Annotated in this window: 205 protein-coding genes, 1 pseudogene and 2 riboswitches (1 of these 208 cut by a window edge); of the genes and pseudogenes, 102 read left to right on the top strand and 104 right to left on the bottom strand. The window is 67.0% G+C overall.

Annotated features, from left to right (window positions below; all coding sequences use genetic code 11):
• Together MKD50_RS15425 and MKD50_RS15420 are read left to right on the top strand one after the other, a co-directional pair.
• Positions 1-3,250 carry the 3' portion of a bifunctional diguanylate cyclase/phosphodiesterase gene (locus tag MKD50_RS15425; RefSeq protein ID WP_252667557.1) on the top strand. Its footprint begins 98 nt before the window's first position, so only the last 3,250 of its 3,348 coding nucleotides appear in the window; the start codon falls outside the window, past its left edge; it ends in the stop codon at positions 3,248-3,250.
• A 62-nt stretch (positions 3,251-3,312) separates the two neighbouring features.
• On the top strand, positions 3,313-3,945 hold the full coding sequence (locus MKD50_RS15420; RefSeq protein ID WP_252667555.1) for a glycine-rich domain-containing protein: 633 nt from the start codon (positions 3,313-3,315) through the stop codon (positions 3,943-3,945).
• A gap of 157 nt (positions 3,946-4,102) precedes the next feature.
• On the opposite strand, the gene MKD50_RS15415 is transcribed toward MKD50_RS15420, so the two are convergent.
• The 5 genes from MKD50_RS15415 to MKD50_RS15395 form a co-directional block, all read right to left on the bottom strand.
• The gene (locus MKD50_RS15415) at positions 4,103-5,098 is read right to left on the bottom strand and encodes a 2-hydroxyacid dehydrogenase (RefSeq protein WP_252667553.1); all 996 of its coding nucleotides are present in this window, start codon (positions 5,096-5,098) and stop codon (positions 4,103-4,105) included.
• 52 nt (positions 5,099-5,150) lie between these two features.
• Entirely contained in the window at positions 5,151-6,743 is a 1,593-nt protein-coding gene (locus tag MKD50_RS15410) for an aspartate:alanine exchanger family transporter (RefSeq protein ID WP_252667551.1), read from the bottom strand.
• 61 nt (positions 6,744-6,804) lie between these two features.
• Entirely contained in the window at positions 6,805-7,392 is a 588-nt protein-coding gene (locus MKD50_RS15405; RefSeq protein WP_240071701.1) for a hypothetical protein, read from the bottom strand.
• A gap of 983 nt (positions 7,393-8,375) precedes the next feature.
• Positions 8,376-9,431 carry a phosphotransferase family protein gene (locus MKD50_RS15400; protein ID WP_252667550.1) on the bottom strand — a complete coding sequence of 352 codons (1,056 nt, stop codon included), beginning with the start codon at positions 9,429-9,431 and terminating at the stop codon, positions 8,376-8,378.
• A gap of 40 nt (positions 9,432-9,471) precedes the next feature.
• A complete protein-coding gene (locus MKD50_RS15395; RefSeq protein ID WP_252667548.1) occupies positions 9,472-10,260 on the bottom strand; it encodes an SDR family NAD(P)-dependent oxidoreductase in 789 nt (262 codons plus the stop codon).
• A gap of 253 nt (positions 10,261-10,513) precedes the next feature.
• Between MKD50_RS15395 and MKD50_RS15390 the strand changes: the two genes are divergently transcribed.
• The 3 genes from MKD50_RS15390 (at position 10,514) to actP (ending at position 14,151) form a co-directional block, all read left to right on the top strand.
• Complete coding sequence (locus MKD50_RS15390) at positions 10,514-12,202, top strand: fatty acid--CoA ligase (RefSeq protein WP_252667546.1); 1,689 nt, start codon at positions 10,514-10,516, stop codon at positions 12,200-12,202.
• 66 nt (positions 12,203-12,268) lie between these two features.
• The gene (locus MKD50_RS15385) at positions 12,269-12,583 is read left to right on the top strand and encodes a DUF485 domain-containing protein (protein ID WP_252667544.1); all 315 of its coding nucleotides are present in this window, start codon (positions 12,269-12,271) and stop codon (positions 12,581-12,583) included.
• Entirely contained in the window at positions 12,580-14,151 is a 1,572-nt protein-coding gene (gene actP, locus MKD50_RS15380) for a cation/acetate symporter ActP (RefSeq protein WP_252667543.1), read from the top strand. The genes MKD50_RS15385 and actP overlap by 4 nt, the downstream gene beginning before the upstream one ends.
• Before the next feature lie 94 nt (positions 14,152-14,245).
• Here actP and MKD50_RS15375 read toward each other — a convergent pair whose 3' ends face one another.
• On the bottom strand, positions 14,246-17,020 hold the full coding sequence (locus MKD50_RS15375) for a winged helix-turn-helix domain-containing protein (RefSeq protein ID WP_252667541.1): 2,775 nt from the start codon (positions 17,018-17,020) through the stop codon (positions 14,246-14,248).
• Between the two features lie 713 nt (positions 17,021-17,733).
• On the opposite strand from MKD50_RS15375, the gene MKD50_RS15370 reads away from it, so the two are divergent.
• Positions 17,734-17,937, top strand: coding sequence for a hypothetical protein (locus MKD50_RS15370; RefSeq protein ID WP_252667539.1), 204 nt, complete (start codon positions 17,734-17,736; stop codon positions 17,935-17,937).
• 54 nt (positions 17,938-17,991) lie between these two features.
• Positions 17,992-18,873 (top strand): glyoxalase III HchA, encoded by an 882-nt coding sequence (hchA, locus tag MKD50_RS15365; protein WP_252667537.1) that lies wholly within the window; start codon positions 17,992-17,994, stop codon positions 18,871-18,873.
• Between the two features lie 132 nt (positions 18,874-19,005).
• Here the strand turns inward: hchA and MKD50_RS15360 are convergent, their stop codons facing one another.
• A complete protein-coding gene (locus tag MKD50_RS15360) occupies positions 19,006-19,746 on the bottom strand; it encodes a FadR/GntR family transcriptional regulator (RefSeq protein WP_252667535.1) in 741 nt (246 codons plus the stop codon).
• 261 nt (positions 19,747-20,007) lie between these two features.
• Here MKD50_RS15360 and uxuA point away from each other — a divergent pair, with 261 nt between their 5' ends.
• Together uxuA and MKD50_RS15350 are read left to right on the top strand one after the other, a co-directional pair.
• Positions 20,008-21,048 carry a mannonate dehydratase gene (uxuA, locus tag MKD50_RS15355; protein ID WP_252667533.1) on the top strand — a complete coding sequence of 347 codons (1,041 nt, stop codon included), beginning with the start codon at positions 20,008-20,010 and terminating at the stop codon, positions 21,046-21,048.
• A gap of 47 nt (positions 21,049-21,095) precedes the next feature.
• The gene (locus MKD50_RS15350) at positions 21,096-22,115 is read left to right on the top strand and encodes a Bug family tripartite tricarboxylate transporter substrate binding protein (RefSeq protein ID WP_115699781.1); all 1,020 of its coding nucleotides are present in this window, start codon (positions 21,096-21,098) and stop codon (positions 22,113-22,115) included.
• A 325-nt stretch (positions 22,116-22,440) separates the two neighbouring features.
• Here the strand turns inward: MKD50_RS15350 and MKD50_RS15345 are convergent, their stop codons facing one another.
• Positions 22,441-23,340 (bottom strand): LysR substrate-binding domain-containing protein, encoded by a 900-nt coding sequence (locus MKD50_RS15345; RefSeq protein ID WP_115699780.1) that lies wholly within the window; start codon positions 23,338-23,340, stop codon positions 22,441-22,443.
• A 155-nt stretch (positions 23,341-23,495) separates the two neighbouring features.
• On the opposite strand from MKD50_RS15345, the gene MKD50_RS15340 reads away from it, so the two are divergent.
• The gene (locus MKD50_RS15340) at positions 23,496-24,338 is read left to right on the top strand and encodes a class II aldolase/adducin family protein (protein WP_115699779.1); all 843 of its coding nucleotides are present in this window, start codon (positions 23,496-23,498) and stop codon (positions 24,336-24,338) included.
• A 113-nt stretch (positions 24,339-24,451) separates the two neighbouring features.
• Positions 24,452-25,771, top strand: a complete 1,320-nt coding sequence (locus tag MKD50_RS15335; protein WP_115699778.1) for an MFS transporter — start codon at positions 24,452-24,454, stop codon at positions 25,769-25,771.
• 16 nt (positions 25,772-25,787) lie between these two features.
• Here the strand turns inward: MKD50_RS15335 and MKD50_RS15330 are convergent, their stop codons facing one another.
• Positions 25,788-26,471, bottom strand: coding sequence for a GntR family transcriptional regulator (locus MKD50_RS15330; RefSeq protein ID WP_115699777.1), 684 nt, complete (start codon positions 26,469-26,471; stop codon positions 25,788-25,790).
• A 170-nt stretch (positions 26,472-26,641) separates the two neighbouring features.
• On the opposite strand from MKD50_RS15330, the gene ilvC reads away from it, so the two are divergent.
• The 3 genes from ilvC to MKD50_RS15315 all read left to right on the top strand — a co-directional run bounded on the left by ilvC (position 26,642) and on the right by MKD50_RS15315 (position 30,417).
• A complete protein-coding gene (gene ilvC / locus MKD50_RS15325) occupies positions 26,642-27,658 on the top strand; it encodes a ketol-acid reductoisomerase (RefSeq protein WP_115699776.1) in 1,017 nt (338 codons plus the stop codon).
• A gap of 138 nt (positions 27,659-27,796) precedes the next feature.
• On the top strand, positions 27,797-29,350 hold the full coding sequence (locus MKD50_RS15320; RefSeq protein ID WP_115699775.1) for a Rieske 2Fe-2S domain-containing protein: 1,554 nt from the start codon (positions 27,797-27,799) through the stop codon (positions 29,348-29,350).
• A 74-nt stretch (positions 29,351-29,424) separates the two neighbouring features.
• A complete protein-coding gene (locus tag MKD50_RS15315) occupies positions 29,425-30,417 on the top strand; it encodes a PDR/VanB family oxidoreductase (protein WP_252667531.1) in 993 nt (330 codons plus the stop codon).
• A 35-nt stretch (positions 30,418-30,452) separates the two neighbouring features.
• On the opposite strand, the gene aceE is transcribed toward MKD50_RS15315, so the two are convergent.
• Positions 30,453-33,149, bottom strand: a complete 2,697-nt coding sequence (gene aceE / locus MKD50_RS15310; RefSeq protein ID WP_252667529.1) for a pyruvate dehydrogenase (acetyl-transferring), homodimeric type — start codon at positions 33,147-33,149, stop codon at positions 30,453-30,455.
• Between the two features lie 170 nt (positions 33,150-33,319).
• Between aceE and MKD50_RS15305 the strand changes: the two genes are divergently transcribed.
• Positions 33,320-33,877, top strand: a complete 558-nt coding sequence (locus tag MKD50_RS15305; RefSeq protein WP_115699772.1) for an RrF2 family transcriptional regulator — start codon at positions 33,320-33,322, stop codon at positions 33,875-33,877.
• A gap of 96 nt (positions 33,878-33,973) precedes the next feature.
• Here MKD50_RS15305 and MKD50_RS15300 read toward each other — a convergent pair whose 3' ends face one another.
• Positions 33,974-35,185, bottom strand: coding sequence for an NAD(P)/FAD-dependent oxidoreductase (locus tag MKD50_RS15300; RefSeq protein ID WP_252667528.1), 1,212 nt, complete (start codon positions 35,183-35,185; stop codon positions 33,974-33,976).
• A 250-nt stretch (positions 35,186-35,435) separates the two neighbouring features.
• Here MKD50_RS15300 and MKD50_RS15295 point away from each other — a divergent pair, with 250 nt between their 5' ends.
• The 6 genes and pseudogenes from MKD50_RS15295 to MKD50_RS15270 all read left to right on the top strand — a co-directional run bounded on the left by MKD50_RS15295 (position 35,436) and on the right by MKD50_RS15270 (position 39,730).
• Positions 35,436-35,738 carry a hypothetical protein gene (locus MKD50_RS15295; RefSeq protein WP_115699770.1) on the top strand — a complete coding sequence of 101 codons (303 nt, stop codon included), beginning with the start codon at positions 35,436-35,438 and terminating at the stop codon, positions 35,736-35,738.
• Between the two features lie 96 nt (positions 35,739-35,834).
• Positions 35,835-36,260, top strand: coding sequence for a cupin domain-containing protein (locus MKD50_RS15290; RefSeq protein WP_252667527.1), 426 nt, complete (start codon positions 35,835-35,837; stop codon positions 36,258-36,260).
• 481 nt (positions 36,261-36,741) lie between these two features.
• Entirely contained in the window at positions 36,742-36,972 is a 231-nt protein-coding gene (locus MKD50_RS15285; RefSeq protein WP_252667526.1) for a DUF1484 family protein, read from the top strand.
• Positions 36,973-37,321: 349 nt separating this feature from the next.
• Positions 37,322-38,284, top strand: a complete 963-nt coding sequence (locus MKD50_RS15280) for a chromate resistance protein ChrB domain-containing protein (RefSeq protein WP_252667525.1) — start codon at positions 37,322-37,324, stop codon at positions 38,282-38,284.
• 48 nt (positions 38,285-38,332) lie between these two features.
• A pseudogene (locus MKD50_RS15275) lies at positions 38,333-38,533 on the top strand (chromate transporter); the annotation flags it as partial.
• Positions 38,534-38,797: 264 nt separating this feature from the next.
• Positions 38,798-39,730 (top strand): MBL fold metallo-hydrolase, encoded by a 933-nt coding sequence (locus MKD50_RS15270; RefSeq protein ID WP_240072097.1) that lies wholly within the window; start codon positions 38,798-38,800, stop codon positions 39,728-39,730.
• 68 nt (positions 39,731-39,798) lie between these two features.
• On the opposite strand, the gene MKD50_RS15265 is transcribed toward MKD50_RS15270, so the two are convergent.
• The 5 genes from MKD50_RS15265 to MKD50_RS15245 form a co-directional block, all read right to left on the bottom strand.
• A complete protein-coding gene (locus tag MKD50_RS15265) occupies positions 39,799-40,767 on the bottom strand; it encodes an AraC family transcriptional regulator (RefSeq protein WP_240071685.1) in 969 nt (322 codons plus the stop codon).
• Between the two features lie 157 nt (positions 40,768-40,924).
• The gene (locus tag MKD50_RS15260; protein ID WP_252667524.1) at positions 40,925-41,470 is read right to left on the bottom strand and encodes a carboxymuconolactone decarboxylase family protein; all 546 of its coding nucleotides are present in this window, start codon (positions 41,468-41,470) and stop codon (positions 40,925-40,927) included.
• Between the two features lie 63 nt (positions 41,471-41,533).
• Positions 41,534-42,169: a nitroreductase family protein gene (locus tag MKD50_RS15255; protein ID WP_252667523.1), complete on the bottom strand. Its 636-nt coding sequence runs from the start codon at positions 42,167-42,169 to the stop codon at positions 41,534-41,536.
• Between the two features lie 190 nt (positions 42,170-42,359).
• On the bottom strand, positions 42,360-42,902 hold the full coding sequence (locus MKD50_RS15250; protein WP_252667521.1) for a c-type cytochrome: 543 nt from the start codon (positions 42,900-42,902) through the stop codon (positions 42,360-42,362).
• A gap of 84 nt (positions 42,903-42,986) precedes the next feature.
• Complete coding sequence (locus MKD50_RS15245) at positions 42,987-45,248, bottom strand: copper-transporting P-type ATPase (RefSeq protein WP_256503738.1); 2,262 nt, start codon at positions 45,246-45,248, stop codon at positions 42,987-42,989.
• 341 nt (positions 45,249-45,589) lie between these two features.
• Here MKD50_RS15245 and MKD50_RS15240 point away from each other — a divergent pair, with 341 nt between their 5' ends.
• The 5 genes from MKD50_RS15240 (at position 45,590) to MKD50_RS15220 (ending at position 52,435) form a co-directional block, all read left to right on the top strand.
• Positions 45,590-45,988 (top strand): copper resistance protein, encoded by a 399-nt coding sequence (locus tag MKD50_RS15240; RefSeq protein ID WP_252667519.1) that lies wholly within the window; start codon positions 45,590-45,592, stop codon positions 45,986-45,988.
• A 72-nt stretch (positions 45,989-46,060) separates the two neighbouring features.
• The gene (locus MKD50_RS15235) at positions 46,061-47,368 is read left to right on the top strand and encodes a TolC family protein (protein ID WP_252667517.1); all 1,308 of its coding nucleotides are present in this window, start codon (positions 46,061-46,063) and stop codon (positions 47,366-47,368) included.
• Positions 47,365-48,909 carry an efflux RND transporter periplasmic adaptor subunit gene (locus tag MKD50_RS15230; protein WP_252667515.1) on the top strand — a complete coding sequence of 515 codons (1,545 nt, stop codon included), beginning with the start codon at positions 47,365-47,367 and terminating at the stop codon, positions 48,907-48,909. The genes MKD50_RS15235 and MKD50_RS15230 overlap by 4 nt, the downstream gene beginning before the upstream one ends.
• Complete coding sequence (locus tag MKD50_RS15225; protein WP_252667513.1) at positions 48,906-52,076, top strand: efflux RND transporter permease subunit; 3,171 nt, start codon at positions 48,906-48,908, stop codon at positions 52,074-52,076. The genes MKD50_RS15230 and MKD50_RS15225 overlap by 4 nt, the downstream gene beginning before the upstream one ends.
• On the top strand, positions 52,073-52,435 hold the full coding sequence (locus MKD50_RS15220; protein ID WP_252667511.1) for a copper-binding protein: 363 nt from the start codon (positions 52,073-52,075) through the stop codon (positions 52,433-52,435). Before MKD50_RS15225 ends, MKD50_RS15220 begins: the two co-directional genes overlap by 4 nt.
• Before the next feature lie 71 nt (positions 52,436-52,506).
• On the opposite strand, the gene MKD50_RS15215 is transcribed toward MKD50_RS15220, so the two are convergent.
• Complete coding sequence (locus MKD50_RS15215) at positions 52,507-53,724, bottom strand: zinc-dependent alcohol dehydrogenase (RefSeq protein WP_115699755.1); 1,218 nt, start codon at positions 53,722-53,724, stop codon at positions 52,507-52,509.
• A gap of 324 nt (positions 53,725-54,048) precedes the next feature.
• Here MKD50_RS15215 and gstA point away from each other — a divergent pair, with 324 nt between their 5' ends.
• Positions 54,049-54,657 carry a glutathione transferase GstA gene (gene gstA, locus MKD50_RS15210; RefSeq protein ID WP_115699754.1) on the top strand — a complete coding sequence of 203 codons (609 nt, stop codon included), beginning with the start codon at positions 54,049-54,051 and terminating at the stop codon, positions 54,655-54,657.
• 120 nt (positions 54,658-54,777) lie between these two features.
• Here the strand turns inward: gstA and MKD50_RS15205 are convergent, their stop codons facing one another.
• The 4 genes from MKD50_RS15205 to MKD50_RS15190 all read right to left on the bottom strand — a co-directional run bounded on the left by MKD50_RS15205 (position 54,778) and on the right by MKD50_RS15190 (position 56,731).
• Positions 54,778-55,161 (bottom strand): hypothetical protein, encoded by a 384-nt coding sequence (locus tag MKD50_RS15205; RefSeq protein WP_115699753.1) that lies wholly within the window; start codon positions 55,159-55,161, stop codon positions 54,778-54,780.
• Between the two features lie 31 nt (positions 55,162-55,192).
• Positions 55,193-55,759 (bottom strand): Hsp20/alpha crystallin family protein, encoded by a 567-nt coding sequence (locus MKD50_RS15200; protein ID WP_115699752.1) that lies wholly within the window; start codon positions 55,757-55,759, stop codon positions 55,193-55,195.
• Between the two features lie 107 nt (positions 55,760-55,866).
• Positions 55,867-56,274: an Hsp20/alpha crystallin family protein gene (locus MKD50_RS15195; RefSeq protein ID WP_240071681.1), complete on the bottom strand. Its 408-nt coding sequence runs from the start codon at positions 56,272-56,274 to the stop codon at positions 55,867-55,869.
• A gap of 16 nt (positions 56,275-56,290) precedes the next feature.
• The gene (locus MKD50_RS15190) at positions 56,291-56,731 is read right to left on the bottom strand and encodes an Hsp20/alpha crystallin family protein (protein ID WP_240071680.1); all 441 of its coding nucleotides are present in this window, start codon (positions 56,729-56,731) and stop codon (positions 56,291-56,293) included.
• Positions 56,732-57,183: 452 nt separating this feature from the next.
• On the opposite strand from MKD50_RS15190, the gene MKD50_RS15185 reads away from it, so the two are divergent.
• Together MKD50_RS15185 and MKD50_RS15180 are read left to right on the top strand one after the other, a co-directional pair.
• Complete coding sequence (locus MKD50_RS15185; protein ID WP_252667681.1) at positions 57,184-58,446, top strand: MFS transporter; 1,263 nt, start codon at positions 57,184-57,186, stop codon at positions 58,444-58,446.
• Between the two features lie 16 nt (positions 58,447-58,462).
• Positions 58,463-58,642, top strand: coding sequence for a hypothetical protein (locus MKD50_RS15180; protein WP_252667510.1), 180 nt, complete (start codon positions 58,463-58,465; stop codon positions 58,640-58,642).
• A gap of 77 nt (positions 58,643-58,719) precedes the next feature.
• Here MKD50_RS15180 and argC read toward each other — a convergent pair whose 3' ends face one another.
• Positions 58,720-59,661 carry an N-acetyl-gamma-glutamyl-phosphate reductase gene (gene argC, locus MKD50_RS15175; protein ID WP_252667509.1) on the bottom strand — a complete coding sequence of 314 codons (942 nt, stop codon included), beginning with the start codon at positions 59,659-59,661 and terminating at the stop codon, positions 58,720-58,722.
• 127 nt (positions 59,662-59,788) lie between these two features.
• Between argC and MKD50_RS15170 the strand changes: the two genes are divergently transcribed.
• Complete coding sequence (locus MKD50_RS15170; RefSeq protein ID WP_115699747.1) at positions 59,789-60,673, top strand: LysR family transcriptional regulator; 885 nt, start codon at positions 59,789-59,791, stop codon at positions 60,671-60,673.
• 381 nt (positions 60,674-61,054) lie between these two features.
• Positions 61,055-62,419, top strand: a complete 1,365-nt coding sequence (locus MKD50_RS15165) for a sigma 54-interacting transcriptional regulator (protein WP_252667508.1) — start codon at positions 61,055-61,057, stop codon at positions 62,417-62,419.
• On the opposite strand, the gene MKD50_RS15160 is transcribed toward MKD50_RS15165, so the two are convergent.
• From MKD50_RS15160 to MKD50_RS15130, 7 genes are all read right to left on the bottom strand, one after another.
• Complete coding sequence (locus MKD50_RS15160) at positions 62,364-63,197, bottom strand: amidohydrolase family protein (RefSeq protein WP_115699745.1); 834 nt, start codon at positions 63,195-63,197, stop codon at positions 62,364-62,366. The two genes, MKD50_RS15165 and MKD50_RS15160, sit on opposite strands and share 56 nt — an antisense overlap.
• Positions 63,194-64,027, bottom strand: a complete 834-nt coding sequence (locus MKD50_RS15155; RefSeq protein ID WP_252667507.1) for a hypothetical protein — start codon at positions 64,025-64,027, stop codon at positions 63,194-63,196. The genes MKD50_RS15160 and MKD50_RS15155 overlap by 4 nt, the downstream gene beginning before the upstream one ends.
• Complete coding sequence (locus MKD50_RS15150) at positions 64,005-65,144, bottom strand: aminotransferase class I/II-fold pyridoxal phosphate-dependent enzyme (RefSeq protein WP_252667506.1); 1,140 nt, start codon at positions 65,142-65,144, stop codon at positions 64,005-64,007. The genes MKD50_RS15155 and MKD50_RS15150 overlap by 23 nt, the downstream gene beginning before the upstream one ends.
• A 60-nt stretch (positions 65,145-65,204) precedes the next feature.
• Complete coding sequence (locus tag MKD50_RS15145; RefSeq protein ID WP_115699742.1) at positions 65,205-67,280, bottom strand: 8-amino-7-oxononanoate synthase; 2,076 nt, start codon at positions 67,278-67,280, stop codon at positions 65,205-65,207.
• A gap of 19 nt (positions 67,281-67,299) precedes the next feature.
• A complete protein-coding gene (locus tag MKD50_RS15140; RefSeq protein WP_252667505.1) occupies positions 67,300-68,694 on the bottom strand; it encodes a hypothetical protein in 1,395 nt (464 codons plus the stop codon).
• Between the two features lie 61 nt (positions 68,695-68,755).
• Positions 68,756-69,685 (bottom strand): hypothetical protein, encoded by a 930-nt coding sequence (locus MKD50_RS15135; protein ID WP_115699740.1) that lies wholly within the window; start codon positions 69,683-69,685, stop codon positions 68,756-68,758.
• Between the two features lie 345 nt (positions 69,686-70,030).
• Positions 70,031-71,293 carry a hypothetical protein gene (locus MKD50_RS15130; protein ID WP_115699739.1) on the bottom strand — a complete coding sequence of 421 codons (1,263 nt, stop codon included), beginning with the start codon at positions 71,291-71,293 and terminating at the stop codon, positions 70,031-70,033.
• Between the two features lie 634 nt (positions 71,294-71,927).
• Between MKD50_RS15130 and MKD50_RS15125 the strand changes: the two genes are divergently transcribed.
• Positions 71,928-72,407, top strand: coding sequence for an SRPBCC domain-containing protein (locus MKD50_RS15125; protein WP_111520079.1), 480 nt, complete (start codon positions 71,928-71,930; stop codon positions 72,405-72,407).
• Between the two features lie 51 nt (positions 72,408-72,458).
• Here MKD50_RS15125 and MKD50_RS15120 read toward each other — a convergent pair whose 3' ends face one another.
• The 5 genes from MKD50_RS15120 to MKD50_RS15100 all read right to left on the bottom strand — a co-directional run bounded on the left by MKD50_RS15120 (position 72,459) and on the right by MKD50_RS15100 (position 75,545).
• The gene (locus MKD50_RS15120) at positions 72,459-72,674 is read right to left on the bottom strand and encodes a hypothetical protein (protein ID WP_252667504.1); all 216 of its coding nucleotides are present in this window, start codon (positions 72,672-72,674) and stop codon (positions 72,459-72,461) included.
• 87 nt (positions 72,675-72,761) lie between these two features.
• The gene (locus tag MKD50_RS15115) at positions 72,762-73,397 is read right to left on the bottom strand and encodes a TetR/AcrR family transcriptional regulator (protein ID WP_252667503.1); all 636 of its coding nucleotides are present in this window, start codon (positions 73,395-73,397) and stop codon (positions 72,762-72,764) included.
• Positions 73,398-73,410: 13 nt separating this feature from the next.
• On the bottom strand, positions 73,411-73,797 hold the full coding sequence (locus MKD50_RS15110; RefSeq protein WP_252667502.1) for a nuclear transport factor 2 family protein: 387 nt from the start codon (positions 73,795-73,797) through the stop codon (positions 73,411-73,413).
• 22 nt (positions 73,798-73,819) lie between these two features.
• A complete protein-coding gene (locus MKD50_RS15105) occupies positions 73,820-74,605 on the bottom strand; it encodes an SDR family NAD(P)-dependent oxidoreductase (protein WP_252667501.1) in 786 nt (261 codons plus the stop codon).
• 37 nt (positions 74,606-74,642) lie between these two features.
• Positions 74,643-75,545 (bottom strand): alpha/beta fold hydrolase, encoded by a 903-nt coding sequence (locus MKD50_RS15100; protein WP_115699733.1) that lies wholly within the window; start codon positions 75,543-75,545, stop codon positions 74,643-74,645.
• Between the two features lie 128 nt (positions 75,546-75,673).
• On the opposite strand from MKD50_RS15100, the gene MKD50_RS15095 reads away from it, so the two are divergent.
• The 7 genes from MKD50_RS15095 to MKD50_RS15065 all read left to right on the top strand — a co-directional run bounded on the left by MKD50_RS15095 (position 75,674) and on the right by MKD50_RS15065 (position 82,747).
• On the top strand, positions 75,674-76,462 hold the full coding sequence (locus MKD50_RS15095; RefSeq protein WP_252667500.1) for an SDR family oxidoreductase: 789 nt from the start codon (positions 75,674-75,676) through the stop codon (positions 76,460-76,462).
• 170 nt (positions 76,463-76,632) lie between these two features.
• Positions 76,633-78,204, top strand: a complete 1,572-nt coding sequence (locus tag MKD50_RS15090) for a DUF1302 domain-containing protein (protein ID WP_240071670.1) — start codon at positions 76,633-76,635, stop codon at positions 78,202-78,204.
• A 56-nt stretch (positions 78,205-78,260) separates the two neighbouring features.
• A complete protein-coding gene (dmpE, locus tag MKD50_RS15085) occupies positions 78,261-79,043 on the top strand; it encodes a 2-oxopent-4-enoate hydratase (protein ID WP_252667499.1) in 783 nt (260 codons plus the stop codon).
• A gap of 27 nt (positions 79,044-79,070) precedes the next feature.
• Positions 79,071-79,976: an acetaldehyde dehydrogenase (acetylating) gene (locus tag MKD50_RS15080; protein WP_252667497.1), complete on the top strand. Its 906-nt coding sequence runs from the start codon at positions 79,071-79,073 to the stop codon at positions 79,974-79,976.
• Between the two features lie 11 nt (positions 79,977-79,987).
• Positions 79,988-81,013, top strand: a complete 1,026-nt coding sequence (gene dmpG, locus MKD50_RS15075) for a 4-hydroxy-2-oxovalerate aldolase (RefSeq protein ID WP_115699729.1) — start codon at positions 79,988-79,990, stop codon at positions 81,011-81,013.
• A 73-nt stretch (positions 81,014-81,086) separates the two neighbouring features.
• Positions 81,087-82,073, top strand: coding sequence for a 5'/3'-nucleotidase SurE (gene surE / locus MKD50_RS15070; protein ID WP_252667495.1), 987 nt, complete (start codon positions 81,087-81,089; stop codon positions 82,071-82,073).
• The gene (locus MKD50_RS15065) at positions 82,070-82,747 is read left to right on the top strand and encodes a hypothetical protein (RefSeq protein WP_252667494.1); all 678 of its coding nucleotides are present in this window, start codon (positions 82,070-82,072) and stop codon (positions 82,745-82,747) included. Before surE ends, MKD50_RS15065 begins: the two co-directional genes overlap by 4 nt.
• A 59-nt stretch (positions 82,748-82,806) precedes the next feature.
• On the opposite strand, the gene MKD50_RS15060 is transcribed toward MKD50_RS15065, so the two are convergent.
• Positions 82,807-88,008 (bottom strand): trifunctional serine/threonine-protein kinase/ATP-binding protein/sensor histidine kinase, encoded by a 5,202-nt coding sequence (locus tag MKD50_RS15060; protein ID WP_252667493.1) that lies wholly within the window; start codon positions 88,006-88,008, stop codon positions 82,807-82,809.
• A gap of 39 nt (positions 88,009-88,047) precedes the next feature.
• Positions 88,048-88,707: a response regulator transcription factor gene (locus MKD50_RS15055; RefSeq protein ID WP_115681749.1), complete on the bottom strand. Its 660-nt coding sequence runs from the start codon at positions 88,705-88,707 to the stop codon at positions 88,048-88,050.
• Positions 88,708-89,067: 360 nt separating this feature from the next.
• On the opposite strand from MKD50_RS15055, the gene MKD50_RS15050 reads away from it, so the two are divergent.
• The 8 genes from MKD50_RS15050 to MKD50_RS15015 all read left to right on the top strand — a co-directional run bounded on the left by MKD50_RS15050 (position 89,068) and on the right by MKD50_RS15015 (position 96,579).
• Positions 89,068-89,754: a hydrolase gene (locus tag MKD50_RS15050; RefSeq protein WP_115699726.1), complete on the top strand. Its 687-nt coding sequence runs from the start codon at positions 89,068-89,070 to the stop codon at positions 89,752-89,754.
• 52 nt (positions 89,755-89,806) lie between these two features.
• Positions 89,807-90,628: an alpha/beta fold hydrolase gene (locus MKD50_RS15045; protein WP_252667492.1), complete on the top strand. Its 822-nt coding sequence runs from the start codon at positions 89,807-89,809 to the stop codon at positions 90,626-90,628.
• Positions 90,629-90,707: 79 nt separating this feature from the next.
• Positions 90,708-92,570, top strand: coding sequence for an amidohydrolase (locus tag MKD50_RS15040; RefSeq protein WP_240071664.1), 1,863 nt, complete (start codon positions 90,708-90,710; stop codon positions 92,568-92,570).
• Positions 92,571-92,609: 39 nt separating this feature from the next.
• Positions 92,610-93,074 (top strand): DoxX family protein, encoded by a 465-nt coding sequence (locus tag MKD50_RS15035; protein ID WP_252667491.1) that lies wholly within the window; start codon positions 92,610-92,612, stop codon positions 93,072-93,074.
• A 5-nt stretch (positions 93,075-93,079) separates the two neighbouring features.
• Positions 93,080-94,732, top strand: coding sequence for an MFS transporter (locus tag MKD50_RS15030; RefSeq protein WP_252667490.1), 1,653 nt, complete (start codon positions 93,080-93,082; stop codon positions 94,730-94,732).
• Positions 94,733-94,757: 25 nt separating this feature from the next.
• Entirely contained in the window at positions 94,758-95,036 is a 279-nt protein-coding gene (locus tag MKD50_RS15025; protein ID WP_115699722.1) for a XapX domain-containing protein, read from the top strand.
• Positions 95,023-96,129: a porin gene (locus MKD50_RS15020; protein WP_115699721.1), complete on the top strand. Its 1,107-nt coding sequence runs from the start codon at positions 95,023-95,025 to the stop codon at positions 96,127-96,129. Before MKD50_RS15025 ends, MKD50_RS15020 begins: the two co-directional genes overlap by 14 nt.
• 66 nt (positions 96,130-96,195) lie before the next feature.
• Positions 96,196-96,579, top strand: coding sequence for a response regulator transcription factor (locus MKD50_RS15015; RefSeq protein ID WP_240071660.1), 384 nt, complete (start codon positions 96,196-96,198; stop codon positions 96,577-96,579).
• 70 nt (positions 96,580-96,649) lie between these two features.
• On the opposite strand, the gene yddG is transcribed toward MKD50_RS15015, so the two are convergent.
• Entirely contained in the window at positions 96,650-97,582 is a 933-nt protein-coding gene (gene yddG / locus MKD50_RS15010) for an aromatic amino acid DMT transporter YddG (RefSeq protein WP_371925352.1), read from the bottom strand.
• Positions 97,583-97,759: 177 nt separating this feature from the next.
• On the opposite strand from yddG, the gene MKD50_RS15005 reads away from it, so the two are divergent.
• Positions 97,760-98,170, top strand: coding sequence for a hypothetical protein (locus MKD50_RS15005; protein WP_252667489.1), 411 nt, complete (start codon positions 97,760-97,762; stop codon positions 98,168-98,170).
• 13 nt (positions 98,171-98,183) lie between these two features.
• Here MKD50_RS15005 and MKD50_RS15000 read toward each other — a convergent pair whose 3' ends face one another.
• From MKD50_RS15000 to MKD50_RS14965, 8 genes are all read right to left on the bottom strand, one after another.
• Complete coding sequence (locus MKD50_RS15000) at positions 98,184-99,728, bottom strand: acetolactate synthase large subunit (RefSeq protein WP_252667677.1); 1,545 nt, start codon at positions 99,726-99,728, stop codon at positions 98,184-98,186.
• A gap of 59 nt (positions 99,729-99,787) precedes the next feature.
• Complete coding sequence (locus MKD50_RS14995) at positions 99,788-100,573, bottom strand: GntR family transcriptional regulator (protein ID WP_252667488.1); 786 nt, start codon at positions 100,571-100,573, stop codon at positions 99,788-99,790.
• Positions 100,574-100,756: 183 nt separating this feature from the next.
• Positions 100,757-100,960 (bottom strand): CsbD family protein, encoded by a 204-nt coding sequence (locus MKD50_RS14990; RefSeq protein WP_115699716.1) that lies wholly within the window; start codon positions 100,958-100,960, stop codon positions 100,757-100,759.
• Positions 100,961-101,062: 102 nt separating this feature from the next.
• Positions 101,063-101,671: a hypothetical protein gene (locus MKD50_RS14985; RefSeq protein ID WP_115699715.1), complete on the bottom strand. Its 609-nt coding sequence runs from the start codon at positions 101,669-101,671 to the stop codon at positions 101,063-101,065.
• Positions 101,672-101,982: 311 nt separating this feature from the next.
• Positions 101,983-105,105: an efflux RND transporter permease subunit gene (locus MKD50_RS14980; protein ID WP_252667486.1), complete on the bottom strand. Its 3,123-nt coding sequence runs from the start codon at positions 105,103-105,105 to the stop codon at positions 101,983-101,985.
• A gap of 13 nt (positions 105,106-105,118) precedes the next feature.
• Positions 105,119-106,312, bottom strand: coding sequence for an efflux RND transporter periplasmic adaptor subunit (locus tag MKD50_RS14975; protein WP_115699713.1), 1,194 nt, complete (start codon positions 106,310-106,312; stop codon positions 105,119-105,121).
• A gap of 54 nt (positions 106,313-106,366) precedes the next feature.
• On the bottom strand, positions 106,367-107,725 hold the full coding sequence (locus MKD50_RS14970) for a TolC family protein (RefSeq protein WP_256503736.1): 1,359 nt from the start codon (positions 107,723-107,725) through the stop codon (positions 106,367-106,369).
• 367 nt (positions 107,726-108,092) lie between these two features.
• On the bottom strand, positions 108,093-109,250 hold the full coding sequence (locus tag MKD50_RS14965) for an acyl-CoA dehydrogenase family protein (RefSeq protein WP_252667484.1): 1,158 nt from the start codon (positions 109,248-109,250) through the stop codon (positions 108,093-108,095).
• A gap of 231 nt (positions 109,251-109,481) precedes the next feature.
• Between MKD50_RS14965 and MKD50_RS14960 the strand changes: the two genes are divergently transcribed.
• Positions 109,482-109,727 (top strand): hypothetical protein, encoded by a 246-nt coding sequence (locus MKD50_RS14960; protein WP_240071652.1) that lies wholly within the window; start codon positions 109,482-109,484, stop codon positions 109,725-109,727.
• 21 nt (positions 109,728-109,748) lie between these two features.
• Here MKD50_RS14960 and MKD50_RS14955 read toward each other — a convergent pair whose 3' ends face one another.
• The 7 genes from MKD50_RS14955 to acnB form a co-directional block, all read right to left on the bottom strand.
• On the bottom strand, positions 109,749-110,609 hold the full coding sequence (locus tag MKD50_RS14955; protein WP_240071651.1) for a LysR family transcriptional regulator: 861 nt from the start codon (positions 110,607-110,609) through the stop codon (positions 109,749-109,751).
• A gap of 244 nt (positions 110,610-110,853) precedes the next feature.
• A complete protein-coding gene (locus MKD50_RS14950) occupies positions 110,854-111,228 on the bottom strand; it encodes a hypothetical protein (protein WP_252667482.1) in 375 nt (124 codons plus the stop codon).
• Between the two features lie 206 nt (positions 111,229-111,434).
• Positions 111,435-112,259 (bottom strand): class I SAM-dependent methyltransferase, encoded by an 825-nt coding sequence (locus MKD50_RS14945; protein ID WP_115712316.1) that lies wholly within the window; start codon positions 112,257-112,259, stop codon positions 111,435-111,437.
• A 171-nt stretch (positions 112,260-112,430) separates the two neighbouring features.
• The gene (locus tag MKD50_RS14940) at positions 112,431-113,279 is read right to left on the bottom strand and encodes an EamA family transporter (RefSeq protein WP_252667480.1); all 849 of its coding nucleotides are present in this window, start codon (positions 113,277-113,279) and stop codon (positions 112,431-112,433) included.
• A gap of 81 nt (positions 113,280-113,360) precedes the next feature.
• Positions 113,361-114,701 (bottom strand): PQQ-dependent sugar dehydrogenase, encoded by a 1,341-nt coding sequence (locus MKD50_RS14935; RefSeq protein ID WP_240071646.1) that lies wholly within the window; start codon positions 114,699-114,701, stop codon positions 113,361-113,363.
• A 141-nt stretch (positions 114,702-114,842) separates the two neighbouring features.
• Positions 114,843-115,547 carry a glutathione S-transferase N-terminal domain-containing protein gene (locus MKD50_RS14930; RefSeq protein WP_115699703.1) on the bottom strand — a complete coding sequence of 235 codons (705 nt, stop codon included), beginning with the start codon at positions 115,545-115,547 and terminating at the stop codon, positions 114,843-114,845.
• A gap of 167 nt (positions 115,548-115,714) precedes the next feature.
• A complete protein-coding gene (acnB, locus tag MKD50_RS14925) occupies positions 115,715-118,306 on the bottom strand; it encodes a bifunctional aconitate hydratase 2/2-methylisocitrate dehydratase (protein WP_115699702.1) in 2,592 nt (863 codons plus the stop codon).
• 478 nt (positions 118,307-118,784) lie between these two features.
• Here acnB and fliL point away from each other — a divergent pair, with 478 nt between their 5' ends.
• The 8 genes from fliL to nadC all read left to right on the top strand — a co-directional run bounded on the left by fliL (position 118,785) and on the right by nadC (position 124,248).
• Positions 118,785-119,276 (top strand): flagellar basal body-associated protein FliL, encoded by a 492-nt coding sequence (gene fliL / locus MKD50_RS14920; protein WP_115699701.1) that lies wholly within the window; start codon positions 118,785-118,787, stop codon positions 119,274-119,276.
• Between the two features lie 57 nt (positions 119,277-119,333).
• Positions 119,334-120,353: a flagellar motor switch protein FliM gene (gene fliM / locus MKD50_RS14915; protein WP_012355214.1), complete on the top strand. Its 1,020-nt coding sequence runs from the start codon at positions 119,334-119,336 to the stop codon at positions 120,351-120,353.
• Positions 120,346-120,792, top strand: a complete 447-nt coding sequence (gene fliN / locus MKD50_RS14910) for a flagellar motor switch protein FliN (RefSeq protein WP_111520041.1) — start codon at positions 120,346-120,348, stop codon at positions 120,790-120,792. The genes fliM and fliN overlap by 8 nt, the downstream gene beginning before the upstream one ends.
• Positions 120,789-121,244, top strand: a complete 456-nt coding sequence (gene fliO, locus MKD50_RS14905; protein ID WP_252667478.1) for a flagellar biosynthetic protein FliO — start codon at positions 120,789-120,791, stop codon at positions 121,242-121,244. The genes fliN and fliO overlap by 4 nt, the downstream gene beginning before the upstream one ends.
• Positions 121,241-122,065, top strand: coding sequence for a flagellar type III secretion system pore protein FliP (gene fliP / locus MKD50_RS14900; RefSeq protein ID WP_501993631.1), 825 nt, complete (start codon positions 121,241-121,243; stop codon positions 122,063-122,065). The genes fliO and fliP overlap by 4 nt, the downstream gene beginning before the upstream one ends.
• Before the next feature lie 38 nt (positions 122,066-122,103).
• Positions 122,104-122,373: a flagellar biosynthesis protein FliQ gene (gene fliQ / locus MKD50_RS14895; protein WP_012355210.1), complete on the top strand. Its 270-nt coding sequence runs from the start codon at positions 122,104-122,106 to the stop codon at positions 122,371-122,373.
• A 76-nt stretch (positions 122,374-122,449) separates the two neighbouring features.
• Positions 122,450-123,271, top strand: a complete 822-nt coding sequence (gene fliR / locus MKD50_RS14890; RefSeq protein WP_252667476.1) for a flagellar biosynthetic protein FliR — start codon at positions 122,450-122,452, stop codon at positions 123,269-123,271.
• Positions 123,272-123,414: 143 nt separating this feature from the next.
• The gene (gene nadC, locus MKD50_RS14885) at positions 123,415-124,248 is read left to right on the top strand and encodes a carboxylating nicotinate-nucleotide diphosphorylase (protein WP_252667475.1); all 834 of its coding nucleotides are present in this window, start codon (positions 123,415-123,417) and stop codon (positions 124,246-124,248) included.
• A 125-nt stretch (positions 124,249-124,373) separates the two neighbouring features.
• Here nadC and MKD50_RS14880 read toward each other — a convergent pair whose 3' ends face one another.
• Positions 124,374-124,919: a MarR family winged helix-turn-helix transcriptional regulator gene (locus MKD50_RS14880; RefSeq protein WP_115699696.1), complete on the bottom strand. Its 546-nt coding sequence runs from the start codon at positions 124,917-124,919 to the stop codon at positions 124,374-124,376.
• Between the two features lie 353 nt (positions 124,920-125,272).
• On the opposite strand from MKD50_RS14880, the gene phnN reads away from it, so the two are divergent.
• On the top strand, positions 125,273-127,078 hold the full coding sequence (gene phnN / locus MKD50_RS14875; protein WP_252667473.1) for a phosphonate metabolism protein/1,5-bisphosphokinase (PRPP-forming) PhnN: 1,806 nt from the start codon (positions 125,273-125,275) through the stop codon (positions 127,076-127,078).
• A gap of 43 nt (positions 127,079-127,121) precedes the next feature.
• Positions 127,122-128,114, top strand: a complete 993-nt coding sequence (locus MKD50_RS14870; protein ID WP_252667471.1) for a tripartite tricarboxylate transporter substrate binding protein — start codon at positions 127,122-127,124, stop codon at positions 128,112-128,114.
• Positions 128,115-128,141: 27 nt separating this feature from the next.
• On the opposite strand, the gene MKD50_RS14865 is transcribed toward MKD50_RS14870, so the two are convergent.
• The 21 genes from MKD50_RS14865 to MKD50_RS14765 all read right to left on the bottom strand — a co-directional run bounded on the left by MKD50_RS14865 (position 128,142) and on the right by MKD50_RS14765 (position 148,749).
• Positions 128,142-129,371 (bottom strand): RtcB family protein, encoded by a 1,230-nt coding sequence (locus tag MKD50_RS14865; RefSeq protein ID WP_252667470.1) that lies wholly within the window; start codon positions 129,369-129,371, stop codon positions 128,142-128,144.
• Positions 129,372-129,451: 80 nt separating this feature from the next.
• Positions 129,452-130,417, bottom strand: a complete 966-nt coding sequence (locus MKD50_RS14860; RefSeq protein WP_115699692.1) for a threo-3-hydroxy-L-aspartate ammonia-lyase — start codon at positions 130,415-130,417, stop codon at positions 129,452-129,454.
• 104 nt (positions 130,418-130,521) lie between these two features.
• On the bottom strand, positions 130,522-132,150 hold the full coding sequence (locus MKD50_RS14855; protein ID WP_252667469.1) for a methyl-accepting chemotaxis protein: 1,629 nt from the start codon (positions 132,148-132,150) through the stop codon (positions 130,522-130,524).
• A 263-nt stretch (positions 132,151-132,413) separates the two neighbouring features.
• The gene (gene dmpG / locus MKD50_RS14850; RefSeq protein WP_115699690.1) at positions 132,414-133,487 is read right to left on the bottom strand and encodes a 4-hydroxy-2-oxovalerate aldolase; all 1,074 of its coding nucleotides are present in this window, start codon (positions 133,485-133,487) and stop codon (positions 132,414-132,416) included.
• A 30-nt stretch (positions 133,488-133,517) separates the two neighbouring features.
• Positions 133,518-134,462 (bottom strand): acetaldehyde dehydrogenase (acetylating), encoded by a 945-nt coding sequence (locus MKD50_RS14845; RefSeq protein WP_252667468.1) that lies wholly within the window; start codon positions 134,460-134,462, stop codon positions 133,518-133,520.
• 45 nt (positions 134,463-134,507) lie between these two features.
• On the bottom strand, positions 134,508-134,768 hold the full coding sequence (gene thmT / locus MKD50_RS14840; protein WP_371925356.1) for a 2-hydroxymuconate tautomerase: 261 nt from the start codon (positions 134,766-134,768) through the stop codon (positions 134,508-134,510).
• On the bottom strand, positions 134,737-135,525 hold the full coding sequence (dmpH, locus tag MKD50_RS14835; protein ID WP_252667467.1) for a 2-oxo-3-hexenedioate decarboxylase: 789 nt from the start codon (positions 135,523-135,525) through the stop codon (positions 134,737-134,739). The genes thmT and dmpH overlap by 32 nt, the downstream gene beginning before the upstream one ends.
• A gap of 30 nt (positions 135,526-135,555) precedes the next feature.
• Positions 135,556-136,338, bottom strand: a complete 783-nt coding sequence (dmpE, locus tag MKD50_RS14830) for a 2-oxopent-4-enoate hydratase (protein WP_116380879.1) — start codon at positions 136,336-136,338, stop codon at positions 135,556-135,558.
• Positions 136,339-136,346: 8 nt separating this feature from the next.
• On the bottom strand, positions 136,347-137,801 hold the full coding sequence (locus tag MKD50_RS14825) for a 2-hydroxymuconic semialdehyde dehydrogenase (protein WP_252667466.1): 1,455 nt from the start codon (positions 137,799-137,801) through the stop codon (positions 136,347-136,349).
• A 121-nt stretch (positions 137,802-137,922) separates the two neighbouring features.
• Complete coding sequence (locus tag MKD50_RS14820; protein ID WP_115681814.1) at positions 137,923-138,858, bottom strand: catechol 2,3-dioxygenase; 936 nt, start codon at positions 138,856-138,858, stop codon at positions 137,923-137,925.
• Between the two features lie 33 nt (positions 138,859-138,891).
• On the bottom strand, positions 138,892-139,215 hold the full coding sequence (locus MKD50_RS14815) for a 2Fe-2S iron-sulfur cluster binding domain-containing protein (RefSeq protein WP_115681815.1): 324 nt from the start codon (positions 139,213-139,215) through the stop codon (positions 138,892-138,894).
• A gap of 15 nt (positions 139,216-139,230) precedes the next feature.
• The gene (locus MKD50_RS14810) at positions 139,231-140,298 is read right to left on the bottom strand and encodes an NADH:ubiquinone reductase (Na(+)-transporting) subunit F (protein ID WP_115699683.1); all 1,068 of its coding nucleotides are present in this window, start codon (positions 140,296-140,298) and stop codon (positions 139,231-139,233) included.
• Between the two features lie 28 nt (positions 140,299-140,326).
• On the bottom strand, positions 140,327-140,686 hold the full coding sequence (locus MKD50_RS14805) for a phenol hydroxylase subunit P4 (protein ID WP_252667465.1): 360 nt from the start codon (positions 140,684-140,686) through the stop codon (positions 140,327-140,329).
• Between the two features lie 28 nt (positions 140,687-140,714).
• On the bottom strand, positions 140,715-142,226 hold the full coding sequence (locus MKD50_RS14800) for an aromatic/alkene/methane monooxygenase hydroxylase/oxygenase subunit alpha (protein ID WP_115681818.1): 1,512 nt from the start codon (positions 142,224-142,226) through the stop codon (positions 140,715-140,717).
• A 31-nt stretch (positions 142,227-142,257) separates the two neighbouring features.
• Positions 142,258-142,536 (bottom strand): MmoB/DmpM family protein, encoded by a 279-nt coding sequence (locus MKD50_RS14795; protein ID WP_115699682.1) that lies wholly within the window; start codon positions 142,534-142,536, stop codon positions 142,258-142,260.
• 21 nt (positions 142,537-142,557) lie between these two features.
• Positions 142,558-143,553, bottom strand: a complete 996-nt coding sequence (locus MKD50_RS14790) for an aromatic/alkene monooxygenase hydroxylase subunit beta (protein WP_252667464.1) — start codon at positions 143,551-143,553, stop codon at positions 142,558-142,560.
• A gap of 58 nt (positions 143,554-143,611) precedes the next feature.
• Complete coding sequence (locus tag MKD50_RS14785; protein WP_115699680.1) at positions 143,612-143,836, bottom strand: phenol hydroxylase subunit; 225 nt, start codon at positions 143,834-143,836, stop codon at positions 143,612-143,614.
• Positions 143,837-144,357: 521 nt separating this feature from the next.
• On the bottom strand, positions 144,358-146,073 hold the full coding sequence (gene poxR, locus MKD50_RS14780; protein ID WP_252667462.1) for a phenol degradation transcriptional regulator PoxR: 1,716 nt from the start codon (positions 146,071-146,073) through the stop codon (positions 144,358-144,360).
• 134 nt (positions 146,074-146,207) lie between these two features.
• Positions 146,208-146,966, bottom strand: a complete 759-nt coding sequence (locus MKD50_RS14775; protein ID WP_115699678.1) for an enoyl-CoA hydratase/isomerase family protein — start codon at positions 146,964-146,966, stop codon at positions 146,208-146,210.
• 30 nt (positions 146,967-146,996) lie between these two features.
• On the bottom strand, positions 146,997-147,752 hold the full coding sequence (locus tag MKD50_RS14770; RefSeq protein WP_252667461.1) for a glutathione S-transferase family protein: 756 nt from the start codon (positions 147,750-147,752) through the stop codon (positions 146,997-146,999).
• A gap of 16 nt (positions 147,753-147,768) precedes the next feature.
• Positions 147,769-148,749, bottom strand: coding sequence for a quinone oxidoreductase family protein (locus MKD50_RS14765; protein ID WP_252667460.1), 981 nt, complete (start codon positions 148,747-148,749; stop codon positions 147,769-147,771).
• 238 nt (positions 148,750-148,987) lie between these two features.
• Between MKD50_RS14765 and MKD50_RS14760 the strand changes: the two genes are divergently transcribed.
• Positions 148,988-150,223 (top strand): CaiB/BaiF CoA transferase family protein, encoded by a 1,236-nt coding sequence (locus MKD50_RS14760; protein WP_115699675.1) that lies wholly within the window; start codon positions 148,988-148,990, stop codon positions 150,221-150,223.
• Positions 150,224-150,270: 47 nt separating this feature from the next.
• Positions 150,271-151,248 carry a Bug family tripartite tricarboxylate transporter substrate binding protein gene (locus tag MKD50_RS14755; RefSeq protein WP_115681827.1) on the top strand — a complete coding sequence of 326 codons (978 nt, stop codon included), beginning with the start codon at positions 150,271-150,273 and terminating at the stop codon, positions 151,246-151,248.
• A 19-nt stretch (positions 151,249-151,267) separates the two neighbouring features.
• Here MKD50_RS14755 and MKD50_RS14750 read toward each other — a convergent pair whose 3' ends face one another.
• Entirely contained in the window at positions 151,268-151,954 is a 687-nt protein-coding gene (locus MKD50_RS14750; protein ID WP_115699673.1) for a GntR family transcriptional regulator, read from the bottom strand.
• A 192-nt stretch (positions 151,955-152,146) separates the two neighbouring features.
• Positions 152,147-154,279: a catalase gene (locus tag MKD50_RS14745; RefSeq protein ID WP_252667459.1), complete on the bottom strand. Its 2,133-nt coding sequence runs from the start codon at positions 154,277-154,279 to the stop codon at positions 152,147-152,149.
• A gap of 308 nt (positions 154,280-154,587) precedes the next feature.
• On the opposite strand from MKD50_RS14745, the gene MKD50_RS14740 reads away from it, so the two are divergent.
• A complete protein-coding gene (locus tag MKD50_RS14740) occupies positions 154,588-154,806 on the top strand; it encodes a hypothetical protein (protein WP_240071623.1) in 219 nt (72 codons plus the stop codon).
• 74 nt (positions 154,807-154,880) lie between these two features.
• Entirely contained in the window at positions 154,881-157,085 is a 2,205-nt protein-coding gene (locus tag MKD50_RS14735; protein WP_252667675.1) for a phosphocholine-specific phospholipase C, read from the top strand.
• A 126-nt stretch (positions 157,086-157,211) separates the two neighbouring features.
• On the opposite strand, the gene MKD50_RS14730 is transcribed toward MKD50_RS14735, so the two are convergent.
• Positions 157,212-158,714 (bottom strand): tripartite tricarboxylate transporter permease, encoded by a 1,503-nt coding sequence (locus tag MKD50_RS14730; protein ID WP_115699669.1) that lies wholly within the window; start codon positions 158,712-158,714, stop codon positions 157,212-157,214.
• Between the two features lie 10 nt (positions 158,715-158,724).
• On the bottom strand, positions 158,725-159,186 hold the full coding sequence (locus MKD50_RS14725; protein WP_115699668.1) for a tripartite tricarboxylate transporter TctB family protein: 462 nt from the start codon (positions 159,184-159,186) through the stop codon (positions 158,725-158,727).
• Between the two features lie 223 nt (positions 159,187-159,409).
• Here MKD50_RS14725 and MKD50_RS14720 point away from each other — a divergent pair, with 223 nt between their 5' ends.
• A complete protein-coding gene (locus MKD50_RS14720; RefSeq protein ID WP_252667458.1) occupies positions 159,410-159,775 on the top strand; it encodes a glyoxalase superfamily protein in 366 nt (121 codons plus the stop codon).
• A 21-nt stretch (positions 159,776-159,796) separates the two neighbouring features.
• On the opposite strand, the gene MKD50_RS14715 is transcribed toward MKD50_RS14720, so the two are convergent.
• Positions 159,797-160,405 carry a glutathione S-transferase family protein gene (locus MKD50_RS14715; RefSeq protein ID WP_252667457.1) on the bottom strand — a complete coding sequence of 203 codons (609 nt, stop codon included), beginning with the start codon at positions 160,403-160,405 and terminating at the stop codon, positions 159,797-159,799.
• Positions 160,406-160,540: 135 nt separating this feature from the next.
• Between MKD50_RS14715 and MKD50_RS14710 the strand changes: the two genes are divergently transcribed.
• Genes MKD50_RS14710 through MKD50_RS14695 form a run of 4 tightly spaced genes read left to right on the top strand, consistent with a single transcriptional unit; the run spans position 160,541 to position 165,479 of the window.
• Positions 160,541-161,284 carry a DUF3348 domain-containing protein gene (locus tag MKD50_RS14710; RefSeq protein ID WP_252667456.1) on the top strand — a complete coding sequence of 248 codons (744 nt, stop codon included), beginning with the start codon at positions 160,541-160,543 and terminating at the stop codon, positions 161,282-161,284.
• A gap of 10 nt (positions 161,285-161,294) precedes the next feature.
• Positions 161,295-164,171 carry a DUF802 domain-containing protein gene (locus tag MKD50_RS14705; protein ID WP_252667454.1) on the top strand — a complete coding sequence of 959 codons (2,877 nt, stop codon included), beginning with the start codon at positions 161,295-161,297 and terminating at the stop codon, positions 164,169-164,171.
• On the top strand, positions 164,168-164,815 hold the full coding sequence (locus MKD50_RS14700; protein WP_116338844.1) for an OmpA family protein: 648 nt from the start codon (positions 164,168-164,170) through the stop codon (positions 164,813-164,815). The genes MKD50_RS14705 and MKD50_RS14700 overlap by 4 nt, the downstream gene beginning before the upstream one ends.
• Entirely contained in the window at positions 164,808-165,479 is a 672-nt protein-coding gene (locus MKD50_RS14695) for a DUF2894 domain-containing protein (protein WP_252667452.1), read from the top strand. Before MKD50_RS14700 ends, MKD50_RS14695 begins: the two co-directional genes overlap by 8 nt.
• A 13-nt stretch (positions 165,480-165,492) precedes the next feature.
• On the opposite strand, the gene MKD50_RS14690 is transcribed toward MKD50_RS14695, so the two are convergent.
• Entirely contained in the window at positions 165,493-166,506 is a 1,014-nt protein-coding gene (locus tag MKD50_RS14690; RefSeq protein ID WP_252667450.1) for a zinc-dependent alcohol dehydrogenase family protein, read from the bottom strand.
• A 93-nt stretch (positions 166,507-166,599) separates the two neighbouring features.
• On the opposite strand from MKD50_RS14690, the gene MKD50_RS14685 reads away from it, so the two are divergent.
• Positions 166,600-167,520 carry a LysR family transcriptional regulator gene (locus MKD50_RS14685; RefSeq protein WP_252667448.1) on the top strand — a complete coding sequence of 307 codons (921 nt, stop codon included), beginning with the start codon at positions 166,600-166,602 and terminating at the stop codon, positions 167,518-167,520.
• 28 nt (positions 167,521-167,548) lie between these two features.
• On the opposite strand, the gene MKD50_RS14680 is transcribed toward MKD50_RS14685, so the two are convergent.
• Entirely contained in the window at positions 167,549-168,397 is an 849-nt protein-coding gene (locus tag MKD50_RS14680; protein WP_252667446.1) for an amidohydrolase family protein, read from the bottom strand.
• A 106-nt stretch (positions 168,398-168,503) separates the two neighbouring features.
• Here MKD50_RS14680 and MKD50_RS14675 point away from each other — a divergent pair, with 106 nt between their 5' ends.
• The 3 genes from MKD50_RS14675 to MKD50_RS14665 are packed head-to-tail and all read left to right on the top strand — an operon-like array spanning position 168,504 to position 171,329.
• Complete coding sequence (locus MKD50_RS14675) at positions 168,504-169,253, top strand: GntR family transcriptional regulator (RefSeq protein WP_115699660.1); 750 nt, start codon at positions 168,504-168,506, stop codon at positions 169,251-169,253.
• Between the two features lie 35 nt (positions 169,254-169,288).
• Positions 169,289-170,281: a tripartite tricarboxylate transporter substrate binding protein gene (locus MKD50_RS14670; RefSeq protein WP_252667444.1), complete on the top strand. Its 993-nt coding sequence runs from the start codon at positions 169,289-169,291 to the stop codon at positions 170,279-170,281.
• 58 nt (positions 170,282-170,339) lie between these two features.
• Positions 170,340-171,329, top strand: coding sequence for a Bug family tripartite tricarboxylate transporter substrate binding protein (locus MKD50_RS14665; protein WP_252667443.1), 990 nt, complete (start codon positions 170,340-170,342; stop codon positions 171,327-171,329).
• Positions 171,330-171,353: 24 nt separating this feature from the next.
• On the opposite strand, the gene MKD50_RS14660 is transcribed toward MKD50_RS14665, so the two are convergent.
• Entirely contained in the window at positions 171,354-172,400 is a 1,047-nt protein-coding gene (locus tag MKD50_RS14660; protein ID WP_252667442.1) for an MBL fold metallo-hydrolase, read from the bottom strand.
• 32 nt (positions 172,401-172,432) lie between these two features.
• On the bottom strand, positions 172,433-173,521 hold the full coding sequence (locus MKD50_RS14655) for a porin (protein WP_252667441.1): 1,089 nt from the start codon (positions 173,519-173,521) through the stop codon (positions 172,433-172,435).
• 315 nt (positions 173,522-173,836) lie between these two features.
• Between MKD50_RS14655 and MKD50_RS14650 the strand changes: the two genes are divergently transcribed.
• A complete protein-coding gene (locus tag MKD50_RS14650; protein ID WP_252667440.1) occupies positions 173,837-174,313 on the top strand; it encodes a DUF3597 domain-containing protein in 477 nt (158 codons plus the stop codon).
• A 43-nt stretch (positions 174,314-174,356) separates the two neighbouring features.
• Here MKD50_RS14650 and MKD50_RS14645 read toward each other — a convergent pair whose 3' ends face one another.
• From MKD50_RS14645 to MKD50_RS14635, 3 genes are read right to left on the bottom strand one after another with little or no spacing between them, the layout of a single operon-like run.
• Complete coding sequence (locus MKD50_RS14645; protein WP_252667439.1) at positions 174,357-174,866, bottom strand: TlpA family protein disulfide reductase; 510 nt, start codon at positions 174,864-174,866, stop codon at positions 174,357-174,359.
• Positions 174,863-176,089, bottom strand: a complete 1,227-nt coding sequence (locus tag MKD50_RS14640; protein WP_256503745.1) for a sialidase family protein — start codon at positions 176,087-176,089, stop codon at positions 174,863-174,865. The genes MKD50_RS14645 and MKD50_RS14640 overlap by 4 nt, the downstream gene beginning before the upstream one ends.
• Before the next feature lie 25 nt (positions 176,090-176,114).
• Positions 176,115-178,403 (bottom strand): TonB-dependent receptor, encoded by a 2,289-nt coding sequence (locus tag MKD50_RS14635; RefSeq protein WP_252667437.1) that lies wholly within the window; start codon positions 178,401-178,403, stop codon positions 176,115-176,117.
• Between the two features lie 234 nt (positions 178,404-178,637).
• Positions 178,638-178,736: riboswitch (glycine riboswitch) on the top strand.
• A riboswitch (glycine riboswitch) is annotated at positions 178,737-178,855 on the top strand. It begins immediately after the preceding riboswitch.
• 15 nt (positions 178,856-178,870) lie between these two features.
• On the opposite strand from MKD50_RS14635, the gene MKD50_RS14630 reads away from it, so the two are divergent.
• The 8 genes from MKD50_RS14630 to MKD50_RS30730 all read left to right on the top strand — a co-directional run bounded on the left by MKD50_RS14630 (position 178,871) and on the right by MKD50_RS30730 (position 184,542).
• Positions 178,871-180,181, top strand: coding sequence for a D-amino acid dehydrogenase (locus MKD50_RS14630; protein WP_371925349.1), 1,311 nt, complete (start codon positions 178,871-178,873; stop codon positions 180,179-180,181).
• 386 nt (positions 180,182-180,567) lie between these two features.
• On the top strand, positions 180,568-180,753 hold the full coding sequence (locus tag MKD50_RS14625; RefSeq protein WP_116313453.1) for a DUF1484 family protein: 186 nt from the start codon (positions 180,568-180,570) through the stop codon (positions 180,751-180,753).
• A gap of 303 nt (positions 180,754-181,056) precedes the next feature.
• On the top strand, positions 181,057-181,392 hold the full coding sequence (locus tag MKD50_RS14620; RefSeq protein ID WP_252667433.1) for an ArsR/SmtB family transcription factor: 336 nt from the start codon (positions 181,057-181,059) through the stop codon (positions 181,390-181,392).
• Positions 181,389-181,871 carry an ArsI/CadI family heavy metal resistance metalloenzyme gene (locus MKD50_RS14615; protein WP_252667431.1) on the top strand — a complete coding sequence of 161 codons (483 nt, stop codon included), beginning with the start codon at positions 181,389-181,391 and terminating at the stop codon, positions 181,869-181,871. The genes MKD50_RS14620 and MKD50_RS14615 overlap by 4 nt, the downstream gene beginning before the upstream one ends.
• 54 nt (positions 181,872-181,925) lie before the next feature.
• Positions 181,926-182,420 carry an arsenate reductase ArsC gene (locus MKD50_RS14610; RefSeq protein WP_252667430.1) on the top strand — a complete coding sequence of 165 codons (495 nt, stop codon included), beginning with the start codon at positions 181,926-181,928 and terminating at the stop codon, positions 182,418-182,420.
• 5 nt (positions 182,421-182,425) lie between these two features.
• A complete protein-coding gene (locus MKD50_RS14605) occupies positions 182,426-183,130 on the top strand; it encodes an aquaporin (protein ID WP_252667429.1) in 705 nt (234 codons plus the stop codon).
• A gap of 31 nt (positions 183,131-183,161) precedes the next feature.
• Complete coding sequence (arsH, locus tag MKD50_RS14600) at positions 183,162-183,926, top strand: arsenical resistance protein ArsH (protein WP_252667428.1); 765 nt, start codon at positions 183,162-183,164, stop codon at positions 183,924-183,926.
• Between the two features lie 430 nt (positions 183,927-184,356).
• Entirely contained in the window at positions 184,357-184,542 is a 186-nt protein-coding gene (locus MKD50_RS30730) for a DUF1484 family protein (RefSeq protein WP_252667427.1), read from the top strand.
• 104 nt (positions 184,543-184,646) lie between these two features.
• Here the strand turns inward: MKD50_RS30730 and MKD50_RS14590 are convergent, their stop codons facing one another.
• From MKD50_RS14590 to MKD50_RS14580, 3 genes are all read right to left on the bottom strand, one after another.
• Complete coding sequence (locus tag MKD50_RS14590; RefSeq protein WP_252667426.1) at positions 184,647-185,519, bottom strand: Bug family tripartite tricarboxylate transporter substrate binding protein; 873 nt, start codon at positions 185,517-185,519, stop codon at positions 184,647-184,649.
• Between the two features lie 228 nt (positions 185,520-185,747).
• On the bottom strand, positions 185,748-186,521 hold the full coding sequence (locus MKD50_RS14585) for an SDR family oxidoreductase (protein WP_252667425.1): 774 nt from the start codon (positions 186,519-186,521) through the stop codon (positions 185,748-185,750).
• 43 nt (positions 186,522-186,564) lie between these two features.
• A complete protein-coding gene (locus MKD50_RS14580; RefSeq protein ID WP_115681858.1) occupies positions 186,565-187,638 on the bottom strand; it encodes a TauD/TfdA family dioxygenase in 1,074 nt (357 codons plus the stop codon).
• A gap of 182 nt (positions 187,639-187,820) precedes the next feature.
• Here MKD50_RS14580 and MKD50_RS14575 point away from each other — a divergent pair, with 182 nt between their 5' ends.
• On the top strand, positions 187,821-188,747 hold the full coding sequence (locus tag MKD50_RS14575) for a LysR substrate-binding domain-containing protein (RefSeq protein ID WP_252667424.1): 927 nt from the start codon (positions 187,821-187,823) through the stop codon (positions 188,745-188,747).
• An 8-nt stretch (positions 188,748-188,755) separates the two neighbouring features.
• On the opposite strand, the gene MKD50_RS14570 is transcribed toward MKD50_RS14575, so the two are convergent.
• The gene (locus MKD50_RS14570) at positions 188,756-189,754 is read right to left on the bottom strand and encodes a Bug family tripartite tricarboxylate transporter substrate binding protein (RefSeq protein WP_252667423.1); all 999 of its coding nucleotides are present in this window, start codon (positions 189,752-189,754) and stop codon (positions 188,756-188,758) included.
• Between the two features lie 175 nt (positions 189,755-189,929).
• The gene (locus tag MKD50_RS14565) at positions 189,930-190,964 is read right to left on the bottom strand and encodes an AraC family transcriptional regulator (protein WP_252667422.1); all 1,035 of its coding nucleotides are present in this window, start codon (positions 190,962-190,964) and stop codon (positions 189,930-189,932) included.
• 129 nt (positions 190,965-191,093) lie between these two features.
• On the opposite strand from MKD50_RS14565, the gene MKD50_RS14560 reads away from it, so the two are divergent.
• From MKD50_RS14560 to MKD50_RS14540, 5 genes are all read left to right on the top strand, one after another.
• Positions 191,094-192,149: a beta-keto acid cleavage family enzyme gene (locus tag MKD50_RS14560; protein WP_252667421.1), complete on the top strand. Its 1,056-nt coding sequence runs from the start codon at positions 191,094-191,096 to the stop codon at positions 192,147-192,149.
• A 93-nt stretch (positions 192,150-192,242) separates the two neighbouring features.
• Entirely contained in the window at positions 192,243-193,067 is an 825-nt protein-coding gene (locus MKD50_RS14555) for an SDR family NAD(P)-dependent oxidoreductase (RefSeq protein ID WP_252667420.1), read from the top strand.
• A 23-nt stretch (positions 193,068-193,090) separates the two neighbouring features.
• Complete coding sequence (locus MKD50_RS14550; protein ID WP_116380909.1) at positions 193,091-193,831, top strand: carboxymuconolactone decarboxylase family protein; 741 nt, start codon at positions 193,091-193,093, stop codon at positions 193,829-193,831.
• Between the two features lie 76 nt (positions 193,832-193,907).
• Positions 193,908-195,251 (top strand): MFS transporter, encoded by a 1,344-nt coding sequence (locus MKD50_RS14545; protein WP_252667419.1) that lies wholly within the window; start codon positions 193,908-193,910, stop codon positions 195,249-195,251.
• Between the two features lie 26 nt (positions 195,252-195,277).
• On the top strand, positions 195,278-195,640 hold the full coding sequence (locus MKD50_RS14540; protein ID WP_252667418.1) for a Crp/Fnr family transcriptional regulator: 363 nt from the start codon (positions 195,278-195,280) through the stop codon (positions 195,638-195,640).
• 375 nt (positions 195,641-196,015) lie between these two features.
• Here MKD50_RS14540 and MKD50_RS14535 read toward each other — a convergent pair whose 3' ends face one another.
• Positions 196,016-196,891, bottom strand: a complete 876-nt coding sequence (locus MKD50_RS14535; protein WP_252667417.1) for a LysR substrate-binding domain-containing protein — start codon at positions 196,889-196,891, stop codon at positions 196,016-196,018.
• A gap of 144 nt (positions 196,892-197,035) precedes the next feature.
• Here MKD50_RS14535 and argH point away from each other — a divergent pair, with 144 nt between their 5' ends.
• Entirely contained in the window at positions 197,036-198,541 is a 1,506-nt protein-coding gene (argH, locus tag MKD50_RS14530; protein ID WP_252667416.1) for an argininosuccinate lyase, read from the top strand.
• A 125-nt stretch (positions 198,542-198,666) separates the two neighbouring features.
• On the opposite strand, the gene MKD50_RS14525 is transcribed toward argH, so the two are convergent.
• A complete protein-coding gene (locus MKD50_RS14525) occupies positions 198,667-199,980 on the bottom strand; it encodes a DUF1254 domain-containing protein (RefSeq protein WP_252667415.1) in 1,314 nt (437 codons plus the stop codon).
• Positions 199,977-202,163, bottom strand: a complete 2,187-nt coding sequence (locus MKD50_RS14520) for an acetate--CoA ligase family protein (protein ID WP_252667414.1) — start codon at positions 202,161-202,163, stop codon at positions 199,977-199,979. The genes MKD50_RS14525 and MKD50_RS14520 overlap by 4 nt, the downstream gene beginning before the upstream one ends.
• A gap of 152 nt (positions 202,164-202,315) precedes the next feature.
• On the opposite strand from MKD50_RS14520, the gene MKD50_RS14515 reads away from it, so the two are divergent.
• The 3 genes from MKD50_RS14515 (at position 202,316) to MKD50_RS14505 (ending at position 204,137) form a co-directional block, all read left to right on the top strand.
• Positions 202,316-203,053, top strand: a complete 738-nt coding sequence (locus MKD50_RS14515; protein ID WP_252667413.1) for a GntR family transcriptional regulator — start codon at positions 202,316-202,318, stop codon at positions 203,051-203,053.
• A gap of 103 nt (positions 203,054-203,156) precedes the next feature.
• Positions 203,157-203,510, top strand: a complete 354-nt coding sequence (locus tag MKD50_RS14510; protein ID WP_252667412.1) for a DUF2880 domain-containing protein — start codon at positions 203,157-203,159, stop codon at positions 203,508-203,510.
• A gap of 144 nt (positions 203,511-203,654) precedes the next feature.
• Positions 203,655-204,137, top strand: a complete 483-nt coding sequence (locus MKD50_RS14505; RefSeq protein ID WP_115700061.1) for a DUF1579 domain-containing protein — start codon at positions 203,655-203,657, stop codon at positions 204,135-204,137.
• 3 nt (positions 204,138-204,140) lie between these two features.
• Here MKD50_RS14505 and MKD50_RS14500 read toward each other — a convergent pair whose 3' ends face one another.
• From MKD50_RS14500 to MKD50_RS14485, 4 genes are all read right to left on the bottom strand, one after another.
• Positions 204,141-206,411 (bottom strand): VTT domain-containing protein, encoded by a 2,271-nt coding sequence (locus tag MKD50_RS14500; RefSeq protein WP_252667411.1) that lies wholly within the window; start codon positions 206,409-206,411, stop codon positions 204,141-204,143.
• A gap of 170 nt (positions 206,412-206,581) precedes the next feature.
• On the bottom strand, positions 206,582-206,920 hold the full coding sequence (locus tag MKD50_RS14495) for a hypothetical protein (RefSeq protein ID WP_371925347.1): 339 nt from the start codon (positions 206,918-206,920) through the stop codon (positions 206,582-206,584).
• 156 nt (positions 206,921-207,076) lie between these two features.
• The gene (locus tag MKD50_RS14490) at positions 207,077-207,274 is read right to left on the bottom strand and encodes a hypothetical protein (protein WP_115700064.1); all 198 of its coding nucleotides are present in this window, start codon (positions 207,272-207,274) and stop codon (positions 207,077-207,079) included.
• Positions 207,275-207,480: 206 nt separating this feature from the next.
• On the bottom strand, positions 207,481-207,753 hold the full coding sequence (locus MKD50_RS14485) for a DUF2188 domain-containing protein (protein ID WP_115700065.1): 273 nt from the start codon (positions 207,751-207,753) through the stop codon (positions 207,481-207,483).
• 314 nt (positions 207,754-208,067) lie between these two features.
• Between MKD50_RS14485 and MKD50_RS14480 the strand changes: the two genes are divergently transcribed.
• Entirely contained in the window at positions 208,068-208,211 is a 144-nt protein-coding gene (locus MKD50_RS14480) for an entericidin A/B family lipoprotein (RefSeq protein WP_012355598.1), read from the top strand.
• Positions 208,212-208,272: 61 nt separating this feature from the next.
• On the opposite strand, the gene MKD50_RS14475 is transcribed toward MKD50_RS14480, so the two are convergent.
• Entirely contained in the window at positions 208,273-209,259 is a 987-nt protein-coding gene (locus tag MKD50_RS14475; protein ID WP_018004821.1) for an AraC family transcriptional regulator, read from the bottom strand.
• Positions 209,260-209,406: 147 nt separating this feature from the next.
• Between MKD50_RS14475 and MKD50_RS14470 the strand changes: the two genes are divergently transcribed.
• Positions 209,407-210,585: an acyl-CoA dehydrogenase family protein gene (locus MKD50_RS14470; protein WP_240071906.1), complete on the top strand. Its 1,179-nt coding sequence runs from the start codon at positions 209,407-209,409 to the stop codon at positions 210,583-210,585.
• Positions 210,586-210,627: 42 nt separating this feature from the next.
• A complete protein-coding gene (locus MKD50_RS14465; RefSeq protein WP_252667410.1) occupies positions 210,628-211,164 on the top strand; it encodes a flavin reductase family protein in 537 nt (178 codons plus the stop codon).
• On the opposite strand, the gene MKD50_RS14460 is transcribed toward MKD50_RS14465, so the two are convergent.
• The 5 genes from MKD50_RS14460 to MKD50_RS14440 all read right to left on the bottom strand — a co-directional run bounded on the left by MKD50_RS14460 (position 211,161) and on the right by MKD50_RS14440 (position 215,433).
• The gene (locus MKD50_RS14460; RefSeq protein ID WP_252667409.1) at positions 211,161-212,030 is read right to left on the bottom strand and encodes a DMT family transporter; all 870 of its coding nucleotides are present in this window, start codon (positions 212,028-212,030) and stop codon (positions 211,161-211,163) included. The two genes, MKD50_RS14465 and MKD50_RS14460, sit on opposite strands and share 4 nt — an antisense overlap.
• A gap of 17 nt (positions 212,031-212,047) precedes the next feature.
• Positions 212,048-212,983, bottom strand: a complete 936-nt coding sequence (locus MKD50_RS14455) for a 2-hydroxy-3-oxopropionate reductase (RefSeq protein WP_115700069.1) — start codon at positions 212,981-212,983, stop codon at positions 212,048-212,050.
• 76 nt (positions 212,984-213,059) lie between these two features.
• On the bottom strand, positions 213,060-214,163 hold the full coding sequence (locus MKD50_RS14450; RefSeq protein WP_252667408.1) for a malate/lactate/ureidoglycolate dehydrogenase: 1,104 nt from the start codon (positions 214,161-214,163) through the stop codon (positions 213,060-213,062).
• Positions 214,164-214,290: 127 nt separating this feature from the next.
• Complete coding sequence (locus MKD50_RS14445; RefSeq protein ID WP_252667407.1) at positions 214,291-214,575, bottom strand: CppA family protein; 285 nt, start codon at positions 214,573-214,575, stop codon at positions 214,291-214,293.
• A gap of 123 nt (positions 214,576-214,698) precedes the next feature.
• On the bottom strand, positions 214,699-215,433 hold the full coding sequence (locus MKD50_RS14440) for a GntR family transcriptional regulator (protein WP_252667406.1): 735 nt from the start codon (positions 215,431-215,433) through the stop codon (positions 214,699-214,701).
• A gap of 170 nt (positions 215,434-215,603) precedes the next feature.
• On the opposite strand from MKD50_RS14440, the gene MKD50_RS14435 reads away from it, so the two are divergent.
• From MKD50_RS14435 to MKD50_RS14400, 8 genes are all read left to right on the top strand, one after another.
• Positions 215,604-216,824 (top strand): pyridoxal-phosphate-dependent aminotransferase family protein, encoded by a 1,221-nt coding sequence (locus MKD50_RS14435; protein ID WP_115700073.1) that lies wholly within the window; start codon positions 215,604-215,606, stop codon positions 216,822-216,824.
• A gap of 165 nt (positions 216,825-216,989) precedes the next feature.
• Positions 216,990-220,034, top strand: coding sequence for an FAD-binding and (Fe-S)-binding domain-containing protein (locus MKD50_RS14430; RefSeq protein ID WP_252667405.1), 3,045 nt, complete (start codon positions 216,990-216,992; stop codon positions 220,032-220,034).
• On the top strand, positions 220,027-221,193 hold the full coding sequence (locus MKD50_RS14425; protein ID WP_240071911.1) for a DSD1 family PLP-dependent enzyme: 1,167 nt from the start codon (positions 220,027-220,029) through the stop codon (positions 221,191-221,193). Before MKD50_RS14430 ends, MKD50_RS14425 begins: the two co-directional genes overlap by 8 nt.
• 82 nt (positions 221,194-221,275) lie before the next feature.
• Positions 221,276-222,271, top strand: a complete 996-nt coding sequence (locus tag MKD50_RS14420; protein WP_240071912.1) for a Bug family tripartite tricarboxylate transporter substrate binding protein — start codon at positions 221,276-221,278, stop codon at positions 222,269-222,271.
• 71 nt (positions 222,272-222,342) lie between these two features.
• A complete protein-coding gene (locus MKD50_RS14415) occupies positions 222,343-222,849 on the top strand; it encodes a tripartite tricarboxylate transporter TctB family protein (RefSeq protein ID WP_252667404.1) in 507 nt (168 codons plus the stop codon).
• Between the two features lie 12 nt (positions 222,850-222,861).
• On the top strand, positions 222,862-224,361 hold the full coding sequence (locus MKD50_RS14410; RefSeq protein WP_252667403.1) for a tripartite tricarboxylate transporter permease: 1,500 nt from the start codon (positions 222,862-222,864) through the stop codon (positions 224,359-224,361).
• Between the two features lie 195 nt (positions 224,362-224,556).
• A complete protein-coding gene (locus MKD50_RS14405) occupies positions 224,557-224,904 on the top strand; it encodes a CREC-EF hand family protein (protein ID WP_240071915.1) in 348 nt (115 codons plus the stop codon).
• Between the two features lie 182 nt (positions 224,905-225,086).
• Positions 225,087-225,284: a hypothetical protein gene (locus MKD50_RS14400; RefSeq protein ID WP_240071916.1), complete on the top strand. Its 198-nt coding sequence runs from the start codon at positions 225,087-225,089 to the stop codon at positions 225,282-225,284.
• Positions 225,285-226,471: the final 1,187 nt, after the last annotated feature.

Genomic DNA, 226,471 nt, shown 5'->3' with positions numbered 1-226,471 from the left:
CGATCTGCTGGAACGGGATGTGCGGTTGCGCTTCGAGAGCGATACCAGCGACGTGGTCCAGCAGATCGATACGCGGATCCGGCTCTATACCGACGTGCTGGTCACGATGCAGGCGCTGTTCGGCGCCAGCGACCATGTCTCGCGCGGCGAGTTTCGCGACTTTGTCGTCGGCCTGAACCTGCCGCAGCGCTACCCCGGTTTCCAGACGCTGAACTACGCGCCCTACGTGCCGGCGCCGGAGCTCGATGCGTTTATCGCCGGGCAGCGCAGTGATCCGGTCCTGCGCGAGGCCGGCGTGACGTTCAGCATCCGGCCGCCTGGCCAGCGGCCGGGCTACTTCGTCCTGACCTATGTCGAGCCGCTCGACACCAACCTGCCGTCCCTCGGCATCGACATGGGTGCCGAACCGCGCCGCCTCGCCGCGCTGGAGCGCGCCCGCGATACGGGGCAATCGGTGAGCAGCGGCCGGCTGATCTTCAGCGAGGCCAGCAATCCTCATGTGGGTATTGCCCTGCGCCTGCCGGTGTATCGCAAGGCGCTGAACCTCGATTCCGTGGAGGCGCGTCGGGCCGCTTACGTCGGCTCGGTCGGTGCCGGCATTCGCGTGGAGGATTTGCTCAGGGACCTGGTCAGCAACCAGAACCTGCGCCCGATCCGCTTTCGCGTCCATGATGCCGGCGACGTCGCGGCGCCGGCCGATGCCCTGTCCGCCGGCAACCTCCTTTATGACAGCCGCACGGGATTGGCGACGCCGCGGCCGGCCCGGGCCGCGGATGGCCGCGCCGCGCCTCGCGCGGGCACGCCGGCGGACGAACCGGCAGCCGCGGCGGCCAGCCGGGACAACCTGGCCAAGAGCGTGGCGCGCAATTTCGGCGGACGGCGCTGGGTCATTGCCTTCGCCGCCGACTCGACCGCGATCGGCGGTCCGCAACGCTATCTGCCGACGCTGGTGATCGTTTCCGGGATGATCATCACCGTGCTGCTGGGCTGGCTGGCTTACGCCCTGTCCAGCTCGCGCGCACGGGCCGTCGCCGTCGCCGACCAGATGACGCACAGCCTGCGCGAGAGCCAGGCGGCGCTGGCCGAGGCGCAGCAGATTGCCCAGCTGGGCGACTGGCGCATCGACCTGGGCAAGGACGTCGCGCACTTTTCACGGGAAATGGGCCGCTTGCTGGGCTGGCGCGGCCACCGGCCGAGCCCGGACACGCTGTTCCAGGCGATCGAGACCAGCCATCGCGCCGTGCTGCGGGAACGGATGGAAAAAGCCGTGCGGGATCGCCAGCCGTTCGAGCTAGAGTGCCCTTACCGTTCGCAACGCGGACGGCGCGGCTGGCTGCACCTGATTTGCCACGCGCATGGTCCGGCAGGCAGCAGTACCGCCTTGCGCGGCACAGCACAGGATATCAGCCAGCGCAAGTCGGCCGAACAGGCGCGCGCGCAAGAGCACCAGATCGCCCTGCACCTGGCCACGGCCGACAGTGAAGCCGAAGTGCTCGAGGACATCGTCCACACCCTGCTGGAAGGCATGGAATGGGAGGCCGGGGCCTTCTGGCCGGCCGACGACGGTCATGGCAACAAGCTGCCGCAGGTACGCCTGAGCCGCGCCAAGGCGCTCGAGCCTTGGCTCGCTGCGCGCCCTGCCCGTGCGGCGGGTGCCACGGGCATCGCGGCGCCACAATGGTATGCGGGGCTCCATGACGTGGCCAGGCACGCGCAAGCCGGTTGGCTTGCCAGCGGTGGCATTCGCACGGTATTCGCCTTTCCGCTGAGCCGGGGTCACGTCACCCTTGGCGTGGTCGAACTCTATTCCCGCACCCGGCGCAGCGCCGATGTCCATGCGCTGGCGATGGCCGGCGGCATTGCCAGCCAGACCGGGCACTTCCTGCTGCGGCGGCAGGCCGAGGAAAACCTGCGTTTCATCGCCAACCACGATGCCCTGACCGGCCTGCCCAACCGGCTGATGTTCAAGGCCGAGTTCGAAAAGGCCCTGGCACGCGCCCGCGCCGGCGGGCAGGCACTGCATGTGATCTTCGTCGACCTGGACGAATTCAAGGTCGTCAATGACACCATCGGCCACAACGCCGGCGATGCCGTGCTCCGCGAAATGGCCGAGCGGCTGCGCCAGGGCCTGCCCGGGGTGGAACTGATTACGCGTTTCGGCGGCGACGAGTTCGTCGTGCTGCTCGACCCCAAGGGCGATCCGACCATTCTCGGCCGGACCATCTCGCAACTGCAGGCCGTGCTCACGCCCGCCTTTGTCATCAATGAATCCGAGATGCGGATGACCGCCAGCATCGGCATCAGCTCGTTCCCCGAAGACGGCGACGACTGGCAAACCCTTCTCAAGCATGCCGACCTGGCCATGTACGGTGCCAAGCAGCTGGGCAAGAACGGCTACCAGTTCTATTGCCGCGGCATGAGCACTACATTGCAGCGGCGCATCGACATGGAGTCGCACCTGCACCGCGCGCTCCAGAACGACGAGTTCGTGCTCTATTACCAGCCGCGCATCGCGCTGGCATCCGGCACCTGCACTGCAGTCGAGGCACTGATCCGCTGGCGCCACCCGGAGCTGGGCCTGGTCATGCCCGCGGACTTCATTCCCTTCGCCGAGCAAAGCGGCGCCATCGTAGAGATCGGGGCGTGGGCGCTGCGCGAGGCGTGCCGCCAGAATGCCACGTGGCTGGCCCAGGGACTGCCGCCGGTGCGGGTCTCGGTCAATCTCTCCGCCCGGCAGTTTGCCGACAAAGCGCTCAGGCTGACCATCATCGATGCGCTGCGCCAGGCAGCGCTGCCCGGCAACCTGCTTGAACTGGAGCTGACCGAAAGCATGGTCATGCGCGATGCCGAGCAGGCTTCGAACTGGCTGTCGCGCCTGAAGCGAACCGGCGTGCGCCTGGCCATCGATGATTTCGGTACCGGTTATTCCTCGCTCGCCTACCTGAGCCGCTTCCCCATCGATACGGTCAAGATCGACCGCAGCTTCGTCCGCTATGTACCCGAAAGCCGCAGCGACACGCAGATCACCAGCGCGGTGATCGGACTGGGCCACCGGCTCGGCCTGGAGGTCGTCGCCGAAGGCGTGGAAAACGAGGCACAGCTCGAATTCCTGCGCCGCGAAGGCTGCGACGAAGTGCAGGGCTACTACTTCAGCCATCCGTTGCCGCCGGCGAAGATCACTGCCTTCCTCGCCAGCCGCATGGAGCGTGGCTCCGATTTCGCTCGGGGCCAGGAACCGATGAGCGCCTGACCAGGCGCGCCGTCGTGTCGTCGCATTGCAGGCAGTCCAACAAAAAGAGAGGAAACTGGATCATGCATGAACGTACTGTGCAAACCATGTGGCAAGACATCGATGCCCTCGATTTCTCGAGGATGAAGGCCAAGCTGTTGCACCAGCAGCATCAGGACTGGACCCCGGCGGCCCTGGAGCAGGCCGAGGACGGCTACCGCCAGTTCCTGAAGCTGGCCGCGAAGTATCCGGACACGCCGGCAGTGCCCAGCGAGCAGGTCGATGCCTTCTGGCATGCGCATATCCTGGATACCCGGCGCTATGCCGACGACTGCATGCGCATCTTCGGCCGTGTGCTGCATCACGATCCCTACGTTGGCATCGATGGCCCGGAAGACGAGGCGCGCCTGCTGGCGATGGCCGCCTCGAGCGATGCGCTGAACCTGCGCGAGTTCGGCAGCCCGCTCACCTCCGCGGCCTACTGCGCGCGCGCTGCAACGGACCACGCCGCGTATTGCGCGCGCATGAGCGAAAAGAAGGATGCCGCTTATTGCGCCCGGCTGGCTCAAAGTACGGCTGCCGCCTACTGTGCCCGCGTGGCGACGGACGCGGCCGCCTACTGCGCACGGGCAGCGGAAGGCGGGCTGGGACAAGCGCACACGGTCACGACGCGGCCCGCTTACTGCGCGGTGAACGCGCCTCGGGGTGTTGCCTGACCTCGGATCAGGCAGGCATTCAGCACGCTTAGCCGGTGTGCTGGCGACACTGGCACACAAACCTGCGGATCGCTCCCCGTTATCTGTCAGGTGATTTTGAATGCGCGGCTCTGCCGCGCATTTTTTTATCCGGGCGATACCGATCCGACAGCCATGTTCAACTGACGCCGACTTCGTTCGTGAGCGGCTTGCCGCTTTCGAACTCCGTCACGCTGCGCAAGGTTGTTTCGCAAATGGTGGTCACGGCCTCGCGCGTGAGGAAGGCCTGGTGCCCGGTCACGATCACGTTAGGAAAGGTGACTAGCTGCTGCAGCACGAAGTCGTCGACGATGGTGCCGGACAGGTCGCGGAAGAACAGGTCCGCCTCCTGCTCGTACACGTCGATCGCCAGCCCGCCGAGTTGCCCGCTCCTGAGCGCTTCGATGACTGCTGCCGTGTCGATCAGCCCACCGCGACTGGTGTTGATCAGCAAGGCGCCTGGCTTGGCGCGCGACAGCGTTTCGGCGTTGATGATGTGATGGGTCTCGGGCGTGAGCGGGCAGTGCAGCGAGATGCAGTCCGCGCTTGCGCCGATTTCCCCCTCGTCCGCGTAGCGTCCGCCAAGGGCCTCGAATTCCGGGGACGGGTACTTGTCGTAGCCGATCACGTTGCAACCGAACCCGACCATGATTTTCGCAAACACGCGCCCGATCTTGCCGGTGCCGATCACGGCCACGGTCTTGCCGCACAGGTCGAAACCCATCAGGCCTTCAAGCGAAAAATTGAAGTCCCGCGTGCGGTTGTAGGCCCGGTGGATCTTGCGGTTGACCGCCATCAGCAGGGCCACTGCGTGCTCGGCGACCGAGTTGGGCGAGTAGTCGACCACGCGCACTACCTTGATCCCAAGCGCCTGCGCGGCTTTCAGGTCGACGTTGTTGAACCCCGTGCAGCGCAGCGCGACCAGCCTGGTGCCGCCGCGTCGGAGCGCTTCCAGCACGGTCGCATCGGCCCGGTCATTGACGAAGATGCACACTGCGCCGTGGCCCGCGGCAAGGCCCACCGTCGCACTGTCCAAGGGAACTTCGAAGTACTTGAGCCGATGGCCTTCGGCCGCATTCGCGGCATCGAGATGTTGACGATCGTAGGACTTTGCGCTGAAGACGGCGATATCCATGATGTGTCTCCGCGGCGAATCGCATGGCGCGCTTCGCCCAGGTTGCCCTGCACTATCCGCCAGCCAGTGTGGCGGCGACCTGTACGAACAGGATTTTCACGATGGTCATTGACGGGAAGATCATCGAGTAGCCAAGGTCGGGCCGCTCGGTAGGCGCGACGCGGTTGGCAAAGGCAAGAATGGCGGGATTGCCGGTCGCGCCGCAGATCACACCCACCGCCAGGTCGAACGGCAGCCTGAAGACCCAGAGGCAGAAAATCGCGGTAATCAGCAGCAGGGCAAGCAGGATCACCACGCCATAGACCAGGAAGGACACCCCGGTCACGCCGATGGTGGCGAAGAACTTCGGCCCGGAGGCAATGCCCACCTGCGCCAGGAAGATGGTCAGTCCGAAGTTGCGCAGGACCAGGTTGGCCGACAGCGGCATGGTCCAGACGAACGGCCCGAGACGGCGCACCCGGCCGAGCACGAGGGCGACCAGCAGCAGCGCCGCCAGCCCCAGCGCCAGCGTGCCGACGCCGGGAATCGGCACCGGGATCAGCCCCACCAGCAGCCCGAGGGCGGCGCCGATGCCGATCGAGATAAAGCTCAGCTCGGCGGTGCCCTTGATGGAGTCGCCGAACAGCGCGCGAATCGGCTTCATGTGGGCGCGATTGACCAGCAGGCCGACGCGGTCACCGAACTCGAGGGTGAGGTCATCGCGGGGCATCAGGTCCGCATCGCCGCGCCGCACATGGGCGATCGAGCAGACCATGCCTTCGGGAAAACGGATCTCGCGCAGCGTGTGCCCGACCACGAGCCGGCTTGAGGCGAACACGCGCATATAGTCCAGGTCTTCGCGATGGCTCGTCATGCGGCCTGGCTGCAGTTCTCCGCACAGCGAGGTGGCTTCACGCAGCACGGCCGGATCGGTGGCGGTCGCGAGCAGCACGTCGTTGGCCTGCAGGACCAGGTCATCGGCGGACGGGTGGTTGTGGTGGGCGCGACGCACGGCGGCAATCGCTACCCCGTCCGGCAGGCGCGCTACCACCTCGGACAGCCGCACACCGATAAACGCCGGGTTGGTCAGCGCAATCTCAGCGGTCTCAATCAGCCTTGGTGGCGGCCGCACGATATTCGGCTTGAGCAGCGCGGTAAGGGCATACAGAAACAGGATCGGCCCTGCCACGCCGACCGGGTACGCGACACTGTAGCCTACTGCGGCGCCGTCGCTCTTCATCGCCACCATCGCGGCCTGCAGGCTTGCCGTACTGGTGCCCGCGCCGGCGAACATGCCTAGCGACTCGTCCAGCTTCACGCCGACCAGCGGCACCAGCGCAACCGCGACCAGTCCGGAGCCAACCACGCCAAGGACCGCCGCGGCGTTGGCCTTGATGCCATCCGGGCTGGTCAGACCCTTGAAAAACTGCTCCCCGTACTGGATCCCAATGCCATAGAGAAAGAGCAGCAGCCCCAGGGTGCCAAGGATGGCAGGCGGCGCGGACTTTGGCGCGAACCCGCCGATCGCCAGCCCCACGAACAGCACCGCGCCCGAACCGAGCGACACGCCCTTGATATTGATCTCGCCGATGACATAGCCCAGTGCAACCGTGAGGAACAGCGTAAGCAGCTGCTGGGTTTCGAGCAATGTCCGGAGTGCATCCATGCCGTTCTCCGCTGGAAGTTCTGAAACACTGCGGGCGAGGCAAGCGACGGGTTCCGGGGCGCTACCTGGCCGCAGCCGGCTGTACGGACACTGCAACGGCCTCGGTATAGACCGCTTCGACCCGGTCGCCCTTCTTGATGCCGTTGAGGCGTGTCGGATCCCCTACCAGCAGGACCATGGTGCGTCCCTTTGGCCCCTTCAGCGTGACGGTCCTGGCGCTGGTGTCGAAGGCAACGACGTCTGCCGTGACGGTCACTTCCCGTCCGACCGTGCCGCCCGGCTTTGCTCCCGGCGCGGCGCGCTCCGAGATCTCGCGCTCATGCATGGCAAGCGGACCACTGCCCTTCTTGAGGCTCATGGTCAGCGCTTCCCTGTACTCCACCGTGACAGTGTCGCCGACCTTGAGCTGCTCGAAGTTCCTGGCCTCCGGCCCCACGACGAGATCCCTGGTCTTGCCGTCGCCGGATTTCAGCCGGACCGTCCGCGTCGGCGCATCGATCTTGGTGATCGTGGCGGTGAGCTTGGCGGTGCCGGTCGCAGTCGCCCCTTCAGGCGACTGCGTGACATCCACGCGGGTTTCGGTTTGCGCCCATGTTGCCGTGGTTGCCACCAGCATTGCCGCCGCGGTCAGTAGTGACTTGCATTTCATGCCATCCTCCGTTTTCTGATCGGGCCCCGATGTGCGTCTTGTTCTGAACTCTAGCGTTAGCCCCGGACGCTTCAGAACTGAATCTTTTCGGATGACGAGATAAGAAAAATTTCCGGCCAACGGATGCGTCCGCCTTAACTGACCTGGCGTCAGGTCGGCGTGTCTCCTGTGCGAGCTTTACTGAGGCAGTTCACTTGAACCGCAAAGTGAGTACTTCAATTGCACGGAGTACCTGGGAGAGAGATTCCATCGATGGTTTTCCCACGACAGAAATCACGGGGGGTAGTGGCAACGTCCTCCAGGTCCAGCTCTCGGTCGAGGGGCAGTTTGCCGATTTTAGTGCAGCAAGAACGAAACTCAGTCGAAAGTGCCGGAGTATTCGTCATGGCGGGAGAATCTACGGCGGGTTGCTGAGGTGTCCCGCCACTTTTGGTCACCGGGGGCTGGGCGGGTTGTTCAAATGCCGGGCCACTCTTTCTCGCCGGAGCCGTCTTCGCTGGCTGTCCGGTTGGCGGGACATTCCCCGTCGCCGGACGAACCCTTGCAGGTGGCTCGGGTGTCGGGACGATTTTCGTCGCAGAAGGTGGTTGGACAGGTCGCTCTGCGTTCGGGCCTGTCGACGCAGGAGAGACGCATTGGCCCAGTTGGCAAATGCGCTCGCCTTTGCACTGCATGTCATGTTCGCATCCGACTGCACCGACGTGCGGCGCAGCCCCCATGGCGAGTGACAGGGCGAGGAGCAAGCCTGGCGTTTTCATCTTCAGCTTCGCCTCCCCTTCTACGTTCGGTGATTGGCACGCTGCTCGGCCCTGGCGCAAGGCAGACTGGACCTTTTCGGAGTCTTAGGGCCATGCGGCGGGCGACACTCCTAGTATGGAATGTTCAAACAGTGAGCGCCACCCGAGCTGCGAGTGGGCGAGTCGCGGCAACGCCCGCCGCCAGACAGCCCGCGCCAGTGCAACGGCGTCGGCACATGTCCTCAATCAGGACAGCGCATGCGCATTACGATGCCGGATGGCCTCATGGCGCATTGCGTAATGCCATCCCAGGTCGGCTATCGGTCCGGCCTTTCGGCCAGTCTCGACGGCATCCGCAGCGGCAGCGTTGCCTTGCCGTGCCCTCTCTGCGATACCGAACATAATGGCGGCCAGCCTGAACAGGTTGTAGGCAATGTAGAAGTCCCAGTGTTCGATACCCGCAGTGCCGTTGGCTTCGGCATACCACTGCAAATATGTCTGTTCGCTGGGGATACCAAGGCCTGTGAAGTCGAGATCGGCGATACCGCGCCACAGCGATGAAGGGATATGCCAGCTCAGGCAATGATAGGCAAAATCAACGAGCGGATGTCCCAGCGCGGACAACTCCCAGTCCAGCACCCCGATGACCCTGGGCTCGCTGGGGTGGAAGACCAGATTGTCAAGGCGGAAGTCGCCATGGACGAGACGCGTCTCCTCGACCGCGGGGATGTTCCTTGGGAGCCAGCCGATCAGCGCTTGCATGGCGGAACTTTTTAGCGCGCCAGTGGCACGGCTCTGGCGCGTCCATCCGGCAATCTGACGCGCCAGGTAGTTACCGACAGGGCTGTAGTCGGCCAGGCCTGCCGCCTGGACATCGATGCGATGCAGCGCTGCCATCACCCGATTCATCTCCGCGTAGATGGCCCTGCGCTCGGCGTTTTGCATTCCCGGCAACGACTGGTCCACCATTACCCTGCCATCGAGGTACTCCATCAGGTAGAACGGGCTGCCAACCACGGACAGGTCTTCGCTGTACAGGTATACGGCGGGGACGGGCACATTACTGCCCTGGAGCGCGCTCATGACGCGAAACTCGCGGTCGATGGCGTGGGCCTTGGCCTGGATGTGGCCGGCAGGCTTCATCCGCAGCACGTAGCGGTGTGCACCGGCGGAGACCAGGAAGGTCGGATTGGACTGGCCACCGGTAAGCCGGGTGGCAGCAAGCGATGCCTGGTCGATCAGCCCGCGCGCAAGGAGCAGCCGGGCCAGCGCGTCCCAGTTGCGGTGAGTCGTATCGTTCATTGGGCTGTCCTTTGGCTGATGTAGAGAATCGCTTGACGCATCACAGCGTGCTGACGAGATGCCCGCCATCGACGGGCAACACGGCGCCGGTGATGTAATCCGATGCCCCCGATGCCAGCAGCAGCAAGGCGCCATCAAGCTGGGAGGGCTGTCCCAGGCGCCGCTGAGGGATCCGCCGGACCATCGCTTGACCGCCGTCTGTCTGGAAGAAGGCGCGATTGATCTCAGTGGCGAAGTACCCCGGCGCCAGGGCGTTGACGCGGATGCCATGGCGCGCCCATTCCAGCGCCAGCGATTGCGTCAGGTGGATCAAACCGGCCTTTGCGGCCGTGTATGCGGGAACCTGCTGCGCCACCCGCAGCCCCAGAATGGAAGCGATGTTGATGATGCTGCCCGGCCGGCCAGCTTCGCGCATCTGCTGGGCGGCGTACTGCGCCACACGCCAGGCGCCGGTCAGGTTGGTATCGATGACCCGAGCCCAATCCTGCTCGCTAGTCTCTAGCGCGGACCCGGTGGTTGCAACGCCAGCACTGTTGACGACGATGTCCACGGTACCCTGCGCCTGCTCGGTTCGGAAGAAGGCGCCGGATACGGAATCGGGATCACACACATCCAGTTGAACAACGCATCCGTCCGCGCCCGTCGCCCGGATCTCCGCCAGCAAGCGTTCCCCTTCGGCGAGTCGGCGGCCGGCAAGCACTACGCGGCATCCAGCGTTTGCCAGGGTCAGCGCGAAGTGGCGGCCAAGCCCGCCGAATGCGCCGGTCACGAGTGCCACTTTGCCCTCCAGATCGGGAAAGACAGGTTGAGGCCGAGGTGCGGAAGCCATATTTGCAGTCTCCTTCGACGCGGTTGTTGGAGCGCAGGTTAGGCCGTTGCGCCTGGCAAGCCACCCACCCGAACGGGGAGGCACCCCACAATGCCCCCCGAGGCAAACCTCGGGATGCCCGGTGCCTCCCCTGTTGGGGGGCTGGAAAGCCGTGCCATGGCGCTTACGCTGACAGGCATCCGGCGTCCCTGGCGCTGCATGCAGTCATGGCATGCTGCCCAGGCCGCTGCCACAGCGATCAAGGAGTTCCTCCGTGACACGGCCTATCCCGATCCCCCGCACGCCGTCGGCGTACGCCTATCCGCTGCTGATCAAGCAGCTCCTGCACGCGCCGCTGGCGGTCAACCCGGAGCAGGAAATCGTCTACCGCGGTCAGGTGAGACATAGCTACTGGACCATGCGGCACCGCATCGGCCAACTGGCCAGCGGCCTGCAATCGCTCGGCATTGCACCGGGCGATACGGTGGCAGTCATGGACTGGGACAGCCACCGCTACCTCGAAAGCTACTTCGGCATCCCCATGATGGGCGCGGTGCTGATGACCGTAAATGTGCGGCTGTCGCCGGAACAGATAGCCTACACACTGAACCACGCTGGCGTCAGGCTGCTGATCGTCCATGCCGACTTTCTGCCAACGCTCGCCCTAATTCGCGCTCAGCTCGAAACCGTCGAGCGCTTCGTTCTGGTCAGCGACGACACCTTCGCACTGAGCAACGCCCCCTTGCCCGATGGCTTCAGCGTCGAGTACGAAGCGCTGCTGGCGGCGTCGCCACCTGACTACGCCTTCCCGGATTTCGACGAGAACGCCCGGGCCACGACCTTCTACACCACAGGCACTACCGGGCTGCCCAAAGGGGTGTACTTCAGCCATCGGCAGATCGTGCTCCATACGCTGGCCACCATGGCGGCTCTGGCCGGTGCGCCCAGCCAGGGACGCGTGCATCGGGACGATGTCTACATGCCACTGACGCCGATGTTCCATGTGCACGCGTGGGGGATGCCCTTTGTGGCAACGGCGCTTGGCATGAAACAGGTCTATCCGGGCCGCTACGCCGCAGATCACCTACTGCGGCTGATGCAAGGCGAGCGGGTCACGTTTTCCCACGGCGTGCCCACGCTGCTCCATATGATCTTGTCGCACCCGGATTCGGCCGCGGTCGACCTGAGCGGCATGAAGATCATCGTGGGCGGGTCGGCGCTGCCGCGGGGACTAGCGCAGGCCGCCATCGACCGCGGCATCGACGTGTTCACCGGCTACGGCATGTCCGAGACCTGCCCCATCCTCACACTGGCGCAAGTGAAGACCTCGCTCCTTGGCGATGCCGCCACCGAACTCGACGTCCGCACCAGGACCGGCTTGCCGGTTCCGCTGGTCGACCTGCGCATCGTCGATGACGAGATGCGCGACGTTGCGCACGATGGCGAGGCCAGCGGCGAAATCGTGGTCCGCGCACCGTGGCTCACGCAAGGCTATCTAGGCAATGCGGCGGAGTCCGAGCACCTGTGGGCCGGCGGCTACCTCCATACCAACGACATTGGCTCGATCGACAGCGACGGTTATCTGAAAATCACCGACCGCATCAAGGATGTGATCAAGAGCGGTGGCGAGTGGGTGTCGTCGCTGGAGCTCGAAGACCTGATTTCGCGTCACGCCGCGGTGAGCGAAGTGGCGGTTATCGGCATCAAGGATGCGCGGTGGGGCGAACGCCCGCTGCCGTTGATCGTGTTGCGGCCGGGACAGTCGGCCGGGACAGAAGAGATCCAGGAGCATCTGCGCGATTTCGTCCGCCGTGGCGCGATCTCGAAGTATGCGGTACCGGAACGGGTGCTCTTTGTCGATGCAATCGAGAAAACCAGCGTGGGAAAGATCAACAAGCGCCTGCTCCGCGACAAGTACCAGGCCGCCCCGCCCCCCTCCCCCAATTCCGGCACCCGCCCATGAGCCGGTAGCCAATGCCGGCATGGCAAGTGCGTTCTCACTAGAAAAACCGCTTCAGGAGACAAAGCAATGCAAAGTTCCACCACAGCAGAGCGCATCAGGCGCCATCCCAGGTTCGGCGAACTGGTCCACCGACGCGCTCGCCTCTCGCGGGCCTTGCTGGCCCTAGTCCTCGCCCCCTTTCTCGCGCTGATGCTCGCGGTTGCAACGCAGCCCCAGCGCCTGGCCGAGCGGCTTCATCCGGAAACATTGTTCAACCTTGGCATCGTCCTTGCCGTTGGGATCATGCTGCTGGGGTGGGGGGCGACGTGGTTCTACGTGCGCCGGGCCAACGGCGAGCTGGAAGCGATGGCGCAGCAGATCCTGTCGGAGGCCGGACAATGAATCTCCAGGCCATTGCCATGTTCCTGCTCTTCGTCGCGCTGACGCTGGGCATCACGTACCGGGCTTCCTTGCGCACCCGGACCGCCAATGACTTCTTTACCGCAGGCGGCGGCATCACCGGCATGCAGAACGGCCTGGCCGTGGCGGGCGACTACATGTCGGCGGCTACGCTGCTCGGCGTGGTCAGCCTGGTCTATGCGCGCGGCTTTGACGGGCTGCTGTATATCGTCGGGTTTTTCATCGGCTGGCCGGTCATGCTGTTCCTGATGGCCGAACGGCTGCGTAATCTCGGCAAATTTACCTTTGTCGACATTATTTCGGACCGGCTCGATCCCGTCAGCACGCGCTGCATCGCAGCGGCCAGTAGCCTGGTGGTGGTGCTGCTCTACCTGATCGTGCAAATGGTCGGCGCCGGCGAGTTGGTGCAGTTGTTGTTCGGCATCGACTATGTCTATGCCGTCATCGGGGTTGGAGTGCTGATGATGATCTACGTGACTGTTGGCGGCATGATCGCGACGACATGGGTGCAGATCGTCAAGGCAGTGCTGCTCCTGTTCGGCGGCTCGTTGCTGATGCTCCTGGCGCTGGGGCATTTTGGCTTCAGCCTTGAAGCGCTGGCTGCCAGGGCCATCGCGGTGCACCGCAGCGGCCCCGCCCTGCTCGCGCCGGGCCCGCTGTTCGCCGATCCGGTCTCGGCGCTCTCGCTGTGCGTGGCCACCGTGCTGGGGCTGTCGGGACTACCGCATATCCTGATGCGCTTTTTTACGGTGCCGAATGCGTGCGAGGCACGCAAGAGCGTGCTGGTGGCCAGCACCTGCATCGGCTACATGTTCCTCGCCATGTTTGCCATCGGACTTGCGGCCATCGTGATCGTCGGTACCGAGCCGCGCTACTTCGAAGGCGGCCAGGTTGACGGCAAGCTGCTCGGCGGCGGCAATATGGTTGCAATGCATCTCGCCAGCGCGACCGGCGGCAACCTGTTCCTCGGGTTCCTGGCGGCGGTCGCCTTTGCCACGATTCTCGCCGTGGTGTCTGGCCTGACGCTGGCGGGCGCTTCCGCGATCTCGCACGACATCTACGCCGGTGTCCTGCGGCGCGGCTCTACCACCGATGCAGCCGAGGTCGCCGTCACCAAGAAGGCCACGCTCGCCATCGGCATCGTCGCGGTGCTGCTGGGGATTGCCTTCAAGGGGCAGAACCTGGCGTTCCTGGTCGCGCTGGCTTTCAATGTAGCGGCCTCGGCGAATTTTCCGGTGCTGGTGCTGTCGATGTACTGGCGCGGCCTGACCAGCCGCGGCGCGGTCTGGGGCGTGGCGTCGGGCCTGGCGTCGTCGGTCGCGCTGGTGATACTTTCCCCCGCCGTCTGGAAGAACGTGCTGGGGCATCCTTCAGCCATCTTTCCGTATGACCACCCGGCCCTGTTCACAGTCCCGCTCGCGTTCCTGGTCACATACCTGTGCTCGCGCTTCGACCGCAGCGCCAGGGCCGAGGCAGAGCGCCAGGCTTTCGACGCGCAACTGGTCCGCGCACAGACCGGCCATGGGGCAGAGGCACCATCCAGCCACTGAAACCCGGCGCACGACCCGGCGCGGGTTGCGCGCCAAACCGAGGTGCAACCCGCTGCGGTAGCCCAGTGCTAGGTCGTTGCAGGCGTCAGCGCGGCTAGCTCCGCGTCTCGGGGCGCTGCGCGACCCGAGGCAGGTCCCGACCCAGGCCGCTGCGGACCGCCTGGATGCGGGAGTTCACTTTCAGCTTCTCAAAGATATTCTTCAGATGCCACTTCACGGTTTCCGGGGCGACGCGAATGGCCCGGGCAATCTCCTTGTTGGAAAGCCCCCGTGCCACGTAGTCGAGAATTTCCACTTCACGGGCGCTTAGCCTGCTGGCGGACGCCGGCTCCACCTGGTCATCCGCGGCGTCTGGCGCGCGTGCCGGCGCATCGAAGCCCGCGCATAGCCTCCTCACATACCAGGGCTCAACCTCGGCCAGGCGGTCTTGCTGCTGACTCAGCGCGTCAAGGATTTCCCGGACCGCAGGCCCGGCATCGAGAAACACGCGGTACAGACCGTTAGCCTGGCCATACGTGAGCGCGGCACGCATGGCGTCCACAGCCTCCACACGCTCGCCCGCACTGTGGAGGGCGACCGCCAGCATCACTGATATCTGGGCGGAAAGGTACTGCATGCCCGCCGCACGCAACTCAGCCTGCACGCCCCGCAGGATGGGAACCGCTTCCGCCGCCCGGTCACGAGCCACCAGCAGACGGCAATGCGCCATCTGGAAACGCTGCCAGGTCTCCAGGTAGCTGCCCTGCAAGCCCGCTGGTCGCTGCCCGACAAGCGCTTCCAACTCGTGGCCGATCCTCGTGGCGCGGCCCAGGTCGCCGGACCGGATAGCGATCCGGATCGCCTCGGCCTTGCACGCGACCTGCATGCGCAGCCATCGGCGGCTTCTGGCAACGGCTTCCGCGTTTTCCACGACCCGATAGGCTTCGTCCTGCTTCCCCGCCAGCAGCCTCAGGCGCGCCAGCGTCACGCAGAAGCCGACCAGTGGCCCCAGCGAACACGACTGCATCGCCATCTCGAGCCGTCCTTCCAGCAGTTCGGCGACCCGGTCCAGGTCATTCCATTCATAGTGGATTGCGGCCAGATATCCGACCGGGAGCACCGATGCGGCAGACTGCCGGCCGGCGCGCGCGTTGGATTCGCGCAGCACATCCTCCAGGGTCTGAACGGCCTCGCCCAGCCGGCCCTCCACGAACAGGCTGAGCCCGACCATGCTCTGCCGGTACACCGTTGCGTAGATCGGCGCATTCGCCCCGGTACCGAACGTCAACGCGTCCCGCAACCGCTCGATCTCCTCGAACCCGGACGCATAGCTCAGACCGAAGATAAGCGTCGTCAGGCCGATTCCCTCCGCCCATGAACCTTGCGCCGGGCCGAGCTCCAAGACCTTACGTCCCATTTCCAGGGCGCGCTGGCTCTCGTCGGACAGGGCCGCGATCACCGCCTTGACTGCCTGCAACTCGACGCGGACCACCTCGGTGACGGGCAGGTACCCGACGCGGATGTCGTCCTCGACCGCCTGTAGCTCGCGTCTGGCCGCGTCGGCCCGCATTGTCAGCGCGAGCGCCCAGGCATGCGCCAGGCGCAAGCGAAGCCGGCCACGCACAGCCTCGTCAGGCAATTTTGCGATCCAGCTCAGGACCGTCCGCACATCGCTGGCCTCCACCAGAGTCATCGCGCATTGCTCGACCCAGCCGGCGGCGCGATCGCTATCGCCGGCTGCCAGGGCATGCCGGACGGCCTCCGACCACAGCGATGGCGCGGCAAACCATTCACTGGCCCGCCGATGCAATTCGGCAACTTCGTGCGGACGCTCCCCGACCAGGCGCTTTCTCAGGTATTCGGCAAACAGTGCGTGATAGCGGTACCACAGGCCCTCGACGTCCAAGGGTCTGACGAACATATTGCGAGCCATCAGCCACTCAAAACTGGCATGCGCCTCGCTGGAACCTGTCACGGCATCGCACAAGGGCACCGACATCCGGTCCAGCACCGAAGTCCTCAGGAGAAAATTCTGTAGCGGCTCCGGGATGTGAACAAATACGTTCTCGTTCAGATACGCTTCAACGCTGCGCCGGGCGAACGGCAAGCGCTCAGCGAAGACGTCGGGCGGGTCGGTTGCGCTTAATGCAAATGACGCCAATTGCAAGCCAGCCGCCCAGCCTTCGGTCGCTCGAAGCAGGACCTCAGTCTGGACAGCGCTCAGCTCATGGCCGGAAACGGCGGAAAAAAACGCCTGCGTTTCGGCGCTGTCAAAGCGCAGGGCCTCCGCATCCAGCTTCAGCAATTGACCCCGGGCCTCGAAGTAACTCAGCGGAAAGCCTGGCTCGCCCCGCCCCGCGACGAGTAAATGCAGATTCTCCGGGGCATAGCGCAGCAGCCGGAACACCGCCTCGTGGATGGCGGGCGCTGCCAGCCGATCGAAATCATCCAGCAACAGCACCATCCGGCACGGCAGCGCCAAGACCGCATTGAGGAGCTCGGCAAACATTGCGTCCGCCGGCGCCAACGGGTCCGGCGCCAGGCCGCACGGGATCTGAACGCCGGCCCGGCTGCAGGCATCCCTGGCCGCTGCCAGCAGGTAGGCGCCGAACTGGAAGAGATCGTCGTCGTCTCGGTCGATACTGAGCCAGCCAACGGCGCAGCCTTCCTGCGCCATGACCGTCTTCCATTCACTCAACAGCGAAGTCTTGCCGAAGCCGGCGGGGGCTACCAGAACCGTCAGCTTGCGTTCCATGCCTGGGCGCAATAGCTCGATGGCGCGCTTGCGACGGATATAGTGGCGCGTTCGCGGCGGCGCCAGCTTTGTCAGGATCAAGGCTGGCCGCCATTGGGGCAGTTGCGCAGCGGCGACCGGCGATGATTGGGTCATTCGTGGCTGTTCCTAACGGCGGGTGCGACCACTACACGATCACACCCCATTCATCCGCCTGCTCCCGGCGCACTATCTCGGCGGCTGAATGAGGCTTGATGGTTCGGTAGCGATGTGACGCGGCGGTGATGACATCGATCATGGCATCAATCTTTCCTGCGGATCATGCTGGTTATTCAGCGGACGCTTTACCCGCGGCTGCATCTCGGGACACTTATGAAGCTTCTCCCCAAGACAAAAGGGTCTTCTTGCCACTCGCATCTAACTTTCCTTCACTAGGATCAGCCGAGCAGGTCTGGATGCGACTGTAACGGATGATCGCCGAAACGGAAGTCAAGCCACAAGGGCAGGGGATACCGTCAGAGGGGGGGACGGCGGGGGGCTTGACCGGCGATGCCAACTCGCCGCTATTTCCGGGCGTCGCTTTGTACTGAGCTGAAGGCCTCCTGGGCTAAGCCGAACGCCGACTTCAGCATTGCCAGGACCTGTACTGGGTACCCCCCCACTTAGGGAGGCTCCTTGCAAACACCGCAGCGATACGGGAATGATTGCGTTAGCGATGCGAACGGCGTGTCTCGCGTTTCCACTAGCAATTTCTCGCGAATGGGAATCGCAAGGCCATAGATTGGTACGCGCATCTTCAAGCACTCCGGCGCCGCCAGCTACGGGCCAGGCCTGGCTCGGCAAGCGCGAGATGAATCCAAGGAACTGCCATGTCGACACTCTCAAGACGCTCCTTTTTCCAGTCCATCAGCGCCGCAACACTCGCGCCGGGAATGTTCCTCGCCTCGGCCGAAGCTGGAGCGTCCCAAAGCTCCGCCCTGCCCAAAGGGGCCGGCGCAAACTACGCCGATTACAAGCATATCCAGGTCAGCAACGACCGCCACGGCGTCGCCACCGTTACATTGAATCCTTAAAGCCGGTGGAAACCAAGCACCAAAAACCCGTTCATCTTTAGAAGGAAGCCCATCATGACGTCCCAGACCGACAGCAAGCAGCCGACGCCTGATCAAGCCGAGCGCAACGCGTTCTTCCCCTCCCCATACTCACTCTCACAATTCACTTCGCCAAAGTCGGACCTCTCCGACGCCGACTATCCGGACGCTTATCAGGGCGGCCGCTGGAAAGTTCTGCTCGTCGCTGCGGACGAGCGCTATCTCCTCACCGGAAACGGTACCTTCTTCTCTACTGGCAACCATCCCGTCGAGACCCTGCTGCCCATGTATCACCTGGACCGCGCAGGCTTCGAGTTCGACATTGCCACTTTATCCGGCAACCCGGCCAAGTTCGAATGGTGGGCGTTCCCTTCCGAGGACGCCGAGATAAAGTCCCTCTACTCAAAGTACGAGCAAAAGTTCCAGCAGCCCCTCAAGCTTGCTGACGTGGTCAGGTCCTTGAACACGGATGCAAACTACATTGCCGTTTTCATCCCTGGTGGACATGGTGCCCTGATGGGGCTACCCTTCAGCGCAGATATGAAGGCAACGCTTCAGTGGGCCATGCAAAACGACAGGTTCATCATCACGCTTTGTCATGGGCCTGCCGCCCTGCTTTCCGCAAGCGTCGACGAACCTAACGGTGGAGATCTGTTCCGCGGCTACCGCATCTGCGCATTTCCAGATTCCATGGACAAGCAGACCCCAGATATTGGCTATATGCCCGGCCCCTTGCGTTGGTTCTTTGGCGAGAAGCTTGCAGCGATGGGAGTCGAGATCGTAAACACCAAAATCGATGGGAGTACTTTCCGTGACCGGAAGCTCCTCACAGGTGACAGCCCGTTCGCTGGCAACAATCTTGGCAAGCTGGCTGCGCGCGCGCTACTCGATGAAGTGCAGAGTACGGGTGGGCGCTAGTTGTGAGTCGTCAAGACGTTATTTCCTGACGCCGTAGGTCGGGACATGGGCGCAAGGGCGCCGACACCGCTTGGCGGTCGGCGCCAATTGTTGAGGTATGGGCTCGGGCGCGAGGCCCGCCGGGCAAATCCCTCAACGCCACGCCTGCGTAAACTCGCTGATGACCCTCTCCAGGTGGTTACGCATTGCAGCCCGCGCCGCTGTCGCGTCGCGCGCCATCACCGCCGCGAAGATGCGCTGATGGTCTTCCTGCGATGCCTCCCGCAGCCCCGTGGTATGGAAGTGTTCCTCGATCTTGCCCCATAGCGGATCGCTGCGCCCGCTGTCCCACAGTGCGGTGACCATATGCAGCAGGACCCTGTTGCCGGTCGATTCGGCCAGGCACAGGTGGAACTGCCGGTCCGCCGCCTCGTTGGCCTGCTTGTCGTCCATGTGCTCGCGCATCAGGCTCAGGGCCGCGAACATACGGTCAAGGTCGCCGTCCTTGCGCTCGCTGGCCGCCAGGCCGGCGATTTCCGATTCAATCAGCGCCCGGGCGCGCAGTGATTCTATCGGTCCCGGCCGCCAGGGCATCTCGAACGGCTCGCGACCGGGCGCGGGCGCCTCTGCGCAGACGTAGATCCCGGAGCCGCCACGCACTTCGACCAGTCCCTGAACCTCCAGCGCGATGATGGCCTCGCGCACCAGGGTACGGCTGACGCTGAACCGCTCGGCCAGCGTGCGTTCGGACGGCAGCCGCATATTGGCGGAGAACTCGCCGGATGCAATCAATGCCTGCACCTGGCTGGCCAGGCCTAAGTACGAACGGTCGCTGGCCGCTGGGGGGTTCTGGAGTATCGGACGGGTAGCAAGATCGCTGGGGGAATGTGGCATCGCAGGTAAGGCGGCGGCTGCCTGATGTAATCACCGGTTAACCAGTCGCCACAAGAAGGCATGGGCAGGGCAGTGCCTGATACAGCCCATGGTAAACCATGACGGCAAAACTGGGCAACCTGTTCATAATTGGTGAACCAAATAATCCAATCCGGTACACCAATGCCGCGCGGCCTCCGGCCATGACGCGCGCCAGTTCACGCCGGATTGCCTTTCCGCCCTCTTCTGCCGCATCAGAGTCGCCTCAAGGAAGCCCCACCCATGAAGATGTCGTTCCGCTGGTTTGGCCCGACCGACCCAATCCCTCTTGAATACATCCGGCAGATCCCGGGCATGACCCACATCGTCTCGGCCATCTACGACGAACCGGTCGGAGAGGTATGGCCGCTGGACAAGATCCTGGCGCTCAAGTCCACCATCGAGGCGGCTGGGCTGCAGTTCAAGGTGGTGGAGTCGGTTCCGGTCCATGAGGACATCAAGCTCGGCAAGCCGACGCGCGAGCGGCTGATTGCGAACTACCAGCAGACCATCAGGAACCTGGCCGCAGCGGGCATCGAGGTCATCTGCTACAACTTCATGCCGGTGTTCGACTGGACCCGTACGGAACTGGCAAAGAAGCTCGATGACGGCTCGACCTGCCTTGCCTTCAGCACCCGCGAGGTAGAACAGGTCGACGTCAGCCAGGGTATCGCCCTGCCCGGCTGGGATTCCAGCTACGCGCCAGGAGAACTGCAGTCGCTGCTCGCCGAATATCGTGGCATCGACGAAGGCAGGCTCTGGGAGCACCTGGAGCATTTCCTGCGCGCGATCATTCCAGTAGCCAAGGAGTGCGGCGTCAAGATGGCCATTCATCCGGACGATCCGCCGCGCCCCATCTTCGGACTGCCGCGCATCGTCAAGAACCGCGACGACCTGGCACGCATCCTGGGCATCGTCGACACGCCGGCAAACGGCCTGACGCTGTGTTCCGGCTCGCTTGGCGCCGGCCCGCAGAACAACGTCGAGGCGCTGGTGCGCGAGTTCGGCGGCATGGGACGCATCCACTTCGCCCATATCCGCAACGTCAAGATCACGCCGGAGGGCGATTTCGAGGAAACCGCCCACCTGTCGAGTTGCGGCTCGCTGGATATTGCCGCGATCGTCAAGGCGTACCACGACGTCGGCTTCCAGGGCTATTACCGCCCCGACCACGGCCGCATGATCTGGGGCGAGACGGGCAAGCCGGGATACGGCCTCTATGACCGGGCACTCGGCGCGGTCTATATCAACGGGATGTGGGAAGCGATGGAAAAGACGGCCTAAAACGCCGTTGGGCTGCGGCCCAGTCAAAACATAATGGGAGACCTGTCATGACAATCACCAAGAAATCGCCCGTGAATTCGCGCCGTTCCGCTTTGATACTGAGCGTCGCCGCGCTCGGCCTTGGCGCGCTGGCAACGACCGCCGCGTGGGCGCAGACCAACTGGCCGACCAAGCCGGTAACGCTGCTGGTGGGCTTTCCGCCCGGTGGTCAGACCGACTTCGCGGGACGTGCGCTGCTTAATGGCCTGCAGAGTTCGCTCGGTCAGTCGTTTGTCATCGACAACAAGGCCGGCGTGAACGGCAATATCGCCTCCATTGAGGTCATGCGCGCGGCGCCCGACGGAAACAAGCTGCTGGTAGGCAACGGCTCGATGACGATCATGCCGCACGTCTACACCAAGCTTGGTATCGTCGATCCACAGAAGCTGACGCCGATAGGCGTGATGCTGCAATCGCCGCTGGTCCTCGTCGTGCCCGCCAGTTCGCCCATCAAGACTTACGCGCAGTTCGTCGAGGAGGTCAAGGCGCGCGACAAGTCGGGCAAGACCATCGACTATGGCTCGGGCGGTACCGGCGCATTGCCGCATGTCACGATGGAACTGCTGCGCGAGCGCATGGGCGGGCCGAAGATGAACCATGTCCCCTACAAGGGCAGCAGCCCCGCTATGGTCGACCTGATGGCCGGACGCCTGGATGCGATGTTCGATGCCACGTCGGTCGTCGCGCCTTTCATCAAGTCGGGCCAGTTGCGGCCGCTGATGGTCACGGGACCCAGGCGCGTGGCCATGATCCCGGACGTGCCGACCGCCACCGAGAGCGGCATCAAGGACTTCACCATCATCTCGTTCATCGGTCTGTACGGACCGCCGGGCTTGAGCCCTGACATCGTCAAGAAAGCCAACGGCGCATTGAATACGGCGCTGAAGGACCCGGCCGTCGTCAAGAGCATCGTCGACCGCGGCGACGAGCCCGGCGGCGGCACGCCCGAGCAGCTCGCAATGCTGACCCGCACCCACTACAAGATGTGGGGCGAGGTGGTGAAGGCCAACAACATCACGGCTGATTAAGGCTGCGCAGGCCGGTGAAAGCCGGCCTGTCGCCAGTGCTGCGTGGCAATACTACGTGCGCGCTCCACGGAAATATGGCACGGAAGACTGATGATCCGACGGCTGAGTTCGGCGAGTATCGGACATAGCCGTATGCTGCCCAGTTGACCGCTTTACGCTTTACTCCGGTTACTATCGAGACGCGGGCGATTCGCCATCTGAAAATTCAACCAATTGCCCGCCTATGCCCACCGCCTAAGCCCAGTTCGCGTTCCTAGCGATGGTCTGATTGCTCCAGCATCCTTACCTGCGGTGGCACATTACCAGGAGCTCCTTCCCTGCCCAACTACGCATCCGTGTCGAGGCCAAGTTGCCCAACCAGCCATGTCACAAACGTGCCGACCTTCGGCAGGTGCATCTCGTTTTGGCGGTAGGACAGAAAATGGGTTTCGCGCGCGATGTGAGTGAATTGGTCCTCGCCGATTGCCACAAGATCGCCTCTGGCCAGCTCACGCTCCGCCAGCCGTATGCTCTCCAGCGCGACACCCATGCCGTCAACGGCCGCCGAAATCGCCAGCGCGCCGCGATCGAAGGATGCTCGCGGACGCGTGGGGCAGGCCATCCGATTGGCGCCAAACCAGTCTGGCCAGCTCACCCGGCTGAGTTGGGAATCGATCAGCGGGAGCCTTTCCATTTGATCGCGCAGCGGCTCGTCGGCGTTGATCAACGCGGGAGAGCAAAGCGGAACGATGCGCTCCTTGCCTAAGGGACGAACCACAAGGCCCGCCCGCGTGTGTGCGGAGCCATAGGTAATGGCGACATCCACCTCACGCGCCTGCGTCAGGTCGATAGCTTCGGCGCCCGAGGACAATCGGATCGTAATATCGCCATGCGTCTGCATGAACTGCGGCAGCCTCGGCCCAAGCCATTTCACTGCAAAACTTGGCGCGCAGTAGACCGCAAGCACCTGTGACTGCGGGGCGAGTGCCACCTCGTTGCATGCGGCCTCGATGACATCGAACACCCGAGAAAGGCTTTCCTGAAGGCGCTTGCCTTCCGGCGTGAGTTCCACACGACGCGTGCGTCGGTCAAACAGCTTGCGGCTGAAATACTCCTCAAGTTCCCGAACCTGATGACTGATGGCCGACTGGGTCAAATGCAGTTCTTTGGCGGCCAGGGTAAAGCTCTCCAGTCTGGCCGCGGCCTCAAAGGCTCGGAGCAGTACAAAATTCGGCACGCGCCTCATAAATCACCGCCATGCATGAATGTGGTTCATGCTTTCATGAACACCCATCGTTTGTCAACGATCTTCCCGGCAACGACTATGAACACGTACCGCAGGCACCGAACGGGCCTGGCGAACGCGGATAGTCCCTACAGAACTTTCACCGAGGAGTTGACATGGCAGCAGTGCTCGAACGCGCCCCGCAGGTCTTTAACGACCAGCAGCGCACCTCCATTTATCAGCCGGAACAAATGGGGCTGATCTATCCGTCCGTGCCCCAGTTCGCGACACCCGCGGAAGAGCGGCAGCACCGCAAGGAGCGCCTGGTCGCGGCCTGCCGCGCCTTCGCGCTGGAGCGCCTGGATTACGGTTTTGCGGGCCATCTGACGGTGCGGGACCCGGAACATCCGGAACTGTACTGGACCAATCCGATGGCGGTTCACTTTGCACAGGTGAATGTTTCGAATCTGATCTGCGCCGACCACGAAGGCCGTGTGGTCGAGGGCGACTACGCCATCAACCGCGCCGGTTTTGTGCTCCACGCCGCCGTTCACGAGATGCACCAGGACATCGTAGCGATGTGTCATGCCCACACCGAATATGGCACCGCCTTCGCCTCGCTCGGCAAGGGCATCGAACCGATTACGCAAGACGCGTGTGCGTTCTATGAAGACCACGTCGTGATTGGTGACGAGGCGGGCAAGGTCGCGGTCGAGGTCAAGGGTGGCCACAAGGTAGCCAACGCTTTCCGAGACGTGAAGGCCGCCATTCACCAGAACCATGGACTGCTCACGGCTAGTCGCCACAGCATCGAAGCGGCGGCCTTCTGGTTTATCGCGCTGGAGCGCTGCTGCAAGCAGCAACTGATGATCGAAGCGACCGGCGTCAAGCCCCATCTGGTGACGCCCGAACGCGCCCGCTACAGCCGCGAGCACGTTGGCAGCGACTACATCGGTTGGCTGCATTTCCAACCGATCTGGGATCACCTGCGTCTCACACAGCCGGACATGTTCGATTAAGCCTTTGCCTCAACGGAGGTCACGTCCCGTGGCCTCACAGGTCGCATTCCGGGCAACGCAACGCTGACGCGGCCTTCTCTACATCGATAAATACAGCCCCAAGGAGACACCCCATGCAAACATCAGTGAGCGTGGCGACACCCTACGTCGCCACCGAATCGGAGACGTATTCCAAGGTCATGTGGCGGCTATTGCCGTTCCTGTTCCTCTGCTACATGTGTGCATACCTGGACCGCATTAATGTGGGGTATGCGAAGCTGCAGATGATGCAGGACCTTGGACTGAGCGATGCCGTCTACGGCCTCGGCGCGGGGATCTTCTTCGTGGGCTATCTGCTGTTCGAAGTCCCCAGCAATCTGCTTCTGCTACGCGTGGGCGCGAGGCGATGGATCGCCCGCATCATGGTCACCTGGGGCCTGATCTCGGCCGCCATGATGTTCGTCAAGACACCGTCGAGCTTCTACGTCATGCGCTTCCTGCTTGGCGTAGCCGAAGCCGGCTTCATCCCGGCCATCCTGCTCTACCTGACCTACTGGTTCCCGGCATCGCGCCGAAGCAAGGTCACTGCGCTGTTCCTGACGGGCATCCCCATGTCCGGCGTCGTGGGCGGCCCACTGTCTGGCTGGATCATGAGTTCCATGCACGGCTCGCACGGCTGGGCGGGATGGCAGTGGCTGTTCCTGCTGGAAGGCATTCCCACGGTTCTTGTCGGCATCGTCGCGTTCTTCTATCTCGACGACAAGGTCTCGGACGCGAAGTGGCTGAGTTCGTCCCAGAAGACGATGATCGAAACCAATCTGGCTGCAGAGAGCCGTGGCCACGCGCTGCATTCGGTCCGCGATGGCCTTACCAATCCGAAGATTCTGCTCCTCAGCGTGATCTACTTCTTCTTCACCATGGGGCTCTACGGCGTCAGCTTCTGGCTGCCGACGATCGTCAAGGCGAGCGGCGTTTCCAATCCGCTGGACATCGGCCTGCTGTCGGCCATTCCGTACGCCGCTGCGACCGTTTCAATGATCCTCGTTGGTCAAAGCTCGGATAGCCGCGGTGAACGTCGCTGGCACCTGGCAGTGCCGGGTGCGCTCGGGGCCCTGGGTCTGTGCTTCAGCGTGGCCTATGCCAACAATACGGCCATCGCGATGTTCGCCCTGACCATCGGCACGATGGGCATCATGACGACGATCTCACAGTTCTGGACCTTGCCGCCCGCGATTCTCGGGGGTGCAGCCGCGGCAGCGGGTATTGCGCTCGCCAACTCCGTGGGCAGCATCTCCGGCGTCATCAGCCCGTATCTCATTGGCTGGGTCCAGACATCGACTGGCACGACTGGCAATGGCGTGCTCGTCCTGGCCGCAAGTCTCGTCATCGGCGCGCTGCTCGTGTTCACGGTGCCCGCGCAACTGGTCAACATTGGCAAGCGAATGGGCCGGTAACTGCCGAGACGAAAGATCAGCCCGTCCGGCGGGTGTGCCCGATGTATTCGTCAAGACGGCTGGTCAGATTCTCCCGCGCGCGCGTCGTATGCAGATCCGTCAGCTCAGCCGCACGCGCGGCATCGCCTGCAGCAATGGCTTCCGCGATGGCCTCGTGTTCGTCCCAGATTGTCTTGCGCTGCTGCGCAGACGATTGCAGGACGGCTCCCATGGCACGACGCAGATGGACCCAGTAGTTCTGTGCGCTCTGCTCGAGGAACGGATTGCCTGCCGCACGATAGATGGCGTGATGAAACTCCATGTCCGCATCGATCATGGCCTTGACGTCCTTGCCTTGTGTCGCGCGCCGGCCGTTGGCAATGATTTTCGGATCGATCTTTAACTGCCGCTTCGCCGCGAGTCGGGCAGCCAGGGCATCCAGCGAACCACGGATTTCGTAGAGGTGCCCGATCGACTCTGCATCCAGCGGCGTGACCAGCACCCCCCGGCCCGGTGCGTCTTGCACGAAGCCGTCTTTCTTCAGGATCCGGAGTGCCTGAATGACCGGGGAGCGCGACACCTGCATCTGCTCCGCAATCTCCTCCTGGGTCAGTCGTGTCCCAGGGGCGAGTGTCCCATCGCTGATGGCGTCGAGAAGCATCTTGTACACCTCATCGACGAAATCGGGGCGGGATTGAATCTTGGGAAATGTGGTCGCCATGATGACTGCCTTCTGAACTCTGTATCCAGTTCATTGTGGTGGAGCGGCCCGTTCAGTGCAATGGATCTTCTGCGAAATAAGTAGTGCTTGACTTTGCCATGATCCGGAACCCACAATCTGAACTCTGAATACAGAGTTCAGACTTCGAAGTGCAATCAGGAACATATTCCATGCGAGTTTTCTACGACAAAGATGCTGATATGTCGCTATTGCGAAAACACAGGGTGGCGGTCATCGGCTACGGCTCCCAAGGGCATGCTCACGCCCTCAACCTGAAAGACAGCGGGATCGATGTGGTTGTCGGCCTGCGCGAGGGTGGAGCCTCCTGGCAGAAGGCGTCCGCGGCCGGACTTCAGGTGGCCAGCATGGCGCAAGCCGCAGCAGCCGCCGATTTTGTGATTCTTCTCATCCCTGACGAGACCATCGGCCGCGTGTACCGGGAAACTATTGAGCCGGCCATGCGGCAAGGCGCAACCCTCGCCTTTGCGCATGGATTCAACATCCACTATGGCCAGGTCATTCCCCGCAAGGACCTGGACGTCGTCATGATTGCGCCTAAGGCGCCTGGCCACACGGTGCGCTCGACCTACGCGGAAGGCGGCGGTGTCCCAGGGCTGATCGCTGTCGCGCAAGACCGGTCAGGACTCGCCCGGGAACTTGCATTGGCCTACGCCACGGCCATTGGCTGTGGCCGCTCAGGTGTCATCGAGACCAACTTCCGCGAAGAAACCGAAACCGACCTTTTCGGGGAACAGGCTGTCCTGTGCGGCGGTACCGTCGAGCTCATCAAGGCTGGCTTCGACACACTTGTGGAAGCTGGATACGCCCCGGAGATGGCGTACTTCGAGTGCCTGCATGAACTCAAGCTGATCGTGGATCTGATCTACGAAGGCGGTATTGGAAACATGAACTATGGCATTTCCAACAATGCCGAGTTCGGTGAATACCTGACCGGACCGCGCATCGTCACCAGCGAGACCCGCGCTGCCATGAAGGCCGTTCTCGAATCCATCCAGACCGGTGAATACGCCAAGTCATTCATTCTCGAAAGTCAGGCGGACGGCCCTACCTTGCAGTCACGCCGGCGCCTGACGGCAGCGCATCCGATCGAGGTGGTTGGCGCGAAGCTGCGCGAGATGATGCCGTGGATTCGCAAGTCGGCATTGGTCGACAAAACCAGGAACTGATCACCCAGCCAAACAAATAGGGCGCCAATTCCCACGTAAACCCGAACTTACATCGCCGCATTGTGCGCCTACACTCTGTATACAGAGTTCAGAATTCAGTAGTCAAAGACGACTGCAAGGCCCCCAGGAGACCCCACCATGACCACGCCTTTCGACCAACACGACGCCCGCAAGACCACCGGGGGCACTGCCGCTGCTGCCCCCGCCGCAAAGAAACTGATCCCTTACGGCGGCTACTACACGAGCCGCGTGCCCGGCCATGATCCGGAACTCACCGAAACGGGACCGGGCACGCCGACGGGCGAGTACATGCGTCGTTTCTGGCATCCGGTGTGCATGTCCATGGAGCTCACGGACACGCCGCGCTTCCTCAAGATCCTGAGCGAAGAGCTGGTGGCGTTCCGTGACGGCAGCGGCCGCGTCGGTGTGCTGCACGCCCATTGCGTGCATCGCGGCGCTTCGCTGGAATACGGTGCGATCCAGGAACGTGGCATCAAGTGCTGCTACCACGGCATGGTGTTCGACGTGGATGGTGCGTGCCTGCATGTCCCGTTCCCTGCTGGCGAGGAGAAGGAAGCGGACAAGTACGCCTGCTCGATCCGCCAGGGTGCGTACAAGGCCATCGAGCGCAACGGCCTCGTCTTTGCCTATATGGGACCGCCGGAAGAGGAGCCGCCGTTCCCTGAGTGGGAGCAGGATTTCACGGTGCTGCCTACCGACGAGCTGGTGCCGTACAGCAACTTCCAGCACTGCAACTGGCTGCAGGTACAGGACAACGCGGCCGACAACTTCCACCCCACTGCCCTGCATGCCGCGAAGAACGTGGTGGGCGGCAAGTTCCAAAGCACAACCTTCGACGAAGTTGGTGCCGCCTCCATGGAAGTGGCACCTGACATGCAGTTCATCCCGGTGCATCAGGGCCGCGGCCTCGCCTGCGCGGGCGCCCGGCGTGTCGACAAGGACAAGATGTTCCTGCGCATCCAGCACCAGGTCCTGCCGAATCTCAGCCTGCACGCCTACACCTCGGAAGATGGTTCCAAGAAAAAGCTGTTCAGCCGCTTCCACATCATCCGCTGGACCGTGCCCGTGGATGATGAAAACAGCAAGATGATCGGCTGGCGTGTGATGGGTCCCGGCATCGACACGCGTCTAGTGGGCGACAAGAGCATGGTCGGATATGAAACCATCGATTTCCTCGATGGCCAGGTCGCCATGCGCCGGCCCGAACGATTCGGCAAGTACAAGCTCGAGGACATGCCGCCGATTCCCTCCAATCACCGAGAGCGCGCCAACTACAAGGATGCGCAGTATGCGCCGGGGGACTACGAAGCGATCATCAGCCAGCGTCCGATCGCAGTGCACGCATTGGAAAACCCCACCAAGTTCGATGCGGGTCTCTATGCCTTCCGCAAGATGCTGCGCGAAGCGGTGCGAGGCTCCAACGCTGCAGCGGCTGCGCAAGGCTTCGCCCAATGGCTGCGTGACGTCGGTGGCGCGCCCAACAGCTACTGCACGGGCAACGTCTTCGAGCTCCCGCAAGCGGAAACAATGGAGCAGGAGGTCGCCAATCGCCGCCTGCTCGCACGCAAGGCGGTCGCCATCATCACGGAGGCCGATGGCCTGAAGGGCGAAGAGCGCGCTGCGTTCGTAAAGGCCAGGTTCGAAGAACTGGAACAGAGCCTGAAACCTTAACACGAGCCCTAGAGATGAACGCCGGGCGGCACCGTACCGCCCGGCCCGATGCACCTGGAGACGCGAGGTTCACCATGAATGCCCCCACCACCGAGCGCAGCGCGCTCGCCCATCTGGAACTGGTTCTTCGGCAAGTTCGCATGGAGGCTACCGGAATCAACTCATACGAATTCGTCGATCCCGACGGCAATGAGCTGCCGGGATTTACTGCAGGCGCGCACATCGACGTGCACATTGCCCCGGGAGTTATCCGTCAGTATTCGCTTTGTAATGACCCCCAGGAGCGTCATCGCTACGTCGTCGCCGTCCTTCGAGATGAAACCGGCCGCGGCGGCTCACGGGGAATGCACGAGACCTTACGGGTTCCGAACCGCATCAAGGTCAGCGTGCCGAGAAACAACTTTACCCTTGCTGAGGTTGCCAGCAAGTTCATCCTGCTCGCAGGCGGTATCGGTGTGACGCCGCTCAAGGCGATGGTGCATCGTTTGGAATCGAAGCGGATCGACTATGACCTGCACTACTGCGCCAAGGGTCCACAATACGCCGCGTTCGAAGCGGAGCTCAAGAGCATCGCCCGGATCGGAAAGATTTACTGCCACTTCGACGGAGGCAATCCCAAGAATGGACTCGACATCGTCAAGTTGCTAAAGCATCCAGAGCCGGATACGCACATCTACTACTGCGGTCCAGCCGGATTCATGCAGGCGTGCGCCGATGCCGCTGCACACTGGCCGCAGGAACTGGTGCATTGCGAGCACTTTAAGGCGCCGGTGCAAAAAGCACCGGCTGCAAGCGATGCGCCGGTTGTGGGCTATCTCGTCGAGTTGGCTCAATCGGGTAAAAGGCTGACTGTTGCACCGGATCAGAACCTGGCGGAAGTGCTTCAGCAAGCAGGGGCGCCGGTGGAGACGTCCTGCCAGTCAGGTCTGTGCGGTACCTGTAAAGTCCGCTACCTCGCAGGAGTGGTCGACCATCAGGACTTCATTCTCGACGAGAGCGAGCGCCAGAGCGTGATGACGCCGTGCGTGTCCCGATGCAGTGGAGGGACACTGGTACTGGATCTTTGATAGTCTCGGACGGAGAAAGGCCATGCTACCGTCGTTCAGGCATGCAGCGGGTTCGGCTTCTCCGGATCGATCCCGTACTTGCGAATCGCTTCCGAGACGCGCGTCCCGGGGATAGTCCCCTCATCCGCCAGTGCCTTCAATGCCGCGATCGCGATCCAGTGGCGATCCACCTCGAAGAAGTGGCGCAACGCCGCGCGGGTATCGGAGCGGCCGAAACCATCAGTGCCCAGCACGACGAATTTCTGCGGCACATAGGCGCGGATCTGATCCGCGAGCGCACGGATATAGTCGGTCGCGACAATGACCGGACCCCGCGTATCCTTCAGCAGCCGGGTCACGTGCGGAACGCGCGGAGGCGCCTCGGGATGCAGCAGGTTGTGCCGTTCAGCCGCACGGCCGTCGCGTGCCAGTTCCGTCAGGCCCGGCACGCCCCACACATCCGCCGCGACGCCCCAGTCCTGCTGCAGCAATGCGGCTGCGGCGATGACCTCATTGAAGATGGTGCCGGCACCCATCAGCTGGACACTCGGGACGGATTCGGCGGATTCCGCCTTGCTGTAGGCGTACATGCCCTTGAGGATATCCTGCGCGACGGTAGGGCCGGCCGGCATGGCCGGCTGCGCATAGGTCTCGTTCATGACGGTGATGTAGTAGTAGACGTCTTCCTGCTCCTGCACCATGCGGCGCAGGCCGTCCTGCACGATCACAGCCAGCTCGTACGCAAACGACGGGTCATAGCTGATGCAATTCGGCACCGACGATGCCCACAGCAGCGAATGGCCATCCTCGTGCTGCAGGCCTTCGCCGTTAATGGTGGTCCGTCCGGAGATCCCGCCCAGCAGGAAGCCGCGCGCTCGCATATCGGCCGCGGCCCAGGCGAGATCGCCCACGCGCTGGAAGCCGAACATGGAGTAGAAGATATAGAAGGGCACCATGGGCTCGCCGTGCGTGGAGTACGACGTCGCGGCAGCAATCCAGTCGGCCATGCCTCCCGCTTCATTGATGCCCTCCTGCAGGAACTGGCCGCTCGTCGACTCCTTGTAGGATGCCAGCGTCTCGGCATCCTGCGGGGTGTAGCGCTGGCCATCCTGGTTCCAGATCCCGATCTGCCGGAACAGTCCTTCCATGCCAAACGTGCGCGACTCGTCCGGTACGATCGGCACGATGCGCCGGCCCAGTTCCTTGTCCCGCAGCAGCGTGCCGAGGATGCGGACGAAGGCCATCGTGGTCGACATGCCCCGCCCTTCGGGCGTGGCCCTCAGCAGCGCGTCGAATGCCGACAAGGCAGGTGCAGGCAGCGATGCGGCCTTCCGGCGCCGCGCGGGCAGGTAGCCGCCCAGCGCCTCGCGGCGCCCGCGCATGTAGGTAAGCTCTCTGGATCCCTCGGGAAAGCTGATGTATGGGACGTCCTCGATATCCGCATCCGCAACGGGCAACGCATACTTGTCGCGCAAAGCCAGCAGGGCCTCCCGCTGCACCTTCTTCTGCTGGTGGTTGACGTTGGAGGCCTGGCCTTGGTCGCCCATGCCATAGCCCTTGATGGTCTTGGCCAGTATCACAGTCGGCACGTCGCTGCCGCGCGCGGCCTCAGCGAATGCGGCAAAGACCTTCGCCGGATCGTGGCCGCCGCGATCCAGGCTCCAGAGTTCATCGTCCGTGTAGTCGGCCACGAGCGCCTTCAGCTCAGGCGTATTGAAGAAATGTTCGCGCAGGTATGCCCCGGACTTCGAACGGTAGGTCTGGTATTCGCCGTCGACGACCTCCATCATCCGCCGTGCCAGCGCCCCGCTCTTGTCACGTGCGATCAGGTCGTCCCAGTGGCCACCCCATAGCACCTTGATCACCCGCCAGCCTGCTCCCAGGAAGATGCTTTCCAGTTCCTGTACGATCTTGCCGTTGCCGCGCACTGGTCCGTCCAGGCGCTGAAGGTTGGCGTTGACAACGAATACAAGGTTGCCCAGGCGCTCCCTTGCCGCCATGCCGATCGCGCCGAGGGACTCGGGTTCGTCCATTTCGCCGTCGCCAAGGAATACCCAGACCTTCCGGTCATCGGTCTTCGCGATGCCGCGCGCCTGCAGGTACTTCATGAAACGGGTCTGGTAGATCGCCATCAACGGGCCAAGTCCCATCGAAACGGTGGGAAACTGCCAGAAATCGGGCATCAGCCACGGGTGGGGGTAGGAGGACAGCCCTTCCCCGCCGACTTCGCGCCGGTAGTTGTCGAGTTGCTTGGCATCCAGCCGACCCAGCAGGAACGCGCGCGCGTAGATGCCTGGCGACACGTGGCCTTGCACGAAGACAAGGTCGCCGCCGTGATCCGCTGTGGGCGCGCGCCAGAAATGGTTGAAGCCCACGTCGTAGAGCGTGGCTGCGGAGGCAAACGAGGCGATATGCCCGCCGACATTCGAAGCCTTGCCGGCGCGCACCACCATTGCCATGGCATTCCACCGGGTATAGGCGCGAATGCGGCGCTCGATCTCGCGGTCGCCTGGCATACGTGGTTGCTGGTCAACGGCAATGGTGTTGACATAAGGCGTGCCGCCCGAGTGCGGCTGCAATTGCCCGCGCAGCCGCGCATGGGCAATCTGTCGCTCGATGAGATAGTGCGCACGTGCCGGCCCGACGTTGCCGAGGACGCCCTCCAAGGCTTCCAGCCATTCGGCTGTCTCCTGCGGGTCGTCGTCGCGTGGATCATTTGTCAATGCGATTCCGTCAAGTTGCGCGGCAGTCATGGCAGGTCTCCATTAAGGTATCCGGTGAGAACAGTATAGGACATAACTACGATTCCATAAGTCGTAGTTTCCGCTCGATACTTCAGGCAAACCCTGCAATGTTCATGTCTTGCACTTGAGCGGGAACTTGTATAGGCTATCTACTACGATCCATAAAGTCCGAGTTCGTCATGTCCCACATCAGTACAGGCGTTGAATATGGCCTACACTGCCTGCTCTACCTGTCCCGCTCCCAGGCTGCCGTGGAAGAAGCCAGTGTCCGCGACCTGGCTGAGTTGCAGGGTATTCCGAGCGAGTTCCTGGCCAAACTGTTCACCAAACTAGCCAAGGCCGAATTGGTGGTCGCCACGGAGGGGATCAAGGGCGGCTTCCGGCTAGCCCGGCCTGCCGGCCGCATTACCGTTCACGACGTGGTGGTCGCCATCGATGGCGACAAGCCGCTGTTCGACTGCCGCGAGATCCGCAGCCGCTGTGCGGTTTTTGAGGACCAGGCTCCGCCCTGGGCCACGCGTGGCGTCTGCTCGATCCACGCGATCATGCAGGCGGCAGAAAAAGCCATGCGCGCAGAGCTGAAGCAGCACACGCTCGCGGACCTGGCTCAGCGCACTGACAACAAGGCGCCGGCCGGCTATGGCGCGCAAGTGGTCAGGTGGCTGACGGACCGCGCGGCTAGCCGGCGCGGGGACAAGCCGGAGCCTACGCGCGCAAGGACGCGCAAGAGCGCCTGAGGCGCTTCCGATCCCCTGACCCGGCGCCGCGTTACGCGGCGGAAATACAAAAAGGGCGATCCTGGCGGATCGCCCTTTTTATTCCAGCCCGTGACCTCAGGCAACAACGATACGGCGGGGGTCAGCCATCGCAAGCGCTTCGGCACGATCCGCTCTGGGCGGATAGATCCACTCGGTATTGATGCGCGTCTTCAGCGCCTTGGCGACGCCGCCCGTCATCTTCACCTGGCGATCCCAGCCTTCCGTGTAGACCGCACCCCAGGGACCGAGGTCCAGGCACGTCACGTACTTCGGCTGGCTATACGGAATCGGCGCCGCCCCCACCAGGTCTGCCGCTACATTGTGGCCCGCCGAGCGACCGAGATTCATGGCGTGCTGGCAAGACATCATGGCGACGTTGCCGTCGTCGTCGGTAGCGGCATAGGCGCAGTCGCCGGTGGCGAACACCGACTCGACGCCCTTGACCTTCAGGTTGCGATCAACATGCAGGCGGCCGAAGTTGTCGCGCTCCGCGGGAATCTGCGCGGTGAGTTCGCTGGCGCGGGCGCCGGCGGTCCAGATCACCGTGTCCGCCTCGATGCGCTCACCGTTGTCTAGCGTCACGCCGCTGGCGTCGACGGCCGCCACGCCCGATCCAAGCCTCCAGGTCACGCCCAGCTCAGTCAGCGCCTGGGTAATCACTGGGCGCGGACCCGCACCCAGGTCCGGGCCGATCGCGGCATTGCGCTCGACCATGATCACGTTCACGGCAGCATCCTCGCCCAGGACTTCGCGCAAGCGGGCAGGCATTTCGGCGGCAGTCTCGATACCGGTGAAACCGGCTCCCGCGATCACTACGGTATTGCGGCCCGCGCTTTCCGGGCGGCTGGCCAGCCGATGGATATGCGCTTCAAGCTCCGCGGCGTCGGCGACCTGGTCGACATTGAACGCGTGCTGCGCCAGCCCCGAAATCTGGGGCCGGAACAGGCGGCTTCCGGCGGCTACAACCAAGCGGTCGTAGCCGATGCGCTGGTCCGACGCATCGGCACCGACGCCCGCAATGTTCACCGTCTGATTCTGCACGTCGATATGCTCGACCTTGCCCTGAATAAACCTCACGCCAACAGCTTTGAAAATCTCTTGCAACGGCGCCTTCATCCCGTTCGGATTCTGCTCATAGAGGCGCGGTCGGACGTGCAGCTCGGGTTCCGGTGCGACAAGGGCGATTTCCACGTCGGTGCGGCCCACCTGGTCAAGCAGACGGGCCGAAGCCAGCGCGCTCCACATGCCGGCAAAGCCGGCGCCGATGACAAGAATGCGTTTCGACATCTTTGATGCTCCTGAATCAAACCTCGGTTCATGTGACCGGCCCACCCCGCTCTTGCGCAGCGTCTGGTCGTCCCGGCGATCGCACTGGCGTCGCCATCAACTACGATTGTATGAGTCGTAGTTTAGATGCGCAAGATTTTTGTCGGATGCTCGTTTCGGCGCGGTCCACGTTCTAGCTTGCACTTCGATGGACGATCGTCTATCTTTACTACGACTATAACAGTCGTAGTTAGATCAAAAGGAGCTCATTATGAAACCGATCCACTGGATCAGCGCACTTGGCGCCACTGCGATCCTGTCCACCGGCGTGACCGCGTGGGTATCCGCTTCCGACCTAGCCTGGGCGATCAGCCACCCCATGACTGCCGGCCACGACCTCAAAGGCGTGTCGGCGCAACCGGACCACACCCACAACCTTGGCGACACGCTGATCGCCGGCCAAGACCTGAGCGGCGTTTCAGCTACGCCAAGGCGCGCCGCCGAGACCGGCGCGGGGGATGAAGCCAGCAAGGCTTCGGGGCCGCCCAACAAATCGTTGCCTCGGCTCGTCTGAGGCTGTGCCCCGTGGCCAAAACGCATTCCAGACTGGAATGCCGCGGACTGACATCCGCGCTCTACCCGCTTCACGCGCTTTAACAAGGAAACAGACATGGAAACCCAACGCCTTCTTTTGCCCTTCCTCGCCGCCACCGTGATGGCATTCTCCGGCGCCGCAGCCGCACATGGGACCGGTGACACGGTCAAGGAGAACTTCTCCCGGGCCATCCCCAACGTTCCCGGCAAGTCGCTTATTGCGCTGGAAGTGGATTACGCGCCGGGCGCCTCGTCGTTGCCTCACTACCACGCGAAGTCGGCATTCATTTATGCCTATGTCGTCTCGGGCAGCATCGCCAGCAAGGTCGGTGACGGACCAGAACGGGTCTACAAGGCGGGCGAGAGCTTCCATGAGGAGCCGGGCTCGCACCATCCCGTCAGCCGCAACGCGAGCAAGTCAAAGCCCGCCAAGCTGCTTGCCGTGTTTATCGTGGACAGCGGCGAAAAGGACCTGACCACTTACGAAAGGAGCGCGAGATGAGACGGGATTACACAAAGGCCGCCCCGTTGGCGTGAAGGCGTTCAGCAGTGTCTACAGCTACATCACGGATGGGCAACGGCGGAGATCGGCTGCGGATTCAGCCGTCGACATCCACATCAACAGCAACTGACCAAGTTCACCTGCACCTCAACCGACCTCCCCGAGGGCTCCGCTTCCCCACGCCCGCAAAAGAAGAATTGCGAATCGTCTGATCGCCATCCTCCCTAAAAAGGCAAAAACTAGAGGCATTACCGAAACAACGGTGATCGGGCGTCACAACCCGTTTATCATCAACGGATGGTCGCTCAGGCGACCATCTCAACACGCACGCGCGCGTCGTTCCACTATGGCGGGCCGGGCGGGGCAGCCGAAAGGCTGGCCGGGCTTCGTTGATGAACCGGTTTGTGACCCCCGCTGCCAGGCCCGCCACCCTCTACCGTTTGCATCAGGCGGGTCTCCCAACCTTCTTCAGGAGAACGCAATGCAAGAGAAAATCCATCCGAAGCACGAAACCATCTTCGTCGGCATTCCCGCGGAAACCCTGGAATCCCTCGACCGGATCCAGGCCGGCCTGGGTAGCGTCCTGTCGCTGCTGGAAGTGGAAAGCGAACGGTCCGAGGGATGCCACGGCGTCCATTGCCTGCTGGCGATGATCAAGATGCAGGTGGATCAGATGGCCGAGGCTTTGCAGCCAGAGGCTGAGTCGTTATGACACCCCGTCATCCGGCTCTTCCCTTACCGCAGATCCGTCGTCGCGTAGCCAGACGTTAAATTCCCCGTCCTGCCCGACCGTGCTTTTCCCGGTAATGTGGCCGCCATGGCGCTTCGACCAGTGCATAGCTGATGGACCGGCTAGGGCCCGGTCCCATCTGCTTCCTTGGTGGTGAAAACGGACTGAACAGATCGGGCAGGTCTTTCTCTCTTTGCCCGACCGCAATTCACCATACGAGTTTGGTGTGTCGAACACACGTCCCATACCTGCGATGTGACCCCGAAAGGTCTTCCACTGTAGAGATCTCTACAACGTTGAAATTGACGTTATAGGCTTCTACCATGCGCCCATGACCGCAACCACTCAGTCCTGGACGCTGCTGATCGTCACGCTTCCCACGTCCGGCGCCACCGCGCGCATGCGGATCTGGCGTGCGATCAAGAGTATGGGGTGCGCCGCGCTGCGTGACGGTGCCTATCTTTTGCCAGGGGGCGTGGAGCAGGTCGGCCAGTTGCGCCAGCTGGCTGACGAAACCCGGCAGGAAAACGGACAAGCCTGGCTTCTGCAAGTCAGTGCCGGAACTCCGGACGAAGAGATCGCGTTCCGCGCCTTGTTCGACCGCGGCGCTGACTATGATGAACTGCAAGCTGCGCTGACCGAAGCGCTTGATGGGCTCTCCGACCAGAACAGCGCTGAACTGAATCGACTGCTGCGCCGCCACGAGCGCGCCTATGAAGCGATCCGCCGGATCGACTTCTTTCCGAATGACGCGTCGCGCCGCGCAGAAGCGGGATGGAATGATTTCAGCCGGGCCATCGAGGCAATTCAGTCGCCGGGCGAGCCCCAGCCGCTCACCCGTACGATCCCGCGCCGGGATGCCGCGCAATATCAGGGGCGGTGCTGGGCCACGCGCCGCCATCTGTGGGCGGACCGCGTGGCCAGCGCCTGGCTGATCCGGCGCTTCATCGATCCCCATGCACGGTTCCTCTGGCTGGAAAGCCCCGCCGAATGCCCGGACGATGCACTGGGCTTCGACTTCGACGGAGCGACGTTTACGCACGTGGGCGATCGCGTTTCCTTCGAAGTGCTGCTGGTCAGTTTTGGACTCGAGGCTAACCGGGGACTCGGCCGGCTTGCCAGAATGATCCATGCACTGGATATCGGCGGCCTCTCGGTGCCGGAGGCCAGCGGCTTCGAAGCCATGCTGGCCGGCGCGCGAGCGCGGCTGCAGGATGACGACGCGTTGCTGGCGGAAATCAGCTCGGTGCTGGATTCGCTCTACGCGCATTTTTCAGCCAACCAAAGACCCTGAATCGATCCCTACAAAACCATGGCGCCACAGCAAGGCCCTTAGTGTCCCTCCTTTGTCGACGGCGTCACGGCGGCGGCGATTGGCGCGATTACCGGGGCCGTGATCGTGCTGGCCAAACGTTCGATCGTTTATGGCCCCACCCTGTTGCTGGCGCTGGCAACGGTCGCACTATTGGTGAAGTTCAAAAAACTGCCTGAGCCGGTCATCACCGCTGCCGCATTGAAAGGCCTGGTCGTTTATCCGATGTTGCAGCCCCTAGCCTCTAACCACGCAACCTGGCTGCAAACCCTGTCACTCACGTCCCGCTCAGCGCCCGTCCATCCCCAATTGTTGCCCTTCGCTCAACATACTGAAGGCCTTCGCGACGCTACTGGAAATCGCTTCCCCTGCCTAGAATCGGTTGCAACGATGGTCGCACTGAACGCGCGACGGTCGAGAAGGATGTCCGCGTAACGCAGCGGAGCATGCCTGCCGCCCAGTGCGGTTTCCCCCCCATTGACAGGACTCCCGAAGATGACCGAAACAACCCGCAATGTGCAGCCGGTTACCGCCAGCCTTGGCAAAGACGATGCCGGCGAACTCGTGCCGTCGCGCTACGCCGTGCGCGTGGGCGAAGTCGATGTCGTGCTGATCAGCGATGGCATCCTGCCGCTGCCGACCTCTACCATGTCCACCAACGTAAGCCAGGCGGACCGCAACGCATGGTTCGATGGCCGCTTCCTGCAACGCGACACCTTCGACTGGGCGCTGAATATCGCGCTGGTGCGCAGCGGCGAGCGCCTGATCCTGATCGACTCGGGCGTGGGCGACGGCTTCGAATATTTCACGCGCGCCGGCCGGTCGGTGATGCGCCTGGAATCGGCGGGCATCGACCTGGCTGCGATCACCGATATCGTGATCACGCATATGCATATGGACCACGTCGGCGGGCTGAACGTCGATGGCGTCAAGGCCAGGCTGCGGCCGGACGTGCGCATTCACGTAGCGGCCGCGGAAGTGGAGTTCTGGAAAAATCCGGACTTCAGCAAGACGGTAATGCCGGAAGCGGTACCTCCCGCGCTCCGCAAGGCGGCGGCAAAATTTGCGCAACGCTACAGCGAGAACATCGTGCAGTTCGACCAGACCGTGGAAATCGCAGCGGGCGTGTCGGCGCGCGTGACGGGCGGACACACGCCGGGGCACTGCGTCGTGGACGTGGCATCGAACGGCGAGAAACTGACATTCGTCGGCGACGCGATCTTCGAAGTCGGCTTCGAGCGGCCCGACTGGCAGAATGGCTTCGAGCACGATCCCGAAGCCGCCACGGACGTGCGTATCGCGCTGCTCAACGAGGCCGCTGCAACCGGCGCCCTGCTGGCCGCGGCGCATGTCGCGTTCCCGTCGATCGGGCATGTTGCGAAGCACGGAGAGAGCTTCCGGTTCGTGCCGGTGCAATGGGATTATTGATGGAGGGTCGCGGAAGCAATAAGGCCCGTCGCGCCGGCGACGGGCCTTTTGTTCGTCAAACCCGGCCATCATGCAGAGTCGTTACCCGTTTGGCGAGCGCGGCGGCGCCATTGCCCCGGCGTCATTCCCATCGTTTCCGTGAATACACGCCGGAACGCAGCCACCGACCGATACCCGACTGAATCGGCGACGGCCTCTGTGGTCATCGCCGGCTTCTTCAGCGCGTTGGCGGCGAGACTCATCCTGATATCGGTCAGCAGTTCGATGGCTGAGCGTCCCAGCTTGTCCTGGAAGTGCCGCATGAAGGTGGCGCGTGACATGCTGCACAAGTCGGCCAGATCCGGCAGGGTCCAGGGGCGCGCCGGATCGGCGAACATGGCCGAAATGGCCGGCGCGAGCCGCGGATGACCGACAAGGGCCAACAAGCCTGCGGGGGCCTGCGCGGATTCGCTGGCGGCGCGCAGCACCAATGTGAACAGCGCCGAGGTCAGCGCGTTGAGCATGGCGCATCCGCCCAGTTTGTCGCCGGTCGACTCCATGCGCATCAGCTCCAGCAGGCCGGCCAGGTGATGCGAAGCGGATGCGGAGGCCTCTTCGCGATGGTTGCCCAATGCACTTACCACCAGGTTCGTGGGCAAATAACTGCGAATCAGCCGATCATGCGGCGGCTCGATGAGAAATCGCCCGCATAACAGGTCCAGCTGCTCGCCCGGGCCATCATTCTGGCTGAGCATCCATCCTGCAGCGCCGTGGCGATTGTGGGTACGACCCGGCGCCTGTCCACTGCCGTCGTGCAGTACGTGGGCCGACCCGTGAGGCAATAGCACGATATCTCCTGCCACCAGTTCCAGCGTCTTCTGCGTCTGCGGATTCTCGACGATCGCCCGGCCCTTGAGCACCACGTGGTAGGGAATCTCGTGCGCCGCGGACTGAGGCCAGGCTACCCGCCATGGCGCACCATAGACGCATCGGACCTCCAGCCGCCCGGTGACGGTGATCATTTGCAGCAGCTGGCTCAGCCAGTCGAGTTGGGACATAGGATCTCGGGAACCTGGAACGATCACGCATCTTATGGCAATTGCCCAGCGGTCTCTCGCTAGCTCTTCAGTATCCCGGGAATCTCTCCCGGGTACCTCCAGGCTTGGGGCATGGTGCTCGCATCGACCGGAGACGCATCGATGCGAGCGTATCGCGTCACACCGAGCCGGCCGGCGCAACGGCAGGAAAGTCCTTGTCGGGGTCAAACACGTTATTGATAAAGTTTGTCAGCGAATACATGGCAACCAGTGCGACGATTTCCATGATGTTCGCATCCGTGTAGCCAGCATCGCGGACGGCTTTGAAATCGGCGTCGGTGACGTTGCCGCGGGTCTCGATGACTTTGCGCGCAAACTGGACCGCCGCGTCGCGCTTCGGGTCGGTGGCATGGCCCCTCCGGGCGAGAATGATTTCATCGGCCGCCAGCCTGGCCATATGCTCGGCGGTAAAGCTGTGAACCGTCAGGCAGTAATTGCAGCCGTTCACTTCGGAGACGGCGAGGCCGATGCTGTCACGCGTTTTCACGTCGAGCGCCTTGCTCAGGGAGCCCAGCAGGGTGGCCCATGAGTTGAACGCGATCGGACTTTGGGCGAAGGTCGCCATCATGTTCGGCGTGAATCCGATGTTCCTGGTGAACGCGTCGAGGGTCGGTTTCGAATCGGCCGGCACTTGTTCCGGCTTCAGGGCAATAGTTCTTGGCATCGTAGTCTCTTTAAGTTACTGGCTTTACTAGTTTGGGATAGTCCATGTGCGGCGGCGGGCCGCTTATACCAGGTCCAACACATCGGCCACCGGCAGGCGCGGCTTCTGCGGCCAGTTTCCGGTGCGCTCTGCTCCTACGGACAACAGCATGACCGGCACTTCATTCCCCCCAAGTCCGAACTCGCGGTGCACCGCTTCGGCATCGAAGCCAATCATCGGCGTCGAACCCAGGCCCAGCGAACGGGCGGCGTAGATCATTGCCGCCGCGCCGAAGGTGCCGCTGCGTACGGCCTCGTCCCGCTGGCGCTGGGGGTAATCCATGTACAGGTCGCGTGCGGGGATTTCCCATTCCGACACCATCTCCGCCGGCATGACGCCCGCCTCCACCAGCGGCGCCAGGCGATCCGGTATTACGCTCGAATCGGCCAGCTGACCACAGACGATGAAAGTCACGGCAGCTTCGGTGATGGGGGGCTGGTTCCACGCGATCGGACTGAGCCGTGCCTTGGCCTCGGCGGAACGTACGGCGATGAAGCGCCAGTTCTGCATGTGGAAGGATGTCGGCGCGCTGGTGCCGATTCGTACCAGCGCGCGGATTTCGTCGTCGCTCAAGGCGGCGGCGGGATCGTAGTACTTGGCCGCGCTGCGGCTCAGGATACATTCGATGACTGCATTGGTCCGGGTGATTTCCTTGGTCATTGGAGGGCTCTCGTCAGGTGGTTGAGAGCCTCCACTTTAGGTCCAGGCAATGCGCATTTCGAGACGCAATTTAATCGAAAAAATGCCCAAAAGGATCAAGCAAGTTGGTTCAGTCGCCCGTGCCCATGGTCAGGTTTTCTCCCGTCACCGCGCCAACGGGAAGCTGCGAGCTGTGGGCCGGTATATGCGATTACTGCGCCGCGCCCTGCTTGCGCACGGCATGCGCTTCGGTCACCTCCCGCTGCGCCGCAACCATTTTCTGTGGCCAGGTACTTTTGATATACGCCAGTACGGCAACGATGTCCTCGTCGGACAGAGACTGCCCGAATGCCGGCATATCGCTGACATAACCCTGCGGAGCCGTCACCCCGGCCACCAGCCCATTCTTGGTGATTGCGAATAACACGGCGTCGGGATGATGCCAGGTATGGCCGGAAGCATCATGCGGAGGTGCCGGCATGCGGCCGTTCGGTAGCCGCTCGCGCCAGTTGGGCTGGCCCTCCAGGTTGGCGCCATGGCATGCGGCGCATTGCTGTGCATAAACCTTGCGACCCTGCGCAACGCTGACCACGTCGGTGGCATCGATGCGCAGCTTCCGTATATCGCCTGTCTTGCCGGCATCGGATGGCGTATCGAGGTACCGCCTGGTCTGCAGCGCAACGGCGGCGGCAATCGCCGCGCCAAGCACCAGCAGCGCCACGATCCGCCAGCGTGGCTTGCCTGATTTGTTCATGTCGCCCCTGCACCAATAAGCTTCATCAACTACACCTGACTCCTGAAAAATAAAGAGGTTACCCCGTATCCATGCGCATCCGCCTTACGAAGCAGCGCCCCTGAGACGCAGCGCATTGGCAATGACCGAGGCCGAACTCAGGCTCATCGCCAGCGCCGCGATCATCGGCGACAGCAACAGGCCCGTCGCGGGATACAGCGCGCCGGCCGCCAGCGGCACGCCGAGGGCGTTGTAAATGAACGCAAAACCGAGATTCTGCTTCATGTTCAGAATGGTCGCGTGCGAGAGTTGCCGGGCGCGGGCGATGCCGCGCAAATCCCCTTTGACCAGCGTGACCTGGGCGCTGTTCATCGCGACATCGGTGCCGGTGCCCATGGCGATACCGACATCGGCCTGCGCCAGCGCCGGCGCGTCATTGATGCCGTCGCCGGCCATGGCGACCACCGCGCCGGACTGCTGCAGGGATTTGACAAGTTCCAGCTTGTCGGCCGGCTTGACCTCGCCATGGAATTCGTCCACGCCAAGTTTTGCGGCCACCGCCCTGGCGGTTGCGATGCCGTCGCCAGTGGCCATGACGACACGGATGCCTTCTTCCCGAAGACGCTCCAGCGCCTCGGGCGTGGTGGTTTTGACCGGGTCGGAGACGGCGAGCAGGCCTGCAAGCTTGCTGTCGACCGCGAGATACATGACGCTGGCGCCTTGCGCACGCAATGCGTCCGCCTGCGCTACCAGTGCTTCGGTGGCCACCCCCTCGGCTTCCATGAGCGCGGTGTTTCCGATCGCAATCTTGCTGCCTGCCAACGCGCCCCTTACCCCAATCCCCGAACTCGACTCGAAGCTTTCCGGCTTGTCCAGCGGCAGGCCTCGACTACGGGCGGCTTCGACGATCGCTGCCGCCAGTGGGTGTTCGCTGCCTTGATCCAGGCTGGCAGCCAACCGCAGCACGTCTTCCTCGGTAAAGCCATTGGCGCCGATCGCGCGCTCGAATACCGGCCTGCCCTCGGTGAGCGTCCCGGTCTTGTCCACAATCAGGGTATCGACCTTGCGCAGGTTTTCGATTGCTGCGGCGTCGCGGAACAGCACGCCGCCGGACGCCCCCTTGCCGCTTGCCACCATGATCGACATCGGCGTGGCCAGGCCCAGCGCGCAAGGACAGGCGATGATCAGCACCGCGACGGCATTGATCAGGCCGAACACCCAGCCCGGCTCGGGACCGAACAGTCCCCACGCGACCAAGGTCAGCACCGCGATGCCGATGACGCCGACGACGAAGACGCCGGCAACCTTGTCCGCCAAGCGCTGCATCGGCGCCTTCGAGCGCTGCGCCTGCGCAACCATCTGGACAATCTGCGACAGCACGGTCTGCGAGCCGACCTTTTCGGACTGGATCACCAGGCTGCCCGATGTGTTCATGGTGGCGCCGATGACACGGTCGCCGGCGCGCTTGGTGGTGGGAATCGGCTCGCCGGTGATCATCGACTCGTCGACGGCGCTGGTGCCTTCCGTCACGACCCCGTCGACCGGCACCTTCTCGCCGGGCCGCACGCGCAGCAGGTCGCCAACATGCACATGGGCCAGGGGTACGTCTTCCTCGATGCCGCCGGGACCGATGCGTCTCGCCGTCTTGGGCGCCAGCCCCAGCAGCGATTTGATGGCGGCCGAGGTCTGGGAGCGGGCCTTCAGTTCAAGCAGCTGTCCCAGCAAAGTGAGGGAGATGATCACTGCCGCGGCCTCGAAGTAGACGCCGATGCGGCCATGCTCGGCAAAAGCCTGCGGAAAGGCGGCCGGCATGACGGTCGCAACGACGCTGTAGAGATAGGCGGCGCCAGTGCCGATCCCGATCAACGTCCACATGTTGGGACTGCGGTTGACGATCGACTGGAAACACCGGACGAAGAACGGCCACCCTGCCCACAGCACCACCGGCGTCGACAAGGCAAGCTCGACCCGGCTCTGCGTCGACAGGTCCATCCAGCCAAGGCGATGCCCGAACATCGCCAGTACGAACACCACGCCGGTCAGCGGAAGCGTCCACCAGAAGCGGCGACGGAAGTCCGCCAGCTCCGGGTTTTCATCCTCATCGAGTTCCGGCATCAACGGTTCCAGCGTCATGCCGCATTTCGGGCAGTTGCCCGGATGGTCCTGGCGGATTTCCGGATGCATCGGGCAGGTATAGATCGTGCCCTCGGCGGGAGGCTGCGCCGGGGCTGGCTCGGTCCCGGTGCCGGATTGCTCATGAGCATGAACATGGTGATGCGCATGCTCGTGATGATGGGCGTGGTCACCCTGTGCGCCACCGTGGCGTCCAGGCATCTTGGCATCGCGGTCGCTGCTCGTCCTGTTCATCCTGGTTCCCTTGGTTGTTGGGCCTGCCATCACGGGGGAGTCCGCCATCGCGCCCAAAGACGGCAGCTTAGGCCTTCCCATGGTAGTAAGGTCAAGGACGGCCAGGGCGAAAACCAGCGGCCGTACCGGTCCAGGGTACGGGGCCGTCCCTCACCAGGACGTTACGCAACCATTACATCCCGGTAAGGTGCAACGAGCGTTGTCGGTCGGGTCTTCGCTGGCGTCGACGGCGCCCGGGGCCACGCGGCAATGATGGAACAGACGGACGACAGGCTCCGCCAACCGGCTTATGCCGCAAGCAGTCAAACGCTGCTACCATTCCGGCAACCCAGGTATCTCAAGTGCGTACTACTATTCGTCGGCTCTGGCTTGCCGCCTTCCTGCTGAGCGCTTTCCTGACAGTGCAACTGGCAGCGGCGGCGTATGCGTGCGAGGGCAGCCGGTATTCGCTGAGCGCGACGGAAGAGATGGCGGGCATGACTGAAGCCTGCCCCGAGATGGCAATGGAACACGCCGGGCCAGGCGTACATGACGGGCTATGCCAGGAGCATTGCCAGTTCGGCTCGAAGTCGGCCGACCATGCCACGCCTCAGATTCCCGCCTTCCATCCGGTGCTGGTCAATGTCGTGGTGCCCGCGCCGATACCGGTCCTGGCACATCGCCTGGCCGCTCCCCGCGATGCGATTCCCCGGGCGCCGCCACGCCCCCTCCCCATCCTTCACTGCTGTTTCCGAACGTAGCCTCCGCAGCAACGCCTGTTGTCGTGCCCTGAGCCATCGGCTCCAGGGTGGTCGTTGCTTTGCGGAGGCTTTATGCATTTGCACTTATCCACCAAGTGCGGGCGCCGGCTGGCGCTCGCGCTCACGCTGCTTGCCGTGATCCATCCGACATGGGCGGAGTCCGCGCCAGCCCTTTCCCTGCAGGAAGCGCTCGCGCTCGCCGCGGCGCGTTCGGCCGATGCCGAGACCTCGCGCTCGGCAGTCCAGTCAGCCATCGAGATGGCTGTGGCCGGCAGGCAGATGCCGGACCCGGTCCTGAAGGTCGGCGTCAACAACGTCCCGGCGAATGGCCCGGACCGGTTCTCGCTGGGCACCGATTCGATGACCATGAGGTCGATCAGCCTCATGCAGGAATTCACACGCCCGGCGAAGCGCCAGGCCCGCGCCGAGCGCTTCGAGGCCGAGGCGTCGTCGGCCGAGGCGCAACGTATGGTGGCGCTGGCCAACGTGCAACGCGGCACCGCCACGGCGTGGCTGGAGCGCTGGTATGCGGAACGCGCGCACGAGCTGCTCGCCGAACAGGCGCAATCGATCAAGCTGTTGATCGATGCGGCACAGGCCGCCTATCGCGGCAACCGCGGCTCGCGCGCCGAGATCCTGGCCGCCCGGATCGAATCGCAGCAACTGCAGGATCGCGAAGACGAAGCCCGCGCCGCGGTCGCCTCGTCCCGGGCGATGTTGCGTCGGTGGGTCGGCGATGCGGCAGCATTGCCGCTGGCCGAGCGTCCCGCGCTCGATGCTCCGGCCTGGCTCGATACCCTGGATGCCGCCGGCGCCACGCAGCTGCCCGACGTCGCTGCCGCGCAGGCCCAAGCCGGCGTGGCCGAGGCCGAGAGCCGCGTCGCGCGCGAGAACAAGATGCCGGATCTCAGCGTCGAACTGATGTACAGCCAGCGCGGCCCCGCCTACTCGAACATGGTGTCGCTGAACGTCTCGCTGCCGCTACCTTGGGACCAGGAACATCGCCAGGACCGCGAACTGGCCGCCAGGCTGGCGCAGGCCAACGCTGCGCGGGCGCAAGCCGAATCGGTACGCCGTGGCCTGATTGGACAGCTGCGCGGCAAGCAGGCCGAACTGCAACTCAGCCAGACGCGCCTGGAGCGCTATCGCAATGCCACGTTGCCGCTGGCGAAAGCACAAACCGAGGCGGCCCTGAGCGCCTATCGTACTGGCGCCGGCAGCCTGGCCGCCGTGGCGGAGGCCAGCCGCAAGGCGCTCGAGCTGTCGCTCGATCGGCTCCGGCTGGAGGCAGCAACCGCCAGGCTCTGGGCCGAACTCACGTTCCTGATGCCGTTGCCGACCGCCGCGCAAGCCATGCCGCCGCAAGGAGCCCAACCATGAAGCAAACCGCGATGGCACGGACCCTGGCGGTTCTGCTCGTGCTGGCGAGCGCTGGCGCTGCCTATTATCTCGGCCATCAACAGGGGCGCCGGCAGATCGCCGCGTCGGACACGCCGGCCAGCGGCACCGGGGCGGCGAACCTGAAGGCCGGCGATATCGATCCGGGCACGGGCAAGCGCATCCTCTACTGGCATGATCCGATGGTGCCGGGCCAGCGCTTCGACAAACCCGGCAAGTCGCCCTTCATGGATATGCCGTTGTCGCCCGTGTACGAGGAAGCGGGGGGCGGCGCGACCGTCACCGTTGACAGCCGCGTGGCGCAGAATCTTGGCGTTCGCACGGCAGAGGTCAAGACAGGCCGGCTGGCCTCCGCATTCGAAGTTCCGGGCAATGTTGCGATCAACGAGCGCGGCATCGAAGTGCTGCAGGCCCGTACCAGCGGGTTCGTCGAGCACGCGTATGCCAGGACGACGCTGGATCCGGTGCGCAAAGGCCAGCCGCTGGCACAGATCTATTCGCCGGAATGGGTCACCGCGCAAGAGGAATACCTGGCGGTGGTCCGCATGGGCGCAACCCTGCAGGGCGATTTGCGCGAAGCCGCGATGGCCCGCATGCGGCAGGCCGGCATGACCGACAGCCACATCCGCCTGGTGCAGGACACCGGCAAGCTGCAGCCGCGGCTTGCCATCACCAGTCCGGTGGACGGGATCGTCACCGAGGTCGGCGCACGCGACGGCATGACGGTCTCCCCCGGCACGACGCTCTTTCGCCTTGCCAGCCTGGCGACGGTATGGGTACTGGCCGAGGTGCCGGAGACCTATGTCTCGCGGCTACGGCCCGGACAGGCGGTGTCCGCGCTCGCGGCCGCCCTGCCTGGACAAACGCTGCCCGGCAAGGTCGACGCCATCCTGCCCGACATCAACCCCGGCACCCGTACTGTCAGGGTGCGGATCGAACTGCAGAACAAGGGCCGTCAGCTGTTGCCAGGCATGTTCGTGACGGCCCGCTTCGAGGCCGCAGCTGGCACGGACCGGCTGCTGGTCCCGACCGAGTCGCTGATCCGCACCGGCACGCGCACCATCGTCATGGTGGAAACCGGTCCCGGCGGGTATAGCCCGGTCGAGGTCAAGACTGGCGCGGCTTCCGGCGGACAGACCGAAGTGCTCGAGGGCCTCGAATCCGGACAGAAGGTCGTAGTCTCCGGCCAGTTCCTGCTCGACTCCGAAGCCAGCCTGCGCGGTGCCACGCAGCGCATGACCGCAGCACCAGCCGCGCCGGCAACCGCCGCCGCGGGCCCGGAGCACGAAGGCACCGGACGCGTGGAGGCGGTCAGCGCGCAAAGCATGACGATTTCCCACGAGCCGATCCCGTCGGCCAGCTGGGGGGCCATGACCATGGACTTTGCCGCACCCGCTTCCGGCATGCCGCAAGGATTCAAGCCCGGCGACCGTATCCGCTTTCGCTTTCAACTCGACCGCGACGGTGCGGCGACGTTGTCATCGGTGGAACGCGCAGCTTCTGCCCCGGGAGCCCGGCCATGATCGCGCGGCTTATCCTGGCTTCGATCCGTAACCGCTTCCTGGTGCTGCTGGCCACGGTCGTGCTGACCGCGTGGGGCTTGTGGGCCGCGCGCAGCACGCCGCTCGACGCGCTGCCGGACCTGTCCGACGTGCAAGTGATCATCCGCACGCCGTTTCCCGGCCAGGCCCCGCAGATCGTCGAAAACCAGGTCACCTATCCCCTTACCACGACGATGCTGTCCGTGCCCGGGGCCAGGACCGTGCGCGGCTATTCGTTCTTCGGTGACTCCTATGTCTATGTGTTGTTCGAGGATGGCACCGATCTCTACTGGGCGCGCTCGCGCGTGCTGGAGTACCTGAACCAGGTGCAATCCCGGCTGCCCGCCGCTGCCAGGCCGGCCCTGGGCCCGGACGCCACCGGCGTAGGCTGGATCTACGAGTACGCCCTGGTCGACCGGACCGGGCAGCACGACCTCGGCCAGTTGCGTGCGTTGCAGGACTGGTTCCTGCGCTTCGAGCTCAAGTCGCTGCCCAATGTGGCCGAAGTCGCGTCGCTGGGCGGCATGGTCAGGCAGTACCAGATTGTCCTGATGCCGGACCGGCTGCGGGCCTATAACCTGTCGCAGGGCAAGGTGCTGGCGGCGCTCAAGGGGGCGAACCAGGAGACCGGCGGATCGGTGCTGGAGCTGGGCGAAGCCGAATACATGGTGCGCGCCAGCGGCTACCTGAAGACGCTCGATGACTTCCGCCAGATCCCGCTGCTCACCAGCGAGGCCGGCATCCCGGTACGGCTGGGAGACGTCGCCACCATTCAGCTCGGCCCGGAAATGCGGCGCGGCATCGCGGAACTCGACGGCCAGGGCGAAGTCGCGGGCGGCGTCATCGTGATGCGCTCCGGAAAGAATGCGCTGGAGACCATCGACGCGGTCAAGGCCAGGCTCGCCTCCTTGCAAACGAGCCTGCCCAAGGGCGTGGAGGTGGTGACGACCTATGATCGCTCAGCGCTGATCCAGCGTGCGGTGGATAACCTGACTGGCAAGCTGATCGAGGAATTCATCGTGGTGGCGCTGGTGTGCCTGGTGTTCCTGTTCCACCTGCGGTCCGCGCTGGTCGCCATCGTCTCGCTGCCGCTGGGCGTGCTGGCCGCGTTCCTGGTGATGCGCTACCAGGGCGTGAACGCCAACATCATGTCGCTTGGCGGTATCGCCATCGCCATTGGCGCAATGGTCGATGCGGCGGTGGTGATGATCGAGAACGCCCACAAGCACCTGGAACGCTGGCACGCCGACCATCCCGAACGACCATTGAGCGCACAGGAGCGTTGGCGCGTCACTGGCGAGTCCGCGGCGGAAGTGGGCCCGGCTCTGTTCTTTTCGCTGCTGATCATCACGCTCTCGTTCATTCCCGTATTCACGCTGGAGGCGCAGGAGGGGCGGCTGTTCTCGCCGCTGGCGTTTACCAAGACCTATTCCATGGCGGCTGCGGCCGGCCTGTCGGTCACGCTGGTGCCAGTCCTGATGGGCTACATGATTCGCGGCAGGATTCCATCGGAACAGGCCAATCCGCTCAGCCGTTGGCTGATCCGCGGCTACCAGCCCTTGCTCGCCAGAGTACTGGCGTACCCCAAGACCACCATTGCGATCGCGGTACTGCTGCTGGCGGCAACCGCCTGGCCCGCGATGCGCATCGGCGGGGAGTTCATGCCGCCGCTCGACGAGGGGGACCTGCTGTACATGCCGTCGGCGCTGCCCGGCCTCTCCGCCGGCAAGGCGGCGCAGCTGTTGCAGCAGACCGATCGGCTCATCAAGACCGTGCCTGAGGTGGCGACAGTATTCGGCAAGGCCGGCCGCGCCGATACCGCCACCGACCCGGCGCCCATCGAGATGTTCGAGACCACCATCCAGTTCAAACCGCGGGACCAGTGGCGCGCGGGCATGACGACCGACAAGCTGGTGGAGGAACTGGATCGCGTGGTCAGGGTGCCTGGCTTGTCGAACGTCTGGGTGCCACCGATACGCAACCGCATCGACATGCTCGCCACGGGGATCAAGAGCCCGGTCGGCATCAAGGTGGCCGGCACGGACCTGAAAGAGATCGACCGGCTCGCCACAAGGATAGAAGAGGCGGTCAGGACGGTACCGGGAGTTACCTCGGCGCTTGCCGAACGTCTCACCGGCGGCCGCTATATCGATGTGGATATCGACCGCGGCGCCGCTGGCCGGTACGGTCTCAACATCGAGGACGTGCAGAGTATCGTGTCATCCGCGATCGGGGGCGAGAATGTCGGTGATGTGGTCGACGGGCTGGCGCGCTTTCCGATCAACGTCCGCTATCCGCGCGACTATCGTGATTCCATCGAGCAATTGCGCGCCCTGCCCATCGTCACCGACAAGGGTCTGCAGATCACGCTTGCGGACGTGGCGCGCATCGAGGTCGTGCAAGGCCCGCCGATGTTGCGCAGCGAGAATGCACGCTTGTCCGGCTGGCTCTATGTCGACATTCGCGGACGGGATCTCCGTTCAGCCGTGCGCGAGATGCAGGCCGTGGTGACAAAGACGGTGCCAATGACGGCGGGGTATGCGCTGAGCTGGTCAGGACAATTCGAGTACCTGGAACGGGCCACGGCCAGGCTCAAGCTGGTGGTGCCGTTCACGCTGCTGATCATCTTTGTGCTGCTTTACATGGTTTTCGGCCGCCTGGATGAGGCGCTGCTGATCATGGGCACGCTGCCGCTTTCGCTGATCGGCGGCTTCTGGCTGCTCTATCTGCTGGGCTATAACCTCTCCGTGGCTGGCGTCGTCGGCTTCATTGCGCTGGCCGGCGTGGCGGCGGAATTCGGTGTCATCATGCTGCTCTATCTGAAACAAGCCTGGAATGAACGCGAAAACCGTGGCGAAACCACGCAGTCGGCACTTCTCCACGCGATCCAGGAAGGGGCGGTGCAGCGCGTGCGGCCCAAGGCCATGACGGTCGCGGTAATCCTCGGCGGCCTGATCCCCATCATGTGGTCGCATGGCACGGGCTCGGAAGTGATGCAGCGCATTGCCGCACCGATGGTCGGCGGCATGGTGACTGCCCCATTGCTGTCCCTGTTCGTCGTGCCGGCGGTGTATTGGCTGATGCGCCGACGGCAGACCCAAGTTCCCCCAGTCCCTACCCACTCTCCACTTCAGGACGAATCGCAATGAAACCCGGCAAGACTCTCGCACTCGCGCTCACCATCGTCGCCGCCTCGACCGCCTCCACCGCATTCGCAGCGGGATCCATGGACAGCCATAACATGCACGGCATGGACAGCAAGGCGCCCGTGGCGTCAAAACAGGCCTCCCAGCCCGTGCCAGCCGAGATCAGGAAGATCGATGCGTCGGCCGGCAAGGTGACGCTCAAGCACGGCCCCATCGAGAACCTCGGCATGTCCGCCATGACCATGGCGTTCCCGGTCAAGGACCGCGCCTCGCTGAAGAATTTCAAGGAGGGCGACGCGGTTTCCGTCACCTTCGACAAGATCGACGGCAAGCCGACCGTCATCGACATGCAGCGCAAGTAGGCGCGCCTGGCCGCATGTCGCCGCTCCCGACGGCGGCATGCCATGTCAGATGCTCGGCCGGGTCCCCACGGCTAGTGGACCGACCCGGGCTGCAGTTCGACCTTGATCCAGCCAGGCTGGCGCTGGTCGAAGGCCTGGTAGGCCTCGATCGCCGAGGTCATCGGCTCGCGCCGCGTCAGGATGGCGGCTGGATCGACCGCACCGGTGCGCACCAGTTCCACCAGCCGCGGGATATAGGCGCGGTGGTTGCAGTTGCCCATGCGCACGGTCAGGTTCTTGTTCATCGCCGCGCCGATCGGGAAACTGCGGTCGGTGGGCGGATACACCCCGATGATCGACAGCGTACCGGCCTTGGCCAAAGCGCGGATGGCCCAGTCCAGTGCCTGCGCCGGCGCGTCACCTGGAACCCAGTTGCCCTGCGCGGACGGCTGGGCGTTCGGCGCCAGGCGCTCGGCCTCCTTTTCGCTTTCCGGGATGGACGGATCCTGCGCCGCCGGACCGTGGTGCGCGTGCATGGCATCGACGCCGACCGCATCGATGGCACGGTCCACGCCGATGCCACCGGTCAGTTCCACGATGGTTTGCACGGGATCTTCGGCATCGAAGTTCACCACCTCGGCGCCTTGCGCGCGCGCCATGTCGAGCCGGTCGGCCACCGCATCCACGGCAAAGATGCGGCCCGCGCCCATCAGCTTCGCCGACGCGATCACGAACTGCCCCACCGGGCCGCAGCCGAACACCGCCACCGTGTGGCCGGGATGGATGTTGGCGAGGTCAGCGCCGAAATAGCCGGTCGGGAAGATGTCGGAGAGCATGATCGCCTGCTCGTCGCTGATGTTGTCCGGCAGCTTGACCAGGTTGACGTGGGCGAACGGCACCCGTGCCTTCTCTGCCTGCAGCCCCTGGAACGGCCCGGTCTGCTCCGGCCCGCCATAGAAGGCGGTGCCGGCCTGCTTGCCGTGCGGGTTGGCGTTGTCGCATTGGGCGTAGTAGCCAGCGCGGCAGTACGAGCAATAGCCGCAGGCAATGGTGGATGGGATCACAACCCGGTCGCCCACGCTGAGGTTGCGCACGCCGTCGCCGAGGGCCTCGACCACGCCCACGCCCTCGTGGCCCAGCACCGTGCCCGGCGCCAGCCCTTCCACGGTGCCGCGCACAAAGTGCAGGTCGGTGCCGCAAATGGCACTGGCGGTCAGGCGCACGATGGCGTCGGTGTCCTGCCCGATCACCGGCTCCGGCACATCATCCAGCCGGATGTCACCGATGCCGTGAAATACAACCGCTTTCATGGTGTCCTCCACATGAAGCCGGAGCCACCTCCGGCGAGATCAGTCGGAGTACCGCCGCTGCAAGGAACATTCCCAAGGGCTATCCCCTGCGCCGGCGCAGGGAGCGGACGCCGGAAGCGCCCGTCTGGCAATTTCTGCTACGCGCCTTGCAATCCATTCCGCCGCGCGTAGCCACCCGCGGGCAGCCCTCCGGACACGCCGCGCCGTTGTGATGGCGTGCCGCTGGCTTCGACACCCAGGCAGACAGATATGGCTTGGGCATGTCCATTGCTAAATCCCACCTGACGTCCCCACGCTGGCGCACATTACCAAGGAGACACAATCATGAAGCTGTACTACGCTCCCGGCGCATGTTCCCTGGCGCCACATATCACCCTCATCGAGGCCGGCCTGCCCTTCTCCACCGAGCGCGTCGACTTGCGCGCCGAGCCGCACAAGACCGAGAGCGGCGCCGACTACAAGACCATCAATGCCAAGGGCTATGTGCCAACGCTGGAGCTCGATAAGGGCGACCGGCTGACCGAGGCGGCAGTGGTGGTCCAGTACATCGCTGACCAGGCCCCGGAAAAAGGCCTCGCTCCGCCGTGCAATACGCTCGACCGCTATCGCTTGCAGGAATGGCTGAACTTCATCTCGTCCGAACTGCACAAGGGCTTTGGGCCGTTCTGGAAACCCGATACGCCGCAGCAACAGAAAGAGGCGACGTGGGCGCGCCTGTCACAACGGTTCGACTGGCTGGATCCACAGCTCGCGGACAAGGATTACCTGATGGGAGAGTTCAGCGTTGCGGACGCCTACTTGTTCACCATCCTGAGATGGCCGGATCATTTCAAGCTGTCGCTTGACCGCTGGCCTGCGCTGCAAAAGTATCGGCAGAGGGTTGGTGAGCGGCCGGCGGTGAGGCGGGCGTTGGAGGATGAGGGGATTGGTTGACCTGTGGCTTATGCAGGCCCTGATGCCGACAACGGCACACCCCTGCGTTCTTCGCAGGAGTGCGCCGTATGATCGGGATGCCGTCGGGACCCTCTCATTCGCACTATGGTCGAGTCGCGCTCACTGAATCGGTGGCACTATCCCAAGCTTCTCCGCAAGCATTCGTTCGTAGACGCCGAAGTGCAGATCGACCTCCGCTTGACTCACTACCACAACCTCGAAGTTCACCTGTTCCGGTTTGAGCCCAAACAACGTGGTCAGCGCAAACTCCAGCTGAGTAGCAGCAGCCTTATCTTTCGGGAAGGTCGTGCCGACGCTGATCGTGTACGCTTTTTCGCCGTCCGCTGTGACTTCAACCAGGCGGGCTGCCGCACTAAGATTGTTCTCAATGGCAATCTTGGCTACCTCAGCCACACTTCTCGCCTTCTCTGTCGGAAAGCCGCGTACGCATCTGAGGCGTACGCGGTGCTTGCCCAAGGTCATCCAATCGGAATCAAACTCCATAACAAATTTCCTTTGAATGCTTGCTGAGACGTCATTTGATTTCAATCTTTCGAGCTGCTGGCGTTGGTGAGCCGGTCTTGGGAAAACTCAGGCTCAAGACACCGCGTTCGAACTTCGCATCGACGTTGTCCAAGTCCAGTCCGTCCGGCAGAGGAACGCTACGCATGAATGCTCCGTATGAGCGTTCCAACCGATAACAGCCATTCTCCTCGGATTGAACGTCCTGCCTCTTCTCGCCCCGGAGCACCAACGCGCCGTCCTCGATGGTAGTTTGCACGTCCTGACGGTCCATGCCCGGCAGCTCGGCCGTAATACGTAACGCCGGGCCATCATCGACTACATCGATCCGCGGTTGGAAACGCGAAGAGCTGAAGTCGCCAAACCATCTGTCCAAGCCGCCGAAATTCGCCAACGGTTCGTGAAAGAATTCACCCATCGCACGCCAGGGTTCACCGGCGAAGAAGCGAGAGACGTCAGCCCACTCACCCCCGCGATGTCTGGTTGGAACGCCGGTCGCGGTGTTGTCCGCCGGGGATTTTTCGTCCGTTGTTTTCCGCAGGAACTTGAATGGATTCCACTTGCCGAGCTCGGTTTTCATGTTGCACCTCCAACGATCGAGAGATACATCCCAAAACGCGAACGCGCGATACCGACGCCGCGCCCCCTGGTATAACGCGTTCGCCTGGGCAATATAAGGTCACAAGCTCATGCCATATCGATAGCGATGCGGCGCGGACGCGCTTCCTCACGGCGCGGAATCGTCAGCTTCAACACCCCATCCTGCAAATTCGCCTGAATCTTCGCGGCATCAAGGTCCGGACTCAGCGTAAAAACTCTGGCGAAATGCGGCTGCCGGATCTCCGCGTGCTGGACGCGCAGGCCGGAAGGCATCGGAACGACCGCTTCCGCCTCGATACGAAGGCTTCCATCATGGACGCTGACATCCAGTTTTTCCCGGGTCACACCTGGCAGGTCGGCCCAGAGGGTGACGCCGCTGGCGTCCTCCACAATATCGACAGGCGGCAGCACCGTGACGGTCTGCGTCGTCTTGTCGTCTTGCCGTTGCGCGAGAGCATTGTCCGGCTGCGCTACGACTTGATTCATCTCGACCATGGCAGTCTCCTTTGCATTACTGAACGGTAATCGCACGAGGCTTCGACGCTTCGCGTTTGCCCACGCTGATTGCCAGGCAGCCGTTCGAGTAGTGCGCCTTCACCTTGTCGGGATCTGCGCTCTCAGGCAACTCGACCACCCGCCTGAAGGTGCCGACGAAACGCTCACGCGCGTAGCGCTTGCTTTCCGGCGCTCCTTCGGCGTCTGATGGGCTACGCTCTCCGCTGATGGTCAACAGCCCCTTGTCGATAGAAAGGTCCAGGTTCTCAGGTTTGAGGCCCGGCGCGAACGCGACGATTTCGATGGAGTCATCGGTCGACCCTATGTTCACCGGTGGAAAGGCGCCGAAACGTCCGGAACGGAGGCTGGAAGGAAAGCCGCCAAACATTTCAGCCATCTGCCTTTGCAGGCGGTCTAGTTCGCTGAAGAGGTCGGCTCCAAAGACTGTGTCACTCATGGTCGTATCCTCCTTCGGCGTAGCAAGGAGGCGAAGGGGCATACGCGCTCCCGTTCGCCAGCCTTGCTGGCCGCACACAAACAGAAACACGCAGCGCGACATCGCGACTGCCTGAGCGAAAATAAAATACTAACTCGTCAGCCAAATTTCAAGTGCATCATTGGCAACATCCTATGGCTGCGACGAGACCGTACGAGCGAGACTGAATAGCGCGCGTGCAGCAGCGTTCGTTGTGTGTCGACACGCTTGTTGAAGGCATGAAGGCCCCGCGGGCACGGGCAATCAATGTGGCGAGAAGGATCTAATCTAGGGATATCTACAACGTTGAAATGGGCGATACGGGCTTCTAACATGCGCTCATGACTGCGTTCACCGATTCCTGTCTTTATGAATCGCATGCAACAAGCCGGCATGGCAGCGCCGGGCTTGACCACTCCTACCTTGCAGCAACTATGGCCGTGCACAAGGAACATCCCTCGAGCGCCGGCAGTAACTGGCTGGAACGCATTGCGCTGCCCCCCGGCGTCCAAACCGACGCCTTGCCGCTGCTCGCCGGCCGCGCGCTGCGTGGCATCTGTGATGGCTATATTGCCGTACTGTTGCCGTCCTATCTGCTGGCCCTTGGCTTCGACTCGATGGCAGTTGGACTTATCAGCAGCGCGACCCTGATCGGCTCCGCCCTCGCCACGATCCTGATCGGGATCGTCGGGCACCACTACCCGCAACGCCGCTTGCTGATGCTCGCGGCTGCCCTGATGTTTGCGACTGGCCTCGGCTTCGCAGGTTTTTCCTCGCTGTGGCCGCTGCTGTTGATCGCCTTCCTCGGCACGCTTAACCCTGGTTCCGGCGATGTCAGTGTGTTCCTGCCGTTGGAACATGCGCGACTGGCGGAATCGGCGTCGCCTGACAGCCGGACCGCGCTGTTCGCCCGCTATGGCCTGATTGGCGCATTCTCGTCCGCACTGGGGGCGCTGGCAGCGGCAATACCTGCATGGCTGGTCGAGCAATCGCGGTTATCCTCGCTCGATGCGATGCGCCTGATGTTCGGGTTCTACGGGATTGTGGGGCTTCTGCTATGGCGTCTTTATGCGCGCGTACCCGTTCCGCCCCCACATGGCCCGGCGACAACGGCCACCACACCACTGGGTCCGTCGCGTCCGATCGTATTGCAACTGGCCATGCTGTTCAGCGTGGATGCATTCGCGGGCGGGCTCGTCCTCAATTCGCTGCTGTCGCTGTGGTTGATGCAGCGTTTCAGCCTGGATCCTGCCGCGACCGGCCAGTTCTTTTTCGTGGCAGGAATACTGACGACGCTCTCGCAGCTCGCGGCGGTGCCGCTGGCGCGAAAGATCGGCCTGCTCAACACGATGGTGTTTACCCATATCCCGTCCAGCTTGTGCCTGATCGCGGCGGCCTTCGCGCCAACGCTGACGCTGACGCTGGCCTTGCTGCTGGCTCGCAGCGCGCTGTCGCAAATGGATGTGCCGACCCGCACGGCCTATGTGATGGCAGTTGTCACCCCTCCTGAGCGGACCGCGGCGGCAAGCCTGACCGCGGTGCCGCGCAGCCTGGCGGCATCGCTGAGCCCTGCGCTTGCCGCCGCCTTGATGGCCGGCGGCTATGCCAGCACGCCGCTGGTCGCGTGCGGCCTGCTGAAGATTGCCTACGACCTCGCGATGCTGCGCGCGTTCCGCCGGATCAAGCCACTCAACTGACCCATCGGAAGCCGACGTGGACCTGCTGGACTGGATCACAGCGGTGCTGGCCGTAATCGTGGTGGTCGCGGCGCTGAAATACCCGATCGATTGCGATGGCGAAACGGACGACGAGGAGCCGCGGATGATGAGGAACGCCGCCACCCCCCGTTACAGCCACAGACTTCCTACTATCCTCCCCAGGATGGGAGGCTGAAGCGCATAGAGAGAAAGGGACGTTCATGCTAACTCCCAGAATCGAGGAGCTTCGGTAAGCGGTTCTTTGTCCAGTCGTTAACTCACCCCCTCTCGCCGCCTGAGCATCAAATCCAGGTTCTGCACCGCAGCCCCTGAAGCCCCTTTGCCGAGATTATCGAACACAGCAGACAGCAGCACGTGCCCGTTTTCGACGTTATGAAAAACGCTCAACTGCATGTCGTTCGTACCGTTCAGCGCTTGCGGATCCAGGTGTCTGAGGGCGCCCGCTTCGTGCAGTGGCAAGACCCGTACGTGAGTTGCATCCGCATAGTGCCGTGCAAGGCAGGCGTGTAAGGTGGCGCCATCCACCCCAGGTGCCAGCTGCCGCAACGCCAGCGGCACCGTCAGCACGATGCCCTGGCGGAACGATCCGTACGCGGGAACGAAGATGGGACGCTGCGCAAGGCAGGCGTGCTGCTGGATCTCGGGCGCGTGCTTGTGCGCGAGCTGCAGGCCATAGACCTGGTATGCAGGCGCATTGGCAGCGCCCGGCCCCTCATATTCGTCCACGCCGGCACGCCCGCGGCCGGAGTAGCCGGATACCGCCTGGATGCTGATCGGGTAATCGGCCGGTATCAGCCCGGCCTGTGCCAGCGGACGCAGCAGGCCAACGGCACCGGTCGGATAGCAACCGGGATTGGTGACCCGGGATGCGTTTGCAATCTGCTCGGCCTGCCCCGGCGCCATTTCCGGAAAACCGTAAGTCCAGCCCGGCTGTGTGCGATGCGCGGAGCTGGCGTCGATCACCCGGACGGCGGGATTGACAATGGCGCCCACTGCCTCGCGCGCGGCGGCGTCCGGCAGGCAGAGGATGGCGATGTCGCAGGCGTTGATGGCCTCGGCGCGGCGCCGCGGATCCTTGCGCTCCGCAGCGGGAAGTGTGAACAACCTGATGTCGGTGCGGTTGCGCAGCCGCTCGTGGATTTGCAGCCCGGTGGTGCCTTGGTCGCCGTCGATGAAAACTAGGGGAGCGCTCATGCGTTTATGACTCCGCTGACTGTGGGGTTGAACGGAAGACGAGCCTCTATGTTGCGCGGACGACTAGAATAGAGAAAGTTGAATTTCGTAAAGCTAATATTCAGTTTTCCTGAATCTGGACTTCGTTATGCGAGAGCTCAGCCTGGACCGCTTGCGCACCCTGGTCGCCGTTGCCGACCGTGGTTCCTTTGCCGATGCGGCGCGCGCCTTGCACCTGGCGCCGCCTACGGTCAGCCTCCATATCGCCGAACTCGAAGACCGCATTGGGGCGCCGCTGCTGCTGCGCAAGCGTGGCCATGTGGGGCCGACGTCGATCGGCGCCGTGCTGGTGGAGCGCGCGCGCCGGCTGCTGGCGGACGCGGAGCAGGCGCTGGACGATATCCAACGCCAGGTAGACGGGCTCGAAGGACGTGCGCGACTCGGCGCGTCCACGGGCGTGATCGCGCACCTGCTGCCGCAAGCGCTCGAGGTCCTGCGCGAGCACCATCCCGCCCTCGACATCCAGATTGCCGTGCATACCTCGGAAGAAACCCTGTCCCGGCTGGTGGATGGAACGCTGGATATCGGGGTGGTCGCGCTGCCTCAGCCTCCGGTGGCCGGACTGGTGATAAAGCCCTGGCGCCGCGACCCGGTGATGGCCTTTGTGCCGGCGCACTGGCGCTGTCCGGCCCGCGTTACGCCGGAATGGCTCGCCGCCCAACCGCTGATTCTCAATGACGCGACCACGCGTCTGTCGCGCCTGACTACGGAGTGGTTCGCAACCGCCGGGCACCATCCCGCGCCGCGCATTCAACTGAACTACAACGACGCGATCAAGAGTCTGGTAGCGGCAGGTTATGGCGCGGCACTGTTGCCCCATGAGGCCACTACGCCATTGCCAGACAATCGCATTGTCATGCGTCCGCTGCGGCCAGCGTTGTGGCGACGGCTCGGTATTGCCTATCGTGCGGGGTACGTCGAGCGTTCCACCCAACACGTACTGGATGTGTTGTGGGATTTGCGCTTGCCGTAGGAACGAACGCCGGTCCTCCCACTTCTCCGCCTGCCAGTAAGGCCGCAGCATCTCAGTCTTAAATTAAGTTCATATTGCCTGCCCCGTCGCGGCTGACTAGTATTCTGAGACAAAAACAAAGGGGGGCTTCCATGCGGCCAATTCAGGTTTCCCTCGCAGGCAGGCGATGCTCCGGCAACTGGTTGCATGCACAGGACTGCCCCGGCCTGCCGATCCTCTCCGACGCGTTCACGGCGACACGCCGTCGACGGCCTCATCGCTACCGACACCCCCAGCCCGCCGCCTGATCCAGGCCGGCAGCGCCGCGGCGCATGGCATGCGCGGATAGCGCGCCCGCACCGCAGCCCCGCTGCCGATGATCTCCCTTTGTGCGGGGGCAAGATGCGCGTAGTGCTGTATCACGACGATCGTGCCCGGCTCGAGTGCGATCTGCACGAGCATGGACTGCCGGACCACCTGCTGCTGGACGAGGACGCCCGCGGCATGCTGGCGGTGCTGGTGGTAGCCGACGGCAATCGTGTCACCGAGGCCGCGCAGCGCTGGCTGCGCGCCGAGCCGCGCGCCGACGCCTTTATCGCCGGATGCACCGCCGCCACCCGTTGCCATTGCATCCCCGAGGCATGGTGGCCCGCGGCGCTGTGCGACCTGGTCTGCGCGCCGGACCATGACGCGCTGCTCACGGAACTGGCCTTGCGGCTGCGCCGCCTGGCCGAGATCGAAGACGTGCTGGATGCGCAGTGGTTGCGCGAGCGCGCCGTCGGCGACTCGCCGGCATGGCGCGCCACCTTGCGCGCGGCGGCGCAGGTGGGCCGCTATGGCCGCGGAACTTGCCTGCTGCTGGGCGAAAGCGGGTGTGGCAAGGAGTTGCTGGCGCGGCTGATCCACGATCTCGATCCGGAGCGCCAGCGCGCGCCGTTCGTGGTGGTCGATTGCACCACGCTGAGCCCGGAGCTGTCTGGCAGCGAGTTGTTCGGCCACGCCAAGGGCGCCTTCACCCACGCCGTCTCGGCACGCGACGGTGCGGTGGCAATGGCCGATGGCGGCACCTTGTTCCTGGATGAAGTGGGTGAGCTGCAGCTGCCGTTGCAGGCGCGCCTGCTGCGCGTCATCCAGGAACGCATGTACAAGCGCGTGGGCGACGATACCTGGCGCAAGTCGGATTTCCGGCTGACGTGCGCGACCAATCGCGACCTCGAGGCCGAGGTGCAGGCCGGCCGGTTCCGCAGCGACCTGTACTTCCGCATTACCCAGTGGACCGTGCGCGCGCCCTCGCTGGCCGAGCGTCGCGAGGATATCCCGCTGCTGGTGCGGCATTTCCTTGCAGAAAGCCTGGCCGGAACCGGGCCGGACCTGCCGCTGGTGATGCCGGAGGTCATGCATTACCTGGTGACGCGCGACTACCAGGGCAATGTGCGCGAACTGCGCAATGTGGTGTCGCGCCTGGCCGAGCGCCAGCGCGGCTTTCAGGTAATCAGCACGGGCGGGCTCGACGGCCCCATGCCTGGGCTGCGGACCGGACTTGCGGCGGACATCGTCAACCCCTGGCCGGAAGCACTGCGGCACGCCATCGAAGGCGCACTCGACGCCGGGCTCGGCCTGAAGCATATCGGCCAGATCGCCGAGTCCATGGCGGTGCAGGTGGCCGAGAGCCGCCATGGCTGCACCAGCCGCGCGGCGGAACTGCTGCAGGTCACGCCGCGGGCGCTGCAGTTGCGGCGGCAGGTGCGGCCCGCGCCGTCGGCGTGATGCCCTGGCCGATGCGCTCGCTGTTTCGGAGCGGCGTTGGCGGCGGCAACGCTACCCGCGCCATCAGGCGCAAGGCATTGCCACCCGCCATGCGCGCGAATGCCTCCGGCGTGGCGCGCAGGGCACGCAGCTTGGCCAGCTCCAGGCCGGGGTGCAGCCACGGGCCGTCGGAACCGAACAGCAGCTTGCCGGGGCCGGCGCGCCGGAACGCTTCCTCCAGCACGTCGAAACGCCGCACGCCCGAGGTATCGGCGAACAGGTTGGGATAGCGCGCGATCAGGTCCACCACTTGCCGCTGCGCCGCCCAGTCGTCGGCAAAGCTGCCAAGGTGCGCGAACACGAACGCCACCTCGGGATGGGTCTGTGCCAGCAGGCGCAGCGGGCCGGTCTCGCCGCCGGGGTCGTACAGCACCGGCAGCCGCCAGCGGCGCGCGGCATCGCAGACCTGCCGGTGGATCGGGGCATCGTGCCGGTGCACCTTGATGCCGCGCAGGCCCAGCCGCAGTACCGCTTCCTCGATCATGCGATGCACGCGGTGCCGGTCGCGTTCGGCATGGATCATGGCAAATCCGGTAAAGCGCCCGGGATCCGCGCGCACCAGCGCCGCCACGTCGCGGTTGCCGCGCAGGTAGTCCGACTGGAACACCGGCAACAGCACCGAGTGCGCGATGCCGGCCTGCCGTGCGCGCCGGACATAGTCGGCCAGCGGCGCGGTGGTGTCCCACGGGCCCGTCATGCCGTCGCCCTGCCCGGCATGGACATGGAAATCGACGATCATCGCGACAGCTCGAAGCGCTGGCCGGGGCCGTAGCTCAGGTCATTGCCGGCGGCGAGGATGCCGGCCGGGACCAGGTTGCGGATCGACAGGCCGCTGCCGACGGTGACCGTGCCGCGCAGCTTGTCATTGGCCAGCGCGAAGCCCTTGTTGGCGAGCGTGCGCACGATGGCGTGCTCGACCGCCGCCCGTTCGCCGGCGCTGGCCACGTTGGCCGTCCATACCGTCAGCGGCGGTGCGCAAGTGCACGAGGCGCCGGCGCGCGCGCTGCCCTGGCGCGCGTGGTACCAGCCATGCACGCCCAGCCGCGCCGGCAGGCTCGCTGCCGTGCCGACATAGACCGGCGTCGCGCCGCGCTGGAACAGGTAGACGCCACCACCGCGCGTGGCGCGCGCGGCGGCGTCCAGGCTGGGCCAGCGCCGCCATTGCAGCGTCACGTTGGCGGACTTGGGCTCGGACTCGAACGCCAGTTCGGCAAGCGCAGGCCCGCCCTCGTACCGGCTTGCCGGGGCCCGCCACCGGTCCAGCCTGAGACCCACCAGCGACAGGCGCCCCGCCTGGCGCCGGGCCAGCAGGCAGGCGCGGCAGCAGGCGCCGCCGTGCGCGCCGCCGAATGCGTCGCCGCTGTCCAGCCGGCTCTCGTACCGCGCCGTGCCGCGGCGCGACGGCGTGCCGATGCGCCGTGCACGCGCCACCAGCTGGCGCAGGTCGGTCAGCAGTGCCTGCGGCGGCGTGCCGGCGGGATAGCGGCGTACCTCCCCCAGCAGCCGCAGCAGCCGGCGCATGCGCCATGGCGCCAGTTCCAGTGTTTCACCTTCCGCAGTCTTGAACATGGAGGCTCTCCCGATAGGCCGGCGGCGCACGCCCGCGCGGCGCGGCCGGCTGGCCCGCCAGCAAGGCAAGTGCCGCCAGCAGGCCGTCAATCTCTTGCGGCGCATGGCTGGCGCGCACCACCACCGCCACGGCGCAGCGCCCTTCAGCCTGCCGCAGCAACGCGGTGCGGAAGCCGGCTGCGCGCAGCCCCGCGTGCAACGCGCGCGTGCGCCCGGCGGACCCCAGCCGCAACTGCTGCATGGGGTGCAGCGGCACGCTGGCCTGCAGGTCCGGCAAGCGGTGCTGCGCCAGCCAGCGCAAACCCCGCCGCAGGCGCCGCACCCGCTCCAGCAACGCCGCGCGCAGCGCGTCGCCGTCGCAACCGTTGCGCGCCAGCGCGTTAAGGCCGGCGAGCAACGCAGCCTGCGAGGCAGCGCTGCAATGGGCCTGGGTCGGGCCATCGCGGGCGATCTCGCCCACCAGCGCGGCGGGGCCGCACAACGTGGCCAGCGGCGCGCCGAAGGCCTTGGCCCACGATGCCAGCAGCAGCACCGGCTCGGCGGGCGTCAGGCCGGCGTAGCGCAGCAGCCCGCCACCACCGCTGCCCCACGGACGTCCCGGCCCGGGTTGCGCGCCGGCCAGGCCCAGCAGCTGCGTGTGGTCGACCACCACCAGACCGCCACGCTCGCGCACCAGCGCCAGATAGCGGCTCAGCGCCACCGGGGCACCTTCGCGGCGCGTGCCGTCGGTCACCACCGCGGGCGGACGGGTGCCGGTGCCCTGGCGCAAGCGCCGCGCCAGGTCGGCCAGGTCGGCATGGCGGAACAGCGTGACCGGGGCGCCCAGCCCGCGCACCCGCTCGAGCCCCCAGCGCATCACCGGGTAGAGGGTGTCATCGGCCACCAGTGCATGCGTGCGGCCGATCCGGTCGAACAGGTCGAGCGACAGGTGCAGCGTCGACGGCCCGGCCAGGCCCGCCTCGCAACCCTGCAGCGCCGCCGCCTGCGCCGCCAGCGTGCCGGCCAGCGGCGACACGGCCAGCGCGGCGGGCGTGCCGGTCGTGAGCGCCGCATAGCTGCCCAGTTGCGCGGCGGGATGCGACATGCCCAGGTAGAGCGCCGACGCGAAATCGATCATGGCCGCCTGCCTCTCCTCTCGCCTGTCCTCGCTGTCGCTGCCGTTCCCGCTGGGCCACGCTCAGCCCACCCGCGCACCTCGGTGCTCTTGCAGCCGGCGCAGCAGGTGCATGCCCGGCACCTGCACGTCGACCGGCTCGGCGCCGATGTCCACGCCGGTGACGGCCCGGTACGAGTGGATATAGGTCTGGATCTCGGGGCGGAAATATGCCGCCCAGTTCGCCGCGTTGGACGGATCGGTGACCGAATTCCAGTCGCTCCAGCGGATCGATGACACGATCTGTTCGCCGGTGGTGGCCAGCTGCCAGAACTGGTAGGTATTGGTATCGCCCCACCCCTGCAGCTTGCGCATGCTTTCCACCGAGTGCATCCACGGCTCGGGATACGCGATCATCGAGCGCCGCGGCAGGAACTCGCGGAACTCCGGCCGCGCCAGGATCCACTGCTGCATCATCATCTCGATGCGCGAGGTGGTCGGCAGGTCGCCAAACTGGTTATGCGCGCCCTCGGACAGGATCAGGTGCACCTCGCGCAGTGCGTTCAGCAACGGGAAGCCATCGGGCACCACGGTGGTATCGTCCGCCTGCCGGAAGAACGGCACGCACAGGTTCAGCAGCGTATGGAACGCGCCCAGGAATTTGCTGCGGCTGTCGGCCGGCTGGATGCGCGGCACCGCGCGCCCGAACAGGCGGAAGCCATACTCGTGCAGATACTCGGCCGCACGCCGCTCGATCGGCAGGCGATGCTGCTCATCCTGTACCCAGCCCCAGATGATGTTGCTCACCGGCCGCAGCGGATCCAGCTCGAGCTGGTTGAGCGGGTCCCTGGGCCCGCCGGACAGATTCTGGAAGCGGCGCGAGATGGCGTTCATGGTCTGCACCAGCTGCAGCTCTTCCATCCAGTAGCTCCAGATCAGTTCGATCAGCGGGGGCGCGCTCAGCTTGGCCGAGATGTCGTTGTTCCAGTGCTGCAGCCACAGGCAGCCGTCGCCGCACGGGCCGTCGTCGCGCGGCACCAGTTCGCGCGAGCTCGACAGCGGCTCGCCGAGATGGCCGGCGGGATGTGTTGCGGCATGCGAGGCGGGATGTTCGGCCGCACCGGAGCGCGCGAAGGATTCGCGCATGTCGTCGACGGTGCGCCCCGCGTCGGTGCCCTGCAGGCCCTGCACCACGCGCTCCAGGTAAGGCAGCGTCGGCGAGGCGCCCTTGCCGAAATACTGCCCGGCGATCTCCTCTACCTGCGCCGGCTCCAGCTTCAGCCCGAGCCGGTCATTGGCCAGATGGATCGCGGCGACGTCGGTCCTGAGCAGCCGGGCGATGGTGCCGCTGTCGCGCGCGGACGGCACCACGGCGCCCCACGTCACCACGAAGGCCTCGGTGGCCACCTTCAGCGCGCGGTAGGCATCGGTATCCGAGAACGGCAGGAAGCGGCGCCGGCTCAGCCGCGCGGCTTCGTCGTACAGCGCCGGGCCGCCGGGTGCGCCCGGGCGCGCCGGCAGCGGGCTGGTGCCGAAGAACAGCAGGTCCACCTGGCGCGCGTAGTTGTCCCAGCTCAGCATGTCGGCGTTGCGCTTGATCAGCAGCCACAGCGCCCAGTCCGCCGTCAGGTCGCGCGAGGTGCGCTTGAGGCTGATGGCCGGCTCGCGGTAGTCCTTCGCTCCCACCGGACCGGAACGCGCCCCGAGCGCGTCGAACCCGGCGGCGCTGGTATCGTCGCCTTGCGCTTCGGCATCGTCACCGGCGTCAGGGTGCGGCGGCGCCTTGAGCCGGCCCGTCACGGTGACCTCACGCCGGCCACCCAGCCTGGCCGCGGCGGAAAACAGCATCTCGTCCGGAATGCCCAGCGCCGCCAGCTTGCGCATGGTGTGCGCGACCTCGCCGAGCGCTGCGGGCAGCCCCTCTTCCTTTGCACCCCAGGCGTCCGAGGGCCCGACGCGGATCTCCAGCCTGGCCTCGCTACCGGGCTTGAGGCGCAGCTGCTCCATCTCGCGCGGCTCGCCTTCGCGGGCGTACACCACCAGCTTCAGGTATTTCTGGCCTTCGGTCAGCTTGGTGAAGTCATAATGCCAGTCACCGTCGGTATTGCCTGTCGGCACCAGCGCGTACTCCACGCGACCCGACTCCGTGTTTGTGTTCATCACGTTCTCCTTCAGCAAATCACGCGTAGGCCGCGACTGGCATGCGCAGCGGCTGCCGTCGCTGGTTGAGCGCCTCGCTCAGCTGCGCGCTGCCGGCGCTCCAGGGCAGATAGCCGGCCAGTGCCCAGCGCTGCAGCAAGGCCGAGATGGTGCGCAACTCGACGTCTGGCGCGAGCAGGCCGCTGTAGCGGGCCTGCCCCAGCACCGCGAACGCCAGCGTCGGGGTATCGGCCAGGTACTGGTGCGGGCGCGACCGCACCAGCCGCCAGAGCCGCAACAGGTTGGCGGGATCGCGGCCGGGCAGCCGCAGCGCCTGGCCCAGCGTGCGCCCGCCCAGCCGCGGCGCGCGCAACGCGAGCAACCTGGCCACGAACGCCGGGATCGACTGGTCCAGCTGCGTGAACGCGCGCCGTTGCGCGGCGCTCATCTGCCAGCGCGGATAGAGCCGTTCCCACACCTGCTCGAGCGCATCCCACTGCGGATGCGGATACAACGCCCGGCCCATCGCCAGCGACAGCTTGACGCGGATCCACGGCGCCGGATGCGGGTCGTCGAGGTTGATGCGCAGCACGAAGGCTCGCGGCAGGCTCACCACGCTCATCAACCCGCAGGTGGCGGTAATGCCCACCCGCGACACCGCCCACAGGTCGGCGACGATCTCGCTGATCCAGCGCTCCCAGGCGCGCCAGACTTGCGTCGGCGCCGTCGTTGCAGGTAGCGCGGCTGGCATCGCGCCGGTGCCGCCGGACACCAGCCGCAGCCCCTGCCGGCCGTCGGCGGCGGCGGCACGGCGGTACGCATTGGCCAGGTCCAGCAGCGCGGCCGCCTGGTGCCCCACCTCGTGGAACAATGACGCCGCCAGGCCGGTGCCGACCATGCGCTCGCGCGGCATGCGGATCACCGCCACCGGATTGGCGCCGCCACCGGGCAAGCGCGTGCGCGCCCGCCGGATCGCGCCGCCATGGCCGCGCTCGACATAGCAGATCACCTGCGGCAGGTCGATGGCCACGCCGGCCTGCCGCAGCCCGTCGCGCGCGGCCACGTCCAGCCCCGCCAGCCAGACGCCGGTGCCATGCTGGCTGCGTTGCGTCAGCACTTCGGCAAAGATCTCGAAATGCGTGAGTGCGGCGTGGAAATACAGCTTGAGCATGGCGTAGCGCTGCTGTGCGCGCGCCACCGCGGCGGGCTCGGGCCGCGCGGCACGCAGCGCGCCGAGGAAGCGCGCAATGCGCCGGCGCAGCTGGTGCCGCGCCGCCTGCATATGGCGCTCGATGGCGCTCATGGCTTCGTCGCTGATATTGGCGGCGGGGACCATCGGCATCTGCAGCGCGTAGGGCAGCTGCGCGTCCAGGCGGGCGCGGATGCCGAGCACCTCCTGTTCCAGCAACCGCAGGGCGTTGGCGCAAGCGTTCATGACGGCGGCCTCGGAGTCGTATCGCGAATGTCGGGGGGCGGCGCGAGTGGGCGGGAGCGGCTCAGAACATCGGCCGTGGCGGTGCCAGGTACAGGATCAGCGCGCGCCCGTTGCGCGAGCGCCGCCACTGCCCGCCCATCGGCAGCGCCGCCGCGGCCAGGCCGCCTTGCGCGGCTGCGTTGCCGCACGACGGGCACGACCCCGCGCCGCCGTTGGCGTAGCCCGTATAACCTGAGCCGGGGGCGCGCACCGCCGCGGCGGCGCCGTTGGCAGCCGGCCCGAAGATCGGCGCCGTGCCCATCTGCCGCGCCGCCGCCACGCCGTTCTGCGAAATCGTGCGCATGGCGGGAAGAAGGCCCGGCGCGACCTGGCGCGCGGCCTGCAGGAACGCCGCGCGCGCGGCGCGCGACGGCGGCACGTTGCGCGGCATGGTCAGCAGGTTGCGGGTGGCCTGCTGGCCGATGCGGACCACGCGGCGCGCCACCTCGAACTCGCGGTCCTCGTTGCTCAGGCCCTCGAGCTCGAGGCCGAGCGCGCTGCCGGCCATGCTGGCCAGCTTGCCGCCGATCGCGCCGCCCGCTCCGGGCACCACCAGGTTGCCGAGCGCGCTGCCCACCACCGGCAGCGCCGCCTTGGCCGCCGAACGCAGGATGCCGCCCAGCGCCTTGCCCGCCGACGACCTGGCAAAGCTGCTGGCGGCGCGTCCCACCGAACGCACCAGGCCGCCCAGGAACTGCTCCATTTCCTGTTCGCTGTTGACGGCCAGCAGCTCGGCCGCCAGTTCCATCTCCTGCATCTCGCCGGAGACCTCTTGCTCGAACTCGTTCTCGAATTCTCCCTCGCCCTCGAATTCGCCTTCGAACTCGGTCGCCATGCCGCCGAGTTCCTGGCCCAGCTCGCCCGCCTCCATCAGCTCCGAGGCCAGCTCCTGTTCGAGCTCGTTGTAGCCGGTGCCCCAACCGCCCGGCCTGGAAGTCCCGATATCGTGCATTTGCAGCTCCTTTCAGGTTAGGTTGGCGAGCCGCAGCGGAACTCGCGTGCCCACCTTGTGCACGCGGCGTGCCAGCCCGCACAGAACGTCTAAGTCCCTGAAAAGGCGAGATATTGGGAAAGTCCCCGGCGGCCGGCGGCGAACCGCGCTTCGCGCGGGGCCGGCCTGGGGTGCGGGATCAGGCGAAGCACGCTTCGCTGCCCGGGCGCAGCCTGGAATGCAGGATCGGCGCGATCCTCCCGTCCGGCGCGGCGTGACCTGCCCCACGCCTTCGCCGGCTTCACGCCGTCTGCTGTCTGCGCAGAAGATGGCGGCGGGAGACCATGCCCCCGCCGCCGGTCCCGCCTACTTGATGCAGGCGAGGTTCACGGCAAGGCCACCCCAGTCGGTAGCCTGGTTGTTGTCGACCTGTACCTGCAGCTTGTCGCCATGGGTGACCGTCCCGGCCAGCGCCTCCTTGCTGCAGTTCTGCAGGCCATTGGTGATCTTGCAGCTCAGGTCGCTGACCTGTGCGAGCACGACCGAAGCTCCGGAACCGGTCACCTTGTGCACCGAGATGTCGAGCGTGCCCTGCACCTTGCCCAGCGTGCTCGCCGTAAGTGTGACGCGCGTGCAATCGTAGGGGATCACGACCCCGAAGTCCGACGGCAACGCTACCGCCCCACCGGCGCCGGTCATGGCATAGCGGCCGCGGCTGAGCGTATCCGGCACGTTGAAGTTGCCGTTGTAGACGGTGCCGTTTGCCATGGTCACACCCGTCGTCGGCCACTTGCCGCCCTGCTTGGGCCCGTACATGGTCCACGTGGTGGTGTCGAAATAGAAGTCGCCGTCCACGCCGATGTCGTCAGTCGGTGCGCCGCTGCCGTACAGGACATGGCCGCCATTGCCGACCGTGGTGCCACCGGTACCGCCCGTGCCGCCGCTGCCGCCTGGCTGGCTGACCAGCGAGACCCCGGCCGGCCATACGCCGTCTGCCTTCGGCCCGTACAGCGTCCAGGTGCTGGTGTCGAGGTAGTAGTCGCCATTGTTGCCGAGGCTGTTGTCCGGCGCGCCGGTTCCCGACAGCACCGTGCCTCCGCTTGGGGGCGGCGTGCCGGTGGCACTGCCGAGCGGCACGCCCGCCGGCCACGTGCCGTTCGCCTTGGGACCGAACAGCGTCGAGGTCGAGGTGTTGATGTAGTAATCGCCGTCGTTGCCGACGCTGTTGGTCGGATCGACCGAGCCGGACAGGATGGTGCTGCCGGCCGCACCGGTATTGCCGCCCGGACCCGCCAGCGAAACCCCTGCGGGCCACACACCATTGGCCTTGGGCCCGAACATCATCCACGTCACGGTGTTCAGGTAGTAGTCCCCGTCCTTGCCGATCTCGGGCCCCGGATCGGTGGTGCCGGACAGCATGGCACTGGTGGTTGCCGCGGCCGGAGCGGGCGTAGTCGGCGCGGTGGTTGTGCCTGGCGACGTGCCTGTCGAAGTGCCAGGCGACGTGCCCGGGCTCGCGGCGGCGCTGGTAGACGGGGCGTCGCCCCCTCCGCCACCGCCGCAGCCGGCGAGCATGATGACAAGGCAGGCGCATGGCACGGCGGCCATTCTGATGTGTGCGATTTTCATGGGCTCCCCTTCCTCGGACTCTGCGGTCGTAAAGGTCGACGGCTACGAAGGGCGCCATCGATGAACCCAATCTAGTTGGCGGGAAAGGAATGGAAAATCGGCTCGATGGATGACGGAGGTATGTGTCCGCGATGAAACGCTGCTGGCGATGCGCGCGGGCCCGCCACGCCGCCGGGCGAGGGCAACTACGCCGCAGCGTCATCAACGGCGTCGGGCTTTCGAACTCCAGCTTGCGTACTCTCTCTCCCGCTTGCGGGTGAGGGGGAGCAAAGGCACAGCGTCATCAACGACGTCGGGCCTTCCAACTCCAGCTTGCGTACTCCCTCTCCCGCTTGCGGGAGAGGGTTGGGGTGAGGGCCGGAGCATCAACAAAGTCCTGCAAAACAGCAAAGACAACGCGTCAAAAAAACGCCGGCCATCCCCGATGGCCGGCACCAAGCTCACAGCAGATGGAGAAATGCGGCCCCGCCGCGCATCGCCGCCGCCGGACAGCGCGAGCGCGGGGCCAGCCTCAATTTGCATCACCGCGATGGTGTCGTCTTCGTCCACCCGGACTCGTCCGTTCGGGGTATGCGGCGCGCCGGCGGGTGGCCCTAGTGTGTCCCTTCCCAATGACTTTGATGAAGGAGGAGACATGGCCAAGGCCGAGAATCTGGTGACGTCGATCCAGGTAGAAATCGAGGCGCCGGCAGCGCTGGTGTGGGAAGTGCTGACCGACTTTGCGCGCTACGGCGAATGGAACACGTTCTGTCCCGGCCTGGAGACCACCGGGCGGCTCGGCGACATGGTTCACATGCAGGTGCGCATTCCCGGCACCGACCAGGTGATCCCGGTCAACGAGTACCTGGTGGCGTGGGAACCGGAGCGGCTGCTGTCGTGGGAGCAGCGCCCCACCGACGACAACAAGGACGCCGCGCGGCGCGACCAGTACCTGGAAGCGATCGGCCCGGGACGCAGCCGCTACTTCACCACCGACCTGTTCCTGGGCCTGAATGCCGAGACCATCATGCGCGAGCACGGTGCCTGGGTGAAGCAGGGTTTCGACCAGGTGGCACGCGACGTCAAGGCGCGCGCGGAAGCGCTGCAGGCGCAGCGGCAGGCCAGCCGCAACTGAGCAAGCGGCGCGTCACCGGCCCGGAGCCCGGGCCGGCCGATACTTGCAGCGTTACTGCGGCGGGCGCTGGCTCAGCACCACCAGCGCCGCGGCGCCACGGCTGCGCACGCACGCGTCGTCGCAGTGCTCCAGTGTGGCGCCGGCGACGGGCAGCGTCGCCGCGGGCCGGTCGTCCCAACTGGCATCCACGGCCAGCCCCCAGGCCACGCCCATGGCGGCGCCAGCCCCCACCAGGCCTGCCGCCCAACGAAATCCGAGCCGCTTCATCGCTGTCTCCTCCGCTTGCCCTGCTTTGATCCGGGCTATTGAAAGCATCGTAGTCAGCGGCGCGCCGGAGCTCTTCGTCCGAGCAGACTAAGGGGTATCCCGCATCAGCGCGGGGCCGGAAGTGGCGTCGGATCGACAGGAAGCGCGCGCGCCGGACAGCGCCGGCCGGCCTTGATACAACCGGGCCAGCGCGGCAGCGCTGCCGGATAACCCGGCGGGCGCCAGATGCATCGCGTGCGCCCCCAGCAGGCCCCACAGGTGTGCGACCAGCAGGCCGGCCAGATCCGGGCTGGGCAACAGCATCGCGAAAGTGACCCGCAGCGATTCGACGCCGCGCAGCACGCGCTCGCGCAGCGGACACAGTTCGCAGGCTTCGCCGCACTTGTGCTGCAGCAGCGCGGCAATCAGGCTGACATGGCGCGCGAGTTCGTCGCCGTGCAGGAAGGCCTGCAACGCCTGCGCCAATGCGTCCGGGCCGGCGCCACCCTGCGCCAGCGGTGCGAGCCGCGCGGCGAAGTCGGCTTCGGCGCAGGACAGCAGCGCGCCCAGCAGCTCGGCGCGGGAACGGAAATGCCCGTAGACGGCGCCGCGCGTCATGCCGATGGCGCGCGCCACGTCGTCGATGGTGACGCAATGCAGGCCGCGATGGCGAATCAGCTGCTGCGCGCTGGCGAGGATGCGTGCGCGCGTGACGGCGGCATCCTCGCGGGTGTGACGGGCCATCGGCGCGGCGCGCTTACACGAAATGGACGTCGTCCGGGCCCCAGTGGGCGCGCATGCTGCGGATGCGGCCGTCGTCGCCGAAGCTCATGATGTCGGTCACGTCGATACGCGCCGGCCGCCCTTCCAGGCGCGCATGCACGGCGAAGGTCAGCGCGGCGGCGTTGCCGTGCGAGCCGCGCGGCGGTGCCACCACCTCCAGCTGCGCGCCCAGTGCAGTGGCCTGCTGGTAGAACGCCAGGATCGCCGGCTTGCCAACGATGGGCTGCGCGCCAACCGGGTCTTCCACGGTGGCGTCGTCGGCGTAGAGCGCGGCAACGCCCTGCGCGTCGCCGGCATTGAAGCGCTCGACATAGGCGAGCAGCGTCGCTTTCATCGCGGCGCTATCGGGGGACTGGGGCATGGGATTCTCCGGGTCGTGGGTGTCAGCGTGCGGTGTAGCCGCCGTCGATCACCAGCTCGGCGCCGGTGACGTAGCGTCCCGCGTCGGACACCAGGTACAGGATGCCTGCCGCGATGTCGCGCGGCTGGCCCACCTTGCCCGCGGGCGCAAGTCCGCCCAGGTAGTCGAACAGCCCCTCGCCCTGCCCCGAGGCCTGCGCCACGTGCTCCAGCATCGGCGTGCGGATAAAGCCGGGATGGATCGAATTGGCGCGGATGTTCTTGCCCGCGTACAGCAGCGCGTCGGTCTTGGCCATCATCCGCACCGCCGCCTTCGACGCGTGATACGGCGGCACGTCCGGCCCGCCGGCGATGCCGTACATCGACGACACGTTGACGATGGCGCCGCCGCCGGCGCGCTCCATGGGCGCAATGGCGTGCTTGGTGCACAGGAAGGTGCCGGTCACGTTCACCGCCATCACCTGCTGCCATTGCTCCAGCGCCAGTTCATGGGTGGGCGCATTGGGCCCTTCGATGCCGGCGTTGTTCACCAGGATGCCGAGGCTGCCGAAGCGCTCGGCGATCTCGGTGAATACGCGCGCCACCTCGTCTTCGCGGGTGACGTCGAGCTTCCAGAACGCGGCCTCGCCGCCGGCCGCGCAGATCGCTTCGGCGGTTGCCTTGCCGTCTGCTTCCAGCACGTCGAGCACGGCCACCCTGGCACCAGCGGCCGCGAGCATGCGCGCGGTCTCGGCGCCGATGCCGCGCGCGGCGCCGGTGATGGCCGCCACCTTGCCGCGCAGGCCGAACAGGTCATACGGGTATTCCATGATGTCTCCTTGGTATTTATCTTGTGGGCGCAGGCAATTATGCCGCGCCGGCCGGGGCGGTATCGGCCAGGAAGCCCAGGCATTCGCGGTTGAAATACGCCGCGTGCTCGACCATCACCCAATGCCCGCAGCGGTTGATCATGACAAAGCGCGCATCGGCACAGCCGCTCAGGAACTTCGCCGCGCCCGAGGCGGGATTGAACTGGTCCTCGGTGCCCCAGAAGCCCAGCACCGGACAGCGGATCTCGCCCAGGCGCGCAGTCAGGTTGGGCACCTTCATGGTGGCCAGCACCTCGCGCGGCTGCTCGCGGCATACCGCCATGCGCTCGTCGACCAGCGCGTCGGTGACCAGGCTGGCGTCGTGCACCAGCAATTGCAGCAGCTGGCGCATGGTGTCGGGGTTCATGTGGCCGCCGGTGAATAGCGACACCATGCGCTGGATGCCCGGCATCTCGAAATAGGTCTCGCGCTCCTCCACGCCGCCCGGCGCCATCATCACCAGGCGGCTGACATGCTCGGGATAATCCAGCGCGTACTGCAGCGCGATTGCGCCGCCCAGCGAATTGCCGACCAGCACGCAGCGCGGCAGTTCCAGCGCCAGCAGCTGCTCGCGCAGCGCGGCGACGAAGAAGTCCAGCGTGTACTCGACATCGTCCGGCTTGGACGACAGCCCGTAGCCCGGCAGGTCCACCACCACGGTGCGCAAGCCCGCCGCGGCAAACGCCGGCACGTTGTGGCGGAAGTTGCTGTGCCCGCTCGCGCCCGGCCCGCTGCCGTGGATAAACACCACCGGCTCGCCGGCGCCGGCATCCAGGCAGTGCAGGCGCAGCCCCTTGGCGGTGGTGATGAAGCGTCCCACCGGCAGGTTGGGGTGGAGCGAAGCTGGCGTGGAGGACGTGGACGAGGTGATCGGGGCGGTGTGCAGCGAGGTAGCGGACATGAGGGCGTCTCCCTTGGTTTGCCCAGCATCTTGCGCAGGGCCACCGCCCCGGGCATCGTTCATTCGGACTACGAGCCGCCGCGCCACTTCTCCTACGATGGGCGCTCCATGCAAAACGGGGCAAGCCCATGACAGGATTCGACTACACCGGCCAGACCGTGCTGGTCACAGGCGGCATGCGCGGCATCGGCCGCGCCATCAGCGAGGGCTTCCTGCGCGCCGGCGCGCACGTCTTCGTGTGCGGCCGCACCGCGCCCGCCGACGACAGCGAACTGCCGGCCGCAAACGGCCGCAGCGCCCGCTTCATTGCCGCGGACATCCGCGACCTGGAACAGGTCGACGCCATGCTGGCGCAGATTGCGCAGGCCAGCCCGACGCTGGACGTGGTGGTCCATAACGCCGGCGGCGCGCCGTTCGCGCTGGTCGCCGACGCCTCGCCGCGGCTGCTCGAGTCGGTGATCCGGCTCAACCTGGTGGCGCCGCTGCAGCTTGCCCAGCGCTGCAATGCGCGCATGCAGCAGCAGGCCGGCGGCGGCACCCAGCTGTTCGTCGGCAGCGTCAGCGCGCTGCGCCCGTCGCCCGGCACCGCGGCCTACGGCGCCGCCAAGGCCGGCATCCTCAACGCGGTGCGCACGCTCGCGGTGGAATGGGCGCCGCGCGTGCGGGTGGCCGCGGTCAGCCCGGGCATGGTGTTGACCGATACCTCGCAGCAGCAGCATTACGGCGACCCCGCTGCATTGCGCAGCATGGCGGCGACGGTGCCGCTGGGGCGGCTGGCGCTGCCGGACGACATCGCCGCCGCCTGCCTGTTCCTGGCGTCGCCGCAGGCCTCGTACGTGAGCGGTGCCAATCTCGTCATCGACGGCGGCGGCGAACGGCCGGCCTTTCTCGACGCCGCCTCGATTAATCGCACCTGAGTCGCACCTGAGTCGCACCTGAGCCGCACCTGAGCCGCTGCCCGTAGGGTAAGCGCCTAGTCCGTTCTGCCGATTTGTGCATGGCTCCCCCTCTCTACGCTTCTCGTCCAGGCGAGCGCCGATCGAAGTGCCAGGCAATGAACCAACACCGATTCCACGGGGAGACCACCATGCACCAACCACCACGCGGGCCACAGCAGCGCCGCAACCGGCTGCGGCCCATCGCCGCAGCAGCGGCCCTGACGGCGCTGGCCGCGCTGCTAGCGCAGCCCGTGCAAGCCGGCGACACCATCGACTTTGGCAACGACACCACGCTCGACTACAGCGTCACCGCGTCCTACGGCGCGGCGCTGCGCACCGGCCGCCAGAGCGACGCGCTGCTGAGCCCGGCCAATATCAATGGCGACGACGGCGACCGCAACTTCAAGCGCGGCGACATGACCGCGAACCGCGTCTCGCTGCTGGGCGAGGCGCACCTGAAGCGCGGCGAGTTCGGTGCGCTGCTGCGCGGCAGCGTGTTCTACGACTGGGCCTACAGCGGCACCAACTCCAACAACGCGCCCTTCACGGTCAACCACAGCGGGCCGTTCAACCAATTCACCGAGTCGGCGAAGGACTACCACGAGCACCGCGCACAGCTGCTCGACGCCTATGTCTACGGCGCCACGCCGATCGGCGGCACGCAGCTGAGCTTCAAGCTGGGCAACCAGGTGGTGGCGTGGGGCGAGAGCCTGTTTTTCGCCAACATCGCGGGGGCGCAAGGGCCCGCAGATGCCACCAAGGCCTTCGTGCCCGGCGCCGAGGTCAAGGACATCCTGCTGCCGGTGCCGCAGGCCTCGCTGCAGCTGCAGGTGACGCCGACGTTCAGCGTGATGGGCTATTACCAGTTCACCTACAAGCCGAACCAGATTTTTGCCCCGGGTAGCTATTTCAGCACCACCGACGTGGTCGGGCCTGGCGCCGAGTTCATCATCGGGCCTGGCTTCAACATCCCGCGCGGTCCGGATATCCGCCCGTCCGACTGGGGCCAATGGGGTGTCGGCGCCCGCTTCCGCGTGTTCGAGGACACCGAGATCGGGATCTACCAGTTGCGCTACCACGACAAGAACCCGAGCGTGGTCACCTCGCTGTTCCCCACGCTGCAGTACCAGCAGAAGTTCTACGGCGGCATCAACCTGACCGGCGCCAGCTTCTCGACGCAGCTGCTCGGCGCCAACGTCGCCGGTGAAGTCAGCTACAAGGACGGCATACCGATGCTGGTGGACGTGGCGGGGTCGCCCACCGCCTCGCGCGGCAAGGCGCTGCAGGGCAACCTGTCCGCGATCTATTCGGTGGGGCCGACCTTCCTGGCCGATTCGCAGGCGCTGCTGGGCGAAGTCTCGTACCTGCACGTGCTGGACGTGGACCCGGTGATGGGCTTCAGCAAGCTGTCGAACACGCGCAACTCGGCGGCGTTCCAGGTGGGCTGGTCGCTGACCTACAACAACGTGTTCGACGGCTGGGACGTCACCGTGCCGCTGACCTATGCGCAGCAGTTCAGCGGCAGGTCGGCGGTGGCGGGCGCGTTCGGCACGCTAATGGGCTATGGCGACAAGCGCGCCAGCGTCGGGCTGACCTTCAAGTACCTGAACAACCTGGAGCTCAACCTGACCTACGCCGCGTTCATCGGCGGCGCCAATATCGTCAACCGCCCGCTGGCCGATCGCGACTACGTCGCCTTCAACGCCAAGTACTCGTTCTGACCCCTCGTCCCGGTTCGCGCCGCCTGCATGGCCCGCGGACCGCCCTCTCTTCCGCCATGAATGCCGACCTGATCACCACGCTCAGCAACGAACTCCACCAGGCGCTGGTCACGCGCACGCCGGTGCCGCCGCTCAGCGGCCGCGGCCTGGCGCTGGATGTCAGCGCCGCCTATCGCATCCAGCAGGGCTTTGTCGCCCACCGGCTGGCGGCCGGCGACCGCGTCACCGGCAAGAAGATCGGCGTGACCAGCGCCGCCGTGCAGCAGATGCTGGACGTGCACCAGCCCGACTTCGGCATCCTGCTGCAGAGCATGCACTACGCCGCCGGCCAGCCTATCCCCGCCGCGTCGCTGATCCAGCCGCGCGCCGAGGGCGAGATCGCCTTCTTCCTGCGGCGCGACCTGCGCGGCCCGGGCGTGACGCGCGACGACGTGCTCGACGCCACCGAGGCGGTGGCGGCCTGCTTCGAGATCGTCGATTCGCGCATCCGCGACTGGCGCATCCGCATCGAGGACACCGTTGCCGACAACGCCTCGTGCGGCGTCTATGTGCTCGGCGACGAGCGCGTGAGCCCGCATGCGGTGGACCTGGCCGCGTGTGCGATGACGCTCAACAAGAACGGCGAATGCGCCGCCACCGGCCTGGGCAGCGCCGCGCTGGGCCATCCCGCCGACGCGGTGGCGTGGCTGGCCAACACCCTCGGCAGCTACGGCATTCCCCTGCTGGCCGGCGAGACCATTCTGTCGGGCTCGCTGGCGGCGCTGATTCCCGTGCAGGCGGGCGACCGCCTGTCCATGCATATCACCGGCATCGGCGGCTGCGCCGCCGTGTTCTCCTGATTGTCTGACCCTGCGATCCCAAACACCATGAACAAGATCCGATGCGCCCTGATCGGTCCCGGCAATATCGGCACCGACCTGCTCTACAAGCTGCGCCGCAGCGATATCCTGGAACCGGTCTGGATGGTCGGCGTGGAGCCGACCTCCGAAGGCCTGGCGCGTGCGCGCGAACTGGGGCTGAAGACCACCAGCGACGGCATCGACGGCCTGCTGCCGCACCTTGAGGCCGACGATATCCGCATCGCCTTCGATGCTACCTCTGCCTACGTCCACGCCGAGCACTCGGCCAAGCTGACCGCGCGCGGCGTGCGCGTGATCGACCTGACGCCGGCGGCGATCGGGCCGTTCTGCGTGCCGCCGGTCAATCTCGAGGCCCATATCGGCAGCAACGAGATGAACGTCAACATGGTCACCTGCGGCGGGCAGGCCACCATCCCGATGGTGTATGCGGTATCGCGCGTGCAGGCGGTGGCGTATGGCGAGATCGTGGCAACGGTGTCGTCGCGCTCGGTCGGTCCCGGCACGCGCCGCAATATCGACGAGTTCACCCGCACCACCGCGGGCGCGATCGAGGCCGTGGGCGGCGCGCGCCAGGGCAAGGCCATCATCGTGATCAACCCGGCCGAGCCGCCGCTGATCATGCGCGACACCATCCACTGCCTGACCGAAGACGCCCCGGATGTGGCCGCGATCACCGCGTCGGTGCACGACATGATCGCCGAGGTGCGCAAGTACGTGCCCGGCTACACGCTGAAGAACGGCCCGGTGTTCGACGGCAAGCGCGTCTCGATCTTCCTCGAGGTGGAAGGACTGGGCGACTACCTGCCCAAATACGCCGGCAACCTCGACATCATGACCGCCTCGGCCGCCCGCACCGCCGAATGCATCGCCGCCGCCATGCGCGCCGGCAGCCCTGAAACCGCCACTGCCTGAGGAGCCCGGCCATGGCCCAACGCATTACCCTGCACGACATGACCCTGCGCGACGGCATGCACCCGAAGCGCCACCAGATCTCGCTGGAGCAGATGAAAGGCATTGCCCGCGGCCTCGACGCCGCCGGCGTGCCGCTGATCGAAGTCACCCACGGCGATGGCCTGGGCGGCGCCTCGGTCAACTACGGCTTCCCCGCGCACAGCGACGAGGAATACCTGCGCGCGGTGCTGGGCGAGCTGAAGCAGGCACGCGTGTCGGCGCTGCTGCTGCCCGGCATCGGCACCGTCGACCACCTGCGCATGGCGCACGAGATCGGCGTGCAGACCATCCGCGTGGCCACGCACTGCACCGAGGCCGATGTCTCGGAACAGCATATCGGCATGGCGCGCAAGCTCGGCATGGATACCGTCGGCTTCCTGATGATGGCGCACATGGCGCCGGTGCAGACGCTGGTGCAGCAGGCGCTGCTGATGGAAAGCTACGGCGCCAACTGCCTGTATATCACCGATTCCGCCGGCCACATGCTGCCGCACGATGTCACCGAGAAGCTCACCGCGGTGCGGCAGGCGCTGCGCCCGGAGACCGAACTGGGCTTCCACGGCCATCACAACCTGGCCATGGGCGTGGCCAATTCGCTCGCCGCGATCGCCTGCGGCGCGACCCGCATCGATGCCGCCGCCGCGGGCCTGGGCGCCGGCGCCGGCAACACGCCGATGGAAGTGCTGGTGGCCGTGTGCGAGCGCATGGGCATCGGGACCGGCGTCGACGTGTTCCGCATTGCCGACGTGGCCGAGGACCTGGTGGTGCCGATCATGGACCACCCCATCCGCATCGACCGCGACGCGCTCACGCTGGGCTATGCCGGCGTGTATTCGTCGTTCCTGCTGTTTGCCAAGCGCGCCGAGGCCAAGTACCGCATCCCCGCGCGCGAGATCCTGGTGGAGCTGGGCCGGCAGCGGCTGGTGGGCGGCCAGGAAGACATGATCGAGGACACCGCGATCACGCTGGCGCGCGCGCGCGGCCTGCCGGTGGCGTAAGGACGCTTTCGATCCGCCCCGGCACGCCGGGCACTGCTTTCATCACCCACAAAGAAAGAGGAGACAGGTACCCATGCTCAGACTTCGTGCCCGCCCGCGGCTTGCCGGCTTCGCCTTTGCTGCCACGGCACTGGCCGTCGCGTCCAGCCCGGCCCACGCCCTCAATATCCTGCTGACCAATGACGACGGCTGCGCCGCGCCCGGCATCGCCGCGGTGCGCAAGGCCCTGCAGGACGCCGGCCACCGCGTGGTCACGGTCGGCCCCGCCACCAACCAGAGCGGCTCGGGCGCGGCCTATGCCGTGCCCGATGGCCGTACCCGGCTGGTGGTGGACCCGCTCGCCGGCAGCGCCGATACCTACTGCGTGCACCGGGTCAAGCCCACCTTTGTCGCGGGCAGCGCGCTCAACAGCACCAACCCGGACTATATCGGCAGCGGCTCGCCGGTGGACGCCACCGCCATCGGCCTGAAGATCGTCGCGCCGGAAAGCGGCATGACGCCGGACCTGGTGGTGTCGGGCGCCAACTTCGGCGAGAACCTGTCGGATTCGATCCCGCACTCGGGCACGGTGATGAACGTGCTGTTTGCCGCGCGCCGCGGCGTGCCCGCCATCGCGCTGAGCGTGGGGGTGGACTTCGCCGAGGCACGCTCCGGCTTCCCGGCCACCATCGCCGCGTTCCCAAAGGCCGGCGCCTTCCTGGCCCGCGTGGTCGCCACCCTGGAGGCCAGCCGCCCCGCCGGCCAGCCGCTGCTGCCCGTGGCCCACCCGCTCAGCATCAACTATCCGGTCGGCGGCACCCCCGCCGGCGTGCGCCTGACCGTGCCCGGCACCGTGGATTCCTTTACCACGGCCTACAAGCGCAATGCCGACAACACCGTCTCGATCGACGTGGGCGCGGCCGAGACCGAACCGGCCGCGCTGGCGAAGACGGCCGAGACGCCCGCCTTCCTGGCGAAGTACATCACCATCTCGCCGCTCGACGTCGACTTCCGCCCGACGCCGCTGGCGCGCGGCTTGTTCAACCGCTCGCGCCGCGAGCTGGCCAACCTGGCTCCGTGAGCACCGACACCATGGGCAAGCAACTTCGACACTGGCGCCACCTCGTGCTCGCATGCGGGGTCGCGGCCATCGCGGCATGCGGGGATGAGCCGGCGCAGGATGTGAGCGGCACCGCGGCCGTCGGCGCGGCACTGGCCGGCGCCAGCATTCAGGTGCGCGACTCGCAAGGGCAGGTGCGCCACGCCACGGCCGATGCCAGCGGCGCCTTCCGCCTGTCCGGCGTGCCGGACGGCGCGCTGATGGTGCGCTGCGAGGGGGGGCTCGCGCAGGATGAGCCGAACCGCCAGCGGCTGCACGGCCTGGTGCTGGGCGGGCGCACCGTGAACTGCACGCCGCTGACCGAGCTGGCGCTGTGGAAGCTGACGGGCGGCCCGCCGGCCCAGGCCTTCGACGGCTTCGGCACGGCAAGCGCCAAGGGCCTGTCGGCGCAAGCGCTGGTCGAAGCGGAAAGCGCCGTGCTGGCGGCGCTGGCCGCGGGGGCCGGGGTCGATGTCGACCCTGCCGCCGTCCCGCGGGGCTGGCATGACACCCCGCTGCAGGCCGGCAATGCCGGAGATGCCCACGATGCCGCGCTGGACGCGCTGCGCGAAGCCATCGCCGACCAGGCTTCGATGGACTTCATGGGCGAGATGGTGGTGCACGGGCTGTGCGTGGCCGACGGGAACTGCGGCTGATGCAGGGGATGCGGGACGCGTGAGAACCACCGTCCCGCAGCGCCGCGGCGGTGGTGCTTTCAGGGTTGCGCCGCGGGCAACATCTCGCATACCGGCAGCCGGAACATGAACTCGCTGCCGCCGCTGCGCCGGTTGCGCACTTCCAGCGTGCCGCCGTGCGCCTCGATGATGGAGCGGCAGATGGCGAGACCCATGCCCATGCCATCGTCCTTGGTGGTGAAGAACGGCTCGAACACCTGGCCCAGCACGTCGTCGGGAATGCCCGCGCCGTGGTCCTGCACGCTGACGACGACGGTGTCCTGCTCGCGGTACGAGGTCACGATCAGCTCGCGCTGCGCGGGCGGGGTCTGCGCCATGGCGTCGAGCGCGTTGGTGATCAGGTTCAGCACCACCTGCTGCAGCTGGACGCGATCGGCTTCGACCACGGCGGCTCCCGCCGCCAGCCGTGCGACGACCCGGACCTCGTGCGCGTCGAGGTCCAGGCGCGCCATCTCCAGTACTTCGCGCAGGACATCGTCGGGATGCAGCGGCGCCAGCACCGCCGGCACCTGCCTGGCCAGCGCGCGCAGCGCACGGATGATGTCGGCGGCGCGCAGCGCGTACTGCTTGATGTCGGTGAAGCCGTCGAGCGCCTCGGCCACCTCCGGCCTGGGCCGGTTCAGCCAGCGCAGGCTGGCGTCGACGGTGGCGACGATGGCGGTGAGCGGCTGGTTGACTTCATGCGCGATCGAGGCGGCCAGGCCGCCCATCACGGTCAGGTGCGAGGTGCGCGCCAGTGCCGAGCTGGCGCTGCGCAGCCGCCTCTCGGCGGCAACGCGGCGGTTGCTTTCGTCGATCAGCTGCTGGTACAGGCGCGCGGTCTCGAGCGAGATCGCCACCTGCGGCGCCAGCACCTCGAGCTCGGCGATCCGGGTCGCGTCGAACACCGCCGGCGCCAGGCTGTTTTCCAGGTAGAACACGCCGACCAGGCTGCCGCCGCGCAGCAGCGGCAGGCACAGCACCGAGCGCGGGCCACCGGCAATCGCGCCCCTGGTGCGGATCGACGGCGCATCGACCATGGCGTCGTCCAGCGCCAGCGTCTGCCGGGTACGCAGCACGCTGTCGAGCACCGCCAGCGGCAGGGCCTGCTCGCTCGGCACCGCGCTGCCGAGCGTCACCGCCACCTTGCCATCTGCCACGCGTGCCGAGGCCTCGATCATGGGCTGCCCGCCGCGCATCAGCAGCAGCAAGCCGTACTGCGCGCCGGCATGGAGCACCACATGGGTCATCAGCGTTTCGATCAGCCGGTCCATCACGATCTCGCTGGACAACGCCCTGGCCGCCTTCATGCCCAGCTCCCAGCGCTGCGCACTGAGCTTGCCGTCGGCGCCGCCGTGGTCGTGCCCCGCCACATCGCGTTGCGGATGGCGGGCCTCCAGCAGCATCGCCTTGTGGTCGGCGCCCCAACGGCGATAGCCGGCATGGGCCAGGCGCCAGTGCTGCATGGCCGCGGTCGGCAGGCCGCGCGCTTCGCCCAGCATGCCGGCCAGCTCGTGCGCGAGCGCCGCCTCATGAACGAATCCGGCTGCGGCGGCAGCCACCGCCGCCTGCTCGTAGCCGGCCAGCGCCTGCAGCGGATCGCCGCGCAGGCGCGCCAGCTCCGCATCGACCAGCGCCAGCTTGCCGCGGAAGGTCAGCGGGTTCAGCGCCGCCCAGCGGGCAAAGCAGTCGCGATGCGCTGCCAGCTCGGCCATGACATCGGCCATCACGTCGTCCGACGCAGCGCCGGTAGTCGCGTGCGACAGCGCAAGGGCCAGATACAGCCGGCAATCCGCGACGTTGATATGGGCCGGCGCCGACCAGATCAGCGCCTGCGCCTCGCGCAGGCTGCGCACGGCGTGCTGCCACTCCTGCCGGAACACCGCCGCCATGCCGTCGTAGAGCCAGATCCAGAACCGGGTCGGCAGCGAGTTGGCGCGCGCCAGCCGCTGCGCCGCGCTCATCTGGTGCGCGGCCTCGCCCTGCGGTGCGGCTTCGTCGCCGCTGCGCAGCCGGTGCAGGAAATGGTGCTGCGAATACAGGATCAGCTCGATATCCCGGTACTGCACCAGCCGCGTCAGCGCCAGCCCGCGGCCGATCTCCTCCTCCACCAGGCGCAGGTGCTCGCCCATGGCGAGCAGGTCGGACGCGATATGGTTGCAGGCATAGCAGGCCATGCCGATATCGCCCGAGGCGCGGCCCAGCGTGACCGCGCGCTGCGCATGCGCCAGCGCGTAAGACAGGGGCCGGGTCCAGGCGCTGACCTGGTCGACCGCCACCAGCGTGGCGATGCGCTCGGCCTCGTAGCCATGGCGGTCGGCCAGGTCCATCGCCGCCAGCCCGTAGGCCAGGCCGTCCTCGTATTCCTCGTACAGGCTGGCGATAAACACCCCGAACCACGACAGCCCATATGGCGATTGCGCGGTGGCGCCGTGTTCCAGCGTCAGCTCCACAATCTTGGCCACGTGCAGGAAGCTGATGCCATCGCGCACGAACAGCGACGAGATCAGCGTCGACAGCAGCCCCATGATGGTCTGGATGCGGCTGTCTTCGGTCGCGGGCAGCCGCCCCAGGCTGTCGATTGCGCGGCCCCCCAGCGCCTGCTTCACCGCGTCATAGGCCTCGCGCATGCGCGCCGGGCTGGGCCCGCGCTCCAGGTGGATATCGAGCAGCGCCAATCCCGACAGCGCGGCGTCGATCGCGCCCTCATAGTCGGAGCGCACGGTCTGCAGGCTGGCCTTGAGCCGATGCACGGCGGCCTTGTCCACCGGCGGCAGGTCGCGCGCGAGCAGCGCGTCGATCTCCTGCGAGGCCGGCTCCAGCCGTGCCTGCGCCAGCAGGCATTCGCAGTGCAGCACGCTGGCGGCGTAGGCCAGCGCGCAGTGCGTGGTCCACCATGACGGCTGCATCAGCGCGAACGCGGCGTCGGTGTAGCGCGTCGCCTGCGCCATCGCCGCGCTGCGCCGGGCGCGCCTGGCCGCGACCAGCAGCACCTGCACGAACGCCACGCGCTGCGGCTCCGGCAGCGGCTGGCCGGCGGCGCGCTCGATCTGGTTGCCGATCTCGAAGGCATGCGCGGCCAGCTCGCCCTGCCAGTGCTCGATCATGATGTCCGCGATGCGCGCATGCGCGGCGGCTCGCTCGCGTGGCGCGATCATGGCGTAGGCGGCTTCCAGCACGCGGTCATGCTGGAATGCGTAGCCGTCGCCGGTCCGTACCAGCAGGCCGGCATCGACGAAGGGGCGCAGCCGCTCGCCGAGCTGCGCCGCGCCGACTTGCGCCACGCACGCGAGCAGGCTTTGCTCGCAGCGTATGCCCACGCAGGCCAGCTGCCTGAGCAGCTCCGTACCCTCCTGCGGGAGCCGCGCGAAGCGGCGTGTCATCAGGTCGGTCACGCTGTCGGTGTAGCGATGCTGGGCGGCGTCGGCCTCGTCCCAGTGCCAGCCGGCGCGCTCGTTGCGGTAGGCCAGCACGCCGTCGTCGACCAGCGCGCGCAGCAACTGATACGAGAAGAAGGGATTGCCGCCGGTCTTCGCATGCACCAGCTGCGCCAGCGCTTCCACGCGCGGCGCCGGCTCGTTGAGGGCGGCCGCCACCAGTTCGGTCAGTTCCCATACGGCCAGCGGCCGCACGGCGATGCGCGTGACCGGCAGCGCGCCGGCGCGGCTGGCGTGCAGCAGCCACGAGAAGCGCTGCTCGACATCGTTGCCATGGTCGCGATAGGCGGCGATCAGCAGCAGGTTGCCCGGGCGCTGCGTGGTGATGGCTTCGAGCAGCGCAATGGTCGACGCATCGGCCCATTGCAGGTCATCGAGGCACAGCACCAGCGGCGCGCCCTGGTCGGCAAAGGTGGCGAAGGTGGCAAGAATGGCCTGCTGCGCGCGCGCCTGCGCCTGCCGGGCCGGCACCTCCGCCAGCGGCGCGGTGCGTCCCAGCACCTGCGCGGCCTCGGGCACCAGCACGGCAATGGCCCGGCCCTGCCCCGCGAGCGCGCGCAGCCAGCGTTCGCGCACCGGCGCCAGCGCGGCTTCCGGCTCGTCCAGCAGCGGCAGCGACAGCGCGCGGATCATCTGTGCGACCGGGGCGTACGGAATGTCCAGCTGCAACTGGTCGCTCTTGCCGCTGGCAAAGCGCATGCCGTGCTGCCCCGCCTGGCACGACAGCCACGCTGCCAGCGCCGACTTGCCGCTGCCGGCGGCGCCGGTGATCAGCACCAGCTCCGATTGGCCGCCGTGGCGCACGCGCGCCAGCGCGTCGGCAAGCTGCGCGGTTTCGCGCGCGCGGCCAAAGAGTTCGCCGGACACGTTCAGAGTCGAGGTCGGGCCGGCGGCATCGAGCCTGAACGGCGCGATCTCGCCGCGTTCGCGCCAGTCCGCCTGGCAGCGCAGCAGGTCGGCGAGCAGCGACATGGCGCCGGCATAGCGGTCAACCGGATCCTTGGCCAGCAGCCGGAGCACGATCGCGCCCAGCAACGGCGCGAGGCCGGGTGCGCGCACATGCGGCGGCACGGGCTCGACGGCAAGATGGGCGTGCTGCCACGCCGCGGGCGAATCGGCCGTGAACGGCAGCGTGCCGGTCAGCATCTGGTAGAAGGTGACGCCGAGCGAATACAGGTCGGAGCGGGCACTGGTGCGCGCCTGGTCGGCGCGGGCCACTTCGGGCGACTGGTATGCCCACGACGCGGGGCCGGGGCGCGGCACCACAGGCGGCATGGCGTCCAGCGCGGTGGCATGGTCGAAGCCGGTCAGGCGCACGCCGGCGCTGTCGTTGGCACTGTCGTTGGCGCTGCTGTCGTCGCTGTCATCAACGAGCAGGTTGTGCGGCCGGATATCGCCATGGAGCAGGCCGTGCGCATGCGCGCCCGCCAGCGCGCGCACGCTGCCGATGGCAAGCTCCAGGAAGCGTGCGACGGGAACCGGGGCGCCCCCCAGTGTCGCGGCGAGGGTCGATGCGGGCGCACCGCCATACACCACCACCATGCGATCCGCGCTGCGCAGCGTGGCGACTGGCACCGCGGCCCAGTCCGTCTGCAAGCGCGCGGCCAGCCGGGCTTCGTCCTGCAGTGGTCCGCTGTCGGCCAGCGGCGCTGCCCTGGCGAAGCAGCGCAACCCGGTGTCGGGGTCGGACAGTTGCAGGTAGCCGATGCCGTCCGAGACGTGCACCACGGTCTGCGCGGCCCGCGCCAGCCAGGCGTCGTCAAAGGCCGGTGCGGGGCGTCGCTGCGCGGGTATGCCAGGCGTCATGGGGGCGGGAATGATGGCAGGCTCGGCGCCACGGCGCACTCAGCCGCCGACCTTGCACAGGCCGAGCTGCTGCGCCATCAGCACCAGTTCGGCGAAGGTTCGCGCCTTCATCTTGCGCATGGCCTGGCCGCGGTGGATCTTCACCGTCACCTCGCTGATGCCGATCTGCGCGGCGATCTGCTTGTTGAGCAGTCCCGCCACCGCCAGGCCCATGACCTCGCCTTCACGCGGCGTCAACGACTGGTAGCTGGCGCGCAATGCGTCGAGCTGGCGCAGTCCCTGGCGCCGCAGCCGGTCTTTCTCCAGCGCGGCGGCGACCGCATCGAGCAGGTCCTGGTCACGGAACGGCTTGGGCATGAAGTCTTCGGCGCCAGCCTTCATGGCGGCGACCGTCATGGCGATGTCGCCGTAGCCGGTCATGAAGATGATGGGGATGTGGACACCCAGCTGCCCCAGCCGCGCCTGCAGGTCGAGCCCGCTCTGCCCGCGCAGCCTGACATCGAGCAGCAGGCAGCATGGCGTATCGGGCAAGGGCGTCGCCAGCAGTTCGGCGGCCGAGGCGAACAGCGCCACGTCCAGGCCGACCGAACGGAACAGGTTGCCCAGCGCCCGGCGCAGCGCGGCATCGTCGTCGACCACCAGCACCGTCGCGTCATCGTTCGCACTGGTGTCGGCTGGCTCCAGGCTCGGTGATGTCACGGTCAGATCTCCAGTGCGCTCGGAAAGGTGTTGCGGATTATAACCAGCGAGCATGTCATCGCAAGGATCGGCATCGGTTCACGGCAGTGATGCACCCGACACCCATACCATGGTGTTAGTCGCGGGCGCAGGCGGCGACGGCGCGTACGCCGCGCACGGTGCACCACGTCTGGGCATCGGCGCAGCCGCCGGGTAATACGAACATACGATTTGCGTTGGCGCCCACACCGACTAGTCTTCCCTGCGGCAGCGCTGCGGTCACGCGACCACGCCGCCCTGCTCCGCCCCTTCCCGCGTTACGGCCTTGCGTTGAAGCAAGGACCGCACCCGGGCTCAACCCTGTTCCCAAGGAACGACACCATGTCCAACCCGAAGCTCGAAGTCCTCACCCCGCAGAACAGCCAGCTGATCATCATCGACCACCAGCCGCAGATGGCCTTCGGCGTGCAGTCGATGGACCGGCAGGCCATGAAGAACAACGTGGTCGGTCTGGCCAAGGCGGCCAAGATCTTCAATATCCCGACGACCATCACCACCGTCGAGAGCGAGTCGTTCTCGGGCTTCACCTATCCGGAACTGCTGGACGTGTTCCCGGAGCAGAAGACCCTGGAGCGCACCTCGATGAACTCGTGGGACGACCAGAAAGTGCGCGACGCGCTCAAGGCGAACGGCCGCAACAAGGTCATCGTCGCCGGGCTGTGGACCGAGGTCTGCAACACCACCTTCGCGCTGTGTGCCATGCTGGAAGGCAACTACGAGATCTACATGGTGGCCGACGCTTCGGGCGGTACCAGCAAGGAAGCGCACGACTACGCCATGCAGCGCATGGTGCAGGCCGGCGCCGTGCCGGTGACGTGGCAGCAGGTGCTGCTGGAATGGCAGCGCGACTGGGCCCAGCGCGATACGTATGACGCCGTGATGAAGCTGGTCAAGGAGCACTCGGGCGCCTACGGCATGGGCGTCGACTATGCCTACACCATGGTCCACAAGGCCCCGCAACGCACCGCCACGCCGCACGAGTCGATCGCGCCGGTGCCGGCCCGCTAAGCCTGGCGATCCCGTCGCCTCCTGTTGTCCTCCTCCATCGCAAAGGTGAATCATGAGCTTCATTACTACCCAAGACGGTACCCGGATCTTCTATAAGGACTGGGGCTCGGGCCGCCCGGTCGTGTTCTCGCACGGCTGGCCGCTCAATGCCGACGCCTGGGACGCGCAACTGCTGTTCCTGGTGCAGCAGGGCTTTCGCGTGATCGCCCATGATCGCCGCGGCCATGGCCGCTCGGACCAGCCCGCGCGGGGCAACGACATGGACACCTATGCCGACGACCTGGCGGCGTTGCTGGATGCGCTGGACCTGCAGGAGGCGACGCTGGTGGGCCACTCCACCGGCGGCGGCGAGGTGGCGCACTACATCGGCCGCCATGGCACCAGACGCGTGTCCAGGGCGGTGCTGATCGGCGCGGTGCCGCCGGTGATGCTGAAGACCACGGCCTACCCCGACGGCCTGCCGATGGCGGTGTTCGACGGTATCCGCAAGGGCGTCGCCGATAACCGCTCGCAGTTCTACCGGGACCTGGCGGTGCCGTTCTTCGGCTTTAACCGCGACGGCGCCCAGGTCTCGCAGGGCACCATCGACGCGTTCTGGGCGCAGGGCATGGCCGGCGGCATCGTTGGCCAGTACGCCTGCATCCGGGAATTCTCGGAGGTGGACTACACCGAGGACCTGAAGAAGATCGACGTGCCGACGCTGATCCTGCATGGCGACGACGACCAGATCGTGCCCATCGGAAATTCGGCGCGGCTGTCGGCCGAGATCGTGAAGGACGCCACCCTGAAGATCTACCCGGGTGCTTCGCACGGCATGTGTGTGATCAACGCCGACCAGGTCAATGCCGACCTGCTGGCCTTCCTGAACGCCTGAGCTTATGTCAGTCACCCGCCGGCAATTCATCGCCTCCGCCGCCGCGCTCGGCGCGGCCGCCTCCTCGGAGATCTTCGCCATGTCACCAGGCACCCCCGACCTCATCCTCGTCAACGGCAAATTCGCCACGCTCGACAAGTCCAACCCGCAGGCCGATGCCGTGGCCGTGCGCGACGGACGCTTTGTCGGCGTCGGCACGCGCCAGGACATCATGAAGCTGGCCGGGGCGCAGACGAAGGTCATCGACCTGAATGGCCGGCGGGCCATTCCCGGGCTGATCGACAGCCACATGCATATCATCCGCGGCGGCCTGAACTACAACATGGAGCTGCGCTGGGACGGCGTGCGCTCGCTGGCCGATGCGATGCGGATGCTGAAGGACCAGGTGGCGCGCACCCCCGCGCCGCAATGGGTGCGCGTGGTGGGCGGCTTCACCGAGCACCAGTTCGCCGAGAAGCGCCTGCCCACCATCGAGGAACTGAACGCCGTGGCGCCCGATACGCCGGTGTTCATCCTGCACCTGTACGACCGTGCCATCCTGAACGGCGCCGCGCTGCGCGCGGTGGGCTACAACAAGGACACGCCCAATCCGCCGGGCGGCGAGATCGTGCGCGATGCGCGCGGCAACCCCACCGGCCTGCTGCTGGCCAAGCCCAACGCGACCATCCTGTACGCGACCCTGGCAAAGGGCCCGAAGCTGCCGCCGGAGTACCAGAAGAACTCGACCCGCCATTTCATGCGCGAGGTGAACCGGCTTGGCGTCACCGGCGTGATCGATGCGGGCGGCGGCTACCAGAACTACCCCGAGGACTACAGCATCATCGAGGAACTGCACAAGGAAGGCCAGCTGACGGTGCGGCTCGCCTACAACCTGTTTACGCAGAAGCCCAAGGAAGAGCTCAACGACTTCAAGTCCTGGAGCGCCCAGGTCAGGCCCGGCCAGGGCGACGACCTCTACCGCCACAACGGCGCCGGCGAGATGCTGGTCTACACCGCCGCCGACTTCGAGGATTTCCGCGTCGAGCGCCCCGAGATGGCGCCGTCGATGGAAGCCGACCTCGAGCCGGTGATCCGCCTGCTGGCGGAAAAGCGCTGGCCGTGGCGGATGCATGCCACCTATGACCAGACCATCTCGCGTGCGCTCGACGTCTACGAGAAGGTCGCCAAAGAGATCCCGTTCGATGGCCTGAACTGGTTCTTCGACCACGCCGAGACCATTTCCGACCGCAATATCGATCGCATTGCCGCGCTGGGCGGCGGCATCGCCGTGCAGCACCGCATGGCGTACCAGGGCGAGTATTTTGTCGAGCGTTACGGCGCGCGCGCGGCCGAAGCGACGCCGCCGGTGAAGAAGATGCTGGAGAAAGGCGTCAAGGTCGGCGCCGGCACCGACGCCACGCGCGTGGCCTCGTACAACCCGTGGGTGTCGCTGTACTGGCTGACCACCGGCAAGACCGTGGGCGGCATGCCGATGTACCCGCAGGCCAACCTGCTCGACCGCGAGACCGCGCTGCGGCTGTGGACCGAGGCCAATACCTGGTTCTCGTCCGAAGTGGGCAAGAAGGGCCAGATCAAGGTAGGCCAGCTCGCCGACCTGGCGGTGCTGTCGGCCGATTACTTCAGCGTGCCGGGCGACGAGATCCAGGACATCGCCTCGGTGCTGACCATCCTCGGCGGCAAGGTGGTCTATGGCGACGGCGACTTCGGCAAGCTTTCGCCGCAGATTCCGCCGGCGATGCCGGACTGGTCGCCGGTGCGGCATGTGGGCGGCTACCAGCCGCGGCCGCAGGCGCGCAAGCTGGCCATGAACACCGCGTGCGGATGCGCCAGCAGCTGTGGCGTGCACGGGCACGCGCATGCCAGGGCCTGGACCGCGAGCGTGCCGACCGCGGACGAAAGCACTTTCTGGGGCGCACTCGGCTGTTCTTGCTGGGCGTTCTGATCCCAGCCACTTTCCCAACGCCCCACCCGGAGACCGGCCATGCCTGAACCAACCACCACGCTGACGCCGGCTTGCTCCGGCGCAGCCACACTCCCTATGCCGCGCTGGCTGCACTGGCTCGCGCTGCTGCTGCTGTGCGCGGCCTACCTGCAGGGCGGCCTGGTCAAGCTGGCCGACTTCCGCGGCGCGATCGCGGAGATGCAGCACTTCGGCCTGGCGCCGGCGGTGCCGATGGCGATCGCAACCATCGTGCTGGAACTGGGCGCGTGCGCCATGATCCTGCTCGGCTGGCGCCGCTGGCTGGGAGCCCTGGCGCTGGCGGCGTTCACGCTGGCCGCGACCTTCGTCGCCAACCGCTTCTGGCAGGCGCCGCCCGACGCCAGGTTCATGATGGCCAATGCCTTCTTCGAGCACCTGGGACTGGTGGGCGGCTTCCTGCTGGTGGCCTGGCATGACCTGCGCGAACGCGCACGGCGCACGCAAGCGGCGCAAACCAAACGGTGACCTGCATGGCCGAACAAGCACTCCGCCCCGCGCCCGCGCCCGCCAATGGCGGCACCTTTGCCCCGCTGGCGCAGGCCACCTTCGCGGTATTGTGGGCCGCGACCATCCTCGGCAATATCGGCAGCTTCATGCGCGACGTGGCCAGCGCCTGGCTGGCCACCGACCTGTCCACCTCGCCCGCCGCGGTCGCCACGATCCAGGCCGCGGCCACGCTGCCGGTGTTCCTGCTGGCGATCCCGGCCGGCGTGCTGTCCGACATCCTTGACCGCCGGCGCTTCCTGATCGTGGTGCAGGTGGGGCTGGCCATGGTCAGCGGCACGCTGATGGTGCTGGCCTGGCGCCAGGCGCTGACGATCGAGATCCTGATCGGCATGGCCTTCCTCGGCGGCATCGGCGCGGCAATGATGGGCCCGACCTGGCAATCGATCGTGCCGGAACTGGTGCCGCAGCAAGAGCTCAAGCGCGCGGTCGCGCTCAACGCGCTCGGCGTCAACATCGCGCGCGCGATCGGCCCGGCCGCCGGCGGCCTGCTGCTGGCGGCGTTCGGCGCGGCCACCACCTATGGCGTGGACCTGGTCAGCTATGTCTTCGTGATCGCCGCGCTGCTGTGGTGGAAGCGCCCGCAGCGCCCCGCCGATCCGCTGCGCGAGCATTTTCTGGGCGCGTTCCGCGCCGGGCTGCGCTTTACCCGCGCGCACAGCAAGCTGCATGTCGTGCTGGCGCGCGCGGCCGTGCATTTCGCCTTCGGCAGCAGCATCTGGGCCTTGTTGCCGCTGGTGGCGAAGCAACTGCTGCAGGGCGGCGCCAGCCTCTATGGCGTGCTGCTGGGCGCGGTGGGCCTCGGTGCGATCCTCGGCGCGCTGGTGATGCCGCGGCTGCAGCGGCGCCTCGACGCCGACGGCATGGTGCTGCTGTCGGCCATCGTCACCGCGGTGGTGATGGCAGCGCTTTGCATCGCGCCGCCGGTGTGGGTGGCGCTGCCGCTGTTGCTGTTCCTCGGCGCCGCCTGGATCACCGCACTGACGACGCTGGGCGGCGTGGCGCAGGCGATCCTGCCCAACTGGGTGCGCGGCCGCGCGCTGGCGGTCTACCAGATGGTCTTCAACGGCGCGATGGCGGCGGGCAGCCTGGTGTGGGGCTTCGTGGCCCAGGCGCTGGGCATCTCCGGCGGGCTGCTGGTCGCCGCCGGCGGCCTGCTGGCCGCGGCGCTGCTGCTGCATCGGCTGCGCCTGCCGCGTGGCGAGGAAGACCTCGCACCGGCCCAGCACTGGCCGGAGCCGGAGGGCGCCGACGAGATCGCGCATGACCGCGGACCGGTGATGATCCTGATCGAATATTGCGTCCGCGCGGAAGACCGCGATGCCTTCCTGCGCGCGGTGCACAAGCTCTCGGAAGAACGGCTGCGCGACGGTGCCTTCAACTGGGGCGTGATGGAAGACCCGGCCGATCCGGAGCTGCTGACCGAATGGTTCCTGGTCGAGTCCTGGGCCGAGCACCTGCGCCAGCACCGCCGCGTGCCGCACGCCGATGCCGACCTGCAGCGCGAGATCACGCGCTTCCATGCGCGCGAGACGCCGCCGCGCGTGCGGCACCTGCTGGGGGTGGGGCTGCCGGCTGGGCCATCAGCGGGGCCAACAGCGCCGTCCGCACCGCACTGACCTGCCAACCTCACCGGGAATTCCCATGAAGCTCTACCTTGTCTCCCTGGCCGCCGGCATCCTGGTCGGCATCATTTACGCGCTGATGCAGGTCCGCTCACCCGCCCCGCCGGTGGTGGCGCTGGTCGGCCTGCTCGGCATGCTGATCGGCGAACAGGTGGTGCCGCCGATCAAGCGCATGCTGGCCGGCGAACCTGTGACCGCCGCGTGGTTCCATGCCGAGTGCATGCCCAAGATCACCGGCACGCCCGGTCCGACCCTGAACGCCGCCAGCAAGACGCCCGCCGACGATGCCACGCACTAACCCGGCCGTCCGCGCGCTGCTGGGGGCGTGCTGCGCACTGCTGTGCGCGCCTGCGCTGGCGGCGGGCAGCGTTACCGTCTACGGCCGCCTGAACACCTCGCTCGAGTACAGCGACGCCAGCCCCGCGACCGATGGCACCGCTCTCGGCGGAGTCGTGCGCCTGAACAACAACCGCTCGGTATTCGGCCTGCGCGGCGAAGAAGACCTGGGCGGCGCGCTCAAGGCCGTGTGGCAGATCGAAAGCGCACTGTCGCTCGATTCCGGCCAGGGCCAGATCGCCAGCCGCAATTCGCGCATCGGCCTGCAGGGCAGCCATGGCCTGCTGTTCCTGGGCCACTGGCACACGCCCTACACCGAAGCGACCATGGGCTACGACCCGTACTATCCGACCACCGCCGGCTATATGGCGCTGATCGGCAACGGCTCGGCCTCGAGCACCGACAATGTCGAGAACACCAGCTCGTTCGACCGGCGCCAGAAGAACATCGTGCAGTACCGCACGCCGCGCTGGGCCGGCGTCAGCCTGTGGCTGGGCTGGGGCTTGCCCGAGGAGAAGACCACCGTCGCGCGCAATCCCGCGCTGTACTCGGTGGCGGCAGTCTATGAGCGCGGCCCGCTCAACGCGACGCTGGCCTGGGAGCGCCACCAGCACTACCAGGCCGCCGGCCGCAACGACGACGCACTCAAGGCCGGCGTGGCATGGCAGCTGCTGCCTGGCACGCGCCTGGCCGCGGTGGTCGAACACCTGCACTACCGCACCGACACCGGCGACCTGCAGCGCAATGCGTACTACGCCTCGCTGGTGCAGCAGCTCGGCACCGGCAGCGTGCGCGTCGGCGTGGCCTATGCGGCCAACGGCACCGGTTCGTCGGCGGATACCATCGGCTTCTTTCGCAGCGGCGCGCAGACCCACGCCACGCAGTTCACGGTCGGCTACGACTATCCGCTGTCGCGGCGCACCGCGCTGTATGCCTACTACAGCCGCATCGATAATGCCGACAACGCGATCTACGACTTCGCCATCAACGACCTCGGCGTCCGCGCCGGCGCCGATCCGCAGACGTTTGCGCTGGGGCTGCGGCACACCTTCTAGTGCCGCCCACGCAGCAAGGGGCGTGCGTGACCCCTGCCACCGCGCACGCCTGTTCGAGGAGTTCGCGTGAATGCCACGCCCGTGATTGCCATCGTCGACGACGACGCTGCCGTGCGGCAGGCCATGGGGCGGCTGCTGCGCGCCTTCGACCTGGCCGTGGAGCTCTACCCCGGCGCGGCGGAGCTGCTGGCATCGCCGTCGCTCGACGGCATCGACTGCGTGATCGCGGACGTGCAGATGCCGGGCATGAACGGCTTTGCGCTCAGTGCCGCGCTGCGCGCGCGCGGCCTGCGCATGCCGGTGATCTTCATGACGGCCTTCGACAAGCAGGGCTATGAAGCGCGCGCGCAGGCGGCGGGGGCGGCGTGCTTTATCGGCAAGCCGTTCGAGGATACCGAGATCATCCGGTGTATCGAACGGGCGCTGGGGCTGCCGGGCCCCACGCGGTAGGCCGCTCACGCATCGCGATGCGCCATCGCTGCTCCGGCAGCCATCCTGGTGGTGCCGGTGCCCCGCTACGCTATGTCGCCTGGCCGGACCCGGCGGCTGTCGCGGCGCGCTCGCCCCTGCCGTGCGTGGCGAGCCAGCAAAGGATGGACCCCGCGACCACCATCGCCGCCCCCTTCCAGAACGCGAAGGACAGCGGCGCATGCAGCAGCACCGCGGCCAGGGCGGCCGACAGCACCGGAATGAAATACGATGCACCGGCGAGCACGGTCACGTTGCCGTGCAGGATGCCGACGTTCCACGCCGCATAACCAAAGCCCATCGCGCAGGCCGCCAGAGCCAGGTAGACCACGCCCGCAACGCTGAACGCCATCGCTTCGCCGCCGGTGAACAGGTACTTGGCCCACAACGCGAGCGCGGTCAGCATGAAGAACAGCGTGACGGCGTTCTTGCCCCGGGCGATGCGGGCCGTCACGGTGCAATAGCCCGCCCAGATCACCGCACCGGCGAAGGCAAGCCCGTAGCTGAGCGGGTTGTCCCGCACATTGGCCGCCATGCCCGCCACATCCAGTCCCTGGTCGCCGCCCAGTACCTGGCAGATCCCGAGGACGGCCACCAGCAAACCCGGCACGACCAGCCAGCCGGCCCGCTGCCGGTTGAACAGGATGGCGGCCAGCAAGGTGAAGCTGGGCCACAGGTAGTTGACCATGGCCACTTCGATCGCCTGCCTGCCGCTGTTGGCGTAGCCGATCGATAGCGACAGGCACAGCTCGTACGACACGAACAGCACGCTGCCCCAGACCAGGTAGGCGCGGGGCAATGCCCGCAGACGGACGTGGCCCACCGAAACCCACAGCAGCACGGAGGCGACCGTGTACATCAGCGCGGCACCGCCCGTCGCGCCGAAGCTCTCGCTGACGCCGCGGATCAGGCCAACAATCGAGCTCCACAGGAGCACCGCGACGAGCCCGGTCAGCGTTGCCTGTTTTCTTTGCATGCCTGCCATTTGGGGTTTTAGCTATCGATGGGAGCGGAAGGGGCCATACTTTACTCGACCCGCGCCGGCACATCGATCCCGAGTGCCTGCCCGCCGGGCGCCCCAAAACGCCAGCCACGATCGCGTACCCCGCTAGAATGCAGCAAGAGACCCGCGTCGCGCGTTGGTCTGCCCCCCGGAGCCGGCATGGAACCCCTCTCTTTTGAATTCGTCACCGTCGAGGAAGCCAAAAAGATCCTGGACGGCGAGCCGCCGGTACAGGCCGCGCCGGACTGGAGCGGGCTGCGGCGTGCGCCATCGCCGCAAGATGCGGCGCTGTCGGACGTGGCCATGCGCTGGCTGGTGGCGCTGCCGGCCGGGGCGCGCCCGCTGGTGCTGTGCCGGCGCTATCCGCGCATCGGCAACCAGCTGGCGGCGCTGTCCGCCAATCCGGCCGCGCTGCATGCCTTCCTGGTCGAGTTGCTGATCGACAAGCGCGGCGGGCGGCAGGGGTTTCCGGAGGACATCGCGCTGGAGCTGTCGCGCTTGCATGAATACGTGCTGCAGCAACTGCCCGGCGCCAACGAGGCGCCGGGGTGGTCGGACCTGACCGACTGAAACGCGCGGCTGACTAGATCACCAGCTCGATCACGAACGGCCCCTTGCGCGCATTGGCCATGCGGAACAGGTCGGCAAAGCGCTCCATGTCGGTGGCCTGCGCGCCTTCCACGCCCATGCCGCCGGCCAGCTTGACCCAGTCCAGGTCCGGGTTGCCGATGTCGAGCATGTCCAGCGCGGTCTTGCCCGGGTTGGCGCCGACGCCGGCCAGTTCGCCCAGCAGGATGGCGTACTTGCGGTTGGCCAGCAGCACCACGGTAACGTCGAGCTGTTCGCGCGCCAGGGTCCACAGCGATTGCAAGGTGTACATGGCCGAGCCATCGGCCTGCAGCGCCACCACGCGCCGGCCGGGCGCGGCCACGGCCGCGCCGAGCGCCAGCGGCAGGCCCGCGCCGATGGCGCCGCCGGTCAGCTGCAGCCAGTCGTGCGGTGCCGCGTGCACCGTGCCGGGATAGAACGCGCGGCCAAAGCTGACGCTCTCTTCCACCACGATGGCCTGCTCGGGCAGCAGCGCGGTGAGCGTGCGCGCCACCGCCTCGGAGGTGACCGCGCCGCGCGCGGGCTCCACCGGCGCGGGCGCGGCGGCGGCGGGCAGTTGCGCCTGGCGCGCGCCGAGTTCGTCGGCCAGCCGCGCCAGCGCTTCGGCCAGGTCTTCTTCCGGGCGGGCCAGCACATGCACCGCGGCGTCCTCCGGATACGGGCGCGGCGACTTGCCCGGGTAGGCGAAGAAGGTCACCGGTGCCGGCGCGCCGACCAGGATCACGTTGCGGATGCCGGCCAGCTTGTCGCGCGCGGCATCGCCGGAATACGGCACCCGGTCCACCGCCAGGCGCCCGCGCCCGCGCGCCACGCGCGCATTGGACATGGGCGAGATCAGCCGCGCGCCGGTGGCCGCGGCAATGCGGTGCGCGTCGCCCAGCGGCCCCTCGCGCAGCGCGCTGCCGGCCAGCACGATCAGCGTCGGCTGGCCCGAGCGCAGCACGCGCGCAGCCTGCTGCACGGCATCCGGCGAGACCCTGGGCACCGGCAGCGCCGGCAACGGTGCCGCCGCCACGCCGCCCGCATCCCAGCACACGTCGGACGGCAGGATCAGGCTGGCGACGCCGCCCGGCGCGGCGCAGGCAGCCTGCACCGCGGCCGAGGCATCGGCCCCCACCGAAGCCGCCCGCGTGGCGGTGCGCGTCCACACCGAGACGGGCCGGGCCCAGCCTTCGGTATCGGCGGTGAGCGGCGCGTCCAGCGGCCGGTGATAGGTGACCTGGTCGCCGATGAGGTTGACCACCGGCGTCTGCGCGCGGCGCGCGTTGTGCAGGTTGGCCAGCCCGTTGGCCAGCCCGGGCCCGCAATGCAGCAGCGTGGCGGCGGGCTTGCCGGCCATGCGCGCGTAGCCGTCGGCCGCGCCGGTGACCACGCCCTCGAACAGCCCCAGCACGCAGCGCATGCCGGGAATGCGGTCCAGCGCCGCGACGAAATGCATCTCGCTGGTGCCGGGATTGGCAAAGCAGGTGTCAACGCCATTGGCCAGCAGGGTCTTGACCAGGCTCTCGGCGCCGTTCATCGGTTGTGCGTTGTCCATCAGGGGTCCGGTGGTTGGAGGGTTGGCTGGGGGCCGGTCGGTCATGCCGGATGCGGGCGCGCGGCCAGCAGGTCGAAATCCAGGCAGACGAACTCGGTCGGGAATTCAATGCGGGCAAAATAGACAATGCGCTCCACGTCCGCCGCGGTGGCCGACGGCACGCAGGCAAAGCGGCGCAGCTCGGCCACCGGCGCACCCACCGCCAATGCCAGCGCGGCCGCCGATTCGGCGCCGGCCGCGACGATCGACAGCCGCTGCCGCGCCGTGCTGACCGACAGGCCGGGAAAGCGGTCGAGCACCGGCACCGACGCGCCGTGGCGGAAGGCCTCGGGGTCGCGCGCGAACACATCCGCCTCGATGTAGACCTCGCCCACGGCGAAGGGGCGCCCGTCGAGGCGGTGCAGCCGGCGCAGGAAGTGGTAGGCCGGTGCGCGTGCGCCGGTGCAGGGCATGCCCAGGTCGTCGGGCAGCGGCACCTTGCCGGCCGACTCGACCATGGCTTCGGTGTCGAGCTGCGCGCCGACGGCAACGGCCTCATCCCAGCTGGTCGATAGCGACACCTGCCGCCGCGCCTGGCACGGCGCCTTGACGAAGGTGCCGCGTCCGCGCGAGCGCTCCAGCAGCCCTTCTTCGTCGAGCATCGACAGCGCATGGTGCATGGTCATGCGCGCCACGCCGTACTGGCGGCACAGCTGCTCCAGCGACGGGATGCGCGCCCCCTGGCGCCACGCGCCGCTTTCGATCTGGCGGCGAAAGATGGTGGCCAGCTGCAGGTAGACCGGCTGGCGGCTGCGGGACAGCAGTTCGCTGGAAAGAGGTTCCGGCATGGCGGGTGTGCCCGGTGCCGGGCAGATTGCGACGCCGGCGGATGCCGGCGGGTGGTGGGGGGACAGTATAAAAAGTCTATATATGTAGACTACTAGGGTTTACCTTGGCTCCTTTGGCTTTTGAGCCGTCTGGCCCCAAAAAAAAGCGCCCGCAGGCGCTTTGCAAGACCGTTGTACGGTGTCTTACCACCGCACATCCCGTTCCCATGCCTTCATCTCTTCCTCGGCCTGCTCCTTGCTATAGCCATAGCGCTCCTGGATGCGGCCGGCGAGCTGGTCGCGCTTGCCGTTGATCTGCGTGATGTCGTCGTCGGTCAGCTTGCCCCACTTCTCCTTGACCTTGCCCTTGGCTTGGTCCCACTTGCCTTCGATCTGATCCCAGTTCATCGCGTGCTCCTTGATGTCATGGCAAGGGGGCGCGGCAGCGTCCCCTTGCGAGTGGTGCGGTGTACGACCCGCCCCCCGCGGGGCAGGCCGTGCTGAAGCGGCTTACTTGCCGTACTTGGCCTTCACGTCGGCCTGGCACTTGTCCTTGGAATCGCCGGACAGTGCGTCGCAGCGTTCCTTGTCGGCCTTGTAGGCGGCGTCGGTGGTGTCCTTCTTCGCATCGGCGCGGGCTTCCGCCACGTCGGCGCGCGAACCGGTCGCGGCGGCCTTGTCTACCTTGGCGGCGGTCAGCGCTTTTTCATGCGCGGCCTTGGCGTCCTTCTTGCAGACGTCCTTGTCGTTGCCCTTCTTGTCGTCGCACATTTCCTTGGCGACGTCATAGTCACGGTCGGCCTTGGTCTTCTCGGCCTTGGCCATGGACTTCTGCGTACCGTCGCGGCGGGCCTCGGCCTGGGCCTTGGCAACATCGCGGTCGCGCTTGGCCTCGGCCTTGCAGACATCCTTGGCGTTGTCCTTCATGCCGTCGCACTTGGCGGAGGCAGCCTTGTAGTCCGCGTCGGCCTGCTTCACCGCGGCGTCATAGTCGGCCCTTGCGCCGGTTGCAGCCGTTCCGGCCGTCGTTGCCGGTGCCGTCGTCTGCGCCAGGGCAAAGCCTGCCGGGGCGGCAACCATCATCGAACACACTGCTGCGGTCAGCCATTTCTTCATCATGTCGAGCTCCTTTCCGGTTGATTGCGTAAGGGTACGCATGAGAGGCCGGCGGCTATGCTGCTGGCCACGCCGTATGTACAGAGTAGGCCCGGGGGGATGGGGTCAGCAGGCGTTGGGCTCCGAAAGGAACGTCAGACTATTCCGACATAGATTCGCGCGCAGCACATGCCTGGCGATAGCGGCGTGCGCCGGGCTTGTGGATTGCGCCTCGCCATGAAAAAAACGCCGCCCACTGTGGGGCGGCGCCGCGCATCGCCATGTCTGCGATGCCAGACAGGCTGCGCCAGGCAAGGCCTCGCGTGGCGCTGTCGTCAGCCTGAAATCGAAGGCGTGATCCGGTTCTCGTCAGGCGCGGCGGCATCCTCGTCCGGCCAGTTGCGACCGACCATCCATTCATAGAGCGTCGGCAGCACGATCAGCGTCAGCACGGTCGCGGTGATCAGCCCGCCGATGATAACGATGGCCAGCGGCCGCTGCGTCTCGGAGCCGATGGCGCGCGAAACCGCCATCGGGAACAGGCCCAGCATGGCCAGCAGCGCGGTCATCAGCACCGTGCGCAGCCGGTCCATCGAGCCGGTCAGCACGGCCTGGCGCACCGGCATGCCCTCTTCGCGCAGCTGGTTGAAATAGGTCACCATCACCACGCCGTTGAGCACGGCCTGGCCGAACAGCGCGATAAAGCCGATCGCCGCCGACACCGACAGCGGGATGCCGGTCAGCAGCAGCGCGAACACGCCGCCGATCAGCGCGAACGGGATGTTGGAGATGATCAGCGTGGCGCTCTTGAACGACTTGAACGCATTGAACAGCAGCAGGAAGATCACCAGCACCGACAGCGGCACCACGATCGACAGCCGCGCCATGGCGCGCTCCTGGTTCTCGAACTCGCCCGACCAGCTGATCTTGACGTCGTCGGCCCTGACGTTCTTCGCTACCAGCTTCTGCATGTCCTTGACCACGCTGCCCATGTCGCGGTCGCGGATGAAGATGCCGATCGAGGTGGTGCGCTGGCCGTTCTCGCGGCTGATGTTCATGGCGCCGGAGGCCGCGCGGAACGTCACCAGCTGCGACAGCGGCACCTGCGCGCCGTCGGCGGTCTGCATGAAGATATTGGGCAGGTTGGGCAGCGCGCGTTCCGACGGCTTCAGGCGCACCGCCACGCTGAAGTGCTTCTCGCCCTCCCACAACTCGGTGGCGGCCCTGCCCGCCAGCGCGGTTTCCATCAGGTCCTGCACGTCGGCCACGTTGATGCCGTAGCGCGCGGCCTGGGCGCGGTCGAATTCCAGCACGTACTGCGGCAGCTCGCCGTCGCGGTCGATAAAGGCGCGCATCACGCCCTTGACCGACTGCACGTTGGCCAGGATCTGGTCGGCCACCTTCTTGTTCTGCTCCAGGCTGTCGCTCTGCACCTTGATCACGATCTGGCCCTTGATCTGCGAGATGCTCTCGAGGATGTTGTCCCGCACCGGCTGCGAGAAATTGGGCTCGATGCCGGGCAGCCGGCGCAGGTTGCGGTCGATCTCGCCGATGATGGCGCGCTTGTCCAGGCCGGCGCGCCATTGCTTCTCGGGCTTGAGGTCGACCAGGATCTCGACGGTGTTGATCAGCTTGGGGTCGGTGCCGTCGTCGGGGCGGCCCACCTTGGAGATGGTGGTGTTGACCTCCGGCGTCTGGCGGATCACGCTGCGCAGCAGCCGCGCCTGGTCGCGCGCCTCGTCGATCGAGACAGAGGCCGGCAGGTCGAAGCTGACCCACATCGAGCCCTCGTCCAGCTCGGGCAGGAATTCGCTGCCGAGGAACTTGCCCGCGCCCACGGTCACCACCAGCAGGCCCAAGGCCACGCCCACCACCACTTTCTTGTGGTCCAGCGCCCAGGCCAGCATCGGTTCGTAGAGCCGCTTGCAGTGGCGCACCAGGAAGTTGTCGTCGTGCGCGATGTTCTTCCTGAGCAGCAGGTGGCACAGCAGCGGCACCAGCGTCAGCGACAGGATCAGCGAACCGATCAGCGCGCCCGTCACCGTGTACGCCATCGGCGCGAAGATCTTGCCCTCGTGCCGCTGCAGCGTAAAGATCGGGATGTGCGCGGCGATGATGATGACCATCGAGAACACGGTCGGGCGGCCCACCTCGGTGGTGGCCTGCAGGATCGCATGCAGCCGCGCCCGGCTGTCCTGGATCTGCTGCGCCTTGAGCTCGCCCAGCCGCTTGAAGATGTTCTCGACCACGATCACCGCGCCGTCGACGATGATGCCGAAGTCCATCGCGCCCAGCGACAGCAGGTTGGCCGGAATCCCGACCCAGGTCAGGCCGATGAAGGTGGACAGCAGCGCCAGCGGGATGATCAGCGCCACGATCGCCGCGGCGCGCACGTTGGCCAGGAACAGGTACAGCACCGCCATCACCAGCAGCGCGCCCTCGACCAGATTGCCGAACACCGTATGCAGGGTCTTGTCGATCAGCGTGGAGCGGTCGTAGTACGGCACGATCTTCACGCCCTTGGGCAGGATCTGGTCGTCGAGCAGGTCGATCCTCTTCTTCAGCGCCTCCAGCACCAGCGACGGGTTCTCGCCCTTGCGCATCACCACGATGCCCGAGACGATATCCTCCTCGTCGTCCTGGCCCATCAGGCCTTGCGGCGGCGCGCTGCCGACGCGCACGTCGGCGATGTCCTTGACCAGGATCGGGGTGCCGTTGTTCTCGGCCACCACCACGTTGGCGATATCGGCCGAGGTGCGGAAGCTGCCCAGCGAGCGCAGCAGGAACTGCTGGCGGCCGTGCGCCACCGCGCCGCCGCCGGCGTTGGCGTTGGCCCGTTGCAGCGCGGTGAACAGCTGCGACAGCGAGATCTTGGCGTCGCGCATGCGCGCCAGGTTGGGGTTGACCTCATACTGCTTGATGGTGCCGCCGATGGTCACCAGGTCAGCCACGCCCGGCACCTGGCGCAGGTTCTTCTCGACCACCCAGTCCTGCAGCGTGCGCAGTTCCTGCGGCGTATAGCCCTTGCCGGTCAGCCGGAAGCGATAGATCTCGCCGATTGCGGTGGACAACGGCGCCAGGTCCGGATGCACCCCGTCGGGCAGGTCCACGCTGCGCAGCCGCTCCAGAATCTGCTGGCGCGCGGCCACGTCGGTGGCGCGGTCGTTGAAGGTCACCATCATGAACGACAGGCCGAACTGCGTGTGCGAGAACACCCGCACCGCGTTGGGCGTGCCCGCCAGCGCGGTCTCGATCGGGATCGTTACCTGGCGCTCCACTTCTTCGGCGGCGCGCCCCGGGTACAGCGTGATGACGTTGACCTGGATGTCGGACACATCCGGGAAGGCCTCGATCGGCAGGTTCTTGAACGCGGCGATGCCGCCCCCGACGAAGAGGATCAGGCCTAGCCAGACAAAGAGCTTCTGGTGCAGGGCAAAGCTGACGATGCGCGAAATCATGGGGCGATCGTCCTCAACGCTTTTCCGCCGCGCGCGCCGCGTTGACCGCGGTGGCATCGCGCAGGATGTCCTGCAGGTAGAGGTTGCCTTCGCTGACCACGGTCTCGCCGTCCTTCACGCCGTCGAGCAGCTCGGTGGTGCCGGGCAGCGTCACGCCCACGCGCACCTGGCGGCGCTCGAAGGTATTGGGCGCAGTGCGCACGAACACATAGTTGCGGTTGTCGGCCAGGAACACCGCCTTGGACGGCACCGCGATGCCCTTGAACGATGCCGCCGGCAGCCTGGCGGTGACGAACATCTCCGCCTTCAGGCGGCGTTCGGGATTGGGCACGTTCAGCCGCACCTTGATGCTGCGCGCGGTCGGATCGACATAGTCGGCAATCTTGATCACGGTGCCGGCAAAGGTCTCGCCGGGCCAGGCGGCGGTGGTCAGCTGCACGTCGACGCCGGGCCTGAACAGCTTCAGGTCGGCCTCGCCCGCATCGACCTGCGCCCACAACGTGGTCGGGTCGGTCACCAGGAACAGCGGCGCGGCGGGAGGCTGGTCGGGGCGCAGCTCCATGCCGAGGTTGATGTTGCGCTCGACCACCAGGCCGTCGATCGGGCTGCGCAGCGCGAAGCGCTGGTTGACGCCATCCGGCCCTGCCGCGGCCGCGCCGTACTGGCTCAGCGCCGCACGGGTGCGCTGCAGGTCCGCCGCGGCGCGCGCGGCATCGGCCTGGGCCTGCTCCAGTTCTTTCTGCGCGATGATGCCGGCGCCATACAGCTCGCGCTGGCGCGCCAGCGCCTTGGCCGCGACCGCGCTGTCCGCGGCGGCCTTGCGCGCATCGGCCTGGGCCACGCCGAAATCCGGCGAGGTCAGCATCGCCAGCGGCTGGCCGGCCTTGACGGTGGCGCCGGGCTGCACCAGCACCTCGGTCACGCGCCCGGCAAACGGCGTCGCCACGCGCACGGTCTTGTCTTCGTTCCACACCAGCCGGCCGGGCAGGCTCAGCATGCGCTCGCCGCCGGTGGTGGCGGCCTCGCCGGCGATGCCGGGCAGCGTCTTCACGCTGGCGGGGAACTGGATGGTGTTGCCGCTGACCTTGGGATCATCATCGGCCTTGGGGGCTTCGGATTTGCCGCAAGCGGCCAGCGCGAGCGCGCACAACGACATCGCCAAGAGGGCGGAAATGCGGGCCGGCAAGGCGGCGCTGGGGAATGACATGCGACGGGACATGCGTGACAGGAAAGACATGAAGGGGATCGCGGGAACGGCGGTTCAGGGACGCGCGGGCGTGGCGGCAGTGCGTGCCGGCGCCGCGGTGGTCGAGGTCTGCAGCGCGGCGCGGTATGCCGACAGCGCCTTGGCATATTCGCCCTGCGCGCCGACCGCATCGAGCCGGGTCTGGCGCAGCGCGCGGCGCGCATCGAGCAAATCGAGCACACCGCTTGCGCCCTTGCTGTAGGCAAACTCGGCGTTGCCGGCGACGCTTTCCGCGGCCGGCAGCACTTCATCACGCATCTGCCGCAGCGACTGGCGCGCGGTTTCCAACTGGCTGCGCAGCCGGTCGATCTCGTTGCCGGCTTCCAGCATCACGCGGTTGCGGTCGTCGAGCGCCGCGTAGTAGTCGACCTCGGCGCGGCGTGCCTCGCCGCCGTTGCTGTGGCGCACCGGCAGCGGGATCGACAGGAACACGCCGAAGCTGTTGCCGGAGCCATAGTTGTTGCTTGGCGAGGTCGGATAGTGCTCGGCCTGCGCGCCGATGGTCACGTCGGGCACGCGACCGGCTCGCGCCAGGTCGCGCGACGCCGCGGCGGCGGCCAGGCGCGCCTCGGCGGCAGTCACGTCGGGGCGGCGCTGCAACGTATCGGCGTCCGGCGGCGGCACGGCGGCATCGAGTGCCGGCCAGTCGGCCACCAGCCGGTTGTCGGCGAGCGTGCCGGGCACGCCCATGGCCTGCGCCAGCATGGCCTTGTCGCGGTAATGATCGGTGATGGCCTGGCGCATATCGCTCTGCGCGCGTAGGGCATCGAGCTGCAGCTTGGTCACGTCGGCGCGCGCCACGTCGCCGGCACGCAGGCGCGTCTCGCTGGCCTGGCGGGTGCGCTCGTACAGCGCCAGGGTTTCGCGCAGTACGGCGACGCGTTCCTGGCTCGCCAGCGCGTCGAAGAAGGCCTGCTCCACCGCGCCGGTCTGTTGCGCCATCACGGCTTGCACCACTTCGCCGGCGGCGGCGCTGGCCTTGCGCGCGGCATCGACGCGCAGGTTGCCCTTGTTGGCCGTCTCGATCAGCTGGTCCACCCGCAACGTCGAGTCCACGGTCTTGCTGCGCAGGTTGCCCGAGCCGACTCCGGCATGTGGATTAATGTTCTCCACGCCCAGGCTGAGCACGGGGTTGGGACGCTGCGACGCGATCTGCACGTCGGCCTGGCTGGCTTCCACCCCTCGGCGCGCGGCCAGGATGGTCCGGTTGCAGCGCAACGCGTCCTGGCGCGCCTGGGCCAGGGTCAGCGTGGCGCCTGCCGGCGGCGGCGAGCACGGGCCATCGGCCGGCGCGGCTTGGGTGGTATCGGCGGAGTTCGCGGAAGCTTGCGGATCGGTGGAACGTTCGGCAGCCAGGCTCGCTACGGCCGCCAAAACCAGCAGGGAACCTGCGGCAACTCGGGATAAGGCAAAAGGCACGGTCAGTCAGGCTCGGTTCGAAGACGGTCTGCGGTTAAACGACCGTGCCCGCCAAACGGTTCACCGGCAGCGCAAAAAAAACATCCTGCGCCACCGTCCGCGATGCGGTTGCGCGGCGTGGCTGTCTTGGTGCGCCCTCGCCCGCTGTCCTGATGCTGTCTACGCCACCCGGACACGATCTCCCGCCCGCATTCAAACCGAACCGCTTTACAAACGGCTTTCATTCGCCTGACAAAAGCCTTTATGTACGCGAAAACCCTGACCAAAATGACAAACGGCACGGCCGTTGCCGGCCGTGCCGTCGGATCTGTCCCGACTGCGTTTATGCCTTCACCCGGTCATCCAGCCCCAGGCCGCGGCCGATGATCTCCTTCATGATCTCGCTGCTGCCGGCATAGATGCGCGAGATGCGCGCATCGGCATACATGCGGCAGATGCGGTACTCCTCCATATAGCCGGCGCCGCCGTGCAGTTGCACGCCATCGTCGACCATGCGCCCCTGCAGCTCGGAAGTCAGCAGCTTGGCCGATGCAGCGGTCTCCACCGTCAGCGTGCCGGCATTGTGTTGCAGCACGCACTGGTCGACAAAGGTCTGCAGCGCGTCCAGCTGCGCGCGCAGTTCGGCCAGCTTGAAGCGTGAGTTCTGGAACGTGCCGATGGCGCGCCCGAAGGCCTTGCGCTCGCGCACATAGTCCAGCGTGATGTCGAAGGCCACCTGGGCCGACGCCATGTAGCCGCAGGCGCCGATCAGGCGCTCTTCGGCCAGGTGGCGCGTCAGGTAGCGGAAGGCCTGGCCGGGCTCGCCCAGCACGTTGGCCTTGGGCACCTTGACATTGTCGAAGAACAGCTCCGAGGTGTCCTGCGAGTGCAGGCCCAGCTTGCGCAGCTTGCGCCCGCGCTCGAAGCCGGGCATGCCGCGTTCGACGATGAAGAGCGTCAGGCCGTGGCTGCGTTCCGGGTCGGTGCGGGCCACCACGACCACCACGTCGGCCAGCTGGCCGTTCGAGATATAGGTCTTGGCGCCGTTCAGCACCCAGTGGTCGCCATGGTCCTCGGCGCGGGTGCGGATGCCAGCCAGGTCCGAGCCGGTCTGCGGCTCGGTCATGGCCACGGCAAAGATCGACTCGCCGCGCGCGGCCGCGGGCAGCAGGCGCTGGCGCTGCTCTTCATTGCCGATGCGGCCGATGTAGGGCGCCACCAGGCGCGAGTGCAGCGTGCCGAAGAAGCCGGAGTCGCCGTGGCGCGCATTTTCCTCGATCAGGATCTGCTCGTAGCGGAAGTCCTGCACGCCGGCGCCGCCGTATTGCTCGTCGGCCCACATCAGCAGGTAGCCTTGCTCGCCGGCCTTGCGGAACACCTCGCGGTCCACGCAGCCCTGTTCGCGCCAGCGCTCGCCGTGCGGGCCGACCTCGCGCTGGTAGAAGCGGCGGGCGGATTCGCGGAAGGCGTCGTGTTCGGCTTCGAAGATCAGGCGTTGCATCGGGGGTCTCCAGGGGTTTTTGACATAGACCGGGCCAGTGTCGGCCGAGCCACGCCGGGGAGATTCGTCGGAACAGATGATTTTCTTACCGTCGACGGACCGGACCGCCCGCAGCGAAAAGCCGGTTGAGTGCAATTTTATTGATATGAAGTGCAAATAACTTTCATTTACCGCCCGGCACGCTTTGTGCCAATACTGGAACCACAGATAACGATTCGACGGAGCGGGAACATGGAAGCCATCCTCTGGATTGGACTGGCGCTGGCACTGGTGGCGTTGGGGGGTGCCGTCACCTGGCTGATCGGCACGCGCGTGCCGGAACCGGTGCTGGCGCACGCGCAGTTGCATGGGCGCTTTGCCGGCCTGGAACCCCGTCCGCCCCGCCGCGGCGGCGGCGGACGGGGGCGGCGCGTGCGGCAATGGCGCCTGGTGGCCGTGCCTGCCCCGTCGGTACAGCTGGTGCCGGTGCGAATCTGACGGGCGGCCCGCGCCGGCGCGCTATTGCGGGAAGTCCCAGCGCTGCGACCAGTCGGACTCTTCCCGCACGATCTCGCGCAGGATCTCCACGGCTTCCTGCGCCGGTCCCGCGGGCGCCTTGGCGCAAACCAAAAATACGGGATATGAGAACTCCGGCGCGCCGGCGACGCGCACCAGCGCGCCACTGTCCAAGTAGCTCTGCACGACCCGCGTGCGGAAATAGCCGCTGCCGCCAAACTGCAGGATGTACTGCAACGCCAGCGGCCCTAGGTTGAAGTACAGCGACGCGCGCGCATGCTCCGGCAACGCGCTGTCATGCTGGCGGCGGAACTCCGGGCCCCAGTCGACATAGACATAGCCGTCGTCGCGCTGGGTCGAGCGGATCAGCACCAGCTTCTCTTCCATCAGCGCTTCCACGTGCATGCCGGGCGCGTATTCCGGCTGGTACACCAGTGCCGCGTCCAGCGCGCCCGACTGCAGCCTGCGCTGCAGCTCAGCCCCGTCGCCCACTTCCGCCCGCACCGCCTGCGCCGGCATGCGCTGGCGCAGGCGCGTCGCCCATAGCAGCACCAGCGGATTGCCCAGGCTGATCTCGGTGCCATAGCGGAACAGGCTGGCCAGCCCCGTGGGCAACGGCAGCTCGCGGCACGCCGCCTCCCAGGTCTGCACCAGCTGGCTGGCGTAGCCGAGGAACCGCTGCCCGTCCGGCGTCAGCCGCGCCCCGGCCTTGTTGCGCTCGAACAGGCGGCAGTTCAGCTGCGTCTCCAGGCTTTTGATGCGCGCGGTGACGGCGGTCTGCGTGACATGCAGCTTGTCGGCGGCGGCCAGCAGGCTGCCGTCGCGCACGACTTGCAGGAAGGTGCGGGCGAGTTCGATATCCATGGTGGCAAACGATCCGGGACGACGTGACGCATTGTAGACAGAGCAGCCGATTGAGAATCAGCCTATACACACAAGGATGTACTTCTGCTGTCACGGTGCAACGTCCGCGACTTTGCCGCGTATCCCGGCCTGCGCGTGGAAGACTGGACCGGGGGCCAGGGCGCCTGACAGGAAAACCGGCGACGCTCGCGCAGCACCGATATCCCACACCACTTCCTGATCGCTGAGGGCCCCCGGTCCAGCTTCAGCGCACCGGCTGCGGCCGGACTGCCGTCGGCATGGCAACCGGCACCGCGCCGGTCATCGGCGCCGCCGGCACGCTGCGCGCCTCGCGTGGCAGCCGCAACGGTGCGATGCCTTCCGGCTCCTGCCAGGCCAGGCCATTGTCATAGCCGGTGGCGGCCGCCTCGAGGTAGCCGGGCGCAAACTTGCGTTCCGGTGTCACCGCCTGCACGACGGGCGCCGTGGCGGCCTGCGGCGCCTCGGACTGCGCGCAGGCGACGCTGTTGAGGCATAGGCCCAGCACACGCAGCAGCACCATGGCCTGGCGCGAACGGTGTCGGATGGCGGACGGGCGCGACGCGGCCTGCCCGTTCTGGCATGGGGATCGGGTATTCATCGGGATTCTCCGGGAAGCCATTGCTGGCAGGTGGCACAACGAGCCGCGGCGCCGCGCTCGCGATCCATTGCGCAACGACCGTGCCACCGGCCTAATGCCGGCTAATGCCGGCCAGGGCCGGGATTTCGGCACATTCCGAACGTGGAGTGGTGGGACGGGGCCGACGCTAGCCCCACAGGTGTCGGCCGGCGTCCAACATCATTGGCTCACGGCTTGACCGCCGCCGCCAGCACCGCCGGCATCGGCACCTCGAAGCCGCTGCCGCGCATATAGCCGGCAACGGTGCCGCGCAGCACGGCGCGGATTTCGTCGCGGGCCTTGGGGGTCTGCGCGCGCAGCGTTGCGGCTGCCCGCACGGTGCCCTGGGCCAGCGCGTCGAACAGCTGGTCGGGCGTGGAGAAGCGCCAGACCTGCGGCACGCTGCGGCAGGTCGGCATGACAAAGCCGGCCTGCTGCAACGCGCTGCGGCAGTGGCCGGGATCGCTGAACAGGAAGAAATTCGGCCCGACCGGGATATCGACATCCATCGAGCCATAGGCGCGGATCGCGGCATAGACCGCGCCGAAGCCGACCGCGCGCTCGGGCGTATCCCATACCGTGAAGGCAATGCGCCCGCCCGGGCGCAGGACGCGGAAGGCCTCGGCCAGCGCCGCGTCCGGATCGGACATATGGCACAAGCCAAAGCCATTGACCACCGCATCGAAGCTGGCATCGTCGAACGGCAGCGCCTGCGCGTCGGCCTGCTGATACTGGACCTCGGGATGCAGCTTGCGCGCCAGTTGCACCTGCGCCTGCGCGAAATCGATGCCGACCGACTCGGCCCCGCGCTGCACCGCCCCGGCCGCGACGTAGCCGGAGCCGGACGCGACGTCGAGCACGCGTTGCCCGCCGGCCACATGCGCGGCGTCCAGCAGGGCCTCGACCGATTGCCGGGTCACGTGCGACAGGTGCTCCTGGTACCGGCTGACGACTTCCGGGTCTTCCCAGCCAGCCAGTTCAAAGGCGCGAAACGAATCTGCGGTGTGGTCCATGCCTACTCCTCGGCGACGATGTCCAGTCGGGCGGGCGTGTATTGGTGATGTTGGTGTGCGGACGCAGCGCAGATGCGTCCTGAGAACCCGGTCAAGCCAAGTATAGACAGCGCCGCGCACAATCAGCGGCCAGGCGCTCGGGCGAGCACCCCGGCGGCGGGCCTCACCCGTTCAGGCTAAGCGCAGCGTGGCCACGCCGGCGGCGATCAGGCAGGCGGCGCCCAGGCGCACGGCGCCGACGCGCTCCTTGAGCAGCAGCGCGGAGATCAGCGCGCCGAACAGGATCGAAGATTCGCGCAAGGCGGCCACCGGCGCCACCGGCGCGCGCGTCATTGCCCACAGCGACAGCCCGTAGGACGCCAGCGTGCCGCCCCCGCCCACCAGCGCGAACACCAGATTGCGCCGCACGTAGCCGGCCAGTTGCGGCCCGCGCGTCGCCAGTGCCCACGCCGCCAGCGGCACCGCGGTCAGCACAAAGATCCAGAAGGCATAGGCTACCGGCGCGCCGGAGCGGCGCACGCCGGTGCCATCGATCAGCGTATAAGTGGCGATCACCAGCGCGTTCAGCAGCGCCAGCCACACGCCCTCGCGGCTGCCCGGGAGGCCGCGGTGGCCGCGTGCGCCGCCGGCCATGGCCAGAATGCCCAGGCTGATCACGGCGATGCCGCCCCATGCCAGCGACGACAGGTGCTCGCCCAGCCAGCCGGCGCTGGCCAGCGCCACCAGCAAGGGCGCGCAGCCGCGCATCAGCGGGTAGGTCAGGCTCATGTCGGCGCTGCGGTAGATCCGCGCCACCAGCGCGAAGTAGACCACGTGCACGCCCACCGACGCGGCGATGAAGGGCCAGCTGGCGGCCGCCGGCTGCGGCAGCGCCGGCAGCGCCAGCGCGGCCATCAGGCCAGCCGTCACCGCCACCATCACGGTGGACAGCAGCTTGTCGCCGCCGCCCTTGACCACGGCATTCCACGCGGCATGCAGGAAGGCGGCAAGCAGGACGACGGCGAAGACGGTGAGCGACATGGGCGGCAGCGAAGTCGGCGCCGGCAGGCAGCGCGGGATCGCGCCATTCTAGCCGCGCCGGCGTGCCGCGCCGTGGCTCGACTATCTGGCGCCGCTGACCCGCCAGACCGTATTGCCGACATCGTCAGCCACCAGCAGGCCGCCGCGCTGGTCGATCGCCACGCCCACCGGCCGCCCGCGCGCCTTGCCATCGTCGTCGACAAACCCGGTCAGCACGTCGAACGGCGCGCCTTGCGGCCGACCCTGGCTGAACGGCACGAAGATCACCTTGTAGCCCGCCAGCGGGCGCCGGTTCCAGGAACCATGCAGGCCGACGAACATGCCTTCGCTGAAGCGCGCCGGCAGGCTGTTGCTGCCGGCCGCGGCCAGGCCGAGCGCGGCGGAGTGCGCGCCCACGGCGTAGTCGGGCACGATCGCCTTGGCCACCAGGTCCGGCGCCGGCGGCTTCACGCGCTGGTCCACATGCTGGCCGTAGTAACTGTAGGGCCAGCCGTAGAAGCCGCCGTCGCGCACCGAGGTGATGTAGTCCGGCACCAGGTCGCTGCCGATCTCGTCGCGCTCGTTGACGGCGGTCCACAGCATGCCGGTGACCGGCTCCCACGCCATGCCGTTGGGATTGCGCAGGCCGCTGGCGAAGATGCGGTGCGTGCCGGTCCTGCGATCGACCTCCCAGATCGCGGCGCGGCCGACTTCCTTGTCCATGCCGTTCTCGCCCACGTTGCTGTTCGAGCCCACCGTCACATACAGCTTGCTGCCATCGCGGCTGGCAATCAGGCTCTTGGTCCAGTGATGGTTGAGCGGTCCGCCGGGCAGGTCGACCACCTTCTGCGGCGCGGCGTTGATTTCGGTCTGGCCGGCCTGGTAGGGGAAGCGCAGCAGCGCGTCGGTGGCGGCCACGTAGAAGTCATTGCCGACCAGCGTCATGCCGAAGGGCGAATTCACATCCTTCAGGAACACCGAACGCTGGTCGGCGACGCCGTCGCCATTGCTGTCGCGCAGCAGCGTGATGCGGTTGGCGCTGGGCGTGCCGGCGCCGGCGCGCTTCATCACCTTCTTCATGATCCAGCCCTTGATGCCCTTGCCGTCGTCGGGCTTGGGCGGGGCATTGCTCTCGGCCACCAGCACGTCGCCGTTGGGCAGCACATAGACCCAGCGCGGATGGTCCAGCTTGTCGGCAAACGCCGTCACCGCCATGCCTTCGGCCGGCACCGGGCGCTGGCCCGCGGTCCAGCCGATGGCCGGCGCGATCTTGACGGTGGGGATGGCAGTCTCGTGCGGCGGCGGCAACTGCGGCGTGGGTCCGAAGCCGGCTTCGGACGGCAGCTTGGCGGATTCGCCGCAGGCGGCGAGCGCGGCGATCACGGGCACGGCGCCCGCCAGCATGGCGGTGCGCAACAGGCGCAAGGGGGTGGGCATCGGCATGGTCCGGGCTCCTCAGGCCACGCAAGGCCGCGCGCCTGTGCTTGGACTATAGGATGAGCGCCGCCCGGCGCTCTGTAGGCGCCGCGGAAGGCAGCAGGTAGGACGATGCCCACGGCCGCCGGGGCGCCCTGCCCGGCGCGCTCAGCCCCGATGCGGTGTATCCAGCCCCTTCACCACCGCCGGTCGCTGCACGAACGCATCCAGCACACGCCGCACATTGACGAAGTCCTTGAAGCCGACCAGATCGCCCGCCTCGTAGAAGCCAGCCAGGTTGCGCACCCATGGCAAGGTGGCGATGTCGGCAATGGTGTACTCGTCGCCCATAATCCATGCGCGGCCTTCCAGGCGCTGCTCCAGCACCTTGAGCAGGCGCCGGCTCTCCGCCACGTAGCGGTCGCGCGGGCGCTTGTCCTCGTAGTCCTTGCCGGCAAACTTGTGGAAGAAGCCCACTTGGCCGAACATCGGGCCGATGCCGCCCATCTGGAACATCACCCACTGGATGGTCTCGTAGCGGCGCGCCGGATCGGCGGGGATCAGCTTGCCGGACTTGTCGGCCAGGTACAGCAGGATCGCGCCCGATTCGAACAGCGCCAGCGGCTTGCCGCCGGGGCCGTGGGGGTCGAGGATGGCCGGGATCTTGTTGTTCGGATTCAGCGACAGGAATTCCGGCGACAGCTGGTCATCGGTATCGAAGCGCACCAGGTGCGGCTCGTACGGCAGGCCGGTTTCTTCCAGCATGATCGACACCTTGACGCCGTTAGGCGTGGGCAGCGAATAGAGCTGGATGCGGTCGGGATGCTGCGCCGGCCATTTGCGGGTGATGGGGAAAGCGGACAGATCGGGCACACGGGCTCCTGGTTCGGGCGCTTCCGCATCGTGGGGAAGCTGCCGGGCAACGAAAGAGCCCGATCATAAACCGGTGTCGGCGCGCTTGCAGGGCGCCGACCTGCAGATCCCCGCAAACAGAAGGGGCCCCGTGGGGCCCCTTCTTCATGCTAATTGGCGACGACAGCTTACACCGTCACGCCGTCAGCCACTTCCTTGAAGTCCTCGATCTGGTCGAAGTTCATGTACTTGTAGATCTTGTCGCCATTCTGGTTGATGACGCCAATATCGGCCATGTACTCTTCCTTGGTCGGGATGCGGCCCAGGCGCGAGCAGATCGCCGCCAGTTCGGCGGAACCCAGGTACACGTTGGTGTTCTTGCCCAGGCGGTTCGGGAAGTTGCGAGTGCTGGTCGACATCACGGTCGCGCCTTCGCGCACTTGTGCCTGGTTGCCCATGCACAGCGAGCAGCCCGGCATTTCGGTACGCGCGCCAGCGGTGCCGAACACGCCGTAGTGGCCTTCCTCGGTCAGCTGCTTCTGGTCCATCTTGGTCGGCGGCGCCACCCACAGCTTGACCGGGATGTCGCGCTTGCCTTCCAGCAGCTTGGAAGCCGCGCGGAAGTGGCCGATGTTGGTCATGCACGAACCGATGAAGACTTCGTCGATCTTGGCGCCGGCCACGTCCGACAGAGTCTTGACGTCGTCCGGGTCATTCGGGCACGCCACGATCGGCTCATGCACGTCGGCCAGGTCGATTTCGATCACGGCGGCGTATTCGGCGTCGGCGTCCGGCTCCAGCAGCTTCGGATCGGCCAGCCAGGCTTCCATGGCCTTGATGCGGCGCTGCAGGCTGCGCGGGTCCTGGTAGCCCTGGGCGATCATCCACTTCAGCAGCGTGATGTTGCTGTTGATGTATTCGATGATCGGGTCCTTGTTCAGGCGCACCGTGCAACCGGCGGCCGAGCGTTCTGCCGAGGCGTCCGACAGTTCAAACGCTTGCTCGACCTTCAGGTCGGGCAGGCCTTCGATTTCCAGGATGCGGCCCGAGAAGATGTTCTTCTTGCCTTGCTTGGCCACGGTCAGCAGGCCTTGCTTGATCGCGTACAGCGGGATCGCGTTGACCAGGTCGCGCAGGGTCACGCCCGGCTGCATCTGGCCCTTGAAGCGGACCAGCACCGATTCCGGCATGTCCAGCGGCATCACGCCGGTGGCGGCGGCAAAGGCCACCAGGCCCGAACCGGCCGGGAAGCTGATGCCGATCGGGAAGCGGGTGTGCGAGTCGCCGCCGGTGCCGACGGTATCCGGCAGCAGCATGCGGTTCAGCCACGAGTGGATCACGCCGTCGCCGGGCCGCAGCGAGATGCCGCCGCGGGTGCTGATGAACTCGGGCAGGGTGTGGTGGGTCTTGACGTCGACCGGCTTCGGATAGGCGGCGGTGTGGCAGAACGACTGCATCACCAGGTCGGCCGAGAAGCCCAGGCAGGCCAGGTCCTTCAGCTCGTCGCGGGTCATCGGGCCGGTGGTGTCCTGCGAGCCCACCGAGGTCATCTTCGGTTCGCAGTAGGTGCCCGGGCGGATGCCCTTGCCTTCGGCCAGGCCGCAGGCACGGCCGACCATCTTCTGCGCCAGCGTGTAGCCGCGGCCGGTATCGGCCGGGTTTTGCGGCAGGCGGAACAGCGTCGACGGGGCCAGGCCCAGCGCCTCGCGCGCCTTGGCGGTCAGGCCGCGGCCGACGATCAGCGGAATGCGGCCGCCGGCGCGGACTTCATCGAACAGCACGTCGGACTTGACCTTGAACTCGGCGATCACTGCGCCGTTCTTCAGGGCCTTGCCTTCGTACGGGCGCAGTTCGACCACGTCGCCCATTTCCATCTGCGACACGTCCAGCTCGATCGGCAGCGCGCCGGCGTCTTCCATGGTGTTGTAGAAGATCGGGGCGATCTTGTTGCCCAGGCACACGCCGCCGAAGCGCTTGTTCGGGATGAAGGGGATGTCTTCACCGGTGAACCACAGCACCGAGTTGGTGGCCGACTTGCGGCTGGAACCGGTACCGACCACGTCGCCCACGTAGGCGACCAGGTGGCCCTTTTCCTTCAGCGACTCAATGAACTTGACCGGGCCGCGCTTGCCGTCTTCTTCCGGCTGGAACGCCGCGCCTTCGCGCTTGTTCTTCAGCATCGCCAGCGCGTGCATCGGGATGTCCGGGCGGGTGGTGGCGTCCGGGGCCGGCGACAGGTCGTCGGTGTTGGTTTCGCCCGGCACCTTGAACACGGTGATGGTCAGGCTTTGCGGGACTTCCGGGCGGCTGGTGAACCATTCGGCGTCGGCCCAGCTTTGCAGCACGGCCTTGGCATTGGCATTGCCCTGGTCGGCCTTCTCCTTCACGTCGTGGAAGGCGTCGAACATCAGCAGGGTCTTCTTCAGCGCGTCGGCGGCGACGGTGCCGACTTCAGCGTCGTCCAGCAGCTCGATCAGCGGCGAGATGTTGTAGCCGCCCAGCATGGTGCCCAGCAGCTCGGTGGCCTTGGCACGCGAGATCAGCGCGCACTTCTCTTTGCCCAGCGCCACGGCGGCCAGGTACGAGGCCTTGACCTTGGCAGCGTCATCGACGCCGGCCGGCACGCGGTGGGAGATCAGCTCCACCAGGTTCTGTTCCTCGCCGGCGGGAGGGTTCTTCAGCAGTTCGATCAGCTCGGCCGTCTGCTTGGCGGTCAGGGGCAGAGGGGGGATGCCAAGCGCGGCGCGCTCGGCCACATGTGCGCGATAGTTTTCAAGCATGGGAACCTGCTGAGTAATTAGGTTTAGAAAGACTCGGTACGTCGCGATTGTAGTCCGAAGCGGCTCCTCTGTCAAATGTCTTATATCTTATATAAGAGTAGCGGCAAGAAAATGCATATCAAACAATGGCTTGGCGAGTGGGTGAGTTGCAATTTTGCATGGACTGCTACCCGAGTAGCGTAGTAGGGAATGCGGAAGCCGGCGCACCGGCCAGCCGCGGAAGGGCCGGCCACAACCCCTGACCGACCCCCGTGACGACGCGCGTCATCGGCCGTCCCCTGCCCCGGCGCCCTCAAGTTCCGCGGTCAAGCTGCGTTAACCAGCCTGCAGGCGCGCAACACAACGGCGCCCGCTCGCGTAGCCGTGCCTGCTCCCTTTCCGCTCAAATGGCCAAGCTGAAAGGGTTTCCCCCTTTTTTTCGGCCCTTTGCTGGCCTGCGATTCCGGAAGAATGGCAGGCATTCCGATACAGGCTTCTCATGGCGAACACGGCTTCCCCTCCCCGGACTGGCAACACAGGCAAGCGCGGCCGGCTGCTGCTGATCGGCGCCGGCGTGCTGGTGGTGGCACTGGGTGCCGGAGGCTTCGTGCTGGGCAGCGTGCTGAGCAACCGCCAGCCGGCGGCGCCCGCAGTGCCCGCCGCTCCGGTTGTCCCGCCGCCGATCTTCGTGCCGCTGGACGCGTTCACCGTCAACCTGCGCAGCGACGACGGCGACCGCTTCCTGCACACCGGGCTGTCGCTGAAGGTAGCTGACGCCGCTACCCAGGCGCGCCTGGCCCAGTACCTGCCCGAGGCGCGCAGCCGCATCCTGCTGTTGCTGTCCGCGCGGCAGCCGGCCGAGCTGGCCACCGTCGACGGCAAGCGCAAGCTGGCCGACGACATCCGCGACACCATCAGCAAGCCGTTTGCCAGCGGCCTGCCGGCGCAACACGTGCTGGACGTGCTGTTCACCTCGTTCGTGGTGCAGTAAGCGCAAGCCAGGGCAGCACGTTTCATCCATAACGCCGCACAAGGGGCAGGACACTAGATGGCCTACGACAAGTTCCTCTCGCAAGACGAGGTAGACGAGCTGCTCAAGGGCGTATCCGGCGAGGCCGATACGCCCAAGGCCAGCGAGACTGCGCCCGACGAGGGCGGGGTCCGCCCCTACAACCTGGCGACGCAGGAACGCATCATCCGCGGCCGCCTGCATACGCTGGAAATCATCAACGAGCGCTTTGCGCGCTCGCTGCGCACGGCGCTGTTCAACTTCATCCGCCGCGGCGCGGACATCTCCGTGGGCAGCGTCAGGATCGAGAAGTTCGGCGATTTCGCGCGCAATCTGCCGATGCCGACCAACCTCAACCTGGTCCACCTGAAGCCGCTGCGCGGCACCGCGCTGTTCGTCTACGACCCCAACCTGGTCTTCCTGGTGGTCGACAACCTGTTCGGCGGCGACGGCCGCTTCCACACCCGCGTGGAAGGCCGCGACTTTACCCAGACCGAGCAACGCATCATCCAGCGCATGCTGGAGCTGACGCTGACCAGCTACGGCAATGCCTGGCGCACCGTGCACCCGATCGAGACCGAGTACATCCGCTCGGAGATGCACCCCAAGTTTGCCAACGTCGCCACGCACAACGAGGCCGTGGTCACCACCGCCTTCCACATCGAGCTGGGCGCCGTCGGCGGCCAGCTGCACGTATGCCTGCCGTACGCGATGATCGAGCCCCTCAAGGACCTGCTGATGAATCCGCTGCAGGACGAGAAAGAGGTCGACAAGGGCTGGGTCACGCAACTGTCGACGCAGCTGCGCGCGGCCGAGGTCGAGCTGGTGGCCGAGTTCGCGCACCTGCAGAGTACGGTGGCCGAGGTGCTGGCGATGCGCGCCGGCGACGTGCTGCCGATCGAGCTGCCCGAAAAGGTGTTCGGCAAGGTGGACGGCGTGCCCGTGATGCAATGCGGCTTCGGCACCATGAACGGCCAGTACGCGCTGCGGGTAGAACGAATGATCAATCACCAGGACGGCGATTCCCACCTGGATACCGAGGACACCGATTATGACTGACGGCATCGAGGACAAGCCGGTCGACCCGATGGACGACTGGGCCAGCGCGCTGGCCGAGCAGACCAGCGCCACTTCCGCCGAGATCCCTGCCGCTGCCGCGCCGGCATCGGCAGCCGCCACGCCCGCCGCCGCCACGGTCTTCCCGCCGCTGGCCAAGGAAGCGCCGAGCGGCTTCCGCAACGATATCGAGATGATCCTCGATATCCCGGTGCAGCTGACCGTGGAACTGGGCCGCACCAAGGTGCCGATCAAGAACCTGCTGCAGCTGGCGCAGGGCTCGGTGGTGGAACTCGACGGCCTGGCCGGCGAGCCGATGGACGTGCTGGTCAACGGCTACCTGATCGCCCAGGGCGAAGTGGTGGTGGTCAACGACAAGTTCGGCATCCGCCTGACCGACATCATCACGCCGTCCGAACGCATCCGGAAGCTGAACAAATGACAGCCGCAAGCCGCGCCCTGCTGGCTGCGCTTGCCGCGCTTCCCGGCGCCGCAATTGCGGCCGAAGGCACGCCGGCGCCCGCCATCGGCGGCGCGGCCAGCCTGGCGCAGGCCGGGCTGGGACTGTTCGCCATCATCGCGCTGATACTGGGGCTGGCCTGGATGGCACGGCGTGCCGGCCTGGTGCGCCACGCCACCGGCGGCGCCATGAAGGTGGTCGGCAGCACCATGCTGGGCGCACGCCAGCGCCTGGTGCTGGTCGAGGTCGGCGATACCTGGCTGGTACTGGGCGTCAGCCCCGGCGAGATCCGGCCGCTGCACACCATGGCGGCCGGCTCGCCGGCCGCCGGCCAGACCGGCGCGCACGTCGTCGCCGCACCGTTGCAACCGCCCACCGGCGGCAGCTTTGCCGAAAAGCTGCTGCGCTCGATGCAGGCCCACTTCAAATCATGACTTCCCCGCTTGCCACGCCGTGGCGACCGCTGCCGCGCGCAGGCCGCGCCGCGCGCCCGGCCTCGTTGCTGCCCTTGTCGCTGCTGTCCCTGCTGGCGCTGATGCTGGCCCTTGCCACGCTGGCGCCCGCGCCAGCCTGGGCCCAGGCGCTGCCCGGCGTGATCAGCAAGCCCGCCCCGGGCGGCGGCCAGATCTGGTCGCTGCCGGTGCAGACGCTGGTGCTGCTGACCTCGCTGTCGTTCCTGCCCGCGGCAATGCTGATGATGACCGGCTTCACCCGCGTCATCATCGTGCTGGGGCTGCTGCGCAATGCGCTGGGCACGGCCACCTCGCCGCCCAACCAGGTGCTGGTGGGGCTATCGCTGTTCCTGACCTTCTTCGTGATGGCGCCGGTGTTCGACCGTGTCTACAACGACGCCTACAAGCCGCTGTCCGAGAACAAGCTCAGCCTCGAAGCCGCCGCGGCCAAGGCCGCCGAGCCGCTCAAGGCCTTCATGCTGCGCCAGACCCGCGAGAAGGACCTGGCCATGTTCGCGCAGATGGCCAAGGCGCCGGAGATGCAGGGGCCGGAGGAAGTGCCGCTCAGCATCCTGGTGCCGGCCTTCGTCACCAGCGAGCTCAAGACCGCGTTCCAGATCGGCTTCACCATCTTCATCCCGTTCCTGATCATCGACCTGGTCGTCGCCAGCGTGCTGATGGCGATGGGCATGATGATGGTGCCGCCGGCCACCATCTCGCTGCCGTTCAAGCTGATGCTGTTCGTGCTGGTCGACGGCTGGCAGCTGCTGCTGGGCTCGCTGGCGCAGAGCTTCATGAACTGACGCCGGCCGCCAGCGCCAGCCTTTTCTTCGCAAGAGCCATGACCCCAGAGACCGTAATGACCATCGCCACCCAGGCGATGAAGATGACCCTGCTGCTGGCCGCCCCGCTGCTGCTGGTGGCGCTGGCCGCCGGCCTGGTGGTCAGCCTGTTCCAGGCCGCGACCCAGATCAACGAGATGACGCTGAGCTTCATTCCCAAGCTGATCGCGCTGTTCGCCACCATGGTGCTGGCCGGCCCGTGGATGATCAACGCGATGGTCGACTACATGCGCGAGGTGTTCCAGAGCATTCCCGCGCTGGCGCACTGACGGCGGCAGCCGCGGCCGCCATCCGCCACTGTCCCCGTTGCCGTCCCTCCCCCTGCCTGCCCGCTGACCCGCCGCCGTGATCGAGTTCACCTCAGCCCAGCTCTACGGCTGGCTTGCGGCTTTCCTGTGGCCGTTTTTCCGCATCCTCGCGCTGATCGGCACCGCGCCGCTGTTCGGTGAATCGACCATCCCGCGGCGCGCCAAGATCGCGCTGTCGGCAATGATCGCCATGGTGGTCTCGCCCACCATCGCCCAGCTGCCGGTGGTGCCGGTGTACTCCTTCGGCGGGCTGATGATCATCCTCAATGAAGTCGGCATCGGCCTGGCCACTGGCTTCGTCATGCGGCTGGTGTTTGCCACCGTGCAGCAGGCCGGCGAGATCATCGGGCTGCAGATGGGACTGTCGTTCGCGTCCTTCTTCGACCGCGCCGCCGGCGGCCAGACCATGGTGCTGTCGCGCTTCCTTAATCTGATCGCGGTGCTGCTGTTCCTCGCGCTGGACGGCCACCTGCTGATGCTGGGCGCACTGGTCGACAGCTTCAACAGCCTGCCTATCGGCGGCAACCCCGGCGGCAACCCCGGTGGCAACCCCGGCGGCACCCCGCTGTCCGCGGGCGGCGCCCTGGCCGTGGCGCGGGCCGGCGGCATGGTGTTCGCTTGCGGCCTGCTGCTGGCGCTGCCGATGATCGCCGCCTTGCTGATCCTGAACCTGGCCATGGGCATCCTCAACCGCGCCTCGCCGCAACTGTCGATCTTCGCGGTGGGCTTCCCGGTGACGCTGTCGGGCGGGCTGCTGGTGCTGATGCTGGTGATGCCGCAGATGGGCAGCTACATGCAGCACATGATCGAGGCGGGGCTGGAGGCGGTGGGGACGGTGCTGGGGCAATTCGCGCGCTAGCGCGCCGGCGTGCCGCTTCCGGCGCGCATAAACTTAGACGTCGAATATTTCTTGACAGGGCGCGGCAAGGCGCTAGTATTACGCCATGTACTTCGATCTCTAAGATTATTGAGGTACGACACCCACCGTTCAGGAGCCTACACATGTACGACCTCTATGCCACCGACAAGCTGATCGACCTCTGGCTGACCGAAGACATCGGACTCTGCGACCTGACCGTCCAGACCATGATCGAACCGGGCGAGACCGGCACCTTCTGCATGAACGCCCGCGAGCCGATGATCATCGCCGGCATCGAAGTGGCGGCACGCATTTTCGCCCGCTACGATCCAACCTTGTCGATCGACGTGCGCGTGGCCGACGGCGACAAGGTCGGGAAGGGCGCAGTACTGCTCAACGTAAGCGGCAATGCGCGCAGCGTGCTGACGGCCGAGCGTACCGCGCTGAACATCATGCAGCGGCTGTGCGGCATCGCCAACCAGACCGCCACCTATGCGCAGGCCATCGCGCATACCAGGGCGCGCCTGATCGACAGCCGCAAGACCACTCCCGGGCTGCGCGCACTGGAGAAGCACGCGGTCACCTGCGGCGGCGGCCTGAACCACCGGCTGAGCCTGGACAACGGCGTGATGATCAAGGACAACCACATCGCCGTTTGCGGCAGCATCGCCGCGGCGGTGGAACGCGTGCGCCGCAAGCTGCCGGTGCTGACCAAGCTGGAAGTGGAATGCGACCGGCTCGAGCAGGTGCGCGAGGCACTGGCCGCCGGCGTCGACGTGATCATGCTGGACAACATGTCGGTGCCCGACATGAAAGAGGCGGTGCAGATCGTCAATGGCCGCACCAAGGTCGAGGCATCGGGCGGCATCCGCCTGGAGACCATCCGGGCGGTGGCGGAAACCGGCGTCGACTACATCTCGACCAGCCGGATTACGCAGTCCGCGCCGGCCGTGGATATCGGGCTGGACGAAGCCTGAGCCCCTGAGTCCGGGAGCCTGCCCGCGACGGCGCCCGCACACCGTTTCACGCCTTCTACCCGAGGCATTCGCCCTCGCCGGCCGCGCCGGCGGGGGCCTTTTCATTGGCAGTGGCCCACCTCGGGCTACAGGTCCGACAGCAGCCGCCCGACCTCCTGCGTCGACGGCACGCGCCGCCCGTTTTCCGCCGAGGCGATCTCGTCGGCGACCAGGCGCTTGGCGATGGTGATCAGGACCCGGCGCGTGGTCGCCACGTCCTGTTCGCTCACGCCCTCGACACTCAGCGCATTGACCTCGGTCGCCAGCGGCTCGAGCTTGCGGCGCAGCGCGCGCCCGGTCTTGCTGAGGAACACATGCACCTTCTTCTTGTTGCCGGGCAGGTGCGTGCGTTCGACGTAGCCAAGCGCCTCCAGCGCCTTGACCGCTGCAAAGGTAGTGGGCTCGGTCACGCCGGCGCGCTCGCTCAGTTCGCGCTGCGACAGGCCGTCATGGCGCCACAGGATGCGCAGGATGGTCCAGTGGCCGTACGACACCGAATGTTCCGCCAGGCGCAGTTGCAGCGCCCGGATATAGGCGCGCGCGGCGTCCTTCACCAGGTGGGCAAGCCGCTCTTCATCGGCTTCTTCCGGTGGCGTGATCGTGACCGGGGCATCCGGCTTTTTTGTGGCCATAGTGGTAAGCGGAAAGTGAAACGCATCCATGCGGCACCGGATCGACGGTGCCCGCAACAGCGCACATGATAGCGCCTCCACCGTGCGAGCGGCGTTGGCGGACCGCGCCGCCGCGTCCTCCAATGTAGCGTTCACTCCATCGGTGCGCCATGCGCGCATTGGCGGCACCAGGCACCGCAAACGCGCACGCCGCGCCCCCGTGTTTTCCCCTACGAAGGCTCGCATCCCGCGTGCCTGCTGGATCTTCGGGCGTTGGCCCGTTGCTTGCGTAACCTTAGACATCGAACTTTTCTTGACAGTCGCGGGTCTGGTGCTAGCATTGCCAAACAACTTCGACATCTAAGGTATTGGCCATGAACGCGAGCGGCACGTTCTTCTTTGTGGTGGGCCCCAGTGGCGCGGGCAAGGATTCGCTGATGGACGGGGCGCGAGCGACGCTCGATGACAACTATGTATTCGCCCGGCGCGTCATCACGCGGCCCGAGGGTGCGGCTGGCGAGGAGCATGAGGGCGTCTCGGAGGCGGAGTTCGCGCGGCGCCAGGCCAAAGGCGAGTTCCTGGTGACGTGGGATGCGCACGAGCTGCGCTATGGCCTGCCGCGCTCGCTGATGTCGGAGCTGGAGCGTGGGCGCAACGTCGTCGCCAACGGCTCGCGCGCCGTCATCGCGGAACTTGCAGGGCGCCTGCCGCGCTTCGTGGTGGTCCTGGTGACGGCGCCGCATGACGTGCTGGCACGCCGCATTGCCGCGCGCGGGCGTGAAGCGGGCGAGGAGGTTGCCAGGCGCGTGGCACGGACGGGTGCGGCGCTGCCTCCGGAAGTCCGGTGCATCACGGTGTCGAACGACAGCACGCTGGAGGTGGGCAAGGCCCGCTTCGTCCAGGCGCTGCGCCAAGGCACGCGCGCATCCAGTGACGGAGCACCGACCAGCCGCACCAACCTGATGGCCAAACTGCGTGGCGAGCCGCTCGACGAAGCCGCCTACGTCGCGGTGCTGCAGGACGCCATGGCGGGCCGCTATACCGAGTCCGAGCTGACCGAGTTCCTGGTTGCCGCGACCCGCTCGCTGGGCGACGAGGAAGTGGTGGCACTGGCGCGTGCGCGTACGGCATTTACCCCAAGAATCGAGTGGGATGAGCCGATCGTGGTCGACAAGCATTCCATCGGCGGCGTGCCCGGCAGCCGCATCACGCTGATCGTGGTGCCGATCGTCGCGGCATATGGGCTGGCCATGCCCAAGACCTCATCGCGCGCGATCACCTCCGCCGCCGGCACGGCCGACGCCATGGAGACCGTGGCGCGCGTCGACCTGGCGCACGACGACGTGCGCCGTTGCGTGACCCAGGCGCGCGCCTGCATCGCCTGGAACGGTCGCCTCAACCATTCGGTGGTCGACGACGTGATGAACGCGATCACGCGCCCGCTGCGCCTGGACTCGCGGCGCTGGTCGGTGGCGTCGATCCTGTCGAAGAAATACACCGCCGGCGCCACCCACATCATCGTCGACCTGCCCTATGGCGCGCAGACCAAGCTGGCCACGCGCGCCGACGCCGAGGCACTAAGCGCGATGTTCGAGCACGTCGGCAAGGGGCTGGGCCTGCACGTGCGCGCGCTGGTCACCGACGGCAGCCGGCCGATCGGCCGCGGCATCGGGCCCGCACTGGAAGTGCGCGATGTGCGCCAGGTGCTCGACAACGATCCCTGTGCCCCTGCGGACCTGCGAGAGAAAGCCTTGCGCTTCGCCGGCGAAATCATCGGCTTCGATGCGCGCGTGGGCTCGCCCGCGGAGGGCCTGCGCATTGCCACCGCGCTGCTCAGCGAAGGCAAGGCCAAGGCCGCATTCGACCGCATTGCCGCCGCGCAGGGCGCGCGGCCCGAGCCCGTGGCGCCAGGCGCGCATACCTGCGTGGTAAGCGCGGCCATGCAAGGCCGCGTGGCCGCCATCGATGGACTGCGCATCTCCGGGGTCGCGCGCGCCGCCGGAGCGCCGCGCGAGCTCGGTGCGGGCGTCGATCTGCTGTGCACGATCGGGGCAAAGGTGGCGCCAGGGCAACCCCTCTACCGCATCCATGCGGGCAGCGATGCGGCACTTGCGGCGGCCGCGGCACTGGCACGCGCGGGCGGCGAGTGCAGCGAGGCGGTGCGTATAGATCCCGATTGACCGGCTTCCCCCTTCCCTTCACCCTAACCGACGAGGCATATCAATGAGACCCCTATCCGTCGTCCGCAGTCTGGCATCCCTGCTCCTTGTCGCAAGCAGCCTGGCAACCGTGCCCGGCCGCGCCGAAGCGAACCTGGCGAGTACCTTCCCGCAGAAGCCCATCCGCATGGTGGTGACGTTCCCGGCCGGAGGAGGGACCGATTCGCTGGCGCGCCTGATCGGGGCCGACCTCAGCAAGTCGCTGGGGCAGCCGGTGGTGGTCGACAACCGCCCTGGCGCCAGCGGCAATATCGGCGCGGAGTTTGTCGCCAAGAGCCCGGGTGACGGCTACACACTGCTGATCGTCAACAGCAGCTTTGCCATCAACCCGAGCGTCTTCAAGAAGCTGCAGTTCAATCCGAAATCGGATTTCAGCGCGGTCATCACCTTCGCTTCGGTGCCCTCGGTGATCGCCGTGCCCGCGCACTCGAAGCTGCGCACGCTCAACGACCTGCTCACGGCCGGCAAGAGCGGCACGCCGCCCAGCTACGCCTCATGCGGCAACGGCACGCCGCAGCACCTGGCCGGCGAGTTGCTGAAACTCTCGGCGAAGATCGACATGCTGCACGTGCCGTACAAGGGCTGCGCTCCGGCCATCGCCGACGTGCTGGGCAACCAGGCCGAGGTCAGCGTCAATACGCTGACCAACACCATTCCCTACCTGAAGAGCAACAAGCTGCGCGCGCTGGCCGTCACGTCGAAGGCTCGCTCGCCGTTCCTGCCCGACGTCCCCACGGTCAGCGAGCTGGGCGTGGCCGGCTACGACGTCGACCAGTGGTTCGGCATCCTCGCCCCGGCCAATACGCCTCCGGAGATCGTACAGAAGCTGAACGCCGAGATCGCCAGGGCCATCGCCAAGCCCGAGATCAAGGCGTCGCTGACGCACCTGGGCTTTGCTACGACGACCAGCACACCCGCTGAATTCCAGAAGCTGGTGAACGCCGACATCGACCGCTGGCAGAAATTCACCGCCAAAATGAGCCTGGTCGTCGACTGATCATCCGGGCCACTGACCACCCCAACCCTATCCCTTCACGCACACCACCTGCCGCAGCGTATGCACCACCTCCACCAGGTCTGACTGCGCCGCCATCACCGCGTCGATGTCCTTGTACGCCATCGGGATCTCGTCGATCACGGCGGCGTCCTTGCGGCACTCCACGCCTCGCGTGGCGTGCTGCTGGTCGGCTACGGTGAAGCGGCGCTTGGCCTCGCTGCGGCTCATGGTGCGGCCCGCGCCGTGGCTGCAGGAGCAAAATGACTCCGGATTGCCCTTGCCGCGCACGATGAACGAGCGCGCGCCCATCGAGCCCGGGATGATGCCCAACTCGCCGGCGCGCGCGCTGACCGCGCCCTTGCGCGTGACCAGCACGTCGGCGCCAAAGTGATGTTCCTTCTGCACGTAGTTGTGGTGGCAGTTCACCGCCTCGAGCTGCGCCTGGAACGGCTTGCGCAGCACCCGCTGCGCCGCCGCCAGCACCGCCTCCATCATCAGTTCGCGGTTGCGGCGCGCGTAGGCCTGGGCCCATGACACCGCGTAGATGTAGTCCGCGTAGTGCGCGGAGCCTTCCACCAGGTAAGCCAGGTCGCGGTCCGGCAGGTTGGCCAGGTGCTGGCGCATGTCCTGCTGCGCCAGCGTGATAAAGGTGGTGCCGATCGCATTGCCGATGCCGCGCGAGCCGCTGTGCAGCATGAACCAGACCGACTGCGCCTCGTCCAGGCATACCTCGATGAAGTGGTTGCCGGTGCCCAGCGTGCCGAGGTGATTGCGATGGTTGGCGCGCGCCAGGTGCGGGTATTTGTCGGTGATGCGGCGAAAGCCCGGCGCCATTTCCGCCCAGGCGGCATCGACGTGCGCCGGCGCATTGCCCCAGGCGCCCTGGTCGCGCCGCCCGCCCTGCGCACTGCGGCCATGCGGCACGGCATGCTCGATCGCGCTGCGCATCTGCCCCAGGTTGTCGGGCAGGTCGGAGGCGGTCAGCGAAGTCTTCACCGCCATCATGCCGCAACCGATATCGACGCCTACCGCCGCGGGAATGACTGCGCCGACCGTGGGGATCACCGAGCCGATGGTCGAGCCCTTGCCCAGATGTACGTCCGGCATCACCGCCAGATGGCGGAAGATAAACGGCATCCGGGCCGTGTTCACCAACTGCTCGCGCGCGGCCCCCTCCACCGGCACGCCGCGCGTCCATAGCTTGACCGGCTTGCCGGCGCCGGTGTCGAGTACGTCGTATTGGGTCTTGCCTGACATGGTTGCCGTCGCTCCCGTCGTGATGCCTGGAGCTTAGAGGGCCCGGTCCGGCGAGGATTCCCCTGGCGGCTGCGGTGTCATCAAGCGCCGATAAACCCCGCAAACGCCCCAAGATCCACATTCCCGCCCGACACGATGATGCCCACGCGCTTGCCCTTCACATCGAGCTTGCCATGCAGCACCGCGGCCGCGGCCAGGCAGCCCGTGGGCTCGGCGACGATCTTCATGCGGCCGGCGAAGAACTTCATGGTCTCGACCAGTTCGGCGTCCGACACGGTAACGATGTCCGTGACCAGTTCGCGGATCACGGCAAAGGTGTGGTTGCCCAGGTACGGCGTCTGCGCCCCGTCGGCAATGGTGCGCGGGGTGTCGATGCGAACGATCTCGCCGCTGCGCAGGCTGCGCTGGCCGTCATTGCCGGCCTCGGGCTCGACGCCGTACACGGCGCAGCCGGGCGCCATCGCCTGTGCCGCAACCGCGCAGCCCGACAGCAACCCGCCGCCGCCCAGGCACACCACCAGCATGTCCAGCGGACCGGTTTCCTCGAACAGTTCCTTGGCCGCCGTGCCCTGCCCGGCCATCACGTGTGGGTGGTCGTAGGGCGGGATCAGCGTCATGCCGCGCTCTGCGGCAATGCGCCGGCCCAGGGCCTCGCGGTCGTCCCGGTAGCGGTCGTACAGCACCACCTCGGCGCCATAGCCGCGCGTGGCTTCGATCTTGATCGCGGGGGCGTCCTGCGGCATCACGATCACCGCCTGCACCTCCAGCAGGCGCGCCGACAGCGCGATCGCCTGTGCATGGTTGCCGGAGGAGAACGCCAGCACCCCGCCGGCCTTCTGCTGCGGCGTGAACTGGGCGATGGCGTTATAGGCGCCGCGGAACTTGAAGGCGCCGATGCGCTGGAAATTCTCGCACTTGAAGAACAGCTGCGCCCCGGTGGCCGCGTCGGCGGTGGCGGAGGTCAGCACCGGGGTGCGGTGGGCCGCGGCGCGGATGCGGTCGTGGGCGGCGACGACGTCTTCGAAGGAGATCGGCAGGTTCGGCATGGCGATGGCGGGGAAGAAGTGTAGCGGGACAGGCAAGTCTACCCGCCCCGCGCCGCCCATGCACCTGCCGGTTTGTTCCCAGAGGGAGAGGAAGTACGGCGGCGCTACGCCGTCGCCATCGCACCCGCCGCACGCGGTGCCAAACCGGGCGCCCCGACACGTCCACCACCCTCACCCGGCAGGCGGAAGAACGCCACCACCTCGCTCAGTTCGCGGCCCTGCTCTTCCAGCGCGCGCGAGGCATTGGCCGCCTCGCTCACCAGCGACGCGTTCTGCTGCGTGACCTGGTCGATCTGCACGATGGCCTGGTTGACCTGCTCGATGCCGCGGGTCTGCTCGGCCGACGCCGTCGCGATCTCCTCGACGATGCCGGTCACGCGCGCCACCGCCTGGGTCACCTCGGCCATGGTCTGGCCGGCCTCGCTGGCCAGCGACGAGCCATCCTGCACCTGCCGCCCAGAAGCCTCGATCAGCTCCTTGATCTCCTTGGCCGCACTGGACGAGCGCTGGGCCAGTCCGCGCACCTCGCTCGCCACCACGGCAAAGCCGCGGCCCTGCTCGCCGGCGCGTGCCGCTTCCACCGCGGCATTCAGCGCCAGGATATTGGTCTGGAACGCAATGCCCTCGATGATCCCGGTGATCTCCGCGATCTTGTCCGAGCTGGCGCTGATGTCCTGCATCGTGCCGACCACGCGCTGCACCGTGGTGCTGCCGCGTTGCGCCACCTCGGCGGCGCTGCGCGCGAGTTCGCTGGCCTGGCGCGCGTTCTCGGTGTTCTGGCGCACGGTCTCGGTCAGTTCCTCCATGCTGGCCGCGGTCTGCTCCAGCGAGGCCGCCTGCTCCTCGGTGCGGCTGCTCAGGTCGGCGTTGCCGCGGGCGATCTCGCTGGTGCTGATGGCGATATTGCCGCTGCTGGCGCGCACGCGGGTGACAGTGGCGGTCAGGCGCTCGTTCATGTCGCGCAATGCCGCCAGCAGCCGGCCGGTCTCGTCATGGCGGTCCACTTCGATGCGCGCGCCCAGGTCGCCGCCGGCGACAGTGCCGGCCACCTCTACGGCACGCTGGATCGGTCGCGTGATGGCGCGCGTGATCAGCACGCCGCCGGCCAGCGCGATGACCGCTGACACCAGCGAGATCAGCACCAGCAGGTTGCGCTGGCGCTCGTAGTCCGCCTCGAGCCGGCGCTCCATTTCCTTCTGGCGGGTCCTGGTGAACTCGGCATAGGCATCGGTCGACTTGATCAGCGCCGCCAGCAACGGACGGCATTGCTTGTCGATCCGGCCGATGGCTTCCTCGATCTTGCGCTCGACCGCCAGCCCGACAATTCCGGTGGCGACCGGACCATACTGCGCCTCGACCTTGGCGACCTCCTCCACCAGCTTGCGCGCCTCGTCGCTGACACCAGGCTGGCGCACCATCTCGCTGAGCCGCGCCATCCGGGTCTGCACGTCTGCGTGCGCGCGCAGGGCATCGGCCTTCTCGCGCTCCAGTTCGGCGGCGTCCGTCACCAGCACCAGGTTGCGCGCCGCGATGGCACGCCGGTCGACCGCGTTGCGCACCTGCGCCGCCATTTCCGCCCGGGCATTCAACCCGTTCAGGTAGTCGTTGAAACCCGCCGTCGCCTCGCCAAGCGCATGCAGCGAGTACGCCGACACCACCAGCACCACGCCCGCCAGCGTGCCGAACCCGGCCAGCAGCCGCGTGCGGATAGACAGACTCCTGAAAACACTCATGATCACTCCCCTTACCGTCCAAGAAGACGTATGCGCTTCCGTTGTTATGGTTCTAACCCTGTTGCATGCCCGACTTCGGCATGCCACTGCGCGCCCGTTCCTGCCGGTCGACACGGTGTGCGGGATCGCCAGGGCACATGGCCCTGGCTGGCATCCGTGCTCTTTGTTGCGGGGCTAACGGTAGCGAGCCGGTGAACTGTTCCCCACAAGAGTGGGGGGCGGGTGCAATTGGTGCGAGGGAGCGAAAAGCGGTGCGCCGCAGCTCACATGCCGGCGCCACTCGCGACGGCCGGCGTATCGCGCCGCGCCAGCAGGTCCAGCGCAACATCCACGATCATGTCCTCCTGTCCGCCCACCATGCGCCGCTTGCCCAGTTCGACCAGGATGTCGACCGTGCCCAGCCCGTAGCGCGCCGCGGCGGCTTCAGCGTGGCGCAGGAAGCTGGAATAGACCCCGGCGTAGCCCAGCGCCAGGGTCTCGCGGTCGACGCGGACCGGGCGGTCCTGTAGCGGGCGCACGATGTCGTCGGCGGCATCCATCAGCGTGTAAAGATCGCAGCCGTGCTGCCAGCCCAGGCGTTCGGCGGCGGCGATAAAGACCTCGAGCGGCGCGTTGCCGGCACCGGCGCCCATGCCGGCCAGGCTGGCGTCGATGCGATCGCAGCCTTCTTCCACCGCGACAATCGAGTTGGCCACGCCCAGGCTCAGGTTGTGGTGGGCATGCATGCCGGTCCGGGTTTCCGGACGCAGCACATCCTTGAACGCGCGAAAGCGCTCGCGCACGTCCTGCATGCCCAGCGCGCCGCCGGAATCGACCACATACACGCACTGGGCGCCGTAGCTTTCCATCAGCTTCGCCTGCTGCGCCAGCGCCGCGGGCGTAGTCATGTGGCTCATCATCAGGAAGCCGACGGTATCCATGCCGAGTTCGCGCGCGTATTCGATATGCTGGCGCGAGACGTCGGCCTCGGTGCAGTGCGTGGCCACGCGCACCACGCGCGCACCGGCGTCGTAGGCGGCGCGCAGGTCATGCACCGTGCCCACGCCGGGCAGCAGCAGCGTGGCCACGCGGGCATGGCGTACGGTTTCGGCCACGGCCGCAATCCATTCCAGGTCGGTGTGCGCGCCGAAACCGTAGTTGAAGCTGGAGCCCGACAGCCCGTCGCCGTGCGCCACTTCAATCGAATCGACGCGGGCCGCGTCGAGTGCCGCGGCAATGCGGCGCACGTGTTCCAGGCTGTACTGGTGGCGGATCGCGTGGCTGCCGTCGCGCAGCGTCACGTCGGAGATGTAGAGCTTCTTGTTGGGCGTGTTGGGCGTGCTGGACGGTAAGTTCATGTTCGTCTCCCTGCGGTGATTGGGCCGCGCTCAGGCGGACAGCCGGGTCGCGGCCAGGCGCTCGGCGCAGGCCAGCGCGGCGCTGGTCATGATGTCGAGATTGCCGGCATAGGCCGGCAGGTAGTGCGCGGCGCCCTCCACCTCGAGGAAGATCGAGGTCTTGAGCCCGCTCATCGGTCCCAGCCCCGGGATATTCAGCGGCGCCGAGGGGTCGATGCGCTCGAACTGCACGCGCTGCTTGAGCCGGTAGCCCGGCACGTAGGCCTGCACCGCCTGCGCCATCGCTTCGATGCTCGCCTCGATCGCCGCCGTATCGGCATCGTCCGACAAGGTGAAGACGGTGTCGCGCATCATCAGCGGCGGCTCGGCCGGGTTCAGCACGATGATGGCCTTGCCGCGCGCCGCACCGCCCACCGAGCACAGTGCCTGGCTGGTGGTCTCGGTGAATTCGTCGATATTGGCGCGCGTGCCCGGCCCCGCCGACTTGCTGGAGATCGACGCGACGATCTCGGCGTAATGCACCTTCGCCACACGCGACACCGCCGCCACCATCGGGATGGTGGCCTGGCCACCGCACGTGACCATGTTGATATTGGGCGCGCCCAGATGCTGGTCGAGGTTGACCACCGGCACCACGTGCGGCCCGATCGACGCCGGCGTCAGGTCGATCACGCGCACGCCGTGCTGCTGCAGCACGCGGTTGTGGTGCGCGTGCGCGCCGGCCGAGGTGGCATCGAAGGCGATGCGGATCTCGCCGAAACCGGGCATGGCGACCAGCCCGTCGATTCCTTCCGCGGTGATCGGCACGCCCAGCCGCGCGGCGCGGGCGAGCCCGTCCGACGCCGCGTCGATGCCCACCATGGCGCCCATCTCCAGATGCTGCGATTGCCGCATCACCTTGATCATCAGGTCGGTGCCGATATTGCCCGAACCGATGATGGCCACCTTGTGCCGGGCGTTTGCTTTCATGTCCATGTTGCTGTCCTCTCCGTTGTCTTCGCTGTCTCCATTGCGCAGTGCTCAGCGCCCCAGCGCCTTGGCGGTGGTGCCGCCGATGCCGAACTGCGTCTTTGGCACCTCGGTGATCATCACGCGCACGGTTTCCACCGGCGCGCCCACCGCTTCCACTGCGGCATCGGTCAGCGCGCGGATCAGGCGCGCCTTCTGTTCGTCGGTACGGCCTTCGATCAGGAAGACCTGCATGATCGGCATGGTGTGTCTCCTTTTTCCAGACGTTCGCGGCGCGCGATCAGGTGAAGCGCATCGAGACCGTGCCGAGATGCTGGTAGCGCACGGTGATGCTGTCGCCCGCGGCGACCGCGATGGCCTCGGTCACGCCGCCGGTCATGATGAAGGTCCCTGCAGGCAGCTCGTGGCCGCGCGCGCCCAGCATGTTGGCCAGCATGGCAACGCTGTTGGCGGGATGCCCCAGCACCGCGGCGCCGGCGGCGGTGGCGACCACCTCGCCGTTCTTCTCCAGCACCACGCCGAGGGTCTTCAGGTCGAGTCCGTCGGCGCCGCGGTGGCTGCCGCCGACAACGAAGCGCGCCGACGAGGTGTTGTCGGCAATCACGCTCTTCAGGTCGAAGCGGAAGTTCTCGTAGCGCGAGTCGATCACCTCTACCGCCGGAACCACGAAGTCGGTCGCGGCCAGCACGTCGCCGATATGGCAGCCCGGCCCCTTGAGCGGCGCCTTCAGCACGAAGGCGATCTCGGCCTCGACCTTGGGGTGGATCAGCGTGCCGGTATCGATGGCGGCGCCGTCCATGCAGGCGCCGTAGTCGGTGAGAAAACCGTACACCGGCTCGCTCACGCCCATCTGGCGCATCTTGGCGAACGAGGTCAGGCCCATCTTGAGCCCGGCAATACGGGTGCCGCGCGCGGTCTTGCGCGCGCGGATGGCGTCCTGGATGGCGTAGGCGTCGTCCCAGTCCATCTCCGGATGCGCGTCGGTGATCTTCGGCACGGCTTCCCGGTGCAGCTCGGCGTTCTCCAGATGCTCGGCCAGCCGGGCGATGGTGTCTTGCGTGAGGTTCATGGCTTTGTCCTGCTGAAGGGATGGAAGGGGTCAGACGAAGCGCACGCCGGCCGAGCCGATGCCGCCCAGGCTGATGCGCAGCTGGTCGCCGGCGGTCACCGGCACCATCGCGGCCAGCGAGCCCGACAGGATCACTTCGCCACGTTTCAGGCCAAGCCCCAGCCGGCCGAGCGTGTTGGCCAGCCACGCCACCGCGTTGGCGGGGTGCCCTAGCGCGGCCGCGCCGGCACCGGTGGCGACGATCTCGCCGTTCTTCTCCAGCGTCATGCCGACCGTGCCGAGGTCGAGCTGGCGCGGATCGACCGCCGCGTCGCCCAGCACGAACACGCCCGACGAGGCGTTGTCGGCAACGGTGTCCTGGATGCGGATCTTCCAGTCGCGGATGCGCGAGTCGACGATCTCGAAGCACGGCAGCACGTACGCGGTGGCGCGCAGCACATCGGCATTGGTCACGCCAGGTCCTTCGAGGTCGTCCTTGAGCACGAAGGCGATCTCGCCTTCGGCCTTGGGCGCGATCAGGGAATCGGCGGAAATGGCGGCACCGTCGGCATACACCATGCCCGACAGCAAGTGGCCGAAGTCAGGCTGACGCACATCCAGCATGTCCATCACCACGCGGCTGGTAACACCGATCTTCTTGCCGACCACGCGCTCCCCGGCGTCGAGCCGGTGCTGCACCATGGCGAGCTGGATACGGTAGGCGTCATCCAGGGTCAGGTCGGGACAGGACTCGGTCAACGGCGCCAGCGGGCGGCGGCTCGCCAGCGCCTGGTGCAGGCTGGCGCCGAGTTCGCGGATTTGTTCGCTTTGCATGTGGAGGCTCACAGTTTGACGCAGACGTTGCGCAGCTCGGTGTAGAACTCGAGCGAATGGACGCCGCCTTCGCGGCCGATGCCGGATTGCTTCGCGCCGCCGAACGCGGTGCGCAGGTCGCGCAGGAACCACGCGTTGATCCAGCAGATGCCGACTTCGAGCGCGCTGCCCATGCGGTGCGCGGTGCCGAGGTCACCGGTCCACACGGTGGCGGCCAGGCCGTACGGCGTGGCGTTGGCCAGCGAGATGACTTCGTCCTCGGTGTCGAACGGCGCGAGATGGCAGCACGGCCCGAAGATCTCCTCGCGAATCACCGCGGCGCTTTCGGGAAGGCCGGTCCAGATGGTCGGCTGCACCCACGCGCCTTCGGCGAGCTTGCCGGGCATCTGCGGCACGCCGCCGCCAGTGACTACCGTCGCGCCTTCCTCGGCGGCCTTGCGGTAGTAGGACAGCACCTTGTCGCGGTGCTCGTGCGAGACCAGCGGCCCCATGTTGACGCCGGGTTCCGTCGGTGCGCCGAGCTTCAGCCCCTCGGCCCTGGCCTTGAGCGCGGCGACGAAGCGCTCGAAGATCGGGCGCTGCACGTAGACGCGCTCGGTGCCCAGGCAGACCTGGCCGCTGTTCTCGAATGCCGAGCGGGCGATGCCGGCGACGGCCTTGTCGAAATCGGCATCGGCAAAGACGATGCCCGCGTTCTTGCCGCCCAGTTCAAACGACACCGGACGCACGCCGTTGGCGGCGGCCTTCATGATCGCTTCGCCGGTGCGCGTTTCGCCGGTGAAGGTGATGCCGTTGACTTGCGGATGCGCCGTCAGGAATGCGCCGGCGGAATCCGGGCCAAAGCCGTGGACCACGTTGTAGACGCCCGGCGGCACGCCGGCCTCGTTCATGACCTCGCCCAGCAGCGTGGCGGTGGCGGGGGTTTCCTCGGACGGCTTGACCACCACGGTATTGCCGCAGGCCAGCGCGGGGCCGACCTTCCATGTCATCAGCAGCAACGGCAGATTCCACGGACAGACCACGCCGATCACGCCGCGCGGGCTGCGCACTGCATAGTTGATGGCCTTGCCGCCATCCGGTGTATCCATGGCGAAGCTTTCGGTGGGAACGTTGCGGATCAGGTCGGCAAAGACCTTGAAGTTGGCAGCGCCGCGCGGGATGTCGATATGACTGGCGAGCGCATAGGGCTTGCCGGTATCGGCGATTTCCGCCTGCACGAATTCCTCGAAGCGCCGGTTGATGCCGTCTGCCACCGCGTGCAGCAGTTCGACGCGCTGCGCCACGGTCATGCGGCCCCAGGGGCCGTGCAGCGCATTGCGCGCGGCTTGCACGGCGGCGTCGACCTCGGCCTGCCCGGCTTCGTGGACGTGGCCGATCAGGGTGTTGTCGGCGGGGTTGCGGTTCTCGAAGGTGCGGGTGGTGCCGACCCACTCGCCGTTGATGAAGTTCTTGAATTGTTTCATGTTGGTTCTCTGGTGTTGAGCGACGCATCCACTACGGCTTTCCCGCTCACCGACTGGTTGCTCCCTCTCCCGCTCGCGGGAGAGGGGAGCCAACCAGCGGCAAGTGCTGGCGCCTTTGCTCTCAGGTCAGCACATTCAAAAACGCCTCGTTCAGCTTGCGGTCGTGATAGAAGATCGCCTTGCCCAGCTCGTTGTCCGTCCAGGTGATCGTCGGCTTGTCCGGGTAGTGGATATAGCCGCCGGAAAACACCTCGTTCCGGTTCCCCGACGGATCAAAGAAGTAGATCGTCGCCCCACGCGTGATCCCATGCCGCGTCGGCCCGATATCCAGCGACACATCCTTCTTGGAAATGATGTCGGCCGCCTTCAGCACCTCGCCCCAGTTGTCGAGCAGGAACGAGGCATGGTGGAAGCGGTTCTTCTCCGGATGCCGGATAAAGGCGACGTCATGCGCCTTGTTCGAGCATGTCAGGAAGGCACCGATCAGCACCTCGCCGTCCGGCCCGGCCACCACCTGCTCCGCCAGCGAGAACCCCAGCACATCGCGGAACAGCTTCACGGTGCCGTCGACATCGTCGCCATACAGCAGGCAATGGTCGAAGCGGCTGGGTGCCATGCCGCGCAGGTCGTCCGGCCAGGGATCGGGATTGAGGTCGCCGGTCTTGCAGCCCGGCTTGTCCTTGTCCGCGAACAGCTCCATCGCATGGCCGGTGGGAATCGTGAAGCGGAAGCGCACGCCGGTGTGGGGGTGCTCGCCCGCGGCGATCCATTTGCAATCGGTGGCCAGCCCCGACTGCTCTACCTCCAGCGCCAGCCGCTCCAGCGTGTGGCCGCTGTCGACGCGAAAACCCATGTAGTCCATGCCCGGGCTGTCAGACTCGCGCAGCACCACGCTATGGTGGTCGTGCTCGTCCCACGCCTTCAGGAACACGCGGCCCTGCTCGTCGCGGGCGGTTTCGATCAGGCCGAGGACCTCGGTGTAGTGCCTTACCGCCGGTTCCAGCTCCAGCACGCGCAGGGCCACGTGCCCCGGGCGCAATACGCCAGTCAATGCCATGTCTGTCTCCTTGTGTGTGTCTTCACTGCTTGGTCATGCGTGATCGCTTTTGCCGGCATGCCGCTCAAGGCAGCGCTGCAGCAGCGCCACCGGCCGTAGCCGGATATCGCTGTCGGGATAGGTCTTGCAGGCCAGCACCAGCCCTTCGCGCTGGTCGGCCTCCGACAGGCAAGCCCGGCTCGTCTTGCCCACGTGGTACTGCCCGGCCTCAATCCGCACCTTGCACACGCCGCAGCCGCCACCGCGGCAGCCGGCGGGAATGCCGCGCTGGCCCAGTACTTCCATGGCCCGCAACAGGTTCTGCTCCGGCGCGCACACGTAGCGCTGCCCGCTGCCGGCGATTTCCACGGTATGCATGCATGGCCCTCCCGCTCAGATCTTGAACAGCGGGCTGCGCGCACTGTTCTGCGCATCGCCCGCGGACAGGAACTTCTCCGTGTGGATATCCGCCTCGAACAGGCGTCCCTGCATCAACGTGCGGATGCAGGCCTCGATCATCGGCGGCGGGCCGCACAGGTAAGCCTTGTGGCCGCGGAAGTCGGCGCCGCCGTCCTTTGCGTAGAGCTGCTGCAGAACGTCATGCACGTAGCCGCGTGCGCCGTCCCAGCCGCTGTCGGCGGGCTCGTCCGACAGCGCGGGCACATAGCGGAAGTTGGCATGCGCCTGCGCCAGCGCGTGAAACTCGTCGTCGTAGTACAGCTCATCACGATTGCGCGCGCCCTGCACCAGCGTGATCGGCAGCGTCTCGCCGGCGGCAAGCAGGTCGAGGATCATCGAGCGCGGGCTGGACAGGCCCGAGCCGCCGGCCAGGAACAGCATCGGCACCCGCGCCGACTTGCGCACGAAGAAGCGCCCGTACGGGGCCGAGAAGCGCAGTTCGCTGCCTGTGGCCAGCTGCTCGTGCAGCCAAGTGGTGGCGGGTCCGCCGGGCACGCGCCGCACATGCAGTTCGACCAGTTCGTCGCCGGGCTTGCTGGCGAGCGAGAACGCACGCGGCTGGTCGCAGCCCGGCACCTGCAGGTTCAGGTACTGGCCGGCCTGGAACGCGGCGCGCTGGCCGTCCTTCGGCTTCAGCCAGATGCCGAGGATGGTCGGCGTCAGCGCGCGCGTGGCCACCACCTCGGCGCGGTAGTCGGCCAGCGGCAGGCCTTCGGCATCGGCGTCTTCCTCGATATCGGCCTCGATCACCAGGTCTGACTGCGCGGTGGCGCAGCAGGCCAGGCATTGGCCGTTGTCGCGCTCGAAGTCCATCAGCGCAAAGCCGGAGGCCTCGCCCTGGTCGACCTCGCCGTCGACCACCTGCACCTTGCAGGTGGCGCACAGGCCGTGGCAGCAGGCGTGCGGCAGCCACACCCCGTTGCGCAGGCAGGCATCGAGCACGGTCTGCCCCGGCGCGATGGGAATGGTCTGGCCGATCGGTTCAATGGTCAGCGAATACATCTCGGTCTCCTTGCTTGCTAACCGCGCATCAGCTGCCGCTGCCGCCGATGCCGTCCAGCCCCGGCGTGCGGAAGCGGATCACCTCCTTGTGGCCCAGGCCGTTCTCTGCCAGCGTGCGGTCCAGGTCGGGCTGCCACGGCTGGCCGCCGCGCAGCCACTGCACCGTGCTCCAGTCGATGCGGGCGAAGTCGGGGTGATAGCCGTAGACGCCAGGAAGGACGTCTCGCACCACCGCGCGCAGCGGCATCGACGGCGCGAACGGAAAGCAGTGCGGTGCGCAGAACAGCAGGTGGCCGTCCCAGCCGATGTAGAGCAGGCGGTTGCCGTGGAATGCATCTTCGCGATCGGCGGGCGCAAAGGTGTAGTCGCCGATGGATACGACGGGCATGGTTGTCTCCTTGTCTGTGATGCGTCGCTCAGGCGGCCGGTGCGATGCCCTTCCAGGCGTTCCAGTTGCGCTGGTCCTGCGAGCCTTCGAAGTCGAGGTTGTCGGCGCCCTGGTTGATGCGGTACCACTGCAGCACGTCAGGCAGCGTGGCGCCGCCGCAGTTGCCCTGGTAGATCTGGTGCACCGGCAGCCACGCCTGCGCGTACTTGGCGGGCTCGTCGTCGAAGATGTCCTTGCAGCCATCTGAACAGAAGTGAAACTTCATGCCGTGGTAGCTGCTTTCGCGGTAGCAGGTCTGGGTGGGGTCGTCCGCTTCGGAGAACACCATCGGGATCTGGCAGGTCTGGCACAGCATCGGCAGCGTGGCGTTGTAGAAGCGCTCGCCGGCCTGCTGCCGCTCCTGCCAGTGGTCCAGGCGCGGCTTGTAGTAGCGTTCGAAGGTCTGGGGGTATTTCTCGGCCAGCCACGCCATCTCGTCGGCCTTCGGGATCCAGGTATGGAAGCCCGCCGCGGCCGCGTAGTTGTAGAAAGTGCCCCACGCCTCGTGCGTGATGCGGTCCTTGGTCCTGGTGGCGACCTCGTGGTACTTGGGCATGCGCAGCCCGTAGCGCTCCAGGTCCTTGAACAGCGCGCCGCCGGCCTGCTCGAAGTACATCTCCCACGCCTCGGCCCACGACATCACGCGCTTGGGCAGCATGTAGTCCATCATCATTCCGACCAGCGTCAGCAGGCGGAAGCCGCGCCAGAACCATTTGTCGAGCCACTTCTGCAGGATCGGGATGTTGCCGGGGTCCTGCTCGCACAGGAACTTGACCACCTCCAGCCCCAGCGTCATGTGGCGCGACTCGTCGGACTGCGCCGAGAAGCCGAAGGTCACGGTGGCCATGTCGCCGTTGTACGCCGCGCCCGACATGAACGGCATGAACAGCAGGTTGGTCAGCACGTACTCGAACGAGAACGAGATCGCGGTGATGAACTCGAACGGCCCCGCGCTCATCGCGTCTTCGAAGTAGGACTTGGGCACCGACAGGTACCAGACCCGGTCGTGCATGTGGCGCCATTCGCCGAAGCCGTGGAAGTACTTGTTGTAGACCGACAGCGTATGCAGCTGGGTCTGCGCGTGGCGCAGCTCGTCGATCGACTGCATCTGCGCCGCCACGCGCGCGCCGGCGCCGCGGAAGTGCCGGCCCAGGTGGGCATAGCCGCGGTGCGCGGCGTATTCGAGCGGCGTCACGCCGGTCAGGAACAGCCGCAGCGCGTTCAGGTAGCGCGGGTCGGACACGTTGAGGTGGCCGTTGTTCTGCACGAACGAGTCGATGATCGCGTACAGCTTGCGCTCCTTCTCCGACTGGTATTTCCAGTACGCGTCCATGGTCATGCGGAACGGGTCTTCCCACTTGTCCCAGTCGTGGATCTTGATCCCTTCGTACTTGTCGAAGGGAAAGACCTTGTCCATCGGCTCATAGGTCGTTTCCCAGGCGAGGTCGCGCGTCATCGAGGCGTATTTCTCGCGCAGGTTGAGCTTCTTGCGTGCGTCCATGATGTCTCCGTGTTGTCCTGTGTGCGTGGGCTCAGGCGTTCCAGCGCAGCGTGAAGGCGTCTTCGTCTTCGTCGATGTTCCCGCACAGCGAGATCAGGTTGAGGTGGATCTCCTGCAGGTCCCAGTCGCGGCCGAGCTTGCCGGCGACCAGCTCGCGCACGATGGTCAGGTGGCCGGGGGCGTCGATCTTGACCATGGCCGGGAACTGCGCGACCACGGCGTGCGGATTGGCTTCGGTGATGGCGTCGATGATGGGGCGGGTGTCGTCGTTGTTCTGCAGGGCGATGTAGACGTTGGCGGCGGTGGTCATGGCGGGTCTCCTTCTTTGCGCTCAGGCAGCAAGGCCGAGCTTGTTCAGGCGAACTTCAAACTGTTCGCGGCACAGCGCCACCATCTGCGCGCCGTCGGCTCCGGTCAGTGCGTTGGCAACGGGGATCAGCGCTTCGGCTACCTGCGCCGCAGCGGCGTGCGCCCAGCCGGACAGCAGCGCGCGGTTCGCGTCGGACTCCGCAGCGGCGGCCTGGATTACTGCATCGACCCAGCGCGCATGCTCGTCGCGCCAGTCGTTCATGAACTCGGTCAGCACTGCCAGCCCGGTGCCGCAGGCGCGTGCAATGACCGCATCGGCATGCTGGTAGACCAGCGGGTAGAGCAGCCCGTCGAGCACCAGGTTCTGGGCGACGAAAGTCTCGAACCAATCCGCGGTGACGAAGGTGTGTTCGACAAAGCAGCGCAGCGGCTGCCACGCAGGCCCCTCCAGCCAGGCCACCCTGGCCCGCTCCAGCGCGACGCCGGTATTGCCGTCGAGCAGCATGCCGATGCGCGACAAGTACTGCGCGATGCCGAGGCGATCCATGGCGCAGTAGGTGCAGGCCTGCGTGATCGCCGTGCCCCAGCCGTAGTCGGCGCAGTAGAAGTTGTTCATGTTCGCGCCCCACTCCACGTGGCGCAGCGGCAGCAGGCCGGTGGCCAGGCGCTCCTGCCATTCGGCCGGCAGCGCCTGCAGCAGGCCGCGTTTCTCGACGAAGGCGAAGCTCTTCTCGGCGGCGTCCTGCTGGCGCCCGCGCGCGGTCACGTAGGCGCCGTAGTAGAACTGGCGCGGGTCCTTCAACGCATACCAGTCATGCATCACGATGGCGGTGCGGCGCTTGTCGTACAGCTCGAAGCCGGGGTCCCAGGTGGGGCGGTAGTGGAAGTTCACCTCCGACTGCACGTCGTAGGTCGCCTCCTGGTAGCGCGACGCCGGCTTGTCGCCGAAGCGGCGCGCCACGTGGCCGTAGGTCTGGCGCAGCGGCTGGATCTGCTGGGTCTTGATATCGACTTGCATCGCTTGGTCTCCTGTGTCCCTTCTCTTTGTGATGTGGTGGCGGCGGTGGGCGGCCGAGTCAGTCGTCGGCTTGGGGCTGCGGCGAGGCTTCGAGCGCAGGCAGGAAGCGCACGCGGTTGACGCAGCAGAAGGCTTCGAACATGGGCTCCGGCATGATCAGTTCGACGTTGAGCTCGGGGTCGGCCACGCTGAAGGCGAATTGCACAAAGCCTTCCGGGGTTCGGCCCTCGACCCGCACATAGCGCGGGGTGGCTTCGAACAACGGGATGGACGGGGTGTTCATGGCGCGCTCCTTGGCGTGGCTGGACGCGGGCCTTACTGCGAAGACCGTGCCAGCAGCCGCAAAGCGTTGTGGGACAAGGGTTGCCGGGAAGCGGCGGACGCCAGCGTGCGCGTTAACCCGGAAGGCCGGGCACGACAGCCATCGATGAATTGATGAAGCGGTCCGCGAGCTTTGATCAAATGATCAAAAGCCGCGCCGGGCGGGCGTTTGCGGGCAGCACGCTACGAAGGGTGCGCTGGCGCTGCGGCGCAGCAGCGCGTGCGGGACTGGAGGAGAAAAGGGCTTGATCCGACAGCGAAAAATCGCTCGCGCTGCGCAGCATGGCGCGGATGCGGGGCGATGCATGGCCCGCAAGAGCCTGCATCAAATGATCAAATGAACAAATGGGAAAGGGAAAGTCAGGAGACGAGAGCAAACCCGCAGCGTCATCTTTGCCTGGGGCTTTCCAACTCCCGCTTGCGTACTCCCTCTCCCGCAAGCGGGAGAGGGGAGCAAACCCGCAGCTGGCAGGCCCTAAGCAATCAGTTGCCATTCCCCCCGCGCGCACCCCGCGTCTTCCACCGATACGCCAGCTGCGGCCGGGTGATGCCCAGCAGCCGCGCGGCCTGGCTCATGTTGCCGTCGGCGCGCTGCATCGCGGCCTCCATCAGCACGGTCTCGACATCGCCCAGCGCCAGCTGCTGCTCTGACATCTGGTCCAGCAGCGCATGGACCGCGGCTGCGCGCAGGTCCGGCAGCGTGCCGCCCGCGCCCAGCCGTGGCGCGGTATCCGGCGGCGGCGCCACGGTGCCCGGCAGGAACAGGTGGTCGGCGCCGATCTGCCCGCCGTGGCTGGCCAGGATCACGCCGCGCTCGATCACGTTCTCCAGTTCGCGCACGTTGCCGGGCCAGTCATAGTGGCGCAGCTCGGCCAGCGCGCGGTCGGTGATGCCGACGATGCGCTTGCCATGGCGCGCGCCGTAGCGGGCCACGAAGCGCTCCGCCAGTGGCCGGATATCGTCGAGCCGCTCGCGCAGCGGCGGTATCGTGACCGGATAGACGTTGAGGCGGTAGTACAGGTCCTTGCGGAAGGTGCCCTGCTTTACCGCTTCGGCCAGGTCGACATTGGTGGCCGCCACCAGCCGCACGTCCACCTTGCGCGCGGCGGTACCGCCCACGCGCTCGACCTCGCCCTCCTGCAGCACGCGCAGCAGCTTGGACTGCGCCGTGGCCGAGAGCTCGCCCAGTTCATCCAGGAACAGGGTGCCGCCATGCGCGCGCTCGAAGCGGCCGGGCCGTGACTGGGTCGCGCCCGTGAAGGCGCCCTTGTCGACGCCGAACAGCTCGGCCTCGATCAGTTCATCGGGAATCGCCGCGCAGTTCACCGCGACGAAGGGCTTGTCGGCGCGGGCGCTCACGCCGTGCAAGGCCTGCGCGAAGCGCTCCTTGCCCACGCCGGTCTCGCCCAGCAGCAGCACCGTCACGTTGCTGGCGGCGGCACGCTGCAGCAGCCCCCACGCCGCGCGAAAGCCCGGCGAGGTGCCGACCAGGTCCGCCGGCGTAGCCGCCCCGCCCTGCAGCGCGCGCAGGTGCTCGACCTCGCTCTGCAAGGCGATCAGGGTCTCGATCACGGGGTCGGGCTGGTACAGCGCCAGCGCCTGTGCGCCATCTTCCCAGGCTTCCACCGGCTTGCCGACGATGCGGCAATGCGGGTGCCCGCAGGCAATGCACTCCACCTCGCGATACAGGATGGTGCGGCCCATCAGCGCCGAGGTGTAGCCGGTGGCATAGCCGATCTGCATCCAGCAGGCAGGCTTGTCGACGATGCCGAACAGCTGCCGGTGCACGTCTCCCTCGAACGAGTCTTCCCAAAGGAACTCGCCGTCGTAGATGCCGGCGGCGATGTCGATATCGACCTTGACTGGCGTGACCCGCACCACCCCCTCGATGGTGTGCAGGCAGGGGCCGATCTCGAGCTGGCCGAAGTCGCTGTGGCCCGCGCGCAGTTTTCTGGCGACTTCGGCATCGCGCATGCCCGAATGGAAGCCCATGCGCGTGAACAGCCCGCGCGCGCGCTCCATGCCCAGGGTGTCCACCAGTTCCTTGCGCAGCGCCGCCAGCGCAGCGGTGTGGATCAGGATCATGCGCTGCTCGTCCAGCCAGATCGCGCCTTCCTCCATGGCGAAGCGCAGGCGGCGCGCAAGATCGGCCAGGCCATCGCGCATGGTGGCCGAGAACTTGTCGGTTGAACTACTCATTGTCTCCCCTCAGTGCCGGCGGATGATCCGCTCGAATGTGCCTTTCGGCTGGCATGCTATGCACATTATGTGCCAGAGAGAGAGATGGTGCGCCAGCGCGCAGATGCGCGCGGTGGCGTGGGGATGCAGCGGCGTCAGGTTCCCGTAAACCGCGGCTTGCGCTTCTCCTGCCAGGCCAGCGCACCTTCGCGGATATCCTGCGACTGGTTCGCCGCGCCGATATCCGCCGCCAGCGCCCCCGCATCGAGCGAGCCGCGGCCGATGGCATTCAGATGACGCTTCATGCCCTGCACCGCCAGCGGCGCCAGGCCGGCCACGGTTTCGCTGAGTTGCTCCGCGCGTTCGCGCAGGCGCTCGGCGGGCAGCAGCTCGGTCAGGAAGCCGCAACGGAACATCTCGTCGGCATCGATGCGCTCGGCAGTCAGGAACAGGCGCTTGGCGTGGTTCAGCCCCAGCCGGCTGACATAGCGTTCCATGCCGCGCTGGTAGAAATGCAGCCCCAGCCGCGCCGCGGGCATGAACATGTCGACTGCGTGGGTGCCGAGCCGGAAGTCACAGGCGAGCGCAAGGTCGGTGCCGCCGCCGTAGACGCCGCCATGGATCTCGGCAATGGTGACGGCGCGGCAATCTTCCATCGCGTTGACCAGGGTCTCGAAACCGGCGCCGCGCTGGCCGGCCGCGAGCCGGCCGATATCGAAGCCGCTGCAGAAGTACTTGCCGCTGCTGCGCAGGCGCAGCACGCGCACGTCGCTGGCATTGACCGCCTCGACATGCCGCTGCAGTTCTGCCAGGTCGTCCGGCCCCAGGCGGTTCGCCACTTCCGGGCGGCGCAAGGTGATCGTGGCGACATGACCGGCAATGTCAAGCGAAGGCAGGGAACCATCAGTCTGCATGGGCAATTCTCCAGGAGGGATCTTCAGGGATTAGTGGTCGCCGGCGGCCGGCGTGCCACGGCGGGCGAGCGCGATGTCGAAGCGTTCCAGCCGCGCCTGCGCAAACGCGGGCCGGGCCTGCGCGCGCTGCCACCACGCAGCCACGGCCGGCGCCGACGTTAGCGCGGCGGGCGCCAGTTCGGCGATGCGCGCGATGAAAGGCGTCGCGGCGATATCGGCCAGCGTATAGCGCGCGCCGAAGAGCCAGTCGCCATCGGCCAGCATCGCTTCCATCTTCGGCAGCAGCAACAGCAGCGCCTCGAGTGCGCGGCGTTTCTCCGCTTCTGTATAGGGCTGGCGCGCGATGCGCAGCCATGCGTCGCGGCGCTCGGCGGTGGGGATGCGCGCCAGCCGCTCGGCCAGCGTGGCATCGCTCCATTGCGCGGCAACCGGCTGCAGCGCCAGGCTCCAGTTCAGCACCAGCAGATTCGGCAGCGCCTTCTCGTCGGTCCAGCGCACGAAGTTGCGCATCACCGCGCGCTGGTAGGCGTCATCGGGCCGCAATGGCGGCAACGGGCAGATCTCGTCCAGGTATTCGCAAATTGTGCCGCTCTCGTGGAGGAAGCGGCCATCGTCCAGCACCAGCGCCGGCACCACGCCGTTGGGGTTCATCGCCAGGAACGCGGGCGCGTGCTGTTCCTGTGCCGCCAGGTCGACCGGCACGCTGTCGTAGTCGATGCCCTTCTCGGCCAGGCACAAGCGCACCCGGCGCGACGCGCTCGACAACCAGCCATGGAAGAGTTTCATGTTGCGCTCGCCCGGTTCACGGGATCAGCACGGCCGAACCCGTGGTGGCGCGGCTTTCCAGGTCGCGGTGCGCCTCGCGCACGGCGGTCAGCGGGTAGCGGTGCGTGACTTCCAGCCGCAGTCGCCCGGTCGCGACGGCATCGAACAATGTGGCCGCGGCAGCAGCCAGCGCCTGCGGGCTGGCGATATAGGTACGCAGCGTCGGCCGCGACACGATCAGCGAGCGCGCGTGCAGCAGCTGCAGGTCGAAGGCCTCGACGTCGCCCGACGCGGTGCCATAGTTGATGGCCATGCCGCACGGCCGCAGGCATTGCAGCGACGGCACGAACACGTCCTTGCCGACGCCGTCGTAGACCACGGCCACGCCCGCGCCGCCGGTCAGCGCCCGCACGGCATCGACGAACTCGGTCTCACGGTAGTTGATGACATGGTGGCACCCGTTCGCCAGCGCCACCGCCCGCTTGGCTTCGCTGCCCACGGTGCCAACCACGGTCGCGCCCAGCGCACGCGCCCATTGCGACAGCAGCAGGCCCATGCCGCCCGCCGCCGCATGCACCAGCACCACGTCGCCCGGCTGCACGGCATAGAGCCGGCGCAGCAGGTATTCGGCGGTCAGGCCGCGCAGCAGCGTGGCGCCGGCCACCTCCGCGGGAATCGCGTCGGGCAAGGGCACGAGCCGGCCCGCCGGCACGTTGCGGATCACCTGGTACGCCCCCGAATGCATGCAGGCCACCCGCTGGCCCACCTCGAAGCCGTCCACCCCGGGCCCGATCGCCACGACCTCGCCGGCGCCGACCGAGCCCGGCGTGACCGGGAACGGCGCCGCGGCGTGAGGGCCATGCGCGCCTTTGCGCTGGTAGATGTCGGCGAAGTTCAGGCCGATGGCTGACTGGCGCAACTGGACCTCGCCCTGGGCCGGCGGCGGAACTTCCACCCGGCATGGCTCCAGCACGTCCGGGCCTCCGGTCCTGTTAATACAGATGGAATCTGTAAGCATACAAATCCTGGATGATTGCCGCGATCGGTGTCAGTACCGTAAACGCTGGCGGTGACGTGAAAATGCACGGTCTCTAGGGATTCAGTGAGCAATTTTGCGGCGACCTTGCTCGTTGTAGGACCACGGACACCTCACAGCCTACGTGATCTCGCGACGCTCCGCATCATGGAAAGTCCGTATACGTATTTTTATATCTATTATTTGTATACTCAGGCGAATTCACTTGCCAAGGATTGCCATGACCTCTTTCCCACCCGGCATCGACCCCGGAGCCGCCGGCGCCACGTGCGCCGACCTGCCGCTGTCGGGCCTCACCGTGCTGGACCTGTCCATCGCCCGCGCCGGTCCCGCGGCCGTGCGCCTGCTGTCGGACTGGGGCGCCGACGTGATCCGCGTCGAGCCGCCGCCGCCACAGGACCGCGGCTCGGTGACCGGGCGCAGGCGCGGCTCGGACGAGCAGAACCTGCACCGCAACAAGCGCAGCCTGTGCCTGGACCTGAAGACCCCGCAGGGCGCCGAGGTGCTGGGGCGACTGGTGCAGCGCTCCGACGTAGTGGTGGAAAACTTCCGCTCGGTGGTCAAGGAACGCCTGGGGCTGACCTACGCTCATCTGAGCGCGATCAACCCGCGCGTGATCCTGGCCAGCATCTCAGGCTTTGGCCAAGACGGGCCTTACTGCGAGCGCCCGGGGCTCGACCAGATCGTGCAGGGCATGTCGGGGCTTAGCTCCGTCACCGGCGAGCCGGGCCAGGGGCCGCTGCGCGTCGGCATCGCCATTTCCGACACCACGGCCGGCATATTCCTGGGCCAGGGCATCCTGCTGGCGCTGCTGCACCGCGCGCGCACCGGCCGCGGGCAATGGGTGCATACCTCGCTGATCGAGGGCATGCTGAACAAGCTGGATTTTCAGGCCACCCGCTACACGGTGGACGGCGAAGTGCCGACGCAGCAAGGCAACGCGCACCCTACGCTGGTGCCGATGGGCACCTACCGCTGCCGCGACGGCGTGGTCAATATTGCCGCCAGCACCGACCGCATGTGGGCCAACTTCTGCCGCACCGTCGAGGCCGGCTGGCTGCTGGACGACCCCGCCTTCCGGACCGCCGCGGGCCGCGCCGCCGAGCGCCGGCGGCTGGACGCCGCGATCGGCCAGTGCACCGCCGCGTTCACCGCCGCCGAGTTGACCGCGCGCCTGAATGCGGCCGGCGTGCCGTGCGGCCCGGTGCTCGATATCGGCCAGGCCTTCGAGGACGCGCAAGTGCGACACCTGCGCATGACCCGGCCCGCCGAGCATGCCGTGCTGGGGCCGCTTGCGCTGCTGCGCTCGCCGATCAACCTGTCGGCGGCACCGCACCCGGAACGCTTTGCCCGCGCCGCGCCCGATCCGGGCGAGCACACCGATGAGATCCTGCGCGGGCTGGGCTATGACGACGCCGGCATCGCCGCCTTGCGCGCAGCCAGCGTGGCGTCCTGAACCCCGCCCGACACCACAGTGGCAGCGACTACAACAAGGAGACAACCATGAACCATGCTCTCGGGCGCGTTGCCATCGGCGCGACCCTCGCCACCCTGGCGGCCTTGCCGGGCATCGCCGGCGCGCAGGAATATCCGGCCCGGCCGATCCGGCTGCTGGTGGGCTACACGCCGGCCGGCGCCGCCGACTTCGTCGCCCGCGTGTTCGGCGAAGCGCTGTCCAGGGAACTGGGCCAGACCGTGGTGGTGGACAACAAGCCCGGGGCTGGCAGCACACTCGCCTCCGCGGCGCTGGCGCAGGCCGCGCCGGATGGCTACACGCTGGGACTGGCCACGGCCACGCTGTACGGCATCGACCAGCAGTTGTACAAGGCCCGCTACAAGGCCACCGACTTCACCCCGGTAACGCGGCTGACGGTGTCGCCGCTGATCCTGGCTGTCAACAAGAACCTGAACGTCGGCGACGTCAAGACGCTGGTGGCCAAGGCACGCGCGCAGCCGGGCAAGTTCAACTACTCGTCGTCCGGCATCGGCGGCTCGCCGCATATCGCCGCGCTGCAGTTTGAAAAGGCCACGGGGGCCAAGATGACCCATGTGCCCTACAAGGGCGGCGCCCCGGCGCTGCAGGCCGTGGCCGCGGGCGAGGTGGAATTGTCGTTCGGCACCGCAGCGTCGGTCCTGCCGCTGGGCACGCAAGGCGTAGTGAAGATGATCGGCGTGACCACGCCCAAGCCGTCGGCGGTGGCGCCGGGCCTGCCCGCGCTTGCGGAGATGGGCCTGCCGGGTTTTGACTTTACTTTCTGGTTCGGACTGTTCGGGCCGGCCGGACTGCCCGACGGCATCCGCGACAAGCTCTTCGCCGCCGCGACAAAGGTGATGGCCGACCCGCAATTGCGCGCCAAGCTGGCCGGCAACGGCAGCGAGGTGTCGACTTCGGCTTCGCCCGCGGAGTTCGGCAAATGGGCGGCAGCCGACGGCAAGTCGGCGGTGACGCGCATCGAGCAGGCCGGCGTCAAGCTGGAGTAGGCCCGCCGGTCGGCCGGGACTAGCGGCGGCCGCGGCGGCCGCCGGCTTCGTCGCCGGGCATGGCCGCGATCATGTCCGCATAGACGTCGCCGCCGGTGGCGATATGGCGCACCATGGCCACCGCGGCATCGTCCTCGTTGCCGCGCACGATCGCGCCCATCACCGCCTCATGCTCGGCCAGCGAGGCCAGGATGCGGGCCGGCTTCTCGAAGCGCAGGTCGCGCATGCCACGCATGCGCGCGCGCATGGTGCGGATTTGCCGCGACAGGATGTCGTTGCAGCAGGCCGCGTAGATGACGTCATGGAAGGCATCGTTGGCTTCGCGGTAGCGATCGGAATCGGCACGCTCCGCCGCCGCGCGGCATGCGTCGAACGCCTGCTGCAGCGCCGTGCGCTGCGCCGCGGAGATGCGGCGCGCCGCCAGCCGGGCCGCGAGCGCCTCCAGCTGAACCAGGATCTCGTTCATCGCGACGTACTCGCGCAGCGTGATTGAAGAAACGATTGCGCCCTGGCGCGGCACCAGGTCCACCAGGCCAGCCGACTCCAGCTGGATCAGCGCCTCGCGCACCGGGGTGCGCGACACGCCGAAACGCGCCAGCAACTGCTGCTCTTCCAGTTGCGTGCCGCTGGGCAGCTTCCCGGAAAGAATCTCCTGCTCGATCGCGGCGCGGATGGTTTCGGACAGGCTCTTCTTTTCTTCGGACATGGACAGCAGCTGCGCAGGACAGGGAGAGGAGATTCTAACCTGCCCTGCGTATTCAGAGGCTGCCCTTGTGTGCACAAGATAGGGCGTCCCGGCACGCAGCCTCTGTGCGCACATTGACCGGAATGGTCTTGAGCCAAGGTATGCGCCGGTATCGAGATCCGCCCCCTTGCGCTTTACAACGCTGACGAAGCTTCAGGCGAGCATGCGCACCTGCGGCTCGCGATCCCATTGCCGGGTCTTGGCCGCGACGATGAACCGCGCCGGGTCGCTGGCCGGCACAATGCCGTTGTCCGGCCTCAGGTTGGCGTGCGTAAGCAATACCTCGCCGCCGGCATCGACCGCGATCGCCTTCAGGTGCGCATAGGCGAAGCAGACAAAGTCCAGCGCGGCGCTCTCCTGTACCAGCATGGTGGCGGCATCGGCACCGAGGATCACGGCCACGGCATCGAACATCACCGACGGCGTCCCCGCCAACTGGCCATCCGCCGGCAGCTTCGATCCATCGGCCAGCACCGCGCCGCCGACCTTGGGCGCGACGATCTTCACCGTGGCGCCGGCGGCGCTGGCCGCCTGCCGGATCGCCTCCACGGTGGCGCCGTCTGAGCCGTCGGCGACCAGGATGCCAATCTCGCGCCCCTGCAGCGTGTCTTTCATCTTGCCGATGATCTGCAGCGCCGGCGACGGCGGCAGGTCCTGCACCGGCGCGGCGGTGGGCAGCGGCTCGGGCACCTGGTCCAGCGCCAGGCCGTCGGCCACGCGCCGGCCCAGGTCCGGGTCGATATTGAGCAGGTGGGCCACCATGCGCTCGCGCACATGCACGTGCTCGACCTTCGACAGTTCGAACACCAGCGCCGAGGCAATATGCGCCTGTTCGGCGCGGGTCTGGCTGCGGTAGAACAGGCGCGCCTGGCTGTAGTGGTCGGCAAAGGTCTCGGCGCGGATGCGGCCCTTGTCGCCCTGCTCGGCCACCCGTGCGTGGCGGAAGCCCAGATCGGGCGCCTCGCGCGGCGAGTCGTCGGACAGCGAGTTGGGCTCGTAGGCGACGCGTCCCTTGGGCCGCTGCATCTGCATATGGCCGTCGCGCTGGTGGTTGGCGAACGGGCACTTGGGCGCGTTCACCGGAATCTGGTTGAAGTTGGGGCCGCCCAGGCGCAGCAGTTGCGTGTCGAGGTAGGAGAACAGCCGGCCCAGCAGCAGTGGATCGTTGGAGAAATCGATGCCGCGCACGATGTTGGCGGGGCAGAACGCTACCTGCTCGGTCTCGGCAAAGAAGTTGTCGGGCCAGCGGTCCAGCACCATGCGGCCGATGATCTTCAGCGGCACGGTCTCTTCGGGGATGATCTTGGTCGCATCGAGATGGTCGAACGGGAACCTGGCTGCATCGGCTTCGGTGAACAGCTGCACGCCCAGCTCCCATTCCGGGAAGTTGCCGGACTGGATCGCATTGAACATATCGCGGCGATGGAAATCCGGATCGGCACCGGCGATCTTGACGGCCTCGTCCCACACCGTGGACTGCAGCCCCAGCTTCGGGCGCCAGTGGAACTTGACGAAGGTGGACTGGCCCTGGTCGTCGAGCAGGCGGAAGCTGTGCACGCCGAAGCCTTCGATCATGCGCAGCGAGCGCGGGATGGTGCGGTCCGACATGATCCACATGACCATGTGCATCGACTCCGGCGTGAGCGAGATGAAATCCCAGAAGGTGTCGTGCGCGGTGGCCGCCTGCGGGAACGCGCGGTCGGGCTCCATCTTGACCGCATGGACCACGTCGGGGAACTTGATCGCGTCCTGGATGAAGAACACCGGGATGTTGTTGCCGACCAGGTCCCAGTTGCCTTCCTTCGTATAGAACTTGACCGCGAAGCCGCGCACGTCGCGCGGCGTGTCGACCGAGCCCGCACCGCCGGCCACGGTGGAAAAGCGCGCAAACACCGGCGTCTTCACGCCGACCTCGGTCAGGATGCTGGCGGTGGTGAATTGCGCCAGCGAATCGGTCAGCTCGAAATAGCCGTGCGCCGCGGTGCCGCGCGCATGGACGATCCGCTCGGGAATGCGCTCGTGGTCGAAATGTGTAATTTTTTCACGCAGGATGAAATCTTCGAGCAAGGTCGGGCCGCGCGGATTGGCCTTGAGCGAGTTCTGGTTGTCCGCGATCGGCGCGCCCTGGTTGGTGGTCAACGGGGCATGCGTGCCACCGGCAACCTGGTGCAGCTCGCCGCCCGTGCCACGCTGGGCATCGCCGTAACCAGCCGGAGCGCCCTGGGCATTGGTGGCGGGTGCGGTGTTTGACGTGGGCTTGGCCTTGGCGTCGGACGTGTCGGGCATAACTGTCTCCTGTGTCGGGTTGAACGGATGAACGGCAGCAACCCGGCAGTGCCTGCAATTGCCACGCCTGCTTGCTGACACTTTTGGTTACAAAGCAAAATTGCCGAAAGTGCACCCTGTCAAACATCTGACATTTGATCGGTCAACAATCGCCCGCTGTCGCGACAAGCCACGGCCATCCACAGCAACCGGCCAGATCCCACGCTTGTCATCCGCCCCGGCGGAAGTCCGATGCGTGCCGCTGTCTGTCGGCGCAACGGGCGCGGCCCTCGTTCTCTTCCTCAACCAGAAGAAAAGGCCCTGCACCAATGAGACCCACCTTGCTGTCGCATTCCGCCCGGCCATGGCTGGCGGCCGGCACCCTGACCCTGGCATTGATGCTTGCCGCCTGCGGCGGCGATGACTCTCCCGGCGCGGGGGGCGGCACGCAGCAGCCCAGCGCCGCCAACGGCAACGCGCCAGACGCAGCCGGCAAGCCCGGCCACACCGGCAAGCCTGGCAACTGCAGCACCCGTTGCGCTCCCTGACCTGCTGTGCCCGTTATTTGCCCGCTGACGTGGGCCGCTTTCCGATCCAGCGACAGAACGACCCCACCCACGCCATGACCTTCAATCCGTCCAAGCGACAGTTCCTCAAGACCAGCCTCGGCACCGGCGCCGCCGCCGCGATGCTGGCCAGCTTTCCGCCCAGCATCCGCCGCGCCCTCGCGATCGAGGCCAACAACGCCACCGGCACCATCCAGGACGTCAAGCACGTCGTGATGGTGATGCTGGAAAACCGCTCGTTCGACAATTACTTCGGCACCTTCAAGGGCGTGCGCGGCTACGGCGACCGCTTTGCCATCCCGCTGCCCAATGGCAAGAACGCGTTCTACCAGACCGATGCCAACGGCAATACGCTGACGCCCTACCACCTCGACGAAACCCAGGGCAACGCCCAGCGCGCCGGCGGCACCCCGCATACCTGGCCCGACGCGCAGGCCGCCTGGGACCACGGCCGCATGGACCGCTGGCCGGTGGCCAAGAAGACGCTGTCGATGGGCTACTACGACAACGCCGAGATTCCGTTCCAGCGCGCGCTGGCCGACGCCTTTACGCTGTGCGACGCGTACCACTGCGCGATGCACACCGGCACCATCCCCAACCGCCTGTTCTACTGGACCGGCAGCAACGGTCCCACCGGCGACAACGTCGCGGTGATGGTCAATGAGTTCAACGCCGGCGCCGACGTGGGCCCGTCCACCGAGGGCTGGACCTGGAAGACCTACGCCGACCGCCTGCAAGGCGCGGGCGTGAGCTGGAAGGTCTACCAGAACGTGCCCGACAACTACGGCTGCAACCAGATGATGAGCTTCCGGCACTGGCGCGCCGAGATGGAAAAGATGCCGGAGGGACGCAAGCTGTCCAACACCGCCGGCACCAGCGTCAATCCGCCCTATAACCCGGATATCGACGACCAGTACAGCGCTCTGGCCAAGGGCTTCTGCAACACCATGCCCGACGGCGGCTTCCTGCAGTCGCTGCGCGACGACGTGCGCAACGGCCGGCTGCCCGAGGTATCGTGGATCATCCCGCCGGCGGAGTTCAGCGAGCACCCCGGCCCGTCCAGCCCGGCCAAGGGCGGCTGGTACGTGCAGGCCATCCTCGATGCGCTGACGGCATCGCCGGAGGTCTGGAGCAAGACCGTGCTGCTGATCAACTTCGACGAGAACGACGGCTTCTTCGACCACAGCCCGCCGCCGACCGCGCCGTCGCGCAATCCGGACGGCACGCTGGCCGGCAAGTCGACGCTGGACGATGCGCAGATGGCCTACGAGTACTTCAACTTCCCGCCCGCCACGGCCAAGCAGCCGCCGCAGGACGGCAAGCCCTTCGGTCCCGGGCCGCGCGTGCCGCTGTGGGTGGTGTCGCCGTGGAGCCGCGGCGGCTGGGTCAACTCCGAGGTGTTCGACCATACCTCGGTGCTGCGCTTCCTGGAGGCGCGCTTCGGCGTGATCGAGCCGCAGATCAGCGCCTACCGCCGCGCGGTCTGCGGCGACCTGACCAGCGCCTTCAACTTCGCCACGCCCAACACCGAGACGCTGCCCGTGCTGGCGGGGCGCACCACGCGCGCCGACGCCACCAGCCTGACCGCCTGGCAGCAGACGCAGCCCGCCATCCCGGTGCCCGTCACCCCGGCGCTGCCGGCGCAGGCCACCGGCGCGCGCCCGTCGCGCAAGCTGCCGTATGAGCTGCACACCAGCGCGCGCGTCGATGCCACCGCCCGCACCGTGCGCCTGCTGTTCGCCAACGGCAGCGCGCACCAGGCGGGCGCGGTGTTCCATGTCTACGACAAGCTGCACCTGGACCGCATTCCGCGCCGCTACGTGGTCGAGGCCGGCAAGGCGCTGGACGACGTGTGGGACTTCAATGCCGACGGCGGCAAGTACGACCTGTGGGTGCTCGGACCCAACGGCTATCACCGCGCCTTCTCCGGCGATGTCAGCGAGGCGGCCACCACCGCCGCCGAAATCCAGGTCTGCTACAACCCGTGCAGGAAGCCAACGATCCAGGTCAAGCTGCATAACGACGGCGATGCCGACGTGATTTTCACCGTCAAGGCGCTGGCCTATCGCGACGACGGCCCGTGGACGCAGCGGGTCAGGCGGGGCAAGGTGGAAACGCTGGAATGGCCGGTGGCCGAAAGCGGCAACTGGTACGACTTCGTCGTCACCAGCGAGGCCAGCCCGGCGTTCGCGCGCCGCTTTGCCGGGCGCATGGAGACGGGCGAAGATACGGTCAGCGATCCGGCCATGGGCGTGATCTGATCGCCTGCTGCAAGAGGCGCGGGGCGCAGACGCCCTGCATGCGCAAGGCCAGGGCTGTTTCGTCCGCAAGGAACGAAACAGCCCGTCGTTCTCGATGCTCGAGACTGCCTTGCCCCCGCTCCCCCGTTATTCCTCCTGGAACGCCTCTTCGCGCTTGGCCTTGATCGATGGCAGCGCCACCACCGCCACCAGCGCCGCCGCGGCCACCAGCAGGCCCAGCGACAGCGGACGCGTGGTAAAGACCGAGAAATCGCCGCGCGACAGCAGCAAGGTGCGGCGGAAGTTCTCTTCCATCATCGGCCCCAGCACGAAGCCCAGCAGCAGCGGCGCCGGCTCGCAGCGCAGCTTGTGGAAGACATAGCCGATCAGGCCGCAGCTGGCCGCGGCAAAGACGTCGAACACCGTGTTGTTGACCGAGTAGACGCCGATGCTGCAGAACACCAGGATGGCCGGGTACAGGAAGCGGTAGGGCACCGTCAGCAGCTTCACCCACACGCCGATCAGCGGCAGGTTCAGCACCACCAGCATCAGGTTGCCGATCCACATCGATGCGATCAGGCCCCAGAACAGCGCCGGGTTGCTGGTCATCACCTGCGGGCCGGGCTGGATGTTGTGGATGGTCATCGCCCCCACCATCAGCGCCATCACCGCGTTGGGCGGAATGCCCAGCGTCAGCAGCGGGATGAACGAGGTCTGCGCCGCGGCGTTGTTGGCCGATTCCGGACCGGCCACGCCTTCGATCGCGCCCTTGCCGAATTCTTGCGGGTATTTCGACGCCTTCTTCTCCAGCGAGTACGCCGCGAACGAAGCCAGCGAGGCGCCGCCGCCCGGCAGGATGCCCAGCGACGAACCCAGCGCGGTGCCGCGCAGCACCGCCGGGATCATGCGCCTGAAATCTTCCCGCGTCGGGAACAGGTTGGTGACGCGGTCGGTGAAGGTCTCGCGATGTTCCTTCTGCTCCAGGTTGGCGATGATCTCGGCAAAGCCGAACAGCCCCATTGCCAGCGCGGTAATGCTGATGCCGTCGGTCAGCTCCGGCACGTCGAACGAGAAGCGCGCGGCGCCCGAGTTCACATCGGTGCCAACCAGCCCCAGCAACAGTCCCAGCACGATCATCGCCACTGCCTTGACCAGCGAACCCGAGGCCAGCACCACGGCGCCGATCAGGCCCAGCACCATCAGCGAGAAATACTCGGCGGGGCCGAACTTGAACGCCAGTTCCGACAGCGGCGTGGCAAACGCGGCCAGGATCAGCGTGGCCACGCTGCCGGCGAAGAACGAGCCCAGTCCCGCGGTGGCCAGCGCCACCCCGGCGCGCCCGCGCCGCGCCATCTGGTAGCCGTCCAGCGTGGTCACTACCGCCGACGATTCACCGGGCAGGTTCACCAGGATGGCGGTGGTCGAGCCGCCGTACTGGGCACCGTAATAGATGCCGGCCAGCATGATCAGCGCGGCCACCGGCGGCAGCGTGTAGGTGATCGGCAGCAGCATGGCGATGGTGGCCAGCGGCCCCAGGCCCGGCAGCACCCCGATCAGCGTGCCGAGCACGCAGCCCAGGAAGGCATAGGCCAGGTTCTGCAGCGACAGCGCGGTGGAAAACCCAAGCGCAAGATGACTCAGCAACTCCATCCGATATCCCCTAGTTGACGAAAGCGGCCGGCCACACCGGCATCTGCAGGTTGATGCCGTAGACAAAGGCCACGGTGCTGATCAGCACCAGGACCGCGGCGTTGAGGATGGCGCCCTTCCAGGTGAACTCATGGCTGGCCATCGACGACACCAGCACCAGCGCCAGCACCGACAGCACCATCCCGAGCGGCTTGAGCACCAGCCCGAACAGCACCACCGAGCCCAGGATCCACAGCAGCGTCTTGATGTCCCAGCGTGCCATGCGATCTTCATCGCTCTTGTGCGACAACGATCCGGCCGCGACCACGGCGCCCAGCAGCGCCAGCACGATGCCAAGCCAGAACGGGAAATAGCCCGGCCCCATCCTGGCGGCGGTGCCCATCGAATAGCCGCGGGCAACGAAGGAAAAGCTGAGGCCAAGGATGATGAACATCAGGCCGGAATAAAAGTCGGTTTGCTTGCGTATGCGCATGCAGGCTCCTTGAAGCGGGGGGCGACGCGACGACACCAACAGGCGGCGTCGGCTTCGGGAGTCCCGAACAATACATCATGTTGTGATATATTTTTCGGCCGGCAAGGGTTATTCCCTACGAATCGGTCGCAGGTTCAGTGCGCGGGTTGGCCATGGCGGCTGCGCCAATGCTTATGCGACGGCTATCATCCAGGATTCCCTCACCACTCCTGCACCAGACACCATGGACCTGTCCGCCGGCATCCCCGTCCTCCGCATTTTCTCGGTCGACAAGGCCATGGAGTTCTACCTGGATTTCCTCGGCTTCACGCTCGACTGGGAGCATCGTTTCGAAGACGGGTTGCCGCTTTACGCGCAGGTCAGGCGCAGCGGCCTGACGCTGCATCTGAGCGAGCACCATGGCGACGCCACGCCGGGGTCGACCGTATTCGTGCCGGTGGCGGACATCGATGCGCTGCACCGGGAGCTGTCCGCCAAGGACTATCCCTACGCCAGGCCCGGTGTGGAGGACGTGGGCTGGGGCAGGATGCTGCAGGTGGCCGATCCGTTCGGGAACCGGCTGCGGTTTTGCGAGGTGCAGGCAGACTAGGCGGCAGCCGCGTCCGCCTGCCTATGCGCAGGGCAATGCCTCGAATGCCGGCAGCCGCTCCAGCGCGGCGGTCAGCGCCACCAGCGCCGGGTGCAAGGCCGGATCGACCGCCCCGGGCAGCATGAACTGCGTGAAGGTCCAGGCCACCGCGGCGGTCAGTTCGGGTTGGCCAACCTCGGCTTCGGAAGGCGGCAGCGGGCGCGCGGCAAGCTCGACCTCCAGCAACGCAAAGGCGCTCTCGCGCTGGGCGTCGACACGGTCCAGCCACGGCTGGTGCAGCTTGCCGGCCGGACGCTGGCTGTGCTCGTAGAAGTTCTGCACCACCTTCTCGCACGCCGCCAGCGCCAGTCCGACGATGCGCAGCGCGGCCTGCCGCGCCGCGGTATCGGCCGGCATCAGGCTGCGGCCGGCCAGCGACTCGGCATAGTCGATGATGAGCGTGGAATCCATCAGCACGACGCCGTTGTCGCACACCAGCGAGGGCGCCTTGACGACCGGATTGACGGCGCGGAAGCGCTCGACTTCCCGGAACACGGACACGGATTCATGCGTGAACGGCAGTCCGAGCAGGCGCAGCGAGATCGCCGTGCGGCGGACATAGGGGGAATCGAGCATGCCGACGAGTTTCATGGCGGGGCTCCGTGTTGGGCAGATCGGGACGGACCGGGACGGGTCGGAAACGGATTCCCGCCATCATCCGCCAGCCCCGCCGGCCGCGCCACTGCCCGGGGCGTGTAAACTGCTGCATTTTTCGAATCCAGCGGAATGTTACAAGTGCCCCGGCGCACAGGCTTGAGCGGACCCACGCTGGTCCGACTGCTGGCCCGCCTGGCTGACGCCGACGCCCCCGCCCCTGCAAGCTCGCTATCCAGCCAGCTGAGCCAATGGCTTGGCTGGGCGGATGCGATCGCGCTGTCTTCTGCGCTGAAGGCCCATGCCCAGGCCATGCCGGCCACCGCAAGTGCCGGCGGCAGCACTGAAGCGCAGGAATGCGCGCGCGTGCGCGCCCGGCTGGTGGATGCGATTGCCGAAGACACGGCTCCGGCTGCGCGACGGCGCGGCCCGGCGCGACCGTCGGCGCTGGCCGACCCGGTCGATGCGCAGGTCGACTACGCGGTGCATCGTCAGCGCTACCTGACGCTGCAGCAGACCATGGAGACCAGCATCGGCAGCCTGCGCGGCGGCCTGCGGGCGGCGCTGTCGGCCCGTACGCCGGCCATGGCCAAGCTGGCGATGGTCGACGCAGTGATGGAGCGCGTGCTCGGCATGCGCGAACAAAGTCTGCTGGGAGCGGTGCCGATCCTGCTGGAGGCGCACTTCCAGCGCCTGCGCCAGGCCGAAGCCGCGGCACTGGAGGCGCAGGCCCAGGCACAAGGACAACCCGCGGCGGTCCGCGCCGGCGCATGGCTGGGCGTGTTCCGCAAGGATATGCAGAGCGTGCTGCGCGCCGAACTCGAGATCCGCTGGCAGCCCGTCGAAGGCCTGCTGGCGGCGCTGCAAGACAGCTAACCCGGACATCATGACCCGATACCTATCCCATATTGTTGCGTTCCTGGCGGGCCTGGCGGTCGTCTGCTGGATTGGCGCGGGCTATGCCGGCACCAATTTCCTGGCGCTGGTCGTCACCCTGCTGATCGGCGGCTTCTACGTGGGCGGCGCCCTCGAACTGCTGCGCTACCGCCAGGCCACCGCCACGCTGGCGCAGGCGCTGGCCGGACTGGCCGAAGCCCCGGCCAGCCTGGGTGGCTGGCTGGAACGCCTGCACCCCAGCCTGCGCGACAGCGTGCGGCTGCGGGTCGAAGGCGAACGGGTCGGCCTGCCCGGCCCCGCGCTGACGCCCTACCTGGTCGGGCTGCTGGTGCTGCTGGGCATGCTCGGCACGTTCCTCGGCATGGTGGCCACCTTGCGCGGCACCGGCATCGCGCTGGAAGGCGCCACCGACCTGCAGGCGATCCGCGCTTCGCTGGCCGCGCCGGTCAAGGGGCTGGGCTTTGCCTTCGGCACCTCGGTCGCGGGCGTGGCCACCTCGGCCATGCTGGGCCTGCTGTCCGCGCTGTGCCGGCGCGAACGCATCCAGGCCGCGCAGGCGCTCGGCGCCCGCATCGCCACCACGCTGCGCAGCTATTCGCGCGGCCATCAGCGCGACCAGGCCTTGCAGCTGCTGCAGCGCCAGGCCGACGTGATGCCGGCGCTGGCCGAGCAGATGCAGGCCATGATGCGCGCCATGGCGCAACAGCACGAGGCCCTGGCCGAGCGGCTGGTGGCCAGCCAGGACGCCTTCCACGGCAAGACCGAGGCGGTCTATGCGCGCCTGGCGTCATCGGTGGAGCAATCGCTGAAGGACAGCATCGCCGACAGCGCCCGCGCCGCCGGTGCCGCGATCCAGCCCGCGGTGGACGCGACCATGGCCGGCCTGGCGCGCGAGACCACCGCGCTGCGCGACACCGTCACGCAGGCGGTGCAACAGCATCTGGACGGTGTTTCGAGCCGGTTCGAGCGCGCCACCGCCGGTGTCGCCGATACCTGGAACCAGGCCCTGGCCGGCCATCAGCGCACCAGCGAGGCGCTGGCGGCGGACCTGCGCACATCCTTCGATGGCTTCAGCCAGACCTTCGAACAACGCTCGGCCAGCTTGCTGGACGGCGTCGCCACCCGCTTCGACTCCGTCGCGGCCAGCACCGCCGAAGCCTGGCGCGAGGCGCTGTCGCAACAGCAGCAGGCCGGCGAAAAGCTGGCCGGCAACAACCAGCAGGCGCTGGCCGCCGCCGCGGCAACGTTTGGCGAGCACGCCGCGGCGCTGGTGCGCAACGTGGAGGCCTCGCATGCCGGCCTGCAAGCGCAGCTGGCCGCGCAGGACGCGCAGCGCCTGTCGGCCTGGGCCGACACGCTCGGCGGCATGACGGCCACCCTGCGCCAGCAGCTGGAACAGCTGAACGCCCACACCGTCAGCCGCCACGACGAAATCAGCGCCACGCTGGCGCAGAACGTGCGCGAGGTCTCGGCGCAGACGCAGGCGCATGCCAGCAGCACGCTCGCCGAGATCGACCGCCTGGTGCAGGCCGCCGCCGAAGCCCCGAAGGCCGCCGTTGCGCTGCAGGCCGATCTGGCGTCGCGCGATGAAGCACGCTTCGCCGCGTGGACCGACACGCTTGGCACCATCACCGCAACGCTGCGCCAGGAATGGCAGCAGCTGAACGCGCACACGGTCGCGCGCCAGGATGAAATCAGTGCGACGCTGGCGCAGAACGTGCAAGAAATCTCGGCGCAGACGCAGGCGCATGCCAGCCGCACCCTCGCCGAAATCGACCGCCTGGTGCAGGCCGCCTCGGAAGCGCCGAAGGCCGCGGTCGCGCTGCAGGCGGAACTGGCCGAGCGCGATGAGGCGCGCTTCGCCGGCTGGACCAAGACCCTCGGCAGCATCGCCGCGACGCTGCGCCAGCAGTGGGAGCAGTCCAGCACGCACGCCGCCGCGCGCCAGCAGGAAGTCTGCGAGGCGCTGGCACAGACCGCGCGCGCAATCTCGACCGAAACCCAGGCGCACACCAGCACCACCCTGGCCGAGATCGATCGCCTGGTGCAGGCCGCAGCCGAGGCGCCCAAGGCCGCCACCGCGCTGCAGGCGCAACTGGTGGCGCAGGACGCGCAGCGCCTGGCCGCATGGACCGAAACGCTGGGCACCATGGCGGCTGCGCTGCGCGGCGAATGGGAGCAGGCCAGCGCGCACGCCACCGCGCGCCAGCAAGAGATCTGCGAAACGCTGGCCGTCACCGCGCGCGACATGGCGGCGCAGGCCCAGGCCCAGGCCACCGATACCGTCATCGAAGTCTCGCGCCTGCTGCAGGCCGCGAGCGAAGCGCCCCGCGCCGCCGCCGAGGTCATTGCGCAGCTGCGCGAGAAGCTGACCGAGGGCATGGCGCGCGACCACGCCATGCTGGAAGAACGCAGCCGCATGATGGAAACGCTGGGCACGCTGCTTGACGCCGTCAACCACGCCTCCACCGAGCAGCGCACCGCGGTCGATACGCTGGTCGCCACCACCGCTGACCTGCTCGAGCGCATCGGCACCCGCTTCACCGACAAGGTGGAGTCCGAGACCGGCAAGCTTACCGACATCGCCGCGCAGGTCACCGGCAGTGCGGTCGAGGTGGCCAGCCTGGGCGAAGCCTTCGGCGTGGCGGTGCAGCTGTTCAGCGAATCGAACGGCAAGCTGATCGACCACCTGCAGCGCATCGAGGCCGCGCTCGACAAGTCGATGACGCGCAGCGACGAGCAACTGGCCTACTACGTGGCGCAGGCGCGCGAGGTGGTCGACCTGAGCATGCTGTCGCAAAAGCAGATCCTGGAAGACCTGCAGCAGCGCGCAGCCCCGCAGGCGTCCGGCGCAGAGGCGGCATGAGAGAAGAACTCGACGCCGGCGTTGAGCCCACCGTGCCGGCCTGGGCGGTCTTCGGCGACCTGATGTCGGTGCTGCTGGGCGCCTTCGTGCTGGTGCTGCTGGGGGTCATCGGCGTGCAGATGGAGCTGTCGGCGCGGCTCGAAGCCGAGGTGAAGCAGCGGCAGGAAGAAGCCCAGCGCCGCGAGACGCTGGAAAAGGCGCTGGCCGGGCCGCTCGCGGCCGGCCGCGTGACGCTGGTGAACGGGCGCATCGGCATCAGCGGCAGCGTGCTGTTCGCGCTCAATTCCGCCGAGCTGCAGCCCGATGGCCGCGACCTGCTCAGGAGCCTGGCCCAGCCGCTGTCGGCCTACCTGCGCAGCCGCGACGAGATCCTGATGGTCAGCGGCTTTACCGACGACCAGCAGGTGCGCGAGGGCAACCGGCGCTTTGCCGACAACTGGGAACTGTCGGCGCAGCGCGCCCTCACCGTGACCCGCACCCTGATCGATGCGGGCATCCCGCCCTCGTCGGTGTTCTCGGCCGCGTTCGGCTCGCAGCAGCCGGTCACGCCGAATGCCGATGCCGCCGGCCGCGCGAAAAACCGGCGCGTGGAAATCTCGCCGGTGCCGCGCGTGACCACCGGCACGGTGAAAGCGCATGGCTGAGCTCGACGCGGCGGCCGGAGCCTGCGCGCAACTGGACGCCTGGCAGGCCAGCGGCGCCGACCGCGCCGATCCGGTGCGTTTCCGGCTGATGCAGGCACTGGCCGCCCGCGCTTCCGCACACGACGGCGCGGCGCGGCAGTTGCTGGAGGCGCGCCTGCAAGAGCTGGTCGCCGCCTATGCCGCCATCGTGCAGCGCAACGCCGATAACGCTGCCGAGACCACTTGCCAGCCGGCGCCAACGCCAGCCGTGAGCGCACTGGGCGCACTGGTCCACGATCTCGCCGCGCGTGCCAGACCCGCCATCGCGGCGGCTTCGAACGATGCCCGCCCGCCGTCGCCGGCACCGCCGCAAGCCATGGACACGCCCCTGGTCGACACCCTCGCCGACTACTTCCGCGAGACCTGGGCCCGGGTCAGCGTCGAGCAGCAGTTCCGCCAGTCGCTGGAGCGCGTGCCGGAGAACGCCGGGCCGCTCAATACCGACCATCTCGTGCATCGCTCGCTGTCGCTGATGCGCGAGACCTCGCCGGAATACCTGCGGCATTTCCTGTCGTATGTCGAGGGCATGGCCTGGCTGGAACAGTTGAACGAGGCGGCCGCGGCGCAAAAAGAAGCGGCCCGCGCCGCCGCCAGGAAGAATACGCGGGCGAAGGCACGCAAGTAGCGGCCCGGCCGCCTCAGTCCAGCCGCACCACCACCTTGCCGAAGGCGCCGCGCTCGAGGTGATCGAGCGCCGCCGGCAGCTCGCCGAAACCATACGCGCGCTCGACCACCGGGCGCAGCTGCAGCCAGTCGACGGCGCGCACCAGGTCCTGCAATGCGCGCCGGTGTGACACCCCGATCCCCTGCACGGTCACGCGGCCATGCAGCACCGGGTAGACGTTGGCGCGCAGCTCGTCGCCCTGCAGGTTGCCGATCACCGAGATCCGGCCGCCCTGCGCCAGCGCAGCCAGCGAGCGGCCAAAGTTGTCGCCGCCGGCCAGTTCCAGCACATGATCGGCGCCGCGGCCGCCGCTCAGCTCGCGCACCGCGGCGGGCCAGTCGGGCGTGCGGCCGCGATGGATGCCGTGCGCCGCGCCCAGCGCCTGTGCGCGCGCCAGCTTGTCGTCACTGCCCGACACCACGATCACACGCGCGCCCTGGGCACGGGCGATCTGCAGCGCGAACAAGGCCACGCCGCCAGTGCCGATCACCACCACGGTATCGCCGGGGCGCGTCACCGTGGCCTCGGCCAGCGCCTGCCATGCCGTCAGACCGGCGCAGGTCAGCGTGCTGGCCTGCGCGGCATCGAGCGTGCGCGGCGCAGTCACCAGCGCGTCCTGGTCCAGCACCACGTATTCGGACAGCATGCCGGGGCCCGGCACGCCCAGCGGCGTGCTGTGGCGCGGCTGCACGCCATCGAGCCAGCCGGTGAAGAAGGTACTGATCACCGCGTCGCCCACGGCAAGGTCGGCAACCCCATCGCCAACGGCCACGACTTCGCCGCGCATGTCCGACCCCGGCACCAGCGGTGGCTGCACCGGCATGCCCATGCCGTCGTGGAGGATCATCAGGTCGCGGTAGTTCAGGGCCACCGCATGCACCCGCACCAGCACTTCGCCATGCCCCGGCGTGGGTATCGGCGCATCGACGCGATGCAGGTGGTTGCGGCCGAATGCCGAAAGTTGCCAGCGTTGCATGGAAGACGCCATGGGTGCACTCCTGTGGGTGGAAAACGGTGAACACACTATACTGATTCCCGTTTCGATCCATTGGTCAATAAAAGTCCTTCCTGTGTATCCACCATGGAACCAATCTCCCATGACCGGCTGGCCGGCATTACGGCCTTCGTGGCCGCGGCGGAAGCCGGCAGTTTTGCCCAGGCGGCGGCACGCCTGGGCCTGACGCGCTCCGCCATCGGCAAGGCCATTGCCCGGCTGGAGGCGCGCGTCGGTGCGCGCCTGTTTGTGCGCACCACGCGCAGCCTGGCGCTGACCGATGACGGCCAGGCATTCTACGAGCGCTGCGCCCACGCGCTGGAGGAACTGGATGCCGCGCAGCACATGCTGGAGGCCGGGCGCGGCGCCGTCGCGGGCCGCGTGCGTGTGAGCGCGCCGGTGGTGTTCGGCCGCCATCATGTGGCGCCGCTGCTGCTGCAACTGGCGGAGCGTCATCCGCAACTGCGGCTGGAAGGCAATTTCACCGACCGGCTGGTGGACTTTGCCGACGACGGCATCGACCTGGCGATCCGCAGTGGCCGCCTGCCGGACAGCGACACGCTGGTGGCACGGCCGCTGGGCACGCAGGCCATGGTGCTGTGCGCAGCGCCCGACTACCTGCGCCGTCACGGCACCCCTGCCAGCGCTGCCGGACTGCTGTCGCACCAGTGCCTGGTCTACCTGCGCGGCAGCCAGCCCGTGCCCTGGTCGCTGGCCGACACCGACGGCAATCCGGTGCGGCCCGAGCTGTCGCACCGGCTTGCCTTCGACGACATCGACACCCTGGGCATGGCCGCGATCCGCGGCGCCGGCGTGGCCAACCTGCCGCTGTGGCTGGTGCGCGCGCCGCTGCAACAGGGCACGCTGGTGCGCTTGCTGCCGCAGGCCTCGGCCGGCCGCACGCCGTTGCACCTGGTATGGCCGCGCACGCGTTTCCTGCCGCACAAGCTGCGGGTGACAATCGATTTGCTGGTGGCCGCGCTGCCGGCGGTGCTGACGATGGATTGAATGCTTGCCGTGCGACGCTGCGATACCGCTACGCCGCCAGAGGAAATCCGTAAAGCGCCGCGGCGTTGCGCCAGCGCAGCGCCGCGGACAACGCCGCGCCGTCACCGCCCTGCCCTCGCCACGCGGCAAGCTCGCGGCACTCGTCCAGCCGCAGCGGCCCCTCGTGATTGGTCCAGGGCCAGTCGCTGCCCCACAGCAGGCGGTCGTCGCCGACGATATCGCGCCAGCGCTGCGCAAATTGAGGCCATTGGTGCGGCGATGCCAGCCGGTAGGGCGCGCTGATCTTCACCCACAGATGGCGGCGCGCGCGCACTGCCATGGCGACGTCGAAGACGGGATCCGCGATTCCTGCCGTGCCGGGCCGGCCGAAGTGGTCAAGCACGACCGGCGCGCCCGCATCGCCAAGCGACGCATCCAGCTGCGCCAGCACCATGGCGCCCTGCCCGTTGCCGGTATGGAGCTCGACGTGCCAGCCCAGCGCGGCAATCCTGTGGAACAGCGCACGCCATGGGGCAGTGGCAATGCGTTGCCATTCCGGATCGCCATACAGGTTCAAACGGATGCCGCGCACGCCGGCGGCCTGGAGCGCCGTCAGTTGCGCGTCCGTGATGGTCGGTTCGATCACCGCCACGCCGCGCAGGCGGCCGGGCCGCGCCCGCAGCGCGGCCAGCAGCGCGGTGTTGTCGGTGCCGAGAAAGCTGGTCTGCACCACCACCCCATACAGGTCGCCCTGGCCGTCCAGGCTGCCGAGCGCCGCCTGCCAGTCATGCAGCCCGGCGGCATAGGCCGGCCGGTAGCGCGCCGAAGCCGCGGCCACGCCGGTATCGAAGACGTGGAAATGGGTGTCCACCAGCGGCGAAGCGCGCCTGCTCATCATCAAGCCTCCGTGGGGCGGGTATATCCGGATATGGCGTCCAAACCCGCGTCAGTATTCTAGTCCTCTAGAGGACACCAGCATTCAATCAATTTAGCACGGCTCCGGCATGCCAGACAACGCACCGCTCCAGACCACCACCGCCACCGCGGGGCTGAGCCGTTACGGCCAGATCGCGGCGGCACTGCAGGACCGGATCGTTTCCGGCGCCTGGACGCCGGGCAGTGCCATTCCGGCCGAAGGGGCGCTGGCCAGGGAGTTCGGCATCGCGCTGGGCACCATCCGCCAGGCCATCGCCGTGCTGGTCCAGCAAGGCCTGCTCGAGCGCGCGCAGGGCAAGGGCACCTTCGTACGCAAGGGGCTGAGCGGCGCCAGCCTGATGCGCTTCTTTCGCTTCGGCGGTGCCGATGGCGCGCCCGTGGTGCCGCGCTCCGAAATCCTGTCATGCCGCGCCGTCCGGCTGGACAAGGCCATGGCGGGCCGTTTCGGGCTGGACAGCGGCGCGCGCGGGCTGGCGATCTCGCGCCGCCGCTGGCTGGAACAGACGCCGCGGCTGCTGGAGTCGATCTGGCTGCCGCTGCCGCGCTGCGAAGCCCTGCAGCAGCTGCCGCCGGCGCAGTGGGGCGACCTGCTCTACCCGCTGCTGGGCAGCGCCTGCGGCGTCACGGTCCATCGTGCCGTCGACGAAGTGACCTTCCGCACGCTGACGGCGGACGAGGCCGCGTTGCTGTCATTGCCCGATGCGCATCCCTGCGCGGTAGTCACGCGCCACGCCTTTGATTTGGCCGGCCACTGCGTCGAGTACCGCCTGACGCGCGGCGATGCCTTCGCTTTTCGCTATACCGCCGACGTCCGCTGAGGTCCGTTATGGACCGTCGCCAAGGAGACAGACTCATGCACGCACGCCACGCGATCGCCGCTGCAGCCACCGTTGCCGCCACCGCCATGATCGCCATCGCCACCCCGACGCAGGCCGCCGACAACGCCGCTGGCTGGCCGGCACGTCCCATCACCATCGTGGTGACATATCCGCCGGGCGGCGGCGCCGACCTGATGGCACGGCTGATCGCGCCCGGCCTGGGGCGCGAACTGGGGCAGACCGTGGTGGTCGAGAACCGGCCAGGTGCCGGCGGGCAGATCGGCGCGGCCTATGTCGCCAAGGCCGCGCCCGACGGCTACACGCTGATGGTCGATGCCTCGTCCTATGCCGTGAATCCCAGCCTCTATCCGCGCCTGCCCTACGATCCGGACAAGGCGTTCCGCCCGCTCGGGGTGCTGGCGCGCTATCCCAATGTGCTGGTCGCCACCGCCAGCTTTGCGGCGGGAAAGGTCAGCGATGTCGTCGCCATGGCCAGGCAGAAGCCGGGCTCGGTGGCCTTTGCGTCGTCGGGTAACGGCTCGGCACAGCATCTGGCCGGCGTGCTGTTCGAGCAGCGCGCCGGCGTCGACCTGCTGCACGTGCCCTACAAGGGCGGCGGTCCGGCCATGACCGATGTCATTGCCGGACAGGTGCCGCTGTTCTTTGCCAACGTGGCTTCGAGCCTGCAGCACATCCAGGCCGGCAAGCTCAAGCCGCTGGCCGTGACCAGCCGGTCGCGCACCCCGGCCCTGCCCGCGGTGCCGACCATGCAGGAAGCCGGCGTGGCCAGCTACGAGGTGTATGAATGGAACGCGGCCTTCGTCCCCGCCGCGACACCGGAGCCGGTCGCCGCCAAGCTTGCCGACGCGCTGCAGAAGGTCATGACCAGCGCCGAGATCCGGCAGCGCGTGGCCGAGCTTGGTGGCGAGGTGGTGGCGGCACCCCCGGCACAAGCGCGACAGTTCATCGACGGTCAGGCGCGGCTATGGGCCAAGGTCATCCGCGACGGCAACATCAAACCCGAATAACCATCCGTATCGCCCCGGCCATGCAACGGCCCGGCTACCGCAATCCCAGGAGACATGCATGACCGCAGCCAATCCCATTCGCCGCCAACTGCTCAAGGCCAGCGCCGCGCTGGGCGCGTGCGCGCTGGCGCCCTCACTCGCCCGCGCCCAGGCGTGGCCCGCCAAGCCCGTCCGGCTGGTGGTGCCGTTCGCACCGGGCGGCAGCTCCGAGATCGTCGCGCGCTCGACCGCGGCGGAGCTGACCAAACTGCTCGGCGTGTCAGTGTTCGTCGAGAACAAGCCGGGCGCCGCCGGCAATATCGCGATGGGCGAAGTCGCGCGTGCCGACGACAACCACACGCTGATCCTCGGCCATATCGGCACGCTGGCGGTCAATCCCTTTATCTTCCCGAAGCTGCCGTATGACCCGGTCAAGGACTTCCGCGCGATCTCGCTGCTGTCCAAGGTGCCGAGCCTGTACGTGGTCCATCCCGACGTACCCGCCAAGAACCTGAAGGAATTCGTGGCGCTCGCCAAAAGCAAGCCCGGCAAGCTCAACTATGGATCGGCCGGCAACGGTAGTGCCGGCCACCTGGCCTTCGAATACCTGAAGGCCGCCTCCGGCACCTTCATCACCCATGTGCCATATCGCGGCAGCGGCCCGCAGATCACCGACCTGCTGTCCGGCCGGCTCGACGCCGCCGCGGTGGGTGCGCCCGCTATTCTCCAGTTCATCAAGGCCGGCAAGGTGCGCTGCATCGCCACCGGCACGACCCAGCGCATCGCACAGTTGCCCGACGTGCCCACGGTCGCCGAGCAAGGCTATCCCGGCTTCGAGATGACGCAGTGGTACGGCCTGCTGGCGCCGGCATCGCTGCCGCAGGCCGCCGCCGACAAGCTGGCCGACGCCACCATGAAAGCCGTGAAGAGCCAGAGTTCGGTCGAACGCCTGAGCGCTGACGCGGCCATCGTGGTGGGCGGCACGCCGGCGGAATTCTCGCGCTTCATCGCGCAGGAGCAGCAGCGCTGGCGGCCTATCATTGCGCGGGCTGGAATCAAGCCGGACTGATATCTCCCAACGCCGTCCGGCGGCTCATGGCTTTTCCTGCCACACCGCGATGCCGCCCGAGGTCCCGGTGCGGCCATCCAGACCGATCTCAATGCGGGTCAGGTCTTCGCCAACCACCAATCCACCGGCATAGGTCTTGCGGACCCGCTCGACGATCTGCCCGACGGTGGCATCGCCGTTCAGGCCGATGTGGCTGAACACGGCCAGTTTCGGCGCCGCGGCCTGGAACACGCGCGCGGCGTCCTCGGGCGAGGACAGGTGGTCGTAGATGGCGCGGTACGCAGGGTTGGAAGCGAGCAGCGCATCCGGGATCAGCGTGACGCAATGCACCAGCACGTCCGCGTTCCTGGCCTGCGCCACCACGGCGGGGCTGAAGCGGGTATCGCCCGACAGCACCACCGAACGGCCGCGATAGTCAATGCGGTAGCCGTACGACGGGCGGATGTGGTCGCCGTGGTCGTTCTCGAAGGTGGTCACGCGCACGCCGTCCTTCTCGTAGACAACGCCGGGGGCGACGTCGTGCGCGTCGATGGTGATGCCGGTCAGCGCGCTGCCCTCGTCCTTGTGCCGGATCGCGATGTCGGCGGCAAAGGCCTGGCGCAGGCCGTCCGCCAGCGCGCGCGTGCCCGCCGGGCCGTACAGCGCCATGGGCCGGTCGCGGCGGCCGTAGGGCGGGCGCAGCCAGCCGGTCAGCCACAGGTCGGGCAGGCCCACCAGGTGGTCGGAATGGAAATGCGTGAGGAAATGCGCATCGACGCTGCCCAGCGGAATCCGCAGCTGCCACAGGCGCACCGATACGTTGCGGCCGAAATCGAAGACCAGTTTCTGGCCACCGGCCTCCACCAGCGTGCTGTAGCCGGCGCGGGCTGGCGACGGCACCGGCGTGCCCGTGCCCAGCAGCGTCACACGGAAGCGATCGGTGTCCTCGGCGCCGCCAGCGCGGGGGGCGGCCGTCGCAGTGGTTGCGGCACCGGTAGCCACCGGTGTGGTGGCGGGCGCGGCGGCGGCGAGCGCCGCAGCGCAGGTCATGACGATGCCGGTCAGCACCGACAGCAAGCGGGATGGTTTCATCGTTCTACCTCTTGAAAGAATGCCGCAACGGCTCAGAAGATCTGCTTGATGCCAAGCATGACGCCGGCCTGGTTGCCACCGGCTACGGGATTGCCGCCGGGGCTGCCGCCGCTGACCGACAGCGCCGACTGGCCGCGATTGTCGATATAGCCTGCGGTGGCATAGACGGAGGTACGTTTCGAGAACGCATAGGTGCCGCGGATCGCGCCAAGCCAGGCTCCGTTCGCGCTGTGGCGGTAGCTCAGGTAATAGATTTCGCCGGCGAGGTTGAACGCGGGCGTGATGTCATGCGAGACGCCCGCGAACCACAGATCGCTGCGCGGCGTGGCGCTGGCCTGGTTGTTGCGCGACAGCAGCCCGAGGCCCAGCTTGGTCCGCTGCAGCAGCAGGTAGCCGCCCAGCGAGAAGCGATCGTCTTTCAGGCTGCTGCGGGTCAGGCCGCCAAAGGCGCCGGGGCCGCCGCGCAGCGAATCGTAGGCGGCGCTCACGCCCCACCAGTCGGTCTCGTACATCAGCATGGCCGACCATTCGCGGCAGGCCCGTGCATCCGCGGGGTTCTCGCCCGCGCAGTTGGTGCCGGCCGGTCCCGGCCCGGCGTTGACGCCATCGCGGCCCAGGCTGTACGTCGCACCGACCGTGAAGCCGCCGAACTTGCCCTTGTACGACACCGCGTTGTCGGCGCGCGTGTTGGGGATATAGCTGTCGATCGAGCCTACGCCATACACGTTGGAGGTCAGGATGTCGGTATCGAGCCTGGCCCAGAACAGCATGGTGTACTGGCGCCCGAACCCGACCTGTCCCCACGGGCCGCTCAGCCCGACGAAGGCCTGGCGCCCGAACAGGCGCGCGCCCTGGTTCGACACCCCGGAGTCGGGCGCAAACCCCGATTCGAGCACGAACACGCTCTTCAGCCCGTGGCCAAGGTCCTCGGTGCCGCGCAGGCCCCAACGCGACGGCACGGTCGCCGCCAACGACGGCTGGCGCACCAGGGTACTGCCCGCCGCGCTAACGTGGTTCAGCATTTCCACGCCTGTATCGATGACGCCGTAGAGGGTCACGGACTGGGCCGCCGCCGCCATTGGCATGGCGGCGATCAGTGCTGCCGCGATGCGTATTTTCATGTTTGCCTCCTCCTGGCCGGGCCGAGTCCCCGCGGATCTGCCTGACCGTTGAATGTTCATATTTGAACATCTGTTTCTTTATTGAACCAATAGGCGCGAATCATATCGCTGTCTGCTGCGCAGGCGGAGTGGGGAAACTACCAACCGGGGGAAACGCGGTATGTGGCCGAAGGCGGATCGGTGGCGCGCACGCCGGTCTTGCTACACGCACCATTTACAAACCGTGCCCCTTGCACGGGTTACGGCAACGCGCCGCGACGGTGGCCCGGAACCTGCAAGGGCTTGCTGCCCCGATCCACCCTTCAGGAGCCCGCCATGAGCATCTTCAAGGACATCCTCAACAAGCTGCTGGGCAAGGACAAGCCCGCGGCCACCACCACGGCGACCACCGCGAGCACCCCACCCGCCGCCGGAACACCGACTTCAGCGGGCGCACCAGCCGGCACTGCGCCAACCGCCGGCACCGGCGCGGCGCCTGCGGGCAACGTCCAGGGCACCACCGGCGCGCCGGCCGCGGCCCAGGCCACGCCGCTGTCGGGCGTCGATGTCGAGGCCATCATGGACCGGATGGCGCAGCAGAGCGGGCAGACGCTGAACTGGCGCACCTCCATCGTCGATACGATGAAGGCGCTCGGGATCGACAGCAGCCTGGAACACCGCAAGGAACTGGCGCGCGAGCTGCACTACACCGGCGACATGAACGATTCCGCGGCGATGAACGTGTGGCTGCACAAGCGCCTGATGCAGGAGTTGGCCGCCAACGGCGGCAAGCTGCCGAAGGAATTGTCCTGAGCGATGAAGTGAAAGGCGGCGCCGGGCTGGCACCGCGGCAGGCTCAGCCCGCGATGCCGGCCCAGCGCAGGTGCCGCGCCCAGTCGGCTTCGCTGATCACGCCGGACACGCCCTGCCGCTGGCCATCGGCGCGATAGAAGTAGGTGCGCGGCATTTCGCCCATCCAGTCCGGATCGACCGCATAGCGCAGCCGCTCCTGCGGCTCGTGCCCGAAGACCCACGCATTGCGCGTGAGTCTGACGCGTTCGAGCATCTTTTGCACCTGCTGCGAGGCGTCGGCACTGTCCGTTGCCAGCGTGACGACGCGCAAGTCCGGATGCCGCGCCCGCAGCTTGCCGAGCGCCTCGAAGTTGCGCTTGCAATAGACGCAATCCAGCGACCACACCACCAGCACGAAGGGCTTGCCCTGCTGGCTGGCGGCGATGCGCGCGGCGCTGGCGGATTCGAACACGGCGACGCGATCGGCGGCATTGGCGGTGCCGAGCATCAGCGCGCACGCGGTAACCGCGGCAGTCAGGGCGGCAGCGAGGAGTTGGCGGCGCGATCGCATCATGCGCCCTCCTGCCCAAGCGCGAAGACCTGGAAGCCCTCGGCCTCGGTGCGCCATAGCACGTAGGCACGGCCGGCATGCTGCAGCAGGTGCGGCTGGTCGGAATCGCGCTCGGTGCCGGCCAGCTTGCGAGTCTGCCAGGTCTTGCCGCCATCGTGCGACAGCATGGCGGAAAGCCGCGTCTTCTGGCCATCGAACGACTTCCACACCACCGCGATGTCGTGGTCATTGAGCGCGACGATATCGGCATGCTGTGCGCGCGGGTCATCGAGCGCGCGTTGCGCCTGCAGCTTGCCGTCGCGCCAGCGCCCCACCGACACCGTCGGCTTGCCGTCGCGCACGCTGAACCAGACCATGTGCACCGTGCCGTCCGGCGCCACCGAAGCGCCGGGGCCGTGGTGCGGGCACGCGTCGATGCGCCAGTCGTCGAAGCTGGCGCGCTGCATCGGCGTGGCCTTGCCGTCGGCGCCCAGCAGCGCCAGCGCGTGGTCGCGCGCGTTGGGCGGGAACACATGACGCCACAGCGCCAGCATCCTGCCGTCGGGGGTGGGCGTCAGCGCGATGCGGCAGCATTCGCACGACTGGTCGGCGATCTTGTAGTCGCCCTGGAAGGTCTTGCCGTGATCGGCCGACACCGCGTAGTAGATCGCGGCGCCGGCATACGGCTGCTTGCGCGCCTCGGCGGCGGCCACGTCGCGCTTGTCGATCCAGCTGACAAAGACGCGCCCGGCCGGGTCCACCGCAAGGGCGTCGAAGCGATGCGCAATCTGGTCGCGGTTGGCATGCACCGTCAGCGGCTCGGCAAAGGACTTGCCGCCGTCGGTGGAGCGCGCAAAGCGGATAAAGCCGGTCCACGGCGTGGGCAGCGGCTGGGTCCAGGTGATGTAGACCTGCCCGTCGGGCCCCGTGGCCACCTTGGGACGGCTTTCATGATCGGCGGCGACCGGCTCCGGCGTGGCGTTGACATGCCGCGCCGCGCTGAAGCTGCGACCGTAGTCCGTCGACGACCGCACCGCGACATGCTGGCCATCCTTGTAGGCAATCCACAGCCTGCCGTCGCGGTCGAAGGCCGCGCCGGTGCCGAGTTCGCTCATTTTCGCCCTGGCCTGGCCGCCGTGGCTGGCGTGGCCGCCGTGCGCCTGCGCGGCCACGGCGGCCGACGCCAGCGTGGCGCAGGCCACCAGTCCCGCAGCGATCAGGCGGTACGCGCGGCGGGCGCCTGGCATGGTGGAGGTCAGCGTGTTCACGTGCTCAGAAGGAAAGTTTCGCCTCGGCGTAGAACGTCCGGCCCGGGTACGGGTGGTAGACGTAATAGCGCTGGTCGGTGAGGTTGTCGATGCCAAGCCCGAGCCGCACATTGCGCGCGGGCTTGTACGTCACCTTGACGTCGAAGGTCAGGAAGCTGCTGGTGCCGCCGAAGGTGTCGGGGTTGTGGTCCGAATTGTCGAGCGTATTGTACTGCCGGCCCGAATAGGTCATCGCCAGCGTGCCGGCCCACGCCGGCGTGAAGCGATAGGTGCCCACCAGGTTGGCGCGCCACTTAGGGATGCGATAGAAATACTTGCCCACCGAGGCCGGGTTGTTGGCGTTCTCCAGCGTCTTCGAATGGTTGTAGGCGCCGCTGGCCGAGAGGTCGAAGCCGCTCACCAGCACGTCGCGCCCATCGTAGGCCAGCTCGATGCCGCGCGTGCGCACCCGGTCGACGTTCTGGAAACTGGTGACGGTGGGGAACACCGTGGTGTTGGTCTGGCTGACCAGCGCATCGCGGATATCGTCCTCGTACAGCGAGACCCGGAAATTCGACGCCTCCACCGTGCGCTCGAAGGTCAGGTCCTTCGAGAACGAGCGCTCGGGCCGCAGGTTGGGATCGTTGTTGATCAGCGCGGTACCGGTGATGCGACCCTGGAACAGCTCGCTGACGGTCGGGTAGCGATAGGCCTGGCCCAGCGACAGCCGGCCCAGCCAGTCCTGCCCCAACGCCTTCTCCAGCGCCAGCTTGGGCGACCAGTTGGATTCGCTGCGCACCGGATAGCCGATATCCACGCCAGGCTGGCTGCGGCTGCCGTCATAGGCGCGCCAGTGCTCGTAGCGCACGCCCGGGATCAGCTTCCAGTCCTCGGCGAAGTACCAGGCGTCCTGCGCGTAGAGCGCCTGGGTCTCGGTCTTGCCGGCGAAGGCATTGTTGAACGCGGTGATGGTGGCCGCGCGCCAGTCCGAGGTGTTGTAGGTGGTGTTGCTCAGCCGGTAGTTGTCATAGTGGTAGCCGAAGGTGACCCAGTGCCCGCCCTGCAGGCGCTCGGGGCGGTAATCTGCTTTCAGGTCGAGCGTGCGCCAGCCGGTGCCGTCGCCATAGGTGACCGTGCCCGGTCCGTTGCCGACGGTGTTGGCGCTGCGGCTCACGTCCTTGCTGACATCGAACAGCGACGCTACCCCGGAAAAATTCCACCCCGTCTGGTTGCGCGTGCGCAGCGACAGGCCGTAGAGCCAGCGTGCATCCTCGCCATTGCCGGGCGCAAAGGCGTTGGCTGGAATCACGTACTGGTAGCCGCCGATGTTCACCGGACCGCCGGACACCACGTTGCCATTGGCATCGCGCAGGTAGCTGCCGGTGGCGTTGGAGCGGTCCTGCTGCCAGTAGGCAGCGGTGAACTGCGCCTGCAGCGTGCTGGTGATGTCGTAGCCGAGCTTGAGCTTGAGCTGGTCCTGCACCGTATGCGTAACGCCCTCGCTGTTCACGCCCATCACCACGCGGTCGCGGCCGCTCTGGTCCTGGTCGAAATAGGCCCCCGAGACCGGCGTGTCGGCGGCGCCCGCGGGCCGCTCCGAGCGCGACGCGGTATAGAAGCTGAGCGGCTGGCTCTTGCTGTCCTGCCGGTCCACGCTGACCAGCCACGAGAACGCGCCGACGCGGTCGCCCACATAGGCGTTGGCATGCACCCCGTTGAAGTTATCGTGGGTGCCGTACAGGCCGAAGCGCTGCGTGAACAGCTGCACGCTGGCATCGCCCTCGAACTTCTCCGGCGTGCGCGTGGTGATCAGCACCGTCGCGCCCAGCGAATTGCCGGGATACAGCGCCGAATACGGCCCGTACAGCACGTCCATACGCTCGATCTCGGCGGCATTGACCAGCGACCAGCGCGGCGGGAAGCTGAAGTCCGAGCCCAGCAGGTTGGACAGCAGCAGCCCGTCCGCATAGACCAGCCCGCGTGCCGACTGGCGCGAACTGGTGCTGCGCACCGAAATGATCGAATTCATATCGCCGATAAAGCGCTTGCGCACGGCGAGGTTGGGCGCGTACTTGAGCGCGTCCTCGGTATTGACCACGTTAAAGTCGGCCATGCGCGTGCTGCTGATGCCATACGCCGGCGCCGGCGTGTTGGGCGGGATCGCCGGCGTCTCGCCGCGTTCGGGGCGGGCCGATACCACCACCTCCTGCAGCGGCGCGGGCGCCTCCACGGGTGCCTCCACCCCTTGGGCGGCGGCCACGGCGGGGCCCATCAGCACTGCCGAAACGGCCAGTGCAATGCGGTGTTTCTTCACTGAATGCCTTGTTGTCGTCGTTGTGGGCTCGCCGCGCCTGCGCGGCAGCAGGCGCTCCTCCCGGGCGCCCCCGAGCTTCCCCGATAGCGAGCGCTGACATTTTATGGCGCCGGAAGCCATTGGCCGATGCGACATAGCGACGCGGCCAGCGCAGCCATATCCGCATGCATCCGTGTTAACCCGTATATCCAATACGGGGCCTTGTCACTACATTGCCCCGACTGGCGTCAAGCCAGCGTGATGCAGGGAGAGACTGTCGCGGCGCCCGCCGCGCACGGCGCCGAAGGAGCAACCGCCCCGGAAACTCTCAGGCAAAAGGACCGGCATCACCCGTCAGTGCACTCTGAAGAATGCCGGACGCCATCGTCCGCCCGGCATACCGAAGGAGCAAGCGCGCCCGCCCCAGTGGCAAGGCGTCGTGAATCTCTCAGGTCCAGAACAGAGGGGGCGTCCTACACGCATGTCGCGTGCGGACTCCCACCCTTCGACGTTCCTGGATCCTGCAGATCATGAAGACAATCGCTGTCATCGGCGGTGGCATCACCGGTGTCACCACCGCCTACGCGCTGGCGCGGCGCGGATTCTCCGTCACGCTGTTCGAACGGCATCGCTATGCCGCCATGGAGACCTCGTTCGCCAACGGCGGCCAGCTCTCCGCATCCAACGCCGAGGTATGGACCCACTGGTCCACCATCGTCAAGGGGATGAAGTGGATGCTGCGCAAGGATGCGCCGCTGCTGGTCAATCCCCGGCCCAGCTGGCACAAGCTGTCGTGGTTCGCCGAGTTCATCGCGTCGATTCCCCACTACCGCCGCAACACCATCGAGACCGCGCGCCTGGCCATCGCCGCGCGCGAGCACCTGTTTGCCTGGGCGGCGCAGGAAGGCATCGATTTCGATCTGAAGAAGGAAGGCATTCTCCATATCTACCGCGACCAGGCCGGCTTCGAGCATGCCGGCCGCGTCTCCGCGCTGCTGGCGCAGGGCGGGCTCGAGCGGCGCGCGGTGACCCCGCAGGAGATGCGCGCGATCGAGCCGACGCTGGCGGGCTCCTACTACGGCGGCTACTTCACCGAAAGCGATTCGACCGGCGACATCCACAAGTTCACCAGCGGCCTGGCCGCCGCCGCTGCTCGCCTGGGCGTGCGCTGCCGGTACGGCCAGGACGTGCGCGCGGTGAAGACGGACGGACGGCATGCCACCGTCACCGTGCAGGACGGCGCGGACAGCGCCAGCTCTACCTTCGACGGAGCCGTGATCTGCGCAGGCATCGCAAGCCGCGCCCTGGCGGCAGGGCTGGGCGACCGCGTCAACATCTATCCGGTCAAGGGCTATTCGATCACGGTCAACCTGACCGACGACGCCAGCCGCGCCGCGGCACCGGTGGTCAGCCTGCTCGACGACGAAACCAAGCTGGTCACCAGCCGCCTCGGCCACGACCGCTTCCGCGTCGCCGGCACCGCCGAGTTCAACGGCACCAACCGCGATATCCGCGCCGACCGCATCCGCCCGCTGGTGGACTGGGTGCAGCAGTGCTTCCCCGGCGTCAGCACGCGCAGCGTGGTGCCATGGGCCGGGCTGCGGCCGATGCTGCCCGACATGCTGCCGCGCGTGGGGCGCGGCCGCTCCGCCTGCATCTTCTACAACACCGGCCATGGGCATTTGGGGTGGACCTTGTCGGCGGTGACGGCGGAGATGGTGGCGGGGGTTGTGGACCAGGCAATGGGGAGTGCGCCGGCGATGGTGCCTGGCGCGGTTTTGGCGCCGGTGCGGGCGTGAGGCGGCGGAGGCAAAGGGCTTAGCACGCAAGCGCATTTCCAAGAGTCAGCGATTTCTGAATCCGTTGCCCGGATTCAAACTTCGCGCGTCCCTGGAAATGCGACATCTCTCATCGATTCCCCGGTACCGACAGGAAATACTGGTGGCGTCATCGGACCACCGATGATCGGGTGTGGAAAGCCCGGATGTATAAGGTGGACAGGCGTTGCGCTTGTAGCGGGCAACGCCTGTGTGTTCGCACGAACCAAGCCGGCTCCCTGGCGGGCCGGGCGAGGCAGCCGCAAGGCTGACCGGTTCCCCACCTTTGACCGGTCTTTCCACCCTCGCCGTCTGGCCCGCCGCCCTCATGTGGAAATGAGTGGCGCGCCTTTACTAGTGGGGAACTTATGGCAACGATCGATGAAATCACAAACGACTGTCTTCAGCAGGTTCGCGCAGGAATTGAAGGGGTTCTCGTACTGCTGGATCACGAAAGCGAAAGTTCGGACGGCTGCTTCAGTGCGCTGTGTCTGCTTGGCATGGTGAAGATGCAGCTGGATGGGCTGATGGTTGAGCGAGAGCGGTTGCAATAGTGGCTGACGGGTGTGACAGTGAGTTTGGGATGTCACACCCTTGTTCTGCGGGAAGCACCTTGAAACACCGCCTGCAAACCGGCCCTCATTGATCCTGAACGATCACGCTTTGACAGGCTCTCTTTAGTCGTTAAGCGTCAGTTCGGTTACTGATTCTGACGATAGCGCAGTCGTATGTTCGGTGGCCAAAGACCGGCCACACGCAGCTACAGCTGAAATGGGGCGGCGAAGCCACACACTCACTGTGCCTTCGTCACAAAAATTTCACTTCACACACTTCCATTATTCGACTATCGTCGAAAAATGGAAACCGATCACGCCCTTGATGCGCTTGCCGCGCTCGCCCATTCGATACGTTTGTCCGTGTTCCGGCTGCTCGTGCAGGCCGGGCCTGGCGGCCTTCCCGCGGGCCGCATAGCCGAGTTGATGGACATGCCGGCGTCATCCCTCTCCTTTCACCTGAAGGAGTTGCACCGTGCCGGCTTGTTATCCAGCAGGCAGGACGGACGCTCGATCATTTACATGGCCCATTTCGAGACCATGAACGCACTGCTTGGCTACCTTACGGAAAACTGCTGCAGCGGCAATCCGTGCTCCCCTGTGTCCCAATGTTTCGTCGCCTCGGAGCCCAAATCATGAAGCGCTTCCACGTGCACGTCAGCGTCACCGACCTGTCTGCGAGCATTCGCTACTACTCAGCCCTCTTCGCGTCCGAGCCCACGGTCGTAAAAGAGGACTATGCGAAGTGGATGCTGGAGGATCCGCGCGTGAACTTCGCCATTTCGGCCCGTGGCGCGGAGACCGGCATCGACCACCTCGGGTTTCAGACAGACGACGCGGCCGAGCTGGCCGAACTGAAGCAGCGGGCCGAAGCGGCCGACATGGCGTTGCTCGACGAAGGCGAGACCACCTGCTGCTACGCCAAGAGCGAGAAGTACTGGGTCACGGATCCGCAAGGCATCGCGTGGGAGCACTTCCATACCCTGGGTAATGTGCCGGTGTACGGCGAATCCCGGAAAATCGATGCGGCGGGCCAGGAATCGGCCTGTTGCGCCCTCCGCGCTCCGAAGGGCAAGCCGATCGGCGTCGCGGTCAAGTCCACGCCGTCCTGCTGCTAAGGGTGCGTCCTCACACGCATTCCGATCCGCACCTCAATGATCTCGTAGCGCCCCATGACCACCAACGTACTGATTCTGTGCACCCACAACTCCGCCCGCAGTGTGCTGAGCGAGGGCATGTTGAACCATCTGGCCCGGCAGTCGGGCCGCGATGTGCGCGCCTATAGCGCCGGGAGCGCGCCAAGCGGGCGCATCAATCCATTCGCCCTCGAGGTGCTTGGCAATGCCGGCGTCGACGTCGACGACTTCCGCAGCAAGAGCTGGGACGAATTTGTCGGCGGGAATGCTCCCGAGATGCGGGTGGTCATCACGGTCTGCGACAGTGCCGCCGAAGAGCAGTGCCCGTATTGGCCGGGCAGCCCGGTCAAGGTGCATTGGGGCTACCCTGATCCGTCGAACACGGAAGGCGGCGACGAAAAGAAGCGGCAGGCATTCGAGTTGACACGTCAGGCCATCGGCTACCGCATGCTGCAATTGCTGGCGCTGCCGCTCGACACGCTGAGCAATGCGGAGCTGCAGGGCCATCTGAACCGTATCTCGCGAAGCTGAGCGTCATGGCCGATCTGCGCAACAGGCTGGGCGCCGAAGCCTTGGGAACGGCGCTGCTGCTGGCCATCGTCACCGGCTCGGGCATCATGGCCGAACGGCTTGCCGGCGGCAATGTCGCAGTCGCTCTGCTGGCCAACACGGCCGCCACGGTCGGTGGGCTGTATATCCTGATCGAGGTCTTTGGCCCGGTCAGCGGCGCGCACTTCAATCCAGCGGTGAGCGCGGTGATGGTGGCGCGGGGTGAACTGCCCGGCGCGGCGCTGCTGCCCTACATCGCGGCCCAGCTCGCAGGCGCGGTGCTGGGGGCCTGGCTCGCCCATGCCATGTTTGACATGACGATCCTGCAGCTTTCCAGCAAGGTCCGCAGCGGTCCGGGGCAATGGCTTGCTGAAACCGTCGCGACCGCCGGCCTGCTTCTGGTGATCCTGCGCGCGCCGGACGGGCGCGCCTCCGCCATGGTGGCGGCGTATATCGGCTCGGCATACTGGTTCACCGCATCCACATCGTTTGCCAATCCCGCAGCCGCGTTCGGGCGCATGTTCAGCGACAGCTTTGCGGGCATCGCACCGGCGAGCGTGCCGGGCTTCATGCTGGCGCAGTGTCTGGGCGCGGCCATCGGGCTGGGGCTGCACCGGCTGCTGGAGCCGCGTGCGTTGCCACACGGCCACCCCAACGTGATCGAAGCATCCGGCGAACACCCGGCGGACTGACGCCGACTGCAACGCAAGGACGGAGGATCAAATGACCATGGATCTGCCCAATGTGGTCCCGGCCGTGCTCGATACACCAGACCTGGCCAAGCTGCAACCGACTCGCGTCAGCACGCATCCGCCGCGCATCCTGCTGCTCTATGGCTCGCTGCGCGAAACGTCTTATAGCCGCCTGCTGGTGCAGGAAGCCGAGCGGATCCTGCAACATTTCGGCGCGCAGACTCGCGTCTTCGATCCGCATGACCTGCCGGTGTGCGACAGTGTTCCGGCGGATCATCCCAAAGTGGTTGAACTGCGCAAGCTCTCGGAGTGGTCGGAAGGTCAGGTGTGGTGCAGTCCCGAGCGGCACGGCACGCTGACCGCCGTATTCAAGAATCAGATCGACTGGCTGCCCCTGGAGATCGGAGCCATCCGACCGACTCAGGGTCGCACGCTCGCCGTGATGCAGGTTTGCGGCGGCTCGCAGTCGTTCAACGCGGTCAACGCGCTGCGCGTGCTGGGGCGCTGGATGCGCATGGTGACGATTCCGAACCAGTCATCGGTAGCCAAGGCATACCAGGAGTTCGACACCAACGGCCGCATGAAGCCGTCCTCTTACTATGACCGCGTGGTCGACGTGATGGAAGAACTTTACAAGTTCACCCTGCTCGTGCGTGATCGCAGCGACTACCTGACGGATCGCTACAGCGAGCGCAAGGAAGCGGCGCCGGCAAACGTCACCGCGCTCGCCGCGGCGGCCATGCGCCATGAACACGACGCGCAGGTCAGCGACACGGATAGCGGCGAAGTCGAATAGCCGGCCGATGGGATGGCCAGGAGCACCGGCTCCTGCCACGCCCGAAATCCCAACCCACGCTGGCTCGCCTGCATTTGGATGTATGCCCACTTTCAAGAGTCAGCGATTTCTGAATCCGTTGCGAGGATTCAAACTTCGCGCGCCCCTGGAAATGCCACATCTCTCATCGATTCCCCGGTACTGACAGGAAATACTGGTGGCGTCATCGGATCACCGATGATCGGGTGTGGAAAGCCCGGATGTCTGACGAGGACAGGCGTTGCGCTTGCAGCAAGCAACGCCTGTGCGCTCGCATGGTTCCATGGCGGGCCAAGCGAGGCAGCCGCAAGGCTGGCCGGTTCCCCTCGTCAGACCGGTCTTTCCACCCTCGTCGACTGGCCCGCCGCCCTCACGTGGAAAGGAGTGGCGCGCACTCACTTGTGAGGAATCAATGACGACGATCGATGAAATGACCAATGAATGCCTGCAGCAGGTTCGCGCTGGTATTGAAGGAGTTCTCGTACTCCTGGATCACGAAAGCGAAAACTCGGAGGGTTGCTTCAGTGCGCTGTGCCTGCTTGGCATGGTGAAGATGCAGCTTGATGGGTTGATGGTTGAGCGAGGGCGGCTGCAATAGCCGGCTGGCGGGTGTGACGGTGACTTTGCGCTGTCACACCTTGCTGCAGGAACCACCTAGGCGTCGTCATCCGTAGCGCCCTGACAGCATTGCCGAACTGGTCTTTAATCAACCTTGATCTTTGCGCTAGCTGCCAGCGATTTCCACGCCCGGATATCCCTCTGGATCACACGCGCAAACTGTTCCGGCGAATTCTTCTCCACCCACAGCAGGCCCTGCTGAGCGAAGCTGGCCTGCAATGCCGGCGCCACCATCACCCTGGCGATTTCCTCGTTTAGCCTCAGCACGATCCCGGCCGGCGTTCGGGCCGGGGCAAAGACGCCGTACCAGCCATCGAGATCCAGGTCGAAGCCTTGCTCCTTCAGCGTGCGCACCTCCGGCAGCATGGGCGAGCGCCGCGTGCCGGTCATGGCAACCGGCACCAGCTTGCGGGCCTGGATCAGTGACAGCGGCGAACGCGCGTCGACGAATGCAATGCTGACGACCCCGCCCTGCAGGTCGGTGAGCAGTTGCCCCATGGTCTTGTACGGAATATGCCGCATGCGCAGGTCGCGCTGGCGGGCAATGGCTTCCATCGCCAGGTGGCCGGTCGAGCCGACGCCCCACGTGCCGTACGCAAGGTTGGGATGCGCGCGGACATAGTCGACAAAGCTTGCAAGGTCGCGCACCGGCGTCTCGGCGGTTGCCACCAGCAGCACGCCGCCGGCGCTGACCTGGATCACCGGTGCCAGGTCCTGATTCGTGTCGTAGGGCATGTCGTCACGCAGCGCTGCGTTGATCGCGATCGCGGAGGCGTTGCTGAACAAGACGGTATAGCCGTCCGGCGCCGACTTGGCCGCCAGGTTGTTGCCGACAATGCCATTGGCGCCGGGCCGGTTCTCGACCACGACCGGTTGCCGCAGCGCGCGCGAGAGCGGGTCGGCGAACACCCTGGCGACGAGGTCGGTGCCCGAACCCGCACCGCCCGGCACGATCATCCGCAATGGGCGCGATGGCCAGATAGAGGGTGTCGGGGCCTGCGCGAACACGTTCGGCGCGAGACACGCCGCGATGGCGGCGGGAAGTGTGTCCTGTAACCACCTGCGTCGGTTCATCATTGTCTTCCTCGGAGATTGTCCTGCCATGCATTGACCGAGCGCCGCCGCCTGGCGCTGGATCTTGCGCCACGGCAGCGGGTGTATCGGTCGCCGGTGCTGCTCGGCCGCTCAGCCGCGCCTGGGCGGCGGCTGGAAGCCAACGAAGGCGCGATTCCAGGTGGGACTGATGACAAGCTCGTTGACCGTGGCGCGCGCCGGCAGGGACAGCACAAAGGCCACCGCCGCGGCCACGTCCTCCGGCTGCAGCATGCGCGCCAGATCTTCTGCGGCGGGCGGGGTGGGCCGGTTGATCAGGATGGGCGTGGCGGTCTCGCCGGGATAGATGGCGCAGGCGCGGATGCCGTTGGCGCACTCTTCCATCGCCAGGGACGTCGTCATGGCCGCCATGGCGTGCTTGCTGGCGCCGTAGGCGGCACCGGTCAATGCCGAGGCGTAGCGTCCGGCCCACGACGAGATATTGATGATGGTGCCTTCGCCCTGGTCGCGCATGCCGGGCAGCACCGCATGCATGCAGTAGAACGCGCCGTTGAGGTTGATGTCGATGACCTGGTCCCAGTCAGCCGGCGTCAGGCGGGACAGCTTGCGGTTGACCACGTTGATGCCGGCGGCGTTGACCAGGATATCGACGGCGCCGGCACGCTCCTGCAGCTGGCGGCCGGCGGCAGCGACAGCTTCAGGGTCGGAGACGTCCAGCGGCAGTGCGATCACGCGCTCATTGCCGCATTCTGCGACGAGACCGGCAACCGCCGCTTCGCTGCGCGCGGAAATCACGACGGTCGCGCCGGCTTGCCACAGCGACAGCGCGCAGGCGCGGCCGATGCCGCTGGAGCCGCCGGTGATCCAGGCGGTCTTGCCGTGAAGGGAAAGGATGGGGGCGTTCATTGCGAAAGATTCCTTGATCTGGGATAGCGGTAAGGGGGACGCTTCAATGCGTGGTCACGCCCATGATCTGGTTCACGTCATAGATCGGCGGGCGCGGGTTCTTGGCCCACGCGTCGGTCAGCAGGTAGCGCAGCCGGAAGCTCTCGGGCACGTCGGCCAGGCCCGGCGTGAACAGCCACAGCCGCAGCAGGTGGCGCTTGCGGTCCAGCTCGGGATGGTCCTCGTAGCTGGTGCGCGAATGCAGGACCACGTAGTTGTTCAGGAACTGCATGTCGCCGGGCGCCAGCTCCATGTCAATGCGAAAGCGCGGGTCCTGCGTGTATTCGTCGAATCTGTCAAGCGCGGCGATGTCCTCGGGCGCCAGCGGGGGCGCGTCGGGGAATCGCTGAGCGGTATTGATGAAGCTGCGGATATAGCGGTTGAACAGGCGGCCGTTGTGCCAGCTGAACACATGCGTCATCGTGTACGGCGCCTGGCCCGGCGCTTCCTCGTGCCGGCGGTCGAACGCAAAGGGCTGGTACAGCCGCGCCAGCAGTTCGGGATGCTCGCGCAGCATGGCGTTATGGATTGCCATGGAACTGGCGATGCTGCTCATGCCGCCGCGGCGCGCAGTGCGCAGGCACAGCAGCCCGACCACGTCGGCGCCATCGGTATGGAACGGCAGCCGATGGCGCGACTGATAGCCGCGCGCCGTCATGTCTGACTTCGGGTCCTTGCCAAGATCCCAGACATGGCCCAGCACGTCGCCGAACGCGTTCTGCGCAACCGCGCGGCCCAGATGCATGCCGATGCCCCAGTAGATCGTGCCGGCGTCCATCTTGGAATAGCGCTCGACCGGCAGCCCGCGCAGCAGCACCACGCCCAGTCCCCGCTCCAGGCGATGGCGCAGGTCTTCCAGCTTCGCGGCAAGGCTGCCGAGCGGAAACGTCTCCTTGCTGATGGCCGGCACGGCAAGGCCCAGCGATTTGCAATGCGCCAGCGCCGCCTCCAGCTGCACGATCTCGTCCGCGCTCAGCCAGACCACCCACTCACTCTCCTTCGCGGCAATGTCGCTGGCTTCCCACGCCGCCGGGGTCTCCACCGCCTTCAGTGCTGCTTGCGCCTGTGCTGTTTCCATTGCTGTCTCCTTGTTGTCGCGGCCATTGCCGGGCCGGTGCAGCCATTGTGCGAAGGCAGCGTGCGCATGACTAATGAAAGTTGATGCGTCTGACCAAACCAAAAGGTAATATCCCGCTGCGATGCTGTGGCATGACCGGCCTCACCGCAATGGATCAAGCTTGTTTCTAGGGGTTTTTCACCATGGACGCGATCGGCTTCCTGCGCAGCGGACTGAAGCTACGCCATCTCCGTCTGGTCATAGCACTGGAGGAACACCGGCAGGTCGCGCGGGTCGCGAACGCGTTGAACATCACGCAGCCGGCGGTATCGAAGGCGCTGGCCGAGGTCGAGGAAGGCCTGGGCTACCCCTTGTTCGTGCGGCGGCCCCGCGGCATCGAACCCACGCCGCACGGCATGATCTTCGTCAGCTATGCGCAGTCGATCCTGGACGAACTGGACCGCGCCGGCGACGAACTGCTGGCGCTGGGGCAAGGCGCCTGCGCCTCGATTGCGGTCGGCGCCATGCCCGGTTCAACGCTGGCGCTCGCGCCGCGCATCATCGCGCTGGCCAAGGCGCGGATGCCGACGCTGAACATCGCGGTGTACGAGGCGCCGATGGACGTGCTGATGGGCCAGTTGCGCACCGGCCGCCTTGATATCGTGCTGGGGGCGCTGTCGGAGCGCGCTACGGCCGGGGATATCGAGCAACACCACCTGTATGAGGAAGTGCTGCGGGTGGCGGTCCACCCGGAGCATCCGCTGGCAGCGTCAGCGACGGTGGACTGGCCCGACCTGGCGCCGTACCCGTGGGTTGTGCCGCCGCGCACCGCCCGGCTGCGCCAGAGCTTGGACGCGTCGCTGCGGCGCATGAAGGTGGAGGTGCCGGCCAACCATGTCGCGTCAGTATCGGCCGGCCTGGTGCTGGGCCTGCTGGCGGCGATGCAGGCGGTGGCAATGATGACCGGGCGCCTGGCGCGCACCTATGAAGCGCACGGCCTCGCCCATGTCCTTCCGCTCGAGATACCGGGCGTGCTGCTGCCGGTGTCCACTTTCACGCTGGCCGGCAAGGCCCCCTCGCCGGCTGTCGAACTGTTCCAGCAGTGCGCGGAACAGGCGGCGGCCGGCTGACTGGCCCGCTATTCCGGCGTGATGCCGTTGACCTTCACCACGCTGGCCCATGTGGCATAGTCGTTGCGCACCGTGCGCGCGAACTCGTCCGGCGTGGTCAGCGGCGGATCGGCCATCATGTTGAGCTGCTGGAAGCGCGTGGCGAGCGCCGGGGAGCGCAGCGCCTTGTTGATCTCGCGGTTCAGCGTCACGACGATCTCGCGCGGCGTGCCCTTGGGCACGAATAGCCCGTACCAGCCTTCGTTGGTCATCGGGAAGCCCTGCTCGGCCATGGTCGGGACATCGGGGAACGCGGGCGCACGGTGCTTGCCGGTGATGCCCAGCGGCCGGATCTTGCCGCTCTTCACCAGCGGCACCGAGGTGGTGATGTCGACGAAGGCGATCTTCAGCGCGCCGCCCTGCAGATCGGTCAGGATCGGCGGCACGCCCTTGTAGGGCACATGGGTCAGGTCGATGCCGGCCAGCGTATGCAGCTGTGCCATGGCGAGGTGTCCGCCCGAGCCGATCCCCCAGCTGCCGTAGTCATACTTGCCGGGCCGCGCCTTGACCGTTGCCACGAAGGACTTCATGTCCTTTGCCGGAAAGTCCGGCGTGACCACCAGCAGCACGCCGCCCGAGCCGATCTGCGCGACCGGCACCAGGTCCTCGACGATGTTGAACGGCAGCTTCGGCTGGATCGCCTGGTTCATCACGGTGGCCGAGGCGCTCGCCAGCAGCACGGTATGGCCATCCGGCTGCGCGCGCACGACGGCATCCACCGACAGTTGCCCGTTGGCGCCGGGCTTGTTGTCGACCACCACCGGTTGCTTCAGCGCCTGCGAGATCTGTTCGGCGAACACACGGGCCAGCACGTCGGGGCCGCTGCCTCCGGGGCTCGGCACGACCATGCGGATGGGGCGCGAGGGCCAGTTTCCCTGCGCAAGAACGGGGGCGGCTGCCAGCGCGGTGGCGGCCAGTACTGCGAAATGCCATGCGCGCTTGCCGCGGCATGTCGGGCTTGATTTCATATTGTCTCCATAAGCCCACGCCGCTTCTGTGAATGGCGATGCCCCTGGGTCGAGAAGGCATCGGAGGCGTGTGTGCACCGGGATTTTGCGCACGATCCAGCCGCGAAAACCAATGAAATAAAACCGCGGAAGCATAAGCGATTGGTCATGCCGGCACGGTGCACCGTGCGCGGGCTCAATCGCGATGCAACGTAAGCCGCGGCCTGCGGCGCTCGCCCGCGCGCACGGTGCCGGGCGCGACACCCTGCCAGCGGTGGAAGGCCTTGTTGAAGCCCGCCTGCGTCTTGAAGCCTAGTGCCCGCGCGATATCGCCAAACGGCATGTCGGTGTGGATCAGCAGCCGCCGCGCCAGCGCTTCGCGCTCTTCGTCCAGCAATTGCGCGAACGAGGTGCCGTGGTCCTGCAGGTGGCGATGCAGCGTAAAGCGATGCACCGCGAACAGCGATGCCAGGCGCGGTGCGCTGCATTCGCCCAACAGCATCAGGTCGCGGATCGCCTGCCGGGCCTGGCCGAGAAAATCCGGCGCGACATGCGATTCCAGCTCGCTCAGGTAGCGCACCACCGAGGATTCGACCGCCTCGTCCGCCACGCCGCAGCGCTGCTCCAGCGTGCCGGCCGGGAACACGAATTCGTCGCGCGGCTGGCCGAAGCGCACATCGGCGCCGAAGTGCGCGACGAACGGCGCCAGCTCCGGCGGCGGCGGGCGCGACAGCGAGACCGCCGCGGGCAACCAGTGCTTGCCGAGCATCAGCCGGAACATCTGCAGGTTGGCCGCGAGGTAGGCGGTCAGCAGTTCGTCGCGGCCCGCGAAGGCGCCGTCGATTTCGATCGAGAAGACCGCATAGCCTTCGCGCACGGTCAGCGCCGTATCGATGCCGCGGTACCAGATGCGCCCGTAGCGCAGCAGCCCGTCCACCGCGTCGCGCACATTGCGCGAAGAAAGCAGCAGCAGGCGCAGCGGCCCGGCGTTTTCCATATTGGCGCGCGCGCCGACCTGCACCGCGAACTGCGGCCGGCCGGAGATTTCGGCCGCATCGGCCAGGATGCGCCCGCAAAGCGTCAGCGGCAGCGGCGCCATGGGCTCTTCCAGCGCTGCCGCGCCGATGCCATAACGGCCCAGCAGCGGCCACGGGTCGGCGTCCTGCGCCCGCAGCACCTCGACCACCCGGGCAAGCGTGCCGACCGGGACCGAACGGCTTTCGGGCTTCATGTTCGGGTTTTCACCAGATGTGACAAACGGATAGGAAATAGTGACAACAGGATAAACGCAGCATGCGCCCGGCGTCCAGAATACCTGCACCGCCCCGTGCAAGGGGGCATCACCATCAGGAGACTATCCATGCATTTTCTCGACGACAGCCTGCTTCCCGAAAACCAGGAAAAACTGGTGATCCAGGTCGCACCCTATGGCCCGCAGTGGCTGCCCTCCGACTCGGACGATATCCCGGTGAGCATGGACGCGCAGATTCAGAAGGCCGTCGATTGCTACAACGCCGGCGCCACGGTGCTGCATGTGCATGTGCGCGAGTCGGACGGCAAGGGTTCCAAGCGCCTGTCGATGTTCAACGAGATGCTGGCGCGCCTGCGTGAAGCCGTACCCGACATGGTGCTGCAGGTCGGCGGCTCGATCTCGTTCGCGCCCGAAGGCGAAGGCAAGGCCGCCGAGTGGCTGGACTACGACACCCGTCACATGCTGGCGGAACTCGATCCCAAGCCTGACCAGGTCACGATCGCGATCAACACCAGCCAGATGAATATCTGCGAGATGCTGACCGACGACGACGTGCAAGGCACCATCCTCGAAAAGCCCGAGTATCTGAAGGCGTATAGCGAGATGGTGGTCGACTCCAAACCTTCGTTCTTCATCGAGCACCTGGAGCGGCTGAGCAAGGCCGGCATCCAGCCGCACTTCATGCTCGGCCACGTGGCACAGCTGGAGACGGTCGAGCGCCTGATCCGCAAGGGCCTGTACCGCGGCCCGCTGATCCTGAACTACGTCGCCATCGGCGGCGGCGCCGCGGGCCTGCACCCGGCCGACATGATCGAGTTCGCGCGTCGCACGCCGGACGGCGCGGTGCTGACCATCGAAAGCGCGATGCGCGCGGTGCTGCCGATGAACGCGATGGCGATCGCGCTGGGCCTGCATGTGCGCGTGGGCATCGAGGACAACCTGTGGGGCCGCAAGGGCGAGCGCATGACCTCGGTGCAGCAGATCGAGCAGACCGTGCGGCTGGCGCGCGAACTCGGCCGCGACGTCGCCAACGGCAAGGAAGCGCGCCGCATCTACAAGATCGACGAGTGGTACGACAGCGCCGACGAGACCATCCGCCAGCTCGGCATGGCGCCGAACCGCAAGCCGGGGCAACGCGGCTTCACGGTGCCGGGCTGCGCCTGAGTGCAACCATCCGCCACGGCATGCGCGTTGCCTTGGCCGCGTGCCGCCGGCATCCGAACACAGCCTTTCCTTGCAGCAACCGAGCAACCGATCATGAAACTGACCAACAAGATCGCCGTGGTGACCGGCGTCGGGCCCGGCCTGGGCCCGGGCATCGCCGTGGCGCTGGCGCGTGCCGGCGCCGACCTGGTGATCTGCGACATCGACCCTGAAGCGCTGGCCGCCGCGCGCGAGGCGGTCCTCGCCGAAGGCCGCCGCTGCCTGTCCGTCGTGTGCGACGTATCGTCGAGCCAGCAAGTGGCCGGCATGTTCGCGCAGGCGCGCGAGACCTTCGGCACGGTGCATATCCTCGTCAACAACGCCGCGCTGACCCCGAATCGCCCGGTGGACACCGAGCGCCGCAACCAGCTGTACGCCTACCTGCAGACGCCGGTGCCGCGCGCGTCGCTCGGCTTTACCAGCGAAATCACCGACGAGGAATGGCTGCGCTACTGGGGCGTGAACGTGCATGGCACCTTCTACTGCACCCGCGAGGCGTTGCGGCTGATGCAGCCGCAACGCTATGGCCGCATCGTCAATATCGCGTCGATTGCCGGGATCTCGTCCCGCAGCGCGCACAGCCCGCACTACAGCGCCACCAAGGGCGCGGTGGTTGCCTTCACCCGTTCCGTGGCGCTGGAAGTCGCCGGCGCCAACATCTACGTCAACGCGATGGCACCGGGCGGTGTCGCGACGCCCGCCTTCAATCAGTACCTGGAAAAGATCGGCGAAGACGGCCGCAACCGGCTCTGGCAAAGCTGCCCGGCGGGTCGCTTCGGCACCGTCGAGGAATACGCCGCGACCGTGCTGCATCTCGCCAGCGACGAGCACTACCTGGTCGGCCAGGTCATCAGTCCCAACGGCGGTTCGGTCATTTGAGCCCGCCCCATAATCAGACAGCCATGCAACACAATCTGTTTGCCCACTACAAGGCGCTGCGCGATACCGGCGTGCTCGGCGGCGAGCTCGATCCGCTGACCGAATGGGATCCCAGGTGGATTGCCAGCTGGGTCGCGCTGGCGCGCGATGCGCAGGCCGAAGGCGTGCTCGATCCCAAGCTGGTCGCGCTGATTCGCCTGAACCTCGACGTCACCGCCACGCACCTGTACAAGCCGGGCGTATCGCGCCACGTGCGCGAGGCGATCCGCTTGGGCGCCACGCGCGCCGAGATCCTGGAAGTCTTCAAGCTGGCCAGCGTGGTCGGCATCCATGCCTGTGCGGTCGGCGTGCCGGCACTGGCCGAGGAACTGGCCCGCGCCGGCATCCCGGATGAGCCAGTCGCATCAGGCGCGACGCCGGTGTGCGACGCGGTGCGTGCCAACGGCATGTTCAACCCGCTGTGGGAAACGCTGTACCGCTGGGATCCGCAGTACCTGGAGAAATTCCTGGCCATGGGTTTCGGCCTCTGGACAGACAACATCCTGCCGCCGCTGTGGATCGAATTCCTCTGCATCGCCGGCGATGCCGCAATCACCCACATGTACGGCCACGGCACCCAGCGGCATATCGAAGCCGCGTTGCGCCTGGGCGCCACGCGCGCGCAGATTTTGGCGGTGCTGAAGATCGTCAGCCTGCAAGGCATCGAGGCCTGCGAGCTCGCGCTGCCGATGCTGGAGCATGCCATGCGGGAAACCGCAACCTGACCCCGCAGGCCGGCTTGCTCTCCTCTCCCATGAATAGGAGAGGAGAGCCAACACTCGCAAAGCCCAGGAGTATGTAGTGCAACCACTCGCCCCCGCCTCTGCCATTCCCTCGGCACCGCCGCACGATGCCGTCTCGCTTGCCGCCCTCTACCGCAAGATCACCTGGCGGCTGCTCCCGTTCCTGTTCGCGGCCTATGTGCTGAACACGATCGACCGCATCAACATCTCGTTCGCCAAGCTGCGCATGGCCAGCGACCTGGGTCTCTCGGATGCGGCCTATGGCATCGGCGCGGCGGCCTTCTTCGCCGGGTACATCCTGTTCGAGGTGCCCAGCAACCTTTATATGCAGAAGGCCGGGGCGCGCCGGACCATTACGCGCATCCTGCTGCTGTGGGGCCTGGCAACCGTCGCCACCAGCCAGGTCAATTCGCCTGAGGCGCTCTATGTCGCGCGCTTCCTGCTGGGCGTGGCCGAAGCCGGCTTCTTCCCGGGTGTCATCCTGTACCTGACCTACTGGTTCCCCGCGCAGCGCCGCGGACGGATCACGTCGCTGTTCCTGATGTCGGGCACTTTCGCCGGGATGATCAGCGGTCCGCTGGCGGCCGCGATCATGCTGCACCTGGACGGATGGCTGGGGCTGCGCGACTGGCAGGCGCTGTTCGTGGTGGAAGGCCTTCCGGCGATGCTGCTCGGCCTGGTGGCCTGGCGCTGCCTCGACGACGGCCCCACCCAGGCAAAGTGGCTCACGCCCGCGGAAAAGGCCATGCTCGCAAGCGACCTTGGCAAGAAAGCCCACGCGCCCCGGCACGGCGGCATCCTGGCGCTGCTCAGGGATCCACGCATCTACGTCATCGGCCTCGCCTTCCTGTCGATCTATGCCTGCACCAACACCATCGCCTACTGGATGCCGACGCTGATCCAGGGCTTCGGCGAGGCGCACGTGACGCGCATTGGCTGGATCTCCACGCTGCCCTATGTACTCGGGCTGGTGACGATGTACCTGCTGGCGCGCAGCTCAGACCGCCGCCTGGAACGGCGCTGGCACGTGGCGGGTTGCCTGCTGGTTGCCGCGGCCAGCTTCCTGCTGATGGGCCTCGCGCGCGGCGAACTGGTGCCGGCGGTGGCGTGCATGACGGTCGGGGCCGCCGCGTGCCTGGCCGCGCTGCCGGTGTTCTGGACGATTCCGCCGGCGTACCTTGGCGCGCAGCAGGCGCCCGCCGGCATCGCACTGGTCAGCAGCCTGGGCGGCGTGGCGGCCTTGCTCAGCCCGATTGCGGTGGGCGCGATCAAGACCCACACCGGCGACCTCTATCTTGCATTCGACCTGCTGGCCATGCTGCTTGCAGCGGGAGCCGTCACGCTATTGCTTGCGCTGCCGGCCCGGCTGCTGGAACGCGGCAGCGGATCGGACAGCGCATGACACCCCGCGGGGAAATACCAGGTATCGTGAATCAACGCTTGCCCGGCGTGCATGGCAATGAGCCCGGCCTCTACCGCTACTTCACATTGCTTGTCGCGCAGCGATATGCCGGCGTACTTCGCTACACCTCGGATTCAAAGCTGATGTCGCCGGAGGCGCGTGTCTGTGCGAGGCTGGCGGAATTGCTCCGGCTACAGCGTCCGAGCGAGCCGCAGAGTGGCCCCGTCACCGTAAACATGTCTCAAGTGGACCTGGCAGCCATGGTCGGTGTGTCACGCCAAACGTTAAACGAACTCCTTAAGAAGCTCGAACGGCGTGGGCTGATTGAAGTCGCGTTCCGCAGCATCCGTGTGATGAACGTGGAGCGCCTGCGGGACGGCGGTGACTAGACTACAGTCGTCCGCTTCTCGCTCCCTGCCATCGCTCAGCATGTTGCGCGCTTAAGCCTTCAGACCTTCCCTGAAGGACGTGTAGAAGGCTACTTCGTGTCATGTGGACCGGGAAAAGCAACGTGCCTTCGCTTCTGGCGCTGCTGATCGGATTCACGTTCTCAATGGCCGTAAGTCGATAAGACCCGCACAAGAACGGAGTCCGCAAGACGGAAGAGGTTGGCAGCCATAGCGCTGCTGCGCCCCAGTCAAAACGAACGACCGCTACCGGACTGTGTACCGCCATTTGGGTTGGCTACCTTGACCGTCGCAGACGGGTCGCACGGAGCCGATCCGTGAATTTCCAACCAGACCCACACGCCGCCTGCCTGCCGCCTATCCGGTGACCTTCCGCAGGCATTCCAGGAACCACTGCGCCAGCGCCGGCACCGGCCGCTGGGGATTGAACAGGATGTGGCTCTCAAAAGCGACGACCGGCTCGAACGGAATCGCCTTGACACCCGCCGGCTTCAGGCTGCGCACCACCAGCGGGTTGACCACGCTGACGCCCAACCCCATGCCGACCATCGTGCAGATGGTGGCAGCATAAGGCGTCTCCAGCGTCAGCACGCGCCGGTCATCCGGCACGAACGCGGCGTCGACGGTGGCACGGGTGCCGTCGCCATGGGTCAGCGAGATAAAGCGCTCGCCATCGAGGTCGCTGGCGTGGATGCGGCGCTTGCGCGCCAGCCGATGCGTCGCCGGCACGATGCACACGCCGTCCTCGCGGCGCAGCAACTTGCTGCGGATGCCGGTGGTATCGGCAATGTAAGACACCAGCCCGATATCGCAGAAGCGCGCCGCGGTCCATTTGGCGACCGTGGGCGAGTCGTTCGTATGCACGGCGATCGGCACGTCCGGATAGCGCTCGCGGAAGGCCAGGATTGCCTGCGGCATCACGCTCATCGCGATCGACGGCACGGTGCCGATGCGCAGCGTGCCCACGCCGGCGTCGCGGATCGACCGGGCTGATGCGCGCAGGCTGTCGAGGCCGACGAAGGAGCGCTCCACATCGCAAAACAAGGCCTCGGCTTCGTCGGTCGGTGCGAGCCGGTTGCCGACGCGCTCGAACAGCCGCAAGCCCGTCTCGCGTTCCAGTTGCCCGATCACGCGGCTGATGTTGGGCTGCGAGGTATGAAGCTGCACCGCGGCTTCGGTCATGGAGCGCGTCAGCATGACGGCACGGAACGCTTCGATCTGCTTGTAGTTCATGGCTGGCGACGGTTGGAGTCAGCGGCTGGAGGCAGCGACTTGCACAGAGCATATCAAATCCGTATAGGTTGGCTCAGAATGATGATTTGACGATATAGACAGCGGATTTCCATACTTGCTCCATCGTTTCGGAGATCACACAGCATGGAATCCAAAGTCAGCCGACGCCTGACCCAGCCCACCGCCGCCGAGGTATGCGAGCACATCTACTTGCCGCGCCTGATGCGCGAATTCGGCAGCGGCTTTCGCTACCTGACCGATATCAATCAGGCCCACCTGCTGATGCTGCATGGCACCGGGCTGGTCCCGGCGGACGTGGCCGCGTTGCTGGCGCGGTCACTGCTGCGCATCGAAGCCGAGGGTCCTGCCAACGTACAGCTGGATCCTGCGCGCGAGGACGCCTACTTCAACTACGAAGCGCACCTGATGCAGATGGCCGGCGCCGACGCCGGCGGCAGGTTGCATGTCGCGCGCAGCCGCAACGACATCCTGGCCACGCATGACCGGCTGCGCGCACGCGACCTGGCGCTCGATATTTTGGAAGCGATGCTGGCGGTGCGCACCGTGGCGCTGGCGCAGGCCGACGCCCATGCCGCGGTGGTAATGCCCGGCTATACGCACCTGCAGGCCGCTCAGCCGATCACTTATGGCTATTACCTCGCCGGCTTTGCCGAGGCGCTCGGCCGCGATATCGCGCGCATGCAACAGGCGCTGGCGTGTCTGGACGCCTGCCCGCTCGGCGCCGGCGCACTGGCCGGCACCGCCTTCGCGATCGACCGCGCGGCCACGGCACGCTGGCTGGGGTTTTCCACTCATGCGCCGAATTCGCTCGACGCCGTGGCCTCGCGCGACTTTGCCTGGGAGATGCTGGCGGCGATCACCATCGGCGCGGTGAGCTGGGGCCGCGTGGCGCAGGACCTGTACGTCTGGGCCACGCCCGAGTTCGGCCTGATCGACTTCCCGGACAGCGTCGCGGGCACCTCCAGCATCATGCCGCAGAAGAAGAATCCGGTCGTGCTGGAATACCTGAAGGGCAAGGGTGGCCACATGATCGGCCTGCTGACCGGCGCGCTGGCGGCGCTCAAGGGCAGCCACTTCACGCACTCGGGCGACGGCAACCGCGAGAGCATGCGCGGCTTCTGGGAGGCCGGCGACGAATGCCTGCGCTGCCTGTCGCTGCTGCGGCTGGTGATCGCCAACGCCACGCCGCAACGCGCCGGCATGCTGGCGCGCGCGCGCCGCGATTTCTCCACCGCCACCGATCTGGCCGACGCGCTGGTGCGCGAGGCCGACATGTCGTTTCGCCAGGCGCATCACATCGTCGGTGCCGTGGTGCGCGACGCGCTCGACCAGCACTTGCCCGCCGACGAGATCAGCGCCGAGATGGTCGATGCCGCCGCGATGCGCGTCGCCGGCCGCGCGGCCGGGCTGGATGCCGCCGCCGTCGCCCGCTGCCTCGATCCCGAACAAGGCGTCGCCGCGCGCATGGCCGCCGGCGGTCCCGCGCCGGTACTGGTCCGCGACAACGTCGCCGCGCAGCGCGCCGCCACCCGCCACGCGCGCGAACACCTCGACGCCACCCGGGCCCGCCTCGACGCCGCGCGCGCGGCGCTGAAGCGCTCGGTCAATCACCTTGCATCACAAAGCTGAGCCGCGCCACGCATCACAGCCGGCATTGCCCTTATCCTTGTCCCACGGAGACCCTGCCCCCATGAAAACCATTGCACATGCCCTGGATCGAGGGAGCTGGCGTGGGTTGTCATGGGCGGCCTCCTTCAGGCGATGCGCCGCAGCGGCGGGATCACGTAGTCGCCGGCGATGAAGCCGTCGGTGGGGTGGTACAGGCGCAGGATCAGATAGAACGGGGCGTCCGGCGCCGGCAGCCAGTTGTCCTGTGCCTGCGCGGGGCGCTGGTGCGAGATCGTCAACGTGAGCGCGCCATCGGCGTCGTATTGCAGCCCCGGGCTGCGGTCGCCGAGCGCGTAGCGGCCGATCGCGTTGTCGGTGAAGAAGCGGTCGGCGCCGTAGAGCGAGACCGACCAGAACGCCTGCGCCGGCGGCAGGTGCCCGGCCGGGAAGTGCAGCGCGTAGCTGTGGCGACCATGCAGCAGTTCGCCGTCGGCATCGTAGTCGGCGGCGGCGTAGACGGCTTCGTCGGCGCGCAGCGCACCCAGGCCCTTCATCGCGGTCACGGCGCGCTGCATCCAGTCGTCGCCATAGCGGCCCAGCAGCAGGCTGTAGGTCCAGCTCTTGCGCGCATGGCTGCGGGTATTGGCTTCGATCAGCGCCATGCCTTGGCGCCACGCACGCACCAGGCCCTGCTGCACCGCGGGCCGCAGCGCGCCCACGTCGACCGGCTCGCCCGCACGGATGCCGCACTTGCGCAGCAGCGACAGCAGGCCAGCCATGGAAGGCTCGGCCGGGTACTCGCGCAGCGCGTTGAAGACGTTGGCGAAGAAGTCGAGCGCCGGCTCGCCGCTGTCGTGCCAGTCGCGCACGCAGGCGGGTTGCCGCGCGCTGCCGCCGGACAGGCGGAAGCCCTGCTCGAAGGCGCTGGCGGCGGGCAGGTCGTCGGTGCCGGTCACCAGCACGCGGCCCAGCAGCCAGACCAGCGACGTGGGGCAATGCACCACGTGCGCGCCGTCGGCGTGCTGGCCGGGGCCGGCCAGAACGATGTCGGCGCCCGCGTCGGGCACGTTGCGCGGGCCCAGGTTCTCGAAGTTGTTGGTCCAGGCATCAAGCAGTTCCACCACGTAGTAGCGGCGTGCGTCCGGCAGCGCGGGCACCTGCAGCGTGACCGGCCCGTCGGCCAGGTTGACCCAGGCGCAGAAATAGAGCAGGTCATTGGCCGGCGTGACGATGTCGCGGTCGCGGTGGGTCCACGGCTGGGTGCTGGCCGACAGCGTATTGACCGGCGCGCGCCCGTAGCCGGTGGCCTGCGCCACCGAAGTCTGCAGGCGGCAGGTGCGCAGGCTTTCGAACAGCGGGTAGGTGGCCAGCACCAGCGGCAGTGCCGCCGCGGCGGTCAGGGCTTCCTGCGGGGTGTCGATGGCAGCGCCGGCAAGGAAGGGCGCAGAGGGTTGGTTCATCGGGTGGTCTCCTCGGTGGGTCTGGTCGTGTGGCTGTCGGGCTCCGCCGCGTGCAGGGTCACCACGGCATCGGCGGCGACCACGCCGCGCGCGGTGACGATCAGCGGGTTGATTTCGAGTGTGTCCAGCCGCACCCCCAGCGCCGCCGCGGCCTGCGAGACGCGCACCAGCACCTGGGCGACGGCCCCGGCGTCGATCGCGGGATGGCCGCGGTGGCCCGACAGCAGTGCCTCGGCACGGCTCGCGCGCAGCATGGTGCGCGCGCGAGCATGGCTCAGCGGTGCCAGGCCGAACGCGGTCTGGCGAAAGATCTCCACCGCGGTGCCGCCGATGCCGGCCAGCGCCACCAGCCCGAACACCGGGTCGCGCCGCACGCCCACCATCAGCTCGCCCCAGCCGCGCACCATGCCGGCCACCAGCGCGCCGTCAAAGCGCGCGGGCGTGCCGTGGCTGGCCGCGGCGGCCTGCACCTGGGCAAAGGCGGCGCGTGCCGCGCGCGCGTCGGCCACGTTCAGCACCACGCCGCCGACATCGCTCTTGTGCAGGATGTCGGGCGAGCACAGCTTGATCGCGACCGGATAGCCGATGGTGTCGGCGATGCGCGCGGCCTCGTCTGCATCGCGCGCCAGGCCGTGCGGCGCGGTGGGGATGCCGCAGGCGGCCAGCCATTGCATGGCTTCGAACTCGGACAAGGCGGTGGTGCCGGGCGGGACATCGGGAACGGGCAGGCTATCGGCGGCGGCCGCTGCGGGGATGGGCTCCTGTGCCGCCGCGGCTTGCGCCGCGGCCCTGGCCAGCACGGCCACGGCCTGCACCGCGTGCGCCGGTTCGCGGAACACCAGCGCGCCGCGCGCTTCCAGCCAGCGGCGCTTGTCGTCATCGGCGAGACCGCTGAACAGCAATGGCGCCGCGGTGCCGCTGCGGCACAGGGCGTCGACGGTGTCTTGCAGCCCGGGCCAGATCCGCGGCGAGCCTATGCCGCCGGCCAGGAAGGCCACCACGCTGCCGTAGTCCGGGCTTTGTGCGGCGGCGGCAATGGCGCCCAGCAATACCTCGGGCTGTGCCACCACCTGGCCGGTGACGTCGATCGGGTTGGCGGTGCTGGCGAACGGAATCGCGCTGCGCAGCGCCGCGGCCGGGGCTTCGGACATCGGCGGCAGCGGCAAGTCGAGCGCCTCGGCCTGGTCGGCCATCATGATGCCGACGCCGCCGGAGACAGTGACCAGCGCGACCGGGGTGACGGCATTGGCCGGCTCCTTCGCCGAAGCCTGCCATCGCGTCGGCCGGCGCCCGCGCGACAGCACGTAGCCGAGCCGGAAGAATTCCTCCAGCGTATCGGCGCGGAACACGCCGTATTCATCGAACACCGCCTGGTAGACCGCGTCTTCGCCCGCCAGGCTGGCGGTATGCGATTGCGCTGAGCGCGCACCGGCTTCAGTCGTGCCCACCTTGGTCACCACCACCGGCTTGCCCGCTGCCCGCGCTGCCGCTAGCGCGCGGCGCAGGCGGGTGCCGTCGCGGCAGCCCTCCAGGTAGGCCAGGATCACGCGCGTGGCATCGTCGCGGGCCAGCCATTCGATCACGTCCGCCACATGCAGTCCGGCTTCGTTGCCGGTGGTGACCCAGTGGCTCAGGCCCAGCGCGGCCTCGCGCGCCAGCGCGAAGGCATAGGCCCCGAACGCGCCGCTCTGGCTGACCAGCCCGACCTCGCCGACCGGCGGCAGCCCGCCGAGCGGGATCGGCGAGAAGGTAGCGAACACGCGCTCGCGCAGGTTCATCGCGCCCAGGCAGTTCGGTCCCAGCAGCGTGATGCCATGGGCCTGCGCCAGCGCCGCGAGCTCGGCCTGCAGCGCGATGCCATTGCCGCCGGTCTCGGCAAAGCCGGAGGTAAAGAACACCGCGGCGCGCGTGCCGTTGCGCGCCAGCTGGCGCATCGCGTCAAGGCTGGCGCTGACCGGCAGCGCGACGATGGCCAGGTCGGCCGGCGCATCCAGCGCGTCCAGCGACGGCACCGCGGCCAGCCCCTGCACTTCGCTGGCGGTCGCGTGGACCGGGACGATGCGGCCGGCGTAGCCCAGCTCGGTCAGCAGCCGCACCGGCATGCCGCCTACCTTGTCGGGCTGGGTGGATGCGCCGATCACGGCGATGGTGCGCGGTTGCAGCAATGCGCTGAGGTCTGGCATCGGTTGTCTCCGTATGCGTGCGCCGTCACGTGTGGGCCCTTGCAGGCTGGCGCGGCTGGTCTTGTCATGGATGATGCCGGCCGATCTTGTCATAACATGTTATGATGAGTCAACGTTGTTATGATAAGTAGATGCCCGCATGGGCCGTCCCCATGAATCCCTCGAATCTCGTGACAATCAGCTCATTGCCCCGCTTCAAGCAGATCGAAGGCGCGCTGCGCCAGCGCATCGTCAACAACGAATGGACGCCGGGCATCAAGCTGCCGTCGGAGGCCGAGCTGATGGCCGAGTTCGGCGTCAGCCGCATCACCGTGCGCCAGTCGCTGGCATCGCTGCTGGCGGAGGGACTGATCGAAACGGTCCATGGCAAGGGCAGCTTTGTCAGCCGCCCTGCGGGGCAGGCCGACCTGGGGCCGCTGACCGGCTTTTACGACCACATGCGCGCGCGTGGCCACGAAGCGCACGGCAAGCTGCTGTCGACGCGGCTGATCACGGCGCCGGCCATCGCCGCCGACGCGCTGCGCATGCCCCCCGGCAGCAAGCTGCTGAGCGTGACCACGCTCAAGTCCGTGGCCGGCACGCCGGTGGCGGTTGGCGTGACCATGGCGCCCGAAGCGCTGATGCGCGCGATGCTCGAGCACGACCTGGAAAACAACGACGCGCTGATGATCGTGGAGGCGCGGCTCGGCTATCGCCTCAAGTACCTGCACACGGAAAGCGCGGCGATCGCCGCCACCGCGGAAAGCGCGCGCCGGCTCAAGGTCGAGCCGGGCGCGCCGCTGCTGCGCATCCGCTTCACGCCGCACGACATCGACGACCGGCCGCTGGCGTTTTCGGAATTCATGTTCCGCGGCGACAAGTTCACCTACAAGGCCTGCGTGCGGCGTTAGGGCCGCTGGCTGTGGCGACAAGGGAACTTTTGCATGCGCGCCGCGGCCTGAATTGCATCGGTGCCGGGTGCGGTTCGGCGCCGTCCAGTCGCAGGAGTCCAGGATGTACTCGCCGCTTTCCCCACGTTTGCTGTCTACCGCGCTCGCGGTAGCGTTGTCCGCGGGCGTGCCGGCCGCGCTGGCCGCGGCCAGGCAGGATGCATCGCGGCCGTCCGGCAAGGAGGGCGCGCCCGAGGCCGCCTGCAAGCACGCGGTCAAGGCGGCGCTGCCAAATCCCGGCAGCTTCAAGTGGGTGGCCGCCACCGCGCGCCAGATCGACAAGGACAACTACAGCGTGGTGGCCGATGTCGAATACCTGGCCCAGGACGGCGCCGTGCGCGAGGCCAAGGTCCAGTGCGACGTACGTCGCGCCCAGGGCAACCGCTTCGCCGTGCCCAAGCTGCGCCTGCCGCAGTAAGCTCAGTCGGTCCCCCTCTGTACCGGCTGTTGCAATTTAATGTGGACGCTGTCCATTTCGTTTGCTAGTCTATGTGTACAGCATCCACAAATGCTTGCGGCAATCGCCGTACCCCGGCCGTTATCCACTCACTGGAGACCGAAAATGCAAATCGAAGCACAAAAGGAACACCGCTGGCTGCAACGTCTGGTTGGCAACTGGATCGCGGAGGGCGAGGCCGTCATGGGACCGGACCAGCCGGTGCAGACCTGGCAGATTCCGGAGCGGGTCAGCGCGATCGGCGACGTCTGGGTGCAGTGCGTGGCCCAGGGCGACATGCCGGGCTGCGGCCCGGCCTCGACAGTCATGACGCTGGGCTACGATCCGGCGCGCAAGCACTTTGTCGGCACCTTCATCGGCTCGATGATGACCCACCTGTGGGTCTACGAAGGCGACCTCGACGCGGGCGGCCAGCAGCTGACGCTGCGCGCCGAAGGACCGGACTGCTCGGGTAACGGCCGCATGGTGCAGTACCGCGACGTGATCACGTTCCGCGACGACAACCACCGCGAACTGGCTTCGTACATGCAGGGCGAAAACGGCGAGTGGACGCAGATCGTGAAGGCCACCTACCGCCGCCAGCCCTGAGCTTCAGGAACGCTCGCCGGCCATCCGCGCCAGCCGCGACAAACGCGAGCCGGGGCCGGGGGGATCGTCGTGGCGGTCGCCGCGCGGCCGCGCCGCGTTGCGCCGGCGCCGGCGCAGCACCAGCAGCAACGAGGCGGGCACCAGCAGCACCAGTGCCAGCAGCGCAAAGGTGAACAGCCCCGGGTCGCGCGCCGCCGCGGCGACCCGGTCCACCAGCAAGGCACTGACCACGATGCCCGGCAACATCCCCAGCGCGGTGCCGATCAGGCAATCGCGCAGGCTGATGCGCGAGGCGCCCACTACCATGTTGACCAGAGAGAACGGGGCGATCGGCACCAGCCGCAGCACCACCATGGCGACGACGCCGTGCTTGCCCAGCTGGTGTCTGACGCGGTTCAGCCGCCTGCCGCCAAAGCGGCGCACGGCGCGGCGCCCCAGCAGCCGCCCGGCCAGATAGCCGGCGCCGGTGCTGAGCACCGTGCCGCACAGGGCCAGCAAGGCGCCGTAGAGCGGGCCGAACACTACCACCGTGACCAGGATCAGCAGCGTCACGGGCAGCATCGTCACCGCACCGGCCAGGTAGACCCCCATCATCGCCAGGGGCGCCAGCGGCACCTCGTCGACGCGCTCGATCGCGCCCAGCAGCGCGCGGAAATCCGCCCACTCGCGCAGCGGCGTATAGCGCCACGCAAAGGCCAGCCCCGCCATCAGCAGCGCCAGCGCGACCATCACCCCCACGCGCCCGAGCACGCGCGGGCGCGCCTCGTGGCTGACGAACTCGGCCAGCACCTGGTCGCTGTCGATCGGCTCGATCGGGTCCAGCAGGTTGGCGGCCGGTGACGCGGCATCGACATCGTCGGGCAGCGGCGGCACATAGTCTTCCAGCGAGCGGCCGTCGCTGCGCTGCAGGTTCCGGATCGCGCCGAGCACGCTGCGCGTGGCCGCCACCTCGGCCTGGAACGCTTCGGGCGATACCTCCAGGTGTTCGCCCAGCAGCCGCGCGCGCATCGCGGCGATGGCGGTCTGGATGCGGGGCTCGCCGCCGGAGACCACCACGATATTGCACTCGGTGTCCAGCCCCAGCGAGCGGTTGCTGAGGTTGGAAGAACCGATGGTGAGGAAGTCGTCGTCGATCACCGTGACCTTGCTGTGGACGTTGACGCATTCAGGGTGCAGGTTGGGGATCGTCGGGCAGTACAGGCGGAAGCGATCGAACTTGTCGGCCGCGCGCAGCTGCCGGTACAGGCGCGCGCGCAGCACGCCCATGCTGTGCGCCTCGAGCCAGCCGCTCTCGTTGCGGCGCGACACCAGCACGATATCCGGGCCGTCGTCGTGCCCCAGCCGCGCGGCCAGCGCCTTGGCGATCTCGGCGGAGCTGAAGTACTGGTTTTCCATGTAGATGCTGTGCCGGGCCGAGGCGATGGCATCGCGCAGCAGCATGCGGATCTCGCTGACGCCGGGCTCGTCCTCGCACATGGGCATGGTGCGGGCGATGCCCACGCGCACGTCGGTCAGCTCTGGCGCCAGGCTCGGCGGCCACGGATCCGACGAGGTCGGTGCCACCGGCCGGGGCTGCTTGCCGCTGGCGCGCAGCCAGCGCTCCGCGCACAGCGTGCCGAGCGCGGCGGCCGCGCTGCCGTCGAGCGCGCACTGCACGTCATGGAACGGCGGGTAGGGCCGGCCTTCGGCCATGCGCAGCGGCGCGCCGGGCGCGTGCTGGTTATCGTCCCAGCGGCGCAGTGTCAGGTCCAGCCCGCCGACGAAGGCGACCTTGTTGTCGAGCACCACCACCTTCTGGTGGTGCGATGCGCCGGGAGGATGATTGCCGTCCAGCAGGAACGACAGATGCCGGTGCGCCTGCCAGTGCGCGCTGGCCGAGGGCAGCCATTCGCGCTCCATCGCCATCACCATGGCGTAGTCCCAGCTCAGGATGTAGATGCGCAGGTTGGGGCGGCGGTCGGCCAGCGCGCACAGGAAGTCGCGCAGCCCCGGCGGCAGGCCATCCTGCGCGCCGGCGGGGACCAGTTCCATGCGGCTGTCAATGTCCCAGCCCAGGATGAAGATGGTGTGCTCGGCCAGCGGCAGCGCCTCGCGCAGAGCGCGGAAATAGGCGTCGGCGTCGACCAGCATGGCAAAGCGCCGGCAAGGTTCGACGCGCCAGCAGTTGCGCCCGGGCTCGAACTGGAAGCCGGGCGGCGGGGCGGGATCATGCGGTGGTGGCGACGCCGTGGGCGCTGGGGACGCCGGGGTGCCGGGCGGATTGTATTGCCTCATTGCGCACGCTCAGGGGGAAGCGAAAGCCATAGCCTGAAGCGTCGCGCAAGTTCCGTACCCTGCGCAAGCGCCCGTTGCCGGCGCGCCGGGCTCGACTTTTGCGTGTGCGCCTTACCTGCCTTTGTAAGAACGGCACGCGCGAGCCAGCGTGCCGATGGGCATGGAGCGTGTCAGGAAGCGTGTCCGCGCCGCAGCGTGGCGGGCCGGGCGATGCCCCAGACATCCAGCAGCGGTTCGAAGTGCGGGGTGTTGTCGCGCGGCGCGGGAGTGACGCGCCGGGGCGGCGGTAACGGCCGGCCGGTCAGCACCAGCGGAGTTTCGGCCTCGGCTGGCAGGTCGGGCTCGCCGTCATAGGCCACGACGCCCATCTGGCGGGCGGATTTGAGCGCGCGGGTCAGTTCCGCGGCGCTCAGGCGGCTGGCGGTGGCAAGCCGGTGCCTGGGCATGGGCCCGTTGGCACGCAGGCTGGAAATCAACGCCATCACGCATTCCCGGGTGGTTCGATTCATGTCGCTGCGTCAGAAAAATGGTGCGGCAGCGAACCCGCCGATCGGGTCCCTTGCCTGCGGATAACCATTTTTCAGCAGGGGTCATGGTCTTGCCAACCCGATATGACACTTGTTCACATTCCTGCAAGGAAAGGCGAACGTCGTCGCCATGGTGCATCAGTGCCTTGTTTTCGGGTCGCCGGTGGGAAAGCTGGGCGGCGCGCCGTCATGCGGGGTCAGCATGGAGCCATGCCGGCGCCACTTGCGGGCGTGGCGATCCTGGATGTCTTCGGCAAGATCGTGCAATTCCGCCACCCTGGCGTCGAGCGGGTCGGGATAGATGTCCAGCGGACGGTATCGGAGAAGAAAACGCATGACGGGTCTCGGTGGTCTGGTCGTCGGCCTGTGGCCTGACTCCAGTATTGGCGGTCGACCCGAGGTTTTCAGCAGAAGATGCGCGACACTTGGATGACTCAATGCATCTGGCGCAATGAACTCCTGCGGCCCGCGGTGTCAGCGGGCACGCGAGGCAATGATGGCGAGGCAGCCGGCACGCGAGGGGCGGGCCAGCCGAGTCAGCGCTAGTGGCCGAGGCGGGTATTGCCGCGGGCATCGCGGCAGTAGATCTTGCGTTCACGCACCAGGCCGTCGCGGCCATGGATGCACAGCGAGACGCCGTCCTCGCGGGCACGCATCCATCCGGCGGCAATGGCGGCTTCCTGCGTCGGGAAGTGCACGGCCGCGTCGTCGGGGCCGCTTTCCAGGCCCTCGATGGTAAGCGCCCATTCCCCCTCGCTGGCGTATTCGGAGTCGCCGGTCGCGGCGGGAAGCACGTGGATGCTGCGTGACGTCATGGTGTTCTCCGTGATGGCTGGCAGTGACATTGAGGTTTTAAAGGATCCCGCGGCCGCGGGCTATCGGGCGCAGTCCTACAAGCATATTCGGGACCAGCCGGCATGCCGCGCTTGGCACCGCCGTAGTGCGGCATGCCGCCGTGGCATGTCGCGCGTTCTGCTGACATCGTGGTAGGACGAATGCCGACTTTTCGTCCCGCCACGGATTGCTACGATCCAATTGCCGGTTGGGCAACAGGCTGCCCGGTCAAGCCATTCCGAGCTCTTCCATCCTGGCGGCGCATGCCGCATCCACACGAAGCAAGGAGATCATCATGAGAAAGCTATACGCACTGTTTGCCCTCGCTGGCATGCTGCTGGTCACAGGTTGCAACACCATGGCTGGTGCCGGCAAGGATATCGAGCGCGGCGGCGAGAAGGTGCAGGGCGCGGCGGAAAGCACCAAGCAGAAGATGTAAGACGCTGGCGGCCCCCTGTGGCAAGTCGACGGCCCGTGCCCCAGGCGCGGGCCGTTTTCATTCATGCGTGCGCCGCTTCGGTGCAGTTGCGGCGCCAGCTGGCCGGCGGCAATCCGAATTCACGCTTGAAGGCCCGGCTGAAGGCCGCCTCGGAGTCATAGCCGACCGCGCCGGCGACCTCGCTGATCGAGCGGTTGCCGCTGCGCAGCTCGGCCGCGGCGGTGCGCAGGCGCCAGTGCGCAAGGTACTGCATCGGCGGCTGCCCCAGCAGGTCGGTGAAGCGCTGCGCCAGCGCCGAGCGCGACAGCCCTACGTTGCCGGCCAGTTCGTCGACAGTCCAGGGATAGGCCGGCCGCGCATGCATGCGCGACAGCGCACGCGCCACGTAGCGGTCGCGCAGCGCGGCGAGCCAGCCGCTTTCATTGGCCGGCAGGGTGTCGATGCAGCGCCGCACCGCCTGCACGAAGAGCAGTTCCGACAGCTTGGCCAGCACGGTGGCGCTGCCGGCGCGCGGTTCCGCCGCTTCCGAGGTGGCGAAGGCCAGCGCCGACGCCAGCCACGCTGATTCCAGCCCGCTGCCAAGGCCCACCTTGAACAGCCGCGGCAACGACGTCAGCAGCGGATTGCCCATGGTGTCGTCGAAACCGAGAAAGCCGCAGACCATGCGCGTGTGTTCGCCGCCGCCGCCGTACGAGACCCGCATGACTTCGCCGGGACTGTTGCGCAGCAGGTCATACACCAGCGGCGCAGAAGGCAAGGGCTGCAGGTGGAGGTCGCTGCCAAGCACATGCGGCTCGCCCTGCGGCACCACCAGCAGCTCGCCGGCTTCGACGCGCACCCCGGGGCCGGTGTCGTCGACCAGGCGCGCCCAGCAGATACCTTCGGTGATCAGGTGATACGAGACCACGCGGTCGGCGCGCGGCAGGAACGCGGCGCGCAATTCAGCATCGGCTTCACTGATCAGGCACCACGGTGATTTGAATTCGCCGTTCAGGAACACGGCACCGCTCAGTTGCACGGCGCGCAAGAGGTCGGACAAGGCATCCATGGCCACATTCCTCCAGATCCGGGGTTTCGCGCAAGAAAGCCGGACGCCCGATCATACGGGCGAGGGGACCGGGCTCCGATACTAGCACCGTGCCCGTGGCCGTACAACGGCGCGGGACACGCACCATAACCGGACGGAGACAACACTATGGAAACCCTTTCCGCAGCGGATGCCAGCGCCGGCGCGCAGGCCGACTGGATTGGCCTTGCCGCCACGCTGGGCCGCACCTTCGATGGCCGCGCGCCCGAGATCGACGCGAGCGAGCAGTTCGTCAATGCCAACTATGACGACCTGCGCGCGCACCGCTTCTTTGCCGCGGCGGTGCCGCAGGAGCTGGGCGGCGCCGGGCTGTCGCACCAGGAGCTTGGCGCGGTGCTGCGCGAACTGGGCAAGTACTGCGGCTCGACCGCGCTGGCCTTTGCCATGCATACGCATCCGGTGGCCACGGCCGCATGGCGCTGGCGCAATCAGCAAGCGCCGGTGGAGGGCCTGCTCAAGCGCGTCGGCGCCGAGCAGCTGGTGTTGCTCGGCAGCGGCGGCTCCGACTGGCTGCAAGGCAGCGGCAAGGCTACGCGCGTCGACGGCGGCTATCGCGTCGACGCGCGCAAGATCTTCGCCAGCGGCGCGCCGGTGGCTGACCTGTTCATGACCTGCGCGGTCTATGACGACCCGGAGGCCGGTCCCACCGTGCTGCATTTCGCGCTGCCGATGAAGACGCCGGGCGTGCGCGTGCTGTCGAACTGGCACACGCTGGGCATGCGCGGCACTGGCTCGCACGATGTCATGCTGGAAGGCGTGCTGGTGCCCGACACCGCCGTTGCCGCGCGCCGTCCGCAAGGCGTGTGGCATCCGATGATGCATACGGTGGCGATGATCGCGTTGCCGCTGATCTACGCCGTCTACGTCGGCATCGCCGAGGCCGCGCGGGATATCGCGCTGCAGCTGGCGCGCCAGCGGCGCCTGAACGCGCATGCGGTCGAGGCCGCGGGACGGCTGTGCAATGAAGCGGATGCCGCGCAGCTGGCGCTCGATGCGATGTTCGCGGCGGCCGCCGGCCACGCACCTGGCGCGATCACTACCAACCGCATCATGAGCGCCCGCACGCTGGCGGCGCGCGCGGTGCTGGCGACCGTGGAAGCGGCGATGGACCTGGCTGGGGGCGCGGGCTTCTATCGCGATGCCGGGCTGGAGCGGCGCTTCCGCGATGCGCAGGGCGCGCGCTTCCATCCGCTGCAGGCCGGGGCCCAGCAGGAGTACGCCGGACGCATGGCGCTGGGGCTCGATATCGATGCGCCGACCGGCGAGGTGCGCACGGCAGCGCAATGATGTCCGCCCTGGCCCAGCTTTCCTACGACACCGAGGCCTGCAATGACAGCGGCCAGGGCGAAGACGCCTGCGCCATCGGCCACGATGGCGCGGCGCGCCGCGCCTTGCGCGATGCGCGATGCGCTGGGGCAGTTTGCCACCGGCGTGACCGTGGTCACCGCCGCTGGCGCCGATGGCCGCCCGGTCGGCGTGACCATCAATGCGTTCGCTTCCGTGTCGCTGGCGCCGCCGTTGCTGCTGTGGTGCCTGGCGCGAAGCTCAGGCAGCCTGCCGGTGTTGCGCGCCGCGCCCTGCCACGCCATCAACGTGCTGGGCAGCGCCCAGCTTGAGGTGTGCCGGCGCTTTGCGTCGCGTGCCGGCGATCGCTTCGCCGGCATCGCCCATCGCCCCGGCCCGTGCGGCACGGTGCTGATCGACGGCACGCTGGCCTACTTTATCTGCCGGCACCGCTCGGTGCGCACGGTGGGTGACCATGTGCTGTTCGTCGTGGAAGTGGTGGCCTATGGCGCGGCGCCGGGCACGCCACTGGTGTTCCATGGCGGCGGCTTTGCCGACGCGCGCGTACCCCGCGCGGGCTAGGCGCGCTCGGCCCGCTTGCCCAGGATCACCAGCGCGATGCCGCCCAGCACCGCCGCCGCGCTCAGCGCCAGCCGCAAGGTCGGGGCCTCGCCGAGCCACGCGGTGCCGCCTGCCGCGGCGATGACCGGCACGCTCAGCTGCACGGTGGCCGCGGTAGCCGCGCGCAGGCGCGGCACCGCGGCGTACCAGATCACGTACCCAAGCCCCGAGGTGATCGCGCCGGATACCACCGCATAGGCGAGCCCCGGCGCATCCAGCGAGCGGTGCGCCTGGATCGCGGCGCCCAGCGCCAGCGCCATGGGCACGGCGCGCACGAAGTTGCCGGCGGTGGTCTCGACCGGATCCGCCGCGCGCTTGCCACGCAGCGAATAAACGCCCCAGGCGATGCCCGCCGCAATCATCAGCAGCGATGAGGCCAGCGGCGGCGTCGCCACGCTCGGCAGCATCAGCCACACCAGGCCGGTCAGCGCGAGCGCCAGGCCGATCCACTGCTGCGCGCGCAGCGGCTCGCCCGCGTAGAGCCCGTAGCCGGTCATGGTGGCCTGCACCGCGGCGAACAGCAGCAACGCGCCGGTGCCGGCGCTCAGGCGCTCATACGCGAACGAGAACGCCGCGGCATAGCAGAACAGGGCCAGCGCCGATATCCAGTTGCCGCCCAGCGTCATGGCGCCCACGCCGGGGCGTCGGGCCTGCCGCCGCGCCATCACGATCAGCCACAACACTGCGGCCGCGGCCGCGACGCGTGCCAGTGTGAAGGTGCCGGCGTCGATGGTGGTGCCTTTCAGCGCCAGCCGGCACAGCAGCGAATTTCCGGCGAACGCCAGCATCGCCAGCGCGGTCAGCAGCGTGGTGTTTGCCTGCGGCATGCGGGCCGGTCTTGCGCTTAGCCGGCGGACCTTGCGTCGCCGCTCGCGCCGGTCTCGTCGGAGTCGCCGAGGGCGAATGAAGACAAATGCTCGATCGCCCGGACCAGTCCGGAATGGTCCCAGGCCGCGCCGCCCAGCCCGTTGCAGACATTGAACAGCTGCTGGCACGACGCCGTATTGGGGAGGCCCACGCCCAGCTCGCGCGCGGTCGACAGCGCCAGCTCCAGGTCCTTCTGGTGCAGCGCGATGCGAAAACCCGGGTCGAAGGTGCGGCGGATCATCCGTTCGCCATGCACTTCCAGGATGCGCGAACTGGCAAAGCCGCCCATCAGCGCCTCGCGCACGCGGGCCGGATCGGCGCCGGCGCGGGCCGCCAGCACCAGTGCCTCGCCAACCGCCTCGATGGTGAGCGCCACGATCACCTGGTTGGCCACCTTCGCCACCTGGCCGTCGCCGGCCGCGCCCACGCGCGTGATGTTCTTGCCCATCAGCTGCAGGATGGGCAGCACGCGGTCGAACACCTCCTGCTTGCCGCCGGCCATGATCGACAAGGTGCCGGCCCTGGCACCGACTTCGCCGCCCGACACCGGCGCGTCGACATAGTCCGCGCCAATCGCCTCGATGCAGCGCGCGAACTCGCGCGTGGCGATCGGCGAGATCGAGCTCATGTCGATCACCGTGACGCCGCCCGCGGTATCGGCCAGCCCGTCGGCGACGCCGCGCTCGCCGAACAGCACCTTCTCCACGTCGGGCGTGTCGGGCAGCATCAGGATGATGGTCTCCGACTGCCTGGCCACGTCCTCGGCGCTGGCACAGGGCTTCACGCCGGCATCCTGCAGGTCTTGCGGCACGCCGCTGCGGCTATGGGCGGACACGGCATGCCCGCCGTCGACCAGGTGCCGCACCATGGGCTTGCCCATCACGCCAAGCCCGATAAAGCCGATCTTGCTCATGTCAGTGTCCGGTAGGGGTTCAGGCGTCAACCCGGGAGTGCGCGGTGCACCGCGCCGGGCGCATACCTGATGATAGTCACCCGCGCGCCAGCGCCGACAGCGGACCAGGCGCGGGATGCGCGCTGGCCCGCGCCGCCGCCACGCGCGCCGCGGCGTCGTCCAGTTGCGCCAGCGTGCCGGCATCGATCGGGATCTGCTCCGCGCGCGCCGCGCGGAAGGCGCGCTCCGGTTCGCCGGGCAGCTGGATGCCGGTCTGCCCGGGCTGCCGCCGCGCGCTTTTCATCCAGTCGGCGAAGGCCGCGACTTCATGTCCGAACGAAGTGCTGGTGCCGAGCCGCGCGGGATCGAACACGATCGCCAGCATGTTGTTCCAGACCGCATGCTCGTGCCGCAGCGTTTCCGGGCGGATGGTATGGCCGCCCGTGACCGCGGCGCCGAGCAGTTCGCACATCACCGCCAGCACGTGGCCCTTGTGCTCGCCGAAGGGCCGCAAGGCGCCTTGCGGCGTGTCGGCGGGCGGGTACATCACGGCGGCATCGGTGGTGGGCTCGCCCTGCGCATCGAGCAGGCAGCCGTCCCCCACCGGCACGCCCTTGTTATGGGCCACGCGCACCTTGCCCAGGGCGATGGCGCTGGTGGCGAAGTCCAGCACCAGCGGCGGCTCGGCGGCCATCGGCACGCCGATGGTGAACGGATTGGTGCCGTAGCGCGCGTCGTAGCCGCCGTGGGGCGCCACGATCGGCTTGGACAGCACGTTGACGAAGTGGATCGAGATCAGGCCCGCCGCCGTGGCCTGCTCGGCCCAGTGGCCCACGCGCCCGAGGTGGTGCGACTGGCGCAGCCCCATCACGCAGACGCCGTGCTCGCGGGCGCGGGCGATGGCCATCTCCATGGCTTGCGCCGTCACGGCCTGCCCCATGCCGCGGTTGCCGTCCAGGCTGAGCAGGCTGCCGGCGTCCTGCAGCACGCTGACCTGCTGGTTGAGCTGCAGCTCGTTCGCCTGCCACGCCAGCACATAGCGCGGGATCATGCCGACGCCGTGGGAGTCATGCCCGCTCAGGTTGGCGCCGACGAGATGGTCGGCCGTCAGCTGCGCTTCCCGGGTGCTGCTGCCGGCGGCAAGCCAGAGACCGGTGACCCACTGGTGCAGGGCGCGGGTGGGAATGCGGAGTTCGCTCATGTCGACCTTGGAGGGAGGAATACGTTGTGAAACACAAAGCCCCGTTGCCGGGTGATGGCAACGGGGCTTTCATGATACGACCGGCACGCGCCCGATGATCCGCGCGTGGCCGGTGATCGGCAAATGCCTACTGGCGCGAGGCCTCGTGCACCGGGGCTGTTGCCAGGATTTCCCTGATGCGGGCCAGGTAGCTGTCGCCCACCGCGCGGTGGATGCGTGCGGTCTCGGCGGCGAACTGGCGCCGGTTGGGCGGGCGGATGCCAAGGCTGCGGCAGATCGTGGACAGATAGGGCTTGCGCGGGCTCGCCAGCCGATGCACCGCGCTCTGCAGGGCGGCATCGCCGATGCGGCCGCGCAGCCAGGCCAGCACCTGGCGGTCATAGTCGTTTTGCACGCGGATCAGGTGTTCCATGCCGGGGCTCCACTGTTCATCCATACAGGTACTGTAAATATATACAGTATTCGCGCATGGAGGCAAGAAAAATCCGGCCCCGGCACGGTAAAACGCTGCGCTGCGGTTACGCGTACCCCGCTTTCAGAAGATTCTTGTGCCAGTGGCGTCGCCCGATACCAGGGGCAGCACCGCGTCGCGCTTCTCCAGCAAGTGGCGCTTCAGTACCGCCGCCAGCCGCTTGCCGTCGCGGGCTTCCAGCGCCTGGATCATCTCCTCGTGGTCTTCGACCGCGTCGTCCCACTTGCCGCTTTGCTGGTTGGAGCGGAAGCGCAGCGCCTGCAGGCGGCGGTTGATCGACTGGTAGGTCTGCCGCAGCGCGCCGTTGCGCGCGGCCTCGTTAATCCGGTCGTGGATCTCCTGGTTGCGGCTGTAGTAGCCCGGCAGGTCGTTCCGGGCGCGGCAAGCCAGCATCGCGTAGTGCAGCGCCTTGATCTGCGCCAGTTCCGCCGCAGTGATGCGCTCGCAGGCCAGTTCGCCGGAAAACGCCTCCAGCCCGCTCATCAGCTCGAAGCTCTCCCTGACTTCGGCCTCGGTCATGCGCGAGATGCTGGCGCCGCGGTTGGGCAGAAGATCGATCAGGCCTTCGGCCGCCAGCACCTTGAGCGCCTCGCGCAGCGGCGTCCGCGAGATGCCCAGGGTCTCGCACAGCTCGCGTTCATTGAGCTTGGTGCCCGGCGCAAACACGCCTTCGACGATGAATTGGCGCAGGTGTTCGACCACCGTGTCGTGCAGGCGCGGGCGTGCCAGGCGCGCCAGCGAGGGCGCAACGTGCTCGGCAACGCCCGACGTCTGGTTATCGTTATATGAGTTTTGCATTCAATGTCCTCTATCTACTTGGCGCGAATTTTACTGCATCTCGCTTTCTGGCTTCAAAATTCGGGTTAACCATCACAACGTGCCGCAAATTTTGCCTTGGAGCACATCCATCGCTCTGCTATAGTCGATTGCATTCAAAATTCATAAAACAACAAGGAGGCACGATTTCCATGATTCACCTCGATTTCCATCCCTCTGGCCGCCACTTTCTGCAGATCCCGGGCCCGAGCCCGGTGCCGGACCGAATCCTGCGCGCGATGAGCTATCCGACCATTGACCACCGTGGCCCGGAGTTCGGCGCACTCGGCCGCAAGGTGCTGGCCGGCATCAAGGAAATCTTCAAGACCCGGCATCCGGTGATCATCTACCCGGCGTCTGGCACCGGTGCCTGGGAAGCGGCGCTGACCAACACGCTCAGCCCGGGCGACCACGTGCTGATGTTCGAGACGGGGCATTTCGCCACCCTGTGGAAGAAGATGGCCGAGGCGCTGGGCCTGCGGCCGGAATTCCTGGGCCTGCCCGGCATCGAGGGCTGGCGCCGCGGGGTGCAGGCGGACATGATCGAGGCGCGCTTGCGCGAGGACAGCGGCCATGCGATTCGCGCGGTCTGTGTAGTGCACAACGAGACCTCGACCGGCGTGACCTCGGATATCGCCGCGGTGCGCCGCGCCATCGATGCCGCCGGGCACCCGGCGCTGCTGCTGGTGGACACGATCTCGGGCCTGGGTTCGGCCGACTATCGCCATGACGAGTGGGGCGTCGACGTGACCGTGTCGGGCTCGCAGAAGGGCCTGATGCTGCCGCCGGGGATCAGCTTCAACGCGCTCTCGCCGAGGGCGATCGCCGCCAGCCAGCACGCCCGGCTGCCGCGCGCGTTCTGGGGTTGGGCCGAGATCATCGAATCGAACAAGAACGGCTACTGGCCGTACACGCCCAACACCAACCTGCTGTACGGCCTGTCCGAAGCGCTTGACATGATCCTGGGCGAGGGCCTGGAACAGGTCTTCGCCCGCCACCAGCGGCTGGCGGAGGCGACACGCCAGGCCGTGCGCGCCTGGGGCCTGCAGATCCAGTGCGCCGACCCGGCGGTGTACAGCCCGGTGCTGACCGGCGTGATGATGCCCGACGGCGTCGACGCCGATGCGGTGCGCAAGCTCATCTACGAGCGCTTTGACATGTCGCTGGGGCAGGCGCTGGGCAAGATGCGCGGCCGCATGTTCCGCATCGGCCATCTCGGCGATTGCAATGACCTGACCCTGATGGCGACGCTCGCCGGTTGCGAGATGGGGCTGAAGCTGGCAGGCGTGCCGCTTGCCGGCAGCGGCGTAGCCGCGGCGATGGCTTCGCTGGCCGCGCACGCCGACAAGCCGGTGCTCAAGGCCGCCGCCTGAGCGCAGCCAACCAAGCGCAGCCGACCGAGCCGCGCAGGCCATGGCAGGCGCGGCACGGTCCGCCGCCTGCCTGATTTTCTTGCCAAGGCATCACCCACGACATGCGCCCACCGCAGGCGGCCGCATGCATCGCCGCGGGCGCGCGGCCCTTGTTTCTTGCATGCCATGAACATGACTTCGTCTTCCCTGCTGGTCAAGCCGATCCACCTGGTGCCCGCGCAGCACCGGGCCACCTCGCCGTTGTCGGCGCTGCTGCGCAAGGAACTGCGCGGCGACGTGCTGTTCGACCGCGCCGCCCGCGGCCGCTATGCCACCGATGCTTCTATCTACCAGATCATGCCGGTTGGCGTGGTGGTGCCGCGCGACCAGGCCGACCTGGTGCGCGCGCTCGACATCGCGCGCGACCAGCGGGTGCCGGTGCTGGCCCGCGGCGCCGGCACCAGCCAGTGCGGCCAGACCGTGGGCGAGGCGCTGGTCATCGACACCAGCAAGTGGCTCAACAACGTGGTCGCCTTCGATGCCGGCGCGCGCACGGTGACGGTGGAGCCCGGCATCGTGCTGGACCACCTGAACGCCTGGCTCAAGCCGCACGGGCTGTGGTTCCCGGTGGACGTTTCCACGGCGGCGCAATGCACCATCGGCGGCATGGCCGGCAACAATTCGTGCGGCTCGCGCTCGATTGCCTACGGCAACATGGTTCATAACGTGCTGGCCATCGATGCCGTGCTGGCGGACGGCAGCGATTGCCACTTCGGTTCTCTGGCGCAACCAGTGGCGGCAGGACGCACCGAGGGCATCCTTCATGGGCTGCAGCGCATCGCCACGCGCGAGCGCGGCGAGATCGCCGAGCGCATGCCCAAGGTGCTGCGCCGCGTCGCCGGCTACAACATCGACCTGTTCGACTGCCAGAACCCGCGCGCCTATACCGACGACGGCCACGCCAACCTCGCGCATATCCTGGTCGGCTCCGAAGGCACGCTGGCCTGCAGCCGCCAGCTCACGCTCAAGCTGGCGCCGCTGCCGGCGCACAAGGTGCTGGGCGTGGTCAACTTCCCCACCTTCTACCAGGCGATGGACCTGACGCAGCATATCGTCACGCTGCAACCGGTGGCGGTGGAACTGGTCGACCGCACCATGATCGACCTGTCGATGGAAAATCCCGCCTTCCGCCCGGTGGTCGAGCGTGCGCTGGCCGGCGATCCGCAGGCCATCCTGCTGGTGGAATTCGCCGGCGACGACCGCCAGGCGCTGCTGGCGCAACTGGACCGGCTGGCCGAGCTGATGGCCGACCTGGGCCTGCCGGGCTCGGTGGTGAAGATGCCGGAGGAGAAGGCGCAGAAGGCGCTGTGGGACGTGCGCAAGGCCGGCCTGAACATCATGATGAGCATGAAGGGCGACGGCAAGCCGGTCTCGTTCATCGAAGATTGCGCGGTGCCGCTCGAGCACCTGGCCGAATACACACGGCGCTTGACCGAGGTCTTCCACAAGCACGAGACCGAGGGCACGTGGTACGCCCACGCCAGCGTCGGCACGCTGCACGTGCGGCCGATCCTGGACATGCGCCGCGACGGCGCGCTGCGGATGCGCGAGATCGCGGAAGAGGCGGCCGAGCTGGTGCGCGAATACAAGGGCGCGTATTCCGGCGAGCACGGCGATGGCCTGTGCCGCGGCGAGTGGGTGGCCTGGCAGTACGGCCCGCGCATCAACGCCGCGTTCAGCGAGATCAAGGCGCTGTTCGATCCGGACAACCGCTTCAATCCCGACAAGATCGTGCGCCCGCCCCGCATGGACGCGCGCGAGAACTTCCGCTTTGCGCCCGGCTACGCCGCGCTGCCGCTGACCCCGGCGCTGGACTGGTCGGCGTGGAACGTGCGGCGCGACCCGATGACTGGCGCCGAGACCGCCCCGGGCACGGGCAACGATACCGCCACGCATGGCCTCGCGTCGGCCGTGGAAATGTGCAACAACAACGGCCACTGCCGCAAGTTCGACGCTGGCACCATGTGCCCCAGCTATCGCGTGACCAAGGACGAGCAGCACGTGACGCGCGGCCGCGCCAACACGCTGCGGCTGGCGCTGACCGGGCAGCTCGGCAGCGACGGGCTGGCCAGCGCCGAAGTGAAGGAGGCACTGGACCTGTGCGTCTCGTGCAAAGGCTGCAAGCGCGACTGCCCGACCGGCGTCGACATGGCGAAGTTCAAGATCGAGGCGCGCCACGCCTGGACCAGCCGGCACGGCATCAGCCTGCGCGAGCGCATGGTCGCATTCCTGCCTCGCTATGCGCCGGCGGCGAGCCGCGTGCCGGGCCTGCTGGCGCTGGCCGACAGCCTGCCGGGGGTCTCCGGCTGGATCAAGCGCGTGCTGGGATTTGCCCCGCAGCGGTCGCTGCCGCGCTTCACCGCGCCGTTCCTGGCGGACCGCCGCAGCGCGGGCACTGATGCAAGCAGCAAGGCCGATGGCCGCGAAGTGCTGCTCTTCGTCGATACCTTCAGCAACTACATGGAGCCCGACAATGCGCGCGCCGCGCAAGCCGTGCTGGAAGCGGCGGGCTATACCGTGCACTTCAACACCCGCGCAGGCGAACGCCCGCTGTGCTGCGGCCGGACCTTCCTGGCCGCGGGCCTGGTCGACCAGGCGAAGGCCGAGGCGCGGCGCCTGCTCGATACACTTCGCCCGTTCGTGGAGCGCGGCGTGCCGGTGGTCGGCCTGGAACCGTCGTGCCTGCTGTCGCTGCGCGACGAATTCCTGGGCTACGGCTATGGCGACGAGGCGCGCCAGCTGGCCAGCCTGTCGTTCCTGTTCGAGGAATTCCTGGTGCGCGAGCGTCAGGCGGGTCGGCTGGCGCTGCCGCTGCAGCCGCTGCGGGTGTCCGAGGCCATCGTGCACGGGCACTGCCACCAGAAGGCGTTCGATGCCTTCACGCCGGTGCAGACGGTGCTGGGGTGGATTCCGGGCCTGAAGGTGGCGCCGGTGGAGTCGTCGTGCTGCGGCATGGCCGGCAGCTTCGGCTATGAGGCCGAGCATTTCGAAGCGTCGCAGGCGATGGCCGAGCTGTCGCTGCTGCCGGCAGTGCGCCGGCGCAGCGCCGATGCCCTCGTGGTCGCGGACGGCACCAGTTGCCGCCACCAGATCCGCGACGGCGCGCAGGCCGAGGCGATGCATGTGGCAAGAGTGCTGGCGATGGCGCTGGAGGGCAGCCGCCATGACTGAGCCGATGCGCAATCCGGTGCTCGACCGTGCCCGCCTGCAGCCGCCGGCGCCGGCAAGGATCGGCGATCGCGTCGAGGACGTGGGCACGCCGGCGCTGCTGGTCGACCTCGATGCCTTCGACCAGAACGTGGCACGGATGCAGGCGCTGGCCGATGCCGGTGGCGTGGCGCTGCGCCCGCATGCCAAGGCGCACAAGTCGGTCGCGATCGCGCAGCGGCAGCTTGCCGCCGGCGCGGCGGGCATCTGCTGCCAGAAGCTCAGCGAGGCCTATCCGTTTGCCGCCGCCGGCATTGCCAGCATCCATATCAGCAATGAGTTCGTCGGCGCCGACAAGCTGGCGATGGCGGTAGAACTGGCCCGCCATGTGGACCTGAGCGTGTGCGTGGACGACGTGCGCCAGGTCGCCGCGATTGCCGCCGCCGCGGCGGCCGGCGGGGTGCGCATCACGGTGCTGGCGGAAGCCGATGTCGGGCAGGGGCGTTGTGGTGTCGACAGCCCCGAAGCGCTGAGCCGGCTGGCCGATGCCATCGGCGCGGCGTCGTCGCTGCGTTTCGGCGGGCTGCAGGCGTATCACGGCGGCGCCCAGCACCTGGCGCACTGGACGCAGCGCCGCGACGCGGCCCGGCGCGCCGCCGAACAGGCGGGCGCCTATGTGGCGCACCTGCATGCCCGCGGCATCGCCTGCCCGGTCATCACCGGCGGCGGCAGCGGCACCGCGGAGTTCGATTGCGAAAGCGGCGTCTATACCGAGATCCAGCCCGGCAGCTACGTGTTCCTGGACGGCCACTATGGCGCCAGCGAATGGCCCGGGCGCTTCCAGCCCCGGCACGGCCTGTTCCTGGCGACCACCGTGATGAGCACCGCGCGCGCCGGCGTGGCGGTGTGCGATGCGGGCCTGAAGTCGCTCGCGGTGGATTCCGGCCTGCCGCGCGTGTGGTCCGGCCCGGGCAGCGAGTGGCTGCGCTATATCGCGGCCAACGACGAGCACGGCGTGCTGCAGCTGCTGGACGAAGACGGCCGCGCACTGCTGGGCAGCAAGCTATGGCTGGTGCCCGGCCACTGTGATCCCACCGCGAACCTGCACGCGCAATACGTGTGCTGCCGCGACGGGCACGTGGCCGAGCTGTGGGACATCGCGGCGCGCGGCCTGAGCCGCTGATGCCGCGTGGCAGCGCAGGAAAATGTAGAGAGAAGAGCCGCAACCAGCGGCACCGGGTAGTCAAAGCCAAAGGAGACCAACGATGCAACGCAACACAGTCAGGAAGACCCTGGCGGCCGTGCTGGGTGCCACGGCCTGCCTCAGCGCATGGGCATGGGAGCCGGCCAAGCCGGTCGAGATCGTGGTGCCGTTCAGCGCCGGTGGCGCCTCGGACCAGATGGCGCGGTCGATCCAGGGCATCATCGCCAAGCACAAGCTGATGAGCCAGCCGGTGATCGTGCTGAACAAGGCGGGTGCCAGCGGCGCCGAAGGGCTGATGGATACCAAGGCATCGCAGGGCAACCCGCACAAGCTGCTGGTGGCCTCGTCGGCGCTGTACACGGTGCCGATGGTCAGCCACCTGCCGTTCAGCTGGCGCGACCTGACCCCGGTGGCGATGATTGCGCAGGACGAGTTCGTGCTGTGGACCAATGCCGCGGCCCCGTACAAGACCGTCGCCCAGTTTATCGACGCATCCAGGGCCAGCGCGGGCAAGATCAAGGTCGGCGGCACCAGTTCCAAGCGCGAAGACCAGATCATAAGCGCGCTGGTGCAGAAGAAGACCGGCACCCGCTTCATCTACGTGCCGTACAAGGGCGGCGGCGAGGCCGCCACGCAGTTGTCGGGCCAGCATATCGATGCCAACGTCAACAACCCGTCCGAATCGATCGGCCAGTGGCGCGCCGGCGAGCATCGCGCGCTGTGCGTGTTCGCGCCGGAGCGCATGGCCTACCACGGCAAGGTCACGCAGACCCAGAGCTGGCATGACGTGCCGACCTGCAAGGAGCAGGGCCTCGACGTTCAATACCAGATGCTGCGCGTGTTCATGATGCCGGGCGGCGTGACCCCCGAACAGCAGAAGTACTACGTGGACCTGATGCAGAAGATCGTGGCCACGCCGGAGTGGAAGGAATACCTGGAGAAGAGCGCGCTGAAGAACGAGTTCCTGACCGGCAAGGCGCTGACCGACTTCCTGGCGCGCGACGAAGCCGCGCACCGCGACATCATCAAGGAGGCCGGCTTCGTCGCCGCGCGCTGACGCTGGCGCGGATCACCAACGGGCTGCGCCGGGCGGCGCAGCCGATGGCCTGAAGCAAGGCGGGGGACAACATGGATTCACAACAGGAAACGGCGCATGCGGGCGCCGGCATCTCGGTCAAGGCGGTCGAACTGGCGGTGGCGCTGGGCCTGCTGGCCGGCGCGCTGGTGGTGATCTGGAGCAACTACGGCATCGGTGCCGGCTGGGCACCGGACGGGCCGGAAGCGGGCTATTTCCCGATGCGGGTCGGGATCATCATCCTGGTCTGCAGCGTGCTGGTGGGCATGCAGGCGCTGCGCGGGGACCGCACCGCCGTGTTCGCGACGTGGCAGCAACTGCGGCAGGTGGGCGTGATCCTGGTGCCTCTGACCGTGTATGTCGGACTGATCGGGCTGCTCGGCATCTACGTCGCGTCGGCGGCCTTCATCGCCGGCTTCATGGTGTGGGTGGGCAAGGCGGCGTGGTGGAAGGCCGCACTGATCGGCGTCGGCATCAATGCCTTGCTGTTCTGGATCTTCGAGATCCAGTTCCGCGTACCGCTGCCCAAAGGCCCGCTCGAAGCGGCGCTGGGCTACTAGGGAGGGCGGATCATGGATGAACTCAATGCATTGATGGGCGGCTTCGCCGTGGCGCTGTCGTGGCAGAACGTCGGCCTGATGTTCGTCGGCATCCTGCTTGGCATCGTGGTGGGCGTGCTGCCCGGCCTGGGCGGGCCCAACGGCGTGGCAATCCTGCTGCCGCTGACGTTCTCGATGGACCCGGTGTCGGCCATCATCATGCTGTCCTGCATCTACTGGGGCGCATTGTTCGGCGGCGCGATTACCTCGATCCTGTTCAATATTCCGGGCGAAGCCTGGTCGGTGGCCACCACCTTCGACGGCTACCCGATGGCGCAGCGCGGCGAGGCCGGCAAGGCCCTGACCTCGGCCTTCACCGGCTCGTGCCTGGGGGCACTGGCCGGCGTGCTGCTGATCACCTTCCTGGCGCCACTGGTGGCAAAGTTCGCGCTGCGCTTCGGCCCGCCCGAGTTCTTCGCGGTGTACCTGCTGACCTTCTGCAGCTTCGTCGGCATGGGCAAGGAGTCCAAGCCCAAGATCCTGATCGCGATGTGCCTGGGCTTCGTGCTGGCCGCGGTCGGCATGGACACGGTCTCGGGCACGCTGCGCATGACCTTCGGCTCCACCGAGCTGCTGCGCGGCTTCGACTTCCTGGTGGCGGTAATCGGCCTGTTCGGCATCAGCGAGATCCTGATGACGATGGAAGAGGGCGTGGCCTTCCGCGGCAAGCAGGCCCGCATCGACCTGAAGGTGGTGTTGAAGACCTGGGCCGAGCTGCCGCGCTACTGGCTGACCGTGCTGCGCTCGTCGGTGATCGGCTGCTGGCTGGGCATCACCCCGGGCGGCGCCACCGCGGCGTCGTTCATGGGCTATGGCGTGGCCAAGCGCATGGCGAAGGATCCCGATTCGTTCGGGCAGGGCCATGTCGAAGGGGTGGTCGCCCCCGAGACCGCCGCGCACGCGGCCGGCACCAGCGCGCTGCTGCCGATGCTGGCGCTGGGCATTCCGGGATCCGCCACCGCGGCGGTGCTGCTGGGCGGCCTGATGATCTGGGGCCTGCAGCCGGGGCCGCTGCTGTTCGCCGAGCAGGGGCCGTTCGTATGGGGGCTGATCGCCAGCATGTACCTCGGCAATATCGTCGGGCTGATCGTGGTGCTGTCGACGGTGCCGCTGTTCGCGGCGATCTTGCGCATCCCGTTCTCGATCATCGCGCCGCTGATCCTGGTGATCTGCGCGATCGGCGCATACACCGTGAACGGCGCGTTGTTCGATGTCTGGCTGATGCTGGGCTTCGGCGTGGTCGGGTATGTGTTGAAGAAGCTGGATTATCCGTTGGCGCCGATGGTGCTGGCGCTGGTGCTGGGGGATCGGGCCGAGGACGCCTTCCGCCAGACCATGCTGGTGTCGTCCGGGGCGCTGGATGTGTTCTGGTCGAACGGGCTGGTGGGGACGATCATGGGGCTGGCGGTTTTTGTGCTGGTGTGGCCGGTGGTTAGTGATTTGAGGATGCGGGGGAGGAAGGGGGTTGCCTGAAGGTCGGGTCGCCGTGCTTGGCGGGCCAGTATGTTCTGGGAACGCGTTGGCGGCGTTGTGATAGCGGATTCCCCCTACTCGTGATGCCCCGTACAGCACGTAGAATACTGAGCGAGCCAGGGCTCACGGGATATTCGGCCAGCAGGCCTTCCTGTTCCACGGCTCCAAACAACACTATGACTTGAGGAGAGCGACATGACCGTACGCAAATTGCCGGCAGTTGGTTTCGCAGTCCTGATGGCACTCACTTCTCTAGGAGCGGGCGCCCAGTCGGCTCAAGGATCCCAAGGCGAGGTTCCCAAAGCACCACCGACTACGGCACAAGCCAAGGCCTTGATTGCGGAGCGATTCAAGGCGGCCGATGCCAACCACGACGGCAAGCTGACCCGCGATGAAGCGCAGGCAGGCATGCCCCAGGTCTACGCGAATTTCGACAAGATTGACGCCAAAAAGAAGGGGTCTGTCACGGAACGCCAGATCGGTTCGTACTGGATGAAGAAGACCAAGGATCAGATGCAGAAGGAAGATCCGATCTGGAACTAAAGGACTGATACGCTCAGGTTCAGACCTTATAAGGTGACGGAGCGGGCGGTAAGGTGCAGTACCGCTCGCTCCTGGAAAAGGACACTCCGTCAGGTCATCGCCACAGCGAGCCGCGATTGGTCAGCAGCGGTTTACGCGCGGCCTGCCACGCTTCACTAAACCCGCAAACGTAGTAGTACGACTTGTTGCCCGAAACCAACGAGCGACCAAACACGTGGCGCGCGTACCACAAACTAATAATTTCATTTATAAGCCCAAAACATTCATATCAGATCGCCGATGCCGATCAGGTGATTGGTGAAGAAGCCGGAAACGTTGATCAATTCAGGATCGGCGATGTCGCCACCGTTGAATGCAAGGAAGCGCTGTCGCGGGCATGAAGGCGACGTAGTCGCGCTTCATTGTCTTCACGCAGCTTTCGGCCATCCATCCTCGTCGTCAGGCCCGCGGGTCGCTACTCTCCCTGCATGCGTTCAGAACAACGTTCCGAGAACATGCAAGGGTTGGGGGAGAGGGCAGGAGCATCCACGAAGTCACGACTGCAGATTCACGCCGCTTCACCATCCACGGCAGGTCTTGCGGAATTGTTTCGGAGATCGACTATTTGCGAGCGGGCGCAGCGACGGCACGATGCTGCGTCCGCGCAGGAATGGGAACTGTCCTATCGAGTTCCTGACTTTGATGCGGGAGACTGACACGGTCATCGCACACAACGGTGGCCGGGCGTGGAAGCCCGAACTGCAAGCACCACAGGTCGGCGTCTTCGACGCCGCCTGTCTCCGCATACGCGCTTGTCATCCATGGCGGGCCGACACGAGGCAGCCGCAAGGCTGGCCGGCTTGGTGTTTGCATCGGTCTTCCACCCTCGTCGTCAGGCCCGCCGCCCTCCGCTAGCGTTGTGCGGTGGACCTTCAGGTAACGATTGGAGGGTCCTATGTCGGAAATCGATCTATCAACGGCGCGGTACAGTCTTTTGGCAGTGGCAGCGGGACTTTTGGGGCGTTTTGCTTATTGGGGTTGGTGAAGGCGCAGTTGGAACGGGTGTTGGAAGAGGAGTTGCCGACTTCTTGATGTAGAAGGGTTGGTGGCATGGTTGACTGGGATTGCGGTCGGCTCGCTTCGGGGGTGGGATTTGAGTGGTTGCTGTTGGTGACATGCTGTCGGCTTTTGAACCGCGTGGTTCCGCCCTGCTGGGCGGGTCACTTTTTGGCCGAGCGCCAAAAAGTAACCAAAAAGCGCGTTGATTGCCCTGCGGGCGGCATGCTTATCGTAGTGGGCCCGGGGGCTTTCGTACGGGGCTGGGCTTCCTCACATAGCTGGACTGCCTGCCGCAGGGGTGCACCACGGTGGGTGGGGCGTTGAAGTGTTGGTTGAACGAGCCCAGAGCGCGGAGTGGTCCCTGCTGCCGGCCTTGCCGTAGGAACGCCTACGGCTGCGCTGCGCGCCGGCCCTATCGCACGGCAGGGGCCCTGGCACGGGACGCGTCGCTGCGCTCGCTTGGCGCTGTCGGTGCGACTGGGCTGGCGGATCGCACAACGCATTTGGCGGCATTCGCGCAAACGCCCCA

This window comes from Cupriavidus mimosae, from assembly GCF_023952485.1.
Classification (GTDB): domain Bacteria; phylum Pseudomonadota; class Gammaproteobacteria; order Burkholderiales; family Burkholderiaceae; genus Cupriavidus; species Cupriavidus taiwanensis_C.
Note: the sequence above shows the minus strand (reverse complement) of the source record. Positions and strands in the feature narration are given on the sequence as shown.

What these genes read in the sequence shown, in the direction of transcription:
- MKD50_RS14790 (WP_252667464.1), bottom strand. Translation starts at nt 143,553, where the DNA reads ATGCAAGTCGATATCAAGACCCAGCAGATCCAGCCGCTGCGCCAGACC.
- dmpE (WP_116380879.1), bottom strand. Translation starts at nt 136,338, where the DNA reads ATGCAAAGCGAACAAATCCGCGAACTCGGCGCCAGCCTGCACCAGGCG.
- MKD50_RS14795 (WP_115699682.1), bottom strand. Translation starts at nt 142,536, where the DNA reads ATGACCACCGCCGCCAACGTCTACATCGCCCTGCAGAACAACGACGAC.
- MKD50_RS15280 (WP_252667525.1), top strand. Translation starts at nt 37,322, where the DNA reads ATGACCGCAACCACTCAGTCCTGGACGCTGCTGATCGTCACGCTTCCC.
- MKD50_RS14440 (WP_252667406.1), bottom strand. Translation starts at nt 215,433, where the DNA reads ATGCAAAACTCATATAACGATAACCAGACGTCGGGCGTTGCCGAGCAC.
- MKD50_RS14495 (WP_371925347.1), bottom strand. Translation starts at nt 206,920, where the DNA reads ATGAATCGAACCACCCGGGAATGCGTGATGGCGTTGATTTCCAGCCTG.
- MKD50_RS14720 (WP_252667458.1), top strand. Translation starts at nt 159,410, where the DNA reads ATGGACCTGTCCGCCGGCATCCCCGTCCTCCGCATTTTCTCGGTCGAC.
- MKD50_RS14945 (WP_115712316.1), bottom strand. Translation starts at nt 112,259, where the DNA reads ATGGACCACACCGCAGATTCGTTTCGCGCCTTTGAACTGGCTGGCTGG.
- MKD50_RS15385 (WP_252667544.1), top strand. Translation starts at nt 12,269, where the DNA reads ATGCAAAGTTCCACCACAGCAGAGCGCATCAGGCGCCATCCCAGGTTC.
- MKD50_RS14735 (WP_252667675.1), top strand. Translation starts at nt 154,881, where the DNA reads ATGACCTTCAATCCGTCCAAGCGACAGTTCCTCAAGACCAGCCTCGGC.
- MKD50_RS15135 (WP_115699740.1), bottom strand. Translation starts at nt 69,685, where the DNA reads ATGCACGATATCGGGACTTCCAGGCCGGGCGGTTGGGGCACCGGCTAC.
- MKD50_RS15115 (WP_252667503.1), bottom strand. Translation starts at nt 73,397, where the DNA reads ATGGCCCGTCACACCCGCGAGGATGCCGCCGTCACGCGCGCACGCATC.
- MKD50_RS14520 (WP_252667414.1), bottom strand. Translation starts at nt 202,163, where the DNA reads ATGCCAGACCTCAGCGCATTGCTGCAACCGCGCACCATCGCCGTGATC.
- MKD50_RS14670 (WP_252667444.1), top strand. Translation starts at nt 169,289, where the DNA reads ATGCACGCACGCCACGCGATCGCCGCTGCAGCCACCGTTGCCGCCACC.
- MKD50_RS15145 (WP_115699742.1), bottom strand. Translation starts at nt 67,280, where the DNA reads ATGAACACAAACACGGAGTCGGGTCGCGTGGAGTACGCGCTGGTGCCG.
- MKD50_RS15120 (WP_252667504.1), bottom strand. Translation starts at nt 72,674, where the DNA reads ATGAAGCGGCTCGGATTTCGTTGGGCGGCAGGCCTGGTGGGGGCTGGC.
- MKD50_RS14570 (WP_252667423.1), bottom strand. Translation starts at nt 189,754, where the DNA reads ATGAAATCAAGCCCGACATGCCGCGGCAAGCGCGCATGGCATTTCGCA.
- MKD50_RS15375 (WP_252667541.1), bottom strand. Translation starts at nt 17,020, where the DNA reads ATGACCCAATCATCGCCGGTCGCCGCTGCGCAACTGCCCCAATGGCGG.
- MKD50_RS15250 (WP_252667521.1), bottom strand. Translation starts at nt 42,902, where the DNA reads ATGAACAAATCAGGCAAGCCACGCTGGCGGATCGTGGCGCTGCTGGTG.
- MKD50_RS14865 (WP_252667470.1), bottom strand. Translation starts at nt 129,371, where the DNA reads ATGTCAGGCAAGACCCAATACGACGTACTCGACACCGGCGCCGGCAAG.
- dmpG (WP_115699729.1), top strand. Translation starts at nt 79,988, where the DNA reads ATGGCCCAACGCATTACCCTGCACGACATGACCCTGCGCGACGGCATG.
- argC (WP_252667509.1), bottom strand. Translation starts at nt 59,661, where the DNA reads ATGAGCGCTCCCCTAGTTTTCATCGACGGCGACCAAGGCACCACCGGG.
- MKD50_RS14990 (WP_115699716.1), bottom strand. Translation starts at nt 100,960, where the DNA reads ATGAACTGGGATCAGATCGAAGGCAAGTGGGACCAAGCCAAGGGCAAG.
- MKD50_RS14730 (WP_115699669.1), bottom strand. Translation starts at nt 158,714, where the DNA reads ATGGAGTTGCTGAGTCATCTTGCGCTTGGGTTTTCCACCGCGCTGTCG.
- nadC (WP_252667475.1), top strand. Translation starts at nt 123,415, where the DNA reads ATGTACGACCTCTATGCCACCGACAAGCTGATCGACCTCTGGCTGACC.
- MKD50_RS14770 (WP_252667461.1), bottom strand. Translation starts at nt 147,752, where the DNA reads ATGAAACTCTTCCATGGCTGGTTGTCGAGCGCGTCGCGCCGGGTGCGC.
- MKD50_RS15335 (WP_115699778.1), top strand. Translation starts at nt 24,452, where the DNA reads ATGCAAACATCAGTGAGCGTGGCGACACCCTACGTCGCCACCGAATCG.
- MKD50_RS14845 (WP_252667468.1), bottom strand. Translation starts at nt 134,462, where the DNA reads ATGGACATGAAAGCAAACGCCCGGCACAAGGTGGCCATCATCGGTTCG.
- actP (WP_252667543.1), top strand. Translation starts at nt 12,580, where the DNA reads ATGAATCTCCAGGCCATTGCCATGTTCCTGCTCTTCGTCGCGCTGACG.
- MKD50_RS15405 (WP_240071701.1), bottom strand. Translation starts at nt 7,392, where the DNA reads ATGAAATGCAAGTCACTACTGACCGCGGCGGCAATGCTGGTGGCAACC.
- MKD50_RS14695 (WP_252667452.1), top strand. Translation starts at nt 164,808, where the DNA reads ATGGCTGAGCTCGACGCGGCGGCCGGAGCCTGCGCGCAACTGGACGCC.
- MKD50_RS15095 (WP_252667500.1), top strand. Translation starts at nt 75,674, where the DNA reads ATGACAGGATTCGACTACACCGGCCAGACCGTGCTGGTCACAGGCGGC.
- MKD50_RS14550 (WP_116380909.1), top strand. Translation starts at nt 193,091, where the DNA reads ATGCAACACAATCTGTTTGCCCACTACAAGGCGCTGCGCGATACCGGC.
- MKD50_RS14755 (WP_115681827.1), top strand. Translation starts at nt 150,271, where the DNA reads ATGAACCATGCTCTCGGGCGCGTTGCCATCGGCGCGACCCTCGCCACC.
- MKD50_RS14445 (WP_252667407.1), bottom strand. Translation starts at nt 214,575, where the DNA reads ATGGAACACCTGATCCGCGTGCAAAACGACTATGACCGCCAGGTGCTG.
- MKD50_RS15320 (WP_115699775.1), top strand. Translation starts at nt 27,797, where the DNA reads ATGACCACGCCTTTCGACCAACACGACGCCCGCAAGACCACCGGGGGC.
- MKD50_RS14650 (WP_252667440.1), top strand. Translation starts at nt 173,837, where the DNA reads ATGAGCATCTTCAAGGACATCCTCAACAAGCTGCTGGGCAAGGACAAG.
- MKD50_RS14625 (WP_116313453.1), top strand. Translation starts at nt 180,568, where the DNA reads ATGGCAACGATCGATGAAATCACAAACGACTGTCTTCAGCAGGTTCGC.
- MKD50_RS15020 (WP_115699721.1), top strand. Translation starts at nt 95,023, where the DNA reads ATGCCACGCACTAACCCGGCCGTCCGCGCGCTGCTGGGGGCGTGCTGC.
- MKD50_RS15035 (WP_252667491.1), top strand. Translation starts at nt 92,610, where the DNA reads ATGCCTGAACCAACCACCACGCTGACGCCGGCTTGCTCCGGCGCAGCC.
- MKD50_RS14470 (WP_240071906.1), top strand. Translation starts at nt 209,407, where the DNA reads ATGGAAACCCTTTCCGCAGCGGATGCCAGCGCCGGCGCGCAGGCCGAC.
- MKD50_RS14525 (WP_252667415.1), bottom strand. Translation starts at nt 199,980, where the DNA reads ATGAACCAACCCTCTGCGCCCTTCCTTGCCGGCGCTGCCATCGACACC.
- MKD50_RS15105 (WP_252667501.1), bottom strand. Translation starts at nt 74,605, where the DNA reads ATGGAATACCCGTATGACCTGTTCGGCCTGCGCGGCAAGGTGGCGGCC.
- MKD50_RS15165 (WP_252667508.1), top strand. Translation starts at nt 61,055, where the DNA reads ATGCGCGTAGTGCTGTATCACGACGATCGTGCCCGGCTCGAGTGCGAT.
- MKD50_RS14465 (WP_252667410.1), top strand. Translation starts at nt 210,628, where the DNA reads ATGACAGCGGCCAGGGCGAAGACGCCTGCGCCATCGGCCACGATGGCG.
- MKD50_RS15220 (WP_252667511.1), top strand. Translation starts at nt 52,073, where the DNA reads ATGAAACCCGGCAAGACTCTCGCACTCGCGCTCACCATCGTCGCCGCC.
- MKD50_RS14620 (WP_252667433.1), top strand. Translation starts at nt 181,057, where the DNA reads ATGGAAACCGATCACGCCCTTGATGCGCTTGCCGCGCTCGCCCATTCG.
- fliQ (WP_012355210.1), top strand. Translation starts at nt 122,104, where the DNA reads ATGACCCCAGAGACCGTAATGACCATCGCCACCCAGGCGATGAAGATG.
- MKD50_RS14690 (WP_252667450.1), bottom strand. Translation starts at nt 166,506, where the DNA reads ATGGCGTCTTCCATGCAACGCTGGCAACTTTCGGCATTCGGCCGCAAC.
- MKD50_RS15420 (WP_252667555.1), top strand. Translation starts at nt 3,313, where the DNA reads ATGCATGAACGTACTGTGCAAACCATGTGGCAAGACATCGATGCCCTC.
- MKD50_RS14935 (WP_240071646.1), bottom strand. Translation starts at nt 114,701, where the DNA reads ATGCCGATGCCCACCCCCTTGCGCCTGTTGCGCACCGCCATGCTGGCG.
- MKD50_RS14995 (WP_252667488.1), bottom strand. Translation starts at nt 100,573, where the DNA reads ATGCCGGAACCTCTTTCCAGCGAACTGCTGTCCCGCAGCCGCCAGCCG.
- MKD50_RS14785 (WP_115699680.1), bottom strand. Translation starts at nt 143,836, where the DNA reads ATGAACACCCCGTCCATCCCGTTGTTCGAAGCCACCCCGCGCTATGTG.
- MKD50_RS14980 (WP_252667486.1), bottom strand. Translation starts at nt 105,105, where the DNA reads ATGATTTCGCGCATCGTCAGCTTTGCCCTGCACCAGAAGCTCTTTGTC.
- MKD50_RS14425 (WP_240071911.1), top strand. Translation starts at nt 220,027, where the DNA reads ATGACTGAGCCGATGCGCAATCCGGTGCTCGACCGTGCCCGCCTGCAG.
- MKD50_RS15215 (WP_115699755.1), bottom strand. Translation starts at nt 53,724, where the DNA reads ATGAAAGCGGTTGTATTTCACGGCATCGGTGACATCCGGCTGGATGAT.
- MKD50_RS14705 (WP_252667454.1), top strand. Translation starts at nt 161,295, where the DNA reads ATGACCCGATACCTATCCCATATTGTTGCGTTCCTGGCGGGCCTGGCG.
- gstA (WP_115699754.1), top strand. Translation starts at nt 54,049, where the DNA reads ATGAAGCTGTACTACGCTCCCGGCGCATGTTCCCTGGCGCCACATATC.
- MKD50_RS15110 (WP_252667502.1), bottom strand. Translation starts at nt 73,797, where the DNA reads ATGCCCCAGTCCCCCGATAGCGCCGCGATGAAAGCGACGCTGCTCGCC.
- MKD50_RS15185 (WP_252667681.1), top strand. Translation starts at nt 57,184, where the DNA reads ATGGCCGTGCACAAGGAACATCCCTCGAGCGCCGGCAGTAACTGGCTG.
- MKD50_RS14435 (WP_115700073.1), top strand. Translation starts at nt 215,604, where the DNA reads ATGATTCACCTCGATTTCCATCCCTCTGGCCGCCACTTTCTGCAGATC.
- MKD50_RS14955 (WP_240071651.1), bottom strand. Translation starts at nt 110,609, where the DNA reads ATGGATATCGAACTCGCCCGCACCTTCCTGCAAGTCGTGCGCGACGGC.
- hchA (WP_252667537.1), top strand. Translation starts at nt 17,992, where the DNA reads ATGACGTCCCAGACCGACAGCAAGCAGCCGACGCCTGATCAAGCCGAG.
- aceE (WP_252667529.1), bottom strand. Translation starts at nt 33,149, where the DNA reads ATGACTGCCGCGCAACTTGACGGAATCGCATTGACAAATGATCCACGC.
- MKD50_RS14965 (WP_252667484.1), bottom strand. Translation starts at nt 109,250, where the DNA reads ATGCAACGCCTGATCTTCGAAGCCGAACACGACGCCTTCCGCGAATCC.
- MKD50_RS15260 (WP_252667524.1), bottom strand. Translation starts at nt 41,470, where the DNA reads ATGCCAAGAACTATTGCCCTGAAGCCGGAACAAGTGCCGGCCGATTCG.
- MKD50_RS14655 (WP_252667441.1), bottom strand. Translation starts at nt 173,521, where the DNA reads ATGAAAATACGCATCGCGGCAGCACTGATCGCCGCCATGCCAATGGCG.
- MKD50_RS15330 (WP_115699777.1), bottom strand. Translation starts at nt 26,471, where the DNA reads ATGGCGACCACATTTCCCAAGATTCAATCCCGCCCCGATTTCGTCGAT.
- MKD50_RS14560 (WP_252667421.1), top strand. Translation starts at nt 191,094, where the DNA reads ATGCATTTTCTCGACGACAGCCTGCTTCCCGAAAACCAGGAAAAACTG.
- MKD50_RS14975 (WP_115699713.1), bottom strand. Translation starts at nt 106,312, where the DNA reads ATGTCATTCCCCAGCGCCGCCTTGCCGGCCCGCATTTCCGCCCTCTTG.
- MKD50_RS15140 (WP_252667505.1), bottom strand. Translation starts at nt 68,694, where the DNA reads ATGAACGCTTGCGCCAACGCCCTGCGGTTGCTGGAACAGGAGGTGCTC.
- MKD50_RS14950 (WP_252667482.1), bottom strand. Translation starts at nt 111,228, where the DNA reads ATGAATACCCGATCCCCATGCCAGAACGGGCAGGCCGCGTCGCGCCCG.
- MKD50_RS15080 (WP_252667497.1), top strand. Translation starts at nt 79,071, where the DNA reads ATGAACAAGATCCGATGCGCCCTGATCGGTCCCGGCAATATCGGCACC.
- MKD50_RS14505 (WP_115700061.1), top strand. Translation starts at nt 203,655, where the DNA reads ATGCAAATCGAAGCACAAAAGGAACACCGCTGGCTGCAACGTCTGGTT.
- fliL (WP_115699701.1), top strand. Translation starts at nt 118,785, where the DNA reads ATGGCGAACACGGCTTCCCCTCCCCGGACTGGCAACACAGGCAAGCGC.
- phnN (WP_252667473.1), top strand. Translation starts at nt 125,273, where the DNA reads ATGAACGCGAGCGGCACGTTCTTCTTTGTGGTGGGCCCCAGTGGCGCG.
- MKD50_RS15400 (WP_252667550.1), bottom strand. Translation starts at nt 9,431, where the DNA reads ATGAACGATACGACTCACCGCAACTGGGACGCGCTGGCCCGGCTGCTC.
- MKD50_RS15190 (WP_240071680.1), bottom strand. Translation starts at nt 56,731, where the DNA reads ATGAGTGACACAGTCTTTGGAGCCGACCTCTTCAGCGAACTAGACCGC.
- MKD50_RS15130 (WP_115699739.1), bottom strand. Translation starts at nt 71,293, where the DNA reads ATGAAAATCGCACACATCAGAATGGCCGCCGTGCCATGCGCCTGCCTT.
- MKD50_RS14680 (WP_252667446.1), bottom strand. Translation starts at nt 168,397, where the DNA reads ATGATGAGCAGGCGCGCTTCGCCGCTGGTGGACACCCATTTCCACGTC.
- MKD50_RS14480 (WP_012355598.1), top strand. Translation starts at nt 208,068, where the DNA reads ATGAGAAAGCTATACGCACTGTTTGCCCTCGCTGGCATGCTGCTGGTC.
- MKD50_RS14535 (WP_252667417.1), bottom strand. Translation starts at nt 196,891, where the DNA reads ATGAACTACAAGCAGATCGAAGCGTTCCGTGCCGTCATGCTGACGCGC.
- MKD50_RS14960 (WP_240071652.1), top strand. Translation starts at nt 109,482, where the DNA reads ATGGAAGCCATCCTCTGGATTGGACTGGCGCTGGCACTGGTGGCGTTG.
- MKD50_RS14610 (WP_252667430.1), top strand. Translation starts at nt 181,926, where the DNA reads ATGACCACCAACGTACTGATTCTGTGCACCCACAACTCCGCCCGCAGT.
- MKD50_RS15305 (WP_115699772.1), top strand. Translation starts at nt 33,320, where the DNA reads ATGTCCCACATCAGTACAGGCGTTGAATATGGCCTACACTGCCTGCTC.
- MKD50_RS14700 (WP_116338844.1), top strand. Translation starts at nt 164,168, where the DNA reads ATGAGAGAAGAACTCGACGCCGGCGTTGAGCCCACCGTGCCGGCCTGG.
- MKD50_RS14645 (WP_252667439.1), bottom strand. Translation starts at nt 174,866, where the DNA reads ATGATGCGATCGCGCCGCCAACTCCTCGCTGCCGCCCTGACTGCCGCG.
- MKD50_RS14675 (WP_115699660.1), top strand. Translation starts at nt 168,504, where the DNA reads ATGCCAGACAACGCACCGCTCCAGACCACCACCGCCACCGCGGGGCTG.
- MKD50_RS14515 (WP_252667413.1), top strand. Translation starts at nt 202,316, where the DNA reads ATGAATCCCTCGAATCTCGTGACAATCAGCTCATTGCCCCGCTTCAAG.
- MKD50_RS14415 (WP_252667404.1), top strand. Translation starts at nt 222,343, where the DNA reads ATGGATTCACAACAGGAAACGGCGCATGCGGGCGCCGGCATCTCGGTC.
- MKD50_RS15005 (WP_252667489.1), top strand. Translation starts at nt 97,760, where the DNA reads ATGGAACCCCTCTCTTTTGAATTCGTCACCGTCGAGGAAGCCAAAAAG.
- MKD50_RS14805 (WP_252667465.1), bottom strand. Translation starts at nt 140,686, where the DNA reads ATGCCCGTCGTATCCATCGGCGACTACACCTTTGCGCCCGCCGATCGC.
- MKD50_RS15415 (WP_252667553.1), bottom strand. Translation starts at nt 5,098, where the DNA reads ATGGATATCGCCGTCTTCAGCGCAAAGTCCTACGATCGTCAACATCTC.
- MKD50_RS15045 (WP_252667492.1), top strand. Translation starts at nt 89,807, where the DNA reads ATGAGCTTCATTACTACCCAAGACGGTACCCGGATCTTCTATAAGGAC.
- MKD50_RS14565 (WP_252667422.1), bottom strand. Translation starts at nt 190,964, where the DNA reads ATGAAGCCCGAAAGCCGTTCGGTCCCGGTCGGCACGCTTGCCCGGGTG.
- fliN (WP_111520041.1), top strand. Translation starts at nt 120,346, where the DNA reads ATGACTGACGGCATCGAGGACAAGCCGGTCGACCCGATGGACGACTGG.
- MKD50_RS14710 (WP_252667456.1), top strand. Translation starts at nt 160,541, where the DNA reads ATGTTACAAGTGCCCCGGCGCACAGGCTTGAGCGGACCCACGCTGGTC.
- fliM (WP_012355214.1), top strand. Translation starts at nt 119,334, where the DNA reads ATGGCCTACGACAAGTTCCTCTCGCAAGACGAGGTAGACGAGCTGCTC.
- MKD50_RS14555 (WP_252667420.1), top strand. Translation starts at nt 192,243, where the DNA reads ATGAAACTGACCAACAAGATCGCCGTGGTGACCGGCGTCGGGCCCGGC.
- MKD50_RS15125 (WP_111520079.1), top strand. Translation starts at nt 71,928, where the DNA reads ATGGCCAAGGCCGAGAATCTGGTGACGTCGATCCAGGTAGAAATCGAG.
- dmpH (WP_252667467.1), bottom strand. Translation starts at nt 135,525, where the DNA reads ATGAACCTCACGCAAGACACCATCGCCCGGCTGGCCGAGCATCTGGAG.
- MKD50_RS14605 (WP_252667429.1), top strand. Translation starts at nt 182,426, where the DNA reads ATGGCCGATCTGCGCAACAGGCTGGGCGCCGAAGCCTTGGGAACGGCG.
- MKD50_RS15395 (WP_252667548.1), bottom strand. Translation starts at nt 10,260, where the DNA reads ATGGCTTCCGCACCTCGGCCTCAACCTGTCTTTCCCGATCTGGAGGGC.
- MKD50_RS14410 (WP_252667403.1), top strand. Translation starts at nt 222,862, where the DNA reads ATGGATGAACTCAATGCATTGATGGGCGGCTTCGCCGTGGCGCTGTCG.
- dmpG (WP_115699690.1), bottom strand. Translation starts at nt 133,487, where the DNA reads ATGAACTTACCGTCCAGCACGCCCAACACGCCCAACAAGAAGCTCTAC.
- MKD50_RS14640 (WP_256503745.1), bottom strand. Translation starts at nt 176,089, where the DNA reads ATGCCAGGCGCCCGCCGCGCGTACCGCCTGATCGCTGCGGGACTGGTG.
- MKD50_RS14815 (WP_115681815.1), bottom strand. Translation starts at nt 139,215, where the DNA reads ATGCATACCGTGGAAATCGCCGGCAGCGGGCAGCGCTACGTGTGCGCG.
- acnB (WP_115699702.1), bottom strand. Translation starts at nt 118,306, where the DNA reads ATGCTTGAAAACTATCGCGCACATGTGGCCGAGCGCGCCGCGCTTGGC.
- MKD50_RS14825 (WP_252667466.1), bottom strand. Translation starts at nt 137,801, where the DNA reads ATGAAACAATTCAAGAACTTCATCAACGGCGAGTGGGTCGGCACCACC.
- MKD50_RS14665 (WP_252667443.1), top strand. Translation starts at nt 170,340, where the DNA reads ATGACCGCAGCCAATCCCATTCGCCGCCAACTGCTCAAGGCCAGCGCC.
- MKD50_RS15370 (WP_252667539.1), top strand. Translation starts at nt 17,734, where the DNA reads ATGTCGACACTCTCAAGACGCTCCTTTTTCCAGTCCATCAGCGCCGCA.
- yddG (WP_371925352.1), bottom strand. Translation starts at nt 97,582, where the DNA reads ATGGCAGGCATGCAAAGAAAACAGGCAACGCTGACCGGGCTCGTCGCG.
- MKD50_RS14580 (WP_115681858.1), bottom strand. Translation starts at nt 187,638, where the DNA reads ATGGAAACAGCACAGGCGCAAGCAGCACTGAAGGCGGTGGAGACCCCG.
- MKD50_RS14750 (WP_115699673.1), bottom strand. Translation starts at nt 151,954, where the DNA reads ATGTCCGAAGAAAAGAAGAGCCTGTCCGAAACCATCCGCGCCGCGATC.
- MKD50_RS15050 (WP_115699726.1), top strand. Translation starts at nt 89,068, where the DNA reads ATGTCCAACCCGAAGCTCGAAGTCCTCACCCCGCAGAACAGCCAGCTG.
- MKD50_RS14855 (WP_252667469.1), bottom strand. Translation starts at nt 132,150, where the DNA reads ATGAGTGTTTTCAGGAGTCTGTCTATCCGCACGCGGCTGCTGGCCGGG.
- MKD50_RS14455 (WP_115700069.1), bottom strand. Translation starts at nt 212,983, where the DNA reads ATGAGCAAGATCGGCTTTATCGGGCTTGGCGTGATGGGCAAGCCCATG.
- MKD50_RS15315 (WP_252667531.1), top strand. Translation starts at nt 29,425, where the DNA reads ATGAATGCCCCCACCACCGAGCGCAGCGCGCTCGCCCATCTGGAACTG.
- MKD50_RS15300 (WP_252667528.1), bottom strand. Translation starts at nt 35,185, where the DNA reads ATGTCGAAACGCATTCTTGTCATCGGCGCCGGCTTTGCCGGCATGTGG.
- MKD50_RS15090 (WP_240071670.1), top strand. Translation starts at nt 76,633, where the DNA reads ATGCACCAACCACCACGCGGGCCACAGCAGCGCCGCAACCGGCTGCGG.
- MKD50_RS14485 (WP_115700065.1), bottom strand. Translation starts at nt 207,753, where the DNA reads ATGACGTCACGCAGCATCCACGTGCTTCCCGCCGCGACCGGCGACTCC.
- MKD50_RS15230 (WP_252667515.1), top strand. Translation starts at nt 47,365, where the DNA reads ATGAAGCAAACCGCGATGGCACGGACCCTGGCGGTTCTGCTCGTGCTG.
- MKD50_RS14765 (WP_252667460.1), bottom strand. Translation starts at nt 148,749, where the DNA reads ATGCTTACAGATTCCATCTGTATTAACAGGACCGGAGGCCCGGACGTG.
- MKD50_RS15255 (WP_252667523.1), bottom strand. Translation starts at nt 42,169, where the DNA reads ATGACCAAGGAAATCACCCGGACCAATGCAGTCATCGAATGTATCCTG.
- MKD50_RS15000 (WP_252667677.1), bottom strand. Translation starts at nt 99,728, where the DNA reads ATGAACGGCGCCGAGAGCCTGGTCAAGACCCTGCTGGCCAATGGCGTT.
- MKD50_RS14510 (WP_252667412.1), top strand. Translation starts at nt 203,157, where the DNA reads ATGTACTCGCCGCTTTCCCCACGTTTGCTGTCTACCGCGCTCGCGGTA.
- MKD50_RS14685 (WP_252667448.1), top strand. Translation starts at nt 166,600, where the DNA reads ATGGAACCAATCTCCCATGACCGGCTGGCCGGCATTACGGCCTTCGTG.
- MKD50_RS14715 (WP_252667457.1), bottom strand. Translation starts at nt 160,405, where the DNA reads ATGAAACTCGTCGGCATGCTCGATTCCCCCTATGTCCGCCGCACGGCG.
- fliO (WP_252667478.1), top strand. Translation starts at nt 120,789, where the DNA reads ATGACAGCCGCAAGCCGCGCCCTGCTGGCTGCGCTTGCCGCGCTTCCC.
- MKD50_RS14820 (WP_115681814.1), bottom strand. Translation starts at nt 138,858, where the DNA reads ATGGCATTGACTGGCGTATTGCGCCCGGGGCACGTGGCCCTGCGCGTG.
- poxR (WP_252667462.1), bottom strand. Translation starts at nt 146,073, where the DNA reads ATGAGTAGTTCAACCGACAAGTTCTCGGCCACCATGCGCGATGGCCTG.
- MKD50_RS14430 (WP_252667405.1), top strand. Translation starts at nt 216,990, where the DNA reads ATGAACATGACTTCGTCTTCCCTGCTGGTCAAGCCGATCCACCTGGTG.
- MKD50_RS14615 (WP_252667431.1), top strand. Translation starts at nt 181,389, where the DNA reads ATGAAGCGCTTCCACGTGCACGTCAGCGTCACCGACCTGTCTGCGAGC.
- MKD50_RS15160 (WP_115699745.1), bottom strand. Translation starts at nt 63,197, where the DNA reads ATGATCGTCGATTTCCATGTCCATGCCGGGCAGGGCGACGGCATGACG.
- MKD50_RS15235 (WP_252667517.1), top strand. Translation starts at nt 46,061, where the DNA reads ATGCATTTGCACTTATCCACCAAGTGCGGGCGCCGGCTGGCGCTCGCG.
- MKD50_RS15345 (WP_115699780.1), bottom strand. Translation starts at nt 23,340, where the DNA reads ATGAGGCGCGTGCCGAATTTTGTACTGCTCCGAGCCTTTGAGGCCGCG.
- MKD50_RS14490 (WP_115700064.1), bottom strand. Translation starts at nt 207,274, where the DNA reads ATGCGTTTTCTTCTCCGATACCGTCCGCTGGACATCTATCCCGACCCG.
- MKD50_RS30730 (WP_252667427.1), top strand. Translation starts at nt 184,357, where the DNA reads ATGACGACGATCGATGAAATGACCAATGAATGCCTGCAGCAGGTTCGC.
- MKD50_RS14420 (WP_240071912.1), top strand. Translation starts at nt 221,276, where the DNA reads ATGCAACGCAACACAGTCAGGAAGACCCTGGCGGCCGTGCTGGGTGCC.
- MKD50_RS14575 (WP_252667424.1), top strand. Translation starts at nt 187,821, where the DNA reads ATGGACGCGATCGGCTTCCTGCGCAGCGGACTGAAGCTACGCCATCTC.
- MKD50_RS15265 (WP_240071685.1), bottom strand. Translation starts at nt 40,767, where the DNA reads ATGTCCCAACTCGACTGGCTGAGCCAGCTGCTGCAAATGATCACCGTC.
- MKD50_RS15295 (WP_115699770.1), top strand. Translation starts at nt 35,436, where the DNA reads ATGAAACCGATCCACTGGATCAGCGCACTTGGCGCCACTGCGATCCTG.
- MKD50_RS14405 (WP_240071915.1), top strand. Translation starts at nt 224,557, where the DNA reads ATGACCGTACGCAAATTGCCGGCAGTTGGTTTCGCAGTCCTGATGGCA.
- MKD50_RS14740 (WP_240071623.1), top strand. Translation starts at nt 154,588, where the DNA reads ATGAGACCCACCTTGCTGTCGCATTCCGCCCGGCCATGGCTGGCGGCC.
- MKD50_RS14940 (WP_252667480.1), bottom strand. Translation starts at nt 113,279, where the DNA reads ATGTCGCTCACCGTCTTCGCCGTCGTCCTGCTTGCCGCCTTCCTGCAT.
- MKD50_RS14450 (WP_252667408.1), bottom strand. Translation starts at nt 214,163, where the DNA reads ATGAGCGAACTCCGCATTCCCACCCGCGCCCTGCACCAGTGGGTCACC.
- MKD50_RS14810 (WP_115699683.1), bottom strand. Translation starts at nt 140,298, where the DNA reads ATGTATTCGCTGACCATTGAACCGATCGGCCAGACCATTCCCATCGCG.
- MKD50_RS15155 (WP_252667507.1), bottom strand. Translation starts at nt 64,027, where the DNA reads ATGTTCAAGACTGCGGAAGGTGAAACACTGGAACTGGCGCCATGGCGC.
- MKD50_RS15150 (WP_252667506.1), bottom strand. Translation starts at nt 65,144, where the DNA reads ATGATCGATTTCGCGTCGGCGCTCTACCTGGGCATGTCGCATCCCGCC.
- surE (WP_252667495.1), top strand. Translation starts at nt 81,087, where the DNA reads ATGCTCAGACTTCGTGCCCGCCCGCGGCTTGCCGGCTTCGCCTTTGCT.
- MKD50_RS14475 (WP_018004821.1), bottom strand. Translation starts at nt 209,259, where the DNA reads ATGGATGCCTTGTCCGACCTCTTGCGCGCCGTGCAACTGAGCGGTGCC.
- MKD50_RS14585 (WP_252667425.1), bottom strand. Translation starts at nt 186,521, where the DNA reads ATGAACGCCCCCATCCTTTCCCTTCACGGCAAGACCGCCTGGATCACC.
- MKD50_RS15270 (WP_240072097.1), top strand. Translation starts at nt 38,798, where the DNA reads ATGACCGAAACAACCCGCAATGTGCAGCCGGTTACCGCCAGCCTTGGC.
- MKD50_RS15360 (WP_252667535.1), bottom strand. Translation starts at nt 19,746, where the DNA reads ATGCCACATTCCCCCAGCGATCTTGCTACCCGTCCGATACTCCAGAAC.
- MKD50_RS14500 (WP_252667411.1), bottom strand. Translation starts at nt 206,411, where the DNA reads ATGAGGCAATACAATCCGCCCGGCACCCCGGCGTCCCCAGCGCCCACG.
- MKD50_RS14725 (WP_115699668.1), bottom strand. Translation starts at nt 159,186, where the DNA reads ATGCGCATACGCAAGCAAACCGACTTTTATTCCGGCCTGATGTTCATC.
- MKD50_RS14880 (WP_115699696.1), bottom strand. Translation starts at nt 124,919, where the DNA reads ATGGCCACAAAAAAGCCGGATGCCCCGGTCACGATCACGCCACCGGAA.
- MKD50_RS15025 (WP_115699722.1), top strand. Translation starts at nt 94,758, where the DNA reads ATGAAGCTCTACCTTGTCTCCCTGGCCGCCGGCATCCTGGTCGGCATC.
- MKD50_RS14860 (WP_115699692.1), bottom strand. Translation starts at nt 130,417, where the DNA reads ATGCCGAACCTGCCGATCTCCTTCGAAGACGTCGTCGCCGCCCACGAC.
- MKD50_RS15225 (WP_252667513.1), top strand. Translation starts at nt 48,906, where the DNA reads ATGATCGCGCGGCTTATCCTGGCTTCGATCCGTAACCGCTTCCTGGTG.
- MKD50_RS15245 (WP_256503738.1), bottom strand. Translation starts at nt 45,248, where the DNA reads ATGAACAGGACGAGCAGCGACCGCGATGCCAAGATGCCTGGACGCCAC.
- dmpE (WP_252667499.1), top strand. Translation starts at nt 78,261, where the DNA reads ATGAATGCCGACCTGATCACCACGCTCAGCAACGAACTCCACCAGGCG.
- argH (WP_252667416.1), top strand. Translation starts at nt 197,036, where the DNA reads ATGGAATCCAAAGTCAGCCGACGCCTGACCCAGCCCACCGCCGCCGAG.
- MKD50_RS15350 (WP_115699781.1), top strand. Translation starts at nt 21,096, where the DNA reads ATGACAATCACCAAGAAATCGCCCGTGAATTCGCGCCGTTCCGCTTTG.
- arsH (WP_252667428.1), top strand. Translation starts at nt 183,162, where the DNA reads ATGACCATGGATCTGCCCAATGTGGTCCCGGCCGTGCTCGATACACCA.
- MKD50_RS14760 (WP_115699675.1), top strand. Translation starts at nt 148,988, where the DNA reads ATGACCTCTTTCCCACCCGGCATCGACCCCGGAGCCGCCGGCGCCACG.
- fliP (WP_501993631.1), top strand. Translation starts at nt 121,241, where the DNA reads ATGACTTCCCCGCTTGCCACGCCGTGGCGACCGCTGCCGCGCGCAGGC.
- MKD50_RS14590 (WP_252667426.1), bottom strand. Translation starts at nt 185,519, where the DNA reads ATGATCGTGCCGGGCGGTGCGGGTTCGGGCACCGACCTCGTCGCCAGG.
- MKD50_RS15060 (WP_252667493.1), bottom strand. Translation starts at nt 88,008, where the DNA reads ATGACGCCTGGCATACCCGCGCAGCGACGCCCCGCACCGGCCTTTGAC.
- ilvC (WP_115699776.1), top strand. Translation starts at nt 26,642, where the DNA reads ATGCGAGTTTTCTACGACAAAGATGCTGATATGTCGCTATTGCGAAAA.
- MKD50_RS15040 (WP_240071664.1), top strand. Translation starts at nt 90,708, where the DNA reads ATGTCACCAGGCACCCCCGACCTCATCCTCGTCAACGGCAAATTCGCC.
- MKD50_RS15195 (WP_240071681.1), bottom strand. Translation starts at nt 56,274, where the DNA reads ATGGTCGAGATGAATCAAGTCGTAGCGCAGCCGGACAATGCTCTCGCG.
- MKD50_RS15170 (WP_115699747.1), top strand. Translation starts at nt 59,789, where the DNA reads ATGCGAGAGCTCAGCCTGGACCGCTTGCGCACCCTGGTCGCCGTTGCC.
- MKD50_RS14660 (WP_252667442.1), bottom strand. Translation starts at nt 172,400, where the DNA reads ATGAAACCATCCCGCTTGCTGTCGGTGCTGACCGGCATCGTCATGACC.
- MKD50_RS15100 (WP_115699733.1), bottom strand. Translation starts at nt 75,545, where the DNA reads ATGTCCGCTACCTCGCTGCACACCGCCCCGATCACCTCGTCCACGTCC.
- MKD50_RS14460 (WP_252667409.1), bottom strand. Translation starts at nt 212,030, where the DNA reads ATGCCGCAGGCAAACACCACGCTGCTGACCGCGCTGGCGATGCTGGCG.
- MKD50_RS15030 (WP_252667490.1), top strand. Translation starts at nt 93,080, where the DNA reads ATGGCCGAACAAGCACTCCGCCCCGCGCCCGCGCCCGCCAATGGCGGC.
- MKD50_RS14800 (WP_115681818.1), bottom strand. Translation starts at nt 142,226, where the DNA reads ATGGACGCACGCAAGAAGCTCAACCTGCGCGAGAAATACGCCTCGATG.
- MKD50_RS14745 (WP_252667459.1), bottom strand. Translation starts at nt 154,279, where the DNA reads ATGCCCGACACGTCCGACGCCAAGGCCAAGCCCACGTCAAACACCGCA.
- MKD50_RS15340 (WP_115699779.1), top strand. Translation starts at nt 23,496, where the DNA reads ATGGCAGCAGTGCTCGAACGCGCCCCGCAGGTCTTTAACGACCAGCAG.
- MKD50_RS15205 (WP_115699753.1), bottom strand. Translation starts at nt 55,161, where the DNA reads ATGGAGTTTGATTCCGATTGGATGACCTTGGGCAAGCACCGCGTACGC.
- uxuA (WP_252667533.1), top strand. Translation starts at nt 20,008, where the DNA reads ATGAAGATGTCGTTCCGCTGGTTTGGCCCGACCGACCCAATCCCTCTT.
- MKD50_RS15410 (WP_252667551.1), bottom strand. Translation starts at nt 6,743, where the DNA reads ATGGATGCACTCCGGACATTGCTCGAAACCCAGCAGCTGCTTACGCTG.
- MKD50_RS15290 (WP_252667527.1), top strand. Translation starts at nt 35,835, where the DNA reads ATGGAAACCCAACGCCTTCTTTTGCCCTTCCTCGCCGCCACCGTGATG.
- MKD50_RS14775 (WP_115699678.1), bottom strand. Translation starts at nt 146,966, where the DNA reads ATGCAGACTGATGGTTCCCTGCCTTCGCTTGACATTGCCGGTCATGTC.
- MKD50_RS14870 (WP_252667471.1), top strand. Translation starts at nt 127,122, where the DNA reads ATGAGACCCCTATCCGTCGTCCGCAGTCTGGCATCCCTGCTCCTTGTC.
- MKD50_RS15285 (WP_252667526.1), top strand. Translation starts at nt 36,742, where the DNA reads ATGCAAGAGAAAATCCATCCGAAGCACGAAACCATCTTCGTCGGCATT.
- MKD50_RS14985 (WP_115699715.1), bottom strand. Translation starts at nt 101,671, where the DNA reads ATGATGAAGAAATGGCTGACCGCAGCAGTGTGTTCGATGATGGTTGCC.
- MKD50_RS15200 (WP_115699752.1), bottom strand. Translation starts at nt 55,759, where the DNA reads ATGAAAACCGAGCTCGGCAAGTGGAATCCATTCAAGTTCCTGCGGAAA.